Below are 185,591 nucleotides of genomic sequence, written 5' to 3' on the forward strand. Positions count from 1 at the left end.
GGGAAGACTGGATCAATGTCCTGCCAACAGGTGCCGACGACGCCGGCGTTTAACCCCTATCCCCGATCAGTTCAGGTGGGGGAGTTTGAGGTGGCCATAGACGGGGGAATTTGACTGGCCATCAGGGTCCGGAAAGCGTGCTCGCTGGCGCGCGACCATTTCAGCGTTCATCTCCACCACCGAGAGCCGCCCGCCGGCCTCGGCGACGCGTTTCACCAGCGGCGGAAAGAAACCGATCATGCCCAGGTGGTCCTGTGCGTTCAGTTGCACGTCGCCGAGCGAATTGCCTGCCGGCGGGGGCTCGTAGCCCACCCGGCGCCAGACCGAGTCGGTCAGGGCGTTGACGGCGGCCAGCGCGATGGCGCGTTCCACCGCACTGCCACCGGCCAGGCGCTGCGCGAGGGCCAGCGGGTCTGCGCCCTGCAAGGGCCATTCGCCGCCACCGTGCGCGCGCAGCAGCGCGGCCAGCGTGTCGCCGAGCAGCACGTAAGACAGGCCAAACGCGCCGTCTTCCAGCTCGATGGCGCAGAACTCGGCATCGTGCTCACCTGCAGCGCCAAGCCTGCGCGGCAGGTGCAGACGGCGCACCCGTGGCGTGGGGTGACGCTGCGCGATGGCCGCGAGTTGCGAGAGGATGGCCGAGGCGATGGAGGGGGATGGGTTCATGGCGGCTTGAGGACGGCGGGGCGGTGGCAGGCTCTGCCAGGGGCGGCGGTGGCCAGATTCTGGCACCGGGCCGGCGTCGGAACGAGTCTCGCGACGCAGAAACGGGGCCACCCAAGGGCACCGGCGGGCCGGCTCTGCCGGACGTCCAGTGCCGCCCCCCTTTGGGGGTAGCGCGAAGCGCTGCGGGGGGCTTTCAGTCGATCGGCCGCACCAGCCTCACCGTCAGCTTGCTGCGTTTCAGCACGTCGCCGTGCGACTCGCCCGTGGCGGTGTTCACGGCCCAGCCGTGCAGAAACTTCAACTGTCTGGTGTTCTGCCCGTTCAGGCCACGTTGGACGTTGTTGTAGCTGTAGGCGTTGAAAGAAGGCGTGTTGATGGTGGTCGTGGCGGTCCAGCACCAGCCCTCACCGACCGTTGGCAACAGCGTCTGTCCCGCCGGGGTCGGCTGGGCGTTCTGGTTGGCCAGTTGCTGCAGCTCTTTCATGTGCGGCAGGCGCCAGGCGATGCCTTCGGCCTTCTCGCGCGCCTTGACGTGCGCGAGCGCTTCGGCGTGGTCGAGCTGCAAGGCCGTGCCGGTGCAGCGCTGACCGGTCCATTGCATGCCTTCCACGCAGCGGGGCCAGGCCACGCGGGCGCTGCTGTGGATGATGTGGCCGCCATCCTTCGTCAGCCCCCAGTCGGGCGGGGCCACCTCGTCGCTGGTGGCGGCGAAGGCCGCGGGCCACCCGGCGCACAGGGCCCCGAGGAGCAGGAAACGGGCGGGGCGGGAGGTGGGTCTGTTCATGGGGTTCACGGCAGGTGGTTTCAGTGGGTTCAGTTGCGGGCGTGGGCCACGCCCACCACCTCGACTTCGGGCCGGGCGCCCAACTGCTCGGCCAGCCGGGGCAACGACCAGCAGCTGCACCGGTCGATGGCCACCGCCACGAAGTGCCACTGGGCCAGCGCGTTTTCCACGTGGATGGCGATCGACCCGGGCGCGAGCTCGTAGCCGCAGTCCTTGAGCCAGCCGGCAAGTTCGGCCTCGGTTGGCGCGTGTGCGGCACCAAAGCGCAAGCTGATGCCGATGGCGTGGCGCGAGGGCAGATGAGATTCCAGGCGCGAGCCCCACACCATCAGCGCGGTGGACAAGGCGGTCAGCAAAATCGCCGCGCCGTACAGCCCGACACCGACCAGCACGCCGATGGCGGACGAGGCCCAGATGGAGGCCGCTGTGGTCAGGCCGCTGATGCTCAGCCCCTCTTTCATGATGACGCCGGCGCCGAGAAAACCGATGCCGGTGACGATGCCCTGCACCACCCGAGTGGGGTCGGTGATCACGCTGGTTTCCCCGCCGTGGCCGCCATACCAGTAAGCCGAGTAACCGACGAACACCGTCAACGCGGCAGAGGCCATGCACACGATGCCGTAGGTGCGCATGCCGGCGGCGCGGCCGTGGTACGAGCGTTCGTAACCCACCACCAGGCCCAGCAGCAGGGCGCCCAGCAGGTTCATGAACACGACCAGGTTCGCCTCGACGATGGGCGTCGACCAGAACGAGGCCATCCACTCCCACGAAAGCATGATCCAACCCTTTTCAGTGATGCCTTGGCAGCCGCGTTGCGCGCGGCGGCCTTGATGCCTGTATCGGCCGGGTTGGGGGAAAGCTGAGCGCCGTGTGGAACGTGTTTGAGATCTCAGGAGGGGCCGTCGGAGTGGGTGGCTTCAGGGTCCGTGGCCGCCGGACCAGCAGCGGCCCTCAGCCAGCGTGGCCAGCGGCCATCGCGCGCAAGGCATCGGCGGTGGCCTCGTCACCTGGGAAGAAGGTCTCAAGCGCCAGTTCCTGCAGCGTGATGTCCACCGGCGAACCGAACACGGTGGTGGTGCTGATCAGGTGCAGGGTGCCACCCGGCGTCTCGAACAGGAAGGGCATGAGCACGCCAGGGTGTTCGCCATCCAGTCGCTGCGTGGCGTTGGCGGGCTGGGCCGGGTAGGCCATCAGCTCGGTCAGCAGGTCCGCCAGGCCCTCGTCGCCCGTCTGGTGGATCTGCTGGCGCAGGCGGCCAAACAGGTGCTCGCGCCACTGGTTGAGGTTGGCGATGCGCGGCGCCAGGCCGTCCGGGTGCAGGCTGATGCGCAGCAGGTTGACGGGCCCCTGCAGCAGTTCGGGCGCCACGCCGGCCAGCAGCGGCGCGACCATGCGGTTGGCCAACACCATGTTCCAGTGCCGGTCGAAGGCCACGGCGGGCCAGGGCTCGTGGCTGTCCAGGATGTGCTGCACGGCGCGGCGCGCGGCCAGCATGCTGGGGTCGTCCATGGCGTGCTCCCGGTACATGGGCGCGTAACCCGCCGCGACCAGCCAGGCGTTGCGCTCGCGCAGCGGTACCGCGAGCCGCTCGCACAGTCGCAGCACCAGCTCGCGGCTGGGGCTGGCCTTGCCGGTTTCCACGCAGCTCAGGTGGCGCGTGGAGAGTTCGGCGTCGGCTGCCAGATCAAGCTGGCTCAGGCGGCGCAGCTGGCGCCAGTGGCGCAGGTGGTCGCCGACGCTGGTGCGGCGTGTGGGTGTGGGGGCAAGGGCGGCGTGCATGGGCGCATGGTAGATCGGTCGCGCCGACGGTCCATGACCTGCGGGGTCATGGACCCGGTGCGGGCGCTGGCCGAGCATGGTGGCTCCCGTTCCTTCTTTTCAACCCCTTCAAGGAGTTCACCATGTTGAATCTGTCGGTTTCTGCGTTGCGTCGCGTGCTCTGGCTGGATGCCGCCAGTGGCCTGGGCATGGCCGTCGCGCATTTCGGGTTTTCAGACTTGTTGTCCGAGTGGCTGGGCCTGCCCTTGGCCTGGCTGCAGGTGTCGGGCGTGATTGTTTGCGGCGCGGCGCTGTTGTCAGGCGCGCTGGCTTCGCGAGCCCGGCCTCCGTCTGCGGGCGTGCGCCTGCTGGCGGCGGGCAATTTCCTGTGGGTGGCCGCCAGCGTGTGGGCGGTCTGGGGCGCCGGCCTGCCGCTCACCACGCTGGGCGCGGTGTGGGTGCTGCTGCAGGCGGCGTTCGTGTTCGGGCTGGCCGAGCTGGAGTGGGCGGGCAGCCGTCAGACGCAGGGCCTGGCGGTGGCCTGAACGCGTTGGCTCAGATCAGCCGCGCAATCAGCGCACCCTCGGTGGGCGCACCCAGCGGCACCCAGACGCGGATCGGGCTGCCATGCGCGACCTCGATGGCGTTGCCGTCCTGGTTGCGCATGGCGTCGAGCTGCACGACGCGGTTGCCGCCGGGGTGAATCACCTCCAGCCGGTCGCCGACGGCGAAGCGGTTCTTGGCTTCGACCTCGGTCCAGCCGTCTTCGCGCACCTGCAGCACCTCGCCGACGAACTGGCTGCGATGACTCTCGCTGTGGCCGGTGATGTAGTTCTGGTAGTCCTGCGCCGGGCGGCGCTCCATCAGGCCGCCGGTGTAGCCGCGGTTGGACAGGCCTTCCAGCTCCAGCAGCAGCTCGGGGTTGAAGGGCTTGCCGGCCACGGCGTCGTCGATGGCGCGGCGGTAGACCTGCGCGGTGCGCGCCACGTAGTAGTGGCTCTTGGTGCGGCCTTCGATCTTGAGCGAGTCGATGCCCATGGCCGCCAACTTGCCCACGTGCTCCACCGCGCGCAGGTCCTTGCTGTTCATGATGTAGGTGCCGTGCTCGTCTTCCATGATCGGCATGAGTTCGCCCGGGCGGCCGGCTTCTTCGATCAGCCAAACCTTGTTGGCTTCAGGGTGGCGCTGGCCGTTGCCCACGGTGGAGAACGCGCTGGCCGCTTCTTCGTCTTCCTGCGCGAAGTTGAAGCCGTCGAGCTGCGCCAGCGGCACCGCTTCACCCGTGTCGGTGTCGGTGCTCGCGGTCTGGGTCTTGTACTCCCAGCGGCAGGCGTTGGTGCAGGTGCCCTGATTGGGGTCGCGGCGGTTGAAGTAGCCGCTCAGCAGACAGCGGCCCGAGTAGGCGATGCACAGCGCCCCGTGCACGAACACTTCGAGCTCGATGTCCGGGCAGTCGTTGCGGATCGCCTGCACCTCGTCCAGGCTGAGCTCGCGGCTCAGGATGATGCGGCTCACCCCCTGCTTGTGCCAGAACTTCACCGCCGCGCTGTTGGTGGTGTTGGCCTGTACCGAGAGGTGGATCGGCACCTCGGGCCAGAGGCCTTTGTCCATCTGCTCGCGCACCAGCATGATCAGGCCGGCGTCGGCCATGATGAGCGCGTCGGGCTTCAACTCCACCACCGGCTGCAGGTCGCGGATGTAGGTGCGCAGCTTGTCGTTGTGCGCAATCAGGTTGCTGGTGACGAAGAATTTTTTGCCGCGTGCGTGGGCTTCTTCAATGCCCTGCGCGATCTGTTCCATGCGGAACTCGTTGTTGCGCGCGCGCAGGCTGTAGCGCGGTTGGCCGGCGTAGACGGCGTCGGCGCCGAAGTCGTAGGCGGCGCGCATGCGTTGCAGCGTGCCGGCGGGGAGCAGGAGTTCGGGGGCTTTCATCACACCCGGGATTGTCCTGCAAAGCGGGTGTGCTTCCAGCCAAGGCGGCGTGTTCGCCAACGCACAGACCGTTCCCAAACGCCCCACTACGCTGAGCCCACGCTGGTTGGACACATGTGCCTGACCAGCCACAAGGGTGATCAAGGCGAAGCAAGGCCTCACCCGCCACAACCGTTTTCGAACAAGGATTTCTCCATGAAAAAAATTGCCCTGCTTTTGACGCTGCTGTCCACCATCGGCCTGGCCGCCTGCGACCGGACCCCGGTGGTCATCAACCCACCGCCCGTGGTGGTTCCAGGCCCCGCCGGCCCGGCCGGTGCCACGGGTGCCTCTGGTGCCGCCGGTGCACAAGGTGATACCGGCGGACAAGGCGTGCAAGGCAGCACGGGTGAACAGGGCTACACCGGCACCCAGGGTGCCACAGGGACCCAGGGCGAAGAGGGCAAGGCGGGCAAGACCGGTGGCAGCACCACCGTGATCATCGAGCCGGCACCGCCAGCCCCCGCACCCGCCAATTGATCGTCACACCCGCCACCCACAGGAGCCCATCATGAGCCTTGGAACCATCTTGCTGATCGTGCTGATCCTGATGCTGATCGGCGTTTTCCCCACCTGGCCGCACAGCAAAAGCTGGGGCTATGGGCCCACCGGCGGTCTGGGCCTGGTGGTGGTCATCCTGGTGGTGCTGGTGCTGATGGGTCGCCTCTGACAGCGCATATCCACTACAGCCAGCGCGGTGATGGCCTGAGCGGCAAAAATGAGCCGTCCGGGAACCCTCCCGAAGGAGCCGTTCATGCTGTCCCGCGTTGATTTTGCGCATCCGTTTGCCTCCACCGTCAAATCCTTCCGCACCGCGTCCGGCAAGAGCGGTCGCTTTTATTCCCTGCCCGCGCTGGCCAAGCAGCATCCCAACGTGAGCCGCCTGCCGGTGTCGCTGCGCATCGTGCTGGAGAGCGTGCTACGGCATTGCGATGGGGAGCGCGTGCTGCCCGAGCAGGTGGCGCGCCTGGCCAACTGGCAGCCCAACGCCGAGCGCACCGACGAAATACCCTTTACCGTGGCGCGCGTCGTGCTGCAGGACTTCACCGGCGTGCCGCTGCTCGCCGATCTGGCCGCCATGCGCAGCACGGCGCTGCGCCTGGGCCAGGACCCACGGAAGATCGAGCCGCTGGTGCCGGTGGACCTTGTGGTGGACCACTCGGTGATGGTCGACCACTACGGCACGAAGAACGCGCTCGACCTCAACATGAAGCTGGAATTCCAGCGCAACCGCGAGCGCTACCAGTTCCTGAAATGGGGCATGCAGGCTTTCGACACCTTTGGCGTCGTGCCGCCAGGCTTTGGCATCGTGCACCAGGTCAACCTGGAGTACCTGGCGCGCGGCGTGCACATGAAGGGCGGTCTCTATTACCCCGACACCCTGGTTGGCACCGACAGCCACACCACCATGATCAACGGCATCGGCGTGGTGGGCTGGGGCGTGGGCGGCATCGAGGCCGAGGCGGCCATGCTGGGCCAGCCGGTGTCTTTCCTCACGCCAGACGTGGTCGGCTTCGAGCTCACCGGCCGGCTCCGTGAGGGCTGCACCGCGACCGACCTCGTGCTGACCGTGACCGAGATCCTGCGCCGCCACAAGGTGGTGGGCAAGTTCGTGGAGTTCTTCGGCGAAGGCACGGCCTCGCTGTCGTTGCCCGACCGCGCGACCATCGCCAACATGGCCCCCGAATACGGCGCCACGATGGGCTTCTTTCCGGTGGACGACAAGACGCTCGACTACTTCCGGGGCACCGGCCGCAGCGTGGCCGAGATCGAGGCCTTCGAGGCCTACTTCCGCGCGCAGGGGTTGTTTGGCGTGCCCGGCGCTGCGGGGGCATCGCAAGCCAGCGGCGACATCGTGTACTCGCAGGTGGTCACGCTGGACCTGGGCCAGGTGACGCCCAGCCTCGCCGGCCCCAAGCGCCCGCAAGACCGCATCGAACTCGGCCGGGTGTCGCAACAGTTCGCCGAGTTGTTCAGCCTGCCCGCCGCGCAAAACGGCTTCAACCGCCCGGCGGCGATGTTGCACACCCGCCACCAGCCCGAGCTGGGCGAACCGGCCGACACCCTGGCGCCCGAGAAGGCGACCCCCACGCCCCCGGGCGCACCGCGCTTCGTGGCCGAAATGGAGGCCAACAAGCCGGCGCGCGCCATGGCCCACGCCAAGACCGAGCCCCCTTCGCACGCGGTGCAGAAAAAACTGACCATCGGCAACGGGGACGTGTTGATCGCCGCCATCACCAGCTGCACCAACACCAGCAACCCCAGCGTGCTGCTGGCCGCCGGCCTGCTGGCGAAGAAGGCTGTGGAGGCTGGGCTCAAGGTGCAGCCGCACATCAAGACCTCGCTTGCGCCGGGCTCGCGCATCGTCACCGAGTACCTGACCCGCACCGGGCTGCTGCCGTACCTGGAAAAGCTGGGCTTCTCGCTCGCGGGCTACGGCTGCACCACCTGCATCGGCAACGCCGGTGATCTCACGGCCGAGCTCAACGAGGTCATTGCGCAGAACGACCTGGTCTGCGCCGCCGTGCTCTCGGGCAACCGCAACTTCGAGGCCCGCATCCACCCCAACCTCAAGGCCAACTTCCTGGCCAGCCCGCCGCTGGTGGTGGCCTACGCCATCGCCGGCACCGTGTTGCGCGACCTCATGACCGAGCCGGTCGGCTTCGGCACCCAAGGCAAGGCGGTGTACCTGGGCGACATCTGGCCGTCCAGCGACGAAATCCACGCGCTGTTGAAATACGCGATGCACGGCAAGGCCTATCGCGAGAACTACGAACGCATCGCCACCGAGCCGGGCAAGCTCTGGGAGCACATCCGGGGCGTGGACGGTCTGGCCTACACCTGGCCCCAGAGCACCTACATCGCCGAGCCCCCGTTTTTTGAGGGCTTCGCCCTGGAGGCGCCCCCCAGCCTCTCGGCCGCGGTCCGTGGCGCGCGCATCATGGCCCTGTTCGGCGACTCGATCACCACCGACCACATCTCGCCCGCGGGGTCGATCCAGGAAAACTCCCCGGCGGGCCAATGGCTGCTGGAGCATGGTGTGCTCAAGGCCGACTTCAACAGCTACGGCGCCCGGCGCGGCAACCACGAGGTGATGATGCGTGGCACCTTCGCCAACGTGCGCATCAAGAACCTGATGCTGCCCCCCGGCCCCGACGGTTCGCGGGAAGAGGGCGGCCAGACGATCTACCAGCACGAGGGCATCGGGCAGGGTCAGACCATGAGCATCTTCGAAGCCGCCATGCGCTACCGCGCGGCGCAAGTGCCCACGGTCATCTTCGCGGGCGAAGAGTACGGCACCGGTTCCAGCCGCGACTGGGCCGCCAAAGGCACGCAGTTGCTGGGCATCAAGGCCGTGATCGCGCGCAGCTTCGAGCGCATCCACCGCAGCAATCTGGTGGGCATGGGGGTGTTGCCCCTGCAATTCAAGGCGGGCGATTCCTGGGAAAGCCTGGGGCTGACCGGGGAAGAAGAGATCGACGTGATCCCTCCCGCCGACCTCCAGCCGCAGAGCGAAGCCCGTCTGGTGATCGTCGACCCTGACGGTGACCGCCGCGAGATCCCGCTGGTGCTGCGCATCGACACGCCGATGGAAGTGAACCATTTCCGTGCCGGAGGAATCCTCCCCCATGTGCTGAGGCAATTGTTGAGCGCTTGAGCCACTCGCCTCAACGCGGCATGATGTGTCAAACGGACTTGTCCGTCACCCCCGCCGGCCCCCGGCGCACCAGGAGTCGCCATGCGAAAGCCTGCCCTGTACAGCCGATCGGCACGAGCCGTCCCTCCACCGGGTCCCGGGGTTGAAAGCACGACGGCGGCCCAGCCTGTCATGAGCCAGGTTCCCCGGCGGGAGCGCTGGCGAGCCGGGCTGGCGACCGCTGCGGTGAGCCCGAGGGTGATGTGGGCGGCGCTGGTCCTCATGGGTGCCCTGTTGCTGGCATCGGTGTGGCAACAGTCGACGCAAGGTCCCAAGGCACTCACGCAAAAAGACATCGACGCCGCCGTGCTGCGCACGCTCACCACACAGAACCTGCCCTCGCGTGCGGCCCGCGCGGCCGAGAAAATCCGCCCCGCCGTGGTGCGGGTCGTGTCCTACGTGAAGAACAAGCAGGGCGAAGAGGTGGAGCACGGCGTGGGCACCGGCGTGGTCATCACCGACAAGGGCATCATCCTCACCAACCTGCATGTGGTGCAGTCGGCGCAGACCATCAAACTGGTGTTTGCCGACGGCTCCGAGTCGGGCGCCAACGTCGCGGGCGTGCAGGCCCAGCACGATCTGGCGGTGCTGCAGGCGCTGATCATTCCCGACGACTTTCACGCCGCCACATTGCGCACCACGGCCGACCTGGCGCCGGGCGACGAGGTGGTGGCGGTGGGCTTTCCCTTCGGCATCGGCCCTTCCACCTCGGCGGGCGTGATCTCCGGCCTGGGGCGCGCCTTCAAGTCGCCCGAAGGCGAGCAGGAAATCAACAACCTGATCCAGTTCGACGCCGCCGCCAACCCGGGCAATTCCGGCGGGCCGCTGGTCACCATGGACGGCGAGGTGGTCGGCATCGTCACCGGCATCCTTAACCCCACCAGCCACCGGACCTTTGTGGGCATTGGTTTTGCTGTGCCCATTGAAAGTGCCGCATCGGCCGCCGGTCTTCCCCCGTTTTGATCCCAAGGAGCGTTTCATGAGCGAGAGCAACACCCCCGACACCGCCCGGCTCATGGAGCAGATCCTCTACGAGGTCAAACGCGTCGTGGTCGGGCAGGACCGCTTCCTGGAGCGGGTGATGGTGGCCATGCTGGCGCAGGGCCACCTGCTGGTGGAGGGTGTGCCCGGCTTGGCCAAGACGCTGACCGTCAAGACCCTGGCCGATGTGGTGCAGGGGCGTTTCAAACGCATCCAGTTCACACCCGACCTGGTGCCCGCCGACCTCGTGGGCACGCGCATCTACAACCAGAAGACCGGCGACTTCAGCACCTCGCTCGGGCCGGTGTTTGCCAACCTGCTGCTGGCCGACGAGATCAACCGGGCGCCGGCCAAGGTGCAGAGCGCGCTGCTGGAGGTGATGCAGGAGCGGCAAGTGACGATCGCCGGCGAGTCGCACAAAGTGCCCAGCCCGTTTCTGGTGATGGCGACGCAGAACCCCATCGAGACCGAAGGCACCTACCCGCTGCCCGAGGCGCAGGTGGACCGCTTCATGATGAAGGTGCTGGTGGACTACCCGACCGACGAAGAGGAGTACGTGATCGTCGAGCGCGTCACCGGCCCGGCCGTGCAGGTGAACGCCGTGGCCACGACCGACCAGCTGGCCGCGCTGCAGGTGTTGTGCCGGCAGGTCTATGTGGACCCTTCGCTCGTGCAGTACGCCGTCAAGCTCGTGTCGGCCACGCGCGCGCCCGAGAAGCACGGCATCAAGGACATGGCCCAGCTCATCACCTACGGCGCCAGTCCGCGCGCCACCATCGGCCTGGTCGAAGGCGCGCGCGCCCTGGCCATGCTGCGAGGGCGCAGCTACGCGCTGCCCGAAGACATGAAAGACATCGTGCCCGACGTGTTGCGCCACCGGCTGGTGCTGTCGTACGAGGGCTTGTCCGAGGGGCTGGACAGCGACGCGCTGATTGCCCGCATCGTGAAGGCGGTGCCCGCGCCCGCGCGCCCGCTGGAGCACGAGAAGAAGGCCGCCTGAACGGGGATCGACGCCATGTTGTTCGGCCTCTTCAAGTCCCGCGCGCCCGAGCCGCCACCGCCACCCGCAGCGGGTGCGGGTGAGAAAGCGGACGCGTTGTTGCGCCGCCTGGAGTGGACCGTGATCCGGCGGCTCGACGGCCTGCTGCAGGGCGACTACCGCACCCTCATGCGCGGCACCGGGCTCGACCTGGCCGACCTGCGCGAGTACCAGCACCACGACGACGTTCGCCACATCGACTGGAATGTCACCGCGCGGCTGCAGCAGCCGCACGTGCGCGTGTTCACCGAAGACCGCGAAATGGCGGCCTGGTTCCTGCTCGACCTCAGCCCCTCGGTGGACTTCGGTTCGGGTGAGCAGCGCAAGATCGAACTGCTGCAGGGCTTTGTCGGGGTGCTCGCGCGACTGATCAGCCGGCACGGCAACCGCGTGGGCGCGGTGCTCTATGGCGGGCGCGGCAAGGCGGTGGTGGACACGGTGCTGCCGCCGCGCGGTGGGCGGCTGCAGGTGTTGCGTCTACTGAACTTGTTGAAGACCCCCGCCGCGCAACGCGCGACCCCCTCAAGGGGGCGACACCAGCCGTCTCCAGCGGACAGCGGCGCCACCCGCCTGGCCGACCTGTTGCACATGGCCACCCACACCGTGCGCCAGCGCTGCACCGTGTTTGTGGTGTCCGACTTCATCAGCGAACCCGGCTGGGAAAGACCGTTGGGCGAGCTGGCGCGGCGCCACGATGTGGTGGCCGTGCGCCTGATGGACCCGCTGGAGCTGGAACTGCCGGACCTGGGCCTGATCCGCGTGCGCGACGCTGAAACCGGCGAGCAGTTGCTGGTGGACACGCACGACAAGGGCTTTCGCCTGCGCTTCGCCCGCATCGCCGCGCAGCGTGAAGCGCAACTGCGCGAGAGCTTCACCCAGGCGGGCGTGGACACCCTGGAGCTGGCCACCGACGACGACCTGGCCGACGCAATCCTGCGTTTCGTGGACCTGCGCAAGCGCCGCCACGGGCTGCGCCAGGGCCTGCCTTCGCACCTGTCGACCCGTGCGTCTGCGGTCCACCCTTCTGCCGCCCGTTCAACCGCACCGGAAGGCACACCATGAAAGAACTGCCCATCACCTTCCTCTGGCCGCAGTTGCTGTGGCTGCTGCTGATCCTGCCGCTGCTGGTGCTGCTGTACTGGTGGTTGCTGCGACGGCGCAAGCAGGCCTCGCTGCGTTTTGCCAGCCTGTCCATCGTGCGCGAGGCCATGGGCAAGGGCCCGGGCTGGCGCCGCCATGTGCCACCCGTGCTGCTGTTGCTGGCCTTTGCCGCGATGCTGCTGGCCTCGGCGCGGCCGATGGCGACCATCGTGTTGCCGTCGACCCAGCAGACCATCATCCTGGCCATGGACGTGTCGGGCAGCATGCGTGCCACCGACGTGTTGCCCAACCGGTTGGTCGCTTCGCAGAACGCGGCCAAGGCGTTTCTGAAAGAGCTGCCGCGCCATGTGCGCGTGGGCATCGTGGCCTTTGCCGGATCGGCCCAGGTGGTGCAGCCCATCACGCTCAGCCGCGAAGACCTCAACGCCGCCATCGACAAGTTCCAGATGCAGCGCGCCACCGCCATCGGCAGCGCCATCGTGGTGGCGCTCTCGGAGCTGTTCCCCGGGCAGGTCGATCTGGCCAGCGTCACCTACGGCCGCAGCAACGACCCGTTTGCGCCGCAGGGCAGGGCGATCGACCAGCCCAAGACCGAGGCCGAGAAAAAGCCCTTTGAGCCCGTGCCTCCCGGCTCCTACAGCTCGGCCGCGATCATCCTGCTCACCGACGGCCAGCGCACCACCGGCGTTGACACGGCCGAGGCGGCCAAGATGGCGGCCGACCGCGGCGTGCGCGTCTACACAGTGGGCGTGGGCACGGTGGACGGCGAGGTGATCGGTTTCGAGGGCTGGTCCATGCGCGTGCGGCTGGACGAAGAGACACTCAAGTCGGTGGCCCGCGACACCAAGGGCGAGTATTTCTACGCCGGCACCGCCGAAAACCTTAAGCAGGTCTACGAGTCGCTGAGCACACGGCTCACGGTGGAGAAGAAGGAAACCGAGGTCTCGGGCCTGCTGGCGCTGGCCGCCGCACTGCTGGTGCTGATGTCGGCCGGGCTGTCGTTGTTCTGGTTCAACAGGGTGTTGTAGCGGTCAGTTCCAGCGATCACTTGGCGCGCTTGCCAGACTGCGCTGGCAGGCCCACAGCCAAGGACTGACATGGACGTGCATCGAGCAGGGCATCACGGCGCGCTGAAGTCCCATTGATCGTCGTCGCTGTGGGCCTGCGCTAACATCCCGGTCGAAAGCAAAGGCCCCTTGGAGGTAGATCACCTCGTTGTTGAATGCAAAACATGGCACTGAACCATCTCGATGTGGATGACGGGGCAATACACCCCGATACGCGCACATCGCTGTTCCTGCCTTCGCCCCAACTGGCAGATTGCGTGTGTGCGTATGTGGTGCGTGATACGTTGGATGCCCCACTGAGTCCCAAGCAGCGCTTGAGTCATTTGCCGGTGTCTCCTCTGGTCAGCATCGTTTGGTCGATTCACGGTGGCAGATCATCCATGCATATCGGAGAGGATGAATGGCCCCCGTCCTCCAGGCGTGTTGTCTTGCGTGGCCCCCGCACGCAGCCCAGCGTTTGGCAAAACCATGGCCCTGACGTTGGATTTTCCCTGACCTTTTTTCCGGATGCATTTCATGCGCTGACACATTTGAATGTGGCCAGTTTGCTTGATCAGGCCAGAAACTTGCAAACCGTACTGGGCAAAGATTGGCAGCAGATGGCGATTGCCGTCCTGCGGGCCAGCGATGATCTGGCGCGCATTCAAATCATTGAAGCATTTTTAATGCCTCGTTGGGCACCAGTGCGTGCTCCACTGTCGGTGACAGTGCCGCCGGATGGTCTGTCCTTGTTCAATGACTGGGTTGATGCGGTGGCGTTGCGCGCGTCAACTTCAACGCCTGGGCACAGCACGCGCCAACGCGAGCGGCGGACAAAAGGGCAATTGGGCCTCCCCATGCGTGCACTGCGTGGACTGGTGCGCATGGAGTCAATGTTGACGCGAGGACATGCGTCCAACGCGTTTGGTGGCCAGTCTTTGGTGGATGTGGCCCACACGATGGGATTCTCTGACCAGGCGCATTTCTCCAGAGAAGTGAAGCGTTTCTCAGGCTTGAGTCCTACTGAATTGCAGTGGGCCATTGAGACCCAAGAGTCCTATTGGCCTTACCGTTTGAGGCAGGCGCTGAAGGCGCGTTGAATCGCTCAGGGTCCTGCCCACAGGCGTGTGCATGCGCCGCAAATGTCGTTTCGATTCAAGACCGCATCCCCGCACTTCCGTAGCATCCGTGGCTTTTGTTTGCCCAGTGCACAAAGGTGTTCGGTCATGCTTCCAGGTTTGGCCTCGTGGGTTTTGAAGAGTTGGAAACTGCATTGCCGCTGCTCACCGAACAGACCATGGCCATCGCCATGACGACTCCCCCTATGCACGAACTGAGGCGCCGCAGCGGCCGAGTGTTGTTGCTTGTGGCACTTGCGGCGACCCTGGCCTCGTGCGGCGGTGGTGGCGATGCGGCTGGCGATGCTGCAACGGCCGCTCCGGTTTCGAAGCAGCATCTTGCAGACACCGACCTCAGCATCCAGCCCAAAGCCTCGGTGCTCCATATCTTTCGCAAACCAGCGCGAGCGCCAGCACGACCCTCGGCGCCTGACACCACGGCCCCGAGCGTCCCTGCTGGTTTGGCGGCAAGCAATGTCGCCAGCACCAGCCTGACGGTCAGCTGGACGGCCAGTACGGACAACGTAGGTGTAGTGGCTTACAAGGTATACCGCGACGGCACGCTGGTCGGCTCACCCAGTGCCACCCACTTCACCTTGACCGGTCTGACCGCCTCTACCAGTTATGCGATTACGGTGAAGGCGGTCGATGCGGCGGCCAATGCGTCTGCAGCAAGTGCTGCGCTCAACGCCAGCACCGCCTCGGCGGTAGTACCGGCCAGCGGCTATCCCGTGTCGGTGATTGGTCCGGTGGAGATCATCAGCTGGGCACCGGCCACCGCCTACCCTGGCGTGCCCTACCGCTACCGCGTCGGGGTCATCGGCGGGCAGGCACCGTACACCTATTCCGTCGTTACCGCACCTTCAGGCGTGACCATCGCAGCAGGCACCGGTGAGCTGTCGTGGACAGCACCCGCCAGTGCGGCAAGCCCTGTTTCCATCACGCTGCGGGCAACCGATTCGCTGGGCTCGGCTGTCGACCAAACGCTCAGCGTGCAAGTCACCAGCAGCGGCTTTTACTTTGTATCGCCCTCCGGCAATGACAGCACTGGCACCGGAACCCTGGCCTCCCCCTGGAAGACCATCGCCCATGCCCTCACAAAAGGTGCGACTGGCGACACCTTGTATGTGCGCGGCGGCAGCTATACCGGCGGCTTTGACTTTGTGGCCGGCAAGATCACGCGCCTTGTGGGCTACCCCGGCGATGCCATGCCAGCCATCAACTTGAACTTCACCAACATCAACCCGCGCTCATCGCACACCTGGGTGGAGGGGCTGGAGATTTTCAACTTCAGCCACCACGGCTTCCATGTAGATGGCAGCCAGAGCGACCTTGTCTTTCGGCGCAACCACATGCACCACCTGTACGACCCCAGCCAATCCGAGAACCCATCGTTCATTTTCTTTGCGGACAACCAGTACTACGACCGTATCATCATCCAGGACAACATCTTCCACGACCTGTTTGACCGCGGATCGGGCCTTCACGGCGATACAACGGCCAACTTCCACGGTGGCGCGTCCATCATGTACAACGTGCGCAGTGCCTTGGTTGAAAACAACGAGGTCTGGGGGATTGACGGCCCCTGCTTCAAGGACAAGGACAACGGCCAGCGCAACACCTTCCGGGGCAACTACTTCCACGACTGCGCGTCGGGCGCGATCCATTTGGCCAGCCAATACACGCAGGACCGCATAGAAGTGTCCTGGAATGTGCTGATCGGCGGCATATCGATTGGACAGCAGCCCGGCTACATACGCGACATCGACATACGCCACAACACCCTATTGGGGAGCATTGACTTCGGATGCGTGGTGGGCGATCCGGACAGCAAGAACTTCATCGTGCGGGACAATATTCTCATTCCCGACAATTCCTTTGCCTACGCATCCATCAACTGCAAGTTCCCTGACAACAGCCTGGATCTGTCGTCACAAAACAAGACGCTGAGCGCGGAAGGCCGCTTTGACTACAACCTGATTGACTCGTCATACGCCTACGTTTTTGGCTATGGCTGGTATGCCACCAATCTGGACTGGTCTGCATGGCGCACCACCTACAGCAAGGACGCGCACTCCAAGAAGACCGCCGCGCAGCTCACCAATGTGAGCCTTAAAGACTATCGCCCCAAGGCCACTTCGGCAGCCTGCGGCGCCGCATCAGACGGACGGGCAATGGGTGCGTTGGCGTGCGCGCCTTGATGGGCCATGTTTTTGGGCATCCGTCTTCTGGTCACAGCCAGTGGCGGTGGTGACGACCCCGCGGCTACCCCAATCACTCGAGCGCCCACAGCCACCGCTGTGGTGCTTCCAAACCCTTGCGCAGCAGCCCGGCAGCCGTCGTTCCAGACACGACGGACACCACTGCTCCGAGAGCATTCACCGCAAGCAGCAACGCAAGCAGCAACGCAAGCAGCAACGCAAGCGACAGCATGTCCATAAGGTCTGACACGTCCGCCGTGGTCACGGCCACTGCGTGCGACAGACCTGGGATGTTCACCCCTCAACGGCCCCCGTACCCAAACCCACCCGTTCCATGCAACGCACCACTGCCTTTACCACCACCGCGCTGACCTTGGTGTTCTTCACCACCGCCACCATGACCCCGCCTATCGAAGCAGCCACGCCGCTTGCCCCCGCCGAACGCGCCTTCGTGGGCGAATACGTGCAGTCAGGCAGCGAGACCATGGCCCAGATGGCCGTGCTCGATGACCGTACCTTCTGCTTCGCCTTCATGGGCGGTTCGATCGATTTGCTGCTGGCCGGGCACTGGAAGCTCGCGCCCAACGGCAAGGACATCCAGCTCAATGAAGTGAAAGTGCCGCGGCCACAGTTCCCCGCGCTGGCCCGCCCTGCCAAAGATGCGTCGAAAAGCGAGTTCGAAATCGACGGCTATTCGATGTCAAACGCCGTGAAGCCGGTGTTCGCCTATTCCGCCACCAACGCCGAGCCGGCTGAGTTCCGCCGGCTGTTTGCAGACACACACAACAACTGGGCCGAGCGATACCCGCTGCCGCCCGTACCCGCGGCGCAGGCGCGCTACTTCTACATCGGCAGCTCTGAGAACGATCCCGACGCGCCCTACGGCTCAGCCACCCGAAACGGCCCGAAGCGCTACAAGGTTGTGCAGTACGAACTGCGCGGCGCGGCCAAGGTGCTGGTGGGCTTCAACGCCGAGCAAAACATCATCGACCTGAGCCAACCCGTGCGGCTGGTGGGCGAGACGCTGCACCTCGGGCCACAGTCCTTTGCCAAGCGCCGACCGATCTCGGCCGAACGGGCCGAAGAAGCACGTGAAGGTTGCATCCGCCCGATGTTCGCGCAGGCCGCGGACAAGCCCCTGACGCGCAGCCAGGAAGTCGAGGAAACCAACCCCGATCTCAAGGGCCGCTCCGAGCTGGTGCCGATCAAGACCTTTTATGTCGACCCCGCGCGTGTCAAAGGCGCGCCGTGGGTCCCAGGCAAAAAGTTCTGAACACCCCCATAGGGCTCGTGGATGCCTTGCCTGCCGACCTCCCCATGGGACTCGTTCATGGCGTTGGTTTGGACCAGATACTCGGGCGGCCATGACTTGTCGCTGCCCCCCGAGGGGGCTGACCCGGCTTGGGGCGGCCCGGCGCCGGATCGATGTAGCCCCCACACTCCGCCGCTGCGCGGGTCGTTCCCCCCGAGGGGCTTGGTTCGCCGTGGGCTGGCCCGGCGGCGAATCGTCTCTGTCTCTGACTTTCGTCAAGTTGGTTCATGCTCGCGCGAGCACAATCCCCGCCATGACAAACACGGTGGTGGTGGCTGGCGGCGGCATCGGGGGTCTGGCTTGTGCATTGGCGCTGTCCCGCGCTGGGGTGCAGGTCGACCTGCTGGAACAGGCGAGCGCGTTCGGTGAGGTGGGGGCGGGCATTCAGCTGGGGCCCAATGCGGTTCGGGTGCTGAACGACTGGGGCCTGATCAATGCTTTGCACGACTTTGCGGCCTTCCCCGAAGCCCTGGACGTGCGCGATGCCCACAGCGCCACGCACCTGGGCCATCTGCGGCTGGGTGCGCTGGCCCGTGCGCGTTACGGGCAGCCCTATGCCGCCATCCACCGAGCCGATCTGCACGGCCTGTTGTTGGATGCACTTCAGCACGAAAGCGGGGTGCGCCTGCACCTGGGCACCCGGCTGTCGAGCTACGAAGAATGCGCCACCGGTCTGAAAGTGACTTGCGAAAACGAGGCGGTGTTCGAGGCCGACGCGCTGATCGGCGCTGATGGTCTCTGGAGCCGCGTCCGCCTGGAGATGCAGGGCGTGCAGCCGGCGCGCGTGAGCGGACACCTGGCCTACCGTGGCATGGTGGATGCGCAAGACCTGCCTTCCGCGCTGAGCGAGCCTGTGGTGACGGCCTGGCTGGGGCCGCGCCTGCACGTGGTGCATTACCCGGTCCGGCGGGGCGAGCTGTTCAACGTGGTGGCGGTGGTCGAGGGGGTGTTGGGGCGCAACCATGGCGGCCCGCCCGGCAGCGACCCACAGAGCTGGAGCCACGAAGCGCGCCATGCCGATCTGCTGCGTGCGCTGGGGCCGGTGTGCCCCGATCTTGCGGCGATGCTGGAGCGGGTGCCCGAGTGGAAGCTCTGGGCGCTCAACGACCGCCCGCCGCTGTCCGCCGCTGCCGAACACGCGCGGGGCCGCGTGGCCCTGCTGGGCGACGCAGCGCATCCGCTGCGGCCTTACCTCGCACAAGGCGCGGCGATGGCGCTCGAAGACGCCTGGACCTTGGGGCGGCTGGCCGGTGCGGCGGGCGATGCGCCAGACTGGTCAGCGCTGTTTGCGCGGTATGCCGACACGCGTTGGCAGCGCAACGCGCGCGTGCAGCGCCGCTCGCAGCGCAACGGCACCATCTTTCACGCCAGCGGCCCGCTGCGTTGGGCGCGCAACGCCTCGATGGCGTTGCTGGGCGAGTCGCTGATTGACAACCCCTGGCTGTACAACGGACCGCCGGAGCCGGTGTAACCACCCCCCGCGCCGCCTGCGGCGTCACCCCCCAAGGGGGCGATGCGAGTGGCCCGGCGGAGCCGGTTCCACCGCATCCTGGGTGGGGACATTTCGCGCCGGTGGGGAAGCAACGGCCGCTGTGAGTAGGCGTGCAGGTGCTGCACCTCGCCTGTTAGCCTGCTGGTCTGTTTTCATCCTCAAGAGGTCATCGCATGTTCCGGCCCCAACGCCGCCACGCCATCGCCGCCGCCATCGCCATGGCCTGCAGCGCATCTCCCGTGTTCGGCCAGACCCCTTGGCCCAGCCAACCGTTGAAGATCGTAGTGGGGTTCCCCGCTGGCTCCACGCCCGACCTGATGGCGCGGCTGCTCGCCGAGCCGCTGCAGCAGGCGCTGGGGCAGCCGGTGGTGGTGGAGAACAAGACCGGGGCCGGCGGCAACATCGCGGCCGACCAGGTGGCGCGTGCCACCGACCACCACACCATCGGGCTGATGATCAACGGCAACTTGACCATCGCGAAGATCCTCAACCCGGCCACGACCTACGACCCGCTGAAAGACCTGACACCGGTGTCGCTGATCGCGACCTCGCCGCTGGTGCTCACCGTGCCGGCCAGCGTGAACACCTCGGGAGCAGCGTACTTCGCGGCCGCGCGCCAGTCGGGCGACAAATGGAACTACGGCACGCCGGGCGTCGGCACCGTGGCCCACCTGGGCATGGAGCTGCTCAAGGCCAAGGCCGGCATCGCGCCGGTGCACGTGCCTTACCCGGGCAACCCCCAGGTGATCACCGCGCTGCTGGGCGATCAGATCCAGATGTCGCTGCTGCCGCCGGGCCTGGCCATGGCCCAGGTGCGCGCGGGCAAGCTCAAGGCCATCGGCGTGACCTCGGCCGGGCGCAGCAGCGTGGTGCCCGAGGTGCCGAGCCTGGCCGAGGCGGGCGTGAAAGACCTGCAACTGGAAATCTGGAACGCGGTCGCCGCGCCCAACAGCCTGCCCAAGGCCCATGTGAACCGGCTGGCCACGCTGCTGACCGAGATCGTGCGCCGCCCCGAGATCCGCCAGAAGATCCTGGCCCAGGGCTGGCAGGTGGCGGGCACCTCGCCCGAAGGCTTGGCCAACCGCATCCGCGTGGACACGGCGGCGATGGCGGACGTGATTCAGAAGAACAACATCAGGCCGAATTGACCCACCCCTGCGCCGCGCTGCGCGCGTCACCCCCTCAAGGGGGCGATGCGAGTGGCCCGGCGAAGCCGGTTCCACCGCATCCTGGCCTCCGACATCTCGCTCCGGATCGGCTCACCCCCGCACCGGTTCAACTCCGCTCGGCGCCAAGGCAGGCGGCCATGGTCGACAGCTCGGTGTCCAGCGCCTGCTGGAACGTTTCATCCTTGGGCGGCTGTCCGTCCACGTAACCCAGGTCAGCACGCAGCCGCCCCTCCACCACCGACAGGTTGCCCCAACCGATGACCTGGTCGCGCCACAGCAGCGGCATGGCGTAGTAGCCGCGCACGCGTTGGGCTGGCGGTGTGTAGGCCTCGAAACGGTAGGCCCAACCCCACAGGCGTTCGAAGCGGTTGCGGTCCCAGACCACGGGGTCGAACGGTGCGAGCAGGCGAGCATCCTCGGGTGCCTTCCAGCGGCGTGAGCCGGGGTCTTCGTCCGCCGGCCAGTACCACGCGACGCCGTCCACCTCGGCGTGGGGCAATCGCTGGACGGCGCGCTGCAGGGCGGCGCGCAACTGGTCCTGCCACTGCGGCACCGCGTGCTTGAGCATGGCCACCAGCTGACGCAGGCCGGGCTGCGGCAAGGGCGCGTACTTGTTCATCAGCACGTCGACCAACTGGTCCAGCACGGCGGGCACGTCGTCGGGCGCGGTCTGCGGCTGGTGCGCCGCGTAGAGGCGGATGCCGTTGTCGCGCCGCGCCACGCGCAGCAGGCCGCGGTAGTGCATGGCGTCGAGCAATTGGGTGCTGGCCTTGGACTGCCCACCCCACCAGTTGGTGGTGTGGCCATGGGCAAAGTGCGCGTCCACCTCGCGCGGGTGGGCTTCGCCCCGTTGTTGCACGTGGTGCCAGACTTCCTGCGCCTGCGCCCAGCGCTCGGGCGGCCATGCCTGGCGCGCGGTTCGCGGGTGCATGCGCGCGTGCAGTTCGGGTGTGACGAAGCCGTAGTTGACGAAGAAGTCTTCCTCCACCGCGAGCTTCGGGTATTGCCGCTCCAGGTCACCGGCCCGGTAGCCCTTCACCCGATGGCGCAGCGTCAGATCTTGCGCGCGGGCAGGCGAGCGGATCGGGTCGGCCTGCACGAAGCCCAGGCGGGCGATGGCTTTGGGCAGGGTGGTGGGCTTGAACAGGCTGCGGGCGACGGCGTAGCGGCGCAGGTCGGAGAGGGCGAGTGACGGCATCTCATGATCATGCCGCAGTGCGCTGTGCCAGCGCCCAGTCCGGCGCGAAATGCCCTGTCCAGCATGCGTTGGCATTGGCGCTCGCATCGCCCCCAGGAGGGTGACGCGCAGCACGACGCGGGGGGTCACAACGCCGTGCGCAGTGTCCAGATTTCCGGGAAAAGGACGACGTCCAGCATCTTGCGCAGGTAGCTGACGCCACCCGTACCGCCGGTGCCGCGCTTGAAGCCGATCACGCGCTCGACCGTGGTCACGTGGCGGAAGCGCCAGAGGCGGAAGGCGTCTTCCAGGTCGGTGAGTTCTTCGCCCAGCTGGTACAGGTCCCAGTGTTGTTTCGGATCGCGGTAGACGGTGAGCCAGGCCTGCTCAACCTCGGCGTGCGCCTCATAGGGCTGGGTCCAGTCACGCTGTGTGTGGCTTTCGGGCACGGCGATGCCGCGCCGCCCCAGCAGGCGCAGCGCTTCGTCGTACAGCGAGGGCGCCTCATACGCGGCCTGCACCATCGTCAGCCGTTCGGGGCTGTGCGCGTGGGGCTTGAGCATGGCGGCGTTCTTGTTGCCCATCGCGAACTCGATGCAGCGGTACTGAAAGCTCTGGAAGCCGCTGGACTGCGCGAGGTAGGGGCGCAGCGCGCTGTACTCGGGCGGTGTCATGGTGGCCAGCACGTCCCAGGCGTGCACCAGCTGCTCCATGATCTTGGAGACGCGCGCCAGCATCTTGAACGCGGTGTTGAGCTCGTCGTTGGCGATGTGTTTCACGGCAGCGTGCAGCTCGTGCAACATCAGCTTCATCCACAGCTCGCTGGTCTGGTGCTGCACGATGAACAGCATCTCGTCATGCGCGGGCGAGAGCGGTTTCTGCGCACTCAGGATGGCGTCGAGCTGCAGGTAGTCACCGTAGCTCATGTCCTGGCTGAAATCGAGCTGGGCTTTTTCTTCGGCCACGATGGCTTCGGTCCGGGACGCTGGTGTGCCGTCGGGTTCGGCGTGGAAGGGGCAGGACATGGCGGGCTCCTTCAGGTCACGGCGTGTTTGCGGTTGAACTCGGGGCGTTGCCACTCGCCCGATTCGAGCACCTGCTTCAGGTGCTCGACCGCGTTCCACACATCGACGAAGCCGATGTAGAGCGGGGTGAAACCGAAGCGCAGGATGTCCTTGTGGCGACCACCGTCACCGGCGCGGTAGTCGCCGATCACGCCGCGCGCGATCAGCGCCTGCACGATGGCGTAGGCGCCTTCGTCCTTCGTGAGGCACACCTGAGAGCCGCGCTGCGCCTGCTCACGCGGTGTGGCCAGGCCCAGGCCGTGGCCGGCGCAGCGTTCTTCCACCAGCGCAATGAACAGGTCGGTCAGCGCCAGCGACTTGGCGCGCAGCGCGGCCATGCCACCCAGCGGCTCGGCGGTCAGCAGCGTGTCCACGCCGCAGTCCAGCGCGGCCAGGCTGATGATGGGTTGTGTGCCGCACTGGTAGCGCGTGATGCCCGGGGCGGGGCGGTAGTCGGGCGTGAATTCGAACGGCGTGGCGTGGCCCCACCAGCCCGCCAGCGGCTGCCAGAAGCGGTCGGCATGCTGTGGGTTCACCCACACGAAGGCCGGTGCGCCCGGGCCGCCGTTGAGGTACTTGTAGCCGCAGCCCACGGCGAAGTCCGCCTTTGCTTCTTTCAGGTCCACCGGCACCGCGCCTGCGCTGTGCGCTAGGTCCCACACGGTCAGGATGCCCTCGGCGTGTGCAGCGGCCGTCACAGCGGCCATGTCGTGCATGGCGCCAGTGCGGTAGTTCACGTGCGTGAGCATGAGGATGGCGACCTCGGCGGTGAGCGACGCGGCGATGGCTTCGGGCTCGACCAGCACCAGCTCCATGCCGTGCTGTTGGCAGAGCGCTTCGGCGATGTAGAGGTCGGTCGGGAAGTTGCTGCGCTCGCTCACGATGCGTTGGCGCTGCGGCGCGTCGGCGGCCGCGATGTTCATGGCCGCGCTCAGCACCTTGAACAGGTTGACCGAGGTGCTGTCGGTCGCCACCACCTCGCCGGGGCCGGCGCCGATCAGGCGCGCGATCTTGTCGCCCACCTGCTGCGGCATGGCGAACCAGCCGTTTTTGTTCCAGCTTTGAATGAGGTCGGTGCCCCATTCGCGCGCCACCGTGTCGGCCACACGGGCCGGCGTGGCGGCCGGCATCACGCCCAGCGAGTTGCCGTCGAGGTAGATCGTGCCGGCGGGGATGTTGAAGGCCTTGCGCAGGTCGCGCAACGGGTCGGTGGCGTCGAGGGTGATGCAGTCTTGCTGGGTGGTCATGGGTTTTTGTCTCCTGGTGTTTACAGTTCTCTGAGTACCGCGCGCACCGGGCTCGCGTCGGCGGTGGTGAGCTTCAGGGGCAGTGCGATGAGTTCGTAGTCGCCCTCGGGCACGTCGTCGAGCAGCAGGTTTTCCAGCACGCGCAGGCCGCGCTGGCGGATGGTCTGGTGGCTGGTCAGCAGCTTGCTGTCGGCGGGGTCGATGCTCGCGCTGTCGATGCCGATGAGCTTCACGCCCTGGTCGGCCAGCAGGGTGACCGTCTCGGGTGCGAAGGCGGGCAGGGCGTGGTCGAAGCGGTCTTGCGGCATGCGCTCATAAACGCGGACCAGCACCCGCTGCGGGAGGTGATCCATGGCGTGGGCGATGTGCTCGGGCCGCACCAGCGGTCCGCAGCCGATGGCGTGGATCACGCGGCAGGGGCCGATGAAGGCCTGCAGGTCCACCGCGCCAATGGCCGAGCCCTCTGGGTCGTAGTGCAGCGGCGCGTCGGCGTGCGCACCCACGTGGGGCGAGAGCGTGATGGCGCTCACGTTGACCGGGCAACCCGGGCCTATGCTCGCCACCCACTGCTGCGAGTAGGCGGTGTCACCGGGGAAAACCGGGGTACCAGCGTGGACGGATGGGGAAATGTCCCAGAGCTTTTTCATAGTGCGGTGAAGGTAGCACCGGCAAAAAAACCATGGTGTCGGTAATTTCCAACGACCTTCAAAAATACTTCAGGCCTAAACGAAATCAGTCAAAACAGCGCGGCTCAGCCAGATTTGACGGGGGCTTGACTTAAAGCAAATGAGAAGCGTTGTCATCTGAATACACTGAGCCCATCAACTTCTCACTTGCCCAGCCATGTCCAACACCGCTCTGTGCCTTCCCCGTGTGTGCCCAGCCCCGAGCGATGCGGCGGTCGTCGGGCTGGACCGTTGGCCGCTGCACCAACCCGCCGAACTGGTGGGGCTGGCACCCGCCAGCGGCGACGAACAGGCACGCACCCTGCACCGGCTGGCCGAGGTGGGGTTTCTGCCGGGTGAAACCCTGCGGGTGATCTCGCGAGGCTGGCTGCGCGGGGGACCGATGGCGGTGCGGGTCGGGCAATCGACGTTTGCCTTGCGGTCGCACGAGGCCGCTTTGCTGCAGGTGCGTGCGCTGCGCGGGGCGGACTGAGCATGGACACCGCCGTGCCCCAAATGGCCCTGTTGGGCAACCCCAACTGCGGCAAGACCGCGCTGTTCAACCTGCTGACCGGTACGCACCAGAAAGTCGCGAACTACGCGGGGGTGACGGTCGAGCGCAAGGCAGGCTGGTTCGTCACCCCTCAGGGGCGGCGCGCCCAGTTGCAGGACCTGCCAGGCACCTACAGCCTCGTGCCGCTCAGCCACGATGAGGCGGTCACACGCGACGTGGTGATGGGCCGGCGAGAGGGTGAGGTGCGCCCCGACCTGTTGGTCTGTGTGGTCGATGCGACCCACCTGCAGCTGAACCTGCGTCTGGTGCTGGAAGCCCAGGCCCTGGGTTTGCCGATGGTGCTGGTGCTCAACATGTTCGATGTGGCGCGGTCACAGGGCATGCAGATTCACACCGACCGCCTGGCGCGGCGTTTGAACATGCCGGTGGTCACCGCCGTGAGTGTGCACAAGGACGGCGCGCACGACCTGCTGCGCCAGCTCGACGAGCTGCTGTCGAAGGGGCTGAAGGCCGGGACGCCGGTGGCGCCGCCCGCCGGCGAAGCCGACCCTGCGGCGCTGAACCGCCGAGTGCGGGAGCTGCTTGTCGATGCACTGGAGGTGCCCGCGCAGCGGTGGGCGCTCAGCGACCGCATCGACCGATGGGCTATGCATCCGTTCTGGGGCTATGTGTTGCTGGCGGGCCTGCTGCTGCTCATGTTCCAGGCGGTGTTCGCCTGGGCGGCGTGGCCCATGGAGACCATCGAAGCCGGCATGGGCTGGGTGGGTCGGGAGGTGTCCAGCCACATGGCCGACGGACCCTTGCGCAGCCTGCTGGTTGATGGGGTGATTGCCGGCGCCGGCGGGGTGCTGGTGTTCCTGCCGCAGATCCTGATCTTGTTCTTCTTCATCTTTTTGCTGGAAGACTCGGGCTACCTGCCACGTGCCGCCTTCCTGATGGACCGCGTGATGGGCACCGTGGGGTTGTCTGGGCGCTCTTTCATCCCCTTGCTGTCCAGTTTTGCCTGCGCCGTGCCGGGGATCATGGCCACGCGCACCATCAGCCACTGGCGCGACCGCTGGCTGACCATCCTGGTCGCACCGCTGATGACTTGCTCCGCACGGTTGCCGGTTTATGCGCTGCTGATCGCCGCCTTCATTCCCCAGCGCCAGGTGGCGGGGCTGTTCAACCTCCAGGGGCTGGTGCTGTTCGGGTTGTACGTGGCTGGCATCTTGAGCGCCATGGCGGTGGCCTTCATCGTTTCGCGGCGCCATGGCGATCAACCCACGCCGCTGCTGATGGAGCTGCCGGCCTACCGCTGGCCCAGTGCGCGCAACGTGGCGCGCGGGCTTTGGGAGCGCGCCCACATTTTCGTGCGGCGGGTCGGCGGCATCATCCTGGCGCTGATGGTGCTGCTGTGGTTTCTCTCCAGTTACCCGGCGCCACCCGAAGGCTTTACCGGGGCGGCCGTCGAGGCCAGCGTGGCGGGGCGGTTGGGCCATTGGCTGGCACCGCTGTTTGCACCGCTCGGGTTCGACTGGCGCATCGTGGTCGCGCTGACCCCTGCCATGGCGGCCCGCGAGGTGGTGGTGGCGGCGCTCGGCACGGTGTACGCCCTGAGCGTGCCAGGAGATCAGGTGGCGGATGCGCTGGGCAGCGTGATCGCCGGGCAGTGGTCGATGGCCACCGCGCTCTCGCTGATGGTCTGGTTCATCTACGCGCCGCAGTGCGTCGCCATGTTGGCGGCCGTGCGCCGCGAGGCTGGTGGCATGCGCCACGTCGCCATCGTGGCCGGCTATCTGTTTGCATTGGCCTATGTCGCGGCCTGGTTCACTTACCGGCTGGCCTCTCAATGGGGGGCCGCATGAACCAGCGCCGGCCAGCGCCCCGCGCAGCCCTCAGGGCCAAGGCGTGTCTGTGAGTTTGCAGTCTTTCATCGTTGCACTGTGTGTGCTGGCGGCGCTGGTGTACCTGCTGCGGGCTGCGCTGCGGCGCTGGCGGGTGGGCCGATCGATGGCGGTGCCTGCGGATCGCAGTGGCGCCGGTGCGCCGGCTTGTGGCCGTTGCCAAGGTTGCAGCAGGTCCGGTGGCTGCCACTGACTCAAAGCGGTGGCAGGCGCGCCAGCAGCACCTTCAGCGCGCGGTCGGGCGACACATCGGCGAACACCGCCGGGTTGGGCAGGCGCTGAACCAGTTCCAGCTCGGGCGCTTCTGCGGCCAGCAGGTCGTGCAGAAAACGCTCCGGGATTTGCGGCGCGTTCAGGCAGAGCAGGGCGTGGCCGCCAGGACGCAGCAGGTCGGGCAGGCGGCGCATCAGGCGTGGCCAGTCTTTGTTGGCCACGAAGCTACCCTTCTGGTGACTCGGCGGATCGGCGATCACCAGCCCGTAAGGCCCCATGCGCGTGACCTTGCCCCATGAGCTGAAGAGGTCGTGCGCGAGGAACTTGGCACCGCTGGTGATGCCGTTCAACTGGTGGTTCTGCTGGCCGGTGGTGAGCGCGCCCTGCGCCATGTCGATGTTCACCACCTCTTTCGCGCCACCCTGGAGTGCTGCCACCGAGAAAGCGCAGGTGTAGGCGAACAGGTTGAGCACCTTGTGGCCTTGTGCGTTCGTGCGCACCCAGCGCCGGCCCTCGGCCATGTCGAGAAACAGGCCGTGGTTCTGGCCGCGCTGCAGGTTGATGCGGTACTTGGCGCCGTCTTCGGTGACCACGTGTGACTCGGGCACGGTGCCGGCGAGCACGGTGGTTTCGCTGCGGCCCTCGAAGCGGGTTTGCAGCACGGCGTTGAGCGGTTCGCCGGGCGCGATCTGCGCTTGCCGCGCCTGCAGGGCAGCGGTCACCGCGGCCCGTTCTTCGGCCGTGGTTTCGCCGAATTTGGTCAGCACCCACACGGGCGGGAAGGCGTCCAGCGTCCAGGCCTCGTTGCCCGGGTGCAAGCCGCCGCGCCCGTGGAAGAAGCGTTGCGCGTCAGTGGGCATGGCCACCGTGGCGATGGCGTCGAGCAGGGCTTGCATGGAGTGGATGTGCGGGTCAGCCGCCGAAGGATGCGCTCAACGGTGAAAGCCCATGGCGGCGGCGCGCCTGGCCGCAGGCATCGCTGCCTTCTTCGAATTCGCGGCAGGGGTTGGGTCGCCACTCGTAGATGCCGCAGGTGGCTCTTTCACCGATGCGGCCCGAGAGCGCGGCGCAACGGGGTTGCCCGTGGTCGGTGCCGCGCATGCGGGCGATGCTGTCTGTCACCGGCACCCACAGACCGTCGGGAACGCTGCCACCCTCAGACTGGGTTTCGTGCACCGAGAAGTCCACGCGAAAGCTGGCGCAGCAGGCGCCACAAGTGGTGCAGGCACTCATGCGTTGGTTGGCGGCGGCTCAGCCCAGACGGCCCAGCAGCAGGTACTCCATCAGCGCCTTCTGCGCATGCATGCGGTTCTCGGCCTCGTCCCAGACGACCGATTGTGGGCCGTCGATGACTTCGGCGCTCACCTCTTCACCGCGGTGCGCGGGCAGGCAGTGCATGAAGAGCGCGTCGGGTTTGGCCACGGCCATCATGGCTTCGTCCACGCACCACTGCGCGAACGCGGCGCGGCGCACCTCGTTTTCGGCCTCGTAGCCCATGCTGGTCCAGACGTCGGTGGTCACGAGGTCCGCGCCGGCGCAGGCGGCCTTTGGGTCCTTGAAGACCTTGTAGCAGCCTGGGTTGGAGATGCCGGCCAGCTTCGGGTCCACCTCGTAGCCGCTGGGCGTGCTCACGTGCACCGTGAAGTCCAGCAGTTCGGCAGCTTGCAGCCAGGTGTTGGCCATGTTGTTGCCGTCGCCCACCCACGCCACCACTTTGCCCTTGAGCGCATCCAGCGGGTTGCCGCTGGCGGCCGGGCGGTGCTCGACCAGGGTGAACAGGTCGGCCAGGATCTGGCAGGGGTGGAACTCGTTGGTCAGGCCGTTGATGACCGGCACGCGCGAGTGCGCGGCGAAGCGCTCCAGCTTGCTCTGCTCGTAGGTGCGGATCATCACCATGTCCACCATGCGGCTGATGACCTTGGCGCTGTCTTCGATGGGCTCGGCGCGGCCGAGCTGGCTGTCGCCCGTGGTCAGGTGCACCACCGAGCCACCGAGCTGGTACATGCCGGCCTCGAAGCTCACGCGGGTGCGTGTGCTGGCCTTCTCGAAGATCATGGCCAGCGTGCGGTCCGGGTCGGCGAAGGGCTGGTGCTTTTCGAAGGCCTTGAACCTGGCCTTGATGAAGGCCGCGCGCGTGAGCAGGTAGGCGTACTCGTCGGCGCCGAGGTCCTTGAACTGGAGGTAGTGGCGGATGCTCATGCGTTTTCCGTCAAGAAGGTGGTGATGAGGGGCAACAGGATGGCCGCGACTTCGTCGGCCTCGGCGGTGGTCATGATCAGCGGCGGCACCAGGCGGATCACGCTGTCGGCCGTGACAGACAGCAGCAGGCCGGCGTCGGCCGCGCGCTGCGTGATCTCGCCGCAGGGCTTGTTCAGCTCGATGCCGATCATCAGGCCCTGGCCTCGGATTTCTTTCAAGCCCGGGTTGCCCGCCAGGCCTTTGGCCAGCGTGTCCCGCAGGTGAGCGCCCACCGTGGCGGCGTTTTCCAGCAGACCGTCTTCTTCCATGATGCGGATGGTTTCCACCCCGGCGCGCATGGCCAGCGGGTTGCCGCCGAAGGTGGTGCCGTGGTTGCCCGGTTGGAAGATGTGGGCGGCCTTGGGGCCGGCCACCACCGCGCCGATCGGCACGCCAGAGCCCAGACCCTTGGCCAGCGGCATCACGTCCGGCTTGATGCCCGCCCACTGGTGGGCAAACCACTTGCCGGTGCGGCCCATGCCGCACTGCACCTCGTCGATCATGAGCAGCCAGTTCTTGGCGTCGCACAACGCGCGCACGTCCTGCAGGTACTGCACGCGCATCGGGTTGATGCCGCCTTCGCCCTGAATCGTTTCAAAGAACACGGCCACCACGTTGGGGTTGCCTTCGGTGGCCTGTTTCAGCGCCTCAATGTCGTTCACCGGCACGCGGATGAAACCCTCGACCAGCGGGCCGAACCCGGCCTGGATCTTGGGGTTGCCGGTGGCCGAGAGCGTGGCAATCGATCGGCCATGGAAGGCCTTTTCGTACACCACGATCTCCGGGCGCTCAATGCCTTTGTCGTGGCCGTACTTGCGCGCCAGCTTCAAGGCGGCTTCGTTGGCCTCCAGTCCGGTGCTGCAGAAGAACACGTTGGAGAGGCCCGAACGCTCCACCAGCAGCTGTGCCAGTTTTTCCTGGTCGGGCACGTGGTAGTAGTTGCAGCAATGCATCATCTTGGCCACCTGCTCCTGCAGCGCGGGCACCAGTTTGGGGTGGCCGTGGCCCAGGGTGTTGACGGCGATGCCGGCCAGCGCGTCCAGGTATTCCTTGCCGTTCACGTCCCAGACGCGGCAGCCTTTGCCGTGCGACATGGCGATCGGCAGTCGGCCGTAGGTGTTCATCACGTGGGGCGACGACGGGGCGGCGGGGGCGGCGGCATTCATGCGGAACTCCGGGTTGGAAGGGGCCAAAAGAAAGCGGCTCAACGCAGGTTGAGCCGTTGAAAAGCGATTTTAGGCGCAGGCACCGGCATCATCTTTGCTTGTTGGGCATCAGAGCCATGCGGCACACCTCGGTCGGTTGGTCCGGGTTTTCCCTGAGCTTGAGTCTTATATAAGATAGAATACCCACCTCACCGAGAACGAGCGATCCTCGACACTTCGGTGGCTTTTTCACCCTCCCGCGCCCTCCATCCGAAGGCCTTTTCTGCACTCCACCGATGGCTCAACCCGCTGCCAAGCAAGTGTTCATCCAGGGCGTCACCAGTACGGGGCGCGCCTTTCGCCCCAGTGACTGGGCCGAGCGGTTGGCGGGTGTGATGAGTCAGTTCCGCCCAGGTGGCGGCAAGGCCATGCAGGGCAGTCACATCGCCTACTCGTCCTGGTGCGTGCCCACGGTGATGAACGGGGTGAAAGTGGTGGTGGTGAGCACCGACCTGCGCGAAGCCGAACCCATGGCCTGGGATTTCGTCATGCATTTCGCGCGCGACAACGACCTGCAGGTGGTGGAAGCCTGCTTGATGCCGGACAAGATCTGAAGTACCCCCGCCGCGCTGCGCGCGACCTCCTCAAAGGGGGCAACGCGAGCGGCCTGGCAAAGCCAGTTCCGCCGCGTTCCGGGTTTGGGCACTTCGCTCCGGCGTGGTTTTTTGGCGCTGACTGCGGCGTCGCTCTGTCACGCATCGCATCCGCTATCCTCCGCTGATCGGGCATGTGCCCTGTTTCAGGAGTGATCCTTCATGGCGATGGACGACGTTGACTACTTTTTGCACGGCGACGACATGCAGTGCGTCGAGATCGAGCTCGACCCCGGCGAGGCCGCGATCGGTGAGGCCGGCAGCATGATGTACATGGAAGATGGCATCCGGATGGACACCGTGTTCGGCGATGGTTCTGCCGCGTCGGGCTCGGCCGGCCTGTTCGGCAAGCTGCTCGGCGCGGGCAAGCGTCTGATCACGGGTGAATCGCTGTTCACCACGGTCTACACCAACGACGGCCGCGGCAAGAAGAAGGTGGCGTTTGCCGCGCCCTACGCCGGCAAGATCATGCCGTTCGACCTGAGCCGTTACGGCGGCACCCTGATCTGTCAGCGCGACGCGTTCCTCTGTGCAGCCAAGGGCGTGTCGCTCGGTATCGCGTTCCAGCGCAAGCTGGGCACCGGGTTCTTCGGCGGCGAAGGCTTCATCATGCAGAAGCTCGAAGGCGACGGCCTGGCCTTTGTGCACTCCGGCGGCACGGTGCTCGAGCGCCGGCTGCAGCCTGGCGAGGTGTTGCGTGTGGACACAGGCTGCGTGGTGGCCTATACGCCCGATGTGGACTTCGACATCCAGTTTGTCGGCGGCGTGAAGACGGCGCTGTTTGGTGGCGAGGGCCTGTTCTTTGCGGTGCTGCGCGGCCCGGGCACGGTGTGGATCCAGTCGCTGCCGTTCGCGCGCCTGGCCTCGCGCATCTTCGCGGCCGCGCCCAGGATGCAGGGCGGCGGTGGCCGTGGCGGCGAGCAAGGCGGTTTGACGAGTGGACTGGCTGGGGGTCTGCTTGGCGGCTTCATCGGTGGGGATGACGACTGACAGCGCTTTTGAGGCGCCCATGAAAAAACCGCCCGAAGGCGGTTTTTCACTTTTTGCTGGCAGCGCACCGTTTCAAACGGCGGACCGGGATGGTCCGGGCTGATGGCCTGACGGATCAGGCCGGTGAATGCTGCAATTAAGCGGCAGCGAGTGCCAGGGCCTTGACCTTGGTCGACAGGCGGCTCTTGTCGCGAGCGGCCTTGTTCTTGTGGAAGATGCCCTTGTCGGCAACGATGTCCACCACTTGTTGCATCTTGGCGAACAGTTCGGTCGCCTTGGTCTTGTCGCCAGCCAGAACGGCTTTTTCAACGTTCTTGACGGCGGTGCGGTATTTGGAACGCAGCGAGGTGTTCGCGGCGTTGATCTTGACGTCCTGGCGGACGCGTTTGCGGCCAGAGGCCAGGCGGGGGTTCTTTTTCTTCGGCTTGGTTGCCATGGTGAAATTCCTTCAAATGTTTGGGGATGTTGCCAGCAAAGCCCGCGATTTTAGCACGGCCACAGCGTTCGACCAGTCCCAGGGCTTCACGGCGAGGGGGCGTGGTTAAACTTCGCCCGTGTCACTCTTCAAATCCGCCTCCCTGGTTTCCCTTCTGACGCTGGCGTCGCGCATCACCGGCCTCGTGCGTCAGTTGCTCCTGGCCTCCATGTTCGGCGCGAGTCCCCTGACTGACGCCTTCAATGTGGCGTTTCGCATCCCCAACATGTTCCGGCGGTTGTTCGCCGAGGGCGCCTTCAGCCAGGCTTTTGTGCCGGTGTTGGCGGGCGCGCGCGCCACCCAAGGCGACGAGGCCACGCGCGAACTGGTGGACCAGATCGCCACGGTGCTGGTCTGGGCACTGCTGGTCACCTGTGTGCTGGGCGTGGCGGCCTCGCCGATCCTGGTCTGGGCCATGGCCAGCGGTTTGAAGCAGAGCGCACAGGGCTTTGAGGCGGCGGTGTTCATGACGCGCTGGATGTTTCCCTACATTGGCTTCATGTCGCTGGTGGCGCTCTCGGCCGGCGTGTTGAACACCTGGAAGCGTTTCGCCGTGCCGGCGGCCACGCCGGTGCTGCTCAACGTGGCCATGATCGGTGCGGCCTGGCTGGGGGCGCCCTGGTTCAAGACACTGGGCATCGAGCCCATCTACGCAATGGCCGGTGGCGTGATGCTGGGTGGCATGTTGCAGCTGGGGGTGCAGATTCCGGCGCTGCTTCGCATCGGCATGTTGCCGCGTGTGGGGCTGCGCTGGTCTTCGCTGAAAAAGGCCTGGACCCACCCGGGCACCCGCCGCGTCACCACGCTGATGCTGCCAGCGCTGCTGGGCGTGAGCGTGGCGCAGATCTCGCTGCTGATCAACACCCAGATTGCCTCGCACCTGACGCCGGGCAGCGTGAGCTGGCTGTCTTATGCCGACCTGTTGATGGAATTTCCCACCGCCATGCTGGGTGTGGCCCTGGGTGTCGTGCTGCTGCCGCAGCTCTCGGCCGCAAAGGCCCAGGAAGACGGCGCGCGCTACAGCCAGTTGCTGGACTGGGGCCTGCGCCTGATGGTGTTGCTGGCGGTGCCCTGTGCGCTGGCCTTGCTGACCTTTGCCAAACCCCTGGTGTCGGGGCTGTACCACTACGGTGCGTTCACCGAGCGCGACGTGCAACAGACCTCCCTCGCGTTGATGGGCTACGGCGCCGGATTGTTGGGGCTGGTGGCGATCAAGGTGCTGGCGCCGGGCTTTTACGCCCGACAGGACATTCGCACCCCGGCGCTGATTGCCGTGCTGGTGCTGGTGCTCACACAGGGCATGAACCTGTTGTTTGTGCCCCATCTCGCGCACGCGGGGCTGGCGCTGTCGATCGGTTTGGGTGCGGCGCTCAACGCGCTGTTGCTGCTGATCGGCCTGCGCCGTCGCGGCGCCTACCAGCCGTTGCCTGGCTGGGGCCGGTTTGCCTTGCAGGTGGTGGCGGCCAGTGCCTTGATGGCGGTGTTTCTGCTCTGGGCGGCAGGCGCCGAGAACTGGACCGATTTTGAGGGCCGGGCGCTGGAGCGTGTGGGCCTGCTGGCGCTGTGTGTGGTGGGTGCGGCAGCGATCTACTTTGTGGCCTTGTTGCTTTCAGGGTTAAAACTTCGGCAATTCGTCCGAAAATAGGGGATAGGGCGCGTGGGTCGCGCCTGTCGCCGCCATGCCATGCCTTCTGCCTACCAGCTTCCCCCGTCCACACCCCTGGCCTATTTCGCTTCGCTGGTGAGCGAGGACGACAGCCTGCCGCTGCTGGAGGCCGCGGCCTCGATCGCGCAGGACGAGTACCCCGATCTGGACGTCCAGGAGGTGCTGGGCGATCTGGACCAGCTCCTGTCGAGGGTGCGCCGACGCTGCGCCGAAGACGCCGGGCCGCTGCAGCGGCTGCGCACGCTGAACCAGTTTTTCTTTCGCGACATGGGGTTTGGCGGCAACGTCAACCACTACCACGACCCCGACAACAGCCACCTCAACGTGCTGCTCAAGACGCGGCGCGGCATACCGATTTCGCTCGCCGTGCTCTGGCTGGAGCTGGCGCAAGGGCTGGGACTCAAGGCGCGTGGCGTCAACTTCCCCGGGCACTTCCTGGTCAAGATCAACCTGCCCGAAGGCCAGGTGGTGATCGACCCGTTCACTGGCCAGTCGCTCAGTCGAGAAGACCTCTCCGAGCGACTGGAACCCTACAAGCGGCGCAGAGGCCTGGTCGACGATTTCGACGTGCCGGTGGGCCTGTACCTGCAGGCCGCGCCCCCGCGCGACATCCTGGCGCGCATGTTGCGCAACCTCAAGGAGATCCACCGCACCGCCGAAGACTGGCTGCGCCTGATCGCCGTGCTCGACCGCCTATTGATCCTGCTGCCCGACGCCTGGGTCGAGTACCGCGACCGGGGCCTTGCCTGGGCCGAGATGGGCGATGCCCGGCTCGCCGTCGCTGACCTGGAGGTGTACGTCGCCCACACCGACGACACGCTCGACCGCGACGCCATCGCCCAGCGCATGCAGGAACTGCGTCGGGCGCTGAATTGAGCTGCCTCCCATGAGCACCATGTTGCTGGTGGGCGCCACCGGGTTGGTGGGCCAGGCCGTGTTGAAGCAGGCCTTGGCTGACCCGCGGTTGGCCTGGGTGATCACCCCCACCCGCCGAGCGCTGCCGCTCCACCCGAAGCTGTTCAACCCGCTGGTGAATTTTGACCACCTGCCCGAAGGGGCCGACTGGTGGGCGGTGGACGCGGTGATCTGCACCCTGGGCACGACCATCAAGGTGGCCGGCTCTCAGGCCGCTTTTTACCGGGTCGATCACGACCTCCCGCTGCAGGTGGGCAAGCTCGCGTTGCGTCACGGCGCCCGGGCCTACGCCCTCAACTCGGCGCTGGGTGCCGACCCCGCGTCGCGCGTCTTTTACTCGCGCACGAAAGGTGAACTTGAACGCGACCTGGAGGCGCTGGGGTTTGCCTCGCTGACCTTCGTGAGACCGGGCCTCATCGGCGGGGATCGCAAGGTGGCACGGCCGGCCGAACAGGCGGCGGTCAGGGTGTCGCAGTGGCTGAGTCCGGTGCTGCCCCCGCGCTACCGCGTGGTGCCCGCCGAGCGCATCGCCCACCACCTGCTGTCGTCGGCGCTCGCCGGTGCGCCGGGCACCCATGTGTTGATGTCCGAACAGCTGCTGTGAGCTTCAGGCTGCGGGCCGAGCCGGCGAGCCACTTTTCCCCAACTGGTGCCAGGTGCGGCGCAACTGCGTGTCGGAGCTGAACCCGGCCATCTCGGCGGCCTGTCCGACGCTGCGGCCGGCGTTCAGCGCGGCCTCGGCCAGATCGAGCCGGATGCTGCGCAAGTAGTGCATCGGCCCGATACCCGCGTGTTGAATGAAAAGCCGCGTCAGGTGGCGCGGCGACGTGCAGGCCACCTCGGCCATGGTTTGTGCGTCCCAGCCTTGTTGGGGGGCCTGGCTCACCGCGTCCTGCACCCGGTGCACGGCGGGGTGCATGTGATCGCGGTGGCGCAGGAACGGCGACAGCTCCGGATCGCCGGGGCCGCGCCGCAGCGCCACCACCATGGTCTGGGCCACCCGGGCCGCCAGCGCCGGGCCGCAGACGGCGGCGATGCGATGCAGAAACAGGTCGATGCCGGTGGTCACGCCCGCACTGCTGCTCACCACGCCGTCGAGCACGAACACCCGGTTGGCCACCGTGTCGCAGCGCGGCGCCACCTGGCGCAACTCGTCCAGGTGCTGGTGGTGCGTGGTGGCACGGTGGCCGTCGAGCAGCCCGGCGTGCGCGGCCAGGATGGCGCCGGCACACACCGTCACCAGCTCCAGCCGGTCCGGCCGCAGCCGCAGGCCCCGCAACCAATGCAGCAACTCGGGCACGCCCGGGGCGCGCACGTCGACGGTGTCGCCGGGCTGGCCCAGCAACACGATCCAGGTGGGCGCCGGTCGCGCGTCGGAAGCCGGGTCGGGCAGAGGCTGAATGCCGCTGACCTGGGCGCCGACCGAGCTGATGGCCTGCGCCAGTGGGCCGATGAACCGCAGCTCGAAGGCCTCCGGCTGGCCGATGGCGAGCAGGCACTGGTTGGCGATGCGCAGCGCCTCGGCCGGGCCCGCCCAGTCGAGGATCAGGCTGCCAGGAAGCAGCACGAAGTCGACCCGGATCGGTCCGCTCAATGGCGCGTCCACTGGAACTCTATCTGCCTGGCGGTGCGCAGCGCGAGCGCCTCGCCCGCGAGCCGCGCGACCAGGTGCAGGCTCATGTCGATCCCGGCGCTGATGCCGCCGGAGGTGACGATCCGGCCCTGATCGACCCAGCGCACACCGGACTTCACCGCCAGTGCGGGGAACGCGCGCGCGAGGTCGGCCTGGTCTTCCCAGTGGGTCGTGACCGGGCCGGCGGTGAGCACGCCGCTGGCCGCGAGCACGAAGGCGCCGGTACAGACCGAGGCCGTCAGCAGCGCCCGCTCGCTCGCCTGAGCCACCCAGCGCAGGGTCTCGGGGCAGCGCATCGCCTCGTCCACGACGCCGCCCGGCACGATCAGCACGTCCACCGGCGGTGCATCGGCAAAACCGTGGTCGGGCAGCAGCATCAAGCCGGCGCGGGCGCGCACCGGCTCGCGGGTGCGTGCCACGCTGACCACCTCGAACGGCGCGGGGTCTGAGGGGCGTTCGCGCAAGGCCATGCGGCTCGCGGTGGTGAACACCTCGTAGGGGCCGGCGAAGTCGAGTGCTTCGACCTCGTCGAAGGCCAGGATCGCCACGGTCAACGTCTCAGTGCTCACGGGACGACTCTCCGCGCTGCGCACTGCGGGGCTGAGCGACTCCGGGGCGGCCCGGCGCGGCGCTCACGACAGCTGCTCCAACGCCTCGGTCACGCTGCAGATGCGCGCAAAGCGGTCCTTGAGCACGGTGGCCGTGCGGCTTTGGATGTCGGCGGCGCTCAGTGGCCGACCGTCGGGCTGCACCATGTCGAAGGTCAGCGTCGCCTCGGTCACGAAATCGACCGACCAGCCCAGGTCTGAGGCGTGGCGGGTGGTGGTCTCGCAACATTGTTCGGTGCGGATCCCGCTGACGATCAGGCGGCCGATGCCATGGCGCGTCAGCCAGACCTCCAGCCCGGTGCCCACCAGTGCGCTGTGGCGGTGTTTGATGAACGTTGCCGAAGCATCAAAATCGGACAGACCCTGAAGTGGCCGAACGTGCCCCGAGGCCAGCGAAAACGGGTTGTCCATCGTTTCCGGGCCGTCACTGTGAAAGATGCGAACCACCGGCACTGCTCGTGCCACGCAGCCGGCAATCAGCGCATTCTGTGCAGCGAGGTAATTGGGCAGATCACGCTCTGAAAACGAGGGATGATGACGAAATGATTCCTGGACGTCGATGACCAGCAAGGCGGAAGGCATGTAGGGGCTCCTGATGGGAAGGGGAATGCCCATATTGTTCCGCTTCAAGGGCAACCCGTCCGCGCTCATGGCGACAATATTCGATCATTTTCGGACACACATCGCCGTCCAGCGCCATTCAGAGGAGCCTCATGCTGCCAGTGGCATCGGGAGCGTGCGCTCGTATTGTTGCCTCGCCATGGCGTAACACTCGCAGGCGCCTTGTTCCAGACCCTGGCGGTCCAGCACGGTGATGTGGCCACGGTGGTAGCGAATCACGCCGCGGCCCTGCAGCTTGTGCGCGACTGCCGTCACGCTCTCGCGCCGCACACCCAGCAGGTTGGAGAATTGTTGGTGCGTCAGTGCCACCTCGTTCTGCGGTGCCTGGTCCAGGCTGATCAGCAGGCGGCGGCACACCCGTTGTTCCACCGAGTGGAAGTGGTTGCACACGGCCGTCTGTGCCACCTTCGCGACCAGGCTGTGGGCGTAACGCAGCATGACGGGAAGGGCGGGGCCGGCCTGAGTGAGTTCCTGGCGCACGGCCTGCGAGGGCAAACGATAGCCTTGCCCGGCGCGTTGCACCACGGCCAGGGTTTGCGCGGTGTTTGCCCCCATCAACGAATCGATGCCGACCACGCCATCACTTCCCACCGCACAGATTTCTGTGGATGCGCCGTCTTTCGTGAGATACAGCAACGAAACCATGGCGGTGGTGGGGAAGTGCAGATAGGCCAGGCTTGTAGCGCAGGCATGAAGCTGCTGGTCCGCAGAGAGGTCAACGGGTTCCAACTGGTGACGCCACCGAGCCCACACCGACTCGGGCAACGACGCCAGGAAATGGTTGTCTCGTGGATCGCCATAGGGGGCAGAGACGGTGTGCATTGGCGCGCTCCTGATGGGGGAAGATGCGCTCATCTTGTCCCGTGACACCTGTTCGAGCCATAGGAGGCCACGATCAATGGCCGTGGGCCTTGTCCTACAAGGTGCAGGCTGGTCCATGAGCGCCACGTGAAGCGACAAAGGCCCGCGAACGGGCCTTTGAGTGTGGGGAAAAGGGGGCTCAGGCCACGGTGACCGAAGCACCTTCGCCCTTGACCGCGATCACGCCGATCTCAAACACCGTCTCACCCAGCCCGCGCAGCGTCGCGGCGCACGCGGCGGCCTCTTCAGCGGCGATCACCACCACCATGCCGATGCCGTTGTTGAAGGTGCGGTTCATCTCGATGTCGTCGATGCCGGCAGTGGTCTGCAGCCAGGCGAACAGTTCGGTCTGCGGCCAGCTGCCCTTCTTCAGGTGTGCGGCCGTGCCTTCGGGCAGCACGCGGGGGATGTTCTCCAGCAGGCCGCCGCCGGTGATGTGCGCCAGGGCCTTGATGGGGTGGGCGGCCAGCGCGGCCAGCACGTTCTTCACGTAGAGCCGGGTGGGTTTCATGATGGCCTGCTTGAAGGGCTGGCCGTCCAGCGTGGCGGGCAGTTCGCCGCCGGCGCGCTCGATGCACTTGCGCACCAGCGAGAAACCGTTGGAATGCACACCGTGCGAGGCCAGGCCCAGCACCACGTCGCCGGGCTTCACGCTCTGGCCGGTCAGGATCTTGGACTTTTCGACCGCGCCGACGCAGAAGCCAGCCAGGTCGTATTCACCCGCCGGGTACATGCCGGGCATCTCGGCCGTTTCGCCGCCGATCAGCGCGCAACCGGAGAGTTCACAACCCAGGGCGATGCCGCCGACCACGGCTGCGGCCGTGTCCACGTCCAGCTTGCCGCAGGCGAAATAGTCGAGGAAGAACAGCGGCTCGGCGCCCTGCACCAGCACGTCGTTCACGCTCATGCCCACCAGGTCGATGCCGACCGTGTCGTGCATGTTCCATTCAAAAGCCAGCTTGAGCTTGGTGCCCACGCCGTCGGTGCCCGACACCAGCACCGGTTCCTTGTAGCGCTTGGGCACTTCAAACAGCGCGCCGAAACCGCCGATGCCAGCCAGCACGCCTTCGCGCATGGTTTTCTTGGCCAGCGGCTTGATGCGTTCGACGAGCGCGTCGCCCGCGTCGATGTCAACGCCGGCGTCTTTGTAGGAGAGGGGGGTGGTGCTGGAGGTCATGGCAAGGGTGCTGCGGCGTGCCGCGAAGGGTTCCGGAGAGGGACGGGGAGGGCCAGGGCCCGGTGCGCCGGAGGCGCCGCACAGGATGGCGGGGGCCTTTGGGCGGTGGCTCAGAGGCGCGGACTAGAATTTGCCCCAGATTTTAAGGGTTCGCCCTTGCAGCCCGACCATTCACCCGACGCACCCCTCCATGACCCTCACCCCCAACCAGATCCGCTTCTTGTCCTGGGCTGCCATTGGCCTGGCGATCTGGGCCGTTCTGGCGGTGCTCGCGCCGGTGCTCACGCCGTTTTTGCTGGCGGCGGTGCTGGCATATGCGCTGCACCCACTGGTGGAGAAGCTGCATGCCTACAAAATTCCGCGCGGGCTGGGCGCGGGGCTGGCGATCGCGATGCTGATGCTCGTGATGGCCGCTGTGGTGCTGTTGATCGTGCCGGTGATCACGAAGCAGGTGCCGCTGCTCAAGGAGCAGGTGCCGGCCCTGCTGGACCGGGTCAACGACTCCCTGACCCCGCTGGCCGCGCGGTTCGGCGTGGATCTGCAGGTGGACGTGTCGATGGTGCGCGGGTGGCTGCAGAAGCTCATCACCGGACACGAAGGTGAGCTGATCGACGGCCTGCTCTCTTCGTTGCGCATCGGCGGCAGCGCGCTTGCGGCGGTGTTCGGCAACCTGGTGCTCACGCCCATCGTGGCCTATTACCTGCTGCTGGACTGGGCCAACCTGGTCGAGCGCAGCAAAGGCCTGATCCCGCCGCGCTGGCGCGCGAACGTGCAGAGCTTTCTGGACGAGACCGACGATGTGCTGGGCCAGTACCTGCGCGGCCAGCTGCTGGTGATGGGCGTGCTCGCCGTGTTCTATACCGTGGCGCTGGCGCTGGTGGGGCTCAAGCTCGCGCTGCCGATCGGCGTGTTCACCGGTCTGGCGGTGTTCATCCCCTACCTGGGTTTTGGTCTGGGCTTGGTCATGGGCTTGCTCGCCGCGGTGCTGCAGTTCCAGTCCTTGCTGGGGGTGGCGCTGGTCGCAGCGGTCTACACCGTGGGCCAGGTGGTCGAGAGCATGTATGTGACACCTCGCCTGCTTGGCGAGCGCATCGGCCTGCACCCGATTGCCGTCATCTTCGCCTTGATGGCCTTCGGCCACCTCTTTGGCTTTGTGGGGGTGCTGATCGCTCTGCCCGCGAGTGCCATCCTGCTGGTGGCGATTCGCCGAGCCAAGACGGGTTACCTGTCCAGCCGCTTGTACATGGATGCGCCGACGCAGACCGGCACCGCGCCGGCCCATCAGGACGTCACCGAATGACGCCGGTTCAGCCCCCCATGAAGCAGATGGCGCTCGACATTGGCCTGGCGCCCGTGCCGACCCTGGCCAATTTCGTGGCGGCGGGCAACGAGGCAGCGCTGCAGCATCTGAGCCTGTGGACCGGCAACCCCATGCGGTCGCCCGTGCCCACGTTTCTCTGGGGCGAATGCGGCAGTGGCAAGACCCATCTGCTGCGCGCGGCGCGCGAGGCGTTGCGAGACCATGGCAGCCATGTCGGCTGGATCGACGCATCGACCCTGCATCCTGCCGATTTCGACGAACGCTGGGACGCGGTGTTGCTGGACGACTGTCACCTCTACACCGCCGAGCAACAGGCCGCGGCCTTCAACTGGTTCGTCAACGCCCAGAGCCCGGCGCACGGACCGGCGCGCTGGGTGCTGGCGGCCGCCGACCGGCCGCCAGCCGACCTGCAGCTGCGCGAAGACCTGCGCACCCGCCTGGGCTGGGGCCATGTGTTTCAGGTCAAGGCGCTGGGCGAGGCCGAGCGCCGCGCGGTGCTGCGGCGCGCCGCCGACGAACGCGGCGTGTTCCTGAGCGACGAGGTCATGGACTTCATGCTCAACCGCTTCTCGCGCGACCTCTCCAGCCTCATGATGCTGCTCGACCAGCTCGACGCCTACGCTCTGCGCACCCAGCGCGCGATCACCATCCCGCTGATCAAATCCATGCTGGAAAACGAATAAAACTCTGATGAGACTTGCCCTTTTCGATCTTGATCACACTCTGATTCCCATCGATTCCGATTACTCCTGGGGACAGTTCACCGTCACGCTGGGGTGGCGCGACGCTGAAACCCACACCCGTGCCAACGACGCCTTTTACGAGCAGTACAAGGCCGGCACGCTGGACATTCACGAATACATCCGCTTCTCTGTCGCTCCGCTGGCCGAACACGGCGTGGCCCTTTGCAACGCCGCGCACCGCCGGTTCATGGACGAGGTCATCCGCCCGGCCATGAAGCCGCAGGCCATGGAGCTGGTGCGCCGTCACCAGGCAGCGGGCGACACGGTGATCGTGGTCACCGCGACCAACGCCTTCGTGACCCGCCCGATCGCCGATGCGTTTGGTGTGCCGGAGTTGATCGCCATCGATCTGGAGCGAGATGCCCAGGGCAATCCCACCGGCGAAATTCTTGGCACGCCCTCGTTCCGGGAGGGCAAGGTCGCTCGTGTGGAACAATGGCTGTCCGAGCGTGGTCTGGACTGGTCGCGCGTCGAGCACAGCACCTTCTACAGCGACTCCATCAACGACTTGCCGCTGCTGGACAAGGTGCACGAGCCGGTGGCCACCAATCCCGATGCCCGGCTCAGCGCCATTGCCGCCGAACGGGGCTGGCGCATTCTGAACCTATTCGAATGATCAAAAAATTCATCAACAAGCTGCTGGGCAAGTCCAACGAGCCCAAGCCAGCCAAAACACCGAAGTTCGGCAAGCGGGACGATGTGCCGGCATCTGTGCACGGCATCGACCGCAAACTGGTGGACCAGCGCGCGCTGGACGTGGTGCACACCTTGAAAGCCGCGGGTTTCGAGGCCTACCTGGTGGGTGGCGCGGTCCGCGACCTGTTGCTCGGCCTGCGCCCGAAAGACTTCGACGTGGCCACCAGCGCCACGCCCGAGCAGGTGAAAGGGCTGTTCCGCCGCGCCTTCATCATCGGCCGGCGTTTTCGCATCGTGCACGTGGTCTATGGCCGCGGACGCGAACACGAAATGATCGAGGTCTCGACCTTTCGCGCCTACCTCGACAGCGCCGACGCCGAGCAGGTGGCGGGCAACGAGCGCACCAGCAAGGGCGAGCTCGCCGGCATGAAACACGCGGTGGACGCGAGCGGCCGCGTGCTGCGCGACAACGTGTGGGGCCCGATCGAGCAGGACGCCGCACGCCGCGATTTCAGCATCAACGCCATGTACTACGACCCCGAGTCGGAGATCGTGGTCGACTTCCACAACGGCATCCGTGACGCGAAAAAGAAGACCTTGCGCATGATCGGCGACGCCGCCACGCGCTACCGCGAAGACCCGGTGCGCATCATCCGGGCCGTGCGTTTCGCCGCCAAGCTCAGTGGCCTGGGTTTCAGTTTCGACGCCAAGACACTGGAGCCGCTGGCCTCGTCGCGCAAGCTGCTGGCCGATGTGCCGCAGAGCCGCCTGTTCGACGAAATGCTCAAGCTGCTGCAGACCGGGCACTCGCTCGCCAGCGTGGCCCAGCTCAAGGCCGTGGGGCTGAACACGGGCATCTACCCGCTGCTCGACGTGGTGGTGGAACGCGCCGACGACGAGTTTGTCAAGCTGGCGCTGCAGGACACCGACCGCCGTGTCGGTGAAAACAAGCCGGTGGCGCCGAGCTTCCTGCTGGCCTGCGTGTTGTGGGCCGACGTGCGCAAGGGCTGGAGCCAGCGCCTGCAGCCGCGTGGCAACCAGCGCCCGCCGCCGGCGTTCGGTGCCTTACAGGATGCGGTGGACGAGGTGTTTGAGTCCCGCATCGGCGACGTGTCGGGCCGCGGCAAACTCGGTGCCGACATGCGCGAGATCTGGATGATGCAGCCCCGTTTCGACAAGCGGGTCGGCACGTCGCCCTTCAGCCTGGTCGACCAGGCTCGGTTCCGCGCCGGCTTCGACTTCCTGCGCCTGCGCGCGCAGGTGGGCGAGGTGGAAGAAGAGCTGGCCCACTGGTGGGAAACCTTCAGCATGGCGAGCGACGAAGTGCGCGAAGACATGGTGGACGCGCAGCGCAAGGTCAACCAGCCCAAGGCGGGCCCGGGCGGCGCGCGGCGCGTGAAGCGCAGCGACACCGATCATCCTGCCAACCAGGCGCAGGCAACGGCACCCGATCCCCGCTTCCGGGCGGCGGGTGACGAGGGCGATGCCGACGGGGACGACGATGGCGCCCAGCCGGGTCCGGCCGGCGCTGGTGGCGTCAGCACCGATGGCACGGCACCGGCCAAGAAACGCCGTCGCCGTCGCCGCAAGCCCGGCGGTGAAGGCGGTGCCGGTGGCCCAGCCGATGCCGGCGGCGCCGACTGAACTCCCTTCGGAGCCCTGCGTTGACGCGCGATGAGGTCACCGCCTTTGTGGCACTCGGCGCCAACCTCGGTGACGCCGAGCGGACCCTGCGCGATGCGCTCGCCGCGCTCGGCGGCACACCCGGTGTCCGGCTGGTCCAGGCGTCCAGCCTCTACTGCACCGCGCCCATCGAATCGGGTGGACCCGACTACATCAACGCCGTGGCCGAGGTTGCCACCACGCTCACGGCCCCCCGTCTGCTGCAAGCGCTGCAAGCCATCGAACAAGCTGCCGGTCGCGAGCGCCCCTACCGCAACGCACCGCGCACGCTGGACCTGGACCTGCTGCTGTACGGAAGCGCCAGCATCGATTCAGCAGAACTGACCGTGCCGCACCCGCGCATGGGGGAGCGGGCGTTTGTGCTGGTGCCCTTGCATCAGATCGCGCCAGGGCTGGTGACCGAAGCGATGCTGAAAGCTGTGTCAAAGCAAGCGATCCGGCGCTTGTAAATCGCAACCGGAGCGCGTGCATTTAACCCAGGTGGAACCGGCTTCGCTGGGCCACACGCATCGGGTGAAGCCGCAGGTGGCGCGGGGGGATCCTGTCAAGGTGCCAACCGCTCCCTCAGCCACCCGCCGTCGGCTTGTAGCGTGTAGCGCAGCCGGTCGTGCAGACGGCTCTTGCGGCCCTGCCAGAACTGCCAGTGGTCGGGCTTCAAGCGATAACCTCCCCAATGCGGTGGGCGCGGTGGTTGCAGCAGGAATTGCGCGCCGTATTTCGCCGCGTTGGTCACCAGCACGGTGCGGCTGTCGATCACTTCGCTCTGCGGGCTGGCCCAGGCGCCGATGCGGCTGTCGAGCGGGCGGCTGTGGAAGTACGCGTCGCTCTCGGCGTCGCTCACTTTCTCCACCATGCCCTCAATGCGCACCACGCGCTCCATCTCGACCCAGTGAAACTGCAAGGCGGCGAAGGGGTTGCCGGCCAGCTCGCGGCCCTTGTGGCTCTGGTAGTTGGTGTACCAGACAATGCCGCTTTCATCGAACCCCTTGATGAGCACGATGCGGGTGCTCGGGCGCAGGTTGGACCCGACGGTGGCCAAGGTCATGGCGTTGGGCTCGGGCACTTCGCCGCTGATGGCTTCGTTGAGCCAGCGCTCAAATTGCTTCAACGGATCGGCGTGAGAGGCCGACTCGCTGAGTTCGGCTTTTTCGTAGCTTTTGCGCAGGTCGGCGATGTTCATCCGGGCAGTATAGGAGCGGGCCTGTGGCCGGCCACTGCGACAGGTCAAGCTTTCAAGGCAGATCGTCCGCGAGGCGCAGCAGGTGCGCCAGCGCGCGGTCTTCGATGCCGTGTGCGCGCAGACCGTGCAGGGTCTGGCGGGCGTAGTCCAGCGTGCTGCCGTAGCGCCCACACGAATGGGCAAAGATTTCGCGATAGCGCTCGTCGCTCAGGGGGCCGGTGTGGTTGGGGCTGCGCGCCGAGAGCGTGAAGGCCAGCGCCCTGACGGGGCCTTGGTCGGTCTGGCACAGCAGCCACTTCGGGTCGTACACCGGATTGGGCATCTCGCGTGCCCACAAGGCCGGCATCTGAGCCTCCACTTGATCGTGGGGCAGGCGCAGGGCCATGCCAGTGCAACTGCCGCCACGCATCAACGCGAAGACCAGGCCCGGGCGCTCGGGCGTGCCGCGGTTCACCCGGCTCCACATGTGTAGGCAGCGGTGGTGGCCATGCACCCGCGCGATGCGCTGCTCGGCCGCCTGGAATTCGGGGCGCCACACCAGCGATGCGTAGCCGAACACCCAGAGATCGGCCTGCGGTCCCAGGGAGCGCCATTGCGCCAGGGTGTGGGCCATCATCTGCGCGCCGTTGCGCTGAGCGGGGTCCCAGGTGCCGGGCTTTCGGGTGCGAGGAGCGGGAATGAGGGGGTGGACGGCGGATTCGGCCATTTAGAATCTAAGGTTGGTTTCGGCCTCACCGGTTCGAACGCCGGGTGAGTCGCCAAGCGGTTTTCTTTCTCTTCCCCTCATTATTCTTCACGGAGTGTGCGCCCATGTCTTCCCAAGATGACAACCCAGAAGACCGCGTTGTCGCGGTGGTGTTGATTGCAGCGGTGCTGTTGGCGGTGGGCCTCGCAGTGGGTGTGGGCATCCAGAAGGTTCGTTCCCATGGCGCCAAGGTGGCGGTGGCGGCCACCGCCGGTGCTGCAGGGGCGGCGTCTGCTTCCGCTGGCGCCGTGCCTGCACCAGTTGCCGCAGCTGCGTCCGGTGAAGCATCCGGTGCCACGCCGACCGCTGCCGCCGCAGGCGACGACGCCAGCGTGGTGGTGGAAAACGGTGTGGTGAAGTTCTACTTTGCACCCAGCAAGTTCGAGCTGGCACCCGGCGCGCTCGGTGCGTTGACCGATGCCATCGCTGCCGCCAAGGGTGGCAAACGGCTCGTGCTCTCTGGTTTCCATGACGCCACGGGCGATCCGGCAAAAAATGCCGAGATCGCCAAGAAGCGTGCGTTCGCCGTGCGCGATGCATTGATCGGCGCGGGTGTGACCGAGTCGAGCCTGGAACTCAAGAAGCCCGAGCAGACCACTGGCACAGGCAACAATGCCGAAGCGCGTCGCGTGGAAGTGATGATCGCCCCGTAGGTGCACACTTGCTTTCCCCACAAAAAAGCCCGGCAATACCGGGCTTTTTTGTGGGCGGCAGGCCAGGTGTCAGCGCAGGCCCTGACCGGCCTCGTTCTCGGCGCGTTGGATCAACTCGATCTTGTAGCCATCGGGGTCCGTCACAAAGGCAATCACCGTGGTGCCGCCCGCGACCGGCCCGGCTTCGCGCGTCACGTTGCCACCGGCGGCCTTGATCTTGTCGCAGGCCGCGTACGCATCGGGCACACCCAGGGCGATGTGGCCGTAGGCGGTGCCGAGTTCGTAGTGCTCGGTGTCCCAGTTGTAGGTGAGTTCGATTTCGGCCTGGCCGGGGTTGCCGCCATCAAAGCCGAGGAAGGCCAGCGAGTACTTGTACTGCGGGTTCTCCGATGTGCGCAGCAGTTGCATGCCCAGCACCTGGGTGTAGAAATCGATGGAGCGCTGCAGGTTACCCACGCGCAGCATGGTGTGGAGGAATCGCATCGGGGGGCCTTTCTGTACGGGGGAGGCGCCGATTATGTGGTGGGCCCCCCCGCCGGCTTGTGGTGCATGTCGAAGACCAGGCAGGTTGTCGTGGCATGGGCATACAGCGTGCCGTCAGGACCAACCAGTTGCGCGTCGGCGGTGGCGAGCTGGCGCCCGCAGTGGATCACGCGGCCGATGGCGCGCACGCGCTGCACCTTGGGGGTGAGCGCGCGCACGATGTTCACGCTCAGCTCGGCCGTGGTGTAGGCACGGCCGGCGGGCATCCTGGTGTGCACGGCGCAGCCGAGCGCAGAGTCGAGCAGGGTGGCGAACCAGCCGCCGTGCACCGTGCCCATGGGGTTTAAGTGTTGTGGGCCGGGCGTGCCCTGGAACACGGCGCTGCCTTCGCCCACCTCGACGATCAGGAAGTCCAGCGTCTGGGCGATGGCCGCAAAGGGAATGTCGCCGTTGAGCATGGCCTGCATCTGCTCCAGCCCACTTTTGCCGGCGATCTGCTCCGGCCGCGCCACGCCTGGACCCGGGCCGGTGGCCAGACGCTGCAGGATCTCGCGCTCCTGCGCCAGCCAGGTTTCCAGGGTGTGATTTGCGCTCATGGGGTTCTCCATAACTGATGTATATGCATCTATTGTAGATACAATGAAATGCATGAACCCTGTCGCCACCGCGTCAACCCCCACAGCCTCTCCGGTCAAGCCCCAGGGCTGCACCAATCTCAAGCTGCGCCAGCTGATGCGCCGCATTGCCAGCCACTACGACGCCGAGCTCGGCAAGACCGGTCTCAAGACCACGCAGTACTCGCTGCTGTCCTATGTGGTGAAGCTTGGGCCGATCCGGGCGGTGGATCTCGCGGCGCAGATGAAGATGAGCACTTCCACGCTCTCGCGCAACCTGCAGCCGCTGGTGGCGGCCGGCTGGTTGTTGGTGAGCCCGGGTGCGGACGCGCGCAGCCGCCTCATCAGCGCCACACCCGCAGGTCTGGCCAAACGCACCGAGGCGCAGCGGCGCTGGCGCGTCGCGCAGGAGGGCATCAACCAGACGCTGGGTCTGGACCGGGTGCTGGCATTGCACGCGCTGATCGACGAATCCATGGACCTGCTCAACCCCGAAGGAGACACCCATGAAACGGCATGACACCCCGGGCGTGGTCTGGTGGCTGGTGTTGCTGGCGGCGGCGGGCGCCTTTGCGCTCACCATGGGAACGCGCCAGACCATGGGCTTCTTTCTCTCCCCGCTGAACACCGCCACCGGTCTGGGCGTGGGCAGCATCAGCCTGGCCTTCGCCTTCGGGCAGCTCTGGTGGGGCCTCACGCAGCCGTTTGCCGGCGCGGTGGCCGACCGCGTGGGCGCGGGGCGTGTGCTGTTGGTCGGCGTGCTGCTGGTGGCCTTGGGCACATTTCTCACGCCGTTCATGACGACCACCTGGGGTCTCATTTTCGCCATCGGCGTGCTGGCCGCGGGGGGCGCGGGCATGGCGGGGCCGTCGGTGTTGATGGCCGCGACCGCGCGACTGATCCCGGCCGAGCGGCGCGGCATGGCCACGGGTGTGGTCAACGCCGGCGGCTCGTTTGGCCAGTTCCTCATGGCACCGCTGGCTGCCGCACTCACCGCCAGCCTGGGCTGGATGGGGGCGCTGCAGGCGCTGGGCTTCATCGTGCTGCTGGCCTTGCCCGCCGCCTGGGTGCTGCGCGGGCCCGGCCCGGCCGCAGCGCCGGGTGCGGTGCCGGCCATTGCGCTGCCGGCGCGCGAGGCCATCCGCTGCGCGCTGCACACGCCGAGCTACCTGCTGCTGTCGGCGGGGTTCTTCGTCTGCGGTTTTCACGTCGCGTTCCTCGCCACACACCTGCCGGGCGTTGTAGCGGCCTGCGGGCTGCCGGCGCCGGTGGGGGCCTGGGCGCTGGGCGTGATCGGTCTGTTCAACATCATCGGCAGCCTGACCATGGGCTGGGCCGTGGGCCGCTGGCGCATGAAGTCGCTGCTGTCTCTGGTGTACGCCTCGCGGGCAGTGGCGGTGCTGGTGTTCCTGCTGGCGCCTAAGACCGAGGCGGTGCTTTTGGTGTTCGCCGCCGTGATGGGGCTCACGTTCCTGTCCACCGTGCCACCCACGGTGGGGTTGGTGGCCAAGTTCTTCGGCACCGGCAACATGGCCATGCTGTTCGGTCTGGTGATGCTGTCGCACCAGGCGGGCGGTTTCCTCGGCGCGTGGCTGGGTGGTCAGGTGTTCGAGGCCACCGGCAACTACGACTGGGTCTGGTACCTCGATATCGTGCTGGCGGTGGCCGCAGCCTTGGTCCATCTGCCGATCAAGGAGCAGGCGCCGGTGCGTTTGCAACCCGCCTGAGCGGACGAGGGCAGGGGGTTGCGGGCGGTGGGCGTCAGCCCTGCACGAGCTTCAGGTAGGCGTCCCGCGTGGCCGGAGAGACCGCGTCCAGGAGTTGCTCGTAGGTCGTCTGGTGGCGCACCAGCAGGCGCGCCGAGGCCACGCTGCGCGAGCGGCAATACCAGTGGCAGCTGTGCTGCATCAGGTAAAGCTCGGCCAGCAGCGTGCGGGCCTTTTTTCGGGGATCGGGTGACGCGCTGTCCAGCGTCTGCGCGATGCCTCTGGCGTGCACGCGCATCACCTCCCTCAGGTCAAAACCCGGCGCAAGGAAGGCGGGCAGCCAGCGGTGGGCGTGGGGCAGGGGGTTGCGATTGACGCGGGTAGAGGCTTCATCGGCTTGCGACAGTTCGTCGCTGAAGCGTTGAAACTGTTGGGCCAGTTGCTGTTCGGTCGCTTCGTGCATGGACCAGATCTGCGCCTGTCGATCAGGGTCGCTCTCGCCCAGGGCCCGCATGTAGCCCTCGTTCAGGCGTTCCATCAGCTTCTCGATCTGGTGGCGCCCCAGGTGGTTCGCGAGCAGGGCGATGCGTTGGCGCTGTTCTCTGGATTTCAGGAGGTAGCCGCCAACGGCGAACAGGAGGAAAAGGGTCAGAGCGTCCATGGGTGGGCAGGCATTCGACGGGCAGCCAGTGTGTGGTCACACGGGCTCAAGATGATGGACGCTGTGCCAAGCCCCTACGGGTCATGGCAGGAGGCTTGCGGGACTCAAGCCTCAACCTTGACGCCTTTCCAGAATGCCACACGCCCCCGGATGTTCTCTGCCTCGGGTTTCGGGTCCGGGTAGTACCAGACGGCATCCGGGTTCAGCTCGCCGTTGACCAGCAGCGAGTGGTAATGGGCCTGGCCCTTCCAGGCGCAGGCCGTGCGGTGGTTGCTGAAGGTCACAAAGGCGCGGTTGAGCGCACTTTCGGGAAAGTAGTGGTTGCCCTCGACCAGGACCGTGTCGTCGCTCTCGGCGATCATGGCGCCGTTCCAGGTGGCCTTCACGCCAGCGCCCTCGTCACTTGTTCTTCTCTTTGCCGCGCGGGATGACCGAGGTCATCGGGGGCATCGGACGGTCCGAGGTGCCCGGTCCTTTGGGAGCGGAGGTGTCCTTTTTCGGTTTTTTCGACATTTTTTCGTTGCGTTGTTCTTTGCCCATGGTGTGCTCCTTTGCGGGCCGCGAGTTGCGGCAGAAGGTTGAATGTTAATGCCGACAGGGCCGGTTCAAGGCCGCGCAAGACCCAGAAATTCGGCGAGGGCCGGCGTGTCCATCGATCCGGCCTTGGCCACGATCTGGCCGCTGGTCGCGTTGCGCGCCACGATGTAGGGCACCGACTCGGCGCCGAGGCGGTCGAGCAGCAGGGTGTTGGCTTTGATCGCCGCTTCGATGTCGGCAGGGATGCTGGCCGATGCGGCGGTGCCTCCTTGTCCGGCGAGCAGGGATTTTTCATGCGCGCCCATGGCCTCGACCGGGTTGGCAGCCTGCATCAGGGCCGCGCCCTGGGGCAGGCTCTTGGGGCCGAGCAGGGCCACGGGCGCCCAGACGAACTTGATCTTGGTGTGCAGTGGCAGGGAGGCTTCCCACAGGTGGCTGCAGTGGGGGCACTGTGGATCGAACAGCACATAGACGGTCTGCGCGCTCATCAAGGCACCGGCGGTGAAGCCTTTCGCCTCGGCGGCCAAGGTGTCGAAAGCCTGCGCGGTCTCGATGCGGCTGGCGGTGGGAACGCTGCTGGCCTCTTCTTTCGAACAAGCGGTGAGCCAGAGCGGGGTGGTCGCCAGAAAGGTCAGAGCAAAACGTCGTGTGGTCATGGAGTGGAATCGGGGAGAGGAATGACGGGTTGAGATCATCGCAGGGCGTCGCGGTTCCGGCAGAGGCTGAGAGTTTTTCGGCCGGGCCTGAAAGGCGCGCCAAAACGGCCCGGGTCTAGGCGCAAAACACAGCCGTAGCTCGGGCTACGGCGAGCATTTGCAACGACGAACTGGGTCGTTTTGGCGTGCAAGGCGGGCATGGACGAAAGACTCTCAGCCTCTCAGGCCTTGGCCCGCAATCCCTGCGCCAGCGCACCCAGGGCGATGCCGCCCAGTGCCCAGAGCAGGTCCACGTTGCCGGTGCCCAGGCCCGCGATGGCTGCCCCCGGGCACACGCCGCACAGGCCCCAGCCCACGCCAAACAGCGCCGCACCGACCAGGGTGTCGCGGTTCCAGTGACTCACGTGCCGATGGAAATGGCCACCGAGCAGCGGCTGCCGCATGAGACGCGGCCCGAAGCGGTAGGCCAGCAAGGTGACCACTACCCCACCGCCCATCACCAGCATCAGCCCGAAGTCCTGAAAGCGCAGAAAACCCAGCACCACCTCGGGCTTGACCATGGAGGACAGCGAAAGGCCGAAACCGAACAGCGCACCGCTGGCCAGCACGGCCAGGGCTTTGAGTGGGGTGACCACGAAGCCACTCATGCGAACCACCTACCGACGAGGTTGGCGGTCAGAAACGCCGTGGCCATGAAGGTCAGCACCGCCGCCAGCGAGGGCCACTGCAGCGAGCCCAGGCCGCAGATGCCGTGACCGGAGGTGCAACCGTTGCCGAGCCGTGCACCATAGCCCACGAGCAGTCCGCCCATGAGCAGTTGCCAGGCGGGAACATCGGTGGAACCGGGTGTGCCATCGGAGAACCCCAGCCACCAGACCAGCGCCCCCAGGATCAGCCCCAGCGCATAGACGAGGCGCCAGGCGCGCGAGTCCGTGAAACGCGCCTGCTGGAAGAACGGACGCTGGACGACAAACGACCAGGACGATGAAAACACCGTGCTCATGCCGCCAATCAGGCCGGTGCTCACGAAGAGCAGCGCGACACCGGCGCCGATGAGCGCGCCGCCGAGCAGGTAGTGTTGCCAGCCGAAGGGAAAAAGGGAGGCAGGAATCAGGGTGTCCATGGGCATCCAAGGAGGTCGTGCTGCGCACGGGCCGAGAATGAAAAAGCCCGCTGTCCAGGAGACAGCGGGCTGATCAAATTGTGTGGTGCCGGAGAGATGAATCGAACACCCGACCTTCTCATTACGAATGAGCTGCTCTACCGACTGAGCTACACCGGCAACGCCCGCGATTATAGCGTGCCGTGGTAGCTGGTGATGCGCTCGACTTCGTTCTTCGAGCCCAGGATCACGCTCACGCGCTCGTGCAGTTTGGTCGGTTGGATGTCGAGGATGCGCTGCTGGCCGTTGGTGGCCGCGCCGCCCGCTTGCTCCACCAGCCAGCTCATGGGGTTGGCTTCGTACATCAGGCGCAGCTTGCCGGCTTTCTGGGGTTCACGCTTGTCCCAGGGGTACAGGAACACGCCGCCGCGCGTGAGGATGCGGTGCACGTCGGCCACCATGGAGGCGACCCAGCGCATGTTGAAGTCTTTGCCGCGTGGGCCTTCCTTGCCGGCCAGGCACTCGTCGACATAGCGCTTCACCGGCTCGTCCCAGTGCCGCATGTTGCTCATGTTGATCGCAAATTCCTTGGTGTCGGCGGGGATCTCGACGTTCTCCTTGATCAGCACGAAGGAACCCTGTTCCCGGTCCAGCGAGAACATGACCACGCCGTCGCCCACCGTCAGGACCAGCGTGGTCTGTGGGCCGTAGACGCAATAGCCGGCGGCCACCTGCTGGCTACCGGGCTGCAGGAAGTCGGCCTCGCTCACCCCCGGGCTGCCTTCGGGCTTCTTGAGCACGCTGAAGATGGTGCCGATGGACACATTCACGTCGATGTTCGAGGAGCCGTCGAGCGGGTCGAACATGAGCAGGTATTCGCCCTGCGGGTAGCGGTTGGGCACCACGTAGATGCTGTCCATCTCTTCGCTGGCCATGGCCGCCAGGTGGCCGCCCCATTCGTTGGCTTCGATCAGCACCTCGTTGGCGATGATGTCGAGCTGCTTCTGCATCTCGCCTTGCACGTTCTCGGTGTCGGCGGCGCCGAGGATGCCCCCGAGGTCACCCTTGTTGACGGCCTGGCTGATGCTCTTGCACGAGCGCGCCACCACTTCCAGCAGCAGGCGCAGGTCGCCCGGGATGTGGCCATCGACGCGCTGTTGTTCGACGAGGTAGCGGGTGAGGGAGATTTTTTTGGTCATGGGTCTTCCTTATTCGGCAAGAGCGCGAGTCACAACCTCACGCACATCGTTGCTCAGATCGGCCTTCGCGGCCACGCGTGCAATCGCCTCGCGCGCCGCACCGCGGTAGGGCTCGGCGAGCTTTTTCCAGCGGTCGAGCGCGCGCGCCAGGCGGGCGGCGACCTGCGGATTGATGGCGTCGAGTTCCAGCACGCGATCGCTCCAGAACACGTAGCCCGCCGCGTCGCCGCGGTGGAAGGCGCCGGGGTTGGCGCTGCAGTAGCTGAACACCACGCTGCGCGCCCGGTTGGGGTTCTTGAGGTTGAAGTCCGGGTGGGTCATGAGCTGGCGCACGGCCGGCAGCACGTTGCCACCGCGGTCGGGCGCGCCGGCCTGCAGCGCGAACCACTTGTCAATGACCAGGGCCTCGTTCTTGAACATCGCGTGAAAGCGCACCAGCGCGTCCTGCGCCAGTGGCTGGCCGCTCACCACCAGGGCCGACAGCGCGTTGAAGCGGTCGGTCATGTTGCCGGCGTCCTTGAAGCGCTGGTAGGCCTTGCCGGGCCAGACCGTGTCGCCACTCTCACGCGCGGCCAGGCAGAGCATGGTCAATGCCAGACCAGCGAGCGCGCGGCGGCCGGTGCTCACCGGGTCGGGGCGGTAGGCGCCGTTGTCCTTGTGCTGCTCGTAGGCCCAGGCCCAGTCGGCCTGCAGGGCTTCGGCCAACTGTTCGCGCATGGTTTCGCGCACAGCGTGGATGCGCTGCGGGTCGACCACGTCGAGCTGCTCGGCGATGTAGGTTTCGCTGGGCAGTGTGAGCACCAGTTCCTTGAACGCCGCGTCCAGTGTGGGGTGGCGCAGCACCTCGCGCATGGCGTTCAGGTAGGCGGCATCGAGCGGCTCGCGTGGCAGCGGACCGTCGGCGCGGATGGCCGCCAGCGCCAGGCGCAAGGCCAGCCGCTGGCCGGCTTCCCAGCGGTTGAAGGCATCGGTGTCGTGCGCCAGCAGGCTCAGCAGCTGGGGGTCGGTGTACTCGGCGTCCAGCACCACCGGGGCCGAAAAGCCGCGCAGCATGGAGGGCACCGGTTCGGCGTCGAGGTTGACGAAGGTGAAGCTCTCGCTGGCCTGCGTCAGCACGAAGGTGCGCGTACCGCTTTCAGCCTGGTTCCAGTGCGCCAGCTGCAGCGGCAGCTCGGTGCCGCTGGCATCCAGCAGACCGATGGCGACCGGAATCACGAACGGCTCTTTCATCGACTGCCCCGGCGTGGGCGCACAGCTCTGGGTGAGCGTGAGCGTGTAGCTGAGGGACGCGGCGTCGTACACGCCCCGCGCCCGCACCACAGGTGTGCCGGCCTGGCTGTACCAGCGCTTGAACTGCGGCAGCAGGCGGGCGAGGTCGCTGTGGGGGTTGGCGTCGGCGATGGCCTGGGCGAAATCGTCGCAGGTCACGGCCTGCCCATCGTGGCGCTCGAAATAGAGCTTCATGCCCGCAGCGAAGCCGGCGCGTCCCACCAGGGTCTGCATCATGCGCACGACCTCTGCGCCTTTTTCGTAGACCGTGACGGTGTAGAAATTGTTGATCTCGACGTACTGGTCGGGGCGCACCGGGTGCGCCATCGGGCCGGCGTCTTCGGGGAACTGCATGGTGCGCAGCACGCGCACGTCTTCAATGCGTTTGACCGCGCGCGCCGAGGGCTCAGCGCACAGGTCCATGCTGAACTCCTGGTCGCGGAAGACGGTCAGGCCTTCCTTGAGCGAGAGCTGGAACCAGTCGCGGCAGGTGACGCGGTTGCCGGTCCAGTTGTGGAAGTACTCGTGGCCCACGACCGACTCGATGTTGGAGAAGTCGGTGTCGGTGGCGGTCGCGCTGTTGGCCAGCACGTACTTCGTGTTGAAGATGTTCAGGCCCTTGTTTTCCATGGCGCCCATGTTGAAGTCGCTGGTGGCGACGATCATGAAACGCTCCAGATCGAGTGGCAGGCCGAAGCGCGCTTCGTCCCAGATCACGCTGTTGACCAGCGAGTTCATCGCGTGTTCGGTCTTGTCCATGTCGCCGGGGCGCACATAGACTTGCAGCAGGTGCTGGTTGCCACTGCGCGAGGTGATGCGCTGCTCGCGCGCCACCAGCTTGCCGGCCACGAGCGCGAAGAGGTAACAAGGCTTCTTGTGCGGATCGACCCACTTCGCGAAGTGGCGGCCATCGGGCAGCCGTCCTTCTTCCACCAGGTTGCCGTTGGACAGCAGCACCGGGTATTTGGCCTTGTCGGCGCGCAGCGTCACCGTGTAGCTCGCCATCACGTCGGAGCGGTCGAGGAAGTAGGTGATGCGGCGGAAGCCCTCGGCCTCGCACTGCGTGAAGAAGGTGTCCTGGCTCACGTACAGACCCATGAGCTGGGTGTTCTTTTCGGGCGCGCAGGTGGTGAAGATTTCCAGATCGAAGGGCTCGGGGCCTTCGGGCAGGTTGGCCAGCACCAGGGCCTGGCCGTCCATCTTGAACGAGCAGCCGCCGCCGTTGAGCATCACGCGCGCCAGGTTCAGGTCTTCGCCGTCCAGGCGCAGCGCCTGCTCGGGCACGTCGGGATTGCGGCGCAGGCGCATCTTGTTGAGCACCCGCGTCTTGAGCGGATCGAGGTCGAAGCTCAGATCGACGGTGTCGATCCAGAAAGCCGGAGGGGCGTAGTCTTCTCGGCGGACCACAGTGGTTGGGCCGCCGGCCTCACGCGATGGGTTCATAGTGTCTCCAGGAAACGGGATGTGATCAGGGCGTGGTAGTCGGGAACATGCGCCAGCACGTGCGGCCCGCCCAGTTCCTCGGCCGGGTGGGAGCTGCAGATGGCCACGGCGCGCATACCGGCGCGGCGCGCGGCCTCGATGCCCAAGGGCGCGTCTTCAAACACGATGCAGCGCTCGGGCGCCACACCGAGGCGGCGCGCGATCTCCAAAAAAATGGCGGGCTCGGGCTTGCCGGGCAGGCCCTCGTCGCCACCCACCGTGGGTAGCGGCTGGCTCAGTGCGAGATGCTGATAGGCGAACGCCTGGTTGTGGCGGTCGCCCGCCGTGCCCACGCCGACCGCGAGCCCACGCTGTTGCGCAGCCCCCAGGAAAGCCTTGAAGCCCGCGACCTCGCTGAAGATCGGGGCAAACAGCTCGCGGTACACGGTTTCCTTTTCATTGACATGGGTCTGGGCCAGTTCGTCGGAAATGTCGCCGAACAGCGCCCGCATGCACTCCACGCCGGTGCGCCCGGTGGTGCGGCGCATCAGCTCGGCCACGTCGATCTCCAGGCCGCGCCGGCGCGCGAACTCCACCCAACTGCGCTGGTGCGAGGGCATGGAATCGATCATGGTGCCGTCCATGTCGAAGATCAGGGCCTGGACCATTTACACGCCTTGCTTGAGCGAGGCTTCGATGAAGGCATCGAGATCGCCGTCGAGCACCTTCTGCGTGGCGGAGATTTCAACGTTGGTGCGCAGGTCCTTGATGCGGCTGTTGTCCAGCACGTAGCTGCGGATCTGGTGACCCCAGCCCACATCGGTCTTGGTGTCTTCGAGCTTCTGCTGCTCTTCCTGTTGTTTGCGCAGCTCGTGGTCGTACAGACGCGAGCGCAGGCGTTTCCAGGCCACGTCGCGGTTGCTGTGCTGGCTGCGGCCGTCCTGGCACTGCACCACGATGCCGGTGGGGATGTGCGTCAGACGCACGGCCGAGTCGGTCTTGTTGATGTGCTGACCGCCCGCGCCGGATGCGCGGAAGGTGTCGGTGCGCACGTCGGCCGGGTTGATGTTGATCTCGATCGAGTCGTCGACCTCGGGGTAGACGAACACCGAGGCGAACGAGGTGTGGCGCCCGCCCGACGAGTCGAAGGGGCTCTTGCGCACCAGGCGGTGCACACCGGTTTCGGTGCGCAGCAGGCCGAAGGCGTAGTCGCCCTCGATCTTGATGGTGGCGCCCTTGATGCCGGCGGTGTCGCCCGCGGTCTCGTCTTCGATCGTGGTCGTGAAGCCCTTGCGCTCGCAGTACTTGAGGTACTGGCGCAGCAGCATGCTGGCCCAGTCGCAGGCCTCGGTGCCGCCGGCGCCGGCCTGGATGTCCAGGAAGCAGTTCAGCGGATCGGCCGGGTTGTTGAACATGCGGCGGAATTCGAGCTTCTCCACCTCGACCGCGACCTTGGCGGCTTCGCCTTCGATGGTGATCAGGCCGGCGTCGTCGCCGTCTTCGCTCGACATCTCGAACAGCTCGCTGTTGTCCGAGAGCTCACCGGTGAGGCGGTCGAGCACCAGCACCACGTCTTCGAGCGATTTTTTCTCACGTCCCAGGTCCTGGGCGCGTTTGGGGTCGTTCCAGACCGTCGGGTCTTCCAGCGCGGACTCGACTTCTTTCAGTTTGGATGCTTTGGCATCGTAGTCAAAGATACCTCCGTAACTCGACCACGCGGGTGGTCAGGTCTGCGAGCTGGCTACGGATGGTGTTGACGCGTTCTGCTTCCATGATGGGACCTTGATTCGTTGTGTGGGGGAGGGCGCGCCCTTGGACACCGGGGTGTCAATGGGCGTGGAAACCGCGATTTTCTCACGCGAACGCTGAGAGACCGCAAGCGGTTGGTGATCCCAACGGGCGGTCGCGTGTTCAGAAGCGAAAAGCGGTGCCGAACATGATGCCGGCGGAGCCCAGCAGCTGCAGCTCCACGCTCACCGCGGGGGTCAAACGGTAGCCCAGGGCGGGGATCAATCCGGGTGAAAAACCGTGGTTGTTGGCGGGGACTTTGCCCTCGTAACGGTCCACGTAGCCAAACAGCACGCCCGCGCTGACCGAGCCATACAGCTTGGGCAGGCTGGGCACCAGCGCCTCCCAGGTCTTGCCCAGATAGACATAGCCCGAAGGTTGCCCGAACGAGTTGCGGAACAGGCTGAAACCGCAGAACCGGTCGTCGGGCAGCCGCTGCGTGAAACCCAGCGCATACACGGGCTTGTGCTCGTCGGAGCGTGTCCAGTGGCGTGTGAAGGGTGAGATGAACAGCTCGAGGTGCCGGTCCTTGGCGTCAGGCGGGTTCCAGCCAGGGCACGGCGAATGGTCTTGAGCGACCGCACTGGCTGCGAGCATGGAGACCAGGAGAAAAGCAACAAAGGCTCGCATGCCGCGCCAAGGAAAGGGTGATGGGTACTGCAAAATTGTGCCATTGATGCTTCGACTGACCCCATGACCGTTTCCAGCGCCCCCGTGTCCCCCGCCCTGGGCCGACGCATTCTCCTGACCCTGTGGGTGATGGGGCTGGTTGTTTTGTTCTCGGGTTGTGCTGCGGTGGACACCTGGCAGCGCGAAAAGATCTACCGTCCCAGCGCGCTGCAGAACGACGCCGAGAAGCAGGCCCTTCGGGCGACGAATCCCGACGTCAGCGTGTTGCGCGTCCCGTCTGGCGCGGCCGGGGAGTGGGTGGAGGTGTTGCACGTGCCCGCCCTCGGTACCCCGGCACGGGACATCCGGGTGTTGTACCTGCACGGCACCTTTCGCCATGCGTACCAGAACCTGCCCAAGACCCTGCCCATGCGGCGCGCGGGCATGGCCGTGTGGGTGCCTGACTACCGGGGCTGGGGCGGCTCCAGCCCGCGCTTGCCCGATGAGCAGGGCATCCACGACGATGCCTGGGCGGTCTGGCAGTTTCTGCAAGCGCAAGGGCCGCAGGACCCGTCGGTGCGTTGGGTGATCTACGGGCATTCCATGGGCACCGCCGTCGCCACCCGGTTGGCGGCACGGCTGAAGGCCTCAGGCGGTGGCTACTGCGCCCTGGTGCTGGAAAGCTCGTTCACCAGCTTCTCCGATCTGGCGCAGGCCAGTGTGGGCTGGGTGGGGCGGGCGCTGGTGGGCTTGGGCTCGCAACGCATGGCGGCCAGTGAGGACATTGCTGGCGTTGCCGGGCCCGTCTGGTTTCTGCACGGATCGCAGGACACCACGGTGCCGATGGCCCAAGGGCGGCGCCTGTACGACATGGCGCCGACGCCGAAGTTCTGGCGCGACTGGCCGCTGGGTCACAGCAACCTGCACACTGACACGACCGGTTCCTACGACCGGACCTGGCAAGACATCGCGAACGCTTGCGCCCACTGATCAGGCGTCGGCGAGAAAGCCCTCGATCAATCGGGCCAGCCGCTCCGGCTGGTCGTGGTGCAGCATGTGGGCCGCGTCTTCGATCACGGCGTTGTGCAGGTTCGGCACGGCCTTCAGGCGCTCGTGGTACTGCGCCAGCGTGAAGCGGCCCTTCCACCACTGTGACAGGCTGTCGTCGCTCGCGGTGACGCTGAGCACCGGCGCCGCGATGCGCTCGTAGATCGCCAGCGTCTCGGGCAACTGGTAGAGGTGGGCGTTGACCACCTTGTGCGCCGCGTCGCCGAGGATGGCCCAGCGCCCTTCGGCGTTGGGCGCGGCCCACTGGCGCGCCAGCCAGTCGGCCTTGTCGACCCCCAGGCGCGGGTTGGTCTTCATCAGGCGGCGCGCCACGCCCTCGGCCGAGTCGTAGGTCTTGAGGTCCATTTCGCCCCGGCGCAGGGCCTTGAGTTCGTCCAGCCACTGCGCGTAGCGACCGGGCGCTTGCGCGGGCCGCGTCTCGGGCATGCCGAAGCCTTCGAGGTTGACCAGGCGTCGGATGCGCTCGGGCCGCACACCCGCGTACGTCATGGCCACGTTGCCGCCCATGCTGTGGCCCACCAGGTTCACTGGCTCGTCGGGCGAGAAGTGATCGAGCAGGGCGTCGAGGTCGGCCAGGTAGTCGGCGAACCAGAAGTTGTCGGAAACCTGCTCGGACACTTTCGTCAGCCCGTAGCCGCGCCAGTCGGGCGCGATGATCCAGCGGTCTTCCGTCAGCGCGTCCACCATGAACTGCCACGACGCGGCCACGTCCATCCAGCCGTGCACCAGCACCAGTGGTGCCTGGCCAGCTTGCGGTTCACCCCACTGTCGAACGTGGTACGGGATGTGGCGGATGGGCACAAACGTGCTGCGCGAGGCTTGAAGTGCTTGGTACATTCGATTCATCATAAAGACGAGCAGGAGACCGCGCATGCCCCAGCGTCAAGGCCGTGACACCCCACCGTCCGCCGTGGACCACCACGACCAGTTGCACCGCCGTTTTGGCTGGCAGGTGCCGCAGCACTTCAACATGGCCGAGGTCTGCTCGCGCCGCTGGGCGGCCGATCCCGAAGTTGCGACGCGCACGGCGGTGATCGCCTGCGCCGCCGACGGCCCCGACCAGCACCACAGCTACGCCGAACTGCAACTGCAGGCCAATCGCCTGTCCAACGCGCTGGCAGCGCTCGGTGTGGAGCGCGGCGACCGCGTGGCCATCGTGATGCCGCAGCGCTTCGAGACCGCCGTGGCCTACATGGCGGTGTTGCAGATGGGCGCGGTCGGCATGCCGCTGTCGCAACTCTTCGGCCCCGAGGCGCTGGCGTTTCGCCTGCACGACAGCGAGGCCGTGGTGGCGATCTGCGACGCAAGCACGCTGGCGGCCGTTCAGTCGGTCAGCGCGATGTGCCCGCAGCTGCGCAGCGTGATCGCGGTGCATGCGCCGGAGGCGAGCGCGCTGCACTGGGCGCCCGTGTTGGCCCAGGAGCCGGCGGTGTTCGAGGCGGTGCACACCCTGGCCGACGAAGCGGCGGTCTTGATCTACACCAGCGGCACCACCGGCAACCCCAAGGGCGCGCTGATCCCCCACCGCGCCCTGATCGGCAACCTCAGCGGTTTCGTCTGCAGCCAGAACTGGTTTGGTTTCGACCCCTTTGACAGCACCGCGAAGTCGACGGCGGTGTTCTGGTCGCCGGCCGATTGGGCCTGGACCGGCGGCCTGATGGACGCGCTGCTGCCCACGCTGTATTTCGGCCGCACCATCGTCGGCTTCAACGGCCGCTTCAGCCCGCAGACCGCGTTTGAGCTGATGCAGCGCCACGGCGTGACCCACACCTTCCTGTTCCCGACCGCGCTCAAGGCCATGATGAAAGCCTTCCCCGCGCCGCGCCGGCAGTTCACGCTCCAGTTGCAAGCCATCATGAGCGCGGGTGAGGCCGTGGGCGACGCGGTGTTCGCCTACTGCCGCGAGCAACTGGGCGTGACCGTCAACGAGATGTTCGGCCAGACCGAGATCAACTACATCGTGGGCAACTGCGCCATGGAATGGGGCGCCGCAGCGCCGGGGCGAACAGGCTGGCCCGCGAAGCCCGGGAGCATGGGCAAAGGCTATCCCGGCCACCGAGTCGCGGTGATCGACGACGACGGCAACGAATGCCCGGTCGGAGTGCACGGTGACGTCGCGGTGCACCGGCTCGACGTGCACGGCGAGCCCGATCCGATCTTCTTCCTGGGCTACTGGAAAAACGAGGCATCCACCCGCGCCAAGTTCACCGGCGACATGGCCAACAGCTGGTGCCGCACCGGCGACATGGCCATCCGCGACGCCGACGGCTACCTCTGGTACCAGGGCCGCAGCGACGACGTGTTCAAGGCCGCGGGCTACCGCATCGGGCCGAGCGAGATCGAGAACTGCCTGGTCAAGCACCCGGCGGTCGCCAACGCCGCCGTGGTGCCCAAGCCCGACGCCGAACGCGGCGCCGTGGTCAAGGCCTATGTGGTGCTCGCTCTGGAGTACCTGGCGGCAGCGCCAGGGCGGCGTGTGGGTGACGCGGGTTTCGAGGCGCGGCTCGTGAAAGAGCTGCAGGCGCACGTCAAAGGCAAGCTCGCACCCTACGAATACCCCAAGGACATCGAGTTCGTCGATTCGCTGCCCATGACCACCACCGGCAAGGTGCAGCGGCGCGTGCTGCGGCTGCAGGAAGAGGCGAGGGCGCGCTCACGCGACTGATGCGCGGCGGCCCCCGGAGCGAAATCCCTCAACCCAGGATGCGGTGGAACCGGCTTTGCCGGGCCACTCGCATCGCCCCCTGGAGGGGGTAGCGCGCAGCGCTGCGGGGGTGTTACTTCTCCACCCGCAGTTCCAGCACGCGGCTGCCAGCCTTGCCCTCGGTGGTGAGGCGGGTGATGTCGGCGCCACGCGCGAGCAGGTAGTCGCGCACGCTCATGGCGCGGTCTTGCGCGAGCAGGCGGTTGGCCGCGTCGCTGCGGCCCTCATCACCGTTGCCCACAATGTGCACACGAAACGTGGGCCGGCTTTCGAGCCGTTTGCCGAGGTCGTTGAGTTGGCGCGCCAGACCCGGCGTGACCGCCGAACGGCCTTTGTCGAAAGCAGATGTGCCGGGCACATCCATGGACGAAGGAGGGGCGGAGGCGCGTGGCGCGGCCGGTGCGCCGCTGCCACGGGGGCTTGAAGCGCAAGCGGCGAGTGCCAGGAGCAACACGGGCGGAATGGCGCGGAGGGCGGGCGACAAGTGGGGCATACCTGAACTCCTGGTGGGGGTGGCGCCAGCGGCGACAGGGCCGTTGCGCACGTGGCCCTAAACTTATAGATCAGTTCCTCTCCCGATGGTCTTTTCATACGCATTTGCTCACCCCTCCATGAACACTGTTGCACTCGGCGCCAGCGGCCTGCACGTCACCCCCATCTGTCTCGGCACCATGACCTTCGGCGAACAGGTCAATGAGGCCAACGCCCACGCCATCCTTGACCGCTCGCTCGAACGCGGCGTCAACTTCATTGACACCGCCGAGATGTACGCGGTGCCCGCCAAGGCCGAAACCTGCGGAGCCACCGAAACCATCGTCGGCAACTGGTTCGCGAAACACCCCGGTGTGCGCGAGAAGCTGGTAGTCGCCACCAAGGTCGCCGGCCCTGCGCGCGGCATGCCCTGGGTACGGGGCGAGGTCAGCAAGGCCGGCATCATCGAAGCCTGCGAAGGCAGCCTCCGGCGCCTGCAAACCGAGGTCATCGACCTCTACCAGATCCACTGGCCCGCACGCAACGTGCCGGCCTTTGGTGCGGTCTATTTCGACCCCAGCAAAGACAAGCCCATGCCCTCGGTGCTGGAGCAGCTCGAAGCGCTGTCCGGGCTGGTGCAGGCCGGCAAGGTGCGCGCGGTGGGTCTGTCCAACGAGTCGCCCTACGGCGTGCACGAGTTCGTGCGCCTGGCCGAGCAGCACGGTCTGTCGCGCGTGGCGACGGTGCAGAACCCTTATTGCCTGATCAACCGCACTTACGAAAACGGCCTGGACGAAACCTGTCACCGCCTGGGCGTGTCGCTGTTGGCCTATTCACCGCTGGGCTTTGGCCTCTTGAGCGGCAAGTACGACAGCACCGGCCTGGTGGGTGACCACGGCCGCATGGCGATCTACGACAGCATGAAGGCCCAGCGCTGGGGTCGGCCCGAGGCACTGGCCGCCGCCAAACGCTACAACACCTTGGCGCGCGACCACGGCCTGACGCCCGCCCAACTCGCGCTGGCCTTCTGCTACCGCAACCCCAAGGTGGCCAGCACCATCATCGGCGTGACCTCGCTGACGCAGCTGGATGAGTGCCTGGACGCCTGGGGCACCGAGCTCTCGCCCGAGTTGCTCAAGGCCATCGACGCCATTCGTTGGGAGCTGCGCGACCCCGCGCAGTGATCGGGCTCACCCCCGCCTCGCTGCGCGCGACCCCCTCGAAGGGAGCCATGCGCGTGGCCCGGCGGAGCCGGTTCCACCGCATCCTCCTGGGTCAGACACCGTTCTCGTTGCATCTGTTCATGGCGAAAAAAGCGCACATCTCCGAAACGCCCGCCACGGCCTGGCTCAAGGCGCACGGCGTGGCTTTCACCGAGCATCCCTACGAGTACCTGGAGCACGGCGGTGCCCAGCACAGCGCGGCCGTGCTGGGTCTTGACCCGTTCGCCGTGGTCAAGACCTTGATCATGCAAGACGAGGCGGCCAAGCCGCTGGCCATCCTCATGCACGGCAACCGCACGGTGTCCACCAAGAACCTGGCGCGGCAGATCGGCGCCAAGTCGGTCGAGCCCTGCAAGCCCGAGGTGGCCAACCGCCACAGCGGCTACCTGGTGGGCGGCACCTCGCCGTTCGGGCTGAAGCGCGAGATGCCGGTGTATGTGGAGTCGGCGGTGCTGGGGCTGCCGAAAATCTGGATCAACGGTGGGCGACGCGGTTTTCTCGTTGGCATCGATCCGGCGGTGCTGGCTGGCCCACTGGGCGCGAAGCCGGTGCAGTGCGCGCTGGCAGAATAGGCGGCGCGCGCTCCGGGTGAGCTCGCGCAGAGAACCACAACGAGGGCATCGCCTTGGAATTCATCACCCCCATCCTCGCCACCGTCCTGGCCTACCTCATTGGCTCGCTCTCGTTCGCGGTGCTGGTCAGCCGGCTGATGGGCCTGAACGACCCGCGCACCTACGGCAGCAAGAACCCCGGTGCCACCAACGTGCTGCGCTCGGGCAGCAAGAAGGCGGCCATCCTCACGCTGCTGCTCGACGCCCTCAAAGGCTGGCTGCCGGTGGTGGCGGTGAAGTGGTGGGGCGATGCCTGGGGGCTGGGCGATGGCACGGTGGCGCTGGTCGGGCTGGTTGCGTTTCTGGGCCACCTCTGGCCGGTCTTCTTCCGCTTTCAGGGCGGCAAGGGCGTGGCCACGGCGGCGGGCGTGATCATCGGCTTCGAGCCCTGGCTGGGGTTGGCCGTGCTGTTGACCTGGGTGATCGTCGCCTACGCGTTCCGGTATTCGTCGCTGGCGTCCATCGTCACGGCGGTGTTTGCGCCGGTTTTCTATCTGTTCGGCAACCACGTGGCCTGGCGGGCGCCCGGTGTGCTGGTGCTGAGCCTGGCGGTCATGGGCCTGCTGCTGGTGTGGCGCCATGCCGAGAACATCAATCGCCTTGTGGCGGGCAAAGAGAGCAAGTTGGGAGCGAAAAAATCATGAGCCATGAGATTCAACGCATCGGGATGGCCGCTCGCTATAGCGAGGCCGCGGTGTTCAATGGCGTGGTGTACCTCGCGGGCATGGTGCCCGAGCGCGGCGACACCGACATCGCGGGTCAGACGGCCGACGTGCTGGCCCAGGTTGAGCAGCGGCTCAGGGAAGCGGGCAGCGACAAGTCGCGCATCCTGCGCACTCAGATCTACCTGACGGACATCCGTGAGATCGGTGCGATGAATGCTGTGTGGGACGCGTGGGTGGTGCCTGGCACCGCACCGCCCAGGGCCACCGTGCAGGCCGCGCTGGCCGACCCGGCCTGGAAGATCGAGATCGTGGTGACCGCAGCCCAGGGCTGAGTGATCAGAACCGCTTCTCAAGCGTCAGCTGGTCGTTCGTCTTCTGCATCTGGAAACGGTTGAGGAAGCTGTTGCCCAGCAGCACGAAGGGCATGGGCTGGGGTGACACCACGGCTTCCACGTCGTAGGCCACCACGTCGCCCACCCGCACTGAATCCAGGCGGATCAGGTAGCCCGTGGACGTGCCGTTGGCGGTGTTCATGCGGACCTTCTGGCCGTGTTCGTACTTCAGGTTGATGCGTTTGGCGTCGGCCGCGCCGAGGGCGACTGTGGTGGCACCCGTGTCGAGCAGAAACTGCACCGCCTGGCCGTTGATCTGCCCTTGCGGCACGAAGTGGCCGCTGGGATCGGCGGTCAGCACGGTGCGCTGCCCACCACCGCCAGCGCGCCCCTTGCCCACGCTCACCGGCGCACCACCGACTTGCAAGGTCTGGCGTTTGCCGTCCACATCGACGGTGGCGGCATCGCCCTCGACCGCCAACAACTTCACGCCCTGCAATGACTGGCCCACGCTGAGAAACTTCGGCGCCGCGCCGTCAATGATCACCAGGGCCTTGCCACCTGCCACGCCCGACAGGGCGATCTGCGGACCCGTTTGGGCGTGCGCTCCCAGGCCCATGACCAGGCCCATCACGAAAAGCCACCGGGTGAACAAGGATGGTTGTGCCAACATGATCTCCCGCAGGTGGTGTGTGTTCAGCGACCGCTCTCGACCTGTGCGTAAACGTCGGCGTAACGCGTGTCGAGCAGGGTTCGGATCTTGGTGACGGCGTTCTTGCAATTGTTGGCGTTCACGGCCGGGTCGCTGGAGGCGCGCAGGTCGATGCTGGACAGCGCTTCATTGGCCTTCGTGAACGCGTCCATGCGTTCTGACATCGTGAGGTATTTTTCGATGAGGCGTTCGCTGGCGCTGATGGCCGAGGCGCGTTCACTGCGCCAGTTGTTCAGCAGGGTTTGCAGCGCTGCGGCCTGATCGGGTGCGTTTCGTTGGCAATGTTCGAGGCTTTTGCGCAGACCCATCTGCATGCCGCTGATCTTGATGGCGGCATCCAGGCGGCGTTTGTCCAGCGGGTTTTTGAGGCGTTGGGCCAGCGGCAGCGACAGGTTCACCGCTGGGCCCACGTCGGCTTTGGCCGGTTGCAGGGACTGCGTGTTGGGTCCACACGCACTGTCCTGGAAGATCACGGTCCCGTCAGGGCCTTTGCATTTGAAGACGCCTGCGAAGGCGGCGCCCGCCATGGCACCGGTGCATGCCAACACCGCCAGCGAACGACACACCACTCGACTCAGACGCATGGAAACCTTGCAGTGATCGAAGCTCAGTCGCGGAAGTTGTTGAAGCTCAACGGCAGGTCTTTGAGCTCGCTCTTGATGAGGGCCATGGCGGCCTGCAGGTCGTCGCGTTTGGCGCCGGTCACGCGCACCGCGTCGCCCTGAATGGCGCCTTGCACCTTGAGCTTGCTGCCCTTGAGCACCTGCTGGATTTTTTTGCCGTCTTCGGTGCTGACACCGTTTTTGACCTTGACCACCTGCTTGACCTTGTCGCCGCCGATCTTCTCAACCTTGCCGGCGTCGAGAAAGCGCACGTCCACGCCGCGCTTGACCAGCTTGCCGAGCAACACGTCGTTGACCTGGGTGATCTGGAAATCGGCATCACCGAACAAGGTGATCTCTTTTTCCTTGTCCTTGAGTTCGATGGCGGCGCTGGTGCCTTTGAAATCGAAGCGCGTGCCGATTTCGCGTGCAACCTGTTCGACCGCGTTTTTCACTTCCACGAGGTCGGCTTCAAGAACGGTGTCAAAAGAGGGCATGGTGCGGGCTCCACAGAGCGTGAATGAGACAATCGACAGATGTTAGTCGAGAACAACGTGGCGCTACAGGCGCTCAACACCTTTGGTATCGCCGCGCGTGCACAACGTCTCTCGCGCCTGCGCTCCGAGGCCGATCTTGCCGGGTTCATGGCCAGCCCGGAGTGGGCCACGCCGTCGTCTGCGGCGCCGGTGTTTGTGCTCGGGGGCGGCAGCAACCTGGTGATCACCGGCGACATCAAGGCGCTGGTGTTGAAGGTGGACATTCCCGGTAAACGCCTGGTGGAAGAAACGCCCAAGGGCTGGCTGGTGGAGGCCGGTGCGGGCGAGAACTGGCACGATTTTGTGGCCTGGACGCTGGCGCAGGGCTGGCCGGGGCTGGAAAACATGGCGCTGATCCCCGGCACGGTGGGCGCCTCGCCGGTGCAGAACATCGGGGCGTACGGCGTGGAGTTGCAGGACCGCTTTCATTCGCTCGACGCCATCGACCTGCACACCGGCAAAAGCTTCACGCTGGACGCCGCGCAGTGCGGCTTTGGTTACCGAGACTCGGTGTTCAAGCACACACCGTCAGATCGACGCAGCTTCGGCTTGGCGGGGCGGGCGCTCATCACCCGTGTGCGCTTTCTGCTGCCCAAACCCTGGAAGCCCGTGCTGGGCTACCTGGACCTGGAGCGCAAGATGGCCGAGACTGGCAACCACGCACCCGACGCGCAGCAGATCTTTGACTGGATCGTGGCCATCCGCCGCGCCAAGCTGCCGGACCCGGCGGTGATCGGCAACGCCGGAAGTTTCTTCAAGAACCCGACCGTGACACCCGATCAGTGCGCCGACATCATCGCGCGCGAACCGAAGGTGGTGCACTACCCGATGGCCGACGGCAGCATCAAGCTGGCGGCAGGCTGGCTGATCGATGCCTGCGGCTGGAAAGGCAAGAGCGTGGGCAATGCCGCTGTTTACGAAAAGCAGGCGCTGGTGCTGGTGAACCGAGGTGGTCCTGCGCATCCCTGCACTGGTGGCGAGGTCATGACGCTGGCCAAGGCCATTCAGACCAGTGTGTACGAGCGCTTCGGTATCCGGCTGGAGCCTGAGCCGGTGGTGGTTTGAGGCGACGCGGTCTCCTCCTTCACCCACAAAAAAGCCGCTCCAAGGAGCGGCTTTTTTGTGGGTGATCCGCGAGACGCTTACGCCCCCTTGTCGCCTTCCAGCCGCAGCATCTGCGCACCTTCGCCCAGCGACAGCAGGCCGCTCTTGGCATAGATACCGAGCTTGGCTCGGGTGTCCACGATGTCGAGATTGCGCATGGTCAGCTGGCCGATGCGGTCCAGCGGGCTGAACGGCGCGTCTTCCACCTTTTCCATGCTCAGGCGCTCGGGCGCGTAGGTGAGGTTCGGGCTCTCGGTGTTGAGGATGGAGTAGTCGTTGCCGCGGCGCAGTTCCAGCGTCACTTCGCCGGTCACGGCGCGGGCCACCCAACGCTGGGCGGTTTCGCGCAGCATGATGGACTGCGGGTCGAACCAGCGGCCCTGGTAGAGCAGGCGGCCCAGGCGAAGGCCGTTGATGCGGTACTGCTCGATCGTGTCTTCGTTGTGGATGCCGGTCACCAGGCGCTCGTAGGCGATGTGCAGCAGCGCCATGCCAGGGGCTTCGTAGATGCCGCGGCTCTTGGCTTCGATGATGCGGTTCTCGATCTGGTCGCTCATGCCCAGGCCGTGGCGCCCGCCAATTTCATTGGCTTTCAGGAACAGGTCCACCGGCGAGTCGAAGGTCTGGCCGTTCAAGGCGACCGGCTGGCCTTCTTCGAAGCGGATGGTGATCTCTTCGGCTTTCACTTCGACCTCGGGCTTCCAGAACGCCACGCCCATGATGGGGTTGACGATGCGGATGCCGCTGCTCAGGTGCTCCAGGTCTTTGGCTTCGTGCGTGGCGCCGAGCATGTTGCTGTCGGTGCTGTAGGCCTTTTCGGCGCTCATCTTGTAGCCAAAGCCGTTGGCCGTCATGAAGGCGCTCATCTCGGCGCGGCCGCCCAGTTCGTCGATGAACAACTGGTCCAGCCAGGGTTTGTAGATCTTCAGGCTGGGGTTGGTGAGCAGGCCGTAGCGGTAAAAGCGCTCGATGTCGTTGCCCTTGAAGGTGCTGCCGTCGCCCCAGATGTGGACGTCGTCTTCCTTCATCGCGGCCACCAGCATGGTGCCGGTCACGGCGCGGCCCAGCGGAGTGGTGTTGAAGTAGGTGATACCGCCGGTGCTGATGTGGAAGGCGCCGCACTGGATGGCGGCAATGCCTTCGTGCGCCAGCTGCACGCGGCAGTCGATCAGACGTGCCTTCTCGGCGCCGTAGGCCATGGCCTTGCGCGGGATTTCGTCGTAATCGCTTTCGTCGGGCTGGCCGAGGTTGGCTGTGTAGGCGTAGGGGATCGCACCCTTTTGCTTCATCCACAGCAGGGCGGCGGAGGTGTCCAGGCCGCCCGAAAAGGCAATGCCGACTTTCTGCTGGGTGGGCAGGTTCTGAAGAATGGTGGCCATGTTGTGGGTAACCGTGGATTTAGCCGAAGTGGCAGATGTAGTGGTAGGGCTCGGTCACGCGGATGTCGAAGCTGCTGTTGCCGGGGATGCTGAATTTGTCGCCCGGGCCGGACTTGAGCCAGGCGTCGGTGCCGGCCAGCTTGTACTCGCAGCAGCCGGCCACGCATTCCATGATTTCGGGCGCGCCGGTGTTGAAAGTGAGGTTGGCAGGCAGTACCACGCCGACCGACTTCTTGGTGCCGTCGGGGTAGGTGATGCCGTGGCTGACGCACTTGCCATCGAAATAAACGCTGGCCTGGGTGGTGACGGCGACGCCGTCGATGCGGGAGGTGGTCATGTGAGGGTCCGGAAAAAGAAACGGGCGCCGAACGGCGCCCGGACAAACCGAGATTTTAGAGTGCGGCTCAGTTCATCGGCCAGGCCAGATAGGCCACACCTTCGTAGGTGTAGTACTGACCCAGTGTGTTGATGATGCTGTCACGCTCGGCCGCACTGGTGGTGTAGAGGTGGGTGCCTGCCGAATTGCGGAAGAAACGGTAAACCTCGACCGTGCCTTCAGCTGGGGCGCTAGCTTGACGCGCGTACCAGGCGATGCCTTCGTAGGTGTAGATCTGCGACAGGTTGGCAATGACAGAGAGCCTCTCGCTTTCGCTGATGGTGTAGAAGTGGGTGCCGGTCTGGCGGTTGATGAAGCGGTGCACCGCGCTGAGGCCGCTGCCCGGTGCCGGGGCCACCATGAACACCGGCGCTTCGTAGGTCAGTCGGGTGTTGGTGGCTCGCACACTGTCACGTTCGGTCACGCTGGCGCTGAAGAAGTGGGTTCCGTTGAAGGTGTTGTAGAACCTGAACACCATGCGGTAGCCGGGGTTGAGCCAGTTGATCAGGCCGTTTTCGTAGGCGATGTCGAAGCGGCCGTAGTAGTCCTTGCCGGTGGGATTGGTGCAAGACGAGGTGCCCCCCCACAGCTGCCCGATGATTTGGGGGTTGCTGGTGGTGCCTTCATGGAAAAGGGCCGAGCCACTGCTGCCGCCTTCGGTGATGCCTGTATTCCACTGCACTTCGTACATGGGGTAGCTGGCGTTGGTGTTGATCGCGCCCAGGTCGTTGCCGAGGTAGTTCAGGTAGTTGGTCAAGCGGCCATCGCTGCGGCGCATGAGGTCACCCCCCGGGTGGTGCAAGGCGGTGTAGACGGTGCCCGTGTTGATTCCATGGCGCTGGAACTGCCAGCCGGCGTACATGGCGCCGGCGGGTGGTTGGTAGGGAAGATCGAGAAACGAGGTGTCGGTGCCCGTGGGGTTGTTCAGGCTGCCCGATGTTTCGGAGCGGTTGAACAGCAAAGTTGCTCCGCCACCAATGGTGTGGGCATTAGGGTTGAGGGTGTTGTTATTGCAGGCTGACGAGCGCCAGAACCAGCTGGTGAGCAGCGTGCTCGCAACCGTTTGTGTGCCGATGCAATGGTTGGCGGTCAGGATATAGCCTTGTTGCGTGACGCCCCGGTTGGCGACCAGCGTGCCCGTGCAGGTGTATTGAATTCCTGCGTCCACGAAATCCATCGACGACACTGAGTTGACGGCAGGGGGCAGGGTGCAAGTGGCATCGGGATTGAGGTTGGCGCACTCGGTCTTGGCCTGAATCAGGCTCAGGTTGGCTTCCATGGCTGTTTCCACACCATGGATGACGGTCGGCACGCTGAAGCCCACGCTGGCCGTATCACGCCCCGCAGGCAACTCCACTTCCAGCACAGTGGCTTCGCCCATGGTCCCCGGCATCCAGTATGTGTGGGCCGCCGCAGAGTCCCCGTCAGCCTTCACGTTGGCGCGGATGGCCGAGTTGATGTGGGCGCCGGTGGTCTGCTGCGCTTTGCTGCTGCCGTCGGCGTAGACGCGCAGTGTGAGATCGTCGGGCAGGTTTTGAATCAGCAGGCCCAGGCGGAGGGCTTTGGCCCCGGTTGAGCTCAAACGCAGCTCGGCGCGCTGGGTGCCGGTTGCGGTGGCGCTCCAGGTCAGCAGTTCTTGGAGACTCTTGCGGTTGCTGGTCGCAGCGACCGGGCGTGCAAAGCCAATCTGGTAGGCCTTCGCCCCCCCGAAGGCACTCGACGACTTGCGGTTGTTCTTGTTGCGTTTCTCCAGGTCGGCCGCAGAGGGGGCGCCCAGATTAATGCTGGCGCCGGCCTTGCGAACCGAGGTGGTGTCCACGGTGACCGAGGTGACAGGACCCGCTTCGGCCTGGGCAGCAGCCGCTGCCGGCTGGGTCACGGCGTTCGCGCTATTGAAGCTCACCGGTTCAGCAGCGGCTTCCGATGGGGTTTCCGTTGCTTTGGCGCTGGAAGCTGACTTTGATTGAGCGGATTGGGCCGTTTCATCGGCGCCCCCGCAGGCCGCCAACCCCAACACAGCCGTCAAAGCCAGCCATCGCATGTATTTCCCCGACATGGTGATCCTCTGAATTGCAAAAAAGAAGAATTGTAGGGTCGTGCCCTCCGGTCTTGCGATCCCCGCCGGGCCGCCTGCTCAGTACTTCGTACCGGTTGTACCCTTCGCCGCTGCGCCCTGGTTCAGGCGTGTCCGCTATAGGTCTTTTTACTGCCGGTTTTGCCACGCGTTGGCGTCGAATCCCACGGTGATGGCACCGTCCGCCCACACCACCACCGGGCGTTTGATCACGCTGGCGTGGGCCAGCAGCATGGCGCGTGCGCTGGCGTTGTCCGTCACCGCGTTGCGCGTGGCTTCGTCGAGTCCGCGCCAGGTCGTGCCTTTGCGGTTGACGAGTGTTTCCCAGCCGGCTGCGGCGAGCCAGCGCTCGAGTTCCCTCTCAGGAACCCCTTGTTTCTTGAAGTCGTGAAAGGTGTGCGCGACACCGTGTTCCGTGAGCCAGGTGCGGGCTTTCTTGACGGTGTCGCAGTTGGGGATGCCGTAGAGTGTGATCATCCCCGAATTCTGGCACGCGGCCCTCTGGCAGCGTGCCCTCAACCCCAGGTTTCAACATGACAGAGCGCGATTTCTACCCACCCATCGAACCGTTCAAAACCGGCGTGCTCGACACCGGCGATGGCCACCAGATTTACTGGGAGCTGTGCGGCAATCCGGCGGGCAAGCCCGCGGTGTTTTTACACGGAGGGCCGGGCTCGGGCTGCTCGGTCGATCACCGCCGCCTGTTCGACCCTGAGCGCTACTGCGTGTTGCTGTTCGATCAGCGTGGTTGCGGTCGGTCTCAGCCCGCTGCTTCGCTGGTGAACAACACGACCTGGCACCTGGTGGCCGACATGGAGCGGTTGCGCACGATGTGGGGTGTTGAGCAGTGGTTGGTGTTCGGCGGCTCCTGGGGCAGTACGCTGGCGCTGGCCTATGCGCAGACGCACACCGAGCGCGTGTCGGCGCTGATCGTGCGCGGTATTTTCACGCTGCGGCGCGAGGAAGTGCGCTGGTACTACCAGGAGGGTGCCTCATGGTTGTTCCCTGATTTGTGGGAGGGTTTTGTGGCGCCGATTCCCATGGCCGAGCGGGGCGATCTGCTCACGGCCTACCGCAAGCGCCTGACCGGTGACGACCCGGCCGAACAACTGGCCTGCGCCCGCGCCTGGAGCTTGTGGGAAGGGCAGACCATCCGCCTGCTGCCCGACGCGGCCAACACCGCCAAACATTCGAACGACGCGTTTTCACTGGCCTTTGCTCGCATCGAGAACCACTACTTCGTGCACGACGGCTGGATGGACGAAGGCCAGCTGATCCGCGACGCGCACAAGCTGGCCGACATTCCCAGCGTGATTGTTCAAGGTCGTTACGACGCCTGCACACCCGCCCACACCGCGTGGGCGCTGCACCGCGCCTGGCCGCAGGCCGAGTTTCATCTGGTGCCGGATGCCGGGCACGCTTTCAACGAGCCCGGCATCCTCTCAAAGCTGATCGAGGCGACTGACCGATTCGCCCGGTGAGTCTGAGGGTTGGGGGTGGTGCGAGACAATCCTGGGTGTATGAACACCCTTTCTGAATGGCTCGCCCACTGCGAGCGTCTGCACCCCCAAGGCATCAGCGGCATCGAACTCGGGCTAGACCGCGTGCAACGCGTCGCGCAGCGCATGCAGCTGAACCTGGCCTGCCCTGTGATCACCGTGGCGGGCACCAATGGCAAAGGCTCCACCTGCGCCATGTTGGAAGCGATTTATGGCGAGGCGGGCTACCGCACCGGCGTGTACACCTCGCCGCACCTGGTGCACTTCGAAGAGCGCTGCCGCGTCGCGGGCGAGGTGGACGCCCAGGCCCTGGTGCCTGGCTTCGCCGAGGTGGAGGCCGCGCGCCTGGGGGAGGCGAGCGACGACGGCCTGGGCGAGGTGCAGCTGACCTATTTCGAGTTCACCACCCTGGCCATCCTGCGCACGCTCGCGGGCAGCGGGATCGATGTGGCCATCTTGGAGGTGGGGCTGGGCGGGCGGCTCGACGCGGTGAACATCGTCGATTCTGATTGCGCTGTCATCACCTGCATCGCGCTGGACCACATGGCCCTACTGGGGCCGGACCGCGAAGCCATTGGGTACGAGAAAGCCGGCATCATGCGCACCGGCCGCCCGGTGGTGGTGAGCGACCCGGTGCCGCCGCAAAGCGTGCTGGACCGCGCGCTGGAAGTGGGCGCCAACCTGTGGCGCCTGGGCAAGGACTTCCACTTCGCCGGCGACCAGCAGCAATGGGGCTGGGCCATGCACCCTTCGCACGGCGGGCGGCGCTACAGCGGGCTGGCCTACCCGGCGCTGCGTGGCGCCAACCAGCTGGTCAATGCGTCGGGGGTGCTCGCGGCCATCGAAGCCCTGCGCCCGCGCCTGCCGGTGACCGCGCAGGCGGTGCGCAACGGGCTGGCCATGGTCGAACTGCCCGGACGCTTCCAGATTGTGCCTGGCACGCCCACCCTGGTGCTGGACGTGGCGCACAACCCGCACTCGGTGGCCGCACTGGCGGAAAACCTGGACGCGATGGGTTATTACCCCACCACCCACGCGGTGTTTGGCGCCATGGCCGACAAGGACCTCGGCGCGATGCTGGAGCGCATCGCACCCCTGATCGACCGCTGGCACCTCACCGATTTGCCACTGCCGCGTGCCAGTACCGCCGAGGCGCTGGCCGAGCAACTGGACGCCCATGCGGCCACTGCGCCCAAGGGCCAGAGCCGCGTGGCTGGACGCCACGCCAACCCCATGGCGGCGCTGCGCGCGGCAGTGTCGATGGCGGACCCCGCTGATAGAATCGTGGTCTTTGGTTCCTTCTTCACCGTGGGTGGGGTTTTGCAGGACGGCGTGCCCCGTCTGTCGGCCAAACACCTCGCGGCCTGACCGCTCCCGCCGCCCTTTGCCAGGGTCCGATCCCGAATGCTCACTTCCCGCTCCGGTACCCAGGGCCACCCGGCCCCTCCGCCGCCCCAAAGCATTGAGGCCGTGCGCCGCAGGGCGCGCCATCGCCTGATCGGAGCTGCGGTGCTGGTGCTGGTGGGCGTGCTCGGTTTCCCCTTGTTGTTCGACACCCAGCCGCGCCCGATCGCGGTGGACATTCCCATCGAAATTCCGTCGCGCAACCCCGCGCCTTCTGCTTCGTCCGCAAAACCTGCTGCCCCTGCCGCATCGGACAGCGCCAAGTCATCCGGGACTGGCGTGTCCACTGGTGAAAGCCTGAGCGCGCGCGAAGAGGAGGTGGAGTCCAAGCCGGCCGTCGTTGCCAAGGCAGACAAGGCAGAAGTGGCCAAGCTGGACGCTGCAAAGCCACAGCCCACGGCGAGCGATAAGGGTGCCGCCGAAACCGTGCCTGCCAAGCCTGCAGAGAAGACAGCTGAAAAGTCCGTGGCCAAAGCGGACGAAAAGACCAGCGATAAAGCCGACGACAAGCCTGCCGAGGGTGCCGAACGCATCGTGGTGCAGGTCGGTGCTTTTGCCGAAGTCGAGCGCGCACGCGAGGCGCGCCTCAAGCTGGAGCGCGCCGGACTCAAGACCTACACCCACGTGGCCGAGACTTCGCAGGGCAAGCGCATCCGTGTGCGCATGGGGCCGTTCGCCACCCGCGCCGAGGCCGACAAGGCTGCTGCCCGCGCCAAGGCGCTGGGCCTGCCGACGGCCTTGCTGTGGCTGTGATGTCTGACGGCCTGGCCCGGATGGGCGGGGCATGAACGCGGTAGACGGCGTTCTGCTGGCGATCTTGTTGTTGTCGGCGGTGGTGGGCCTGTGGCGCGGGCTGGTCTACGAGGTGCTGTCGGTCGCGGCCTGGGTGGTCGCGTTTGTGGTGGCCCAGGCGTATGCGGGTGTGGTGGCCGGGATGTTGCCCATGGGGGAGGCCTCGCCTGCCTTGCGACTGGCGGCCGGGTTTGCACTGACCTTCATCGCCACGGCCTTTGCCGGGGGCCTGGTGGCCTGGATGGTGAAGCGCATGGTGTCTGCCGTGGGCCTGCGGCCGATTGACCGGGTGCTGGGTGGCGCGTTTGGTCTCTTGCGCGGTGCGGTGATTTTGCTGGCACTGGCGGTGGTGGTTGACATGACGCCCCTCCATTCCAACGAACAGTGGAAGGCGTCGATGGTGGCGCAGGTGCTGGCCGACGGGCTGCACACGCTCAAACCCCTGCTGCCGCCGTCGGTGGCGGGCTATCTGTCTTGAATTTTTTGTCAATGTTTCGCTGAGGATCCAATCATGTGTGGAATCGTGGGCGTGGTGAGCCAGACGCCAGTCAATCAGTTGATCTATGACGCGCTGCTGCTGTTGCAGCACCGTGGCCAGGATGCAGCCGGCATCGTGACCGAACAAGGTCGCAAGTTCTTCATGCACAAGGCCAAGGGCATGGTGCGAGACGTGTTCCGCACCCGCAACATGCGTGCGCTGCCGGGCAACAGCGGTCTCGGGCAGGTGCGTTACCCGACCGCCGGCAATGCCTTCAGCGAAGAAGAGGCGCAACCGTTTTACGTGAACGCGCCGTTTGGCCTTGTGCTGGTTCACAACGGCAACCTGACCAACGCCCAAGCGCTGAAGCAGGAGCTGTTCCAGACCGACCACCGCCACATCAACACCGACAGCGATTCCGAGGTCTTGCTCAATGTGCTGGCACACGAGCTGGAGAAGGTTTCGCGTGGCATCAAGCTCAAGCCGGCCGATGTGTTTGCTGCAGTGCGCGGCGTGCACCAGCGGGTGCGCGGCTCTTATGCGGTGGTGGCGCTGATCTCCGGACATGGTCTGGTTGCGTTCCGCGACCCCTACGGCATCCGCCCACTGTGTGTGGGCCGCCACGGCGACAGCGTGATGGTGGCGAGCGAGTCGGTGACGCTCGAAGGCAACGGCTTCGAGCTGGAGCGCGACATCCAGCCGGGCGAGGCCCTGTTTGTGGATCTGGCTGGCAACACGCAGTTCCAGCAATGCGCAGACAAAACCAGCCACAACCCCTGCATTTTCGAGTTCGTCTACCTGGCGCGGCCAGACTCGGTGCTCGATGGCATTTCGGTGTACCAGGCGCGCCTGAACCTGGGCAAGACGCTGGCCAAACGACTGGTTTCCACCGTGCCGCCGAACGAGATCGATGTGGTGATTCCCATCCCCGAATCATCGCGCCCCAGCGCCATGGAGCTGGCCCAGTTGCTGGGCTTGCCGTACCGCGAAGGTTTTGTGAAGAACCGCTACGTCGGCCGCACCTTCATCATGCCGGGGCAGGGCGTGCGCAAGAAATCGGTGCGCCAGAAGCTCAATGTGATTGCCAGCGAGTTCAAGGGGCGCAATGTGCTGCTGGTGGACGACTCCATCGTGCGCGGCACGACCAGCCGTGAGATCGTGCAGATGGCGCGCGACGCCGGTGCCCGCAAGGTGTACCTGGCCAGCGCTGCGCCGCCAGTGCGTTTCCCCAACGTCTACGGCATCGACATGCCAACGCCAGATGAGCTGGTGGCGCACGACCGTACGGTCGAGCAGGTGCGAGAGAGCATCGGTTGTGACGCCCTGATCTACCAGGATGTGGACGCGATGAAGCAGGCCATCGGCTCGCTCAATCCGTCGTTGGCCGGTTTTGACGCTTCATGTTTCGACGGCGTATATGTCACTGGCGACATCACGCTGGAAACCATTGCGCGCATGAACGCAGGGCGCGGCACGGCCGAAGAGGGTGAGGAAGACAGCTCGCGCCTGGCATTGCCCAATGCGCAGACCGCCTGATCGAGGAGTACGCGATGAGCCATGACAATGCCTCCCCCGGGGCCCGCCTGCACCGCGAAACGCTGGCGGTGCGCCAGGCTGTCGAGCGCAGCCAGTACGGCGAGAACTCGGAGGCCCTGTACCTGACCACCGGTTTCGTGCAGCCCTCGGCCGAGGCCTCGGCGCGCCGCTTTGCCGGCGACGAGGACGGCTATACCTATGGCCGTTCCGGCAACCCCACGGTCACCAGCTTCGAACAGCGCCTGGCGGCGATGGAAGGCGCTGAGGCCTGCATGGCCACCGCCTCGGGTATGGCGGCCGTGATGCTGATGTGCTTCAGCCTGTTGAAGGCGGGCGACCATGTCGTCATCTCGCAGTCCATGTTCGGATCGACCCTCAAACTGATCGGGTCGGAGTTCGGGCGCTTCGGTGTCGAGACCTCCGTGGTGCCGCAGACCGATCTGGCCGCGTGGCAGGCGGCCATGCGGCCCAGCACCCGGCTGCTGTTTGCCGAAACCCCGACCAACCCGCTGGGTGAGGTGTGCGACATCCGGGCGCTGGCCGAGATCGCGCACAACGCCGGCGCGCTGTTGGCGGTGGACAACTGTTTTGCCACACCCGCGCTGCAGCGCCCCATCGAGCTGGGGGCCGACATCGTCATGCATTCCGGCACCAAGTACCTCGACGGGCAGGGTCGCGTGATGGCCGGTGCCCTGTGTGCGACCGAAGCCATGGTTCGCGAGAAGTTTCTGCCGGTGCAGAAGAACTCGGGCATGGTGCTCTCGCCCTTCAACGCCTGGGTGGTGCTCAAGGGCCTGGAAACGCTGGACCTGCGCATGAAGGCGCAAAGCGCGCAGACACTGAATCTGGCGCAGTGGCTGGAATCGCACCGCGCCGTGGGCCGCGTGTACTACCCCGGGCTGCCCAGCCATCCCCAGCACGAACTGGCCATGCGCCAGATGGGTGGCATCGGTGGAGCGGTGGTGTCCTTCGATGTGCGCGCCGACAACGCGGAACAGGCACGCCAGCGCGCCTTTCATGTGCTTGACCAGCTCCAAGTGCTGTCACTGTGCACGAACCTGGGCGACACCAAGACCCTGTGCACCCATTCGGCGAGCACCTCGCACGGCAAGCTCTCCGAAGCGCAGCGCCAGGCAGCCGGCATCGGCCAGGGCCTGATCCGCGTGGCGGTGGGACTTGAGCACCTGGACGACATCTGCAAGGACCTCGACCGCGGTCTGTCCAGCCTCTGATTTTTCTGAACCATTCCATGACCGTTCGCACTCGCTTCGCTCCCTCGCCCACCGGTTTCATCCACCTGGGCAACATCCGCTCGGCGCTTTACCCTTGGGCGTTCGCCCGCGCCACCGGCGGCACCTTCATCCTGCGCATCGAAGACACCGACCTGGAACGCTCGTCGCAGGCGGCGGTGGACGTGATCATTGAGGGCATGAAGTGGCTCGGCCTGGACCACGACGAGGGCCCCTTTTATCAAATGCAGCGCATGGACCGCTACAAGGCGGTGCTGGCCGACATGGTGACCGACGGACACGTCTATCCCTGCTACATGAGCATGGCCGAACTCGACGCGCTGCGCGAGCGCCAGATGTCCAACAAAGAGAAGCCGCGCTACGACGGCACCTGGCGTCCCGAGCCGGGCAAGGTCTTGCCGCCGGTGCCTGAAGGCGTGAAGCCCGTGCTGCGCTTCAAGAACCCGCAAGGCGGCGTGGTTGCCTGGGACGACAAGGTCAAGGGCTTGATCGAAATTCGCAACGACGAGCTGGATGACCTGGTGATCGCGCGGCCCGACGGCACGCCCACCTACAACTTCTGCGTGGTGGTGGACGACATCGACATGGCCATCACCCATGTGATCCGTGGCGATGACCATGTCAACAACACGCCGCGACAGATCAACATCTTCCGTGCGCTCGGCAAAGAGCCACCGGTCTACGCTCACCTTCCCACCGTGCTCAACGAGCTGGGCGAGAAGATGAGCAAGCGCAACGGCGCGAAGCCCGTGACGCAGTACCGCGACGAAGGCTACCTGCCCGATGCGATGGTGAACTACCTCGCGCGCCTGGGCTGGAGCCATGGCGACGACGAAATCTTCAGCCGCGCGCAGTTCCTCGAATGGTTCAACCTGGACCACCTCGGCCGCAGCGCCGCGCAGTTCGATGAAGCCAAGCTGCGCTGGGTCAATGCCCAGCACATGAAGGCGATGGACGATGTGGCGCTCAGCACCCTGGTGGCCGAGCAGTTGGCAAAACGCGGCATCACCGCCGACGACCGCCTGGCCCGCATCTGCGGTCTGTTCAAGGACCGCTGCGACACCACGGTGGCGTTGGCCGGGTGGGCTGCAGCGTTCTATGGGGATGTGACGCCGAGCGCAGAAGAGCTTGCCCAACACGTCACCGAGCTGATCAAACCCGCGTTGTCGACGCTGGCGCAGAAGCTGGCTGCTGGTGCCTGGGACAAAGCCAGCATCTCGACCGCCATCAAGGAAACCATCACTGCCCATGGCATCAAGATGCCGCAACTGGCCATGCCGGTGCGCGTGCTGGTGATGGGCACGGCCCAGACGCCGTCGCTCGATGCGGTGCTCGAACTGCAAAATCAGCAAACAGTTTTGGCAAGGCTTCAAAACGCCTGAAAAATGTCCTATAATTTGAGGCTTGCTGATTCACACCAAGCGGTGACATGTGAAGCGTGAATCGACACACCCTGTGGGGGTATAGCTCAGCTGGGAGAGCGCTTGCATGGCATGCAAGAGGTCAGCGGTTCGATCCCGCTTACCTCCACCACAGTTTGTGAAGCTTGTATCGGATAAGCGATTGCGCCGCTGATACAATGCGGAGTTCTGGAAGTTCCAAGGTTTTGACCCTATCGTCTAGAGGCCTAGGACATCACCCTTTCACGGTGAGTACCGGGGTTCGAATCCCCGTAGGGTCGCCAAGTTTGTGGCACTTGGCTTGAAGCTGAAAGGCATCAGGCAAAAGCTGCACCACTGCGGAGTGGTAGTTCAGTTGGTTAGAATACCGGCCTGTCACGCCGGGGGTCGCGGGTTCGAGCCCCGTCCACTCCGCCAGTTATAGACAAACCGCCCAGTTGCAAGACTGCGGCGGTTTTTTCTTGTGTGCTTCAGAATGGGTTTGGTCTGGAGTGTGGTTGCTATAAGCAGCGTGCTGCCCTCAAGTTGCTCGGTCCAGCCTGCCCAGACGCACCAGCCCGGTCGAGAGCGCGGTACCACAAATGATGATGACGCCACAGGTCACCATCCAGGGGGTGATGCTTTCGTCTAGAAAAAACACACCGTACACCAGTGCAAACACCGGGACCAGAAACGTGACGGTCAGCGCCTTGGATGGGCCTGCTTTTTCGATGATGCGGAAAAACAGGATGTAGGCGATGGATGTGCAGAACAAGGCCACCGCCGCGAGCGCACCCCAAGCGCCCAGACTCACGGGTGTCTCGGGCCAGAACCAGAACGTGGGCAGCGCCAGGCCGAGCGCAGCGCCGATCTGGCTGCCGGTGGCCGTGGCCAGAGGGTGTGCGCCGGTCAGGTAGCGCTTGGTGTAACTGGCGGCCAGGCCATAACACGTGGTGGCCAGCAGGCAGGCGCCCATGGCCAGCAAGGTCGTGCCGATGGACGCGGCAGCGGTCACGCCGGTGGCGCTGAATCCGGATTTCCCGATCACCAGCAGGGTCACGCCGACAAAGCCGATCAGCAAGCCCAACATGCGGGAGCCGCTGGGTCGGTCCTTGAGCCAGAGCCAGGCCACCACCGCACCGGTCAGGGGAACGGTGGCATTGAGGATGGAGGTCAAGCCGGTGGTGATGTGCAACACGGCGAAAGCAAACAGCGCAAACGGAATGCCCGAGTTCAGCAGGCCAACAAACAAAATGGGTCGGGCGCGCTGCCGGAAGTCGGCCCAGACGCCTTTGATGAGGAATACCGGCAGCAGGAACAGCGCGGCGAGTGCGACCCGCAGACCCGCCGTGGGCAGTGCGCCGAATTCGGCAGCGCCCAGGCGCATGAACAGGAACGATGAGCCCCAGAGGGCGGCGAGCAGGAAAAACTCAAGAAGAAGGGCGGGCGACATGGGGCTCAGTGTGCCGGCAAAGGCTGTGCGGTGGGGTTGCCCGTTGATGTTGTTTGCCCCTGCGATTGATGCGCTTTGTCGATCAATGCGCCTTCGAGCCGCAGCAGGGCCGCTTTGCGGTCAAGCCCGCCTGCATAGCCGGTGAGTGCGCCCTGAGCGCCAACCACCCGGTGGCATGGCACCACGATGCCCAGGGGATTCCGCCCGATGGCCGCGCCCACGGCGCGCACCGCATCGCGCTTGCCGATGGCGCGGGCCAGTTCGCCGTAGCTCCGTGTCTGGCCAAAAGGAATGTCGAGCAGAGCGCGCCAGACCGATGACTGAAACGCGGTGCCTGCGGACAGGTCCAGCGGCAGTTCAAAGCGGTCGAGGCGCTGTTCAAAATAGGCGGTCAACTGGGCGGCCGCCGTGTTCAGGATGGCGTTGTCCTGAACGGGTGTCCAGTCCTGGATCTGCCGTTCTGCAGGCAGGTACCGCTGGTCCATGAACCAGACGCCGCTCAAACCCGAGGGTGTGGCGGCCAGCAGCAAAGGGCCCAGTGGCGAGAGTACAGTGGTTTTCACCCGGTGCGTGGTGGGGGTCATGGTGTTGGCGTTCCAGAAGAAAGGATGGGGTTGGTGGCATGGGTGCCGGCCCAGGCGCGGATCACGGCGTAGCTGCGCCAGGGGCGCCAGGCGGCCGATTGCCGGTCGGCTTCGAGTGTGGCGGTCCGTCCCCGCCCTAGGATGCCGAGGGTCTTGATCAGGGCCACATCACCCACAGGCCAGGCGTCGGGCCAGCGCAGGGCGCGCATGGCGATGTATTGGGCGGTCCAGGGGCCGATGCCGGGAAGGGCTTGCAGTGTTTGCACGGTCTGGTCCATGGGGGCGCGACCATCCAGTTCCAGTGAGCCATCGGCCACCGCGCGGGCCAGCGCCTGCAGGGCGGCCTGGCGCTGGCGCACGATGCCGATCTCGCCCAGACGGGCAGGGTCGGCCGAAGCCAAGGTGTGCGGGCTGGGAAACAGGCGGTTCAGCTCGCTGTTTGGGGTCTCAACAGGCGTGCCGAAGCGGTCCAGCAGGCGGGTGGCCAGGGTGCGTGCGGCGGCAACGGTGATCTGCTGTCCGAGCACGGCGCGCACGGCCAGCTCGAATCCGTCGAAGCACCCCGGGACCCGCAAGCCATCGCCGTCGGGGAAGTCGGCGTGCAGCGTCGCGTTGATGGTCGCGGGATCGGCGTCCAGATCGAACACCTCGCGCACACGCCAGATCACGCTGGGCAACACCGGGAGCAGCCCGTCGCTCACGCGCAGGACGAGCTGGCGGGCGTCGGGCACCAGCCTCACCGACAGCCATCCTGTGTGGGTCCGCTGGGCGACGGTCAATTGCAGGGTTCGCTGGAGGCTGAACGCTTCGGGGTTCACGTGCTCCACCCCTGGCAATTGCCGGATGGCCAGGAAGCTCAACATGGCGCTGGCGTCGAAGGGCGGGCGCCACGAGAGCCGCACCTCGCCGCTGCAGCCAGCGTTGCCACCAGCGGTCTTGGCGGTTTGACCGCGCCGCATCTGCGTGGGGTTGAGGCCGTAGCGCTCCAGGAACGCCGCGTTGAATCGGCGCAGGCTGGCGAATCCGCTGGCCAGGGCGATCTGGGACACCGGCATGGCGGTATCGGCCAGCAGCTGTTTGGCGGCGAGCAGCTTGCGCGTCAGCAGGTATTGCAGCGGCGACACGCCGAGCTGGCTGCCAAAGACCCGGCGCAGGTGGCGGTCGCTCACGCCCAGTCGGGCGGCCAGCAGTCCCATGGCTGCGCCTTCGGTCGCCGGGTCGAGCCAGGAGGGCGGCGCGTCCAGCCAGCGGCTGGCTTGCTGGACCAGGATGACGCTGGCGTCCTCGGTGGACCAATGGCGATCCAGCGGTGCCAACTCCGGCCGGCAGCGCAGACAGGGTCGAAAACCGGCCTGCTCAGCCTGGGTCGCATGCTCAAAAAAACGGCAGTTTTCCCGACGCGGTGTGCGCACCCGACAAATGGGCCGGCAGTAGATGCCGGTCGAGGTGACCGCCGTGAAAAAGCGGCCGTCGAACCGCGCGTCGTGGGCGCACAAGGCTCGGTAGCGGGCTTCGTCGTCCAGGGCCGTGGTGCTGTTCATGGCCGCCATGGTAGGCCCTGGGGTCGTTCCTGGCTGGCCGTTTCCGGACATCTGCCCGACCGGGGTTGTTCGCCTCGCCACCTACAATGCAGGGTTTGCGTCCACCGAGAGCCTCCCATGCAGTTGACCGCGTCCATCTTCAAGGCTTATGACATCCGTGGCATCGTGCCCGGTGCCCTCAACGAGTCCGTCGCGGAAGCGCTGGGACTGGCCTTTGGCACGATGGCTCGGCAGCTTGGCGAAGTGACGGTGGCTGTGGGACGCGATGGGCGCCTGAGCGGGCCCGGCCTCTCGGCGGCACTGATTCGCGGGTTGGTGGCGGCAGGGATCGACGTGATCGACATCGGTCTGGCGACCACGCCCATGCTGTATTTCGCTGCCCACACGCTGTGCAACAGCGGCATCCAGGTCACGGGCAGCCACAACCCCAAGGACTACAACGGGTTCAAGATGGTGCTCGGTGGCCGGGCGATCTATGGCGAGGACATCCAGGCCCTGCGCCGCATGATGGAGGCCGAAAGCCACCAGAAGACGGACGGCGGCCGGGTGCGGCATGTGAACGTGCTGAAACCCTACACCGATCGCATCGTGGGCGATGTGAAGCTGGCGCGGCCGATGAAGATTGTGGTGGACTGCGGCAATGGCGTGGCCGGTGCCTCGGCGCCCGCGCTGTTCCGGGCGCTGGGTTGTGAGGTCATCGAGCTCTTCAGCGAGGTGGATGGCAACTTTCCGAACCACCACCCGGACCCGAGCAAACCGGAAAACCTGCAGGACGTGATCCGCACCTTGAGCGAGACCGACGCCGAGCTGGGTCTGGCCTTCGACGGCGACGGTGACCGCCTGGGCATCGTGACCAAGGATGGCCACAACATCTTCCCTGATCGCCAGATGATCCTGTTCTCGCAAGACGTGTTGTCGCGCGTGCCGGGTGGCAACATCATCTTTGATGTGAAGTGCTCACAGCGCCTGGCACCGGCCATTGAAGCCGCTGGCGGCGTGGCACACATCTACAAGACCGGCCACTCGCTGATCAAGGCCCGCATGAAGGAGCTGGACAGCCCGCTGGGCGGCGAGATGAGCGGCCACATTTTCTTCAAGGAACGCTGGTTCGGTTTCGACGACGGCAGCTACGCCGGCGCCCGTCTGCTGGAGATCCTCAGTCGCAGCCCCGACGCCAACGCCGTGCTCCATGCCTTGCCCACCAGTCACAGCACGCCGGAACTCAACGTCGCCTGCGCCGAGGGTGAACCCCACGCGGTGGTGGACCGCCTGATGGCGCTGGCGCGTTTTGACGCCCCCGCCAAAACCTCGACCATCGACGGTGTGCGGGTGGACTGGCCCGATGGTTTTGGCCTGATCCGTGCATCGAATACCACGCCGGTGCTGGTGCTGCGTTTCGAAGGTCACACGGCCGAAGCACTGCACCGCATCGAAACCGCCATGCTGACCCTGCTGCGACAGGCCAAGCCCGACGCGGTGGTGGGCGCCAGCGCGCACTGATGCCTCTCACTTCGTCCATGAGCGTTCCTGTTTCAGAGGAAGACCAGGGCCTGTGCGAAGGCGCCATGGACACCGTCACGGTGGTGGTGGTCACCCACGAGAGCGCGCACTGTCTGCACGCCCTGGACGCCTTGCTGTCCCGCTGCCCCAACGTGATCATTTCCGACAACGGCAGTGGCGACGGCACGTCGACGATGGCGCGCCAGTTCTGGGCGCACGCGATCGTGCTGGACCACGGTCGCAACCTGGGTTTTGGTGCGGCCAACAACCGGGCTCTGGCGCGCGTGCAGACGCCGTTTGCGTTTCTGCTCAACCCGGACTGCGAGATCAGCGTCGAGGGCTTGCGGAGCCTGCTGCAAGCCGCTGACACTTTCCCCCAGGGGGCCGTGATCGCGCCGCAACTGGTCAGTCCCTCAGGCAAGCCCGAGGTGAACTACCGCTGGCCCCAGAACCTGTGGCCCCCCCGCGGGCCTGCGGCCGAAGGCCCGCTGTGCGTGGGCTTTGTGTGTGGCGCCGCCATGTTGTTTCGCATGGCCTTGTTTCGGGACGTCGGTTTCTTCGACGAACAGTTTTTCCTGTACTACGAGGACGACGACCTGTGCCTGCGGCTTTTCAAGGCCGGTCAGAACATCGTGGTCGTGCCGTCCGTGCTCGCCGTCCACCACTCGCGCGGTTCGGTTCGGGGGGCCAACCCCTGGCGCCACGAGTACGGTCGGGGTTACCACCACGCGCAGTCGAAGCTGCTGTTTGCGAGCAAGTACCGCTCGCGCGACGAAGCGATGCGCCTGCGCCGCTGGCTGGTCCTGACCACCACCCTCGGGCTGCCGTTGCGGGCCATTGTTTTTTCACCCAAGCTGCTGGCCCGGATGTTCGGGCGCTGGCGTGGGCTCATCAACTGGAGGGCGCGTGGCTGAAACCCGAACCCCTTTGCCCACGCTGTGCATCGGCATCCTCACGCTCAACGAGGCGCACCGGATCGCTCAGTGCATCCAGAGCGCGTCGTTTGCCGATCAGGTGTTGGTGATCGACAGCGGCAGCAGCGACCGCACCCGCGAGATAGCGGAAGAGCTGGGCGCGCAGGTGCACGCCTACACGGCCTGGCAAGGTTTTGCCGAGCAACGCAACCGCCTGTTGACCCATGTGCAGACCGACTACGTGTTCTTTCTCGATGCGGACGAGGTCATTCCCGAGGGCCTTCAGAAGGAAATCCGTGCGGCCGTGGACACGGGCGACAACGCGGTCTGGAAGATCTACTGGGATCAGGTGGCTTTTGGAAGGACCCTGCACCTCATGGCCAAGACCGAAGGCGGCGTGTGGCGCCTGTTCCGCTCCGACCAGCTGTTGCGCTACGAAGGGGTCGTGCACGAGCACGCGGTATTGCGCGATCCGCTGACGCCCGTCAAGACCTTCCAGACCCGCCTGCTTCACCATTCACGCGAGACCGTGTACGGCGGCTTGTTGAAGATGGCGCAATACGCCCAGCTGGGTGCCGTGCGGCGAGTGCAGATGGGGCGCCGCGGGGGCGTGTGGCGTGGACTCGCTTCTGCCCTGAGCAACTTTGTGCGCCTGTATGTGTTTCGCAGGGGTTTTCTCTGCGGCGCCGAAGGGTTCCTGTTTTGCCTGCTGGTGGCGATGGAGTGCTTCTTCCGTTACGTGATCATCAAGTACGACCGGCCCGTGCCCGGTCCGACCATGGTGAAGCGGTGAGGCACGACATGGTGATGCAAAGACCGGCCGCCAAGGTCGGCGAAGACAACAAGGCACAGATGAGTTTCAGACTTTTTTCCCGCAGGGCGGCGATCTACAGCCTGGCGCTGGTGTTCGGCGCCTTTCCGGTTTCGGTGGCACTGGCCAACAGCCTGATCCTGGTCAGCGTGGTGTTCTGGCTGTTCAGCCTGGACCGTTTGGACGGACGCGATTTTCTGCAGCGGTCCTGGGCCCATCCGGTGGTGCGGCCTGCGCTGGCACTGGCCTTGCTGGTGGTGCTGGCCTCGTTCTGGTCACCTGCGAGCTGGGACGAGATCATGGGCTACTACAGGAAGTACCTGAAATTCGTGCTGCTGCCGATCTTCATCTACCTGTTGGCGCGGCGGGAAGACCGGGCGCATTGCTGGACCGCTTTCGGGCTGGCGATGCTGTTCACGCTGGCGTCCACCTGGCTGAACGTCTGGTTCCAGCTTCCGTGGTCGCGCACCGTCAACCAGGGCTTCGGCGCCGACCACACGGTGTTCAAGGACCACATCTCCCAGGGCATCATGATGTCGCTGTTCGTGGCCCTCAATGTCCACTGGGCGTACAAGGCTTCGTCGCGGTGGAAGGCGCTGGGGTTCTGGCTGGTGGCGAGCTTGGGGGCGACCAGCGTTCTGGTGCTCACCGAGAGCCGCACGGGGTACATCGGTCTGTTGTTGTCCCTGGTGGTGTTTGCGCTCACGCTGCTGTGGCGACGGCCGCAAAAGCTCTTTGGTGTGGTGCTGGTGGGTGCCCTGGCACTGACCTCCGCCTACCACCTTTCGCCGCACTTCAAGCACCGCACCAACCTGGCGCTTCAGGAAGCACAGAACCACAGCGCCAACACGGTGACCTCGGTGGGCGCGCGCATCGAGGTGTGGCGCTTCATGGCCAAACACACCGACAACGCCAAGCTCATGGGCGCGGGTACCGCTTCGTACCCGGTGATCGCCCGGACCTACTTTCAAGACCCGGCCTTCTGCGCGGCCATCTGCCCCCACCCCCACAACCAGTTCATCCTGTTCTATTTCGAACAAGGGCTGCCGGGCCTGGTGCTGATTCTCTGGTTCATGGCTGCCATCGTGCGCCAATCCCTGCGCTACCAACGAACCCACCGCGCGCTGATGCTGGCCTTTGTGTCGATCATGTTCACGTCCAACATGACGCACAGCTCCTTGTGGCTGTCGACCGAGAGCCAGTTCTTCATCCTCATGACGGCGCTGTTGCTGGCGTCGGCGGGACGGCCAGAACCAGTGGCCGAGATCGTCAACACCGGTGGTGCGCCTGCCAGTCCCGCCTGATACGGCGTTGCCTTCAAACGTATAACTGCGTTGCAACGCCATGCCGTGCTTTCGCACTGTCTGCGGCTTCGCGCCTTGTTCTACGCTTGAATGCAAAGCCGTATGAAAACTCAGTCGCGGGGGGCCGGCGCCGAGCCTGAACCTGAATACGCCAGCAACAAGGCGCCCCAGCCCGATTCGTCCCAGTGGAACGGGTTGCGCCGTTCCTTTTCCTTGCGCAATGAGCGCAAGAGGCGATCCAGGTTCTGGGCCTTCCAGGCCTCGCCTGCGCGCAACGCGCACTTGTCGAAGTCCACGATCCAGGCCTCGCCGGTGGCGTTGATCAGAAGGTTGTGGCAGTTGAGGTCGGCGTGGAAGACCTGCCGGTCGTGCAGGCGGCGGATCGCCGTACCCAGCGCCCGCCAGGCCGCGTCCGGCAGGGGCGCATCGGACAGGCACTGCGCCACGTTGCGGGTCTGCGGAATCATCGCGACCACGATGTCGGCCGTGTAGCCCCAGCCGGCGCGTCGTTGACGCGCCGCCACCGGCGCCGGCACCGGCAGACCCCAGGCGTGCATGCGCCTCAGCAACGTGAATTCGGCCATGGCTCGGCTGTCCCGTGCCTGGCGACCCAGGTAGCGGTCCGGGCTGAGCCGGGCCATCAGGCCACCGCGCCGGTAGTGGCGCAGCACACCTTCACCGAGGTCAAGGCTGATGCGGTGCGCCTGGCCACGACCGCTGCCCGTGGCCAGCGTCGACCCATTGGTCGACGGGGCTTCGAACAGCGCCGCATCGCAAACGGTGATCCGTTGGGGGTCGTGCCACAAAGTCTGAGCGCCCGCTTCCTGCGCCGACACCGGTGACAGCAAGGGGGGATGCATCGGTGCCCAGACCTGGCGCAGCGTCTCCAGGGTGCGCTGGCTGCTGCCTTGCTGGCGCAGCACGAAGTCGCGGGCCTGTTGGCCTTTTCGCTGGAGCAGGGTTTTGTCGCGCATCCACTGTGCTGCGGTGTGCATGAGCAGGCGGGCCGAGTCGATGCGTTCACCCGCGCCGCTGGCTTCCACGTCCTGGTACAGCTCTTGAAAATGGTGGGTGTGGGGCCCGAAGAGCACAGGCTTGGCACAGGTCATTGCTTCGAGCGCGTTGTGTCCGCCGATGGGCACCAGACTGCCGCCGATGAAGCAGACGCTGGCGTGCAGGTACCACAACGTCAACTCCCCCATGGTGTCGGCAAGGAGCACGCTGGTGCTGTCGATCGGTGTCTCTCCACGGCTGCGCCGGACGTAGCTCAGGCCACCTTCTTCCAGCTCTTGTGCGACCGCGTCGAAGCGCTCGGGGTGGCGGGGCACCAGGATCAGCAACGCGCCCGGAATCTGGCGCGCCAGCTCGTGCCATGACGCGATCAGTGCGCTCTCTTCGCCTTCGTGCGTGCTGCCCGCGACCACGACGGCACGGCGCTCGAGCCAGGGCAGGCTGTGGGCATCTTCTTGGGTGTCGCGCTGATCGAACTTCAGGTTGCCTGTGTGCAGCAGGTGTTTCCGTGGCACACCGAGCGTCGCGTAGCGCTCCTCGCTCGGCGCGTCGGCCGCGGCCACCACCGCCAGTTGCGCCCACACCGGCCGCATCAACGCACGCCAGCGCTCGTACGAAGCGGCGGAATCTGCAGACAGACGGGCGTTCACCAGCGCCACGGGAATCAGGCGCTGGCGGCATTGACACAGCCACTCGGGCCAGATTTCGCGCTCGATGAGCACCAGCATCGATGGTTGCAACCGATCCAGAAAACGTCCCGCCGCACCCGGGGTGTCGATGGGGGCATACACATGCTGGATGGCGTCACCCCAGTGCGCGCGCAACGTGCGTGCGCCGTTGGGAGACTGTGTGCTGACGGTGATGGTGTGGTCGGGCCATTCGGTGCGCAGGGCCGCGATCAACGGCCGGGCCGCCTGGACCTCGCCGACGGAGGCGGCGTGGATCCAGAGGCCGCCGGCCGAGGCGGGCGTGGGGTCGATGAAGCCGAGGCGTTCACCCAGGCGCTCGCGGTAGCCCGCGTCCTTGTGCCCGCGCAGCCACAGCCAGCTCAGTACCGGCAACGTCAGGGCACGCATCAGCAGCCGGTAGCTGCGATGCGCCATGCCTGGCCCCTTCAGCGCCAATGGTCGGCGACCCATTGGGTCGGCATGACGCGCCGGTACCACTTGCCACTCACGCCGGCGATCGCGTCGGGTGGGTTGGGCTTGCCGTGGAAGGCGATGATGCGAGCGCCTTCAGGGATCGTGGGTGGCTTCAACCATCCCATGAGTCCGCGCTGAAGGCAGTGGCGCTTGAAACTGCGGCACCACGCGTCGGGCCAGTAGCTGAGCTTGCCCTGGCGCGCGAGGTACAGGGTGATGAACTCCTGCTCATTGCGCACGGTGCTGATCGAAGCGGGGTAGTCGTTTTTCAGGTGGTCCAGCGCGTCGGTGTGGGCACCGATGGTGTAGACATAGCACGAGGTGTTGCCCGTGCCGTCCTTCTTGTCCCACTCCTTGATCACGACGAACTCGCCGGGCTGTTCAAAGAAAGGGTCCAGGCTGTCCACGATCACGATGTCCAGATCGAGAAAGAGCGTGCGGCCCTGCAGGTCGTACAGCGGGTTGGCGAAGCTGGTGAGCTTGAGCCAGCCGTGACCGAAGGTCCAGGGCTTGCGTTGGTCGAACTGATCGAAACCGACCATGGGGATCGGTTTGACTTCGATGGTGGGATCGATGCCGGCGCCGTCATCGGTCAGGCACACGAACCGGAACGGCCGGTGCAGGTGACGGCGGACCATGCTGTGCAGCTTGTTGACGTACTCGGGGCCATATTTCTTGCCCCATTTGATGCACAGCACATTGACCGCTTGCATGAATCACCTTTGTCTGTTGCCCTCTGTGGTCGGACGACATGTCCGCCGCAGTGCACCCGGCAGTTTATCCCAGCACACATCCAGCCCAGCCCGTCCAACCCCTCTCCGGAGCACGTGCCTTTGCCAGCGCACGCCGAAGATCCGGCTTTGCCGGTCCAAGGGCGTGGTCCCCCTGGGGGGAAGCCGCGTAGCGGCGCAGGGGGGAGCTATTTCAACAATGCGTTGACGGGCTGCAGGTCTTCGGCTTTCAGCACGCCACCGGCCTGCTTCAGTCGCAACTGGCCCACCAGCACGTTGTAGCGCGCGACAGCCAGATCGCGCTTGGTCTGGAACAGCTGGCTCTGGGCGTTGAGCACGTCGATGTTGATGCGCACACCGACCTGGTAGCCCAGCTTGTTGGCGTCGAGCGCACTCTGGCTGGAGGCCTCGGCCGCTTCGAGCGCCTTGACCTGGCCCATGCCGGAGAGCACGCCGAAGTAGGCGCTGCGGGTGGCCTGGCTGATGTTGCGCAGCGCGGTCTCTCTGTCGGCGCGCGATTTTTCCACCAAGGCCAGTGCTTCCTTCACCCGGTTCTGGATCGCGCCGCCCGCGTACAGCGGCAGGTTGAACTGCAGGCCCACGCTGGCGGTGTTGCTGCGCACGTTGCCAGCGGTGGGGAAGTTGGAGCTGGGGCCGCGGGCGACCTGGTACTGGCCCACGAGGTCGAGCGTGGGCTTGTGGCCGGCCTGGGCCTTCTGCGCCTCGATCTCGGCGATCTCGAAGGCCTTGTCGGTCTGCCGGACCACGGGGTGCTGGCGCAGGGCGTCTTGCACCCAGGCTTCGGGGTCGGCGGGCAGCAGAGCAGGCAGGCTGACTGGCGCAGCCAGCGCGCGGGGTGTGGCGCCACTGCGGCCCACCAACTGGTCGAGGGCCAGCTTCTTGACCAGCAGGTCGTTGCTGGCGGCAATCTCCTGCGCGAGCACGAGATCAAATCGGGCCTGGGCTTCGCGGGAGTCGGTGATGGTCGAGGTGCCGACCTCAAAATTGCGTTTGGCGGAAGCCAGTTGTTCGGCCACTGCGGTTTTCTGCGCCTGCACGAAGGTCAGCGTGTCCTGGGCCGCCGACACGTCGAAATACGCTTGCGCGGTGCGAACGATCAGGTCCTGTTCGGCGGCATCGAGCTGGGCCTTGGCGATGTCGATCGACAGCTGGCCTTGCTCGTTGTTGAAGCGGTTGACCGGCCGGTACAGGGGCTGGCTCGCCGAGAGGGCGACGTTCTGCGAGTTGCTGGTCTTGCTGGTGTCGGTGACGCTGTTGCTGCTGTTGGCCCAGCTGGCCCCGGCGCCCAGGCCCGCCTGGGGGCGCAGCCCGGCCTTGGCCTGCTCGGCCTTGGCGAGCGCAGCGTCGTGCTGGGCGCGCGCCGATTGCAGCGTGGAGTCGAAGCCCCGCGCCGCTTCGTAGAGATCGACCAGGCTCTGCGCTTGCGCGCTCGCAGCGCCGCCCAGCGCCAGTGCGATGGCCAGCGCCAGGTGGCTGAGCACGGGGTGAGGGAAGGGCAGGGCTGTCATGGTCGTTCCTTGGGACTTCGGAGTGGCGCGGTGGTGGTCAGTACAAGGGCACGCTGGGGTCGCGCTGCTGCGACCAGGCGTTGATGCCACCGTGGATGTTGACGACGGCACTGAAGCCGTTCTGCATCAGGAAATGCGCCACCTGGGCACTGCGTGCGCCGTGGTGGCACAGGCAGGCGATGGGTCGGTCGCGGTCGAGTTCGGGGTATCGCGCGGGCACGCTGCGCATGGGCATGGCCACCAGGTCAAAGCCCACGGCTTGGACCGACGCCGTCTGCATTTCCCAGGGCTCGCGCACGTCCAGCACCACCGGCGTGACACCCGGTGCCAGGGTGCTGGCGTGCTGGATCCATTCGTCGATCTGTGCGGGGTGGATGGATTGCATGGTGGGCTCGCGCGGTGTGAGGCTCAGAACTGAAAGCGCGACGGCTCGGAGAAGTTCCGCAAGCGGGGTGCTACGGTGTCCCAGGGCTGCGTGGTGCTGAAGGCGGCGTCGCCGGTGCGGGTGATGAACGAAGCGCGCATCACCGGCTCATGGCCGACGATGGCGGCGAGGCGTCCGCCGGGGGCCAGCAGGTTCAACAGGGCCGCTGGCACTTCGGCCACGGAGCCCGCGATCAGGATCACGTCCCACGGGCCTTCGAGCGCGCAGGCAGCGAAGCCGTTGGCGGTGGCGTCGGCCACGCGCACCTCGGCGTTGGCGATGCCGGCCTGCTGCAGGTGGGCACGGGCGGTGCGGGCGGTGGCGTCGTCAATCTCCAGCGACACCACGCGCTGCGCCAGGCTGGCCAGCAAGGCCGTGGTGAAGCCGCTGCCGGTGCCGATCTCCAGCACTTTGTCGGTCGGCTTGACGGCCAGGTCCTGCACCAGGCGGGCCTGCACGCGCGGCGCGAGCATCACCTGGTCAGCGCCCAGGCCGAGCGGCAGCTCCATGTCCACATAGGCCAGCGCCTTCTGCGCAACGGGCACAAACTGCTCGCGCTTGACGGTGTCCAGCAAAGCCAGCACGGCTGGGTCCAGCACCTCCCAGGGGCGGACTTGCTGTTCGATCATGTTGAAGCGCGCCTGGTCCAGGCTCATGGGGGTGATAGAGGTCATCTTTGATACTCCGGTGGGTATGTTAGCCGAACTGTGTCCATTTTACCGAGCGGGGGTCTCTGCCCCGCTGACGCCGCGCCCCAACAGGCGCCGTGCCCAGTTCGCGAGGTCGTCCATGTAGCAATAGACCACGGGCACCACCACCAGCGTCAGGATCGACGAGGTGATGACGCCGCCGATCACGGCCTGGCCCATGGGCGCGCGCTGCTCCGAGCCTTCGGTCAGCGCAAAAGCCAGCGGCACCATGCCGAACACCATGGCCAGCGTGGTCATGAGGATGGGGCGCAGCCGCACCCGGGCAGCGAGCAGCAGGGCGTTGTCCCGGTCCAGCGGGGGCTGACCTTCGAAGCCTTCGCGGGCTCGGATGGCGAAGTCCACCAGCAGAATGGCGTTCTTCGTGACCAGGCCCATCAACAGCACCACGCCGATCACCGAGAACATGCTCATGGTCGAGCCGAACATCAGCAGCGCCAGCACCACACCGATCAGCGTGAGCGGCAGCGCGGTCATGAGCGCCAGCGGCTGCAGGAAGCTCTGGAACTGGCTGGCCAGGATCATGTAGATGAAGATGATGGCCAGCGCCAGCGCTGAGACTGCATAGGCAAACGATTCCTGCATGTTCTTGGTCGAACCGCCGAACTCGTAGCGGTAGCCCGGCGGCATGGCAATGGTGTCGAGCACCTGGCGGATCTCGGCCGACACATCGCCCGCCGAACGGCCGAACACGTTGGCGTTGATGGCGACTTCGCGGTTCAGGTTGCGGCGGTTGATCTGGTTCGGGCCGGTCGATTCCAGCACCTGCGCCACCTGGCCCAGCCGCACCACGCGCGCCGTGCCGTCGGCGGCGGTGCCGACCACGAAGGGCAGTTGCTCCAGGTCGCTGGTGCGCGCGCGCTGCTCGGGCGCCAGGCGCACGTTCACGTCGTAGCTCTCGCCGTCGGCCGCGCGCCAGTTGCCCACCGTCTGGCCGGCCACCAGGGTGCGCAGGCTGCCCGCCACCGAGGCCGCGCTCAGGCCCGCGTCCGACGTGATCTCGCGCCGCATGATCACGTCCACCGTCGGCTTGTTGGGTTTGACGCTGGCGTCCAGGTCCACCAGGCCGACGATGGGCCGGATGCGCTCCATCACCGTCGCCGTCAGGCGCTCCAGCTCGGCCAGGTCGTCGCCCTGCAGTGAGAACTCAACCTGCTTGTTGCCGCCCACCGGGTCCAGCAAGCCCGCGTGCGTCACGTTGATGCCCGGCACCGTGCGCAGCCGGTCGCGCAGCTTCGCGGCCATGGTGTCGGCGTTGAGGCTTCGGTCCTGGCGGTCGACCAGGCGCACGTAGACGCTCGCGTACATCGTGCCCTGCGCGTTGCCGGTGTTGATGGTCGAGAGCGTGTACTTCACCTCAGGGAACTCGCGCAGGATCGCCTCGACCTGTTTCGTCTTGGCCTCGGTCGCTTCCAGCGAAGAGCCCACGGGCGTGTGGAACGAGAGCGAGGTTTCCGAGAAGTCGGCCTTGGGCACGAACTCGGTGCCCAGCAGCGGCACCATGAAGACGCTGCCGACGAACACCACCAGCGCCAGCGCCAGTGTGGACAGCTTGTGGGTCAGCGACCAGCGCAGGGCGCCCTGGTAGGTGTCGGTCATGCTGTCCTGCATGCGGTCGAACCAGCCGGTCACGCGGCCAATGGTCTTGTCGTACAGCGTGACGGGCGCGGCGTGTTGGCCGTGTTTTTCGATCTCTGGGTCGTGCCAGATCGAGGACAGCATCGGGTCGAGCGTGAAGCTGACGAACATCGAGATCAGCACCGCCGCCACCATGGTGATACCGAACTCGTGGAAGAACTTGCCGATGATGCCGCCCATGAAGCCGATGGGCAGGAACACCGCCACGATGGACAGCGTGGTTGCCAGCACCGCAAGGCCGATCTCCTGTGTGCCGTCCATCGCAGCGTCGTACGGCTTCTTGCCCATCTGCACATGGCGCACGATGTTCTCGCGCACCACGATGGCATCGTCGATCAGCAGGCCCACCGAGAGCGTGAGCGCCATCAGCGTGATCATGTTGATGGTGAAGCCAAACAGGTTCATGAAGAAGAAGGTGCCGATCACCGAGATCGGCAGCGTCAGGCCGGTGATCACGGTCGAGCGCCACGAGTTCAGGAACAGGAACACGATCAGCACGGTCAGCAGCGCGCCTTCGATCAGCGTGCGGCGCACGTTGTCCACCGACACGCGGATCGGCCGCGAGCCGTCGGCGATGGGCTCCAGCCGCACGCCCGGCGGCAGCTCGGCCTTGAGCGATTCGATGGTCTTCTTCAAGCCGTCGGTCACGGCAATCGTGTTCTCGTCCTGCGCCTTCTGCACCTGCAGCAGCAGCGTGCGCTGACCGTTGTAGAGCGCGAGGCTGGACACCTCCTGCGTGCCGTCGCTCACCCTGGCCACCTGCGAGAGCCGCACCGGGTTGCCGCCACGCCGCGCAACGATGATGTCTTCAAAGTCTTTCGGGTTCTGCAGCCGCGAGAGCACCTGCACCACGCGGTCGCGCTCGGTGGTCTTGAGCGTGCCCACCGGCAGGTCCTGGTTGTCGTTGCGCACCGCCGTGGCGATCTGGTCGGCGGTGACGCCCAGCGCTTCCATGGCCGAGGGATCGAGGTCGATGTTGACCGCGCGGCGCGTGCCACCGACCAGCGTCACCGAGCCCACACCGCGCACGTTTTCCATGCGTTTCTTGAGCGTCTGTTCGGCCCAGGTGGTGAGCTCCACCGCCGACGGCGCTTTGCCGTTCACGGCCTCAGGCAATACCGCAACAGACCAGATCGAGCGCGCCGACGGGTCGAAGCGCAGCACGCGCGGCTCCTTCACGTCCGTGCGAAAGCTCGGACGCAGGATGGCGATCTTCTCGCGCACGTCGTCTGCTGCCTTGCGGCCGTCGATGTGCAACTGGAACTCGATGATGACGACCGACTGGCCTTCATAGCTGCGCGAGGTGAGGGCGTTGACCCCCGCGATGGCGTTGACCGCTTCCTCCACCTTCTTCGTGACTTCGCTCTCCACGATCTCGGGCGATGCGCCGGGGTACTCGGTGGTGACCACCACCACGGGGAAGTCGATGTTGGGGAACTGATCGACCTTGAGGCGCTGGAACGAAAACAGCCCGAGCACCATCAAGGCGAGCATCACCATGGTCGCGAAGACCGGGTTGCGCAGCGAAACCTGGGTGAACCACATGGTGCGGCGCTCAGTGGGTGGCGGTGGTGGTCGGCGCGGCCGTTGCCGCCACCGGGGTCGCAAGCTTGACCTCAGTGCCCTCTCGGATCAGCCCGGCTTGCGCGCGCAGCAGCTGCGTGCCCACCGGCGCCGCCTTCACGCCTTCCACGATCAGCATGGGCTCGCCGTTCAGCGCGCCCTGGCGTTCCAGCGTCACTGGCACATGGGCCACCTTTCCGGCCTGCACGATCTGCAGATAGGGCTGTGGTTTGTCGTTGCGCACGGCCGAGAGCGGCACCGCTGGCGCGTTCAGCCGGCCCGTGACGATCTCGCCCTGGGCGAACAGGCCCTGGCGCATGCCGGCCGCTGCGGGCACGCGCAGGTACACCAGCACGCTGCGGCTGCCCGGCTGCACGCTGGGGTTGATGCGCGCCACCGCCGCGTCCACCGGCGCCGCCAGGCCTTCGACCCGGAGCTGGGCCTTCTGTCCCGCGATCACGCCCACGGCATCGGCCGGGGCCAGCGCGGCCTCCAGCTCGAAGCCGGAGAGGTCCACCACTTCGAGCACGCGCGCGTCCAGCGCCACCCGCTCGCCGTTCTGCACCAGTCGCGCCGACACCTGGCCACTCAGCGGCGAGCGCAGCGTGGTGTCACCCAGCGTCTTGCGCGCAATGTCCAGCGCCGCCACGGCGGCCATGTGGTTGGCTTCGGCCGCGGCCAGGCTGGACGACGAGGTCTCGAGCGCGGTGGCAGAAATGAAGCCCTGCTTCACCAGCGACTGGTTGTTCTCCTGCGTGCGCCGGGCAATGGTCACCTGCGCCTGCGCCGACCGGGCCTGCTGCTCGGCCTGGCGCACCCGCGCCTGCGCCTCGGTGCTGTCGATGCGCGCGACTACTTCGCCCGCCCGCACCGTCTCGCCTTCGCGCTTGCTCAGACCCTGCAGCTCGCCCGCCACCTTGGCCTTGATGGCCGCCGTCTGCAGCGCCTTGAGCGAGCCCGACACCGCCACGGCTTGCGCCATGTCGAGCTGCTGCACCACGGCCACGTCCACCGGCGACAGTGCGTACACCGGCGCCTGCTGCGTCGCCGCGGCCGCCGCTCCGGCCGCATCGTTGCGCGCCTTGCGCTGGTTCAGGGCACGCAGCACGCCCAAGCCGATGGCCACGACGAGCACGCCCAGCAGAAGCCATTTGATCCAGGAGGAGCGGGAAGCATGAGGGCTCATGGTGCTTGCTTTTCAGAAGAGATGGGGTGGATCAACATGCCGCCCAGCAGCAGGCCGACCTGTGTGTCGATGAAGGTGATGGGGTCCAATTGCTGGCTCGGCGGGCAGCACGGCGCCAGGGAGTGCTTCCACATCAGCAGAAAAATCATGGGCGCCAGCAGGCTGTAGACCGCGTATTCGAGGTCCATGCGGCGGAACTCGCCGCGGTCCACGCCGCGTTGCAGCACCCGTTTGAGCAAGTCGTGGGCGGGGCCGATGACTTCCTGCTGGTAGAAGTTGGCGATTTCGGGAAAGGTGCCCGACTCGCTCACCACCAGCTTGGTGATGCCCGAGGCCGCCGTCATGCCGATGCGCTCCCACCACGAATGCATGCAGTAGCGCAGCAACTCGGCGCTGTCGCCCTGGAACTGATCCAGTTCCTGGTTCCATTCCGAGAAGCGCCCGGAGATGGTTTCGCGCACCACCGCCTTGAACAGCTCTTCCTTGCTTGGGAAATAGAGAAACAGCGTGCCTTTGGACACACCCGCGCGAGCGGCCACCTCTTCGACGCGGGTGGCGGCAAAGCCTTTTTCAACGAACAGGGCGAGGGCGGCGTCGAGCAGTTCGCCGGGGCGTGCTTCTTTGCGGCGCTCCCGTTTGCCGGTGGTGGAAGAGGTGTCCATTTTTTAGTGACTGACTGGTCAGTAATGTAACCAGTCGGCGCACGGGCTGTCAACGCGCGGCCGGCACCACGACGCCCTCGCACGCCGCGATGCGCGCGCCTTCGTCGAACACAAACTGCTTGAAGGCCAGGTTGACGCCGCTCAGGCCGGTGTCGCGGCGGTGGATGAAACACCAGTCGATGAACTTCGGCATGTCCACCACGTCGAGCATCGCGATGCGGCCCGCCGCCAGCTCCACCTGGAACACATGCGCCGACAGAAAACTGATGCCCAGGCCACACATCACCGCCTGCTTGATGGTTTCGTTGCCGGCCAGCTCCATGCCCAGCCGCACCTGGATCGACTGGGCCTGCAGCAACTGCTCCAGGAACGAGCGGGTGGACGATCCCTGCTCGCGGAAGATGAAATCTTCGTGCTGCAGCTCGGCCCACGGAATGCCCTTCCTGCCGACGAGCGGGTGGTCGGGCGCCGCCACGATGCAGTGGGGATGACGGGCGAAACTGGAGGCGTCGAGGTCGGCCTCGGACGGTGGGTAGCCGGTGATGGCAATGTCCAACTGGTGTTCGACCAGCATGTCCAGGATCTCCGAGCGCTTGGCCACGGTGAGCTTCAGCCGCACGTCGGGGAAGCGCTGGTGGAAGGCGTGCAGCAGGCGGGGCGCGAAGTAGTGGGCGGGCGAGACCACGCCCAGGTGCAGCAGGCCGCGCGGGCCGCGAGCGCCGTCGCCAACGCCGCCTTCTTCATGGAAGGCCATGGCGTGTTCAGCGTCTTTCACCTGCGCGAGGATGCGCCGCGCGTGCAAGACGAGTTCGCGCCCGGCCTCGCTCAGGCGCCTGCGGTCGCTGGGGTCGAACAGGGCAATGCGCAGCTCTTTTTCCAGTTGGCGCACGAGCATGGACACGGCGGGCTGCGTCATGTCCAGTTGCTCGGCCGCGCGAGAAAAGCCGCCGAGCCGCGCCACGGCCTCAAACACCTTGAGCTGGCGGATGTTCATCGAAGACGTCACGGAAGTTTTCCTATGGGTTACCCGAATGCTGGGGTGCGTTTGGCCGCCCGACGGCCACGGAAATCAGGCAGCGCCGAATTTTATAAGTGGTTTTGATGGGTTGCATAAGTTTTCATAAATTGCTCGTATGGGTGGGCCTGCCTAAGATCGCGCCCCATGAACACACCGACCTCTGCCCACACCTTCCCGAGCTGGAACGACGCCGCCACCGCCGGCATGGACGAACCCCAGTTGCTGCTCTACCGCTCCAACCTGCTGGGCTCCGACCTGCGCATCACCAACTACGGGGGCGGCAATACCTCCGCCAAGATCTGGCAACAAGACCCACTGACCGGCGAACAGACCGAGGTGCTGTGGGTCAAGGGCTCGGGCGGCGACGTGGGCTCGATGAAGCTCGACGGCTTCTCCACGCTCTACATGGACAAGCTGCGCGCCTTGAAGGGCCTGTACCGTGGCCTGGCCAACGAGGACGAGATGGTGGGCTACCTGCCGCACTGCACCTTCAACCTGAACGCCCGCGCTGCCTCCATCGACACCCCGCTGCACTCCAGCCTGCCCTATGTGCACGTGGACCACATGCACCCCGACGCGGTGATCGCCATCGCCGCCATGGCGAATTCCGAGGCCATCACGAAACAGGTGTTCGGCGGCACCGTGGGCTGGATGCCCTGGCTGCGCCCCGGCTACGAACTGGGCCAACAGCTGGCGGCCTGCAACGCCGCGAACCCGGGCCTGCGCGGCATCGTGCTGGGCGGCCACGGCCTGTTCAGCTGGGGTGACACCTCGAAGGCCTGTTACGAGAACACGGTGGACCTGATCCAGCGCGCACAGACCTGGCTGAACCAGGAACGCGAGGCGCGCAACCTGCCCGTGTTTGGCGGCGCGGTCATGACCCCGCTGGCCGAGGCCGAGCGCGACGCCGCCCTGGCCCGCGTGCTGCCGGTGCTGCGCGGCCTGTCGGCCGAAGGCTCGCCCAAACTGTTGCACCTCAACACCTCGGCCGAGGTGATGGACTTTGTGAACTCCAAGGACCTGGAACCGCTGGCCGCGCTCGGCACCTCGTGTCCCGACCACTTCCTGCGCACCAAGATCCGCCCGCTGATCGTGCCGGAGGCTGTTTACCAGCTGCACGGCGCCGAGCTGAAGGCGTGTCTGAGCGAGCTGCTGGCCGGCTACCGCGCCGACTACGCAGCCTATTACGAACGCTGCAAGCGCGCCAACAGCCCGGCGCTGCGCGACCCGAACCCGGTGGTGATCCTGCTTCCGCGCATCGGCATGGTGACGATCGCCAAAGACAAGGCCACGGCCCGCATCGCTGGCGAGTTCTACGTCAACGCGATCAACGTCATGCGCGAAGCCAACGCGGTGGACCGGTACGTGGGTCTGCCCGAGCAGGAGGCGTTTGACATCGAATACTGGCTGCTCGAAGAAGCCAAGCTGCAGCGCATGGCCAAGCCCAAGCCCATGGTGGGCAAGGTGGCGTTGGTCACCGGCGGCGCCGGTGGCATCGGCCAGGCCATCGCGAAACGCATCCTGGCCGACGGCGGCTGCGTGGTGCTGGCCGACATCGACCAGGACGCCCTCAACACGGTGGGCGCCGAGCTCGCCAAGGCCCACGGCAAAGACCATGTGCGTGGCGTGCGCTGCGACGTGACCGACGAGGCCAGCGTGATCGCCGCATTCGACCGTGCCGCCATCGAATTCGGTGGTGTGGACATTCTGGTGAGCAACGCCGGCATCGCCTCGGCCGCGCCCATTGAAGACACCAGCCTCGCGCTGTGGAACAAAAACCAGAGCATCCTGGCCACGGGCTATTTCCTCGTGGGCCGCGAGGCCTTCAAGCAGATGAAGGCGCAAGGCACGGGCGGCGCCATCATCATGATCGCCAGCAAGAACGGCATGGTCGCGAGCAACCAGGCCACGGCCTACTGCGCGGCCAAGGCCGCCGAGATCCAGCTCAGCCGCAGCTTCGCGCTGGAAGGCGCGCCGCTGGGCATCCGCTCCAACGTGGTGAACCCCGACGCGGTGATCCGCGGCTCCAAGATCTGGACCGGAAAATGGAGCGAAGAACGCGCCGCCGCCAACAAGATCGACGAAGGCGACCTCGAAGCTTTCTACCGCGACCGCAGCATGCTCAAGCGCAGCGTGTTCCCGGAAGACATCGCCGAGGCCACCTATTTCTTCGCCGCCGAGCACCTGAGCGCCAAGAGCACCGGCAACATCCTCAACGTGGACGCGGGCAACCTCGCGGCATTTACAAGGTAACCCCCCGCCCCCCAGGGGGCGACACCAGCGGCCCAACGAAGCCGGTTCCGCGGCGTCCACAGACGAGAGGGCTGCGCAGGCACCCGCTCAACAAGGAGACAACATGAAGACCATCGACAGCAGCTTTCTCGCCTCGCACAACTACTCGCTGGCGCGCCACGCGCACCACGACTACGAGCACCTGGGCGAACAACTCGCGCGCCGCAACATCGACATCGAAACCGTGCGCCAGCAGGTGGCGGCCTTCGGTGTGGCCATCCCCAGCTGGGGCGTGGGCACCGGCGGCACGCGCTTCGCGCGCTTCCCCGGCCAGGGCGAACCGCGCCATGTGTTCGACAAGCTGCAGGACTGCGGCGTGATCCAGCAACTGGCGCGCGCCACGCCCACGGTGAGCCTGCACATTCCATGGGACAAGTGCAGCGACTGGAGCGAGCTGCGCCAGGCCGCGGCCAACGCCGGTCTGGCGTTCGACGCCATCAACTCCAACACCTTCAGCGACCAACCGGGCCAGGCCCACAGCTACAAATACGGCAGCCTGAGCCACACCGACGCAGCCACCCGCGCCCAGGCCGTGGTGCACAACCTCGAATGCATCGACATCGGCCAGGCGCTGGGCAGCAAGGCGCTCACGGTGTGGGTGGGCGACGGCAGCAACTTCCCCGGCCAGCAGCATTTCCGCCGCGCCTTCGACCGCTACCTGGAGAGCGCACAACAGATCTACGCGGCGTTGCCGGGCGACTGGCGCATGATGCTGGAGCACAAGATCTGCGAGCCGGCCTTCTACGCCACCGTGATCCAGGACTGGGGATCGAGCTTCCTGGCCGCGCAGACCCTGGGCCCGAAGGCGCAGTGCCTGGTCGACCTGGGCCACCACGCGCCCAACGTGAACATCGAACTCATCGTGGCGCGCCTGATCGCGGCCGGCAAGCTCGCGGGCTTCCACTTCAACGACAGCAAATACGGTGACGACGACCTCGACGCGGGATCCGTCTCGCCGTACCGCCTGTTCCTGGTGTTCAACGAGCTGGTGGCCGCGGCGCACGAGGGCGTGGCCTTCGATCCGGCTTACATGCTGGACCAAAGCCACAACGTGACCGACCCCATCGAGAGCCTGATGACCAGCGCCGTCCAGGTGCAGCGCAGTTACGCGCAGGCCCTTCTGGTGGACCGCGCCGCGCTCGACGCTGCGCAGGAGGCCAACGACGCGCTCACCGCGACGCACCTGCTCAAGCAGGCCTTCCAGACCGACGTGACCCCGCTGCTGCAGCGCGTGCGGCTGGACGCCGGTGGCGCCCTCGACCCGGTGGCCGCCTACCGCGCCAGCGGCTACCGCCAGCGTGTGGCCGGCGAGCGCCCGGCCGCCGTGGGCGGTGGCGGCGGCATCGTGTGAACCCATTCACCGGCCGGGGCGGCGCACGAGCCGCCCCGCCGGCCAACCCATCTTGACCGCTGGCGTTTCCCAACACCGACGGCAGGACAACGACCCCGACAGGTCGGCCTTTTCAACCGCGACGACATCCTTTGGAGACATACATGAAAAAAACCCGTTTCGCACTGACCGCTGCCGCCCTGGCGCTGGCCCTGGTTCAGCCGGCCTTCGCCGCCGACAAGATCGCCCTCGTGGTCAAGAGCCTGGGCAACGGCTTCTTTGACGCCGCCCACCAGGGCGCGCTCGAAGCCGCCAAGGAGCTCAAGGACGTCGAGATCATCTACACAGGCCCCGCCAAGGCCACGGCCGAAGGCCAGATCGAGATCGTCAACTCCCTGATCGCGCAGAACGTGAAGGCCATCGTGATCTCCGCCAACGACCCCGACGCGCTGGTGCCGTCGCTGAAGAAGGCCATGGCCCGTGGCATCAAGGTGATTTCGTTCGACTCGGGCGTGAAGAAGGAAGGCCGTTTGATGCAGCTGAACCCGTCGAACAGCGCGCTGATCGGCGAGAAGCTGGTGAAGATGAGCGAGCAGGTGGTGGGCAAGACCGGCGAGATCGCCGTGCTGTCGGCCACCGCGCAGGCCACCAACCAGAACATCTGGATCGCCGAGATGAAGAAGGTGCTGGCTCAGCCCGAGTACGCGGGCCTGAAACTGGTCAACGTGGTCTACGGCGACGACCAGACCGACAAGAGCTACCGCGAAGCGCAGGGCCTGTTCAAGAGCTATCCCAACCTGAAGGCCATCGTGGCCCCGACCACGGTGGGCATTGCCGCCGCGGCCAAGGCCGTGCAGGACGAGAAGAAGGTCGGCCAGATCTTCGTGACCGGCCTGGGCCTGCCGTCTGAAATGGCCGGCCATGTGAAGAGCGGCGCGGTGAAGTCGTTCGCGATCTGGAACCCCATCGACCTCGGTTACTCGTCCATCATGGCCGCCAGTGCCTTCATCAAGGGCACGGCCAAGGGCGTGGCCGGCGAGAAGATTTCGCTGGGTCGCGTGGGCAGCACCACGCTGGACAAAGACCTCGAAGGCGCGATGGCCGAGCCGTTCACCTACGACGCCGGCAACGTGGACAAGTTCGCAAAAATCTTCTGAAGCACCCCCTGCGCCGCTTCGCGTCTTCCCCCTCTCTCGCCTTAGGCGGGAGGGGGACGGCACTGGCCGTCCGGCAAAGCCGGCCCGGCGGTGCCCTGGGGCTGCACCGCTGCGCGCGGTGCGGGCGGCGCTCCGGCGCCGTGGGACTCCCCAGCTTCGACTCCTGATGGCCGGCAACGGTTCTACGGGGAACCTGCCGTACCCTTGCCGAGCCTCTTGCCTCCACCACGCTGCCATGAACCCTGATTCCCCTCCCGCGTGGCTGTCGCTGCGCGGCATCCACAAACGCTTTGGCCCCACCCACGCCTTGAAGGGCGTGGACCTGGACCTGGTGCCTGGCCAGGTGCTGGCCCTGATCGGTGAAAACGGTGCCGGCAAATCCACGCTGGTGAAAACGCTCACCGGCGTGCACCAGCCCGAAGAGGGCGAGATCCGCATCGAAGGCCGGCCACAGCGTTTTGCCAAGGCGCAGGACGCGCAGGCCGCCGGCATCGTGGCGGTGCACCAGGAAACGGTGATGTTCGAGGAGCTAAGCGCGGCCGAGAACATCTTCATCGGCCGACAGCCCCTGCGTGGCGCGGGCCTGTTCAAGGTGATCGACTGGGCCCGCATGAACGCCGAGGCCCAGGTGGTGCTCGACCGCGTGGGCGCGGGCTTTGCCGCCACCACGCTGGTTAAACAGTTGAGCCTGGCGCAGCGCCACCTGATCGAGATCGCGCGCGCTTTGTCGCAGAACGCCCGGGTGGTGATTCTCGACGAGCCCACCGCCGCCCTGTCGCAGGCCGAGATCCGCGACTTCTTCGGCCTCGTGCGCGGCCTGAAGAACGAGGGCGTGGCGGTGCTTTTCATCACCCACAAGTTCGACGAGATTTTTGCTGTCTGCGACCGCTACGTGGTCTTGCGCGACGGCGCGTCGGTGGGCTCGGGCGCCATCGCCGAGGCCGACGAACCCACCCTGGTGGGCCTGATGGCGGGCCGCGCCATCGAACAGATCTACCCGCCCATCCACAGCCAGCCGGGCGAGGTGGTGCTGCAGGTGAAAGGCCTCAGCCACCCAACCGAATTCGCCGACCTCGGCTTCGAACTGCGGCGCGGCGAGATCCTGGGTTTCTACGGCCTGATCGGCGCCGGCCGCAGCGAGGCCATGCTGGCGCTGATGGGCCTGAACCCGGCGGCCACGGGCGAGGTGGTGGTCGAGGGCCGCCGCATCGAGATCCGCCGGCCCGGCGACGCCATCGCCGCCGGCCTGGCCTACGTGCCCGAAGAACGGCAGCGCCAAGGCGCCGTGCTGGGTTTTTCGGTGCGGCACAACATCAGCCTGGCCGGTCTCGCCAGCGGTGTGTCGGCGCTGTCGCGTGGGCCTTGGTTGTCGGCCGCGCGCGAGTCCCATCTCGCGGCCCGCATGATCGAACGCCTGCGCATCAAGACCGCGAGCCAGGACACGCCGCTGTCGGGTCTGTCGGGCGGCAACCAGCAGAAGGTGGTGATCGCCAAGTGGCTGGGGCTGAACCCGCGCATCGTGATCCTGGACGAGCCCACCAAGGGCATCGACGTGGGCGCCAAACAGGCCGTCTACCACCTGATCGCCGAGATGGTGGAGCAGGGCCTGGCGGTGATTCTCGTGTCGTCCGAATTGCCCGAGGTGATGCACCTCGCGCACCGCGTCATCGTCATGCGGCGCGGCCGCATGGTGAGCGAATTTGCCATGGGCTCGGTGGACGCTGAGACCATCGTGTCCGCCGCGTCAGGCCTGGGCCTCGGGCATGGCGCCGCTGTGCCGTCGCCCACCGCTGCGGTGCCCCCTGTCCGTCTGTCCTCCGAGGTGCAACCATGACAACCAACCCCCTGACCGCGCTGGCGCAGGTGCGGCGCGAGTGGCTGCTGCTGGCCATCATCGCCGTCATCGTGCTCGCGGTGGGCGCGCGCGCGCCCGTGTTCCTGACCCTGCGCAACGCGCTGGACATCGGCAACGACTCGGCCATCCTCGCCATCCTGGTGATGGGCCAGATGCTGGTGCTGCTGACGCGTGGCGTCGACCTCTCGGTGGCATCCAACCTGGCGCTCACCGGCATGTTGTGCGCGCTGGCCGGGCGCGCCTGGCCCGGCATTCCGCTGGTGGCGCTGATCGCCATGGCCTGCGCCATCGGCGCGGCGCTGGGCTTCGTCAACGGCTGGCTGATCATGCGGTTCTCGCTGCCGTCCATCGTGGTCACGCTGGGCACGCTGTCGCTCTACCGGGGCGCGGTGTTTGTGTCCAGCGGCGGCGCCTGGGTGTCGGACCACGAGATCCACCCGCTCATCAAAGGCCTGCCGCGCGAGACCCTGCTCGGCCTGCCCATGCTGATCTGGTTCGCCGCCGTGGTGGTGGCGCTCGCGTTCTGGCTGCTGCACTGGCGGCGCGAAGGCCGCGAGCTGTACGCCTACGGCGGCAACCCCTCGGCCGCGCTGTACGCCGGCATTCCGGTGCAGCGCCGGCTGGTGATGGCCTACACCGTGTCGGGCCTGCTGGCCGGGCTGGCGGGCCTGCTCTGGGTGGGGCGGTATTCGATTGCGTTTTCCGAGCTGGCCTCGGGCTACGAGCTGACGGTGATCGCCGCCTGCGTGATCGGCGGCGTGAGCATCGGTGGCGGTGTCGGCACGATTGGCGGTGCGGTGCTCGGCGTGTTGTTCATCGGCGTGGTCAACGGCGCGCTGCCGGTGATCCAGGTCTCGCCGTTCTGGCAGCAGGCGATTGCGGGCGCGGTGATTTTGATTTCGGTGGTGCTCAACGCCACGGCCGACCGCAAAAAAGGGCGGCAGATACTGGACCGCTCGGCGGTTCCACAAGGAGCGACAGCATGAGGGCACTCGACACCTGGGAGCGCGTGCTGATCGCGCTGATCATGTTGGTCTACCTGGGCTTCGGCCTGGGCATCGAGGGCTTCTTCTCGCCCTACGCGCTGGCCGACAGCACCTACAACTTTTCAGAGAAGGCCCTGATCGCGCTGGCGATGGCGCTGCTGGTGGTGTCGGGCGAGATCGACCTCTCGATCGCCGCCACCATGGCGCTGGCCTCGCTGGCCATGGGCCTGGCGATGCAGGCCGGTGCCAGCCTGCCGCTGATGCTGTGCGCCGCGGTGGCCACGGGCGCGCTCTGCGGCGGGCTCAACGGCTGGCTGGTGACGCGCTGGAAGTTGCCGTCCATCGTGGTCACCATCGGCACGCTCTCGCTCTACCGGGGCCTAGCCCAGGTGGTGCTGGGCGACCAGGCGATCACCGGCTACCCCGAGACGCTGAGCACCTGGGGCAACGGCAGCATCGGCGACCTGATCGGCCAGCCGGGGTTCATCGTGCCCATCGAGTTCGGCGTGATGTTGCTGATGGCGATCTTGGTGGGCCTGTTCCTGCACGCCACGGTGCACGGCCGGCGGGTTTACGCCATCGGCGCCAACCCGATTGCGTCGCGTTTTTCGGGCATCTCGGTGGACCGCTACCGGCTCGGCCTGTTCGTGTTCGCCGGCATCATGGCGGCGCTCGCGGCCATCCTGCTCACCGGGCGCATTGGCAGCACGCGGCCCAACCTGGCCATGGGCTGGGAACTGGACGCGGTGACCATCGTGATCCTCGGCGGCGTGGCCATCGAGGGCGGGCGCGGCAGCATCGTGGGCGTGATCCTCGCGGCCGTGCTGCTGGGCAGCTTCAACTTCGCGCTGGGCATGCTCAACGTGTCGGGCATCGTGATGTCGATGATCGTGGGCGCGCTGCTGATCGTGGCCATGGTGCTGCCGCGCTGGCTCAAGGTGTTGCGCCGTCCGTCCGCCGCCGTGCTTAAACCAGCCTGAACAGGAAGCCCGCCATGAACACCGAAAAGATCGCATTCCGCATGTTCCTGAAGCTCGGCTGCGAGTCCGAGTACCAGCGGCGTCACGATGCCATCTGGCCCGAGCTGTCGGCCCTGCTGAAGGAGCGCGGCGTGTCCGACTACAGCATCTTTCTCGACGCGCCGCGCGGCGTGCTGTTCGCCGTCTTGCGCCGCAGCGCCGGCCACGGCATGGACACCCTGCCGCAGCACCCGGTGATGCAGCGCTGGTGGCAGCACATGAAAGACCTGATGCAGACGAACCCCGACGGTTCGCCCGTGGCCGAGCCGCTGCACTGCGTGTTCCACCTGGACTGAGTTCGTGACCCACACCCTCATCCTCGACATCGGCAAGACCAACGCCAAGCTGCTGCTCATCAACGAGGCCGGTGAGGTGCTGGCCCGCGAGGTGCAGGCCAACGAGGCGGTGCAGGGCCCCGATTACCTGGAACTCGGCGTGGCCGCGCTCGAGGCCTGGCTGCTGCGTTGCATCCCCGCCTTGCCCCAGCGCGAGCGCATCGCGCACCTCCACATCAGCACCCACGGTGCGGCCTTCTGCGCCATCGACGGCGAGCGCCTGGTGCTGCCGCCCATGGACTACGAGTGGGACGGTTACGGCGCGCACCGCGAAGCCTTTCACCGCCTCGCCGACGGCTTCGACGCCACCGGTTCGCCCGACCTGCCGCTGGGCCTCAACGCCGGTCTGCAGCTCTACTGGCTGCAGCAGACGCAGCCTGCCGCCTGGCAGCGCATCCGCTACTGGCTGCCGTACCCGCAGTACTGGGCCTGGTGGTTCAGCGGCGTGGCCGCGAGCGAGGTGTCTTCGCTTGGTTGCCACACCCACCTGTGGTTACCTGAGCGCCAGCAACCGGCCGCGTGGGCGCGGCGAGCCGGCATCGCCGACCTGTTTGCGCCGCTGAGACCGGCATGGGAGGTGCTGGGCCCGGTGAAGCCCGATCTGGCCGTGCGCCTGCAGCTGCCCACCACCTGCCAGGTGCACGTGGGCGTGCACGACAGCAACGCCTGCCTGGCCCGCCACCTGCACGCCGTGCCTCACGGCACGGTGGTCTCCACCGGCACCTGGTGCGTGGTCATGGCGCCCGGTGGCACGGCGGCGGCGCTCACGCCCGGGCGCGATGAGCTGGTCAACGTGTCGGTGGAAGGCGGGGCCGTGCCCACCGCGCGTTTCATGGGCGGGCGCGAGTTCGCCGCCCTGTGCGGCGGCGCCGACCCCGCGCTCGCCACACTGGCCGCGCTCGACGAACTGCTGGCACAGGGCTGGGCGGCCACGCCGTCGTTTGCGGAAGCCGGCCCTTATCAAGGCCAACAGGGCCGTGTGTGGCAACACGGGCTGGTGCAGGCCGCTGGCGCACAGGCGGTGCCCGCGCACCTGCGGCCGGCGCTCGCGGCGCTCTATGGCGCCGACATCACGGCCGAGCTGGTGGCCTCGCTGGCCAACGGTGCCGCCGCCTCGGCGCCCGTGGTGGTGGAAGGGCCGCTCGCGGGCAACGTGGTCTACAACACGGCGCTCTCGGCCTGGCTGGCCGGTCGCCGTGTGCTGCGCTCGACCGATGCCCTCGAAGGCACGGCGCGCGGCGCCTGGATGCTGGCCGACTGGCCCGCCCGCGCGCGGCTTTCGGGCTGGTACGAACCCTTGCCTGAGGTGGGGCAGGATCTGCAGCAGCGGCTGCATCGGTACAGAAACCAACGCACGGCCTTGCTCGTGTCCATCTGAATCACCCCAGCCGGATGCCCACCCGCGTGATGCGGTCACCGTCCATCTGGCGCACGCTCAGCTCGGCAGCGCCCAGCAGCGCGCCGTCGCCCACCACCGGCGGGCGGTTGATTTCGATGCGAAGCCAGGTGGCCACATCGGTTTGTGGTGCAGCAGGCATGGGCAGCCCGTAGAACCCGCACAGCGAGTCCATCGGCGTGCTGGCGTCGATCACGAAATCACCAAACACCTCGCGGTGGCCTTGTTCGTCTTTCGGGTCCGGCAGGGCCACGCCCAGCCACCGCGCGCTCCAGGCAATGGTCGAGCCCTGCAGCAGCAGCGAGGTGAGCACCACCACGAAGGCCACGTTGAAAAACGTGCGCGCGCCGTCCACCCCCGCCATCAGCGGAAACACCGCCAGCACGATCGGCACCGCCCCACGCAGCCCCACCCACGAGATGAAGCCGATCTCGCGCCCGCTGAAACGGAACGGCGCCAGACACAGCCACACCGAGATCGGCCGGGCCACGAGCATCAGCGCCGCCGACACCCCCAGCGCCGGCCACAGCGTGCGCAAGATGTCGCTCGGCGTCACCAGCAGACCCAGCAGCAAGAACATGGCCGCCTGTGCCAGCCAGGCGTAACCGTCCATGGCCGAGAGCGCCCGCCGCACCGGGCGCTGCGCCCGGTTGCCCGTCACCACGCCCATGGCGTACACCGCCAGAAACCCCGAGCCGCCCAGCCAGGTGGTGGCCGCGAACACCGCCAGTCCGCCCGACACCACCAGCAGCGCGCGCACGCCGCCACCGCCTTCTGACCCGCGGCCCAGCCGGTTGAGCAAGGCCGCCAGCGCCCAGCCACTGCCCAGGCCCATGGCCGTGCCCCAGCCCAGGTGCAGCAACAGCGCCCACACGGCGTGCAGCACCTGCTGCGCGTCCCACGGCGTTGCGACGGCGTTCACCGCCTGCCCCGCCGTGGCCAGCCCGATGAAGGTGAGCGTCAGGTAGACCGCCATCGGATCGTTCAGGCCCGACTCGATCTCCAGCGTCGCGGCCACGCGCTCGTTGAGCGTCACGCCCGACGACTTCATCAGCGAGAACACCGCTGCCGCGTCGGTCGAGCCCACGATGGCGCCCACCAGCAAGGCCAGTGGCCAGCTCAGGCCCAGCAGCCAGCGCGCCGCCAGACCGGTGATGCCCGCGCACACCAGCACGCCCAGTGTGGCCAGCAGCATCGATGGCCTCAACCCGGTGCGGAAGGTGGCGTGGTCGGTGCGCAAACCGCCGTCCAGCAGGATCACCGCGAGCGCCACGTTGCCGACCCAGAAGCTCAGGTGGAAATCATCAAACACCAGCCCGCCCGGCCCGTCCACCCCGGCCAGGATGCCCACCAGCAGGAACACCAGCAGGAACGAAAACCCCACGCGCGCCGACAACACCCCCGCCAGCACGCTCACGAACACCAGCGACGCGGCCACGAGCAGCGGCAGAGCGAGGAAGTCGAGCGAGAGGGCCATGGCCGCAAGCTAACAGAATGTGTGCCAGTTGCGGTGCAAGAGGAGAGGCTCCTCGGAAACACAGGTGCAGCTCAGTCACCTTGTCCGGCGGTGACTGATGGTGAGGTGGGTTTCAAATAGTAACTATCCCTTGCTGCTTATCCCCTCACGGACAACGATGTGTGCCTTTCCTCCGTCGGCTTCGCGTATGTGGCCGGTGTTGGGTTTCCAGTGTCTGTTCGCACGGGGGGCATATGAAGCGTCTTCACAATCTGGGTGCGTACTCACAGGTGCTGCCCTACGCCAGTGAGGTGTTCGGGGTCTACCAGCCGCTGATTGGCTGGACATCGAAGCGGCAACGGGAACGGCTTGATCGCGGGTTCCGAAACGATCTCATCCGTGCCGAGAGAGGGCTGCTGGGCAGGTTCACGCCGTCGGTGGAATTGCGCAGCCTCGAAGAAGGGCGACTGGCAGAGATCCGCAAAGTGCGTGTCGCCCAGCTGGAGCCATGGCGCCGCCGCAGCACCGGAACATTGCTCGGAGACCTCCTGAGCAAGAAGCTGCCGGACCTGGACCGGCTTGACGAGGCCGCTTGGGATGTGATCGACGAGGGGCTTCTGGACGACATGCTCGCGAGGTCCGTCGTTCCCGAAGTTGAGGAATGGCAGCGCAGCCAGTTGGCGAACAGGCAGGGCCTTGGCACCGCCGACCGGGTGGCCGAGCAGCTGGCCCGGGAGTCGTCGTTTGCCGGCCTGCTCGTGTATCTCAGGAAGACCAAGCAGTTCGATGCGCTCAAAGACCTGTTTTTCAAGGTCAATGCGGACCTGCCCAAGCTGCAGTCGCTGCTCCAATTCCGCGATCCGCTGGACCACTTCGATCCCAAAAAGGACATCGACCGCGCAGCGTTGTCGCCGATCGGGATCGTGCATCTGTTCCGGCAGTATTTTTTTGAGTTCGACACCTTCCTTGGCTCGCCGGTGGGTCACGTCTGGCTGAGCCCTGGGTCGGTGGTGGAACTGGTCGAGGTGTCCACCCGCCGCACGCTGGTGGAGAAGGTGATCGAGCAGGCGACCGAATCAGTGACCAAGACCGAAAAAAGCCTGACCGAGGAGGAAGAGATCTCCGATGCCGTGAAGCAGGAGAACCGCTCGGACACGAAGTTCGGCATGAACGCGACGGTCAACCAAGGATGGATCACCGGCAGCGCGACCGCTACGGCCAGTCTGAACATGGAGAACACGCAGTCGACTGCCCGCGAGCACACCCACCGACAGATGCGGCAGCAATCCCAGAAGCTGTCGACCGAGATCCGCAAGAACTTCAAGTCGACCTTCCGCACGGTGACCGAGACGATCGACACCTCCAGCAAGCGCTACGTGTTGAACAACACCACCGACAAACTCGTCAACTACGAACTGCGCCGCAAGATGCGCCAGGTCGGGGTGCAGGTGCAGGACATCGGGACCTACCTGTGCTGGCAGACGTTCGTCGACGATCCCGGGCGCGATCTCGGGGTGGCCAAGCTGGTTCACATTGCGAAGAACCCGGATGTGTCGGGGGTGCCGGCGCCCGAATCGATCCCTCGGCCAGCCGACCACGTGACGCCCGTCAATGTCGACATCCCGTTCGTGCCGATGACCCAGGACACCGAGCCCGACGAAGACATGGACGAGGCGTACCGCGACGGGGTGGAGGTGAATACCGACACCGCCGAGGGAACACCCGAGAAGGTGCAGCATGTGTTCAATGGCCTCCGGATGGTGTGTGACCAGCCCGGCTATACCTACGCCGGCATCGACTTCGACTACGGGGGGCAGGATGTTCGGGTCGATGTGATCAACCTGGATCATTCGGTGCGGGGGCAAGTGGCGTTCGGCGTCAAGGTCCGGCACATCAACTTCCGCAACAACCCGAATGTGCGCATCGTTGCCAACGTCAAATGGACCCCTGCGGCGGACGTGCTGGCCGAAATCGAGGCGAAGAACAAGGCCGCAATCGCGACGTTCAAGGCCGCCTCGAAGCGCTTGTTCGAGCAGGAGTTCCTTGCCGCCGCGCAGGACCGGATCAACAAGGCCAGCCGCATCGAGCGAAGGCCTTTCGAGGACTTGCGAGAGGAAGAGCGGATCGTCGTCTATCGCGCGCTCATCCAGGACATGCTCACGCGGGGCGTGCCGATGCCGGACGACCGGACTCGCCACGTGGTGAGCGAACTGCTTAACACCATTTTCGATATCGACAAGATGCTGTATTTCGTGGCGCCGGAGTGGTGGCGTCCGCGCCTGCATCGCAGCCACCAGGCCGTCGGTGTCCCAGCTGCAGCCGCTGCGGGGGGTGAGGGCGGCACTCGAACGGCGGTCACGTCGGTCCATCGCTCGATGGCGAGCATGGCCAATCCCGGGGTGTTCACGCAGTCGGCTCTGAAGAAGCTGCAGCAAGGCGAGCGCGAGGACGCGTCCATTCCCACTACCTCGGTGGTTGCCTGGGGCGGTATCGGAGAGAACCGGGCAGACAACTACTACATCACGCACGACAGCGAACCGGCGCGACTTGGGGCGTCGCTGGGGTGGCTGATGCAACTGGACGGCGACAACATGCGCAACGCGTTCCTGAACGCGCCGTGGGTCAAGGCCGTGATCCCGATCCGGCCGGGGAAGGAGAAGGCGGCAATCAACTGGTTGCAGCAGACCGGTGTGGAAGGGGCGATGGGCCTGGACCAGACCTATGTTGCGCCCGCAGGCGAGCTGGCGGGAATCCCGCATGACGGCTCTGCGCCGACGGTGCTGGATGCGATCGAGCACCTGTGTGCAAAGGTCTCTGCGAAGCATGCCTCGTCGGCGCAGGTGGGTCAGTTTCCTCCGGAAGAAATCGACGACGCCAACAAAGTGTCGGCCACGCCGATCGACAAGGTGTTCGAGCACGGCTTCTATCCGCTACAGGGCGGGTTCCGGGTGGCGCCGGGTGCGGATGAGTTCGAGGTGTTCGACCAGTGGGTCGAGGTGCTACCGACCGATCAGGTGGTGCCGGTGGAGGTGAAGTACGACCCCAAGACGGGGCGCCAGGTCTAGCGCGGTCAGGGGCCTCAGGTGGCCGATTGGTTCCTGCCCCAGGGCACGCCCGGATCGCCGGACGAGTGGTGCTTTCACGTCACGCTGGCGCCCGAGATCCGGTTTTACCTGACGTACGCGAGCTACTACAAGCGCCTCGCCGAGCTCATCGCAAAGACCAAAGGCTCGTACGACGGCGTGTTCCTGGTGGGTTGGGGATTCAACCTGGAGCAGCCACTGGAAGGAAGATCCACCGCGCTGAGCGTGTTGCACAAGGCCCGCAAAAAGGAGGTCCGGGTGCGCTTGCTTGCGACACCCGACGTCGGCTACGAACAGAACGCAGAAGCCGTCCGGATGGCACGGGACAAGGACATCAACGCCGTGCTGGACGAACAACTGCCGCCGTCCAGCAAGTCCAGCCCGTCCCACCACCAGAAGGCCGTGCTGATCGACATGGTGGTTTTCAAGAAGGATCTTTACGGATACGACCGCTTCCTGTTTGTCGGAGGCATGGACATCGTGAAGGACCGATCCGACTGGATTGATGTCCAGGCGGAACTCACGGGCAATGCCGCCCGCGTGGGCAGGCTCTCTCTCGAAGAGCGCTGGCGGTCCATGACGGTCACCAACGACGGGGACAAGGCGATCACGAAGCGGGACATCGTCGAAATGTCCAAGGAAGACGTTCCGCTGCCGCACAAGGTCCAGTTCGTGCGGACCTATCCCCCGTTCCCCAAGGACCGTACAGGCTGGAAGCGCAGCTATGCCGAGCACGGCGACCACACCTATTTCCGGCTCCTCTCAAACGCCATCACCCAGGCAAAAAAAACCATCTATATAGAGGAGCACCTGCTGTTCTCCATGGGGTCCGCCCCGACAGAGGCCAACCCGCGCAAAGTGACCGACCCGCCGCGTCGCAGCGATCTGCCGCGAGCGGCAAACACACTTGAGCAGCAGGTCAAGCAGGCGGCGGCCAGGGGTGTCGAAGTGGTCATCGTGACACCCAACCTCGGAGAAGGCGTGTTCAAAAAGAACCGCGACGCCACCGCCAAATTCATGGCCACCACCAACAAGAAGCTGCGCGTGTTGGCTCTGGCCAGCACGGCGATGGTGCATTCCAAAATCTGGATCTTCGATGACGAGTTTGTCGTGTTGGGCTCAGCGAATTTCTACGGCCCGTCCCAGGCCAGCACCGACCGCATGCCGGCGGAATCCGAGTTCGGCTTCGGCTTCACGAGCAGCAACGACGGCCGATCGCTCGGTTTTCCGAAGTCGGGTTTCGCGCGGGCATTGCGCCTGGCGCTCTGGCAACGACTGCGTCGCCAGCACTTTGCGTTCTATCAATTTCCTGACGATCCCAAGAAGACCTTTTCTGAAGAGTTTGACGAGCTCATCCGACCCATCAACAGACAACCACCTTTCGTTCGGATCGTGTAGCAGCCGGAGCCGCAGAATGCCCCAGCCGACCGACATCAATGTCATTCACCTCACCACAGCTGATGCAGCGCTGCTGCACCGCATGCTCGACGTATTTGGTCGAGCCTTCGACGACCCCGACAGCTACGACCGCGCCCGGCCCGGGCCGGCCTATCTGCAGCGCCTGCTGGGCTCCAGCACCTTCATCGCGCTGGCGGCGGAGCAGGGCGGTGAGGTGGTGGGCGCCCTGGCCGCCTACGAACTGCCCAAGTTCGAACAGGAGCGCAGCGAGATCTACATCTACGACCTTGCCGTGCTCGTGACCCACCGCCGCCGCGGCGTGGCCACCGCGCTCATCCGGCACCTGCAGACCCTGGCCGCACAACGCGGCGCCTGGGTGGTGTTTGTGCAGGCCGACCACGGCGACGACCCCGCCGTGGCGCTGTACACCCAGCTCGGCACGCGGGAGGACGTGATGCACTTCGACCTGCCCGTGCGGTGGCCGTGAGTGCCGCGCAGGCGTTCCCAAGCCAGCTCGCACCGCAGCTCGCAGGGCGTAGGTACTCCAGTAAGCCCGCTGGGGCACAAGTCCAAGGCCGACCGGCCGGCATGGGCGCGGCTGGCGAGAATGGCGCATCACATGGAGATAGATCTGACATGGCCGCCACCCCGCTTCAACTCCAGCGTTGGCAAGTGCTCACCAGCGAACAGCAGCAATCCGTGCTGGCTCTGCACATCCCGCCAGAACAGATCGAATTTGCCGGAACGATGGCGCAAGCCGTTGCGGTGGGCGAGGGCGCTAGCCCCGACGAAGTCGCCGGCCTGGCCGTGCTTCAAGCCGGGGTGCCGGTCGGTTTCGTTGTGCTCTGCCAGGGGGCTCGGCTGCCGGAGTGGGCGCCCACCGGCGCCGTCGCCCTCAGGGCCATGCGCATCGACAGCCGCGAACAGGGCAAAGGCCATGGCAGGCACGCGCTGACCCTCGTGGAGGCCTGGCTGGGGGAACACTGGCCGGTTTGCCAACTGCTCGCGTTGTGCGTGGACGATCAGAACCTGGCCGCTCGGCGCGCCTACGAAGCGGCGGGGTTCACCGAGTACACGGCGCCCAAGGTTGGACGCATTGGGCTGGTGCGGTACTTGTCGAAGTCTTTGAAGGTGGTCGCGAGGGCGTAACACCCGATGGCCGGTTCAACACCACCGCGGTGCGCCTGAGTTGTTGCTCCGTTCAATGCGTGCCCGCGGTGTGCGCCACGCCCAACCGCTCGGCCAGCCCGGCCAGGCGCTGATCGAGCGTCCACAACCGCGCGCCGGGTGTGATGAGCGCCGACGCCAGCAGGCCCAGATCCACCAAACCGCAACTCTGGCCGTACAAGCGTTCGCGCTCTACAAACGCCATCACCTCGTCCACCGTGGCCACCTTGGCCGACTGCAACGCCGCCAGATCGGCCAGCGTCTGCACTCGGGCCGGGGGCGTGCCGCAAGCCAGTTCCCCCAGCACCCAGGGGTGGATCAACACGGCGTCCTGCATCAGCAGGCTGGTCAGCGCCTCATTGCGGCGGCGAAAGTGGTCCACCCACACCGAGGTGTCCACCAACACCGCCGTCATTCGGCAGGTTCCTCACGCCGACGTGGAACGTCGGTCATCTCGGGCGCGGCCGCGCCCAGCGCCGCCAGCCGCTTGGCCGACTGCACCCGCACAAAGGTGCGGAACACCTCGCGGAACAGGTCGGCCTTGTCCATGGTCGGGTCGGCGACTTGCAAGGCACGTTCGTACAGGGCGTCGTCGATGGTGACGGTGGTTCGCATGGGATGCTCCGGATGTGAACTCAAGTGGAGCATCAATTTTGATGCATAAACGCATCTTTTGGGGGTGTTCCTCAGCCTTAAGACCACATCCATCTAAACCGCACATCGTTACAGTGCAGACACGGTGTTTTGGTGAGATTCCATTCAAGAGCGATAGCACTTTGACAACCCTTGTCCTTCTGCCGGGCCTGGACGGCTCCGGCGACTTCTTCGGCGCCTTGTGCCGCCAGTTGCCACCGCAGTGGCGGACACATGTGGTGCCGTACCCGGGCGACCAGCCGCTCAGCTACAGCGAGCTGGCCCGGTTCGTATTGGCGGCCTTGCCCGATGACGGCCCCTTTATTTTGTTGGGCGAATCCTTTTCAGGCCCAGTGGCCATCCAAGTCGCGGCGACCCGACCTGCCGGCTTGATCGGCCTGGTGCTGTGTGCCACCTTTGCACGCAACCCCCGGTCGATCCTCAGGCCTTTGCTGGGGCTCACCCGCGTGGCGCCGGTGCGCGCCGCGCCGATGGGCATGCTTTCGCGCTGCTTGCTGGGGGCTGAGGCCAATGCTTCGTGGGCTGAGCGCATCAGGCAGGCTATGGGCGAGTGCTCTGTCGCCGTTCTGAGGAAGCGGGTCTGGGAAGTGCTGTTGGTGGATGTGCGCAGCCAGTTGGCCGATATTCGGGTGCCTGTGCTGTATCTGCAAGCAACCAAAGATTGGGTGGTGCCGGCGGAGGCGCTGATCGAGATGCAGCGTGTCTTACCGGGAATTCAGGTGGCCCGGATCGATGGGCCGCACTTCCTGCTTCAGGCTCGGCCTGGGCCTTGTGCTGAGCGGATTGCCGTGTTTTCGGAAAGTCTGATGGGCGCATCCGAAATCATTACCCATGGTGACTGATTGCTCTATCATTCCACGGGCCAATTGCCTTCAATAACAAGTCGTTTGCCTTTTCGATGCTTCAGATACCTACTATGTTATGAACAAGCTACTCATTGCCACCCTTGCCCTAATTTTAAGCGGATGCGCAACCTTCAAGGTTGAGCAGACAGAAGTCGTAGACACTAAAATTACTCTTGCTGATTCCAGTGCCCCTATCAAGGTCGCATTAAATGGTTCACGCTTTGGCGGCAGTCATTGTTATGAACCTATGATATTTGTCCTCACGCTGGGAATAATTCCAACTCACTGCGTTTCTAATTACAGCGTGACGATGGCTCCTGCAGAACCAGAACAAGGGCAGGCGGTACAGCTGGGTACGTTTAGAATAACTACCATGAGTGGGTGGATTGCATTATTTTTAGCTCCACTGCCACACTGGAATTTTGGTTCCCCAGAGAGTCCTGAGGTTGAAATCAAACGAGTCATAACGAAGAAGTGAATGCAAACAAGAAGGGCTGCCAATGGCAGCCCTTTTGGTGGAGGCGTTGAGCCCAATCAGTTCGCAAAAGCCGCAATCCCCGTAATCGCCCGCCCCAGAATCAGCGCATGCACGTCATGCGTGCCTTCATAGGTGTTCACTACCTCCAGGTTCACCAGATGGCGGGCCACACCGAATTCGTCGCTGATGCCGTTGCCGCCCATCATGTCGCGCGCCATGCGGGCGATGTCGAGCGACTTGCCGCAGCTGTTGCGCTTCAGAATGCTGGTGATTTCCACGGCGGCGGTCCCTTCGTCCTTCATGCGGCCCAGGCGCAGGCAGCCTTGCAGGCCGAGGCTGATTTCGGTCAGCATGTCGGCCAGCTTCTTCTGGATCAGCTGGTTGGCCGCGAGCGGGCGGCCGAACTGCTGGCGGTCCAGCACGTACTGGCGGGCGCGGAAGTAGCAGTCTTCGGCGGCGCCGAGTGCGCCCCAGGCGATGCCATAGCGCGCGCTGTTCAAGCAGGTGAACGGGCCTTTGAGGCCGCGCACGTCGGGGAAGGCGTTTTCTTCCGGCACGAAGACTTCGTCCATCACGATTTCGCCGGTGATGCTGGCGCGCAGGCCGACCTTGCTGTGGATGGCGGGGGCGCTCAGGCCTTTCCAGCCTTTTTCAAGGATGAAGCCGCGGATCTGGCCGCCGTCGTCCTTGGCCCAGACCACGAACACGTCGGCTATTGGGGAGTTGGTGATCCACATCTTGGCGCCGCTCAGGCTGTAGCCGCCGGGCACGGCCTTGGCGCGGGTGACCATGCTGCCGGGGTCGCTGCCGTGGTTGGGTTCGGTGAGGCCGAAGCAGCCGATCCACTCGCCCGTGGCGAGCTTGGGCAGGTACTTCTGCTTCTGCGCTTCGGTGCCGAACTCGTTGATGGGCACCATGACCAGCGAGCTCTGCACGCTCATCATGCTGCGGTAGCCGGAGTCCACGCGCTCCACTTCGCGCGCCACCAGGCCGTAGCAGACGTAGTTGAGGCCGCTGCCGCCGTACTGCTCGGGGATGGTGGGGCCGAGCAGGCCGAGCGCGCCCATCTCGCGGAAGATGGCCGGGTCGGTCTTCTCGTGGCGGAAGGCCTCGGTCACGCGGGGCAGCAGCTTTTCCTGGCAGTAGGCGCGGGCGGCGTCCTGCACCTGGCGCTCGTCGTCGGTGAGCTGGGCGCTCAGGTGGAACGGGTCTTCCCAGTTGAAGGTGTTTTTGGGGCTGGCCATGGTGTGTCTCCGGGCGGGTTGGAAGAGGGGATAAAAGAGCGGTTTGAGGGCGATTGTCGGCGCCGCATGAATAGCTGTCTAATATTGATTGCCGATTGATCAATACAAACTTCATATTCATGGAATTCCGCCACCTGCGCTGTTTCACCGTGCTCGCCGAAGAGCTGCACTTCGGCCGCGCCGCCCAGCGCCTGGCGATGACGCAGCCGCCACTGTCGATGAACATCCAGCAGCTCGAAGCCTCGGTAGGCGCGCGCCTGTTCGAGCGCAACAGCCGGGGCGTGGCGCTCACCGCCGCGGGGCTGGCGTTTCTGCCGCGTGCGCAGGCGCTGCTGGAGCAGGCGGCGCTGGCCGCGCGCGAGGCGCGCGACGTGGGGCAGGGGCTGGCGGGGCAACTGCAGATCGGCTTTGCCGGCACGGTGCTCTACCGCGGCCTGCCGCAGGTGCTGCGCGACTTCGCCGCCGCGCACCCCAAGCTGCGGCTGGCGCTGCGCGAACTCAGCAGCAGCGAGCAACTGGTGGAGCTGGTGCACGACCGGCTTGATCTGGGTTTCGTGCACACCACGCGCGTGCCGGCAGGTTTCTCGCAGATCCTCGTGTCGAGCCAGCCGTTCATGGCCTGCCTGCCTTCAACGCACCCGCTGGCCAAAAAGAAGCAGCTGTCGCTCGATCAGCTGAAGGGCGAGGCCTTCGCCATCGTGATGCGCGCCGTCTCGCCCGACTACCACGACCGCATTCTCGCGGCCTGTGCCGACGCGGGCTTTGAGCCTTCTCTGGCCTTCGAGCTGCGGCACTGGCTGAGCGTGGTCTCGGTCATTGGCCAGGGGCTGGGGGTCGGGCTGGTGCCAGCCGCCTTGGCCCAGGCGGGTTTGCCAGGGGTGGTGTTCCGCCCGCTGGCCCGACCGCTGCTGCCCTACGACACCCACTGCCTCTCCAAAGACGGGGGACACCACCCCGCGCTGCTGGCGTTTCTGGACATGGTGCGGCGCACCTCGGCGGCGCTCACCAGCGGCTGAAGAGATCACCTGCTCCTCTAACGCGTCCATGATATATAACAAGGACATGATTGCTCACATGGCCGCTTTGGGTAAAATGGCCATGTTAGAAAGGAGCATGTCATGGACACCCAGCAATCCACTCGCACCCTTGAGGCAGAGCACCTCGTCAGAAACTGGCTTGCTAAACATGGTTGGGGCTTCGATCCTGTGCCCCGTGGCCCTGATCGTGCGGATCTCGTTGCCAACAACGGGGGGGAGCGATTCATGGTGGAAATCAAAAACCTTTCCGAGGGGCGCCCCGACCGCGTGATCCCCTTGCTTTCTCAGGCCATCCTGGAGGCCCGGTCGTATACAGCGCGCGATGATCTGGCCAAGCCAATGGCCGTGGTGTATGTCGAGCGTGCTTCTTTGCCGCTCTACAAGCACGTGCTGAACTTTGCTGAACGGTATGCGCCTGACGTGGCCGTGGGCGTCTTGTCCGGTGAAGGCCTGGGGATCCTGAAGAGAGGGGGCTCGGATTCCCTCGCTATTGATGACCGCGATGAGTTCCTGCAGCAATCACGCGCTAGGCAGGACAGGACGACTGCGACACCAAGCCACAACCTGTTTTCTGATCTCAACCAGTGGATGCTCAAAATCCTGCTGGCTCCAGAGATCGCTGATGACCTCCTCAACGCACCCCGTGGCCGCTACCGCAGTGGTGCTGAACTGGCCGCTGCAGCCAAAGTCTCGGAGATGAGCACGTCTCGGTTCCTGCAGCAGCTGAGGCACGACAGGTTTCTGGATGAGTCCTCGGGATACATGGCACTCGTGCGCCGGGAGGAGCTGTTCGCCCATTGGCGTTCAGCGGCGCGGCGTCGCCCACCTGAAGCACCCATGCGCTTTCTCCTCAGATCGGCCGTGCCAGATCAGATTGCGAAGCTCGTGAGCGCTCAGCATGGCCAAGCCTGCGTAGGGCTTTTTGCGGCGGCTGATGCCTTGCGGCTGGGGCATGTGAGCGGCGTGCCACCCTATGTTTATGTACCGAGACTCCCCAACATCGGGAGCAAGGACGGCGGCTGGGACATGGTGAAGGCGTTTTCCGATGGGGCGCCCGACTTCATTCTTCGCCAGGCACCGTCACCACAGTCCACTTTCCGAGGGGCGTTGCACCGCGACGGTTCGGTGTTCGCCGACGTTCTTCAGGTCTGGCTGGATGTCTCGAATCACCCATCACGTGGTCAGGAGCAAGCCGACCTCATCTACCGCAAGATCCTGCAACCTCTGATCGAAGCAAGGCATTGAATGAACGACTTGGAAGCTTTTGCAAAGCTGGTGCAGGCGCTGGATCCGTGGCGAGGTCAGCTGGTCTTCATCGGGGGCTGGGGCCACCGCCTGCACACCCTGCACCCCAAGGCGAACCAGCTGGACCACCAACCTGTTTTCACAAGGGACACCGACTTGGCATTCCACAGCAAGACCCCCTTGGAAGGCGATATCAAGTCTGCACTCATTGCAAAGGGCTTCAAGGAAAACCTATCGGGAGACTTCAGGCCGCCGATTGCGAGCTACACGCTGGGAGATGAACAGGGTGGCTTCTATGCAGAGTTCCTGACGCCCCTGATCGGGAGCGGCTACAAGCGCGGAGGGGCGGCAGATGCCACCCTCCAAGCCGCTGGAATATCGGCTCAGAAAATCCGGCACCTCGACATCCTGATGGTTGATCCATGGATCGTCACCGTGGGCCCTCCGCACAACGAGGTGCCGCTCGATGTCCCAGTCGAGCTGCAGGTGGCAAATCCCCTTTGCTTCATGGTGCAGAAATTCCTCATCAAGAAAGACCGCAAGAAAGCCAAGCAGTCACAGGACCTGCTGTACGTGTACGACACCATCCAGCTGTTCTTTCAGCATCTGCCGCAGTTCAAGGGCAACTGGGAAGGGGTCGTCAAGCCTGCCCTGCAAGGGGCGAGCGAAACCGTTCTCAAAGAGTGCGCAGAATCGTTCGCCAGCGTCACGGATGAATTGCGTGAAGCTGCTGCAATCCCGCAAGACCGCAACGGTTTGACGGCGGCTGAAATGCAGAATGTCTGTAAGCACGCCTTCTCCCAGATCATGGGCATCTGAAGCGATGCCGTGGTCTCGTGAGCAATGCCCCGTGTGCTCATCGGGGCGCATTGACGCCACCTTTTTCTCAATCACCCTGGGAAAGACGCGTTTCATGTGCAAAAACAAGGAGTTGGGTGTGTTTTGACGGTCTTTTGGCGTGATCGGGCGCACCGGCCCAAGGGCACCATGCTGACCGGGAATCTGCGTTGGCTCACCCAGGGTCCGCATGGGGCGGCTTGCATCCAACGCGAAGCCACTCGCATGGACCACCAGACACGCCAAACACCAGAGTCGCCAGGCCCGGGCCGCTGCAGCGCAGCGCCCGAGGGTCCTGTTGCCCGTGCGATCACCACCGACCCGTCGCCCACCCCCCTGCGCGCGCCACCCAGGTCGATCAGCACGCGCTGGGTGCTGGAGCACCGCATTGTTTTTGACGGGGCCCTGGTCTCCACGGTGATCGAGCAGACGCCGGCTTCGGCCGAAGGGCCTGAGCCGGTGGAGCGGGCCGAGCCGGAATCGCCGGAGCCTGTGTCGGTCGCTGCTCCCACTCCAGCTCCCACGTCCACGCCGAACGATGCGGAGGACGAACCGCAGACCGCCGATGCCGACACTCCACCATCGGTGGAGTCGGTCGTGTCCACCGCGCCCTCCACCGACGACGAAGCACCGCCCGCCAGCGACACCACGGCCACCGACAGCGCATCGACCGACGGACCGTCAGAAGACACCCTGGCGGCGACCCCCGACGAACCCGCACGCCAGGAGCTGGTGTTCGTGGACGGCCGCGTGCCCGACCCCGCCGCCTTCGCCGCGCCCGGACGCGAGGTGATCGTGTTGAACCTGGACGAGGACGGCATCAACCAGATCGCCAACGCGCTGGACGGGCGCAGCGGCATCGACGCCATCCACATCGTGAGCCACGGCGACAGCGGCAGCCTGTCCCTGGGCAGCGGGGCCGTGACCGCGGATGCCATGGCGGCGCTGCACCGCGACGACCTGCTGGCCATCGGGCAAGCCCTGTCGCCCGAGGGTGACATCCTGATCTACGCCTGCGACTACGGTGCGGGCGCCGAGGGCGAAGCAGCACTGTCTCAGTGGGCCGACCTCACCGGCGCGGACGTCGCTGCCTCGACCGATGCCACCGGGCACACCGAACTGGGCGGCGACTGGACGCTGGAGGCCCAGTTGGGCACGGTGGACACCGCCGAGCTGACGCCCCAGAACTGGCTGCACGCGCTGGACCTCACGCTCACGCCCGTGGGCACGGTGGGCGCCGTGGGGCTGGCGGAAACCATCCTGGGCAACGGCGTCACCATCGTGTCGGCCACCTACAGCGGTGGCGCGGACCAGGCGGGCAGCTTCACCACGGGGTCGGGCGCCAGCTTCGATCCCATCGCCTTGGGCTTCAACGCCGGCGTGGTGTTCACCACCGCCGACCACATCAACAGCGTGGCCGGCCCCAACGACGACGACTTCTACAGCGTGGACGCGCCCGATGGCGTGGACGGCGACCCGATGTTCGATGCCCTGTCGAACGGCCTGGGTTCGTTCGATGCGTCCTTCCTGGACATCGTGTTCGTGCCGGACGTGCCGCCGGGTGCCAGCGCCGGGGACACCGGCCAGATGACGCTGGAGATCGTCTTCGGCTCGGAGGACTACAACGACTACGTGTACTCGACCTTCGGCGACGCCGTGGTTGTCAACGTCAATGGTGTGCACCAGGCCCTGGTGCCCAACGGGCTGCCGGTCGGCATCGACACCATCAACGACGCGGGCAACGTCAACCCGACGAGTGTGGAGTCGGATGTGGCCAACGACCCCAACCCCGAGAACACCTCCACCAGCTACGAAAGCGCCAACCCTTCGCTGTTCGTGGACAACTCGGGCGGCATGCTCAACACGCAGATGAATGGCTTCACCGTCACCATCCCGCTGACCTTCAGCGTGGTGTACGGACAGGCGAACACCCTGCGCATCGGCATCGCAGACATCGGGGACACACACTTCGACTCTTGGCTGTTTGTGCGCGCGGACTCGGGGCAGACCGGCGTGATCGCCGAGAGCGACACGGTGACCACAGCGGCCAACCTGCCGATCACGGTGGACCTGACCGCCAACGACACCAATCTCTCGGGTGGCACGTTGACCATCACCGAGATCCTGGACGTGCCCATGAGTCCGGGCGTCACCGCCATACTGCCTTCGGGGATGACGGTGACGCTGGAGGCCAACGGGCAAGTCACCATCACGGGCGATGGCTTCAGCGCCATGACCGACACCTTCACCTACCGGGTCAGCAATCAAGACGGCGAGACCGCGCTGGGCTCGGTGAACGTGACCATCCTGCCGGTCAACGCCACCCCGCCGGTGGCCGTTGATGACGCCTTCACCGGGGGCCCGACCAGCACCGTGCTGGACGTGCTGGCCAACGACAGCGATGCCGGCGACGGTGTGCTGAACCTGACCCGCATCAATGGCGCCAGCGTGGTGGTGGAGACGCCCGTGACGCTGCCGTCGGGCAGCACCGTCACCGTCCATGCCGACGGCACGCTGTCCTACGACGCGGCGCCCGGCGTGCCCGAGGGCGAAAGCTTCACCTACACCGTGTCCGACGGGCAGGGGGGCCACACCATGGCCACGGTGAGCATCCACCTCGACAGCGATGGCGACGGCGTGAACAACACGCAGGACATCGACGACGACGGCGACGGCATGCTGGACACCACCGAACACCTGGACGCCGAGGTGTCGATGATGGTTCCCACGCTGGCGCTGTCGGACCAGCTGGAAACCGGAACGGCGGTGGTTTCTCTCGAACCCGCCGGCCCCGCCACGCTGCCCGGTGGCGGCGTCACCGTGACCGTGCTGAGCGGCGACACCGGCGGCAATCAGTGGCAGATCTGGCAGCCGCCGCAGCCCACCGCCGACGTGGAGCTGTACGGGCAGTCGCTCACCCTGCCCACGCTCTACCTGGACCTGATCGGCTCGGTTCCCCGCACGATCGAGATCGACTTCGGCATCTCGGCCGAGGCCCTTGGCACGGGTGGCTACCAGTACCGCTACATCCTCGGCGTGGCGGGACAGGGCGGCGGTGCCGAATGGTCGTCCATCATGTCGAGCGAAACCCTGGTGGTGCTGGACAACGCCGACGTGTTCAACACGGGCATCTACGCACTGCTCGATGGCGTGGCGTCCACCACGCCGGGCCAGAGCGGGACGGTGATCACCACCAACACCGGGGGCTTCAACAACTACACCTTCTTCGAAATCAGCCCCGAGGCCGCAGCGCTGCAACTGACCTACACCGGCTACGACCCGCAAGGCCTGGTCTTTGGCGTGGTGGCGATTCCCATCGGCGGGGCGCTGGACCTGGACAGCGACGACGACGGTGTGACCGACAACATGGAGGCGCAGACTACCGCTGGCTATGTGGCGCCCTCGGGCACCGACAGCGACGGCAACGGCCTGGACGATGCTTACGAGAGCAGTCCCGGCGCGGGCGAAGGCCTGACGCCGATGGACAGCGACAGCGATGGCACGGCCGACGTGCTGGACGCCGACAGCGACAACGACGGCCTGTTGGACGTGGCCGAGCGTGGCGACGGTCAGCCGACCTCCGTCACGTCCACCACCGACAGCGATGGCGACGGGCTGCTGGACATCTTTGAAGGCAGCGATGTGCTCGACGGGTTCGACGCCAACGACGACAACCGGACCGCCAACACGCTGAACCTGAGCGGCGTGCCGGCGCTGCTGCCCGACGGATCGAACGCGGTCCCGCTGGTGAGCGATCTCCACTTCCGCGATGTGAACGACGCGCCGGTGGCCGCCGACGATCCGTTCGTGGTGGCCGAGGACGCGGCGCCCGCCGTGTTGGGCAGCGCACTGGACAACGACAGCGATGCCGATGGCGACGCGCTGGGCACCGGCGTGCAGATCAACACGCCCGGCAGCGCGGGCGGCCTGTTCAGCATCGACGCAGCGGGCCAGGTGAGCTTCGATCCCGACGGGGCCTTCGATGACCTGGCAGCGGGCCAGAGCCGCACCACCAGCTTCAGTTACACCGTGACCGACGGGCAGGGCGGCATGGCCACGGCCACCGTGACCGTGACGGTGAACGGGGTCGATGACCCGCCGCCGCCACCGCCACCGCCACCGGAGCCGGAGCCGGAGCCGGAGCCACCCACCAGGGCCGACCCTGGCACTCCCCAGCCGCCCAACGCGCCAGCCATGCCAGCCCCACCCGCCGTGCCGGGGGTGCCACCGTCCGCCGCCGGTTCAACCCCGGGCGCGCTGCCACCGCCTCGGGCGCCGGGCGCCTTGTTGAAGCGCGGCGCGATAAATGTAGGCTCTGAAGCGCGATATTTGATCCTACCTTCTGCTTTCGCCTAGGGAAACAAAATACCGCGCAGGGAAACTCAGAACAGGCCTGCGGGCTCTGCGGCACGGTCCCAGCTGTAGATCACCAGCTCACCACGCTCCGCCCTGTTCGCTCCACCACCCACCGTGTAGTCGATCTTCAGGCCCTCCATGTCGAAGCCCTGAAAGCAGGCCCTGATGTCTGGGTGGTCGTTGATGCTGACCACCGCCTTCCCCTTGATCGCCTTGAGCTTGGCCGCCATCAGCTCGTATTGCTCCCACGGAAACGGAACGCCATAGCCCTCGGTCTGCCAGTAAGGTGGGTCAAGGTAGAACAGCGTGTGAGGGCGGTCGTACCGGTCGATGCAGGTGCTCCAGTCGAGCTGCTCGATGTACACACCGCCAGCCAGGCGCAGATGCGCGGCCGACAGGTTCTCTTCGATCCGCAGCAGGTTGATCGACGGGCCGGTGGTTGCGGTGCCCCAGGATTGCCCGGACACTTTCCCGCCGAAGCTCTGCTGCTGCAGGTAGAAGAAGCGCGCCGCCCGCTGCACGTCCGTGAGCGTCTCGGGGCGCGTCTCCTGCTGCCACTTGAACATCTGCCTCGACGTGAGCGCCCATTTGAACTGGCGGACGAATTCCTCCAGGTGGTGGGTGACCACCCGGTACAGGTTGACCAGGTCGCCATTCACATCGTTGAGCACCTCAACCTCTGCCGGGTTGCGTGCGAAGAAAACGGCAGCGCCACCGGCGAACACTTCGCAGTAGCAGCTATGGGGAGGGAACCGGCTCAGCAGCAGGTCGACGAGACGGCGTTTGCCGCCGATCCAGGGAATGATGGGGTTTGCCATGGTGCAAGCTGTTTTCTTGGAGTGAAAACGGCCCGGTACAATCCCCTCGCCTGTACAGGTGGGGTGGCCCTGGGCCGAGCTTGCTGGTCTTATCAGCAGGGGAAGCGGTTGGGCTGGGTGTTGACGCACCTGGCCCAGCCGCCACTTCTTTACGGTGTCGGCGTGGGGGCTGCAGCAGGCAGCGGTGCCGAGCCCATGGGCACTTGAACCACAAACGGTTCCTTCACCACCAACGGCGGCTTGCTGGCCGCAGCAATGCCGGCCTCCGCAACCTGCGCCTGGGCCAGCTGCCCAGTGGACACCACCTTCTGCACGGCTTCGATGCCGTATTTCGCCAAGGCGAACTGCATACCGTCCTTCAGGACCGACTGGACGATCTCCTCCGGTGCGGCCGGAACACGTGCCAGCAGCGCTTGGCCGATGAACGGAGCGAACGCGGTCAGCATGTTGCTCTGGGTGCGAAGCGCGGTCGCCATCACGGTGCAACCCTCAGAACTGCCCGGCTCAGCCACCTTCGTCAGGGTCAGGTTGAGCGCGCCATCCGCCGCCTTCACCGGCCCGGCCGCAGACCGCACCACGTAGCCCGAGGCGCGCAGATAGCAGGCATTGATCGCGCTCAAGTCGCTCTCGGCCTGCAGGAGGATGTTGTCCTGATAGTGCGCCAGACGTTTCGTGTTTTCGTCGTTCGCCTTGTGAAAGCCCGCCCCCATCTGGGCGCAAGCACCCAGCGAGAGAGCGGCGGCGACGATGGCAAAGGTTCGAAGGGTCTTCTTCATGTTCATTCCTTGGTGGGGTTGGGTTTCAGGGCTTCGCGTTTGGCGTCGAGGGCGGCGCGGCGCTCAAGCAGGGTGCGTTTGAGGGCTTCAGCAACCGCAGTCGCTCGCACCGCTCGCTGTCCCATCGACTCCGCATCTGCCTCAATTCCTGCAATGTTTCGCTCGCTGATGGAAGCAAATCGACCACAGGTATCGGCAGCTGCTCGGCCTGCTGCGGCGGCGATGTCGGCGCGTTCTGAGTCGCGCAGGCCTGCAGAAGCAGCGCGGCCAGCAACGTCGGTAGCCAGACTGGACAGAATCGTGTTGTAAGCACCTTGCACCTCCTCATTGACTTGCACCAGGCGGGACAACTCCCGCGCGTTTTCTCGATGAGCCGTTGCCACCGCCTCGGCGACCTCGACCCGGCTCTTGTCCCACTGCGCCTGCACAGACGACGCGCCGCGCTTCTCAGCGGCATCCACGGCCGTGGAAACCTTGCCGCTGTGCCAGGCCAGCGCTGCGGCGGTGGCAGCGACTCCGACGCCCAGCCAGATCGCCCAAGACCACGCACCAGCACCGCCCATGAAAGCGCCGCCCAGCCACTTGATCGCCTTCACCGATTTGCTGCTCATACAAGCCCCCGGTACTTCGCCATCCGAGCAGCCACGTCCACCGCGTGATGTCGGTTGATCTCGCAGGCCGTGCGCCGCGTGCCCGGGATCACCCGCTTGCCGCGCAGACACACCCGATCCACGTGGCCGGCCCAGCGCATCGGGTCACAGCCCGCTGTCATGCCGCAGGCCCGGCGCTCTTTCGCCAGCATTCCCGGTCCGCCGTTGTAGGAGGCCGAGAGCATCTGCAGGCCGTCCTCGGTTCGTGGCACATGGGCCAGCGCCTGGTGTTCGGCGCGCAGCATCAACAGCATCGCCCGCACCTGGTAGTCGGGCCGGCTCGCGCAGTTCGCCCAGGTCCACCCGCGCAGCTGCTGCGGATAGGCCCGCACCAGCTCGCCCAGCTTGTCGAAGCGGCCGTAGACCTCGGTCACCTGGCCGAGGCCGCAGGCACGCTCCCGGGCCGTCTTGAAGCTGCTGGCCGGGTTCATGCACTTGGCGGGCATCGCAAAACAGCCACTCTCGTGCTCAGCCAACGCCAGCGGATAGGCCCGATCAGGGATGCCAGGCCAGATCGCGGCCGTCTCCGCGCGGAAGGTGCCCAGGTGGTCGTAGGCCCGGGTCGGGATCGTCGTGGCCACATTCGCGGCCACCACCAGCGCCGGCACCAAGGCCAGCAGCGCGATGCAGATCAGGCGGCGCATCTCAGCCACCCCGCATCGAGCTGACCGCGCCAGAGATCGCGGGCGCCGTGGCATCCAGGCCCCAGCAGAACACCACGATCAGGATCGCCAAGATCAGCGCGTTGGCGATCAGCGCCAGCCCAGCGGCCACGTTGCCCGCCAACACCTGCCGAAACAATTCCCGGTTGTCGGCTTCGATGTAGTCGCGAAACGCCTTGAACGACCACCAGGCAAACAGCAGGCCCATGGTCTTGGAGCCCAGCGCCTGAATGAACACCGCCAGCGAAGCCCAGGCAGCGTTGGGGAACAGACCCCGCAGCGCGCCCGACTCAGGGTCGGTCAGAACGATCAGCAAGGGCCAGAGCAGGAACATGCCCAGCATGAAAACGTGACGAAATCGAAGCATCTCAGGCCTCCGGTGTGGTGGGTGCCGCAGGTGCGGCGGTGGTGGGCACCAAGCGCTTCTGCGCCACATTGCCCGTGATGTAGACGCCGGCAGTGCCCAAGAGCACCGAAGCCGACGCCATGTCGATCTGCTTGCCCAAGGCCAACAGCACAGTCACGCAAAGGGTGACCAGCATGCACAGCACGAACTTGCGCCCGCCCACGCGATCCAGCGCCTTCATTTGCCTGCCCTCTCTAGCCGGTCGAGCAGCCGTTGTGCGTACAGAGCGAGCAACATCTCGGCTGTGACCCGACGTGTCGGGTAGCAGCCCGTCAGGGCAAGCCAGCACCACTGGTAGCAATACAGCAGGTTGTCGAGCCAGTGGCGCAGCACCGGCACCTTGCGGGCCACCTTGACCACCCACTTCAGCGGCGTGAAGTCAAACAACTCGGCAAAGTCATACCCGGTCCCGCGCGCGATCAGTGCATCGGCCTTGGCCTGCACCTCTGCGTCGCGCTCATCGCCCAGCGGCCACAGCTCCCAGCGCTCTGGTGTGTAGGGCGTCTTGCAGAAACCGTGGCGCGCCGTGGCGTGGTACAGCTGGTCGCCGATCACGATGCCGGCGTGCGGGAAGTCTGTGACCAACCGTTCCTTGATCACCCAGATGAAGAAGTGGTCCAGCCACTTGGCATCGGTGGCTGCGCCGCGTCGAAGAGCGAGGTACATGGTCAGGCTCCCGGACTGAAGAACTGTGCAGCTCGCGCCTGCGCACCTTCGAGGCCATAGAACGGCGTGAAGATGTCCAGGAACTCGGCCAGCGCTTTGGCCTTCGCTGCGGTCAGGATCGCTTCAAAGCCAGCGACCTCGGTGCAAGCAGCGACACGGTCGAGGGTCGCGCGCTCGATGCCGTCGACGGCCGCACCGACCGAGGCGAAGATCAAGCTGTTCGCGATCACCTTGTCCGCAAGCTGCTCGACCGATTCACCCAGTTCGCGGTTGCGCGCCTCTCGCTCCAGAACAGCGGTGTCAAACGCGGTGGCGGCACCGGCTTTGACCGCCTGGGCAGAAGCCAGTTGAATCGACCAGCGAGCCGCTTGAAGGTAGTGTTTCGACGATGCAATGCGCTCGCGGATGGTGTTGGCGAACACGGTCGTTCGGCGTTGTGCCGACGCCCGTTCACGCGCGAGCAGCACAGCAGCCACCGCTGGATCGTTGGCGGGCAACAGATCGGACTCAAGGCCCTCCATCGACACGTCAAACCCGATCAGTGAGCCATCGGCCCGAAACTTGTAGCCGATGACGCTCATTGCAGGTACTCCATGTGAAGTGAACTGTTGTTGCCTGCGCTGGCGATCATGCTGGAGCTGGCGATGCCAACGAGCGTGTAGACGTCGCCGGCCAGGGCATCGGTGCGCGCGAGCGGGCGTGCCTGCGAGTACTGCGTGCCCGTGGTGGTCATGTACTCCGCGAACGAGTCAAGAATCGTCGTCGTCACGGCGGCCCGCGTGCGCTGCACGTAGGCGGACATCGCGATGAAGGCGTTCAAGTTGTTCGTGGCAGACAAAATGCCCCGGATGTAGATCGATCCGTCCCGATGGGCAGTCAACGTTGTGATGTTTTTCGCCACCCCACCTGTGAGGGCGCTTGATGCGACACCACTGAATGTGGTGTAGCGATTCGCGACCACCTTCCACACGTCGCCCAGCCACATCCAATACTCGTTGTAGGGAGCAACCGACTTCCAGATCGTGTACGGGCTCGCGTCCGAGGGCGCAGCAGCTGGCCCGGTTGCAGCACAAGTCGCCGGGCTCAGCAATGCGCTGCGCAGGTACGCGGCCAGCTCGGTCGCGCTGTAAGCCCACCGCTCCCATTTCGTGATGTCGGTACCTGGTGCCACGTTGTTCGCGACAATCGCGCGCCACGACACTCCGCCGTGCATCACGCAGGCTTTCGCCGGGTAGCCAAAGGCAGCGGCCAGGTCGGCGCTCCATTCCGTCACGTTGCGCAGCCGCTGATACAGCGAGCGCTTCGCCAGTGGAAGCCCCATCAGGTTGACCGGCCCTTCAGTGCCTCCCAGCACCGGGTCAGTGACAGCAACTTGGTAGACGCCGGACGGCCACATGTCCGTTTCGAGGTGATAGGCCATGTTCAGTAGGCTCCGTAGTTGTAGGTGCCGTCGTAGTTCGCGAAGGCGTTGTAGATGAGCTGGTTGCCCGTGGTGCGGATCTCCCAGAGGTGATCGCGGGCCGGTGCCCACTTCGCCAGCAGCGCGCGGATCCGCGCCGCCATGTGCGTGGTGAGCAGTGCGTCAACGGTCACCCGGTACACCGCCCAGTCCCGCCACCGGCCGTCGTAGACCGGGAAGCCGTCATAGGTCCAGGTGCCGTCGTAGGCCTTACCGCCTCGGCCTTCGTCAATCACGACCTCGCCCAGACCCAGCAGCCGGAAAATCTCGCGGATGCTGTGCGGCGTGCCCTTGAGCCGCTTGATCGCGATCACGTTCGCCAGGTAAGCGCGCTGCTCGACCGGGTCACCGTTGCACAGCTCCCAGCCCAGATCGCCAAAGCAGTTCAGCTGCTCAGCCAGGTGCGGCAGTGCGCTGGCCTCCACCGTCGAAAAGTCGTAGATCACGACCTTCTCCACTGGCAGCAGGCTGGTCTGCGCGTTCAGCGCCTCCAGCGTGCGGAAGTGGGCATCGCGCCGCATCGGCGGCACCAGCAGGCTCGGGTTGACGAAACGCGGGTCCATGTCAGCCTTCCGCGTCGCCGACCACGGTGACCGTCAGCGCGGTCACCTGCGGCCATTCGTTCGGCGCCAGCACCATCACGTCGGCAGGCAGCACCACGTTGACGCGGTACACCCCGTAGACGTCGAGCGCGCTCTTGATCTGGCTGGGCACCACGTCCACGCCCATGCGCGCCTGGATGCGCTGCACGTAGGCCGTTGCCGCCTTCTGGGCGGCCGCCTGTGCGGTGGTCGCGTCTGCCCCGGTGTAGAGGGTCAGCTGAATGGTCAAGGCCAGCGGCCGAACCACGGGCGCCACCGCTACAACGGTGTCGCACAGCGGCCGGCGCGTCTCGCCGTTGCATGCGGCCAGCACCTGGGCCAGCACAGCCAGGCTTGGCAACCCATCGGACATCAGCGGGTGGATGTGCACCAGGCCGGGCTCCGGGCTCGTGATCGCCACGTCCGTGATACCGGCGTTCGCGCCCAGGGCGAAGAAGGTGTAGGCCTCGCGCGAGCCGCAGTTGCTGAACTGCTCGGGTGCCAGCACGATGCGGCGCCGAAGGTGATCGTCGTCTTCGGCGTCAGCGCCCGCGCTGCTCGTCGTGGTGTTCGCCACCGCAGACACCTGCAGGCCGGGTGGCTGGCCGCTGTACAGCCGGGCGATCTGCCCCGCAACAAAGCCATTGCCCAGGGCACCCAGCGTGGTGCACACCGCCCGCGCGCTGACCTCTGCGGCACCAGCCGGCACCAACACATCAACGGCGGTCGAAAACACCAGCGGAACGCCGCTCGACGAGGTGCTGACCAGCGTGCCGGCCGGCAGCAGCGTGCCCACCACTGGCACCGGGTCGAACACGAAGCGCATGGTGCATTCGGCGGGCGCTGGGTCCAGCCGTGCCACGCCGATGTTCTCGCCCAGCAGGTCCAGAATCACGCCGCGCGAGTAGCGCACCAGGTTGAGCTTTGCCGCGTCCTGGATCGCCTCGCGCATCAGCTTGTCGCGGTAGGCCACCACGTTGACCATCAGCCGCTCGGCCTGCGCCGGGTACAGGGTGAGCCCGGTCAGCTCCTCGTACATGCGCACCAGGTCGCGCGTGATCGCCTCGGCGTCACGGTCCACAAAGCTCGGCTCTGCCAGGGTGCGGTCCAGAAGTGTCATTGCGTGATCACTCCCAGCGAAGCCAGCAGATCGTCCAGCCGCACGTTGCTGCTGAAAATCTGCTCGGCCACACCGTCAGCAAACTTCCACTCGACCAGAAGGTCTTTCGAAGCGTAGTTGTTGTCGTCGCGCTGAGTCAGCACCACGCGCACCAGCTCGATGCGGATCACCCAGCGTTCGATGGCGCTGACCACCGCGCGCACGATGTGCGGCCGGGCGTAGTTGATTGGGCTGTCGATCCACTGCCACCATTCGCAACCGAAATCGGGCCGGTGAATGTCCGCGCCCAAGGGCGTGTAGAGCACCAGGAGCACTTCCTGGTGAATATCGTCAACGTCGGTGGCGAGTCGGGCCGCGCGGTCGTTCAGCAGACCGTCTGCGCGGTCGCTGGCGAGGCTCAGCGCAACCTGCGCAAAGCCGGTGCCAACGTCGGAAATGGTGCTGGGAACGAGGGGCATGTGGGCAGTCTGCCCAGCGCCCTCGAATCACGACATTAAAACGGTTTATTGATCGCCGAACGTCAGGCCACAGGGGGCGTAACAGGCGCTCCAGGCACTGGATAGATGATGTTGTGGACGTGGTTCTTGAGGCTGATACCGCCACCGATGGCGTCTTCGTCCGCCGTCATCGTGCCATCCACCTGCACATCGCCAGTGCAGTGCACCAGCGGCGTGTCCAGGATCACTTTCGTCGGTGCGATCACCGTGGCAATGCCGGTGGACCGGTTGTATTTCACCCAGCCGCCGTCCTTGAACTTGATGCCGCGCTCGTCTTTGTCCGTCACGGGCGGCTCGTCCACCTCGCTGTAGATCGCGCCCAGGATGCAGCCATCTTCCAGGCGGTCGTCCATCAAGCACTTGACCATGCTGCCCACGTCAAGCGTGCCGTATTCCTTGTCGTCCTGGGTGTTCATCCACACCTGCGGAATCCACTTGCTCAGCATGTCGCCCAGATCCGGGAATCGCACGATGGCCCAGCCCACCTTCGACTCCTCGACGATGCCGACCTTGAACGACACCAGGCCGGTGTTCTTGCCCGACTGCCTGTCCAGGCTGGTGGAACTTTCAGAGCTCATTTGCGCACCCTCCGGCACTCGATTCTTGTGGTGTAGCCCTGGCCCCGGCCATAGGTGTGTGTGCTCTGCTTGATCTGGTATTTGCCGTCGAAGGCGCCCCAGCCCTCCAGCTCGATGTTGACCCCCGCCACCAGGTCAACCTCACCCATCATCGTGCTCGTCGCCGAGGTCTGGTCTTCGTTCGCCCGCTCCAGCGCGGCGTCTGCCTTGAGCTGGGCCTGGGCCGGGTTCTCCGCGCGGATGTTGATCTTGCGGGCGTCGCGGCTGTGGCGCCTGATCTTGCTCTCGCTGTCCTGCGCCTCGCCGGTGTACGTCTCTTTGGTCACCGGGTCGTGGTAGGTCACGGCCGCGCTCTCCACCACGTGCGTGATCTTGTCGCGGAAGGTGAACCGATAGCCCTCAGAGCGCCGCAGCGTGCGCACAGCGCCCTGGGCCTTCAGCTCGCTGCGTTTGTACATGCAGAGCTTCTTGCCGCGCACTGTGAAGGCGTAGCCGTATTCGTCAGCCAGGCGCCTCAGAAACGGCAGGTCGCGCTCTTGCGCTTGTGTCACGCGGATCAGTTGCACTTCGCCGATGTCGCCCTCCAGCTCCAGCCCGTTGCGCTTCGCCACCTGGCCCGCCACGTCCGCCAGCGTCGTCTCGTCGTAGGCCACCGCGCTCGCTGTGCGCAGCTTGTGCTCGGTGCCCGCCGCCAGCGCCTTGATCGAAAACACGTCCGGGTCGGTATCCAGCTCCGTCTCGTCGATCTGGAAGTCACCGCAGGGCAACCACTGGCCGCGCTTGTATCCCTTGGCATACCCAATGCTCGCCACCAGCGCATCGCCGTGCTCGGGATACCAAGGCCCTTGCCACTTGCGGTCCACATCCTCCAGCTTCACCTCCAGCGTGTCGCTCTCGCCCTCCAGGTAGTCGGTGTAGGTGAGCGAAAGCAGGTGGTCCTGGACGTACTCCGTCACGTTGCGACCGGCAACCACCAGCACCACGGCCGGCTCAAGAACTTCGACGTTTGCCATGTGAAAACCCTTTGCGCTCAGCGCTTCCAGGGCGGCAGGTTGCTGGTGTCGCGCTGCGCTGCCTGCTCAGCGACGGTCAGCAGCGGCACCAGCACGGTCTCGCCGGCCGGCAGCAGCGGCACGATGTTGATTGCTGGGTTGGCCTCAACCAGGCGGCCGTAGGCAAACGGGTTGCCGTAGTAGCGCCAGGCCAGCGTGTCCCACCGCTCGCCCGCCACCACCGTGTGTTTCAGTGCCTTGATCTTCATGCGTCAGATCCCGATGGAGAAGCCGGCACGGACGGCGGGCAGCTCGGCGTCGCGCTCCGGCGCTGCCTCGGTCGCCGTGCCATTCGGCCCCACCTCGGCGCCGCTTGAGCCCACCCGCATCGCCGCCACCGGCGTGCCGCTCGCGGCCACCTCGGTGCTCAGCCCGTCCTCGGTGTATTCCCGCAGGCTCAGCGACACCTCGGCCACGATCACCGTGCCGTCACGCATCAGCTGCTGCGAGCGCTGTTCAACCGCTGTCAGCACAAACAGGCCCACGATATGCCCGTTCGTGAAATAGAGCTGCATCGCCTCATGTTTGCGCTGAGCCGCCCGCAGCTTCGCCAGCTCCACTTCGGGTGTACAGAACTGGGCGTGCAGCTGCGCGACCAACTGCCCCTCATCCAGCTTGTCGCCCACCCACTGCAAACGCGGCTTCTGGCCCACCTTCGCGTGCTCGGCAAAGTCCGCCTGAATCGTCACGTCGAACTGCGTCATGTCGGTGATCGACAGTGGGATATCACCCAGGTAGGCGATTGGCTGGCCCATCAGTAGTTCCTCCGCGCGCGCTGGTCGAGCACCCGGTTCAGCATCTGCTCAAAGTCGCGCTCGCTCAGCTTGAGCGCCTGCTGCATCGCGGGCACCACCGCCTCGGCCGCGCCGCCTTGCACCGTGATGTTCGGCGAGTAGTGCACCACCATGCCAGCACCGCCCGCCGCGCCTGCAGAAGCTGCCCCAGCCATGGCAGCGCCAGCAATCGCGCCCCGTGCGGCCTGTGCCAGCTTGCCGCTGGCCTGGGCAACCCGGGCGATGCTGCGCGTGATGCCGATCTGCGCGCCCTGGCCGATGTTGTCGCCGAACCCCATGAACACCCGGCTCGGGCTCTTGATGCCCAGCGTGTCGGCAAACCAACCCTTGATGCTCTGGCCCATGCCCACAATCGCCGCCTTGGCCTGGCCGATCTTGTTGGTGATGCCTTTGATCAGTCCGTCGATCACCATCCCGCCGAAGTCTGTGAACTTCGCGGGTAACTCAACGCCAAACCAGCTCAGCACCGTGCGCCAGGCGTTGTAGAACAGCTGGATCGGCGACCAGTTGATCAGCAGCTTGGTGATCCCCCAAACCCCGCCTGCAGCGGCCGTGCGCATGTCGCCCCACACGCCCCGGAAGAAGGCCGTGATGCGGTCCCAGTTGCGGTAGATAAGGTAGCCGCCGCCTGCAATGGCCGTGATCGCCAGGCCTATCGGGTTCATCAGCAGCGCGCGGCCGACCCACATCACCGCCGTGCCCACCATGCGCACACCGCCCGCAACCCGGCCCCACAGCACCGGGTTGAACAGCCCGGCAGCCTGCAGCAGGTTGAACCCCAGGCGCAGGCTGTTCGCGCCAGAGAGCACCAGGTTGATGCCGTACTTCACCGCAATGGCGCCCAGTTTGAACGCAGCGAAGCCCGCCACCACCTTCACCAGGCCAGACATCAGGCCCGGGTTTTCTTTCGCCCAGGCCGCCATGGCGCCCACGACCGGCCGCACTGCGTTGACCAGGTCGTTCAGGGCCGGCAGCACCGCGCTGCCCACGTTGATGCCGATTTCCGTCAAACCGTTTTTAAGGAGCCGGAGGTTGTTCGCCGTCGTCGCTGCGCGAGCGCCGAACTCCCGCTCCATGGAGCCCAGGTAAGTCTGCTGCCCGCCCTTGTTCACCCGCTTGAGCGTTTCGATGCTGCCCGTGTAGGTTTTCACCGACCCGGCCAGCACCGCCACGTCGTCCGCATAGTGCAGGCCGAACAGGTCCACCAGGATGCCCATGCGGCGATCAGCGGGAATGCGCTCCAGCGTCTGCAGGAAGCCCACCAGCGCGCCCTCGGCGTCGTTCTTGATCGACCGCTTCAGGCCGGCAGCGCTCATGCCCATCTCGGCCAGCGCCGACTGAAACGCCTTGCTTTGCTTGTCCGCCGTGCCCAGCTTGGTCAGCATGCCGTTGATCGCCGTGCCAGCCACCTCGGGCGGCTTGCCCAGCGCGATCAGCGCGTTGCCCAGGCTCGCGGCCTGCAGCTCGGTCAGGCCAAACTGCTTGGCAACACCACCGATGCGCCCCAGCGTGTTCACGATATCGCTCGCCTTGGCCGGGCTTTCGTTGCTCAACTGGTTGATCGCGTCGCCCAGCCGGCTAATCTGCGCAATCGGGATGCTGTACACGTTCGCCAGCTTCGCCATGCTGTCGCCCGCTGCCTCTGCGCTCATGTCGAACGCCGTGGCCATCTTCGCAATGCTCTCCGTGAACGCCGGTAAGTCCTTCGCCGCCACGCCCAGTTGCCCACCGCTGGCAGCGATCTGCGCGAGCTGCTCGACCGACAGCGGCAGGTGCCGAGACATGCGCAGGATCTCGTTCGTGAGCTTCTCGAAGCCGTCCGGCGTGTCGAAGTCCACCACCTTCTTGACATCTGCCATGGCCGACTCGAAGTCAATCGCCAGCTTCACCGGCACGAATGCCGTGGCACCGATACCAATGGCGTCCATCGCGTCCGAGCGAAGCGCCTGGCGCTCGCTGCGCAGTGTGGCCGCGCGCTCGCGCCCCACCACGAGCGAGTTCTGAATTTTGGTGGCGCGCTCAATGGAGCGGCCCATCGCGTCGTATTCCTCGGTGATCGCGCGCAGGCCAGCAGGGGTGCGTGGGCCGATGAAGTTGTTCATCGAATCGCCCAGGGCCTTCTGTTTGACCTTGAGCTTGTCGACGTGTTCTCCCACCTTCGTGATGCCGCCGCTTACGCTGCCCAGGCCGGCCAAGGCCTGCGCGCCCTGGAAACCCACCTTGATCAGAACGCTCGTATCAGCCACAGCACACCTTTAAATCTCAGTCCGACTTGTACTCACGCCGGATCTGCTCGCCAGCGTCTTCGCCCCACTCAACGAACCGGACCACGTCCAGCTCCTCGATCTCGCTGGGCTGGAAGCGGAACCACCGCGCCAGCAGCGCGGCGATCCCCCTGATGTCATCAGGCTCCAGTTTGAACTGCGCGAAACCAGCGCTGGAGCTTGGCGAAGTCGCCAAAGTCCAGCTCCCCGATGTCTTCCATCGTCAGCTTTTCTTCGGAGAGGTTTGCGTAGATCAGCAACTCCTCCTCGGCGTCATCCAGCTTCAGGCCTTTTGCCTGGCTCTGGTAGCGCACCATCTCACTCACCTTGGGGCGGCGAAGCGTGATGCTGCTGAACTCGCCCGCAGGCGTCTTGATCGGCACCAGCAGTTCGATCCGCTTGGTCAGTTCCACCTTCAAAGCGGCGGCCTTGGTTTCAGTCGTGCTCATCGATCAGCCCCCTTGGTTCGCGCGGAACAGGTCCAGCTTGTCCACGCCGTTCACCTTGTAGATGTTCGACAGCACGTCCAGCTCGACGATGTCTTTGCCCGCCAGCTGCTGGCGGATGTAGTAGGCCGAAAAGCCCGAAACGAACTCGGCGTTGTCGTTCTGCTTGAAGCTGCCCAGCGGGTTCTTCTTGAACAGCACCGTCAGGAAGGTCACCAGCGGCACCTGCTCGGTGCGGCCACCAGATCCCCAGGTCTCCACGCTGCTGCGCACCTGCAGGGGCACCATGGTGAAGAAGTCGCCCATGGTCGCGGCCACGTCCGGGTAGAAGCTGTTCCACTTCACCTCGCCGTCCATCTTGTCGAAGCCGCTGGGTAGTTCGATCTTGGCGACCATGCCCAGGGCCTTGTGCTCCGTCATCAGCGAAGTGATGTCGGGCAGCTTGACCTCTTCGGCCTTGCCCAGCAGGCTATTGCCGTTGATGTAGATGGCCGCGTTCGTCACGCGGCGCAGTTGAATTTGGGTCGCCATGTTGTGTGCTCCTCAGTGTTCAGTGGGTCAAGCCTGGCGCGTGGCCACGAGCTGGCGCAGGTACTCGGTGTTGATCCGCGCCTGGTAGCTCACCCGCTCCAGCGGGCTGTAGGGCGCGAAGTCGTAGCTCGGCAGCAGGTGGCCGGCGCTCAGCGTCTCGGGCGTGTTGAGGTCTTTGTCCAACCATACGTCGCCGTCCTGGATCGCGCCGTTCGCCACCTGGTGGCGCAAGAAGCGGCGCCCGCTCTCCAGGATGTCGTCAATGCGCGCGTTGTCCAGCGGCTGGTCAATGAACTGCAGGGTCGCCAGCTCCAGGCTTTCGCTGATGATGTCCGCCGTGCGGCGCACATTCAGGAAGTTCTTCTGGTGGCTCACAGTCGGCCACGCCGCGCTGCGGTTGCCCCAGGCGCGGATGCCGGTACCGAAGCTGTTCGCCACCGTGATGATCCCGGCTTCGTTCAGCAGGTTGGCCTCGCAGTTCGGGTCGTTCAAGCTGAACTCGATGGGGCGCTCAACGCCCGTGATGCCCAACAGCTCAATGTTGGAGCCCGACCACCAGTAGCCGTTCTCTTGGTCGCGGCGGCTCCAGGCCCCAGCCACCAGCGTGCTCAGCGCTCCGTTGACCTCGGCCGCTGCCACCGTGTCGTAGTACTTCACGTGGGGGTAGCACAGACCGACGCGGTCGCTCGACGTGTTGAAGTTGATCGCACCGCCTACACCGCGCCCGGCGATGGCCTGCGGCACCGTCACGCCAATGGGTGCGTCCACGAACGCCACCGCGCGCATCGCGGTGGCCTGCACGATCATGGCGGCACTCACCGCGCTCAAGCTGGAGAAGCCCGGAGCGATCAGGATCTTCGGGTTGAAGCCGAACTGCTGATACGAATCGCGCCAGCCGAACATGCCGGTCCGCGCACCGGTCACAACGTCCACGCCACCAATGATCTGCGCGGCCGTCACGGTGTTGATGTCGGCGGCCGGGGCAGCTGGGTCGTACACGTTGCGCACGATCACCACGGTGGGCTTCTGGTCAAACAGGCGCTTCAGTTCGCGAGCGATGGTGCCCTGCGTGCCGAACTGGGCGATGTCACCGTACTTTGTGACCAGGACGTTCTGATTGATCGGGCCAGAGCCGGCCGTGCCGATCAAGCCGACAACGCTGGACTTGACCAGGCGCACTGGGCGCGGACCTGTGTCGATCTCAATCGTCTCGACGCCGTGAAGGAAGTTCGCAGGCATGGGTTACTCCTTTGCTGCTTTGGTGGATTTCGGGGTGGGTTTTTCGGCAACGGCTGGGGCCGGGGCCGGGGCCGCGTCGTCCGCCTGTTCGACCAGGTAGCCTTGCGCCGCCAGGGTCTTCACGGCCGCGTTGCCCTCGGGCAGGCGCACCGTCTTGCCTGCGCGCAGCAGCACGTCGGTGCTCGTTTCTTTGTCCTGCAGCGTGATGCCGCTGTCAGGCCCTTGGTAGACGTACGTCTTCATCGGTTGCTCCTGGGTCAAGTGGAATAGCCGGCCGGGTGCTGCAGCTGCAGATCGACCAGCGGAGAAGGATCACCAGCCGTGAACGGCCCCGGCACGGCAGGCACATCGAACACGCTGATCAAGGGCACCGTCAAACGCATGGAGTAGCCCCACACGCCCTCGCGGTGACCGGTGTAGGTTTCACTGCGCACAGAGATCGGCCCGGCTGTCTCGGGCAAGTCGTGGCCCTGCAACGCAACGCGGCAGGCCTCCAGCAAGTCGTAGGCGCCGGTGCCGGCATCCGGAGACGCGTCGTCGGTCTGATGCGTGCGTAGGTTGCGGGCCATGAAGCCCAGCTCGAACTCGGCGGGCCATTCGATCAACGCCGGTCGCACCACGTGGGCCAGTTCGGGAAACTTTCCCCCGCGATACATCAGCAAGACCGCGCCCACCCGGTGCAGGAGCTTGTACTCCTCGGGCTTCCCAGGCCACGAGCGCAGCTCAACAATCGGGTGCGCCTGGCCCTCTCGGGTCAGCGCAGGGCGCAACCGCGCCAACAGCGCATCCTCGACGTAGTAGATCTGCGCGGCCATCAGCGCTCGCTCCGCGCAAACGGGCTGTAAGGCGGCTCTGGCGGGATGTTGAATTCCACGGCGCCGCCACCGACACCGCCTTCCAACACCGGCACGAGCTGGGCACCAGCCAACTCAACCTCACCCGCCTTGATGCGCTTGAGCAGGCCCAGCACATCTTCGTAGCGGCGCCGCGCGTCCTTGATGTCGTCGGCCGCGCGCAGGGTCTGCAGGCGGTAGATCGCGATGTCGCAGGCGCAGCGCGTGAGCACGGGCGGTTCGGGCAGCGCCGCACCCGCGAGGTCCACCAACGGCAACTGGTAGCGGCCGGTCAGAAAGGTGTCAATTTCGGCGGACGCGTCGTCCAGCGCGGTCTGCACCCGGCCCAAATCAATCTGCTGGCCGTAGGCGTCGGTGGTCTGGCGCAGCTCGGCCTCGCCGTAGCGCTGCTGCAGGTGTTGGGCCGATGCGTAAGTCATGTCGCCCATCGTGCCGACGTGCGTCAGCGGGCGACATTAAAACGGTTTATTGAATGAGCCGGTGGCTCACCCCCTCGCGCGGTTGAACCCTTCGATGGTCCCCACACCCAGGCTGTACAACACGCCAATTTCGTTGGCGGTATTGCTGGCCTCTGTTGCCGTCACGTTCGCGCCGACTCTGCGAACGCCATCGGTCAGGCGGGCGTTCGTGGTGGTGACATCCATTACCGGGATCGGGTCTGTACCTGCGTACACCCGGAAGCGTTTTGACAGACCGTCTCCCGACACATCGACGTCAAACGTGTAGGGCACGTTCAGAGATAGGGTGTACGTCGTGGGGTGCGCGCTCACGCTCCCAAAGTCTGCCGTCTTGGCCTGGCAGGTTGAACCTTCGATGTGAAAGTACGCCCCATCAACAGCATCGTATTGGCCGTTGGCGTTGTGAAACCCACCCCACACGTTGCGGCCCGTGAAGTCAGTGAGCCACATGAACTGAAACCGGAACTTGCGCGAGATGGCGCCGAAGAATCCGTTGTTGTTGCTGAACGTGTAGTAGGCATAGCCGCTGTGCGGGTTGGCGCTGCTGCGCAGGAACAGGCCGTTGTGGTTGTAGCCATATCCCCGGGCGATTGGGTATGTGGTGTTGTTCGAGCCACCAGACACGCCCAAGCCCAGAAACATTTCACTGGCAGAGGAGTCGGACGTGGACAGGCGCAGGGAATACCAGTAGTCCCATAGACCAAGCGGACCTGGCGAGAAGTCCTCGCCACTGGCACCTGGTGGGCCAGCATCGCCAGTGTCACCCTTCGGTCCTTGGGCGCCAACGGCACCTGGAGGACCGGCATCACCGGTGTCACCCTTCGGTCCCTGGGCGCCAACGGCACCTGGTGGGCCTGCATCGCCAGTGTCACCCTTCGGACCCTGGGTGCCAACGGCACCCGGTGGGCCGGCATCGCCAGTGTCACCCTTCGGTCCCTGGGCACCAACGGCACCTGGTGGGCCGGCATCACCGGTGTCACCCTTCGGTCCCTGGGCACCAACGGCACCTGGTGGGCCGGCATCACCGGTGTCACCCTTCGGTCCTTGGGCGACTTCGCCATCACCGCCCGGTCCTCGGGCGCCAATCACCACCGGTGTAAGGCTCAACAGCCTGCCCGACCTGGGCGTGGCGAGCACCAACGTCCCAGCGCTCTCTTGAGAAAGCGCCAACGAAAAGACCGTCTCGGGTTTCAGGTTGATGGTGAGGCTCATGGCGCGGGAGCAGGCGCAGGCGCAGGCGGCAGCGGCGTGACGCGATCGACAAACTCAATCGTTGCGGAGTTCGTTGTCGTGGTGTGCCCGTCGGATGTCCGCCGCAGGATCACGTCGATGCTGTAGAAGCCCTTCCGCAGCAGGCGGCTCTGCGCTGAGACCAAGACCAAGCGAGCAATGCCTGCAGCTGCATCCACCCAGGTGCCGGTCATGGCCACGGCCGGCTCCTCATCCGCCGAGCCATCCGGTACGCGCTTGAGCGCAGCGAAAATTTCCCAGCCCGTCATGGGCTGAGCCCGACCACCTGAGGTGACCGGGCCCGTCAGCACAACGGTGTCCCCTGGCTTGAACGGCTCCATGGCTACCCGCGCACCACAACCAGGTTGGGCTCTTCTTCCAGCCGCTCCAGCGTGCCGGGCGGCAGATCGGCCAGCGTCAACACTAGCGGCTCACGCGTGAAGCGCATGCCAGCGCGGTGGAAGCGCTCCAGCCGCTTGATGCAGCTCACCGCCACCTCGCCCTCGGCAAGCTCCGGCAATGCACCCTGCGGATCATCCTGGCTGCTCTGTGCATCGACCGTTGCAGCTACTGCAGCAACGGCGGCAACAACGGCTGCACTGAGAGCGGGTGCATCGGGCAGCGCGCCGCCGTCGCCAGCCGGCAGCGCTGCACCTGGTGCAACGCCGCCCACTTCTGCAGCCGGCCCGGCCGGTGCTGCAGCCGTCGCGGCCAAGGGCGCTTTTGGCGCCGCAGGTGCCTTCGATTTCGGCGCGGCCTTGGGGGCCGCTGCCTTCTTCGCGGCGGCCATGGTCAGGCCACCCAGGGCGTGTCGATCACCTTGACCAGGCCCTTGTTCGGGTTGTCCGCGCCGTTGGCGAGGCGGTCAGCCGTCACGAGGTCGTTGGCCTTGCTGCGCAGCGAGGGAGGCACCACCAGCAGGGTGGGCTTCACGCCGAGCAGCACATCGCCGTCGCCCTTGAACATGCGCATCGCAGCGTAGGCCGCTTCGAAATTCGCCACGTCCAACACAGCGGACGATTTGAACGCCATCTGCCAAAAGCCGAAGCCGCAGTTGTAGCGAGCGTCCACGCCGTAGCGGTACTTCTTGCGCATGAACACCGACTCGTCGGTGGTCTGGTCCATCGCCGTGAACTGGGCGCTCTTGCGGTTCTGGAAGATCAGCGGCTTGAGCGAGCGGCTCACATCCAGCAGGTACCAGGGCGCGGCGGCACCAGCCTGCACGTTGCTGACCGTCGCCGCAACGCCCGTGCCGTCCACGTTCGGCGCCACCGGGTGGTCCGTGTCGAAGTAGTTCTGGCCGTCGTAGCACAGCGTCGAGTGACCGGCTTTCAGCAGGCCGAATACCAGCTCGTCAGGGTGGCGCCGTGCCGACAGACCGGCCTCTTCAAACATCGGGCTGTACATGCCGAGGTTGTCGTCTTCGATGTCATTGCGATCCACCTCGACCGAGGATTCCCAGTCCTTGTTGGTGACCGCATAGCCGTGCTCCTGGATGTTTCGCAACGTGCGGTCGCCGATCCATTCGCGCATGCCGGGCCACTTGCCCAACCAGCCGTAGGTGTTGCTCTTGGTGGTGCTGGGCACCGTGGTTGCGATCTGCTCGTAGGCCGAGGCCTCGCCGGAGAAGCCACGCTGGAAGCTGGTGGCGAAGCCGGTGCGCAGAGCGTTGAGTACCGCTGAGGTGATGATCATGTAGATGCTCCTGGTGGTGTGTGGTGGTCAGGCTCAGGCGGTCGCCACGGCCTTGTTCTTGAGGTAGTCCTCGGGTTTCAGGCCGAGCTGCTCGCACACGGCCTTGTCCTCGGCCGAGAGCGCTGCGGTCAGCGCGCCAACCACAGGCGGTTGGCCGTTGGTCTGCAGGCCAGACAGCGCGGTAGACAGCGGCTTGGCGTCTTTCAGGAACGCCTTGAGCGCCGCCAGCGGCTGCGCCTTCCAGTAGTCGGCATTGACCGGCAGGATGCGGGCGTCGGCCAGCGCGGCGGTCATCAGCACGGTGTGCTCGGTGGTCTCGGTCTGCGCGCTCAGCGCGGCCAACTGGTCAGCCACCTTCTTGTGCTCGGCGAGCGGGATGTGCTGCGAGGGATCGAACTGCTTGCCGCGCAGATCGACGATCAGCGCGTCTTTCGAAGCGACTTGGCTTTGCAGCGCAGCCAGCGCAGTGAGGCCCGCCTCTTCGGAGGCGACAGCAGAGAGGCCAAGCGCGGCCAGCAAAAGTTTCATGGGATGCTCCTGAGGGTTGCCCGTCTCGGGCGGGGTTGAAAACTGGGCGGCCATGGCACTGAGCTGCGCCTGCAACTCGGGAAGCGCGTCGGTGTTGAGGCCAGGGGTGTTTGTGATGGCGACGTGCAGCAGCGCCAGCACGTCGCCGGTGTCCGGGTCGAACGGGAACACCGGGGAGATGTAGCGGTACTCGCTCTTGGCCACCATGGCGGCGGCGCTGGCGGTCCACTCGATATCGGCATACAGACCGGGGCCATCAGGCGCCCCGGTTGTGAGGTAGGTGAGCCCCACGATCCAAGCCGCAGCGGGGTTGGGCAGGCCATCGACCACGGCGCGCAGCGTGCGGTGCTCGTAGTCGATCAACATCTTTTGCTTGTTCACCTGGAACGCACGCACCAAGCGCCCGCCCAGCGTGGCGTTCAACCGCCACACCTTGGTGTTGCTGCCCTCCATGTTGCCGGGCCGGCCATCGACCGACGCAAACTCACCCTCGGGCAGCAGCTTGATGCGCTTGGGAGCACCAGCACCGGCAGCGCCATCCAGCGCAGCCAGCTCGACAGTCATGCAGCCGCCAACCAAGGCAGCGGTCAGGGCGTGGGTTACATGGCCGGCTCCAGCGGTGAGTACAGCGACGAGAGGGTGTGCTTTCGACATGCCCGCCAGTCTGCTCAGGCGAGCAGCGGGGCGACATTAAAACGGTTTATTGATTGATCGCAGCAAGCAGACCCAACTTGCACCGAATCGCAAACCATCCCTGCAGCAGCGACCGCAGGGCAAGCCCACCCCCTCGAAACCCGCACAAACGCATCAGAAGCCGGTCCAGGCTGGGCCAAGCCGTGGCGGCGATACGTGGGGGGCGAGACGGCCCGTCAGCGGCCCATTTCCGACTTGGGGTCAACAAGCGAAAACTGCTGATCTGCCACGCGAGCAACTGCGGCTTCCAGCTCAAAGAAGCTCCTGGTCCAATTGCGTGTCAACTCCATGCGGGCGTCGGAATCACTGTTGTGCCCCGCACGTGACTCAAGGCTTGCGCTGGCTTCATAGAACCTTTTGGCAACGTCTCTGAGTTCAGGCAGTCCTGTGAGCGCAACCGAGTAGGCGCGTGCAGCCGCTTCAAACACACCGTCTCGTGCCTTCGGCAGCGGCGATTCATCAGCCTGGCGTCCAATCAGGAGAAGGTCTATCGTTCGCACCCGCACTTCCAGAGCGCAATTCCACAGCTCACGTAAACGCTGATCGCGAAGCTCCGCAAGTCGCCTGGTCTCTTCTCTGCGCCATTTCAGATCCTCTTGTTGTTCCGCATGTCTTAGTTGTGCGGACACAGTTTTGGATGTCCATATTTGACCCAGAAGAACACCCAGGACCGCCGAACTGGAACCGATGAACGCCGACCACAACAGCTCACTCATTGCCCCGCCCCTTTGCCTTATCAGACCTGAACTCCCATGGCGCCCACGGGCTCGGGTCGCGCCACAAACCAACACCCGCACCGCGCGCCTGGCTCTCAAGCTCAGCAATCCGCGCATCCGTCAGGTACTTCGTGAACGCCCAGGCCAGCCCGCGCCGCACCTGCTCGGCATTGGCATCCACTCCATCACAGAACACCCGCCCAAGCGTGCGACCGTACTTGTCCTGGCTCGCAGACTCCACACGCGCAGGCTGTTTCAGGCACAGCTCGACCAAGCTGCGCCGCGCCACCTGGTTGTAGGGCTGGCCGCGCTCGGGAGCGTCAATCTCTGTGAGTCGAACACGCACCAGCTCACCACCATCAACCGCGAGCGTCAGCGTGTCGCCATCGGCCACGCGGACAACGGCTCCGTTCAGCACATCATCAGCATGTGCCGCAGCGCAGATCAACGCCAAAGCCAGCGCCAGCAGGCGCATCACAGCTGACCAGGCACTGCGCGAACAGCCAGCACGGTTGCACCAGCGGGGTCAACATCACATTGATAGACCATGTGTACGTTCGCGCCGAAATCATTCTGAAACTGAGCCTGGTCACCGATCAAAGTGACAGACGACTTGTTCCCGTTTGTCCAAGTGGCGCGGCTGAACCTTTGCTGGAGCAGTTGGGCATTCCACTTGACATCATTCTTCGATAGCCGCTCAACGGCATCGCCACACATCAGCCCGACCTCAGCGCTTGTGGTCAACACCTGACCAATGCAGTTGATGTCTGCCTTGCACTGAGCATCGGCCTCACTCGATTGCTTTTCACTCTGGCCGCATGCCACCAGCAACGAAGCCAAAAGAACGGGTTGTAAACGCATCATCAAAGTCTCCTCAAATTTTCCGACCGTGCCACACCACGCGCCCCACCAACAGCAGCCGGTCAAGCTCTGATCCGCTGATAGTCTCGCTGCTGTATTTAGGGTTGTCACTCATCACCTCCACTGAGCCCGACAGTTTGATGCGCAAGCGCTTCACCAACAGCGCACCAGCCAGGTTGATCACGTAGATGCCCTCGCTCTTCGCACCGCCGTTGCGCGTATCCAGCAGCAGCAGGTCACCGCTCTCGATGGTGGGACTCATCGAGTCGCCGCGCGCGTCGATCAATGCCAGGTGAGTTGGATCAACGCCTAGCGACTGTGCAATCCAAGTTCGCCGAAACGCGAGGTGATCAACCACCGACTCGTCAGTGATCACCGCACCATGCCCCGCCGAAGCGGTCACAGCATGACGCGGAACCTTCACATAGTCCGAATCAAGCTCTCCGTCTCGAATTGAGTCGAGGAACGACCCAAGCGCCTTGTCGAGTGCGTTGGTGTCGCTTCTTGCGGCCGCGAGGTAAAGCTGCTGGGTGAACTCCACGGTTCGCGGATCAATCACACCTCGGCTAGTCAGCATTTCCGTTGCGTGCCGAAGCGCAGGCAACGGCGCATTCTCGCCAGACAGAAGGGCCTGCTCTTCGCGCGTCAACCGATGAGCCCCTTTCCCGTCGAGCAACCAAACCTCACGCCATCCGTGCTTCTGCTGGATCGCGCGCGCCTCTTCAGGCTTAAGCCGAGCAACCCGGCCACCCAGCATGTTCTTGAGACGGTCCAGATCAAGGCCCACCGAGGCCGCGAACGCCGCTTGTGTGCGCTCCCCACTTTCAGCGAACACCTTCGCCATGCGCTCTTTCAACATTTTTTTGCCCCTTGCTTGATATGCGCGTAAATCGCGCGTAAACTACGCGCAGTTTTGAAACCCCTTGAAAGAGGCCTATTCCATGAAACCAGAAGAGATTAAAGCAGCAATCGTGCGTGCTGGAACCTCCCAGGTCGCGATTGCTACTCACTTGGGGGTAACGCCACAAAGCGTGGGTCGCGTGATCAAGAAGACCATGCGATCCGAGCGCATTGAGCGCGAGCTTGAGAAGCTCACAGGTGGCCCGATCCACGCCAAAAAGAGCAAGGTCGGCAGGCCTCGTGCCACCTGGAACGGCGCTGCCAAAGGAGTCAGCGCGTGATGCCCAACACCCAAACCATCGCTGTTGGCATCGGCCCTCTCGGGTACGCCATTCGACCGCTGCGTGCTCCATCGCTGCCCAAGACAACTGCGGAGGTCAAGGCCCAGTTCCACGCGGAAGGCAAGGCCATCGGTGACTGGGCGGATCAACACGGCTTCAGGCGCAGTGATGTGTACCGAGTGCTCAACGGCTTCTCGGCCATGAAGCGCGGCCTCCCTCATCAGATCGCCATCGCACTTGGACTCAAACCGGGAGCGATCCAATGACCATCGATCACCTCACACACCTGCTCGACAAGAAGGTGCCCGACATGTCGAACGGCCTTCGCATCGAAACGCACTACGGCGAGATCGACATCCCGGCAGGCAACCTGGCTGAGCGCATGAAAGACCTCGTCGCCCAGCACTTCACGCTGGAGTTGATGCGCGCCGAAGAAATCCAGCGCCAGCGCCTGGCAGCAGAAGGGAGCGCAGCAGCATGAGCACTGACTACACCAACGAGTCGCAACAACGAATCCTGAAGGTCGTGCTGGCCCTGTTCAGCGACGTGGTGCAAGGCGTCTCGCCCAGCGCCCTGGCCCGTGCTGTCGATGCCGACGCACCAAAGATCACCCGCGACCTGGACAACCTGCGCACCGCAGGCCTTGCCGAGCGCGACGAGACCACCGGCCTCTGGCGCCTGACCCCGCGCTTGCCCCAGCAAGCCGTGAAGGTGTTCGCCGCCATCGACACCGCCCAGCGCCGGGTAGACGAGGCCCGCCAGCGGTTCACCCGCACCTGACACCGCCCGAAACCGCTTTTTCAAATGCGGTGTTGACGCCGCATTTGACCCCACCCAACCACAACCCCGAAGAGGAACCTGAATGGCACGCACCCCGAAAACCACCGAAGTGATCGACCTGACAGACAAGCAGATCGACACCGGAAAGATGACCAACGCCATGGGCGCGATGCGGTCGCAGGAGCTGGCAGTGATCGAAGCCGACGCCCAGCTCAACACCAGGGTTCGCGCGGTCGCTGAGATGGTCGGTTACGTGCTGCCCGGCGAGGCGGTAGACGCCGACCTGATCCAGCGCGACATCAGCGCCAACATGCGCCGCAGTATCGAAGCCTGCCTGGAGGTGGGCCGGGGCCTGGTGGTGCTGCGCGAAGCCTGCCCCCACGGGCAGTTCACCGCCCGCCTGGACGTGCTCGGCATCGAAGCCCGGGTGGCTCAGCGCTTCATGTCCTCGGCCCGGCGTTTTTCAAATGCGGCGTCAACACCGCTTTTGAAAGCCATCGGCAACCAGACCAAGCTGTTCGAGATGCTTGTGCTGGACGATGAGGAGATCGAGGAGCTGGCGCTGACCGGCCAGACCGGTGAGCTAAGTCTTGACGACGTGGCGGTTATGTCGGTCAAGGAACTGCGCTCGGCCCTGCGCGAGCTGCGCGCAGAGCACGACAGTGCCGAGCAAGTGCGCGGTGATCTGCGCAAGAAGATCGACAAGCTGGAGCGCGACTCCAAGCGCATCAAGACCGAAGGCCCTGACGAAGCCCTGATCGCCCTGTCCAAGGAAGCGCAGGGCCATGCCTCCGACGCACTGGGCGCGATCCGAGGCGCCGTCAGCGACAGCCTCCGCGCCTTGGCGAAGCACTACATCGAGCACGGTGGTGAGCCCATCCTGCTCACGATGGCCGGCATGGTCGGGCAGCTGCAGGCGGAGCTCAACGCCATCCGCGCCGATCTGCACATCCCGGACATCAGCACCGCCGCTGACGTCAAGCTCGCCGGTGAAGTCGCCCAGTGGGCTGGCACCCCCAAAGCCGCCTGAGTCGAGCCATGCCACCCAGCTACAGCCCCTACGTGACCCAGCGCGTTCTTGCGCTGTCCACCGCCCTGCAGACCGCCGAACGCGGCCAGGCCGGTGGGCTGGTGCGGGAGTGCGCGGCTGAGCTGGCCCTGTCAGTCCCAACCGTCTACCGGATCATGGATCAAGTCACTCTCAAGACCCAGCGCAAACAGCGCAGCGACGCGGGCACGGTGAGCCTGTCGCGGCAGGAAGCCGTGGACATCTCGGCTTACCTGATGAGCAGCTTGCGCAAGGGCAACAAGCGTCTGCTGTCCATTGGCCAGGCGGTGGCCGAGCTGCGGGCCAACGGCATCGTGCGCGCCCAGCGGATTGACGCCGCAAGCGGCGAGGTGATCCCGCTCAGCGAGAGCGCGATCAGTCGCGCGCTCAAGGGATACAAACTGCACCCCGACCAGCTGCTCCGGGCCGCACCAGGCAAGGAAATGCAGAGCCTGCACCCCAACCACGTCTGGCAGATCGACGCCTCGCTGTGCGTCCTCTACTACCTCAAGCCCACCGGCCCGCGCGACGCGGGTCTGCAGGTGATGGACCACGACAAGTTCTACAAGAACAAGCCGGCCAACCTGAAGGCGATTGAAGCGGACCGCGTGTGGCGTTACGCGGTCACCGATCACAACAGTGGCGCGATCTTCGTGCACTACGTGATGGGCGCCGAGAGCGGCGCCAACCTGGCTGAGTCGTTCATCGCCGCCATCCAGCAGCGCGGTACCTCACCATTCCACGGCGTGCCTTTCATCCTCATGATGGACATGGGCAGCGCCAACACCAGCGGCCTGTTCAAGCAGCTGGCCCGCCGCCTGCAGGTGGAGATCATTGCCCACGCACCGGGCAACGCTCGTGCCACCGGCCAGGTGGAAAACGCGCACAACATCATCGAACGCTCGTTTGAGAGCGGCCTGCGCCTCACCCCGGTGCAAGACCTCGCGGGTCTCAACACGCTGGCACAACGCTGGATCGCATGGTTCAACGGCACGCAGGTTCACAGCCGCCACGGCAAGACCCGCTTCGATGCCTGGATGACCATCGCCGCCGAGCAGCTGCGCATTGCGCCATCGCCCGAGCTGTGCCGCCAGCTGGTGAACCACAAGCCCGAAAAGCGCAAGGTCAGCGTGATGCTCACCGTGCAGTTCGGCGGTGCCGAATACGACGTGAGCAGCATCCCCGGCATCGTGGTGGGCGAGAGCGTGATGATGGCCATCAACCCCTACCAGGCCGACGCGGCCACGGTGGTCGAGGTCGGCGCGGACGGCAAGGAAGCGCTGCACAGCGTGCCCCTGGTGGCGCGCAATGAGGCAGGCTTCAGGGAAGACGCCAACGTGATCGGCGAGGGCTACACCCGCCACGCCGACACCTTGGCAGACACCAATCGCAAGCTGGTCGAGCGCACCATCATGGACGCGCCCACCGACGAAGCGGCCGAGGCCGCGCGCAAGGCCAAGGCGCGGCCCTTCGGTGGCCGCATCGACCCGTACAAGGTGATCGACGACGCGCCAGAGCGCACCTTCCTGCCGCGCAAGGGCGAGGCCCTGGCCGTGCAGACCACCACCGCTGCAACGCCGGTACCGGCCCGCCAGCTCACCCACTTTGAAGCCGGCCAATGGCTCACCGCCAACGGCGTTCAGATGGGTCGCGAGGTGTACGAGAAGCTGCGCGCCTGGCACGCAGACGGCGTGCCCGAAGACCAGCTCGCCACCCTGAAAGACCGCCTCACTGTGCGGGCCGGTCTGCGCGTTGTTGCAGGGGGTTCGAAATGATGGCCGTCGCTTTGAACCTGCCGCAGGTCCACCGCTGGACATCGCTCAACAAGCTCGCGAAGGCTGCGGGCATGAGCGCCACCACGATGAAGCGCGCCGCTCGCGGGCAGTGGCCGGTGATCGGCCACGAACAGGTGCGCGAGCGCATCAATGCCGCCGTCACGAAGCTGGGCGCCCAGCCCGCCGACCTGGACGCGCTCTACACCGCGCAGCTCAACGAGCCTGCCAAAGAAGTTGGCCCCGATGTGCAGCAACACACCGAGGCCGTCCCCGCCCCTCAGGCACCTTTAACCGCAACCCAAGAGAAGGAGAAAGACATGCTACTTCAGAACGCAGCCATAACACCCGCCGCCCGCGAACACTTCGGGCTTCCCCGCAACCCGTTCGTTGACGACGTGCAAAGCGGCGACGACGTGTTCCAGACCTCCAGCGTGCGCTACGTGCGCTCCAGCTTGCTCGACTGCGCGCTGCACCACGGCTTCGTCGCCGTGATCGGCGAGAGCGGCGCAGGCAAGAGCACGCTCGCCAACGATCTGGAAGACCGCATCAGCCGCGAAGGCCGCGACATCGTGATCATCCGCCCCTATGTCTTGGCGATGGAGGAAAACGACTCCAAGGGCAAGACCCTCAAGAGCGGCCAGATCGCCGAAGCGGTTCTGCGCAGCCTGGACCCACAGGCCAGCATGCGCAGCAGCCCAGAGGCTCGGTTCAATCAGGTGCACCAGCTGCTCAAGACCAGCGCCCGCGCCGGCCGGCGCCACCTGCTGCTGATCGAAGAGGCTCACTGCATGCCCACCAGCACCCTCAAGCACCTGAAGCGGTGGATTGAGCTGCTCGAAGGCTTCCGCCGCCTGATCGGCGTGGCCCTGATCGCCCAGCCAGAACTGCGCAAGCGCTTCGACAGCGCTGGCCCCGAGCTGCGCGAGGTGGCTCAGCGCTGCGAGCTGATCGAACTGGGCGCCCTGGACACCGACCTCGAAGGCTACCTGCGCCACAAGTTCGCGCGCTTCGACCTGAAATACGAGCAGGTGTTCGCGACCGACGCCGCCGACGCGATCCGTGCCCGCTTGATCCACCTGCCGCGCGGCGGCAAGCCCTCAGACGTACGCAGCATCTGCTACCCGCTGGTGGTGAACAACCTGGTCAGCCGCGCCATGAACGCCGCTGCCAACGCCGGCTACCCGGTGGTGGACGGCAACGTCATCAAGCACTGCTGATCGGAGGGCGCACACCATGATCTTCCGACTTCAAGTCACCCTGCAGGACGGCAAGCGCTATGCCGGCCTGGGCTTCTTCACGGACTCGGGCGAAGCACTGGAACAGACCTGGGCTGACTACCCGGAGGCCTCTACCGTCAGCGCGATCTGCCTGAGTCGGAGGGCCGCGTCATGAACTGCTGCGACGACAACGGCAAATGCACCGGCGGCGCCGGATGCGCTGCGCGAACAGTGCGCAGTTGCGACGAGCTGGGCGTGTGCCAGCACAAGCGCCCGCGCTGCGAAGGCTGCACCGTGGGCCTCCAACTCACCAGCGAAGGCATCCGCTTCGCACCTGGCGAGATCGAACACTACCGCACCCCTTTCCTCGGCACGCCAGCGCAACGCCGCGAGCTGGCCCGCTGGTCGAAGCAAGCGGCGGCGCTCCTGGTGGTGGTCGGGCTCGCCTCGCTGGCAGTGGGTGTGATCGCAGGGAGGCTCCAGTGAAGACCAGCGACACGAACTACAGCAGCGCCTTCTACGGCGGCTTTTCTGAGGACGAGCTGGCGCTCTGGCGCCATCTGCGCAACCAGGGCGGCTACTGGATCGCGGGCGAGCTGATGCCCAGCTTCCCGCAGCTCGCACCGGCCCAGAAGGTGGGCGGTGTGCTCAAGCGGCTCTTCAGCGCCAAGCACGTGGCGCGCCGCATGGGCGCCGGTGGTGTGTGGGCCTACGGCGTCACGGCAGCGTGCAGCCCGCCCATGCGCGAGAGCATGACCATTCCAGCCGCCACATTGACGGAGGCCGCATGAGCGATCTGCACCACATCGACCTGGCCTCAGAGGCCACGGTCCACCTCGACGGCCTGCGCATCGTGCTGTTGGCGCTGCTGCCCAAAGACGGCAGGCCCCGCACCGTGGCCGAACTCTCAGCCAACACGGGAGCCAACTCGGCCTCCATCGTCGACGCGCTGCTCGACGACTACATGGCCGGCGCGCTGGAGTTCGACGTGCGCGCCGACGCCTACCGCCTCTCCACCACCAAAGCCCGCCCACAAGGAGCCATCGCGTGAACACCACGGAAATCCACGACATGCCAACCAACCAGGAAGACCAAGCGCTGCAAATGCTGGTCAAACAACTGGTGGTGATCGCCGATCAGGCGCCCGACCACCAACTGCTGTTGGTCGCGCTGATGTCCATCTACAAGGCCGTGGCGATCACCCACCCCTGCTGCACAGCAGTCGCAGCGCAAACCGCATTGCAGGTTGGCGGCGAGCTGCTGATCCGTTCGCTCGGCACCCAGTCTGCCGGCCCCATTCACTGACCTCACCAGGAGCAACCCACCATGGCAACCCGAATCAAGACCACCAGCGGCGGCAACGTGCCGCAATCGAAGGCCGACGCTATGCGCGACATCAAGGCCATTGGCGATATGCAGCGCGAGCTGGGCCGCATCCAGGCCGACCTGAACGACGAGATCGCCAACCTGACCAAGCGGGCCGCGCCCAAGATCGAGAGCCTGCGTGAGCGCCTCACCGAGCTGCAGGCAGGTGTGCACACCTGGTGCGAGGCGCACCGCGTTGAGCTGTGCGGCAAAGGCAAGACCGCCAACCTGGTGACCGGCGAAGTGAGCTGGCGCCAGCGCCCACCGAGCGTGTCCATCGCCAAGGCCGAAGACGTGATCCAGCGCCTGCGCGGGCTGGGCCTGTTTCGCTTTGTGCGTGAGAAGGAAGAGATCAACAAGGAAGCCATCCTGGCCGAGCCGGCCGAGGTCGCGGGCATCAAAGGCATCAAGGTGGTGACCGGCGTCGAAGATTTCGTGATCACGCCGTTCGAAGTGGAAGTGGGAGAGACGGCATGAGCGCGGTCTGGTTTTTCATCGGCTACGTCCTGGGCTGCGTCATGTCCATGGGCGCGATTTACCTCGGCCACCGCATCGCTGAGCGGAACGCTCTGCAGCAGAAGACTGGGGGTGCGTCATGATCAAGAACGCCACCATCTACCGTATCGCCTCGTCGCTCCACCTGCTGTCGTTAGAGAACATGGGGGACTGCCTGCAGAAGGCCGCGTTCGTGCCCTGCGGTGCCACGCAGGACAAGGCCGTGGGCTGGGTTGAGCCACGCGGTGAAGCACACGGCGCCCTGGTCGAGCTGATCGCCGGTCAGCGCATCCTGAAGCTGATGATCGAAACCAAGGCTGTGCCCGGCTCGCTGGTGCGCACCACCGCCCAGGCCGCTGCCGATCAGATCGAAGCCGAGACCAGCCGCAGGCCCGGAAAAAAGCAGATGAAGGAACTGCGCGAAGACGCCCTGCTGGAGCTGCTGCCGAACGCGTTCGCCCGCCAGGCGGCCGTGTGGATCTGGATCGACCTGAACGCCGGCCTGCTGGTGATCGGGTCGACCAGTCGCCACCAGATCGACGAAACGGTGACCGCGCTGGTCAGCACCTTCGGCCACCTGCAGTTGCAGCTGCTGCAGACCAAGGTCACACCGCAGAGCGCGATGACAAACTGGCTTTCAGCCGAAGACCCAGAACACGCTTGGGTGGACGGGTTCTCCATTGAGCGCGAGTGTGAGTTGCGGTCGGCTGACGAGGAAAAGTCAGTGATCCGATTCACCCGCCACAGCCTGGGCGGCGAACAGGTGCGCAAGCACATCACCGAAGGCAAGCTGCCCACCCGCCTGGCACTGAGCTGGGAAGGCCGCGTCGGGTTCGTACTCACCGAGTCCATGCAGCTCAAGAAGATCACCTTCCTGGAAGGCGTGTTGAACGACCGACCAGAAGACGGCGAGAGCAGCTTTGACACCGATGTGGCGTTGACCACGGGCGAACTGGGCAAGTTGATCCCGGCGCTCGTGGAGGCGCTGGGTGGCGAGCTGGTGGTTGGTTCTGGCCTGCCTGATGCACCAGGAGGTGCGTGATGACCAAGACGCTCAAAGCAGCAGCAGTCATCGCCAGCGGCAACGCCACGATCACCTTCGAAGACCAAGGCCAGGACTTCCTGGTGTGGGACATCAAGGACCGCAAGGTGGTGGCCTGCCGCCCGTTCCAGGCGGACCTGTGGGTCGGCTCCGAAGTCCTGTCGTTTCCTGAGGTCGGAAAGACGGTCGAGATCCAGATGCCCACGGATCGCGGTGGCCGGCGCATGTGGGTCAAGTACCCGCTCGTGAAGGTCGAGGCGTTTCGGATGGTTGAGGAGAAGGCCCCATGAGCCGCCCCGCACAGCTCCAGTTCAACAGCGCGGGCGCCTGGCGCAGCGGGCTCAACTTCGACGCGGGCGAGGTGCCCGACGAGTTCCTGCAGGCGGCTGATTCGCTCGCCCGTCTGTCCGGGGAGCACGTCGGCATGCGCGTGCTGATGTGTGTCCCGAACGGCAGCGGCGGCTACATCGCCTCTCGTCACGTGCTCATGCACTGGACGCGCGAACACGGCTGGGTGAAGACATGAGCCGCAGCCCTATCGACCGCGCCAAGGGCGCGCAGAACTACCAGAGCGCGATGGAGCGCCAGCGCTGCGAGATCTGCGCGCAATCAGTCGAGTGCTACGGCTCCACGCTGCAGTGCCGGCTGGGCTCGTTTCTCGTCACGAAGTATTCGGTGTGCGACCGCTGGGAATTGCGCCCCCGCCCGGGCTTCAAAACGCCGCCATGAATCCACAACGCGCGTCGGCCAACGGTGGGGCGCGATAGGCCGATGGGGATATGCGGTGGGTGCCCCAGGTTTGCATACCCAACTACCGCTGTCAGATGGACTGCCTCCTTTCAGCTACCAGTCTGACCGGTTTCCCGAGGCGGCCGTGAGCGCCTCGGACCACCCCTCAAACGGATGGTTTCAAAAGAGCACCCACCAGGTGCTTTTTTGCAAGCAACTGGAGAACCAAATGGACCGTGACACCGCCCTCACAAAGATCAAGAAGTGCCTCGCCCTCGCGAAGTCGAGCAACGAACACGAGGCCGCTGCCGCCATGCGCCAGGCGCAGAAGCTGATGGTCGAGCACAACCTGACCGAGGCCGATGCGGCGCTCAGCGACGTGAGCCAGGTGGCGCAGAAGACGGCCATGAAGACGATGACGCCATGGGAGTCGTCGCTGGCGAGGGCGGTGGCCGATGCGTTCGAGTGTGATTTGGTCTGGAGCACAAGCCGCAAGCTGTCGCGGTCCCTGCGCGTCGTCTCTGAACGCAGCGTGATCTTCGTCGGTGTGGGCGCCGCGCCCGAGGTGGCTGGCTATGCATTCGACGTGCTCTCGCGCCAGTGCAGCCGGGGCCGCGCGGCCCATATCGCCCGCCAGCCCAAGGCCTGCAAGACGATTACGAAGACGGCCAGGGGCGACGAATATGCGATGGGCTGGGTGATGGCCGTGCGCGATCTGCTCGCCGCGTTTGCGGGCTCAGAAGCCAACACGCTGCTGATTGAAAAGTACATCGAGATCAACTTTCCGAACACCACCACGGTCAAGCCAAAGGACCGGGCGAAGGGGCGCAATGTCTCCAACAACGACTTCTTCCAAGGCCACCACGCTGGGAAGAGCGCCGAGTTGAATCGCGGCGTCGGTGGCGTGCCAGAACGAGGGCTGCTCGCATGACAAACGGCTCCATCCACATCGCTGCCATCCACGTCCTCAAGGCCAAGCTGGCGCTGGCCGACGCGGACTATCGCGCGCTGCTCAACGCGCTCACCGCCAAGAACAGCACCAGCGACATGACGCCCGCGCAGCGCCAGCAGGTGCGCGACCACATGCAGCGCCTGGCCGAGCGCTCGGGCGTGGCGCAGGCCAGCGGCAACACCGGCAAGGCATGGCAGGCCAAGCGAGCAGCCGCCAGCCCGCAGGAGCGCAAGGTGTGGGCGATCTGGAACGCGCTCAAGCGCGACGGAAAGATCGACAACGCCAGCGGCCAGGCGCTCAACGCCTGGGTGAAGCGCACGGTGCAGGTGGACGCGCTGGGGTTCTGCACCGGCCCGCAGCTGGACACGCTGATTGAGGCGCTCAAGCGCTGGCAAGACCGCGAGGTGAATCACCATGGCAAAGCCTGAATTTGTGTTTCAGTTCCCCGAGAACTATCCCGATGTCCTGGAGCAAATGGGCCAGGTGATCGGGCGCACCTTGCTCAAGAACGGCATGCAGAAGCCGAAGGCGCAGGTGGCGGCATTTGAGTCGGTCGAGGGCATCCGCTCCGAACTGGGTGGCGCGTTCCTCTACATCAACAAGGGTGTGAGCTACGAGCTGAGCCTGCGCGACCGCGAGATCTGGGATGAGTTCGACGGCAAGAACTACTTCGAGCTGAGCAAGAAGCACAAGCTGAGCGAGATGCAGATCCGCAACATCATCAACGCCATCCGTGCGCAGGAGCTGGCGAAGCGGCAAGGCACGCTCGGGTTCGAGTGACGACAATAAAGCGTTTTAATTCCCCGCCCGTGAGGGCACGGACACACTGGTGCGCAGGCCATTTCAAAGGCCACATCTGCACCAGATATGAGCACACACGGCGACGTCATTGACCGCGCAAACGAGCGCGCAAACACATTCACCGAAGACGGCATCGCGGAGGTCCGTCGCCATCTGGCCGAGCAGGCCCTGAAGCCGAGCGCCACAGCCTGCGAGGCCTGCGGCGCAGACATTCCCGAAGCACGCCGCACCGCCATCCCCGGCATCTCCACCTGCGTGGACTGCGCCACCGCCGCCGAATACCACAACCACCTGGGGATTCGGCCATGAACATTCAAGTTGACTTCTGGCACGTCGCCGCTCTGCTGATCGGCTTCATCGGCGTGCTTGCCACCTTCGGGCAGATCCTGCTGGCGCAGATGGACAAACGCATCGACCACCACAACGACCGGCTGTCCAACCTGGAGAAGGATTTCGCCGAGCACAAGTCGACGCTGCCGCTTCACTACCAGCGCAGGGAGGACACGATTCGGTTCGAGACCACTCTGAACGCGAAGCTGGACGCCACCTATGGCCGCATCGAACGGCTGTCAGAAAAGCTGGCTTCCTTCATCGAACGACTTTCGGAGAAATGACATGAGCATCGACATGGACAAGGCCACCCGGGAGGCGTTGCGCTGGCTGATCCTGCAGGCGCTGAATTCGGCGCGGCCGATTGGCGCGAGTGAGCAGGTGTTGTATCAGGCCATCGTGCCGAGCCAGCCGATGCTCACCAATCTGGAGCTGCGCCGAAATCTGGACTACCTGCAAGAGCGCGAGCTGCTGCAGATCACGGGCAAGGGCGAGCAGCCGTTTTGGTTTGCGAAGCTGACGCGGCATGGTGCTGACGTCGTGGAATACACGGTGCCCATCGAGCCCGGTATTGCCCGCCCTTCGAAGTACTGGTGAGGCCCGGCCATGCCCCCGCGCAGCAAAGTGGATGGCCTGCCCAAGGCCGTAAAGGAGTGGCTTGACCGCGCACTGGTCGAGGGCAACTTCGCGGGCTATGAGGCGCTGAGTGCCGAGCTGAAAAGCCGTGGCCACGACATCAGCAAGACCGGGCTGCACCGGTACGGGCAGGCTTTCGGCGAGCGCCTGGCTACGCTCAAGCTGGTGACCGAGCAGGCGCGCGCCGTGGTGGAGGCCGCGCCCGACGAAGACGACACGGTCAACCAAGCGCTGGTGCGCATCACACAGGAGAAGCTGTTCTCGGTGATGCTGGATCTGCAGATCGACCCGGAGAAGGTGGACATCTCGAAGATCACCAAGAGCATCGCCGACCTGGCGCGCAGCTCGGTCAACGTGAAACGCTATGCCGCCGAAGCGGCCGAAGCGGCGCGCAAGAAACTGCTGGTCGAGCAGCAGGCCAACCTGGAGAAGATCGCCAAGAAACAGGGCATGAGCCAGGACCAACTGGACTTCTGGATTCGCGACTTCCTTGGGGTTCGCTGATGGCGGCCATCAAGCCTCTGGCGAGCACCATTCGCGTCATCGAGTGGGAAGAGCTGCCGCCCAGCGTCCGCGAGATTCCGGCCAACTTCAACCCTGTGGCCGAAGGCGTTTTGATGCTGCACCAGCGCCAGGCTGTGGCGTTGACGCACTCGATCATCGCCATCCCGAAGGGGCGGCGCACTGGCATCACCTTTGCCGTGATGCTGCGCAAGACGCTGGTGGCTGCAGCGAGCCGCGAGGCGGGCGGCGACAACGTCTATTACATCGGCGACACCAAGGAAAAGGGCCTGGAGGCCATTGGCTACTGCGCCCGTTTCTCGCGCGTGATCGCCCGCGCCCAGGGCGAGGTGTCGCAGATCGAAGAGTTCCTCTTCGAAGACCAAGACCCGGAAACGGGCAAGAGCAAGTTCATCACGGCGTACCGCATTCGCTACGCCAGCGGCCACCAGATCTGCGCGCTCTCCAGCCGGCCCGCCAACATCCGGGGCCTGCAGGGCCACGTGGTGATCGACGAAGCGGCGTTCCACCAGAACGTGCAAGAGGTGATCGATGCCGCCACGGCGCTCTTGATCTGGGGCGGTCAGATCACCGTCATCAGTTCCCAAAACGGAAGAAAGAACCCGTTCGCCCAGTTCTGCCGAGACATCGAGGCCGGCCGCTACGGTGAGGACGCGGTGGTGTACCAAGTGTCCTTTGACCAGGCAGTCGCCAACGGTCTGTATGAGCGGGTCTGCTGGATGAAGGGCGAGACGCCCACGGTCGAGGGCAAGGCGAAGTGGTACGCCAAGATTCGCAATGGCTACGGCGTGCGCAAGTCGGCGATGCGCGAGGAGCTGGACGTGATACCGCGCGACGGCAACGGCGTGTGCATCCCGGGCGTGTGGATTGAAGCGGCTATGACGGAGGAGCGGCCGGTGCTGCGGCTGCTGCTGGACGACGACTTCGTGAGGCGACCGAAAAACGAGCGCGCCAGCTACCTGGACGACTGGATCAAGCGGTACCTCAAGCCGCTGCTCGACAAGCTCCCCAAAGACCGAACCCATGTGTTCGGTCAAGACTTTGCGCGCCACCGCGACTTCTCGCTGATCGTTCCCATCACCATCGAGCAGGCGCTCAAGCGTGTTATTCCGTTCGTGATCGAGATGCACAAGGTGCCCCACGCCCAGCAGCAGCAGGTGTTGTGGGCGTTGATTCGTGGCCTGCCGCGTTGCGGCGGTGGCGCGATGGACGCGGGCGGCAACGGTGAAGGCCTGGCCGAGGCCACGGCAGACGAGTTCGGCCACACGCTGATTCACCAGCTCAAGCTCTCGCGCCAGTGGTACGGCACCTGGATGCCCAAGATGATTCAGGGCTTCGAAGACGGGCAGATCGACACGCCCCGCGACGACAACCACCAGGCCGACCTGCGAAGCATCGAAGAGGTGGACGGCATCGCCATGGTGCCGGCCCTGCGAACGGCCGACATCAAGGAACCCGACCTGATGCGCCACGGCGACTTCGCTATCGCCCTGTGCCTGGGCTGGTTTGCCACGCTCAACATCGGCGGGGCCATCGAATACACGCCCGTGGGCAAGAGCGAAGGCGGGCGCCACGAAGACAAAGGCAGCGGTCAGATCGGCCGCTTCCGCAACCGGCCCAACCCCAACGCTGACATACCAGCCATCGAATCGAAAAGGAGCTGGTAACAATGAAACTGGTCGACCAATACGGCAACCCCATCACGAGCGAAGCGCTCGACGAACCGCAAACCGAATCGCGCGCGAGCCTGCTGCACCTGCAGCGCCAGATCGCGAGCCACCCATCGCGCGGCATCACGCCGGCCCGCCTCAATGAAATTCTTCTGGCGGCCGAGCAGGGCGACCTGATGGCCCAGCACGAGCTGTTCGCCGACATGGAGGAGCGCGACTCCAACATCTTCACCGAGCTGAGCAAGCGCAAGCGCGCCAGCATCAAGCTCGACTGGGACATCGTGCCGCCGCGCAACGCGACCAAGGAAGAGCAAGACCTCGCGGCCTGGGTGCGCGAGGTCTTCCAGGACATGCCCGACCTGGAAGACACGCTGTTCGACGCGCTGGACGCGATCAGCCACGGTTTCAGCGCGCAGGAGCTGGAGTGGGAATTGGTCGGCGGTGTGTGGACGGTGGCGAAGTTCCATCACCGGCCGCAGTCGTGGTTCGCGCTCGACCAGGACACGCGCAGCAAGCTGCGCCTTCGCGACAACACCGCCAACGGCCAAGAGCTGCAGCCCTTCGGGTGGCTGCTGCACACGCACAAAGCGATCAGCGGCTACGTGAGCCGCAGCGGCCTGGGCCGCGTGCTGGTGTGGCCGTACCTGTTCAAGCACTTCTCGGTCGGCGATCTGGCGGAGTTCCTGGACATCCACGGCCTGCCGATCATCATCGGGAAGTACCCGGCGAACGCCAGCGCTGACGAGAAGTCCACGCTGTTCCGCGCCGTAGCCGGGATCGGGCACAACGCGCGCGGCATCATCCCCACCGGCATGGAGATCGATCTCCAGCAGGCGGCGGATGCGAAGGGCGACCCGTTTCTGAACATGATCAGCTGGTGCGAGCGCAGCCAGTCCAAAGCCATCAACGGCAGCACGCTGACAAGCGAGGGCGGGTCCACCGGCCTGGGCGGCGGACTGGCCGAGGTGCACAACGAAGTGCGGATGGACATCCGCAACTCGGACTGCAAGCAGCTGGCCGGCTCCATCACCATGCAGGTGGTGTACCCGATGCTGGCGGTGAACAAGGGCTTTCGCGATGCCCGGCGCTGCCCGCGCTTTGTGCTCGACACGTCCGAGGCCGAAGACCTCAAGCTCTATGCCGAAAGCCTGCCAAAGCTGGTGGGCCTGGGCATGCGCATCAAGGCCGACTGGGCACACGAAAAGCTGCGCATCCCCATCGCCGACGAAAAGGACGAGGTGCTGAAAAGCGCGCCCGCCCCGGCCGCGCCCAACCCCAACGCACCACCGGCCCCAGCGGTGCCGCCAGAGAAGGCACCTGGTGCGAAAGCGCAGGCCAAGCTCACGGCCGAGCTGATCGCCACGCTGGGCGCGCTGAAAACCGGGGCCGAGGGTCAGGCAGGCGACGACGAAATGCGCGGCCCAGCGCCCGATCTGAGCGGCCTGCGGGCCATTGACGACGCACTGGCCGCGTTGAACGCACCCGACCTCGACCGCCAGGCCGCTGGTCTGCTGGACCCGGTGGTGAAGGCGATCATGGGCGCGGACAGTTTCGAGGGCATGCAGGCCGCGCTGGATGCCGCGATTGAGCTGCAGGACGTGGGCACCCTGGCGACCGCGCTGCACCGGGTCGGGTTTGCGGCGCATTGGCTTGGGGCGGGAGAGCAGGGATGAGCGAGGCTGTTGAAACCCACCCGGCTGGAACGGTTCGCTACTACCGGGAGGACGGCGAGTGCGTCATCACCAGTCCGCGAAACCCGCTGTATTCGACGGCCCTGATGTGCGCCACTGACTTCTGGAGTGAGGCGCAGGGCAAGTGGGTGGGTGTTCTCGGCTCTGATGCGGAGGCGGTGAGCGATGGGACATAACGCAAAGTGCCCCAGCGGCAAGAAGCCCTATCCGACCTTGCAGGCGGCCAAGTTCGCCGCCGTCCAGCTCGCCAACAAGCGCGCCAGGCAGGGCAACCCGGTCGTGTCGTTCCTGCGCGCCTACGGTTGCGCGTGCGGCAAGTTCCACTTCGGCAGCTCGCGCCAGATCGACTGGGATCGGGTCAAGCAGTACACGGGAACCCGGGATGGTTACCCACCAAAGGACCTTCCATGCTGAACGATGCCGTGCCAGGTGAACTGCGATATCGTTTTCTTGGCTGCAGCCAACATGGCGTCGTCAACGGGGGTACCCTGCAAGCGGCTGTCGGTGAACTCGATGTCGCAGATGTCCGCCTTCGAATCGTAGAAAACGTTCTTGACGTATCCCTCAAGTCGCTCTTTCGCCAGTGCTTCGGCGAACTCGACCATCTCAACCATCTCGCCAGAACGCCCATACCTGGTGCTCACTGGGATTCCGAAGGCGGTCAAGCCACTGATGTCGAGCTGAGTCGACTTTTCTCCAAACCATTCATTCATGCCGTCTCTCCTGTGTTGGGCAGCTGATTATCAGCATCCTTGCTAGTACCCCATGGCCGACCTCTCCGCCGTTTTCAAGAAAGCCCCGAAGGAAGCTGTCCGCTACCTGGCCGAGAAGCGCAGCCAGCCCAGCGAGGGCTGGGAAACGGTCTCGGCCCGGCAGCAGCAACAGGCGTTCACGGTCGCGCAGTCGGCGGGCTTCGATGTGCTGGGCGACATCCGCGCGGCCATCGAGCAGGCCCGCGACAAGGGCTGGACCCACAAGCAGTTCCAGGAACAGCTCAAGCCGCTGCTGCAGGCCAAGGGCTGGTGGGGCCAGGCGGTGGACCCGGAGACGGGCGAGATCATGAAGATGTACCCAGGCACCAGCCGCGCAGTGCGCTACGGCACGCCAGCCCGCCTGAAGTTGATCTACGACCAGAACATGGCCGGCGCCAATGCGGCCGGGCGCCGCGAGCGCCAGCTTGCCACGTCGAAGCTGTTCCCGTACTGGCGATACGTCGCCGTGATGGACGGCAGCACGCGGCCCACGCACCGCGCGCTCGGCGGCAAGGTGTTCCCGGCCGATCACCCGTTTTGGGCGGTCAACTACCCGCCGCAGGGCTTCCGATGCCGGTGCACGGTGCAAGCCCTGACGCAGGCGCAGGTGGACAAGTCGGGCATCCAGGTGGAGGCGAGCGAGGGTGAGTTCGTGGAGCGCCAGGTGGCGGTCAATTCGGGCCGCGATGTGATGACGGTGCGCGGCTGGAAAACTGGCGACGGTCGCGAGTTCTGGCCCGACCCGGGCTTTGACCACGCGCCTGGCGACCGGCAGCTCACGCGTGATCGCCTGGGCAAGAGCATGGAGCGTCTGCCCGATTCAGCCCTTCCGGCCGCCGCTCGTGTGGTGTCCAAGGGCGCCGGCTTCGCGACCTGGCGTGAGCATCCGGAAGGCTCGTTTCCCATTGCCACGCTGCCGCAGAAACATGCAAACCTGCTGGGTCACAAGGGAAGCCGCACGGTGCAGCTGTCGGCAGACACGATGCGCAAGCAGGAAAGTCACCATCCTGAGTTGGCCAACGCCGAATACGCCCTGGTGCAGGAGACCATCTCGACCGGCCAGATGGTGCAAGAAGACCCGCGCACGCTGCTCTACGTCGCAGAGCAGCCGGGCGGTGGTCAAGTGGTGGTGGTGAAGGCTACAAGAACGGCCGAAGGCCTGTTTGTGACCAGCGTACGCCGGTTGAGCGCGTCGCAGGCAAAGCGCGATGCGGAAGTTCGCCGCCTGCTGAAAAAGGGGTAGGTGGTGGGGCCTCCCGTCCATCGAGATGGCAACCCCACATTGCGCTCCAGCTGAACGCTGGGCTACGGCCGGGAGACTTTCACCGTGTCACACCTACCAAATCCATTTTAGGACCGTTCAATGATCGTAGTCAAAATCGACGCCGGACGCTCAACCGCTGTGCTGCAGCAGATCATGGATCGGGTCGCAGATCCCACCGAGCTGATGTCGGGCGTGGGCATGCTGCTGGAGTCGTCCGCCCAGCAGGCGTTTCAAGACCAGGGGCCGGGCTGGGCTGACCTGGCCGAGAGCACCAAAGCACAGCGCACCAAGGACGGCACCTGGCCGGGTCAGAAGCTGGTGCGCAAAGGCGGCGACAACGGATTGCTCGGCAGCTTGTTCAGCGACAGCGGGTCGGACTGGGCAAACGTCGGCGCTGGAAGCGGCCCGTCAGCGGCCTATGCCGCGATCCACCAGTTCGGTGGGAAAGCCGGCCGTGGAAAAAAGACCACGATCCCGGCCCGGCCGTACATGCCGATCACGCCGGATGGCAAAGACCTGACCGAGGCGGCGTCGGAGTCGGTTTTGGCGCTGACCATGACCTTCCTCGGCTTGGACTGACCGGTGCCACAATTGCGCCAACGGCCGATTTTTTTCGGCGGCGCAATTTGTTTCGCCGAGTGCAACCCACTTTCAGAGTGCGTCCCGATTCTTCCCGGCAAGCCCAGGCTCTTCCCACATTTATCTCGCCGGCCGCCCGGGGTTTATCTCACTCCCTCTCACCTTGTGGCCGCTCTTGGCGGCCGACCCTCCCCCGCTGAGCTTCACCCTGGGCACGCTGACCCAGGCGCATCCGGTGGTGATGGGCATGGCTGCACCGGGGGCGGGGGGCGGCTTCGACCCGGTACAAGCCGAGTTCGCGGGGCAATGGCCAGAGGCGCTGCTGTTGGGCGTCACCCAGGACAACCCGACGGACCATCTGGGCGCGCCCGGCCATTCGGTGCCATCGTCGCTGTACGTGCAACGCGCGGTGCGCCACCAGCCGGTGGTGGGCGATCACGGCCTGTTCGTGCAGCGCGCGGTGCGGGCCTCGCAACTGGAGTCGGCCCTGCGGCAGGCCATCGTCGATGCGACCCGCTGGTCATCGCTGAGCGCATGGGCGCCGATGGGCCCTTGGCCCCTGGCCTCGTTGACCGAGTCAGGCCCCGGCGAACCGCTGGATGCTCGGTCCGGCCCCGACCAGCCCGAGGCGGGCACCCCGCCGGGTGCGCCAGACACCCCACCACGCAACGCCGCAGCGGGCGAGGTGCGGGCACCCGACCCGGCACCCGAGCCGCCCGAAGACCGGGCACCGGTCAAGGCCGCCCCCGGTTTCAAAGAACAGCTGGGCGCCAAGGCGCGCGGGAACGGCCCGCGGCCGCTGACCCGCGCCAGCGTCCGGCACGGACCGTATCACTGATGCGAAGAGGGCGCGACACGTTCGCCCGTCAAGCCGCCGCAGGCTCCTGTTGCCAGCGGAAATCGGCCACGTCTTTCGACGGCGGTGCACCGAACGAGCGGCGGTACTCTCGGCTGAACTGCGACGGGCTTTCGTAGCCGACACGAAACGCCGCGGTGGACGCGTCCATGCCGTCGGAGAGCATGAGGCGGCGCGCCTCGGTGAGGCGCAACTGCTTCTGGTACTGCAACGGGCTCATGGCCGTCAGCGTCTTGAAATGGTGGTGAAAGGTCGAGAGGCTCATGCCCGATTCGCGGGCCAGGGTCTCGACCCGCAGCGGCTCGGTGAAACGGGCGTTCAGGCTGGCGATGGCGCGCGCCACCTGGTGGCTCTGGGTGTCCACCGTGGCGATCTGGCGCAGGCGCGCGCCGGCTTCGCCCGTGAGCAGGCGGTAGTGGATCTCGCGCTTGATGAGGGGCGCCAGCGCCGGGATGTGTTCGGGCTGGTCCAGCAGGGCGAGCAGGCGGTCGAAGGCTTCGAGCAGGGGTGCGGTGAGGGCGCCGGTGGTCATGGCGCGGCTGTCGCGGGCGGCGCTGCCCAGCGTGGACGTGGGTGCGGGCGACTCCAGCATCAGCGAGGCGATCTCGCGCCAGTCCAGGCGCAGGGCCACCCCGAGGTACGGCCGTTCGGCGCTGGCTTCGACCACCGCCGTCTTCACCGGCAGGTCCATCGACGTGATCAGGTAACGGTCCTCGCCGTAGCACAGGGTCTCGTCGCCCAGCTTGATCCGTTTGCTGCCCTGCACGATCACGGCCACGCAGGGTTCGTAAACGCTGCAGACGTTCAGGTAGGGCTGGTTGATGCGGATCAGCATCAGCCCCGGAATCTCGGGGGACATTTGCGGTGAGCTGTCGACCGCCCGCTCCAGTAAGCGCCGGACGATGGAGGCGCGCGCGCCGGTGGCAGGTGGGTGGGAGGAAGGATCGGGCATGGTGGGTGCTGGTGTCTGGGCTGCGGGCCATGGTATCGGCCCTTGCCCGTTTGTGCAGCGCGTTCGCAGGATTGGGCAAGCATGGCGCAGGTTCAGGCTAACGCCGGGCGGGTGCCCTGGCAGACACTGGCGCCCTTCCCGAGGTTCCGGCCGCGGGAACCCCCCGCATTCCCGTCACCCCGTTTTCAGGAGCCTTCCATGACCACCTTGCAAGTCAACGGCCGCGCACAGCAGCTGGACGTCGACCCCTCCACGCCCGTGCTCTGGGCGCTGCGCGATTCGCTGGGCCTGACCGGCACCAAGTTCGGCTGCGGCGCGGCCCTGTGCGGTGCCTGCACCGTGCACCTCGATGGCCAGGCGATCCGCTCCTGCGTCACGCCGATCTCGGCCGCCGAAGGCAAGAAGATCACGACGGTGGAAGCCATCACCGGCGGCACCGACCGCGTCGGCAAGGCGGTGCACGCCGCCTGGGTGAAGCACGACGTGGCCCAGTGCGGCTACTGCCAGAGCGGCCAGATCATGAGCGCCACCGCGTTCCTCAAAACGCTGCCCAAGGGCAAACAACCGAGCGCCGCCGACATCGACGCCGCCATGGCCGGCAACGTCTGCCGCTGTGGCACCTACGCCCGCATCCGAGCCGCCGTGGCCGATGCCGCGCGCAACCTGGCCTGAAGGAATACCCACCATGTTCAATGCTTCCACGCACGAACTTCCGCGCGCCCTGCAACACCTGCTGGCGCGCGATGCCAACACCCCCGCCGTGGCCGAACTGCCGCGCCGCGCCTTCCTCAAACTGGGCGCGGCCAGCGGCTTTGCGCTCGGCGTCTTCCCGCTGCTGTCGCAGGCACAAGGCAGCGCCGCACCGGCCGCCCTCAAGCCCACGCAGCTGCCCGGCGCCTTCGTGGCCATCGCGCCCGACGGCACCGTCACTGTCACCGTCAACCGGCTGGAGTTCGGCCAGGGCGTGCAGACCGCGCTGCCCATGATCCTGGCCGAGGAGCTGGACGCCGACTGGTCCAAGGTGCGCAGCCAGCTGGGCACCAATGACATGGCCTACGCCGACCCGATGTTTGGCATGCACCTCACCGGCGGTTCCAACTCCATCAAACACAGCTTCACCCAGTACCGTGAGCTGGGCGCCCGTGCCCGGGCCATGCTGGTGCAGGCGGCCGCCACGCGCTGGGGCGTGGACGCCGCCAGCCTGCGCACGCAGAACGGCGCGGTGCTCGGCGCCGGTGGCCGGCGTCTGGGCTACGGCGAGTTGGCCGAAGCCGCGATGGCCCTGCCGGTGCCCGCCAGCGTCACGCTCAAGGACCCGAAACAGTTCCGCCTGATCGGCCGGCCCACTTCGCGGCTGGACGCCGTCGCCAAGAGCAGTGGCCGGCAGGACTTCGGCATCGACGTGCGCCGCCCCGACCAACTGACGGCCGTGATCGCGCGCCCGCCCGTGTTCGGCGCCAAGCTGAAGTCGGTGGACGACACCGCGGCGCGCGCCGTCAAGGGCGTGAAGGCGGTGCTGCGCGTGCCGCTGGACCGGGGCGCCGAGGGCGTGGCCGTCATCGCCGACGGTTACTGGCCGGCCAAGACCGCACGCGACGCGCTCAAGCTCGAATGGGACACCGCCGCGGTCGAGAAGGTGGACAGCGCCCGCCAGCTGGTGCAGTACCGCGAACTGGCCGGCCAGCCCGGCGCGAAACACTTCGACGCCGACATGGCGCCATTGGCCAACGCCCCGAAAAAGATCGAGGCCGAGTTCGTTTTTCCCTACCTGGCGCACGCGCCCATGGAGCCGCTGAACTGCACGGTGGAGCTGACGGAGCAGGGCGCCACGCTCTGGGTGGGTTCGCAGATGCCCGGCCTGGACGGCATGGCCGCGGCCGGTGCGCTGGGCCTCAAGCCCGAGCAGGTGAAGGTGCTGGTGCAGTCCGCCGGTGGCGGTTTCGGCCGACGCGCCATCCCCACCAGCGACTACGTGGTGGAGGCCTGCAGCATCGCCAAGGCGGCACAGGCCGCCGGTCTGCGCGCGCCGGTGCGCACGCTGTGGAGCCGCGAGGACGACATCAAGGGCGGCTACTACCGCCCCATGCACCTGCACCGCGCGCAGGTGGGCTTTGATGCGGAAGGCAAGGTGCTGGCCTGGGAGCACGTGATCGTGGGCCAGTCCATCCTGACCGGTTCGCCCTTCGAGGGAATGATGGTCAAGAACGGCGTCGACATGACCGCCGTGGAGGGCATGCGCACGCCGTACCCGCTGCCCATGCGGCTGACGGTGCACCACCCCAAGCAGAACGTGCCGGTGCTGTGGTGGCGCAGCGTGGGCAGCACCCACACGGCCTTCGTCATGGAAACGCTGATCGACCAGATCGCCCGCGAAACCAAGCAAGACCCAGTGGCCTACCGCATGAAGCTCATGGGGGCCGAGCACCCGCGCCACCGCGCGGCCCTGCAACTGGCGGTGGACAAGAGTGGCTACGGCAAGAAGCAGCTGCCCGCCGGCCGCGCCTGGGGCGTGGCGGTGCACGAGTCCTTTGAATCGGTGGTGGCCTACGTGGTCGAAGCCTCGGTGAAAGACGGCCAGCCGGTGCTGCACACGGTCACGGCCGGGGTGCACTGCAACCTGGTGGTCAACCCGCGCACGGTGGAGGCACAGGTGCAGGGCGCGGCCCTGATGGGCCTGGGCATGTGCCTGCCGGGGGCGGCCATCACGCTCAAGGATGGCGTGGTCGAGCAGCAGAACTTTGGCGACTACACGGTGGCACGCTTGACCGACATGCCGGCCATCAGCGTGCACACCGTGCCCAGCGCTGAGCCACCCACCGGCATGGGCGAGCCCGGCCTGCCGCCGCTGGCACCGGCCTTCGCCAACGCCGTGAGCCGCCTGACCGGCAAGCCGCTGCGCGAACTGCCGTTCAAGCTGGCCTGAAGGTGAAAGGAGCGATGCCCGTGAAACCACACCTTTCACGCAGGGCGCTCATGGCCTGTCTGATGATCACGGTCGGCACTGCCGGGGCGCAAACCGCGTCGATGAAGGACGTCCTGCGCATCCGCATCGACGTTGGCGGACAGGTGCTCACAGCCACCTTGGTCGACAACCCGACCACGCGGGACCTCATGTTGCAGCTGCCGCTGGTGCTGACCGCCAAGGACTTCATGGCGACCGAGAAGGTTGCCTATCCCCCGCGCAAGCTGTCGGTGGATGGGGCGCCAGCGTCTTACACGCCAGTGGAAGGCGACCTGTGTTACTACGGACCGTGGGGCAACCTGGCATTGTTCTATGCGTCCGGGAAACCCTCACCGGGTCTGGTGCTTCTGGGTCGGTTCGATGGCCCTGTTGACGCTCTGCGGAAACAAGGCGAAACCGCGGTGCGGATCGAGCGGGTCCGGTAGGCCCAAAGGAAGGAACACACCATGGAAGACTTGGACACCCAAGTCCTGCGCGCGGCGCAGGCCTGGCACACAGCGGGCTTGCCCGTGCTGCTCGTCACGGTGACCCGCACCTGGGGATCATCGCCGCGGCCGCCGGGCTCGCTCATGGCCATCAACGGCCGGGGTGAAACGGTGGGTTCGGTCTCGGGCGGCTGCATCGAGGACGACCTGATCCGCCGCGTGCGCGAAGAAGGGCTGGACGCGGTGTGCGCGCAAGGCCGGCCCGCCACCCTGCGCTACGGCATCTCCGCCGACCAGGCGCACCGCTTTGGCCTGCCCTGCGGTGGCACGGTGGAGCTGGTGCTGGAGCCGGTGGCCGCGCACAGCCAGCTACCCGCATTGCTGCAGGCCAACCTGGAGCGGCGCAGCACCCAGCGCCGGCTGGACCTGCGCAGCGGCGCGGTGGACCTGCAACCGGGCCGGCGCGACGGCATGCCCGAGTTGACCGACGACGCCCTGATCACCCACTTCGGCCCGCGGCACCGGCTGATCCTCATCGGCGCCGGCGACCTCTCGCGTTTCCTGAGCCAGATGGCGCTGAGCCTGAACTTCGAGGTCATCGTCTGCGACCCGCGCGAGGAACAGCGCGCCAGCTGGACGCTGGATGGCGCGACCCTCAGCCACGAGATGCCGGACGACCTGATCCTGCGCCTGAAGCCCGACGCGCGCACCGCCGTGGTGGCACTGACGCACGACCCCAAGCTCGACGATCTGGCCTTGATCGACGCCCTGCAGTCCGAGGCCTTCTATGTCGGCGCCATCGGCTCGCGGCGCCACACCGCGCTGCGGCGCGACCGCCTGCGCGAACACTTCGGTCTGGGCGAGGTCGAGCTGGACGCGCTGCACGGGCCGGCCGGCCTGTACATCGGCAGCAAGACACCGGCCGAGATCGCGCTGTCCATCATGGCCGAGGTGGTGGCGGCGAAGAACGGCATTGCGCGGGCCGCGCTGGTGCCCGTGGCCGAGGGCAAGGCGGCGCAGCCGGGCGGCGGTGCGTCGCCAGCGGAACTGCCCGCGAGTTGCGCGGTGTAAAGGACCTGTGAGGGCTCGGGCAGCGGGTCGCGCCGCCGAAGCCGACCCCGCCCCGAGTGGGTGCTTGCTGGGGCACGCATACTGCGGGCCAAGGAGTCCCCCATGAACCATTCAACCATCGTGCTCGGCGGCGGCTGCTTCTGGTGCACCGAGAGCGTGTACAAGGAAGTGCGCGGCGTGACCGACGTCGAGTCCGGCTACTGCAACGGCCAGGCGCACCAGCCCAGCTACGAAGACGTGTGCACGGGCACCACCGGCTGCAACGAGGTGGTGAAGCTGACCTACGACCTGTCCGTGATCAGCACCCGCGAGATCCTCGAAATCTTCTTCGTGATCCACGACCCGACCACGCTCAACCGCCAGGGCAACGACGCCGGCACGCAGTACCGCAGCGGCATCTACTTCACCAACGACGAACAGCGGCGGACCGCGCAGAGCTTGCTGGACGAGCTGGAGCGCGACCAGGTTTTTGGCCGTCCCGTCGTGACCGAGCTGCTGCCGCTGGCGAACTACTGGCCCGCCGAGGACTACCACCAGGACTTCTTCGAACGCAACCCGCACCAGGGTTACTGCATGGCCGTGGCCGCGCCCAAGGTGGCGAAGTTTCGCAAGACCTTCGCCCGTCTGGCGAAATAGGCCCCCACGCTGCGCCGCTGCGCGGGTCGCTGCCCCCCCAAGGGGGCTGATCCGCTTTGGGGCGGCCCGGCGGCGGATCGAGGCCCCCACGCTCCGCCGCTGCGCGGGTCGCTGCCCCCCAAGGGGGCTGATCCGCCTTGGGGCGGCCCGGCGGCGGATCGCGGTCGCGGTGGTCGGGCGCTCAGTGGCTCAGACTGGCCCGAAGCCGGGGCCAGAGCACGATGACCGCGAGGCCGCCGAGCACCAGCGCTGCCGCACCGAGCTTCCACCCCGGCAGGCTTTCGCCCAGCGACAAGGCAGAAGCCCCCATGCCGAACACCGGCACCAGCAAGGCCAGCGGCGCCACGGTGGCGGCGGGGTGGCGGGCGAGCAGCCAGTTCCACACGCCGTAGCCAAAGAGCGTGTTGCCCAGCGCCTGCCAGAGCACACTGGCCCAGACCAGCGGCGTGGCCTGGGTGATGGCGCTGTGCATCAGGGCAGGCCCTTCAACCAGCCATGAGATGGCCAGCAGCGGCGGCACCGCGAACACGCTGCTCCAGACCATGAAGTGCAGCATGTTCACGGGCCCGAGCGACTTCACCACCAGGTTGGCGCCGGCCCAGAAGAAGGCGGCCGACATCACCAGGCCCAGCCCCAGCCAGGTGACCACCGCCGCGTCCAGGTTCAGGGCGATCACGCCCAGACCGGCCAGCGCCAGCAACAGGCCCACCAGCTGAAAACCGCGCACGCGCTCGCCCATGAGCGCGAGCGACAGGCCGATGGTGAAAAACACCTGGATCTGCACCACCAGCGAGGCGAGCCCGGGCGAAATGTGGCCCTGCATGGCCACGAACAGCAGTCCGAACTGGCCCACGCCCAGCAGTACCCCGAAGGCGGCCATCTTGCGCCAGGGTGCGGTCGGCCGTGGCACGAACAGCAGCCAGGGCAGGGCGGAGAACGCGAAACGCAGCGTGGCAAACAGGAAGGGCGGCAGACCGTCCAGGCCCCAGCGGATGACCACGAAATTGGTGCCCCAGACAAACACCACCGCGAGGGCGAGAAACAGGTGGGTGGTCGGCAATCGGGGCTCCGGTGAAACAGGGCTTTCAGTGTAGCGAGCGGGTGCCGATGCACCGGGTTCCACCGGTTTCATGAACTTGTGGCGCGGGCCCGTCAGCCAAGAGGTTACATATTGCGAGGGGGCGTGTAACCAAAGCATTCACTCTTGTTTTTATTGGCTTTTTTTGCCGCTCAGCGCTTCAGGACGGGGGTGATCTGCCGAAGAGAAGGGTGTACCGGGGCTTTATCCAGCGATCTGCGATGGGCAATGTCAGCACCCGGCACGGAGGACTCTGGCATGAACAAGACTTACCGATCGATCTGGAACGCCAGCTTGGGTTGTTATGTGGCAGCGCCTGAATGCGCCTCGTCCCACCGCTCTGGCACTTCAGCGACTCGTGTGGTCCGTTGCCGCGAATCGTTGCGTTCGGGCATTCCGATGGTGCTCGAATCGCGCGTGTTGTTTGACGGCGCCATGGTGGCCACCGTGATCGAACAAGACAGTGCCAGCGACGCGCCCGTGGTCGAGGAGGCCGAGCCAGACGCGGAGGATGACACCGTCGCAGAAGCGCCGGCGCAGCCCGCTGCGACCCCCGCCGAAGACGACGAACCCGCCCCGCAAGCCGATGCCGACGACACGGCCGTAGAGGAAGCCGTTGCCGAAGAACCTGTTGCAGACGAAGCAGCCGACGACGACGAATCGGACACCACCCTTGCCAACCCCGAAACCGCCGAAGCACCCCGCGTGGAAGTGGTGTTTGTCGACGCGCGCGTGCCCGATGTCGCGGCGTTCGAGGCGCCTGGGCGCGAGGTGATCGTGCTGTCGATGGATCAGGACGGTATTGCGCAGATCGCCAGCGCGCTGAATGGCCGCACCGACATCGATGCCATCCACATCGTCAGCCACGGCGGTGACGGCTACCTTAACCTGGGCAGTGGCCAGGTCACGATCGATTCCATCCAGTCCACCCAGCTGCAGTATCTGCAAGCCATCGGCCAGTCCCTCAGCGCCGACGGCGACATCCTGATCTACGCCTGCGACTACGCGTCGGGCGCCTCGGGCCTGGAGGCCATGAACCTGCTGGCCGACATCACCGGCGCCGACGTGTCGGCATCGGTGGACGCCACGGGTGATGCGTCGCTCGGTGCCGACTGGACGCTGGAGCGCACCACGGGCACGGTGGAAGCCGTCGCGCTGGCGCCCACCGGCTGGGTCCATGCGTTGGACTTCGCCTTCACGCCGGTGGGATCGACCGGCGCCATGGGGCTCGCCGAAACCATCATGGGCGCGGGCATCACGGTCACCTCGGCCACCTACCAGGGCGGCGCCGAGCAGTCGGGCACCTTCACGGCCGGTTCCAGCGTGACCTTCGGCAACAACGTGCTGGGCTTCAGCGCGGGCGCCCTGTTGTCCACCTCCGAGTACGCTGAGGGTGTGGCGGGTCCAAACGAATATCCGGTTTTTGGGGACGATGCGATTTCCGGTGTGGACGGCAATGCCGAGCTGAACGCCCTGTCGGGTGGCTTCGATACCTTCGACGCCGCGATACTGGATATCACCTTCGTGCCCGACGTGCCGCCAGGCGCTCAGGTGGGTGACGTGGTGCGCATGACCATTGAAGTGGTGTTCGGTTCCGACGAGTACCTGGAGTACGTCAACGGAGGGTTCAACGACGTGATGGCGATCGTGGTCAACGGCGTCAACCAGTCGCTGGTGCCCAATGCATCGGGTGGCGAATCGGCTATCAGCATCGACAGCGTCAACAACCTGCAGAACCCGTCGCTGTTTGTGGACAACTCGGGCGTGGTGGACGGCGGCACTGGCACCGTCACCGGCGCGCCCTACCATACCGAGATGGATGGCTTCACCATCACCATTCCGCTGGTGTTCGACGTGATCCTCGGTCAGGAGAACACCCTGCGCGTGGCCATTGCCGACACAGGCGACCAGTACTACGACTCGTGGCTCTTCGTGCGAGCCGACTCGGCACAGACCGCGATCGTGGCCGAAGACGACACCATCACCACCGCCACCAACCTGCCCGCCACGGTGGACCTGACGGCCAACGACTACAACCTGGCGGCAGCGCCCATGACGCTGACCCACATTCAGGGTCAGGCGGTGACCCAGGGCCAGGTCATCATCCTGGAATCGGGCGTTCAACTCACGGTCGGCGCGGGTGGCGAGGTCACCGTCACCGGCAACGGCACCGACGCCGTTCACGACACCTTCACCTACCAGATCTCCAACGGGATGGGTGGTGTGGCCTCGGCCACGGTGGATGTGGACGTCACGGCTCCCAACCTCAACCCGCCGGTGGCTCAGAACGACAGCGAGGCGGTGTCTGCCAACGGCACGCTCAGCGACAGCGTGTTGACGGACAACGGCAACGGTCCCGACACCGACCTCATCGGCGATCCGCTCACTGTGACGCAGGTCAACCTGACCTCGTTCGATCCGGGCGAGCCCACGGCCCTGCCTTCGGGCGCCCTGCTGACCATGAACAGCAACGGCAGCTACGTCTACAACCCGAACGGTCAATTCCAGTTCCTGGCCGCTGGCGCGACCACGGTCGACACCTTCAGCTACACCGTCAACGACGGGCAGGGTGGCAACGACACCGCCACCGTGTCGATCACCATCACCGGCGTCAACGATGCACCGGTGGCCGTGGACGACAGCTTCAGCGTCGGCGAAGACATCGGGGTGGGTTTGGGCGGCATCCTGGCCAACGACAGCGACCCGGACGGCGACGAGATCTACATCGACATGAACAGCGCGGCGGGCTCCGCCGGTGGCCAGTTCAGCTTCGACGATTCGGGCATCCTCCTGTTCAATCCCGACGGCGATTTCGACGATCTCGCGGTGGGCCAGAGCCGCACCACCGACTTCACCTACACCCTCCACGACTCGCAAGGTGCCAGCGCCGCGGCCACCGTGACGGTGACCGTCAACGGCGCCAACGACAACCCGCAAGGCACCGACGACAGCTTTGTCGGCGACGAAGACAGCGTTCTCTTCCTGGCCAACCTGCTGGGCAACGACACCGACGCCGAGGGCGACGCGCTCTACTTGGACATGAACAGCACCGCCGGCAGCAACGGCGGCCAGTTCTCCAGGGACGACGGCGGCTCGGTGAGCTTCAACCCCGACGGCGACTTCGACGACCTGGCGGTGGGCGAGAGCCGCACCACCGGCTTTTCCTATGTCGTCTATGACGATCAGGGCGGCAGCGGCACGGCCACCGTGATCTTGACCGTCAATGGCCTCAACGACAACCCGACCGGGGTGAACGACCACTTTTTCGCCAGCGAGGACGGGCTCACGACCCTGGGCAGTCTGCTGATCAACGACAGCGACGTGGAAGGCGATGGGATCTACGTCGCTCTGAACAGCACGCCCGGTGGCAACGGCGGTCAGTTCAGCGTCGACGATGGAGGCTCCTTGGTCTTCAACCCCGACGGTGATTTCGACGACCTCGCGGTGGGCGAGAGCCGCGACACCAGCTTCAACTACATGGTCTATGACGACCAGGGTGGGCAATCGTCGGCGACCGTGACCGTGACCGTCTATGGCGTCAACGACAACCCGGTGGCTGTCGATGATCAGTACCAGGTGGTTGAGGACGGCGTCACGCCGCTCAACAGTCCGCTGATCAATGACAGCGACGCCGAAGGCAATGAGTTCTCTTTGGAGTTGAATGATCTGGAGGGCAACAACGGTGGCTCCATCAGCGTCGGCGATGCCGGCGAGCTGAGCTTCAACCCCGACGGCGACTTTGACGATCTGGCCACCGGCGAGAGCCGCACCACCAGCTTCACCTACACCGTCCAGGACAGCGAAGGCGGCAGCGCCGTGGCCACGGTGACCGTGACGGTGCATGGCGCCAACGACAACCCCCTGGCCGTGAACGACGCTTTCACCACCCAGGCCGACACCGCCTCCTTCCTGGGCAACCTGCTGAACAACGACAGCGACCCGGAAGACGATGCCGTGAGCGTCGAGACCATCGACGGCAACACGGGCTCCAGCGGCGGCATCTTCACCCTGGACGCAGCGGGCGATCTGCACTTCAACCCCAACGGTGATTTCGACGATGTCGCACTGGGTGAGAGCCGTGACACCAGCGTCACCTACACCGTGCTCGACGCGTTCGGCGGCAGCACCACTGGCACCGTGACGGTGACGGTGGAGGGCTTGAATGTGACCCCGGTGGATCCCGAGGTGGGCGGCGGCGAAACGGAGGGCAACTCCGGAGAGACCGAGGGCCCTGTCGACCCGGTGGACCACAGCAACGAGATCGTGTTTGTCGATCCGCGGGTGACCGACCCCGATGCCTTCCAGGCCGACGGCCGCGAGGTGATTCTGCTGACGCTGGACGAAGACGGGCTGGCGCAGATTGCCGCGGCGCTGAACGGGCGCACCGGCATCGAAGCCATCCACATCATCAGCCACGGCGAGGAGGGCGCCCTCACGCTGGGCAATGCCCAGGTCAACGCGGCTTCGATGCAGACGACGCAACTGCTGTCGCTGCAGGCCATCGGGCAATCGCTCACGCTCAACGGCGACATCCTGCTCTATGCCTGCGACTTCGCCGCTGGCGAAATGGGGCTGGCCGCCATGAGCGTGCTGGCCGACATCACCGTGGCCGATGTGGCCGCCTCGCTGTACATCACCGGACACGAAACCCTGGGCGCCGACTGGTCGCTGGAGGCCAACGTGGGCACGGTCGAGACCGACGAGGTGGTGCCCAACAACTGGGTCTACGCGCTGAGCCAGGCCTCCTTGGGGGCCGGCCCGGTGAGCAGCCCGGTGGTGGCCGCGCCGGCTTCGCCTGCGGCACCGGTGGCACCGGTCGTGGTGCCGGTCGAGTCGGTGGCGGTGAGCCCCGCTGTGGCCGATGTAGGACCGGTGACTTTCGAGACCACCGGTGTGGCGTTCACCGACACCGCGGTTCGTGTGACCTCCATGACCACCGTGGCCGCCGACCTGGCCGTGCCCGCCAGTGAGAGCGGCGTCCAGCCGATCCTGGGCTTCAGCATGCTGGACCTGGAAACCGCGTTCAGGCAGTCCCTGGCGTCCGCGACCCTCGCCGGGCCAACGCTGGCCGATGCGCTGATCGAGGTGGGTGTCGAGACCACCACCGAGTGGACCCAAGAGCGTGTGGCCGACGCAGCGATTGACCAGCCCGCGGCGCATTGGGTCACCGAGGTGGCAACGACCGACGTGCTGGATCTGCTGCCTCTTGAAGAAGTGGCGCCGGCCGAGAGCGAAGGCGAGGCGATGACGGTGATCACCCGCCCCCATGCTGCGCAGGGCTTCAAGGCGCAACTGGCCAAGTGGGCCCAATGGCCTGCACAGCGGCCGATCACGCGGGCGGCGGTGCAAGGCTGACGGGGCGGCTCATTGCTGGCGGCGGTTGAGACCGCTGCCTGCGAGGCACCCTTTTCGCTCAGTGCCCCTGAACGGCCTGGGTCAGCGCCCAGGTGTTGGCGCGCATCATGGACAGGTAGCTGGGCGCAGGACCCTTGGTGTCCGACAGCGAGTCGGAGAACAGCTCACCCGCCGGCTTCACGCCGGTCTCGCGACCGATCTGTGCGATCAGGCGCGGGTCGGAAATGCTTTCGACGAACAGCGCCTTGATCTGCTCTTTCTTGATCTGGCGCACCAACTGCGCCACACCTTTGGCCGAGGCCTCGCTCTCGGTGCTCACGCCCTGTGGCGCGAGGAACTTCACGCCGTAGGTCTTGGCGTAGTAGCCAAACGCGTCGTGTGAGGTGATCACCTTGCGCTGCGCCGCCGGGATGGTGGCCCACAGCGCGCGGACGTCGGTGTCCAGCGCTTTGAGCTCGGCGTTGTAGGTGGCGGCGTTCTTCTGGTAGGTGTCGCATCCCGCCGCATCGGCCTCGCACAAGCCCTTGGCGATGTTGCCCACGTAGACCATCACGTTGGGCACGCTTTGCCAGGCGTGGGGGTCGTTCTCTTCGTGATGGTCTTTGGCCTTGTGGTCGTGCTCGCCTTCGGCGTGGATGGGCTGGATGCCGCGGCTGGCGACCACATGCCTGCCCTTGTAGCTGGCGGTGTGAAGCAGGCGGCCCATCCATCCTTCGAAGCCCAGGCCGTTGGAGAACACGATCTGCGCCTGGCCGACCCGTTTGGCCTGCGAGGGCGTGGGCTGGAACACATGGGCGTCGCTGCCGGGGCCGACCAGCACGTCGACCGCGACACGGTCACCGCCGACCTGTTGGACCAGGTCGCCGAGGATGCTGAAGCTGGCGACGGCCTTGACCGGTGCGGTGGTCTGGGCCAGCAGCGCGGGGCTGAGGGCGGCGGTGGCGAGGCCGATGGCGGAAGCGATGAGGTGATGGCGCAGAGACTTGTTCATGAGGGTTCCTTGAGGTTCAGGCTTTGAGATGGGAAGCGGCGGGGCGCTGGTGGCGCAGCGCACCGTGCGGGGCGAGCAGCAGTGACAGCAGGTACATCGCGCCGAGGCTGAGCACGATCACCGGGCTGGTGGGCAGATCTGCGTGGTACGAGAGCAGCAGGCCGCTGAGGCTGGCGGCCAGCGCTAGCAAGGTGGCGAGCAGCAGCAGGGGGCCGAGGCGGCGCACCCAGAAGCGGGCGGTGGCGGCGGGCAGCACCATGATGCCGACCGCCATGAGCGTGCCCAGCGCGTGGAAGCCGGCCACGAGATTGATCACCAGCAGGCCCAGAAAGCCGTAGTGCGCCACCGGGCTCCAGCGGCTGACCTGGCGCAGGAAGCCCGGGTCCAGGCATTCGAGCACCAGCGGGCGGTAGAGCCGGGCGAGGCTGACCAGCGTGACGGCGCTGATGCCGCCGAGCAGCCCCAGCGCCGCGTCGTCCAGCGCGAGCACGGTGCCGAACAGCACGTGCAGCAGGTCCACGGAGTTGCTGCGCACCGAGACGATGAGCACACCCAGCGCCAGCGAGAGCAGGTAGAAGGCCGCCAGGCTGGTGTCTTCACGCAGCACGGTATTGCGCGCCACGAGCCCCGAGCCCACCGCCACCGCGAGACCGGCGAAGATGCCGCCGATGGTCATGGCCGTGAGCGACAGGCCAGCCACGAGGTAGCCGATGGCCGCGCCGGGCAGGATGGCGTGCGCCATCGCGTCGCCTGTCAGGCTCATGCGCCGCAGCATCAGGAACACGCCCACGGGTGCCGCGCTGAGTGACAGCGCCACGCAGCCGAGCAGCGCGCTGCGCATGAAGCCGAACTCGACCAGCGGGCCGAGCAGGGGGTTGGCGAGCCACCACGCCATGAATGGGGGAACAGCGACTTCGCTCATGCCAGTGCCTCCGGCGCGTGGGCGTGCGCGTGCGGGTCCGGCGAGGCCGCGCACAGCGGTGCGTGTTCGTCGAACGGCTCCCGCATGCGCTGCGCCCGGGCCCAGTGCGCGTCGGTCAGTGCCTCGACCGTGGGGCCGAACGCCACCAGTTCGCGCGCCAGCAGCAGGGTGAGCGGGAAGTGCGCGCGCACCTGCGCCAGGTCGTGCAGCACCACGATCACCGTCTTGCCATGCTGCTGCCAGCGGCGCAGCAAGGCGAGCAGGTCGGTGCTGGTGCGCTGGTCGACTGCGGCGAAGGGTTCGTCGAGCAGCACCACCGGCGCGTCTTGCAGGATCAGCCGGGCAAACAGCGCACGCTGCAGCTGGCCGCCCGACAGCGTGTCCAGCCCGCGCGCCTCGAAGCCGGTGAGGCCGACCGCGGCCAGCGCGGCGTCGCACAGGAGGCGGTGCTCGGCGGTGAAGCGCCCGAGCGCGCCCACGCGGTGCCACAGGCCCATGGCCACCATGCCGCGCACGTCGATGGGAAAGCTCGGGTCCAGCCCGCTGTGCTGCGGCAGCCAGGCGATGCGCTGCCCGGCCAGGCCGCTCACGCTGCCGCTGATGGGGCGCAGCGCGCCCGCCAGTGCCTGGATCAGCGTGGACTTGCCCGCGCCATTGGGGCCGACCAGCGCCACCAGCGAACCCGGCGCGATGCGCAGGCTCAGGTGGTGCACGGCGGGGTGGCGGTCGTGGCCCAGCGTGAGGTTGTGCAGCCCGATGGCTGGGGC

Annotated in this window: 201 protein-coding genes and 4 tRNA genes; 105 read left to right on the forward strand and 100 right to left on the reverse strand. The window is 65.8% G+C overall.

What is annotated here, in order from left to right; all coding sequences use genetic code 11:
• Positions 1-66: 66 nt before the first annotated feature.
• The 4 genes from B0E41_RS24660 to B0E41_RS24675 all read right to left on the reverse strand — a co-directional run bounded on the left by B0E41_RS24660 (position 67) and on the right by B0E41_RS24675 (position 3,229).
• Complete coding sequence (locus B0E41_RS24660; RefSeq protein WP_077335513.1) at positions 67-666, reverse strand: DUF4213 domain-containing proteins; 600 nt, start codon at positions 664-666, stop codon at positions 67-69.
• Positions 667-859: 193 nt separating this feature from the next.
• Positions 860-1,450, reverse strand: coding sequence for a DUF1566 domain-containing protein (locus B0E41_RS24665; protein ID WP_077335515.1), 591 nt, complete (start codon positions 1,448-1,450; stop codon positions 860-862).
• Positions 1,451-1,479: 29 nt separating this feature from the next.
• Positions 1,480-2,226: an MgtC/SapB family protein gene (locus B0E41_RS24670; protein WP_077335517.1), complete on the reverse strand. Its 747-nt coding sequence runs from the start codon at positions 2,224-2,226 to the stop codon at positions 1,480-1,482.
• 175 nt (positions 2,227-2,401) lie between these two features.
• Positions 2,402-3,229 (reverse strand): helix-turn-helix transcriptional regulator, encoded by an 828-nt coding sequence (locus tag B0E41_RS24675; RefSeq protein WP_143434013.1) that lies wholly within the window; start codon positions 3,227-3,229, stop codon positions 2,402-2,404.
• 122 nt (positions 3,230-3,351) lie between these two features.
• Between B0E41_RS24675 and B0E41_RS24680 the strand changes: the two genes are divergently transcribed.
• On the forward strand, positions 3,352-3,753 hold the full coding sequence (locus B0E41_RS24680; protein WP_077335521.1) for a hypothetical protein: 402 nt from the start codon (positions 3,352-3,354) through the stop codon (positions 3,751-3,753).
• A gap of 10 nt (positions 3,754-3,763) precedes the next feature.
• On the opposite strand, the gene yegQ is transcribed toward B0E41_RS24680, so the two are convergent.
• Positions 3,764-5,140, reverse strand: coding sequence for a tRNA 5-hydroxyuridine modification protein YegQ (yegQ, locus tag B0E41_RS24685; protein ID WP_077335523.1), 1,377 nt, complete (start codon positions 5,138-5,140; stop codon positions 3,764-3,766).
• Positions 5,141-5,335: 195 nt separating this feature from the next.
• Here yegQ and B0E41_RS26890 point away from each other — a divergent pair, with 195 nt between their 5' ends.
• From B0E41_RS26890 to B0E41_RS24730, 9 genes are all read left to right on the forward strand, one after another.
• Positions 5,336-5,659: a collagen-like protein gene (locus tag B0E41_RS26890; RefSeq protein WP_143434014.1), complete on the forward strand. Its 324-nt coding sequence runs from the start codon at positions 5,336-5,338 to the stop codon at positions 5,657-5,659.
• A 31-nt stretch (positions 5,660-5,690) separates the two neighbouring features.
• Positions 5,691-5,849: a DUF3309 family protein gene (locus B0E41_RS24695; RefSeq protein ID WP_077335525.1), complete on the forward strand. Its 159-nt coding sequence runs from the start codon at positions 5,691-5,693 to the stop codon at positions 5,847-5,849.
• 84 nt (positions 5,850-5,933) lie between these two features.
• A complete protein-coding gene (locus B0E41_RS24700; RefSeq protein ID WP_077335527.1) occupies positions 5,934-8,837 on the forward strand; it encodes an aconitate hydratase in 2,904 nt (967 codons plus the stop codon).
• Positions 8,838-8,918: 81 nt separating this feature from the next.
• Entirely contained in the window at positions 8,919-9,839 is a 921-nt protein-coding gene (locus tag B0E41_RS24705) for a trypsin-like peptidase domain-containing protein (RefSeq protein ID WP_077335529.1), read from the forward strand.
• 16 nt (positions 9,840-9,855) lie between these two features.
• Entirely contained in the window at positions 9,856-10,857 is a 1,002-nt protein-coding gene (locus B0E41_RS24710) for a MoxR family ATPase (RefSeq protein WP_077335531.1), read from the forward strand.
• Positions 10,858-10,872: 15 nt separating this feature from the next.
• The gene (locus tag B0E41_RS24715; protein ID WP_077335533.1) at positions 10,873-11,958 is read left to right on the forward strand and encodes a DUF58 domain-containing protein; all 1,086 of its coding nucleotides are present in this window, start codon (positions 10,873-10,875) and stop codon (positions 11,956-11,958) included.
• A gap of 11 nt (positions 11,959-11,969) precedes the next feature.
• Positions 11,970-13,025, forward strand: coding sequence for a VWA domain-containing protein (locus B0E41_RS24720; RefSeq protein ID WP_077335869.1), 1,056 nt, complete (start codon positions 11,970-11,972; stop codon positions 13,023-13,025).
• A gap of 203 nt (positions 13,026-13,228) precedes the next feature.
• Positions 13,229-14,143, forward strand: a complete 915-nt coding sequence (locus tag B0E41_RS24725; RefSeq protein WP_171984870.1) for a helix-turn-helix domain-containing protein — start codon at positions 13,229-13,231, stop codon at positions 14,141-14,143.
• A gap of 146 nt (positions 14,144-14,289) precedes the next feature.
• Entirely contained in the window at positions 14,290-16,362 is a 2,073-nt protein-coding gene (locus tag B0E41_RS24730; RefSeq protein ID WP_171984871.1) for a putative Ig domain-containing protein, read from the forward strand.
• Between the two features lie 73 nt (positions 16,363-16,435).
• Here B0E41_RS24730 and B0E41_RS27280 read toward each other — a convergent pair whose 3' ends face one another.
• The gene (locus tag B0E41_RS27280) at positions 16,436-16,600 is read right to left on the reverse strand and encodes a hypothetical protein (protein WP_171984872.1); all 165 of its coding nucleotides are present in this window, start codon (positions 16,598-16,600) and stop codon (positions 16,436-16,438) included.
• Positions 16,601-16,696: 96 nt separating this feature from the next.
• On the opposite strand from B0E41_RS27280, the gene B0E41_RS24740 reads away from it, so the two are divergent.
• The 3 genes from B0E41_RS24740 (at position 16,697) to B0E41_RS24750 (ending at position 20,314) form a co-directional block, all read left to right on the forward strand.
• Positions 16,697-17,635: a hypothetical protein gene (locus B0E41_RS24740; protein WP_077335541.1), complete on the forward strand. Its 939-nt coding sequence runs from the start codon at positions 16,697-16,699 to the stop codon at positions 17,633-17,635.
• 292 nt (positions 17,636-17,927) lie between these two features.
• On the forward strand, positions 17,928-19,145 hold the full coding sequence (locus B0E41_RS24745) for an FAD-dependent monooxygenase (RefSeq protein ID WP_077335543.1): 1,218 nt from the start codon (positions 17,928-17,930) through the stop codon (positions 19,143-19,145).
• A gap of 194 nt (positions 19,146-19,339) precedes the next feature.
• Positions 19,340-20,314 (forward strand): tripartite tricarboxylate transporter substrate binding protein, encoded by a 975-nt coding sequence (locus tag B0E41_RS24750; protein WP_077335545.1) that lies wholly within the window; start codon positions 19,340-19,342, stop codon positions 20,312-20,314.
• A 127-nt stretch (positions 20,315-20,441) separates the two neighbouring features.
• Here B0E41_RS24750 and B0E41_RS24755 read toward each other — a convergent pair whose 3' ends face one another.
• The 4 genes from B0E41_RS24755 to kynB all read right to left on the reverse strand — a co-directional run bounded on the left by B0E41_RS24755 (position 20,442) and on the right by kynB (position 24,470).
• Positions 20,442-21,533 carry a crosslink repair DNA glycosylase YcaQ family protein gene (locus B0E41_RS24755; RefSeq protein ID WP_077335547.1) on the reverse strand — a complete coding sequence of 364 codons (1,092 nt, stop codon included), beginning with the start codon at positions 21,531-21,533 and terminating at the stop codon, positions 20,442-20,444.
• 125 nt (positions 21,534-21,658) lie between these two features.
• Positions 21,659-22,537 (reverse strand): tryptophan 2,3-dioxygenase, encoded by an 879-nt coding sequence (gene kynA / locus B0E41_RS24760; protein ID WP_077335549.1) that lies wholly within the window; start codon positions 22,535-22,537, stop codon positions 21,659-21,661.
• An 11-nt stretch (positions 22,538-22,548) separates the two neighbouring features.
• Entirely contained in the window at positions 22,549-23,823 is a 1,275-nt protein-coding gene (gene kynU, locus B0E41_RS24765; protein WP_077335551.1) for a kynureninase, read from the reverse strand.
• A gap of 20 nt (positions 23,824-23,843) precedes the next feature.
• Positions 23,844-24,470, reverse strand: coding sequence for an arylformamidase (gene kynB, locus B0E41_RS24770; protein WP_077335553.1), 627 nt, complete (start codon positions 24,468-24,470; stop codon positions 23,844-23,846).
• A gap of 196 nt (positions 24,471-24,666) precedes the next feature.
• Here kynB and B0E41_RS24775 point away from each other — a divergent pair, with 196 nt between their 5' ends.
• Positions 24,667-24,981: a FeoA family protein gene (locus B0E41_RS24775; RefSeq protein ID WP_077335555.1), complete on the forward strand. Its 315-nt coding sequence runs from the start codon at positions 24,667-24,669 to the stop codon at positions 24,979-24,981.
• Positions 24,982-24,983: 2 nt separating this feature from the next.
• A complete protein-coding gene (locus B0E41_RS24780; RefSeq protein WP_077335557.1) occupies positions 24,984-26,849 on the forward strand; it encodes a ferrous iron transporter B in 1,866 nt (621 codons plus the stop codon).
• 233 nt (positions 26,850-27,082) lie between these two features.
• Here B0E41_RS24780 and B0E41_RS24785 read toward each other — a convergent pair whose 3' ends face one another.
• The 4 genes from B0E41_RS24785 to B0E41_RS24800 are packed head-to-tail and all read right to left on the reverse strand — an operon-like array spanning position 27,083 to position 30,505.
• Positions 27,083-27,997, reverse strand: a complete 915-nt coding sequence (locus B0E41_RS24785) for a class I SAM-dependent methyltransferase (protein WP_077335559.1) — start codon at positions 27,995-27,997, stop codon at positions 27,083-27,085.
• A gap of 16 nt (positions 27,998-28,013) precedes the next feature.
• Positions 28,014-28,334 (reverse strand): YkgJ family cysteine cluster protein, encoded by a 321-nt coding sequence (locus B0E41_RS24790; RefSeq protein ID WP_077335561.1) that lies wholly within the window; start codon positions 28,332-28,334, stop codon positions 28,014-28,016.
• A gap of 18 nt (positions 28,335-28,352) precedes the next feature.
• Complete coding sequence (argF, locus tag B0E41_RS24795) at positions 28,353-29,300, reverse strand: ornithine carbamoyltransferase (RefSeq protein ID WP_077335563.1); 948 nt, start codon at positions 29,298-29,300, stop codon at positions 28,353-28,355.
• Positions 29,297-30,505: an aspartate aminotransferase family protein gene (locus B0E41_RS24800; RefSeq protein WP_077335565.1), complete on the reverse strand. Its 1,209-nt coding sequence runs from the start codon at positions 30,503-30,505 to the stop codon at positions 29,297-29,299. The genes argF and B0E41_RS24800 overlap by 4 nt, the downstream gene beginning before the upstream one ends.
• A 275-nt stretch (positions 30,506-30,780) precedes the next feature.
• On the opposite strand from B0E41_RS24800, the gene B0E41_RS24805 reads away from it, so the two are divergent.
• A complete protein-coding gene (locus B0E41_RS24805; protein ID WP_077335567.1) occupies positions 30,781-31,098 on the forward strand; it encodes a DUF3579 domain-containing protein in 318 nt (105 codons plus the stop codon).
• 201 nt (positions 31,099-31,299) lie between these two features.
• Positions 31,300-32,127 (forward strand): TIGR00266 family protein, encoded by an 828-nt coding sequence (locus B0E41_RS24810; RefSeq protein ID WP_077335569.1) that lies wholly within the window; start codon positions 31,300-31,302, stop codon positions 32,125-32,127.
• 136 nt (positions 32,128-32,263) lie between these two features.
• Here the strand turns inward: B0E41_RS24810 and rpsT are convergent, their stop codons facing one another.
• Positions 32,264-32,563 (reverse strand): 30S ribosomal protein S20, encoded by a 300-nt coding sequence (gene rpsT, locus B0E41_RS24815; protein ID WP_077335571.1) that lies wholly within the window; start codon positions 32,561-32,563, stop codon positions 32,264-32,266.
• A 118-nt stretch (positions 32,564-32,681) separates the two neighbouring features.
• On the opposite strand from rpsT, the gene murJ reads away from it, so the two are divergent.
• From murJ to B0E41_RS24830, 3 genes are read left to right on the forward strand one after another with little or no spacing between them, the layout of a single operon-like run.
• Positions 32,682-34,247 (forward strand): murein biosynthesis integral membrane protein MurJ, encoded by a 1,566-nt coding sequence (gene murJ, locus B0E41_RS24820; RefSeq protein ID WP_077335573.1) that lies wholly within the window; start codon positions 32,682-32,684, stop codon positions 34,245-34,247.
• 39 nt (positions 34,248-34,286) lie between these two features.
• Positions 34,287-35,144 (forward strand): tetratricopeptide repeat protein, encoded by an 858-nt coding sequence (locus B0E41_RS24825; RefSeq protein WP_077335575.1) that lies wholly within the window; start codon positions 34,287-34,289, stop codon positions 35,142-35,144.
• Positions 35,145-35,154: 10 nt separating this feature from the next.
• Entirely contained in the window at positions 35,155-35,787 is a 633-nt protein-coding gene (locus B0E41_RS24830) for an NAD-dependent dehydratase (protein WP_253195151.1), read from the forward strand.
• A 3-nt stretch (positions 35,788-35,790) separates the two neighbouring features.
• Here the strand turns inward: B0E41_RS24830 and B0E41_RS24835 are convergent, their stop codons facing one another.
• The 5 genes from B0E41_RS24835 to purM form a co-directional block, all read right to left on the reverse strand.
• Complete coding sequence (locus tag B0E41_RS24835) at positions 35,791-36,777, reverse strand: helix-turn-helix domain-containing protein (RefSeq protein WP_253195153.1); 987 nt, start codon at positions 36,775-36,777, stop codon at positions 35,791-35,793.
• Positions 36,774-37,385 carry a DJ-1/PfpI family protein gene (locus B0E41_RS24840; RefSeq protein WP_077335577.1) on the reverse strand — a complete coding sequence of 204 codons (612 nt, stop codon included), beginning with the start codon at positions 37,383-37,385 and terminating at the stop codon, positions 36,774-36,776. Before B0E41_RS24840 ends, B0E41_RS24835 begins: the two co-directional genes overlap by 4 nt.
• A 63-nt stretch (positions 37,386-37,448) precedes the next feature.
• Positions 37,449-38,006 carry an isochorismatase family protein gene (locus B0E41_RS24845; protein WP_077335579.1) on the reverse strand — a complete coding sequence of 186 codons (558 nt, stop codon included), beginning with the start codon at positions 38,004-38,006 and terminating at the stop codon, positions 37,449-37,451.
• A gap of 129 nt (positions 38,007-38,135) precedes the next feature.
• Entirely contained in the window at positions 38,136-38,867 is a 732-nt protein-coding gene (locus B0E41_RS24850; RefSeq protein WP_077335581.1) for a Crp/Fnr family transcriptional regulator, read from the reverse strand.
• A gap of 178 nt (positions 38,868-39,045) precedes the next feature.
• Positions 39,046-40,083, reverse strand: coding sequence for a phosphoribosylformylglycinamidine cyclo-ligase (purM, locus tag B0E41_RS24855; protein ID WP_077335583.1), 1,038 nt, complete (start codon positions 40,081-40,083; stop codon positions 39,046-39,048).
• A gap of 190 nt (positions 40,084-40,273) precedes the next feature.
• Between purM and B0E41_RS24860 the strand changes: the two genes are divergently transcribed.
• Genes B0E41_RS24860 through folK form a run of 5 tightly spaced genes read left to right on the forward strand, consistent with a single transcriptional unit; the run spans position 40,274 to position 44,915 of the window.
• Positions 40,274-41,383 (forward strand): AI-2E family transporter, encoded by a 1,110-nt coding sequence (locus tag B0E41_RS24860; RefSeq protein WP_077335585.1) that lies wholly within the window; start codon positions 40,274-40,276, stop codon positions 41,381-41,383.
• Positions 41,384-41,400: 17 nt separating this feature from the next.
• Positions 41,401-42,087, forward strand: a complete 687-nt coding sequence (gene hda / locus B0E41_RS24865; RefSeq protein ID WP_077335587.1) for a DnaA regulatory inactivator Hda — start codon at positions 41,401-41,403, stop codon at positions 42,085-42,087.
• A gap of 7 nt (positions 42,088-42,094) precedes the next feature.
• Positions 42,095-42,763, forward strand: coding sequence for an HAD family hydrolase (locus B0E41_RS24870; RefSeq protein WP_077335589.1), 669 nt, complete (start codon positions 42,095-42,097; stop codon positions 42,761-42,763).
• Positions 42,760-44,427 carry a polynucleotide adenylyltransferase PcnB gene (pcnB, locus tag B0E41_RS24875; RefSeq protein ID WP_077335591.1) on the forward strand — a complete coding sequence of 556 codons (1,668 nt, stop codon included), beginning with the start codon at positions 42,760-42,762 and terminating at the stop codon, positions 44,425-44,427. The genes B0E41_RS24870 and pcnB overlap by 4 nt, the downstream gene beginning before the upstream one ends.
• Before the next feature lie 20 nt (positions 44,428-44,447).
• Entirely contained in the window at positions 44,448-44,915 is a 468-nt protein-coding gene (gene folK, locus B0E41_RS24880; protein ID WP_253195155.1) for a 2-amino-4-hydroxy-6-hydroxymethyldihydropteridine diphosphokinase, read from the forward strand.
• A gap of 95 nt (positions 44,916-45,010) precedes the next feature.
• On the opposite strand, the gene pdxH is transcribed toward folK, so the two are convergent.
• Entirely contained in the window at positions 45,011-45,646 is a 636-nt protein-coding gene (gene pdxH / locus B0E41_RS24885) for a pyridoxamine 5'-phosphate oxidase (RefSeq protein ID WP_077335595.1), read from the reverse strand.
• Positions 45,647-45,698: 52 nt separating this feature from the next.
• A complete protein-coding gene (locus tag B0E41_RS24890) occupies positions 45,699-46,262 on the reverse strand; it encodes a gamma-glutamylcyclotransferase (RefSeq protein ID WP_077335875.1) in 564 nt (187 codons plus the stop codon).
• A 194-nt stretch (positions 46,263-46,456) separates the two neighbouring features.
• On the opposite strand from B0E41_RS24890, the gene B0E41_RS24895 reads away from it, so the two are divergent.
• Entirely contained in the window at positions 46,457-47,044 is a 588-nt protein-coding gene (locus B0E41_RS24895; protein ID WP_077335596.1) for an OmpA family protein, read from the forward strand.
• A gap of 69 nt (positions 47,045-47,113) precedes the next feature.
• Here B0E41_RS24895 and gloA read toward each other — a convergent pair whose 3' ends face one another.
• Together gloA and B0E41_RS24905 are read right to left on the reverse strand one after the other, a co-directional pair.
• Positions 47,114-47,527, reverse strand: coding sequence for a lactoylglutathione lyase (gene gloA, locus B0E41_RS24900; protein WP_077335598.1), 414 nt, complete (start codon positions 47,525-47,527; stop codon positions 47,114-47,116).
• Between the two features lie 32 nt (positions 47,528-47,559).
• Positions 47,560-48,123 (reverse strand): PaaI family thioesterase, encoded by a 564-nt coding sequence (locus tag B0E41_RS24905; RefSeq protein ID WP_077335600.1) that lies wholly within the window; start codon positions 48,121-48,123, stop codon positions 47,560-47,562.
• 52 nt (positions 48,124-48,175) lie between these two features.
• On the opposite strand from B0E41_RS24905, the gene B0E41_RS24910 reads away from it, so the two are divergent.
• The gene (locus tag B0E41_RS24910; RefSeq protein ID WP_077335602.1) at positions 48,176-48,661 is read left to right on the forward strand and encodes a MarR family winged helix-turn-helix transcriptional regulator; all 486 of its coding nucleotides are present in this window, start codon (positions 48,176-48,178) and stop codon (positions 48,659-48,661) included.
• Positions 48,648-49,868, forward strand: coding sequence for an MFS transporter (locus B0E41_RS24915; protein ID WP_077335604.1), 1,221 nt, complete (start codon positions 48,648-48,650; stop codon positions 49,866-49,868). Before B0E41_RS24910 ends, B0E41_RS24915 begins: the two co-directional genes overlap by 14 nt.
• Before the next feature lie 34 nt (positions 49,869-49,902).
• Here B0E41_RS24915 and B0E41_RS24920 read toward each other — a convergent pair whose 3' ends face one another.
• The 12 genes from B0E41_RS24920 to B0E41_RS24970 all read right to left on the reverse strand — a co-directional run bounded on the left by B0E41_RS24920 (position 49,903) and on the right by B0E41_RS24970 (position 59,078).
• The gene (locus tag B0E41_RS24920; protein WP_077335606.1) at positions 49,903-50,508 is read right to left on the reverse strand and encodes a hypothetical protein; all 606 of its coding nucleotides are present in this window, start codon (positions 50,506-50,508) and stop codon (positions 49,903-49,905) included.
• 104 nt (positions 50,509-50,612) lie between these two features.
• Complete coding sequence (locus tag B0E41_RS24925) at positions 50,613-50,894, reverse strand: DUF427 domain-containing protein (protein WP_077335608.1); 282 nt, start codon at positions 50,892-50,894, stop codon at positions 50,613-50,615.
• Between the two features lie 13 nt (positions 50,895-50,907).
• On the reverse strand, positions 50,908-51,048 hold the full coding sequence (locus tag B0E41_RS27285; RefSeq protein ID WP_171984873.1) for a hypothetical protein: 141 nt from the start codon (positions 51,046-51,048) through the stop codon (positions 50,908-50,910).
• Positions 51,049-51,113: 65 nt separating this feature from the next.
• A complete protein-coding gene (locus B0E41_RS24930; RefSeq protein ID WP_077335610.1) occupies positions 51,114-51,701 on the reverse strand; it encodes a thioredoxin fold domain-containing protein in 588 nt (195 codons plus the stop codon).
• Positions 51,702-51,922: 221 nt separating this feature from the next.
• The gene (locus B0E41_RS24935; protein ID WP_077335612.1) at positions 51,923-52,348 is read right to left on the reverse strand and encodes a DUF6691 family protein; all 426 of its coding nucleotides are present in this window, start codon (positions 52,346-52,348) and stop codon (positions 51,923-51,925) included.
• Positions 52,345-52,824 (reverse strand): YeeE/YedE thiosulfate transporter family protein, encoded by a 480-nt coding sequence (locus tag B0E41_RS24940; RefSeq protein WP_077335877.1) that lies wholly within the window; start codon positions 52,822-52,824, stop codon positions 52,345-52,347. Before B0E41_RS24940 ends, B0E41_RS24935 begins: the two co-directional genes overlap by 4 nt.
• Positions 52,825-52,907: 83 nt before the next feature.
• Positions 52,908-52,983, reverse strand: a tRNA-Thr gene (locus B0E41_RS24945).
• Between the two features lie 11 nt (positions 52,984-52,994).
• Positions 52,995-54,002: a class 1 fructose-bisphosphatase gene (locus tag B0E41_RS24950; RefSeq protein ID WP_077335614.1), complete on the reverse strand. Its 1,008-nt coding sequence runs from the start codon at positions 54,000-54,002 to the stop codon at positions 52,995-52,997.
• A gap of 9 nt (positions 54,003-54,011) precedes the next feature.
• Entirely contained in the window at positions 54,012-56,714 is a 2,703-nt protein-coding gene (pepN, locus tag B0E41_RS24955) for an aminopeptidase N (protein WP_077335616.1), read from the reverse strand.
• On the reverse strand, positions 56,711-57,361 hold the full coding sequence (locus B0E41_RS24960) for an HAD family phosphatase (protein WP_077335618.1): 651 nt from the start codon (positions 57,359-57,361) through the stop codon (positions 56,711-56,713). The genes pepN and B0E41_RS24960 overlap by 4 nt, the downstream gene beginning before the upstream one ends.
• Positions 57,362-58,466, reverse strand: a protein-coding gene (gene prfB / locus B0E41_RS24965) for a peptide chain release factor 2 (RefSeq protein ID WP_143434016.1) whose coding sequence is annotated in 2 segments (ribosomal slippage) — positions 57,362-58,384 and positions 58,386-58,466 — 1,104 coding nt in all. Because the reading frame shifts where the segments join, the coding sequence is not laid out codon by codon here.
• 138 nt (positions 58,467-58,604) lie between these two features.
• Positions 58,605-59,078, reverse strand: a complete 474-nt coding sequence (locus B0E41_RS24970) for a hypothetical protein (RefSeq protein ID WP_077335620.1) — start codon at positions 59,076-59,078, stop codon at positions 58,605-58,607.
• 96 nt (positions 59,079-59,174) lie between these two features.
• Here B0E41_RS24970 and B0E41_RS24975 point away from each other — a divergent pair, with 96 nt between their 5' ends.
• Positions 59,175-60,080: an alpha/beta fold hydrolase gene (locus B0E41_RS24975; RefSeq protein ID WP_077335622.1), complete on the forward strand. Its 906-nt coding sequence runs from the start codon at positions 59,175-59,177 to the stop codon at positions 60,078-60,080.
• Here the strand turns inward: B0E41_RS24975 and B0E41_RS24980 are convergent, their stop codons facing one another.
• Positions 60,081-60,995, reverse strand: a complete 915-nt coding sequence (locus B0E41_RS24980; RefSeq protein ID WP_077335624.1) for an alpha/beta hydrolase — start codon at positions 60,993-60,995, stop codon at positions 60,081-60,083.
• Positions 60,996-61,029: 34 nt separating this feature from the next.
• On the opposite strand from B0E41_RS24980, the gene B0E41_RS24985 reads away from it, so the two are divergent.
• Entirely contained in the window at positions 61,030-62,823 is a 1,794-nt protein-coding gene (locus B0E41_RS24985) for an AMP-binding protein (protein WP_077335626.1), read from the forward strand.
• Positions 62,824-62,935: 112 nt separating this feature from the next.
• Here the strand turns inward: B0E41_RS24985 and B0E41_RS24990 are convergent, their stop codons facing one another.
• Positions 62,936-63,355: an OmpA family protein gene (locus tag B0E41_RS24990; protein WP_077335628.1), complete on the reverse strand. Its 420-nt coding sequence runs from the start codon at positions 63,353-63,355 to the stop codon at positions 62,936-62,938.
• A 118-nt stretch (positions 63,356-63,473) separates the two neighbouring features.
• Here B0E41_RS24990 and B0E41_RS24995 point away from each other — a divergent pair, with 118 nt between their 5' ends.
• The 4 genes from B0E41_RS24995 (at position 63,474) to B0E41_RS25010 (ending at position 66,164) form a co-directional block, all read left to right on the forward strand.
• Positions 63,474-64,517 carry an aldo/keto reductase gene (locus tag B0E41_RS24995; protein ID WP_077335630.1) on the forward strand — a complete coding sequence of 348 codons (1,044 nt, stop codon included), beginning with the start codon at positions 63,474-63,476 and terminating at the stop codon, positions 64,515-64,517.
• A 119-nt stretch (positions 64,518-64,636) separates the two neighbouring features.
• Positions 64,637-65,128, forward strand: coding sequence for an aminoacyl-tRNA deacylase (locus tag B0E41_RS25000; RefSeq protein WP_077335879.1), 492 nt, complete (start codon positions 64,637-64,639; stop codon positions 65,126-65,128).
• A gap of 53 nt (positions 65,129-65,181) precedes the next feature.
• Positions 65,182-65,811, forward strand: a complete 630-nt coding sequence (gene plsY, locus B0E41_RS25005; RefSeq protein WP_077335632.1) for a glycerol-3-phosphate 1-O-acyltransferase PlsY — start codon at positions 65,182-65,184, stop codon at positions 65,809-65,811.
• A complete protein-coding gene (locus tag B0E41_RS25010; RefSeq protein WP_077335634.1) occupies positions 65,808-66,164 on the forward strand; it encodes a RidA family protein in 357 nt (118 codons plus the stop codon). Before plsY ends, B0E41_RS25010 begins: the two co-directional genes overlap by 4 nt.
• A 4-nt stretch (positions 66,165-66,168) precedes the next feature.
• Here B0E41_RS25010 and B0E41_RS25015 read toward each other — a convergent pair whose 3' ends face one another.
• The 3 genes from B0E41_RS25015 to B0E41_RS25025 are packed head-to-tail and all read right to left on the reverse strand — an operon-like array spanning position 66,169 to position 67,975.
• Positions 66,169-66,837, reverse strand: a complete 669-nt coding sequence (locus B0E41_RS25015; protein ID WP_253195157.1) for a TIGR02281 family clan AA aspartic protease — start codon at positions 66,835-66,837, stop codon at positions 66,169-66,171.
• Positions 66,838-66,860: 23 nt separating this feature from the next.
• Positions 66,861-67,460, reverse strand: a complete 600-nt coding sequence (locus B0E41_RS25020; RefSeq protein WP_143434017.1) for a DUF4124 domain-containing protein — start codon at positions 67,458-67,460, stop codon at positions 66,861-66,863.
• Between the two features lie 23 nt (positions 67,461-67,483).
• Positions 67,484-67,975 carry a YajQ family cyclic di-GMP-binding protein gene (locus B0E41_RS25025; RefSeq protein ID WP_077335638.1) on the reverse strand — a complete coding sequence of 164 codons (492 nt, stop codon included), beginning with the start codon at positions 67,973-67,975 and terminating at the stop codon, positions 67,484-67,486.
• A 39-nt stretch (positions 67,976-68,014) separates the two neighbouring features.
• Here B0E41_RS25025 and murB point away from each other — a divergent pair, with 39 nt between their 5' ends.
• A complete protein-coding gene (gene murB, locus B0E41_RS25030; protein ID WP_077335640.1) occupies positions 68,015-69,079 on the forward strand; it encodes a UDP-N-acetylmuramate dehydrogenase in 1,065 nt (354 codons plus the stop codon).
• A gap of 77 nt (positions 69,080-69,156) precedes the next feature.
• Here murB and argG read toward each other — a convergent pair whose 3' ends face one another.
• From argG to B0E41_RS25050, 4 genes are all read right to left on the reverse strand, one after another.
• Positions 69,157-70,497: an argininosuccinate synthase gene (argG, locus tag B0E41_RS25035; protein ID WP_077335642.1), complete on the reverse strand. Its 1,341-nt coding sequence runs from the start codon at positions 70,495-70,497 to the stop codon at positions 69,157-69,159.
• Between the two features lie 19 nt (positions 70,498-70,516).
• On the reverse strand, positions 70,517-70,834 hold the full coding sequence (locus B0E41_RS25040) for a pyrimidine/purine nucleoside phosphorylase (protein ID WP_077335644.1): 318 nt from the start codon (positions 70,832-70,834) through the stop codon (positions 70,517-70,519).
• 67 nt (positions 70,835-70,901) lie between these two features.
• Complete coding sequence (locus tag B0E41_RS25045; RefSeq protein WP_077335646.1) at positions 70,902-72,776, reverse strand: hypothetical protein; 1,875 nt, start codon at positions 72,774-72,776, stop codon at positions 70,902-70,904.
• 300 nt (positions 72,777-73,076) lie between these two features.
• Positions 73,077-73,424, reverse strand: coding sequence for an ArsC family reductase (locus B0E41_RS25050; RefSeq protein WP_077335648.1), 348 nt, complete (start codon positions 73,422-73,424; stop codon positions 73,077-73,079).
• A gap of 56 nt (positions 73,425-73,480) precedes the next feature.
• Here B0E41_RS25050 and pip point away from each other — a divergent pair, with 56 nt between their 5' ends.
• The 10 genes from pip to B0E41_RS25100 all read left to right on the forward strand — a co-directional run bounded on the left by pip (position 73,481) and on the right by B0E41_RS25100 (position 81,723).
• Positions 73,481-74,428, forward strand: coding sequence for a prolyl aminopeptidase (pip, locus tag B0E41_RS25055; RefSeq protein WP_077335650.1), 948 nt, complete (start codon positions 73,481-73,483; stop codon positions 74,426-74,428).
• A gap of 39 nt (positions 74,429-74,467) precedes the next feature.
• Positions 74,468-75,814, forward strand: coding sequence for a bifunctional tetrahydrofolate synthase/dihydrofolate synthase (folC, locus tag B0E41_RS25060; RefSeq protein WP_077335652.1), 1,347 nt, complete (start codon positions 74,468-74,470; stop codon positions 75,812-75,814).
• A 36-nt stretch (positions 75,815-75,850) separates the two neighbouring features.
• Positions 75,851-76,603, forward strand: a complete 753-nt coding sequence (locus tag B0E41_RS25065) for an SPOR domain-containing protein (RefSeq protein ID WP_077335654.1) — start codon at positions 75,851-75,853, stop codon at positions 76,601-76,603.
• A 31-nt stretch (positions 76,604-76,634) separates the two neighbouring features.
• A complete protein-coding gene (locus tag B0E41_RS25070; protein WP_077335656.1) occupies positions 76,635-77,120 on the forward strand; it encodes a CvpA family protein in 486 nt (161 codons plus the stop codon).
• A gap of 33 nt (positions 77,121-77,153) precedes the next feature.
• Positions 77,154-78,656 carry an amidophosphoribosyltransferase gene (gene purF / locus B0E41_RS25075; RefSeq protein ID WP_077335658.1) on the forward strand — a complete coding sequence of 501 codons (1,503 nt, stop codon included), beginning with the start codon at positions 77,154-77,156 and terminating at the stop codon, positions 78,654-78,656.
• 14 nt (positions 78,657-78,670) lie between these two features.
• Positions 78,671-79,888 (forward strand): O-succinylhomoserine sulfhydrylase, encoded by a 1,218-nt coding sequence (locus tag B0E41_RS25080; RefSeq protein WP_077335660.1) that lies wholly within the window; start codon positions 78,671-78,673, stop codon positions 79,886-79,888.
• A gap of 17 nt (positions 79,889-79,905) precedes the next feature.
• Positions 79,906-81,288 carry a glutamate--tRNA ligase gene (gene gltX, locus B0E41_RS25085; RefSeq protein ID WP_077335662.1) on the forward strand — a complete coding sequence of 461 codons (1,383 nt, stop codon included), beginning with the start codon at positions 79,906-79,908 and terminating at the stop codon, positions 81,286-81,288.
• Positions 81,289-81,363: 75 nt separating this feature from the next.
• Positions 81,364-81,439, forward strand: a tRNA-Ala gene (locus B0E41_RS25090).
• A 75-nt stretch (positions 81,440-81,514) separates the two neighbouring features.
• Positions 81,515-81,590, forward strand: a tRNA-Glu gene (locus B0E41_RS25095).
• A 56-nt stretch (positions 81,591-81,646) separates the two neighbouring features.
• Positions 81,647-81,723, forward strand: a tRNA-Asp gene (locus tag B0E41_RS25100).
• A 103-nt stretch (positions 81,724-81,826) separates the two neighbouring features.
• On the opposite strand, the gene B0E41_RS25105 is transcribed toward B0E41_RS25100, so the two are convergent.
• From B0E41_RS25105 to B0E41_RS25115, 3 genes are read right to left on the reverse strand one after another with little or no spacing between them, the layout of a single operon-like run.
• The gene (locus B0E41_RS25105) at positions 81,827-82,738 is read right to left on the reverse strand and encodes a DMT family transporter (protein WP_077335664.1); all 912 of its coding nucleotides are present in this window, start codon (positions 82,736-82,738) and stop codon (positions 81,827-81,829) included.
• Positions 82,739-82,743: 5 nt separating this feature from the next.
• Complete coding sequence (locus B0E41_RS25110) at positions 82,744-83,322, reverse strand: methylated-DNA--[protein]-cysteine S-methyltransferase (protein ID WP_077335666.1); 579 nt, start codon at positions 83,320-83,322, stop codon at positions 82,744-82,746.
• Positions 83,319-84,863, reverse strand: coding sequence for a DNA-3-methyladenine glycosylase 2 family protein (locus tag B0E41_RS25115; protein WP_253195159.1), 1,545 nt, complete (start codon positions 84,861-84,863; stop codon positions 83,319-83,321). Before B0E41_RS25115 ends, B0E41_RS25110 begins: the two co-directional genes overlap by 4 nt.
• Before the next feature lie 117 nt (positions 84,864-84,980).
• On the opposite strand from B0E41_RS25115, the gene B0E41_RS25120 reads away from it, so the two are divergent.
• Genes B0E41_RS25120 through B0E41_RS25135 form a run of 4 tightly spaced genes read left to right on the forward strand, consistent with a single transcriptional unit; the run spans position 84,981 to position 89,392 of the window.
• Positions 84,981-86,363, forward strand: coding sequence for a phosphomannomutase/phosphoglucomutase (locus B0E41_RS25120; protein WP_077335670.1), 1,383 nt, complete (start codon positions 84,981-84,983; stop codon positions 86,361-86,363).
• Positions 86,364-86,380: 17 nt separating this feature from the next.
• Positions 86,381-87,277: a glycosyltransferase family 2 protein gene (locus B0E41_RS25125; RefSeq protein ID WP_253195161.1), complete on the forward strand. Its 897-nt coding sequence runs from the start codon at positions 86,381-86,383 to the stop codon at positions 87,275-87,277.
• A complete protein-coding gene (locus tag B0E41_RS25130) occupies positions 87,270-88,070 on the forward strand; it encodes a glycosyltransferase family 2 protein (protein ID WP_077335674.1) in 801 nt (266 codons plus the stop codon). Before B0E41_RS25125 ends, B0E41_RS25130 begins: the two co-directional genes overlap by 8 nt.
• Before the next feature lie 8 nt (positions 88,071-88,078).
• Complete coding sequence (locus tag B0E41_RS25135; protein WP_077335676.1) at positions 88,079-89,392, forward strand: O-antigen ligase family protein; 1,314 nt, start codon at positions 88,079-88,081, stop codon at positions 89,390-89,392.
• A 110-nt stretch (positions 89,393-89,502) separates the two neighbouring features.
• Here B0E41_RS25135 and B0E41_RS25140 read toward each other — a convergent pair whose 3' ends face one another.
• The 9 genes from B0E41_RS25140 to B0E41_RS25180 form a co-directional block, all read right to left on the reverse strand.
• The gene (locus tag B0E41_RS25140; protein WP_171984874.1) at positions 89,503-91,506 is read right to left on the reverse strand and encodes a 3-deoxy-D-manno-octulosonic acid kinase; all 2,004 of its coding nucleotides are present in this window, start codon (positions 91,504-91,506) and stop codon (positions 89,503-89,505) included.
• Positions 91,507-91,517: 11 nt separating this feature from the next.
• Entirely contained in the window at positions 91,518-92,258 is a 741-nt protein-coding gene (locus B0E41_RS25145; protein ID WP_077335680.1) for a glycosyltransferase, read from the reverse strand.
• Between the two features lie 206 nt (positions 92,259-92,464).
• Entirely contained in the window at positions 92,465-93,805 is a 1,341-nt protein-coding gene (locus B0E41_RS25150; protein ID WP_077335681.1) for a TolC family outer membrane protein, read from the reverse strand.
• Between the two features lie 37 nt (positions 93,806-93,842).
• Positions 93,843-94,190, reverse strand: a complete 348-nt coding sequence (locus B0E41_RS25155; RefSeq protein ID WP_077335683.1) for a rhodanese-like domain-containing protein — start codon at positions 94,188-94,190, stop codon at positions 93,843-93,845.
• A gap of 23 nt (positions 94,191-94,213) precedes the next feature.
• Positions 94,214-94,903 (reverse strand): protein-L-isoaspartate O-methyltransferase, encoded by a 690-nt coding sequence (locus B0E41_RS25160; RefSeq protein ID WP_253195163.1) that lies wholly within the window; start codon positions 94,901-94,903, stop codon positions 94,214-94,216.
• A 42-nt stretch (positions 94,904-94,945) separates the two neighbouring features.
• Positions 94,946-98,119: an efflux RND transporter permease subunit gene (locus B0E41_RS25165; protein WP_077335687.1), complete on the reverse strand. Its 3,174-nt coding sequence runs from the start codon at positions 98,117-98,119 to the stop codon at positions 94,946-94,948.
• A gap of 10 nt (positions 98,120-98,129) precedes the next feature.
• The gene (locus B0E41_RS25170; protein ID WP_077335689.1) at positions 98,130-99,323 is read right to left on the reverse strand and encodes an efflux RND transporter periplasmic adaptor subunit; all 1,194 of its coding nucleotides are present in this window, start codon (positions 99,321-99,323) and stop codon (positions 98,130-98,132) included.
• Positions 99,320-99,985: a TetR/AcrR family transcriptional regulator gene (locus B0E41_RS25175; RefSeq protein WP_077335691.1), complete on the reverse strand. Its 666-nt coding sequence runs from the start codon at positions 99,983-99,985 to the stop codon at positions 99,320-99,322. Before B0E41_RS25175 ends, B0E41_RS25170 begins: the two co-directional genes overlap by 4 nt.
• Before the next feature lie 49 nt (positions 99,986-100,034).
• Complete coding sequence (locus tag B0E41_RS25180; RefSeq protein ID WP_253195165.1) at positions 100,035-100,991, reverse strand: LysR substrate-binding domain-containing protein; 957 nt, start codon at positions 100,989-100,991, stop codon at positions 100,035-100,037.
• A gap of 156 nt (positions 100,992-101,147) precedes the next feature.
• On the opposite strand from B0E41_RS25180, the gene B0E41_RS25185 reads away from it, so the two are divergent.
• The 8 genes from B0E41_RS25185 to B0E41_RS25220 all read left to right on the forward strand — a co-directional run bounded on the left by B0E41_RS25185 (position 101,148) and on the right by B0E41_RS25220 (position 111,355).
• Positions 101,148-103,256 carry a bifunctional rhamnulose-1-phosphate aldolase/short-chain dehydrogenase gene (locus B0E41_RS25185; RefSeq protein ID WP_077335695.1) on the forward strand — a complete coding sequence of 703 codons (2,109 nt, stop codon included), beginning with the start codon at positions 101,148-101,150 and terminating at the stop codon, positions 103,254-103,256.
• A 103-nt stretch (positions 103,257-103,359) separates the two neighbouring features.
• Positions 103,360-104,646 carry an L-rhamnose catabolism isomerase gene (gene rhaI / locus B0E41_RS25190; RefSeq protein ID WP_077335697.1) on the forward strand — a complete coding sequence of 429 codons (1,287 nt, stop codon included), beginning with the start codon at positions 103,360-103,362 and terminating at the stop codon, positions 104,644-104,646.
• Positions 104,647-104,789: 143 nt separating this feature from the next.
• The gene (gene rhaS / locus B0E41_RS25195) at positions 104,790-105,782 is read left to right on the forward strand and encodes a rhamnose ABC transporter substrate-binding protein (RefSeq protein ID WP_077335698.1); all 993 of its coding nucleotides are present in this window, start codon (positions 104,790-104,792) and stop codon (positions 105,780-105,782) included.
• Positions 105,783-106,017: 235 nt separating this feature from the next.
• Positions 106,018-107,616: a sugar ABC transporter ATP-binding protein gene (locus B0E41_RS25200; protein ID WP_077335700.1), complete on the forward strand. Its 1,599-nt coding sequence runs from the start codon at positions 106,018-106,020 to the stop codon at positions 107,614-107,616.
• Positions 107,613-108,623, forward strand: a complete 1,011-nt coding sequence (locus tag B0E41_RS25205) for an ABC transporter permease (RefSeq protein ID WP_077335702.1) — start codon at positions 107,613-107,615, stop codon at positions 108,621-108,623. The genes B0E41_RS25200 and B0E41_RS25205 overlap by 4 nt, the downstream gene beginning before the upstream one ends.
• Positions 108,620-109,603, forward strand: coding sequence for an ABC transporter permease (locus tag B0E41_RS25210; protein ID WP_077335704.1), 984 nt, complete (start codon positions 108,620-108,622; stop codon positions 109,601-109,603). The genes B0E41_RS25205 and B0E41_RS25210 overlap by 4 nt, the downstream gene beginning before the upstream one ends.
• Positions 109,604-109,617: 14 nt before the next feature.
• Positions 109,618-109,938, forward strand: a complete 321-nt coding sequence (gene rhaM, locus B0E41_RS25215; RefSeq protein WP_077335706.1) for an L-rhamnose mutarotase — start codon at positions 109,618-109,620, stop codon at positions 109,936-109,938.
• 4 nt (positions 109,939-109,942) lie between these two features.
• Positions 109,943-111,355: a hypothetical protein gene (locus B0E41_RS25220; RefSeq protein ID WP_077335708.1), complete on the forward strand. Its 1,413-nt coding sequence runs from the start codon at positions 109,943-109,945 to the stop codon at positions 111,353-111,355.
• A gap of 1 nt (position 111,356) precedes the next feature.
• Here the strand turns inward: B0E41_RS25220 and B0E41_RS25225 are convergent, their stop codons facing one another.
• On the reverse strand, positions 111,357-112,850 hold the full coding sequence (locus B0E41_RS25225) for a potassium/proton antiporter (protein ID WP_077335710.1): 1,494 nt from the start codon (positions 112,848-112,850) through the stop codon (positions 111,357-111,359).
• A 233-nt stretch (positions 112,851-113,083) separates the two neighbouring features.
• Between B0E41_RS25225 and B0E41_RS25230 the strand changes: the two genes are divergently transcribed.
• The 4 genes from B0E41_RS25230 (at position 113,084) to B0E41_RS25245 (ending at position 118,459) form a co-directional block, all read left to right on the forward strand.
• Complete coding sequence (locus B0E41_RS25230) at positions 113,084-115,894, forward strand: peptidoglycan-binding protein (RefSeq protein WP_143434020.1); 2,811 nt, start codon at positions 113,084-113,086, stop codon at positions 115,892-115,894.
• Positions 115,895-115,912: 18 nt separating this feature from the next.
• Entirely contained in the window at positions 115,913-117,310 is a 1,398-nt protein-coding gene (locus B0E41_RS25235) for a phosphatidylserine/phosphatidylglycerophosphate/cardiolipin synthase family protein (protein ID WP_077335714.1), read from the forward strand.
• Between the two features lie 16 nt (positions 117,311-117,326).
• Complete coding sequence (locus B0E41_RS25240) at positions 117,327-117,797, forward strand: AAC(3)-I family aminoglycoside N-acetyltransferase (RefSeq protein WP_077335716.1); 471 nt, start codon at positions 117,327-117,329, stop codon at positions 117,795-117,797.
• A 149-nt stretch (positions 117,798-117,946) separates the two neighbouring features.
• Entirely contained in the window at positions 117,947-118,459 is a 513-nt protein-coding gene (locus B0E41_RS25245) for a GNAT family N-acetyltransferase (protein ID WP_171984875.1), read from the forward strand.
• Between the two features lie 52 nt (positions 118,460-118,511).
• On the opposite strand, the gene B0E41_RS25250 is transcribed toward B0E41_RS25245, so the two are convergent.
• Together B0E41_RS25250 and B0E41_RS25255 are read right to left on the reverse strand one after the other, a co-directional pair.
• Positions 118,512-118,892 (reverse strand): PIN domain-containing protein, encoded by a 381-nt coding sequence (locus B0E41_RS25250; RefSeq protein WP_077335720.1) that lies wholly within the window; start codon positions 118,890-118,892, stop codon positions 118,512-118,514.
• The gene (locus B0E41_RS25255) at positions 118,889-119,092 is read right to left on the reverse strand and encodes a DUF2191 domain-containing protein (protein ID WP_077335722.1); all 204 of its coding nucleotides are present in this window, start codon (positions 119,090-119,092) and stop codon (positions 118,889-118,891) included. Before B0E41_RS25255 ends, B0E41_RS25250 begins: the two co-directional genes overlap by 4 nt.
• Before the next feature lie 161 nt (positions 119,093-119,253).
• Between B0E41_RS25255 and B0E41_RS25260 the strand changes: the two genes are divergently transcribed.
• A complete protein-coding gene (locus B0E41_RS25260) occupies positions 119,254-119,973 on the forward strand; it encodes an alpha/beta hydrolase (protein ID WP_171984876.1) in 720 nt (239 codons plus the stop codon).
• Between the two features lie 79 nt (positions 119,974-120,052).
• Positions 120,053-120,454 carry a hypothetical protein gene (locus B0E41_RS26895; RefSeq protein ID WP_143434022.1) on the forward strand — a complete coding sequence of 134 codons (402 nt, stop codon included), beginning with the start codon at positions 120,053-120,055 and terminating at the stop codon, positions 120,452-120,454.
• Between the two features lie 56 nt (positions 120,455-120,510).
• Here the strand turns inward: B0E41_RS26895 and B0E41_RS25265 are convergent, their stop codons facing one another.
• The gene (locus tag B0E41_RS25265) at positions 120,511-121,698 is read right to left on the reverse strand and encodes an acyl-CoA dehydrogenase (protein ID WP_077335726.1); all 1,188 of its coding nucleotides are present in this window, start codon (positions 121,696-121,698) and stop codon (positions 120,511-120,513) included.
• A 119-nt stretch (positions 121,699-121,817) separates the two neighbouring features.
• On the opposite strand from B0E41_RS25265, the gene B0E41_RS25270 reads away from it, so the two are divergent.
• The 4 genes from B0E41_RS25270 to B0E41_RS25285 all read left to right on the forward strand — a co-directional run bounded on the left by B0E41_RS25270 (position 121,818) and on the right by B0E41_RS25285 (position 129,173).
• On the forward strand, positions 121,818-122,714 hold the full coding sequence (locus B0E41_RS25270) for a LysR family transcriptional regulator (RefSeq protein ID WP_077335728.1): 897 nt from the start codon (positions 121,818-121,820) through the stop codon (positions 122,712-122,714).
• 102 nt (positions 122,715-122,816) lie between these two features.
• Entirely contained in the window at positions 122,817-123,980 is a 1,164-nt protein-coding gene (locus B0E41_RS25275) for a hypothetical protein (RefSeq protein WP_077335730.1), read from the forward strand.
• Positions 123,981-124,799, forward strand: coding sequence for a GSU2403 family nucleotidyltransferase fold protein (locus tag B0E41_RS25280; RefSeq protein ID WP_077335732.1), 819 nt, complete (start codon positions 123,981-123,983; stop codon positions 124,797-124,799). It begins immediately after the preceding gene.
• Positions 124,800-125,042: 243 nt separating this feature from the next.
• Positions 125,043-129,173: a DUF4347 domain-containing protein gene (locus B0E41_RS25285; protein WP_171984877.1), complete on the forward strand. Its 4,131-nt coding sequence runs from the start codon at positions 125,043-125,045 to the stop codon at positions 129,171-129,173.
• A 26-nt stretch (positions 129,174-129,199) separates the two neighbouring features.
• Here the strand turns inward: B0E41_RS25285 and B0E41_RS25290 are convergent, their stop codons facing one another.
• The 33 genes from B0E41_RS25290 to B0E41_RS26905 form a co-directional block, all read right to left on the reverse strand.
• A complete protein-coding gene (locus tag B0E41_RS25290; protein ID WP_077335737.1) occupies positions 129,200-129,991 on the reverse strand; it encodes a DNA adenine methylase in 792 nt (263 codons plus the stop codon).
• Positions 129,992-130,140: 149 nt separating this feature from the next.
• Positions 130,141-130,767, reverse strand: a complete 627-nt coding sequence (locus B0E41_RS25295) for a hypothetical protein (protein WP_143434024.1) — start codon at positions 130,765-130,767, stop codon at positions 130,141-130,143.
• A 2-nt stretch (positions 130,768-130,769) separates the two neighbouring features.
• On the reverse strand, positions 130,770-131,378 hold the full coding sequence (locus tag B0E41_RS25300; RefSeq protein ID WP_077335741.1) for a hypothetical protein: 609 nt from the start codon (positions 131,376-131,378) through the stop codon (positions 130,770-130,772).
• A complete protein-coding gene (locus tag B0E41_RS25305) occupies positions 131,375-132,061 on the reverse strand; it encodes a hypothetical protein (RefSeq protein WP_077335743.1) in 687 nt (228 codons plus the stop codon). The genes B0E41_RS25300 and B0E41_RS25305 overlap by 4 nt, the downstream gene beginning before the upstream one ends.
• 1 nt (position 132,062) lies before the next feature.
• Entirely contained in the window at positions 132,063-132,446 is a 384-nt protein-coding gene (locus tag B0E41_RS25310) for a hypothetical protein (RefSeq protein WP_143434025.1), read from the reverse strand.
• A 1-nt stretch (position 132,447) separates the two neighbouring features.
• Positions 132,448-132,666 carry a hypothetical protein gene (locus tag B0E41_RS25315; RefSeq protein WP_077335747.1) on the reverse strand — a complete coding sequence of 73 codons (219 nt, stop codon included), beginning with the start codon at positions 132,664-132,666 and terminating at the stop codon, positions 132,448-132,450.
• Positions 132,663-133,151 (reverse strand): hypothetical protein, encoded by a 489-nt coding sequence (locus tag B0E41_RS25320; RefSeq protein WP_077335749.1) that lies wholly within the window; start codon positions 133,149-133,151, stop codon positions 132,663-132,665. Before B0E41_RS25320 ends, B0E41_RS25315 begins: the two co-directional genes overlap by 4 nt.
• Before the next feature lie 2 nt (positions 133,152-133,153).
• Positions 133,154-133,732 carry a hypothetical protein gene (locus B0E41_RS25325; RefSeq protein ID WP_077335751.1) on the reverse strand — a complete coding sequence of 193 codons (579 nt, stop codon included), beginning with the start codon at positions 133,730-133,732 and terminating at the stop codon, positions 133,154-133,156.
• A complete protein-coding gene (locus B0E41_RS25330) occupies positions 133,729-134,571 on the reverse strand; it encodes a hypothetical protein (protein ID WP_077335753.1) in 843 nt (280 codons plus the stop codon). The genes B0E41_RS25325 and B0E41_RS25330 overlap by 4 nt, the downstream gene beginning before the upstream one ends.
• A gap of 2 nt (positions 134,572-134,573) precedes the next feature.
• The gene (locus B0E41_RS25335; protein ID WP_077335755.1) at positions 134,574-135,173 is read right to left on the reverse strand and encodes a phage tail protein; all 600 of its coding nucleotides are present in this window, start codon (positions 135,171-135,173) and stop codon (positions 134,574-134,576) included.
• 1 nt (position 135,174) lies between these two features.
• A complete protein-coding gene (locus tag B0E41_RS25340) occupies positions 135,175-136,311 on the reverse strand; it encodes a baseplate J/gp47 family protein (protein WP_077335757.1) in 1,137 nt (378 codons plus the stop codon).
• On the reverse strand, positions 136,308-136,769 hold the full coding sequence (locus tag B0E41_RS25345; RefSeq protein WP_077335759.1) for a GPW/gp25 family protein: 462 nt from the start codon (positions 136,767-136,769) through the stop codon (positions 136,308-136,310). The genes B0E41_RS25340 and B0E41_RS25345 overlap by 4 nt, the downstream gene beginning before the upstream one ends.
• A gap of 62 nt (positions 136,770-136,831) precedes the next feature.
• On the reverse strand, positions 136,832-137,386 hold the full coding sequence (locus B0E41_RS25350) for a phage baseplate assembly protein V (RefSeq protein WP_077335761.1): 555 nt from the start codon (positions 137,384-137,386) through the stop codon (positions 136,832-136,834).
• Positions 137,383-138,399, reverse strand: a complete 1,017-nt coding sequence (locus B0E41_RS25355; protein ID WP_077335763.1) for a contractile injection system protein, VgrG/Pvc8 family — start codon at positions 138,397-138,399, stop codon at positions 137,383-137,385. The genes B0E41_RS25350 and B0E41_RS25355 overlap by 4 nt, the downstream gene beginning before the upstream one ends.
• Before the next feature lie 17 nt (positions 138,400-138,416).
• Positions 138,417-138,647 (reverse strand): tail protein X, encoded by a 231-nt coding sequence (locus tag B0E41_RS25360; RefSeq protein WP_077335765.1) that lies wholly within the window; start codon positions 138,645-138,647, stop codon positions 138,417-138,419.
• A 3-nt stretch (positions 138,648-138,650) separates the two neighbouring features.
• Complete coding sequence (locus tag B0E41_RS25365) at positions 138,651-139,193, reverse strand: phage tail protein (protein ID WP_077335767.1); 543 nt, start codon at positions 139,191-139,193, stop codon at positions 138,651-138,653.
• Complete coding sequence (locus B0E41_RS25370) at positions 139,193-141,478, reverse strand: phage tail tape measure protein (protein WP_077335769.1); 2,286 nt, start codon at positions 141,476-141,478, stop codon at positions 139,193-139,195. Before B0E41_RS25370 ends, B0E41_RS25365 begins: the two co-directional genes overlap by 1 nt.
• Before the next feature lie 16 nt (positions 141,479-141,494).
• A complete protein-coding gene (locus tag B0E41_RS25375; RefSeq protein WP_077335771.1) occupies positions 141,495-141,692 on the reverse strand; it encodes a hypothetical protein in 198 nt (65 codons plus the stop codon).
• Entirely contained in the window at positions 141,637-141,945 is a 309-nt protein-coding gene (locus B0E41_RS25380) for a phage tail assembly protein (protein WP_077335773.1), read from the reverse strand. The genes B0E41_RS25375 and B0E41_RS25380 overlap by 56 nt, the downstream gene beginning before the upstream one ends.
• A gap of 3 nt (positions 141,946-141,948) precedes the next feature.
• Positions 141,949-142,473, reverse strand: coding sequence for a phage major tail tube protein (locus B0E41_RS25385; RefSeq protein WP_077335775.1), 525 nt, complete (start codon positions 142,471-142,473; stop codon positions 141,949-141,951).
• 27 nt (positions 142,474-142,500) lie between these two features.
• A complete protein-coding gene (locus tag B0E41_RS25390) occupies positions 142,501-143,712 on the reverse strand; it encodes a phage tail sheath subtilisin-like domain-containing protein (protein ID WP_077335777.1) in 1,212 nt (403 codons plus the stop codon).
• Positions 143,713-143,715: 3 nt separating this feature from the next.
• Positions 143,716-143,955: a hypothetical protein gene (locus B0E41_RS25395; protein ID WP_077335779.1), complete on the reverse strand. Its 240-nt coding sequence runs from the start codon at positions 143,953-143,955 to the stop codon at positions 143,716-143,718.
• A 14-nt stretch (positions 143,956-143,969) separates the two neighbouring features.
• A complete protein-coding gene (locus B0E41_RS25400) occupies positions 143,970-144,527 on the reverse strand; it encodes a Gp37 family protein (RefSeq protein ID WP_077335781.1) in 558 nt (185 codons plus the stop codon).
• Positions 144,527-144,985, reverse strand: coding sequence for a phage protein Gp36 family protein (locus B0E41_RS25405; protein WP_171984878.1), 459 nt, complete (start codon positions 144,983-144,985; stop codon positions 144,527-144,529). Before B0E41_RS25405 ends, B0E41_RS25400 begins: the two co-directional genes overlap by 1 nt.
• A 66-nt stretch (positions 144,986-145,051) precedes the next feature.
• Positions 145,052-146,236 (reverse strand): hypothetical protein, encoded by a 1,185-nt coding sequence (locus tag B0E41_RS27405; protein WP_216350819.1) that lies wholly within the window; start codon positions 146,234-146,236, stop codon positions 145,052-145,054.
• Positions 146,233-146,595, reverse strand: a complete 363-nt coding sequence (locus B0E41_RS25415) for a hypothetical protein (RefSeq protein ID WP_077335785.1) — start codon at positions 146,593-146,595, stop codon at positions 146,233-146,235. Before B0E41_RS25415 ends, B0E41_RS27405 begins: the two co-directional genes overlap by 4 nt.
• A 2-nt stretch (positions 146,596-146,597) precedes the next feature.
• Positions 146,598-147,044 (reverse strand): hypothetical protein, encoded by a 447-nt coding sequence (locus tag B0E41_RS25420; protein ID WP_077335787.1) that lies wholly within the window; start codon positions 147,042-147,044, stop codon positions 146,598-146,600.
• A gap of 2 nt (positions 147,045-147,046) precedes the next feature.
• A complete protein-coding gene (locus tag B0E41_RS25425) occupies positions 147,047-147,949 on the reverse strand; it encodes a Mu-like prophage major head subunit gpT family protein (protein WP_077335789.1) in 903 nt (300 codons plus the stop codon).
• A 33-nt stretch (positions 147,950-147,982) separates the two neighbouring features.
• On the reverse strand, positions 147,983-149,041 hold the full coding sequence (locus B0E41_RS25430) for a phage protease (protein ID WP_171984879.1): 1,059 nt from the start codon (positions 149,039-149,041) through the stop codon (positions 147,983-147,985).
• A 305-nt stretch (positions 149,042-149,346) separates the two neighbouring features.
• A complete protein-coding gene (locus B0E41_RS26900) occupies positions 149,347-149,886 on the reverse strand; it encodes a hypothetical protein (protein WP_143434027.1) in 540 nt (179 codons plus the stop codon).
• Positions 149,879-150,361, reverse strand: a complete 483-nt coding sequence (locus tag B0E41_RS25435) for a thermonuclease family protein (RefSeq protein ID WP_077335883.1) — start codon at positions 150,359-150,361, stop codon at positions 149,879-149,881. The genes B0E41_RS26900 and B0E41_RS25435 overlap by 8 nt, the downstream gene beginning before the upstream one ends.
• Positions 150,361-150,750, reverse strand: coding sequence for a hypothetical protein (locus tag B0E41_RS25440; RefSeq protein ID WP_077335793.1), 390 nt, complete (start codon positions 150,748-150,750; stop codon positions 150,361-150,363). The genes B0E41_RS25435 and B0E41_RS25440 overlap by 1 nt, the downstream gene beginning before the upstream one ends.
• A gap of 10 nt (positions 150,751-150,760) precedes the next feature.
• Entirely contained in the window at positions 150,761-151,606 is an 846-nt protein-coding gene (locus B0E41_RS26905) for a S24 family peptidase (protein WP_143434028.1), read from the reverse strand.
• Positions 151,607-151,688: 82 nt separating this feature from the next.
• Between B0E41_RS26905 and B0E41_RS25450 the strand changes: the two genes are divergently transcribed.
• From B0E41_RS25450 to B0E41_RS26910, 29 genes are all read left to right on the forward strand, one after another.
• The gene (locus B0E41_RS25450) at positions 151,689-151,928 is read left to right on the forward strand and encodes a hypothetical protein (RefSeq protein ID WP_171984880.1); all 240 of its coding nucleotides are present in this window, start codon (positions 151,689-151,691) and stop codon (positions 151,926-151,928) included.
• Positions 151,928-152,194 carry a hypothetical protein gene (locus B0E41_RS25455; RefSeq protein ID WP_077335797.1) on the forward strand — a complete coding sequence of 89 codons (267 nt, stop codon included), beginning with the start codon at positions 151,928-151,930 and terminating at the stop codon, positions 152,192-152,194. Before B0E41_RS25450 ends, B0E41_RS25455 begins: the two co-directional genes overlap by 1 nt.
• On the forward strand, positions 152,191-152,409 hold the full coding sequence (locus tag B0E41_RS25460; protein ID WP_077335799.1) for a hypothetical protein: 219 nt from the start codon (positions 152,191-152,193) through the stop codon (positions 152,407-152,409). Before B0E41_RS25455 ends, B0E41_RS25460 begins: the two co-directional genes overlap by 4 nt.
• Positions 152,406-152,708, forward strand: a complete 303-nt coding sequence (locus tag B0E41_RS25465) for an IclR family transcriptional regulator (protein ID WP_077335801.1) — start codon at positions 152,406-152,408, stop codon at positions 152,706-152,708. Before B0E41_RS25460 ends, B0E41_RS25465 begins: the two co-directional genes overlap by 4 nt.
• Positions 152,709-152,790: 82 nt before the next feature.
• The gene (locus B0E41_RS25470; protein ID WP_077335803.1) at positions 152,791-153,738 is read left to right on the forward strand and encodes a hypothetical protein; all 948 of its coding nucleotides are present in this window, start codon (positions 152,791-152,793) and stop codon (positions 153,736-153,738) included.
• A gap of 8 nt (positions 153,739-153,746) precedes the next feature.
• Positions 153,747-155,531, forward strand: a complete 1,785-nt coding sequence (locus B0E41_RS25475; protein WP_077335805.1) for a DDE-type integrase/transposase/recombinase — start codon at positions 153,747-153,749, stop codon at positions 155,529-155,531.
• On the forward strand, positions 155,528-156,748 hold the full coding sequence (locus B0E41_RS25480) for an AAA family ATPase (RefSeq protein WP_253195166.1): 1,221 nt from the start codon (positions 155,528-155,530) through the stop codon (positions 156,746-156,748). The genes B0E41_RS25475 and B0E41_RS25480 overlap by 4 nt, the downstream gene beginning before the upstream one ends.
• Before the next feature lie 16 nt (positions 156,749-156,764).
• Positions 156,765-156,923: a hypothetical protein gene (locus tag B0E41_RS27290; RefSeq protein WP_171984881.1), complete on the forward strand. Its 159-nt coding sequence runs from the start codon at positions 156,765-156,767 to the stop codon at positions 156,921-156,923.
• The gene (locus B0E41_RS25485) at positions 156,920-157,234 is read left to right on the forward strand and encodes a hypothetical protein (RefSeq protein ID WP_077335807.1); all 315 of its coding nucleotides are present in this window, start codon (positions 156,920-156,922) and stop codon (positions 157,232-157,234) included. Before B0E41_RS27290 ends, B0E41_RS25485 begins: the two co-directional genes overlap by 4 nt.
• Positions 157,231-157,539 carry a hypothetical protein gene (locus B0E41_RS25490; RefSeq protein WP_077335809.1) on the forward strand — a complete coding sequence of 103 codons (309 nt, stop codon included), beginning with the start codon at positions 157,231-157,233 and terminating at the stop codon, positions 157,537-157,539. Before B0E41_RS25485 ends, B0E41_RS25490 begins: the two co-directional genes overlap by 4 nt.
• Positions 157,536-157,799, forward strand: a complete 264-nt coding sequence (locus tag B0E41_RS25495; protein ID WP_077335811.1) for a hypothetical protein — start codon at positions 157,536-157,538, stop codon at positions 157,797-157,799. The genes B0E41_RS25490 and B0E41_RS25495 overlap by 4 nt, the downstream gene beginning before the upstream one ends.
• Positions 157,796-158,053 carry a hypothetical protein gene (locus tag B0E41_RS25500; RefSeq protein WP_077335813.1) on the forward strand — a complete coding sequence of 86 codons (258 nt, stop codon included), beginning with the start codon at positions 157,796-157,798 and terminating at the stop codon, positions 158,051-158,053. Before B0E41_RS25495 ends, B0E41_RS25500 begins: the two co-directional genes overlap by 4 nt.
• A 21-nt stretch (positions 158,054-158,074) precedes the next feature.
• Positions 158,075-158,590 carry a host-nuclease inhibitor Gam family protein gene (locus B0E41_RS25505; RefSeq protein WP_077335815.1) on the forward strand — a complete coding sequence of 172 codons (516 nt, stop codon included), beginning with the start codon at positions 158,075-158,077 and terminating at the stop codon, positions 158,588-158,590.
• The gene (locus B0E41_RS27770; RefSeq protein WP_290440868.1) at positions 158,587-158,712 is read left to right on the forward strand and encodes a hypothetical protein; all 126 of its coding nucleotides are present in this window, start codon (positions 158,587-158,589) and stop codon (positions 158,710-158,712) included. Before B0E41_RS25505 ends, B0E41_RS27770 begins: the two co-directional genes overlap by 4 nt.
• On the forward strand, positions 158,709-159,650 hold the full coding sequence (locus tag B0E41_RS25510) for a recombination-associated protein RdgC (protein WP_077335817.1): 942 nt from the start codon (positions 158,709-158,711) through the stop codon (positions 159,648-159,650). The genes B0E41_RS27770 and B0E41_RS25510 overlap by 4 nt, the downstream gene beginning before the upstream one ends.
• Complete coding sequence (locus B0E41_RS25515; RefSeq protein WP_077335819.1) at positions 159,650-159,940, forward strand: hypothetical protein; 291 nt, start codon at positions 159,650-159,652, stop codon at positions 159,938-159,940. The genes B0E41_RS25510 and B0E41_RS25515 overlap by 1 nt, the downstream gene beginning before the upstream one ends.
• Positions 159,937-160,176 (forward strand): hypothetical protein, encoded by a 240-nt coding sequence (locus B0E41_RS25520; protein ID WP_077335821.1) that lies wholly within the window; start codon positions 159,937-159,939, stop codon positions 160,174-160,176. Before B0E41_RS25515 ends, B0E41_RS25520 begins: the two co-directional genes overlap by 4 nt.
• Positions 160,173-160,379, forward strand: a complete 207-nt coding sequence (locus B0E41_RS25525) for a hypothetical protein (protein ID WP_077335823.1) — start codon at positions 160,173-160,175, stop codon at positions 160,377-160,379. Before B0E41_RS25520 ends, B0E41_RS25525 begins: the two co-directional genes overlap by 4 nt.
• Before the next feature lie 145 nt (positions 160,380-160,524).
• The gene (locus B0E41_RS25530; RefSeq protein WP_253195168.1) at positions 160,525-161,310 is read left to right on the forward strand and encodes a DUF2786 domain-containing protein; all 786 of its coding nucleotides are present in this window, start codon (positions 160,525-160,527) and stop codon (positions 161,308-161,310) included.
• Positions 161,307-161,759, forward strand: coding sequence for a regulatory protein GemA (locus tag B0E41_RS25535; protein WP_077335827.1), 453 nt, complete (start codon positions 161,307-161,309; stop codon positions 161,757-161,759). The genes B0E41_RS25530 and B0E41_RS25535 overlap by 4 nt, the downstream gene beginning before the upstream one ends.
• A complete protein-coding gene (locus B0E41_RS25540) occupies positions 161,746-162,111 on the forward strand; it encodes a Mor transcription activator family protein (RefSeq protein WP_077335829.1) in 366 nt (121 codons plus the stop codon). Before B0E41_RS25535 ends, B0E41_RS25540 begins: the two co-directional genes overlap by 14 nt.
• Positions 162,112-162,198: 87 nt before the next feature.
• On the forward strand, positions 162,199-162,441 hold the full coding sequence (locus B0E41_RS25545) for a TraR/DksA C4-type zinc finger protein (RefSeq protein ID WP_077335831.1): 243 nt from the start codon (positions 162,199-162,201) through the stop codon (positions 162,439-162,441).
• Positions 162,438-162,746, forward strand: a complete 309-nt coding sequence (locus tag B0E41_RS25550) for a hypothetical protein (protein ID WP_077335833.1) — start codon at positions 162,438-162,440, stop codon at positions 162,744-162,746. The genes B0E41_RS25545 and B0E41_RS25550 overlap by 4 nt, the downstream gene beginning before the upstream one ends.
• Before the next feature lies 1 nt (position 162,747).
• Positions 162,748-163,059, forward strand: coding sequence for a hypothetical protein (locus B0E41_RS25555; RefSeq protein ID WP_077335835.1), 312 nt, complete (start codon positions 162,748-162,750; stop codon positions 163,057-163,059).
• 9 nt (positions 163,060-163,068) lie between these two features.
• The gene (locus B0E41_RS25560; RefSeq protein WP_077335837.1) at positions 163,069-163,602 is read left to right on the forward strand and encodes a DUF3486 family protein; all 534 of its coding nucleotides are present in this window, start codon (positions 163,069-163,071) and stop codon (positions 163,600-163,602) included.
• On the forward strand, positions 163,602-165,287 hold the full coding sequence (locus B0E41_RS25565) for a hypothetical protein (RefSeq protein WP_143434029.1): 1,686 nt from the start codon (positions 163,602-163,604) through the stop codon (positions 165,285-165,287). Before B0E41_RS25560 ends, B0E41_RS25565 begins: the two co-directional genes overlap by 1 nt.
• 2 nt (positions 165,288-165,289) lie before the next feature.
• A complete protein-coding gene (locus B0E41_RS25570) occupies positions 165,290-166,963 on the forward strand; it encodes a DUF935 domain-containing protein (protein ID WP_077335839.1) in 1,674 nt (557 codons plus the stop codon).
• Positions 166,960-167,157: a hypothetical protein gene (locus B0E41_RS25575; protein ID WP_077335841.1), complete on the forward strand. Its 198-nt coding sequence runs from the start codon at positions 166,960-166,962 to the stop codon at positions 167,155-167,157. The genes B0E41_RS25570 and B0E41_RS25575 overlap by 4 nt, the downstream gene beginning before the upstream one ends.
• On the forward strand, positions 167,147-167,395 hold the full coding sequence (locus B0E41_RS26910; protein ID WP_143434030.1) for a hypothetical protein: 249 nt from the start codon (positions 167,147-167,149) through the stop codon (positions 167,393-167,395). Before B0E41_RS25575 ends, B0E41_RS26910 begins: the two co-directional genes overlap by 11 nt.
• Here the strand turns inward: B0E41_RS26910 and B0E41_RS25580 are convergent.
• A complete protein-coding gene (locus B0E41_RS25580; RefSeq protein WP_077335843.1) occupies positions 167,368-167,694 on the reverse strand; it encodes a hypothetical protein in 327 nt (108 codons plus the stop codon). The two genes, B0E41_RS26910 and B0E41_RS25580, sit on opposite strands and share 28 nt — an antisense overlap.
• Positions 167,695-167,746: 52 nt before the next feature.
• On the opposite strand from B0E41_RS25580, the gene B0E41_RS25585 reads away from it, so the two are divergent.
• The 3 genes from B0E41_RS25585 (at position 167,747) to B0E41_RS25595 (ending at position 170,414) form a co-directional block, all read left to right on the forward strand.
• On the forward strand, positions 167,747-168,976 hold the full coding sequence (locus B0E41_RS25585; RefSeq protein WP_077335845.1) for a phage minor head protein: 1,230 nt from the start codon (positions 167,747-167,749) through the stop codon (positions 168,974-168,976).
• Between the two features lie 120 nt (positions 168,977-169,096).
• Positions 169,097-169,576, forward strand: a complete 480-nt coding sequence (locus B0E41_RS25590; protein WP_077335847.1) for a phage virion morphogenesis protein — start codon at positions 169,097-169,099, stop codon at positions 169,574-169,576.
• A 163-nt stretch (positions 169,577-169,739) separates the two neighbouring features.
• A complete protein-coding gene (locus B0E41_RS25595; protein WP_143434031.1) occupies positions 169,740-170,414 on the forward strand; it encodes a hypothetical protein in 675 nt (224 codons plus the stop codon).
• A 28-nt stretch (positions 170,415-170,442) separates the two neighbouring features.
• Here the strand turns inward: B0E41_RS25595 and B0E41_RS25600 are convergent, their stop codons facing one another.
• Positions 170,443-171,384: an AraC family transcriptional regulator gene (locus B0E41_RS25600; RefSeq protein ID WP_077335851.1), complete on the reverse strand. Its 942-nt coding sequence runs from the start codon at positions 171,382-171,384 to the stop codon at positions 170,443-170,445.
• Between the two features lie 198 nt (positions 171,385-171,582).
• Here B0E41_RS25600 and B0E41_RS25605 point away from each other — a divergent pair, with 198 nt between their 5' ends.
• From B0E41_RS25605 to msrA, 5 genes are all read left to right on the forward strand, one after another.
• A complete protein-coding gene (locus tag B0E41_RS25605) occupies positions 171,583-172,056 on the forward strand; it encodes a (2Fe-2S)-binding protein (RefSeq protein WP_077335853.1) in 474 nt (157 codons plus the stop codon).
• A 13-nt stretch (positions 172,057-172,069) separates the two neighbouring features.
• Positions 172,070-174,307: a xanthine dehydrogenase family protein molybdopterin-binding subunit gene (locus B0E41_RS25610; protein ID WP_077335855.1), complete on the forward strand. Its 2,238-nt coding sequence runs from the start codon at positions 172,070-172,072 to the stop codon at positions 174,305-174,307.
• Between the two features lie 20 nt (positions 174,308-174,327).
• Entirely contained in the window at positions 174,328-174,771 is a 444-nt protein-coding gene (locus B0E41_RS25615) for a cyclophilin-like fold protein (RefSeq protein ID WP_253195170.1), read from the forward strand.
• A 21-nt stretch (positions 174,772-174,792) separates the two neighbouring features.
• Positions 174,793-175,842, forward strand: coding sequence for an XdhC family protein (locus B0E41_RS25620; protein ID WP_077335857.1), 1,050 nt, complete (start codon positions 174,793-174,795; stop codon positions 175,840-175,842).
• Positions 175,843-175,944: 102 nt separating this feature from the next.
• On the forward strand, positions 175,945-176,478 hold the full coding sequence (msrA, locus tag B0E41_RS25625) for a peptide-methionine (S)-S-oxide reductase MsrA (RefSeq protein ID WP_077335859.1): 534 nt from the start codon (positions 175,945-175,947) through the stop codon (positions 176,476-176,478).
• 181 nt (positions 176,479-176,659) lie between these two features.
• Here the strand turns inward: msrA and B0E41_RS25630 are convergent, their stop codons facing one another.
• Positions 176,660-177,538 carry an EamA family transporter gene (locus B0E41_RS25630; protein ID WP_077335861.1) on the reverse strand — a complete coding sequence of 293 codons (879 nt, stop codon included), beginning with the start codon at positions 177,536-177,538 and terminating at the stop codon, positions 176,660-176,662.
• A gap of 276 nt (positions 177,539-177,814) precedes the next feature.
• Here B0E41_RS25630 and B0E41_RS25635 point away from each other — a divergent pair, with 276 nt between their 5' ends.
• Positions 177,815-182,911: a DUF4347 domain-containing protein gene (locus tag B0E41_RS25635; RefSeq protein WP_171984882.1), complete on the forward strand. Its 5,097-nt coding sequence runs from the start codon at positions 177,815-177,817 to the stop codon at positions 182,909-182,911.
• A gap of 58 nt (positions 182,912-182,969) precedes the next feature.
• On the opposite strand, the gene B0E41_RS25640 is transcribed toward B0E41_RS25635, so the two are convergent.
• From B0E41_RS25640 to aztA, 3 genes are read right to left on the reverse strand one after another with little or no spacing between them, the layout of a single operon-like run.
• Positions 182,970-183,902: a metal ABC transporter substrate-binding protein gene (locus B0E41_RS25640; protein ID WP_077335865.1), complete on the reverse strand. Its 933-nt coding sequence runs from the start codon at positions 183,900-183,902 to the stop codon at positions 182,970-182,972.
• Positions 183,903-183,918: 16 nt separating this feature from the next.
• On the reverse strand, positions 183,919-184,824 hold the full coding sequence (locus tag B0E41_RS25645; RefSeq protein WP_077335867.1) for a metal ABC transporter permease: 906 nt from the start codon (positions 184,822-184,824) through the stop codon (positions 183,919-183,921).
• Entirely contained in the window at positions 184,821-185,582 is a 762-nt protein-coding gene (gene aztA, locus B0E41_RS25650; RefSeq protein WP_077335891.1) for a zinc ABC transporter ATP-binding protein AztA, read from the reverse strand. Before aztA ends, B0E41_RS25645 begins: the two co-directional genes overlap by 4 nt.
• Positions 185,583-185,591: the final 9 nt, after the last annotated feature.

The organism is Hydrogenophaga sp. A37 (assembly GCF_002001205.1).
GTDB lineage: Bacteria > Pseudomonadota > Gammaproteobacteria > Burkholderiales > Burkholderiaceae_C > Hydrogenophaga.

Coding starts and splice junctions, on each gene's coding strand:
- purM (WP_077335583.1), bottom strand. CDS start 40,083: ATGACCTCCAGCACCACCCCCCTCTCCTACAAAGACGCCGGCGTTGAC.
- B0E41_RS25040 (WP_077335644.1), bottom strand. CDS start 70,834: ATGACCACCTCCCGCATCGACGGCGTCGCCGTCACCACCCAGGCCAGC.
- B0E41_RS25270 (WP_077335728.1), top strand. CDS start 121,818: ATGGAATTCCGCCACCTGCGCTGTTTCACCGTGCTCGCCGAAGAGCTG.
- rpsT (WP_077335571.1), bottom strand. CDS start 32,563: ATGGCAACCAAGCCGAAGAAAAAGAACCCCCGCCTGGCCTCTGGCCGC.
- B0E41_RS25545 (WP_077335831.1), top strand. CDS start 162,199: ATGAGCACACACGGCGACGTCATTGACCGCGCAAACGAGCGCGCAAAC.
- B0E41_RS25255 (WP_077335722.1), bottom strand. CDS start 119,092: ATGCGAACCACCGTCACCATCGACGACGCCCTGTACGAACGTGCCTTG.
- B0E41_RS27405 (WP_216350819.1), bottom strand. CDS start 146,236: ATGAGCCTCACCATCAACCTGAAACCCGAGACGGTCTTTTCGTTGGCG.
- B0E41_RS25525 (WP_077335823.1), top strand. CDS start 160,173: ATGAGCCGCAGCCCTATCGACCGCGCCAAGGGCGCGCAGAACTACCAG.
- B0E41_RS25165 (WP_077335687.1), bottom strand. CDS start 98,119: ATGTGGTTCACCCAGGTTTCGCTGCGCAACCCGGTCTTCGCGACCATG.
- pip (WP_077335650.1), top strand. CDS start 73,481: ATGACAGAGCGCGATTTCTACCCACCCATCGAACCGTTCAAAACCGGC.
- yegQ (WP_077335523.1), bottom strand. CDS start 5,140: ATGAAAGCCCCCGAACTCCTGCTCCCCGCCGGCACGCTGCAACGCATG.
- B0E41_RS24990 (WP_077335628.1), bottom strand. CDS start 63,355: ATGCCCCACTTGTCGCCCGCCCTCCGCGCCATTCCGCCCGTGTTGCTC.
- B0E41_RS24975 (WP_077335622.1), top strand. CDS start 59,175: ATGACCGTTTCCAGCGCCCCCGTGTCCCCCGCCCTGGGCCGACGCATT.
- B0E41_RS25470 (WP_077335803.1), top strand. CDS start 152,791: ATGGCACGCACCCCGAAAACCACCGAAGTGATCGACCTGACAGACAAG.
- B0E41_RS25580 (WP_077335843.1), bottom strand. CDS start 167,694: ATGAATGAATGGTTTGGAGAAAAGTCGACTCAGCTCGACATCAGTGGC.
- B0E41_RS27285 (WP_171984873.1), bottom strand. CDS start 51,048: ATGGGCAAAGAACAACGCAACGAAAAAATGTCGAAAAAACCGAAAAAG.
- B0E41_RS25555 (WP_077335835.1), top strand. CDS start 162,748: ATGAGCATCGACATGGACAAGGCCACCCGGGAGGCGTTGCGCTGGCTG.
- B0E41_RS25125 (WP_253195161.1), top strand. CDS start 86,381: ATGAGCGTTCCTGTTTCAGAGGAAGACCAGGGCCTGTGCGAAGGCGCC.
- B0E41_RS25145 (WP_077335680.1), bottom strand. CDS start 92,258: ATGCAAGCGGTCAATGTGCTGTGCATCAAATGGGGCAAGAAATATGGC.
- B0E41_RS25285 (WP_171984877.1), top strand. CDS start 125,043: ATGGACCACCAGACACGCCAAACACCAGAGTCGCCAGGCCCGGGCCGC.
- B0E41_RS26890 (WP_143434014.1), top strand. CDS start 5,336: ATGAAAAAAATTGCCCTGCTTTTGACGCTGCTGTCCACCATCGGCCTG.
- B0E41_RS25065 (WP_077335654.1), top strand. CDS start 75,851: ATGCTCACTTCCCGCTCCGGTACCCAGGGCCACCCGGCCCCTCCGCCG.
- B0E41_RS25230 (WP_143434020.1), top strand. CDS start 113,084: ATGAAGCGTCTTCACAATCTGGGTGCGTACTCACAGGTGCTGCCCTAC.
- B0E41_RS25155 (WP_077335683.1), bottom strand. CDS start 94,190: ATGCAATCCATCCACCCCGCACAGATCGACGAATGGATCCAGCACGCC.
- B0E41_RS24910 (WP_077335602.1), top strand. CDS start 48,176: ATGAACCCTGTCGCCACCGCGTCAACCCCCACAGCCTCTCCGGTCAAG.
- B0E41_RS25250 (WP_077335720.1), bottom strand. CDS start 118,892: ATGACGGCGGTGTTGGTGGACACCTCGGTGTGGGTGGACCACTTTCGC.
- B0E41_RS25135 (WP_077335676.1), top strand. CDS start 88,079: ATGGTGATGCAAAGACCGGCCGCCAAGGTCGGCGAAGACAACAAGGCA.
- B0E41_RS24800 (WP_077335565.1), bottom strand. CDS start 30,505: ATGAATGCCGCCGCCCCCGCCGCCCCGTCGTCGCCCCACGTGATGAAC.
- B0E41_RS25585 (WP_077335845.1), top strand. CDS start 167,747: ATGGCCGACCTCTCCGCCGTTTTCAAGAAAGCCCCGAAGGAAGCTGTC.
- pcnB (WP_077335591.1), top strand. CDS start 42,760: ATGATCAAAAAATTCATCAACAAGCTGCTGGGCAAGTCCAACGAGCCC.
- B0E41_RS25200 (WP_077335700.1), top strand. CDS start 106,018: ATGAACCCTGATTCCCCTCCCGCGTGGCTGTCGCTGCGCGGCATCCAC.
- B0E41_RS25115 (WP_253195159.1), bottom strand. CDS start 84,863: ATGAACAGCACCACGGCCCTGGACGACGAAGCCCGCTACCGAGCCTTG.
- B0E41_RS24960 (WP_077335618.1), bottom strand. CDS start 57,361: ATGGTCCAGGCCCTGATCTTCGACATGGACGGCACCATGATCGATTCC.
- B0E41_RS25240 (WP_077335716.1), top strand. CDS start 117,327: ATGCCCCAGCCGACCGACATCAATGTCATTCACCTCACCACAGCTGAT.
- B0E41_RS25015 (WP_253195157.1), bottom strand. CDS start 66,837: ATGTTGGCACAACCATCCTTGTTCACCCGGTGGCTTTTCGTGATGGGC.
- B0E41_RS24810 (WP_077335569.1), top strand. CDS start 31,300: ATGGCGATGGACGACGTTGACTACTTTTTGCACGGCGACGACATGCAG.
- B0E41_RS27770 (WP_290440868.1), top strand. CDS start 158,587: ATGAGCGCGGTCTGGTTTTTCATCGGCTACGTCCTGGGCTGCGTCATG.
- kynU (WP_077335551.1), bottom strand. CDS start 23,823: ATGACCACCCAGCAAGACTGCATCACCCTCGACGCCACCGACCCGTTG.
- B0E41_RS25225 (WP_077335710.1), bottom strand. CDS start 112,850: ATGGCCCTCTCGCTCGACTTCCTCGCTCTGCCGCTGCTCGTGGCCGCG.
- B0E41_RS25605 (WP_077335853.1), top strand. CDS start 171,583: ATGACCACCTTGCAAGTCAACGGCCGCGCACAGCAGCTGGACGTCGAC.
- B0E41_RS25245 (WP_171984875.1), top strand. CDS start 117,947: ATGGCCGCCACCCCGCTTCAACTCCAGCGTTGGCAAGTGCTCACCAGC.
- B0E41_RS25535 (WP_077335827.1), top strand. CDS start 161,307: ATGACAAACGGCTCCATCCACATCGCTGCCATCCACGTCCTCAAGGCC.
- B0E41_RS25570 (WP_077335839.1), top strand. CDS start 165,290: ATGAAACTGGTCGACCAATACGGCAACCCCATCACGAGCGAAGCGCTC.
- msrA (WP_077335859.1), top strand. CDS start 175,945: ATGAACCATTCAACCATCGTGCTCGGCGGCGGCTGCTTCTGGTGCACC.
- B0E41_RS24670 (WP_077335517.1), bottom strand. CDS start 2,226: ATGCTTTCGTGGGAGTGGATGGCCTCGTTCTGGTCGACGCCCATCGTC.
- B0E41_RS25205 (WP_077335702.1), top strand. CDS start 107,613: ATGACAACCAACCCCCTGACCGCGCTGGCGCAGGTGCGGCGCGAGTGG.
- B0E41_RS25610 (WP_077335855.1), top strand. CDS start 172,070: ATGTTCAATGCTTCCACGCACGAACTTCCGCGCGCCCTGCAACACCTG.
- B0E41_RS25520 (WP_077335821.1), top strand. CDS start 159,937: ATGAGCCGCCCCGCACAGCTCCAGTTCAACAGCGCGGGCGCCTGGCGC.
- B0E41_RS25210 (WP_077335704.1), top strand. CDS start 108,620: ATGAGGGCACTCGACACCTGGGAGCGCGTGCTGATCGCGCTGATCATG.
- B0E41_RS25550 (WP_077335833.1), top strand. CDS start 162,438: ATGAACATTCAAGTTGACTTCTGGCACGTCGCCGCTCTGCTGATCGGC.
- B0E41_RS25510 (WP_077335817.1), top strand. CDS start 158,709: ATGATCAAGAACGCCACCATCTACCGTATCGCCTCGTCGCTCCACCTG.
- B0E41_RS25560 (WP_077335837.1), top strand. CDS start 163,069: ATGCCCCCGCGCAGCAAAGTGGATGGCCTGCCCAAGGCCGTAAAGGAG.
- B0E41_RS25360 (WP_077335765.1), bottom strand. CDS start 138,647: ATGAAGATCAAGGCACTGAAACACACGGTGGTGGCGGGCGAGCGGTGG.
- B0E41_RS25505 (WP_077335815.1), top strand. CDS start 158,075: ATGGCAACCCGAATCAAGACCACCAGCGGCGGCAACGTGCCGCAATCG.
- B0E41_RS24940 (WP_077335877.1), bottom strand. CDS start 52,824: ATGGACACCCTGATTCCTGCCTCCCTTTTTCCCTTCGGCTGGCAACAC.
- B0E41_RS25635 (WP_171984882.1), top strand. CDS start 177,815: ATGAACAAGACTTACCGATCGATCTGGAACGCCAGCTTGGGTTGTTAT.
- B0E41_RS26905 (WP_143434028.1), bottom strand. CDS start 151,606: ATGTTGAAAGAGCGCATGGCGAAGGTGTTCGCTGAAAGTGGGGAGCGC.
- rhaS (WP_077335698.1), top strand. CDS start 104,790: ATGAAAAAAACCCGTTTCGCACTGACCGCTGCCGCCCTGGCGCTGGCC.
- B0E41_RS25080 (WP_077335660.1), top strand. CDS start 78,671: ATGAGCCATGACAATGCCTCCCCCGGGGCCCGCCTGCACCGCGAAACG.
- B0E41_RS25290 (WP_077335737.1), bottom strand. CDS start 129,991: ATGGCAAACCCCATCATTCCCTGGATCGGCGGCAAACGCCGTCTCGTC.
- B0E41_RS25430 (WP_171984879.1), bottom strand. CDS start 149,041: ATGACTGTCGAGCTGGCTGCGCTGGATGGCGCTGCCGGTGCTGGTGCT.
- B0E41_RS25380 (WP_077335773.1), bottom strand. CDS start 141,945: ATGAGCACGACTGAAACCAAGGCCGCCGCTTTGAAGGTGGAACTGACC.
- B0E41_RS25325 (WP_077335751.1), bottom strand. CDS start 133,732: ATGAGCGTCATCGGCTACAAGTTTCGGGCCGATGGCTCACTGATCGGG.
- B0E41_RS24930 (WP_077335610.1), bottom strand. CDS start 51,701: ATGACCACACGACGTTTTGCTCTGACCTTTCTGGCGACCACCCCGCTC.
- B0E41_RS25475 (WP_077335805.1), top strand. CDS start 153,747: ATGCCACCCAGCTACAGCCCCTACGTGACCCAGCGCGTTCTTGCGCTG.
- rhaM (WP_077335706.1), top strand. CDS start 109,618: ATGAACACCGAAAAGATCGCATTCCGCATGTTCCTGAAGCTCGGCTGC.
- B0E41_RS24980 (WP_077335624.1), bottom strand. CDS start 60,995: ATGTACCAAGCACTTCAAGCCTCGCGCAGCACGTTTGTGCCCATCCGC.
- B0E41_RS25450 (WP_171984880.1), top strand. CDS start 151,689: ATGAAACCAGAAGAGATTAAAGCAGCAATCGTGCGTGCTGGAACCTCC.
- kynA (WP_077335549.1), bottom strand. CDS start 22,537: ATGTCCTGCCCCTTCCACGCCGAACCCGACGGCACACCAGCGTCCCGG.
- B0E41_RS25320 (WP_077335749.1), bottom strand. CDS start 133,151: ATGTACCTCGCTCTTCGACGCGGCGCAGCCACCGATGCCAAGTGGCTG.
- B0E41_RS24665 (WP_077335515.1), bottom strand. CDS start 1,450: ATGAACAGACCCACCTCCCGCCCCGCCCGTTTCCTGCTCCTCGGGGCC.
- B0E41_RS25170 (WP_077335689.1), bottom strand. CDS start 99,323: ATGAGCCCTCATGCTTCCCGCTCCTCCTGGATCAAATGGCTTCTGCTG.
- B0E41_RS24905 (WP_077335600.1), bottom strand. CDS start 48,123: ATGAGCGCAAATCACACCCTGGAAACCTGGCTGGCGCAGGAGCGCGAG.
- B0E41_RS25010 (WP_077335634.1), top strand. CDS start 65,808: ATGAGCCATGAGATTCAACGCATCGGGATGGCCGCTCGCTATAGCGAG.
- purF (WP_077335658.1), top strand. CDS start 77,154: ATGTGTGGAATCGTGGGCGTGGTGAGCCAGACGCCAGTCAATCAGTTG.
- B0E41_RS25515 (WP_077335819.1), top strand. CDS start 159,650: ATGACCAAGACGCTCAAAGCAGCAGCAGTCATCGCCAGCGGCAACGCC.
- B0E41_RS25265 (WP_077335726.1), bottom strand. CDS start 121,698: ATGGCCAGCCCCAAAAACACCTTCAACTGGGAAGACCCGTTCCACCTG.
- B0E41_RS25400 (WP_077335781.1), bottom strand. CDS start 144,527: ATGGCCGCGCAGATCTACTACGTCGAGGATGCGCTGTTGGCGCGGTTG.
- B0E41_RS25305 (WP_077335743.1), bottom strand. CDS start 132,061: ATGCGCCGCCTGATCTGCATCGCGCTGCTGGCCTTGGTGCCGGCGCTG.
- B0E41_RS25295 (WP_143434024.1), bottom strand. CDS start 130,767: ATGAAGAAGACCCTTCGAACCTTTGCCATCGTCGCCGCCGCTCTCTCG.
- B0E41_RS25575 (WP_077335841.1), top strand. CDS start 166,960: ATGAGCGAGGCTGTTGAAACCCACCCGGCTGGAACGGTTCGCTACTAC.
- B0E41_RS24740 (WP_077335541.1), top strand. CDS start 16,697: ATGCAACGCACCACTGCCTTTACCACCACCGCGCTGACCTTGGTGTTC.
- B0E41_RS25645 (WP_077335867.1), bottom strand. CDS start 184,824: ATGAGCGAAGTCGCTGTTCCCCCATTCATGGCGTGGTGGCTCGCCAAC.
- B0E41_RS25150 (WP_077335681.1), bottom strand. CDS start 93,805: ATGACAGCCCTGCCCTTCCCTCACCCCGTGCTCAGCCACCTGGCGCTG.
- B0E41_RS25455 (WP_077335797.1), top strand. CDS start 151,928: ATGCCCAACACCCAAACCATCGCTGTTGGCATCGGCCCTCTCGGGTAC.
- kynB (WP_077335553.1), bottom strand. CDS start 24,470: ATGAAAAAGCTCTGGGACATTTCCCCATCCGTCCACGCTGGTACCCCG.
- B0E41_RS25335 (WP_077335755.1), bottom strand. CDS start 135,173: ATGGACCCGCGTTTCGTCAACCCGAGCCTGCTGGTGCCGCCGATGCGG.
- B0E41_RS25140 (WP_171984874.1), bottom strand. CDS start 91,506: ATGGCGCATCGCAGCTACCGGCTGCTGATGCGTGCCCTGACGTTGCCG.
- B0E41_RS24935 (WP_077335612.1), bottom strand. CDS start 52,348: ATGAGTGGCTTCGTGGTCACCCCACTCAAAGCCCTGGCCGTGCTGGCC.
- B0E41_RS25620 (WP_077335857.1), top strand. CDS start 174,793: ATGGAAGACTTGGACACCCAAGTCCTGCGCGCGGCGCAGGCCTGGCAC.
- B0E41_RS24895 (WP_077335596.1), top strand. CDS start 46,457: ATGTCTTCCCAAGATGACAACCCAGAAGACCGCGTTGTCGCGGTGGTG.
- B0E41_RS25395 (WP_077335779.1), bottom strand. CDS start 143,955: ATGAAGACGTACGTCTACCAAGGGCCTGACAGCGGCATCACGCTGCAG.
- pepN (WP_077335616.1), bottom strand. CDS start 56,714: ATGAACCCATCGCGTGAGGCCGGCGGCCCAACCACTGTGGTCCGCCGA.
- rhaI (WP_077335697.1), top strand. CDS start 103,360: ATGAAGACCATCGACAGCAGCTTTCTCGCCTCGCACAACTACTCGCTG.
- B0E41_RS24830 (WP_253195151.1), top strand. CDS start 35,155: ATGAGCACCATGTTGCTGGTGGGCGCCACCGGGTTGGTGGGCCAGGCC.
- B0E41_RS25105 (WP_077335664.1), bottom strand. CDS start 82,738: ATGTCGCCCGCCCTTCTTCTTGAGTTTTTCCTGCTCGCCGCCCTCTGG.
- B0E41_RS24750 (WP_077335545.1), top strand. CDS start 19,340: ATGTTCCGGCCCCAACGCCGCCACGCCATCGCCGCCGCCATCGCCATG.
- B0E41_RS24675 (WP_143434013.1), bottom strand. CDS start 3,229: ATGCACGCCGCCCTTGCCCCCACACCCACACGCCGCACCAGCGTCGGC.
- B0E41_RS24870 (WP_077335589.1), top strand. CDS start 42,095: ATGAGACTTGCCCTTTTCGATCTTGATCACACTCTGATTCCCATCGAT.
- B0E41_RS25070 (WP_077335656.1), top strand. CDS start 76,635: ATGAACGCGGTAGACGGCGTTCTGCTGGCGATCTTGTTGTTGTCGGCG.
- B0E41_RS25160 (WP_253195163.1), bottom strand. CDS start 94,903: ATGACCTCTATCACCCCCATGAGCCTGGACCAGGCGCGCTTCAACATG.
- gltX (WP_077335662.1), top strand. CDS start 79,906: ATGACCGTTCGCACTCGCTTCGCTCCCTCGCCCACCGGTTTCATCCAC.
- B0E41_RS24950 (WP_077335614.1), bottom strand. CDS start 54,002: ATGACCAAAAAAATCTCCCTCACCCGCTACCTCGTCGAACAACAGCGC.
- B0E41_RS24695 (WP_077335525.1), top strand. CDS start 5,691: ATGAGCCTTGGAACCATCTTGCTGATCGTGCTGATCCTGATGCTGATC.
- B0E41_RS25175 (WP_077335691.1), bottom strand. CDS start 99,985: ATGGACACCTCTTCCACCACCGGCAAACGGGAGCGCCGCAAAGAAGCA.
- argF (WP_077335563.1), bottom strand. CDS start 29,300: ATGAGCATCCGCCACTACCTCCAGTTCAAGGACCTCGGCGCCGACGAG.
- B0E41_RS24755 (WP_077335547.1), bottom strand. CDS start 21,533: ATGCCGTCACTCGCCCTCTCCGACCTGCGCCGCTACGCCGTCGCCCGC.
- B0E41_RS24705 (WP_077335529.1), top strand. CDS start 8,919: ATGCGAAAGCCTGCCCTGTACAGCCGATCGGCACGAGCCGTCCCTCCA.
- murB (WP_077335640.1), top strand. CDS start 68,015: ATGTTAGTCGAGAACAACGTGGCGCTACAGGCGCTCAACACCTTTGGT.
- B0E41_RS25315 (WP_077335747.1), bottom strand. CDS start 132,666: ATGAAGGCGCTGGATCGCGTGGGCGGGCGCAAGTTCGTGCTGTGCATG.
- B0E41_RS25565 (WP_143434029.1), top strand. CDS start 163,602: ATGGCGGCCATCAAGCCTCTGGCGAGCACCATTCGCGTCATCGAGTGG.
- B0E41_RS25120 (WP_077335670.1), top strand. CDS start 84,981: ATGCAGTTGACCGCGTCCATCTTCAAGGCTTATGACATCCGTGGCATC.
- B0E41_RS25340 (WP_077335757.1), bottom strand. CDS start 136,311: ATGACACTTCTGGACCGCACCCTGGCAGAGCCGAGCTTTGTGGACCGT.
- B0E41_RS25000 (WP_077335879.1), top strand. CDS start 64,637: ATGGCGAAAAAAGCGCACATCTCCGAAACGCCCGCCACGGCCTGGCTC.
- B0E41_RS24775 (WP_077335555.1), top strand. CDS start 24,667: ATGTCCAACACCGCTCTGTGCCTTCCCCGTGTGTGCCCAGCCCCGAGC.
- B0E41_RS25310 (WP_143434025.1), bottom strand. CDS start 132,446: ATGCTTCGATTTCGTCACGTTTTCATGCTGGGCATGTTCCTGCTCTGG.
- B0E41_RS24745 (WP_077335543.1), top strand. CDS start 17,928: ATGACAAACACGGTGGTGGTGGCTGGCGGCGGCATCGGGGGTCTGGCT.
- B0E41_RS24985 (WP_077335626.1), top strand. CDS start 61,030: ATGCCCCAGCGTCAAGGCCGTGACACCCCACCGTCCGCCGTGGACCAC.
- B0E41_RS25465 (WP_077335801.1), top strand. CDS start 152,406: ATGAGCACTGACTACACCAACGAGTCGCAACAACGAATCCTGAAGGTC.
- argG (WP_077335642.1), bottom strand. CDS start 70,497: ATGGCCACCATTCTTCAGAACCTGCCCACCCAGCAGAAAGTCGGCATT.
- B0E41_RS27290 (WP_171984881.1), top strand. CDS start 156,765: ATGATCTTCCGACTTCAAGTCACCCTGCAGGACGGCAAGCGCTATGCC.
- B0E41_RS26900 (WP_143434027.1), bottom strand. CDS start 149,886: ATGAGTGAGCTGTTGTGGTCGGCGTTCATCGGTTCCAGTTCGGCGGTC.
- B0E41_RS25385 (WP_077335775.1), bottom strand. CDS start 142,473: ATGGCGACCCAAATTCAACTGCGCCGCGTGACGAACGCGGCCATCTAC.
- B0E41_RS24715 (WP_077335533.1), top strand. CDS start 10,873: ATGTTGTTCGGCCTCTTCAAGTCCCGCGCGCCCGAGCCGCCACCGCCA.
- B0E41_RS25280 (WP_077335732.1), top strand. CDS start 123,981: ATGAACGACTTGGAAGCTTTTGCAAAGCTGGTGCAGGCGCTGGATCCG.
- B0E41_RS24915 (WP_077335604.1), top strand. CDS start 48,648: ATGAAACGGCATGACACCCCGGGCGTGGTCTGGTGGCTGGTGTTGCTG.
- B0E41_RS25540 (WP_077335829.1), top strand. CDS start 161,746: ATGGCAAAGCCTGAATTTGTGTTTCAGTTCCCCGAGAACTATCCCGAT.
- B0E41_RS25485 (WP_077335807.1), top strand. CDS start 156,920: ATGAACTGCTGCGACGACAACGGCAAATGCACCGGCGGCGCCGGATGC.
- B0E41_RS25440 (WP_077335793.1), bottom strand. CDS start 150,750: ATGATGCGTTTACAACCCGTTCTTTTGGCTTCGTTGCTGGTGGCATGC.
- B0E41_RS24845 (WP_077335579.1), bottom strand. CDS start 38,006: ATGCCTTCCGCCTTGCTGGTCATCGACGTCCAGGAATCATTTCGTCAT.
- B0E41_RS24700 (WP_077335527.1), top strand. CDS start 5,934: ATGCTGTCCCGCGTTGATTTTGCGCATCCGTTTGCCTCCACCGTCAAA.
- B0E41_RS25425 (WP_077335789.1), bottom strand. CDS start 147,949: ATGATCATCACCTCAGCGGTACTCAACGCTCTGCGCACCGGCTTCGCC.
- B0E41_RS25365 (WP_077335767.1), bottom strand. CDS start 139,193: ATGGGCCAGCCAATCGCCTACCTGGGTGATATCCCACTGTCGATCACC.
- B0E41_RS24790 (WP_077335561.1), bottom strand. CDS start 28,334: ATGAGTGCCTGCACCACTTGTGGCGCCTGCTGCGCCAGCTTTCGCGTG.
- B0E41_RS24860 (WP_077335585.1), top strand. CDS start 40,274: ATGACCCTCACCCCCAACCAGATCCGCTTCTTGTCCTGGGCTGCCATT.
- B0E41_RS26895 (WP_143434022.1), top strand. CDS start 120,053: ATGAACAAGCTACTCATTGCCACCCTTGCCCTAATTTTAAGCGGATGC.
- B0E41_RS27280 (WP_171984872.1), bottom strand. CDS start 16,600: ATGGACATGCTGTCGCTTGCGTTGCTGCTTGCGTTGCTGCTTGCGTTG.
- B0E41_RS24850 (WP_077335581.1), bottom strand. CDS start 38,867: ATGCACACCGTCTCTGCCCCCTATGGCGATCCACGAGACAACCATTTC.
- B0E41_RS25350 (WP_077335761.1), bottom strand. CDS start 137,386: ATGAGCTCTGAAAGTTCCACCAGCCTGGACAGGCAGTCGGGCAAGAAC.
- B0E41_RS25420 (WP_077335787.1), bottom strand. CDS start 147,044: ATGGCCGCCGCGAAGAAGGCAGCGGCCCCCAAGGCCGCGCCGAAATCG.
- folC (WP_077335652.1), top strand. CDS start 74,468: ATGAACACCCTTTCTGAATGGCTCGCCCACTGCGAGCGTCTGCACCCC.
- B0E41_RS25275 (WP_077335730.1), top strand. CDS start 122,817: ATGGACACCCAGCAATCCACTCGCACCCTTGAGGCAGAGCACCTCGTC.
- B0E41_RS25110 (WP_077335666.1), bottom strand. CDS start 83,322: ATGACCCCCACCACGCACCGGGTGAAAACCACTGTACTCTCGCCACTG.
- B0E41_RS25405 (WP_171984878.1), bottom strand. CDS start 144,985: ATGACTTACGCATCGGCCCAACACCTGCAGCAGCGCTACGGCGAGGCC.
- B0E41_RS25590 (WP_077335847.1), top strand. CDS start 169,097: ATGATCGTAGTCAAAATCGACGCCGGACGCTCAACCGCTGTGCTGCAG.
- B0E41_RS24920 (WP_077335606.1), bottom strand. CDS start 50,508: ATGGACGCTCTGACCCTTTTCCTCCTGTTCGCCGTTGGCGGCTACCTC.
- B0E41_RS25460 (WP_077335799.1), top strand. CDS start 152,191: ATGACCATCGATCACCTCACACACCTGCTCGACAAGAAGGTGCCCGAC.
- B0E41_RS25640 (WP_077335865.1), bottom strand. CDS start 183,902: ATGAACAAGTCTCTGCGCCATCACCTCATCGCTTCCGCCATCGGCCTC.
- B0E41_RS24785 (WP_077335559.1), bottom strand. CDS start 27,997: ATGCAAGCCCTGCTCGACGCCATCGCCACGGTGGCCATGCCCACTGAC.
- B0E41_RS24710 (WP_077335531.1), top strand. CDS start 9,856: ATGAGCGAGAGCAACACCCCCGACACCGCCCGGCTCATGGAGCAGATC.
- B0E41_RS24725 (WP_171984870.1), top strand. CDS start 13,229: ATGGCACTGAACCATCTCGATGTGGATGACGGGGCAATACACCCCGAT.
- B0E41_RS25480 (WP_253195166.1), top strand. CDS start 155,528: ATGATGGCCGTCGCTTTGAACCTGCCGCAGGTCCACCGCTGGACATCG.
- hda (WP_077335587.1), top strand. CDS start 41,401: ATGAAGCAGATGGCGCTCGACATTGGCCTGGCGCCCGTGCCGACCCTG.
- B0E41_RS25185 (WP_077335695.1), top strand. CDS start 101,148: ATGAACACACCGACCTCTGCCCACACCTTCCCGAGCTGGAACGACGCC.
- B0E41_RS24890 (WP_077335875.1), bottom strand. CDS start 46,262: ATGATGGCCCACACCCTGGCGCAATGGCGCTCCCTGGGACCGCAGGCC.
- B0E41_RS24970 (WP_077335620.1), bottom strand. CDS start 59,078: ATGCTCGCAGCCAGTGCGGTCGCTCAAGACCATTCGCCGTGCCCTGGC.
- B0E41_RS25050 (WP_077335648.1), bottom strand. CDS start 73,424: ATGATCACACTCTACGGCATCCCCAACTGCGACACCGTCAAGAAAGCC.
- B0E41_RS25330 (WP_077335753.1), bottom strand. CDS start 134,571: ATGGCCTATCACCTCGAAACGGACATGTGGCCGTCCGGCGTCTACCAA.
- B0E41_RS25355 (WP_077335763.1), bottom strand. CDS start 138,399: ATGGCAAACGTCGAAGTTCTTGAGCCGGCCGTGGTGCTGGTGGTTGCC.
- pdxH (WP_077335595.1), bottom strand. CDS start 45,646: ATGAACATCGCCGACCTGCGCAAAAGCTACGAAAAAGCCGAACTCAGC.
- B0E41_RS24825 (WP_077335575.1), top strand. CDS start 34,287: ATGCCTTCTGCCTACCAGCTTCCCCCGTCCACACCCCTGGCCTATTTC.
- B0E41_RS25300 (WP_077335741.1), bottom strand. CDS start 131,378: ATGAGCAGCAAATCGGTGAAGGCGATCAAGTGGCTGGGCGGCGCTTTC.
- B0E41_RS25435 (WP_077335883.1), bottom strand. CDS start 150,361: ATGCGCCTGCTGGCGCTGGCTTTGGCGTTGATCTGCGCTGCGGCACAT.
- B0E41_RS25025 (WP_077335638.1), bottom strand. CDS start 67,975: ATGCCCTCTTTTGACACCGTTCTTGAAGCCGACCTCGTGGAAGTGAAA.
- B0E41_RS24995 (WP_077335630.1), top strand. CDS start 63,474: ATGAACACTGTTGCACTCGGCGCCAGCGGCCTGCACGTCACCCCCATC.
- gloA (WP_077335598.1), bottom strand. CDS start 47,527: ATGCGATTCCTCCACACCATGCTGCGCGTGGGTAACCTGCAGCGCTCC.
- B0E41_RS24805 (WP_077335567.1), top strand. CDS start 30,781: ATGGCTCAACCCGCTGCCAAGCAAGTGTTCATCCAGGGCGTCACCAGT.
- B0E41_RS24660 (WP_077335513.1), bottom strand. CDS start 666: ATGAACCCATCCCCCTCCATCGCCTCGGCCATCCTCTCGCAACTCGCG.
- B0E41_RS25345 (WP_077335759.1), bottom strand. CDS start 136,769: ATGCCCCTCGTTCCCAGCACCATTTCCGACGTTGGCACCGGCTTTGCG.
- B0E41_RS25600 (WP_077335851.1), bottom strand. CDS start 171,384: ATGCCCGATCCTTCCTCCCACCCACCTGCCACCGGCGCGCGCGCCTCC.
- B0E41_RS25415 (WP_077335785.1), bottom strand. CDS start 146,595: ATGGAGCCGTTCAAGCCAGGGGACACCGTTGTGCTGACGGGCCCGGTC.
- B0E41_RS25390 (WP_077335777.1), bottom strand. CDS start 143,712: ATGCCTGCGAACTTCCTTCACGGCGTCGAGACGATTGAGATCGACACA.
- B0E41_RS26910 (WP_143434030.1), top strand. CDS start 167,147: ATGGGACATAACGCAAAGTGCCCCAGCGGCAAGAAGCCCTATCCGACC.
- B0E41_RS24680 (WP_077335521.1), top strand. CDS start 3,352: ATGTTGAATCTGTCGGTTTCTGCGTTGCGTCGCGTGCTCTGGCTGGAT.
- B0E41_RS25495 (WP_077335811.1), top strand. CDS start 157,536: ATGAGCGATCTGCACCACATCGACCTGGCCTCAGAGGCCACGGTCCAC.
- B0E41_RS24780 (WP_077335557.1), top strand. CDS start 24,984: ATGGACACCGCCGTGCCCCAAATGGCCCTGTTGGGCAACCCCAACTGC.
- B0E41_RS25020 (WP_143434017.1), bottom strand. CDS start 67,460: ATGCGTCTGAGTCGAGTGGTGTGTCGTTCGCTGGCGGTGTTGGCATGC.